We start from the raw sequence: 230,686 nt of genomic DNA on the forward strand, positions 1-230,686 counted from the left end.
ATCTCACGAACGAGATCCTGACGTCGCGGCTCCAGCAATTCGAGAACACGGCGCTCGTCGAGGTGCCGGCGCTCTGCGTCGAGCACGGGCTGACGCCGGCGCAAGCCCTCGACGTCGCCAGGTATGTGAAGGGACTGCAGGATTGGCAGTCTGGCGGCCACGAATGGCACATGCGGTCGAGCCGCTACATGAACGAAAACGCGGACAAATCCGCGAGCGTCCCCGATCCCCTCGGGGCGCCGACGGGGCTCGGCACCTCGGGGTTCCGGATCAGGCTCACGCCCGGCGCCCTGGGTTTGCAGCGGATCAAGACCCTCACCCACGCCCCGTTCCAGCCTGTGGGCAGGACGCCGCTCCCGAAGATCACCATGCCGTTCAAGCTCCGCTTGAGCCCGCATCTGCCCGCGGCGCGCCGGAACACCCTCGAGTGGGCCCGCAAATTCGCGATGCTCGACGTGGTGCCGGGCGTCTTCGGGTCCGGGATCTGGGACGAGCGCAGCTTCATCGGCTTCGATTTCCCCATCTGCGCTGCGGGCATTCACCCGGACGCGTCCCCGCACGAGCTCGACCTGAGCTCGGCCTGGCTGACGTGGGGGACGTACGGCGACGACTATTTCCCGCGCGTGTTCGGCGCGACGCGGGACATGGCGGGTGCGAAACGGTTCAATGCCCGGCTCTCGATGTTCATGCCCCTCGACTGCGCAGGCGCGCCGGTGCCCGAGAACCCGGTGGAGAGCAGCCTGCTGGATCTCTGGATCCGCACAGCTTCCCCCATGTCGATGAATTCGCGGCAATCGCTCCGCCGCAGCGTCGAGACCATGACCGGGAGCTGGCTCTGGGAGCTCCTGAACCAGACCCAAAACCGGATCCCGGATCCGGTCGATTACGTCGAGATGCGCCGCAAGACGTTCGGCGCCGATCTCACGATGAGCCTGCCCAAGCTCACGCTGGGCGATGTGGTCCCGGCCGCGGTCTTCCGCACGCGGACGATGCGAGGGCTCGACAACACAACGGCCGACGTGGGCGGGTGGATCAACGATCTCTATTCGTACCGCAAGGAGATCGAGTTCGAGGGCGAGCTCAGCAACCTCGTGCTGGTCGTCGAGCGGTTCCTCGAATGCGACGCGCAGCGGGCCAAGGAGGTCGTCAATGACCTGCTCACGGCGCGGGTGGTGGAGTTCGAGCACATCGTCGCGACCGAGCTGCCCCGCATCCTCGACGAATTCGACCTCGACAAGGCGGCCCGCGAGGCCGTGCTCGGATATGTCGAGAAGCAGCGATTGTACATGGCTGGCGTCCTCCACTGGCACGTCGTGACGAGCCGGTACGTGGACGCGGAGCTCGAGCGCCACCCGATCGAACGGGCGATCGAGGGCGCGCGTGGGTTTGGCGCCTCTGCGGCGCGTATCAGCAGTTTCTTCGGCGCCGGAAGAGTCGGCGCCGCGGCTCCTGCTGCGAAGGCGGATCTTTCGATGGGTACGGCGCGGTCCGTGCCGGTGAAGCACGGGCGGCCCTAGCCGTCCGGGAAAGAGGGACTCATGTCTATCACAGGTAATCTGGGTTCGATCGATCAGCACCAGACCAGCCTCGCGACGGCGGCCGCGAGGCAACTCGCGACGACGACCAAGTCGGCGCCGCAGATGCAGGGCATCTCGTCGCGGTGGCTGGTCAAGCTGCTGCCGTGGGTGCACGTCAACGGCGTGTACCGCGTGAACCGCCGGCTGAGCTATGCGGTGGGCGACGGGCGGGTGACGTTCACGAACACCGGCGCGAAGATCCAGGTCATCCCGCAGGAGCTCTGCGAGCTGCCTCTCCTCCGCGGTTACGAGGACCTCGAGGTCCTCACCGCGCTGGCGAACCGCTTCGTGCAGCGTGAATACAAGCCCGGCGACGTCATCACCGAGCGCGGCAAGGAGGCCGATCACATCTGCCTCATCGCGCACGGCAAGGTCAACAAGATCGGCGCGGGCAAGTACGGCGATGAGACGGTGCTCGCGGTCCTCGCGGACGGCGACCATTACAGCTACCAGGCGCTCCTGGAGGCGCAGGATTACTGGACGTTCACGGCCAAGGCCGTCACGGCGGTCACGGTGCTGACGCTCCAGCAGACCGTCTTCGAGGAGCTCGTCGCCCAGCACCCGTCGCTGAAGAAGCACCTCGACAGCTTCAAGGCGCTCGCCGCGAAGAAGCAGGACAACACGGGCGAGGCGGCGATCGAGATCGCGGCGGGCCACTCCGGCGAGCCCGTCCTCCCCGGCACGTTCGTCGATTATGAGACCTCGCCCCGCGAGTACGAGCTCAGCGTGGCGCAGACCGTGCTCCACATCCACACGCGCGTCGCGGATCTGTTCAACGAGCCGATGAACCAGACGGAGCAGCAGCTGCGCCTGACCATCGAGGCTTTGAAGGAGACCCAGGAGCACGAGCTCATCAACAACCGCGAGTTCGGCCTCTTGCACAACGCCGACCTGAAGCAGCGCATCCACACCCACAGCGGGCCCCCGACGCCGGACGACATGGACGAGCTCCTCGCCACGGTCTGGAGGGAGCCGTCGTTCTTCCTCGCGCCCCCGCGGGCCATTGCGGCGTTCGGCCAGGAGTGCAGCCGCGTCGGCGTCTATCCGCAGAGCATCGAGGTGAACGGCCACCGCGTCCCGGCGTGGCGCGGCGTGCCGATCTTCCCGTGCAACAAGATCCCGGTCTCGGAGACGCGGACGACCTCGATCCTGCTCGTGCGCGCGGGCGAGAAGAACCAGGGCGTCATCGGCCTGCACCACGCCGGCATTCCGGACGAGGTCGAGCCGAGCCTCAACGTGCGCTTCATGGGGATCAACGACAAGGCCATCATGTCGTACCTCGTCAGCCTCTATTACTCGACGGCCGTGCTGGTCCCCGACGCGCTCGGCGTCCTGGAGAGCGTCGAGATCGGGCGCGCCCACGAATGAGCCGCGAGCGGTAGGCGCTCCGCGTGTGCCCCGTGCAAGCGCGGGGGATACGCGGAGCGCTCTGCTCTCCGAAGCGCGCAGAAGGAAAGGTACATCATGGCAAACGCCGAAAACCCTGGGATCGGGAACGATGGTGAGCGTTCGAGCCTCGGGACGCTGGGGGCGCGAAAGCTCGCGACGACGACCAAGTCGCATCCGCAGATGCAGGGGATCACGTCCCGGTGGCTCCTGCGGGTCTTGCCCTGGATCGAGGTCACGGGCGGCACGTATCGCGTGAACCGCCGCCTGAGTTATGCCGTCGGCGACGGCCGGTTGAGCTTCGGCAACGTCGGGGCGAAGGTGCAGGTGATCCCGCAGGAGCTCTGCGAATTGCCGCTCTTGCAAGGCTTCTCGGACGACGCCGTGCTCGACACCCTGGCGAGCCGGTTCGTCCAGCGGGAGTACAAGCCCGGCGCGCTGATCGCCGAGCGCGGAAGACCCGCGGAGACGATCTTCCTGCTCGCGCACGGAAAGGCCCAGAAGCTCGGCGTAGGCAAGTACGGCGCCGACACGATCCTCGACGTCCTCGCGGATGGGGACCATTTCGGGGACCAGTCCGTCATCGAATCGAACGACGTATGGACCTATTCGGTCAGGGCCGTCACGCCGTGCATCGTGCTCGAGCTCCCGCAGCGCGCCTTCGAGGAGCTGATCTCGCGATCCCCGGCGCTCCACGCGCACGTCGAGTCGCTCAAGGAGCGGCTGAAGAAGCCGCAGGACAAGCTCGGACAGGCGGCGATCGCCCTCACCGCCGGTCACACGGGCGAGCGCGCGCTCCCGGGGACGTTCGTCGATTACGAGACCGCGCCGCGTGAATACGAGCTCAGCGTCGCGCAGGCGATCCTCCGGCTCCACACGCGCGTCTCGGATCTCTTCAATGATCCGATGGATCAGCTCCAGGAGCAGCTCCGCCTGACCGTCCAGGCCCTGCGTGAGCGGCAGGAGCACGAGCTCATCAACAACCGTGACTTCGGCCTCCTGCACAACGCCGACCTGAAGCAGCGCCTCCATCCCCGGAGCGGCCCCCCGACGCCCGACGACATGGACGAGATCCTCTGCCGGCGCCGCAAGTCGCAGTTTTTCCTGGCGCACCCGCGCACGATCGCCGCCTTCCACCGGGAGTGCAGTCGCCGCGGCATCTACCCGACCAGCGTCGAGCTCTCCGGCACGCAGGTCGCGGCGTGGCGCGGCGTCCCGATCCTGCCTTGCGACAAGATCCCGATCAACGAGGACAAAACGAGCTCCATTCTCGTCATGCGCACGGGGCAGGAGCATCAGGGCGTCATCGGCCTCCACCGCACGGGCCTCCCCGAGGAGATCGAGCCCGGTGTCTCGGCCCGCAGGATGGAGACCGACGGGAAGGCCATTACCTCGTACCTCGTGAGCACCTATTACTCCGCCGCGGTGCTGGTGCCCGACGCTCTCGGCGTCCTTGAGAACGTCCAGATCGGGCGGTAGTCTCGGCGGCCTCGATGACGCTGCATCTCGACCTGCTCCTCCACAACCTCGTCGCGCTGTGCATCGCGATCGTGGTGCTCCTGCTCCTCTCGGAGCTCGTGGTCAGGCTGATCCATCGGGGCTACGCCTTCGTCTTGCGCTCGCCGACGCTGGAGCACGTCACGGCCGACGAGCGCAAGTCGTTCCGGCGTCGCGTCCGTCGCCGCGCGCTCGTCTGGGTCGCGCTCGTCGGCGCCGTGCTCATGGGCGGCGCGGCGTTCGCCGTGGTTCGCGGGATTCGCGCCCTCGACGTGGTGAAGAGCGCGCTCGTCGGGCTCGCCGGAGACGATCCCGCGCTCGCCAGGATGCGATTGCTCACCGCGCTCGGGATCGCCGTCGGCGCGCTCTTCGTCGACGCCCTCGCCCGGGGGCTCGCCGACGCGCTGGGAAAGGCGGTCGCGCGCTCGGACTGGCTGGAGAAGCGGCGCGAGCCGGTCGCAGAGGTCACGAACCGCCTGCGCAAGGCGCTCCGCGTGGTTGTCCTCGGCGCCGCCGCGGTCCTCCTCACCGAGAAGCTCGCGCTCGCGCCGGGGACCCAGCGCGCCGTATTGCTCGCCAGCTACACGCTGGGCGCGTTTTACGTGAGCCGCCTCGCGACGGGGATCGGATACCTCCTCCTCGACGTCCTCTTCGACAATTCCACGAGGCTCGCCCGCCTCGAAAGCCCGCTCAGGTACCTCGGGAACCTGTCGCACCTGCTCGGGATCACGAAGCGCGTCGTCGATTATTGCGTGTACATCACGGCGGCGACGTGGGTCGCCGACGCGCTCACGCCCGACACGTGGCTCTCGCAGGCGGGGCGGGTCGGGCTCCGGATCATCGCGATCATCTATGCGAGCCGGGTCCTCGTCGAGCTCTGCGTGCTCCTCATCAACGACCTCTTCCTCGGGAAGGTGGCGGAGGAGAACCCCCAGACGCTCCAGCAACGAAAGACCCTGGTCCCCGTGGCCATGGGCTTCGTGCGGTACGCGATTTACTTCTCGGCTCTCGTGCTGGGGCTGCGCGAGGCTTCCATCGATCCCACGCCGCTGCTCGCCGGCGCCGGCGTCATCGGCGTGGCCATCGGCTTCGGCGCGCAGACGTTCGTGGGGGACATCGTGGCCGGCTTCTTCATCCTCTTCGAGAACCTGCTGCTCGTCGGGGATCTCGTGGAGATCGGCGGCATCCAGGGGCGCGTGGAGGAGATCGGCGTTCGTATCACGAAGATCCGCGACGACATCGGCGTGCTCCATTCGATCCCGAATGGCGAGGTGCGCAAGGTCGCGAACCATTCGCGATCCTACGTGAACGCTGTGGTCGACGTGCACGTGCCTTACGAGGAGGATGTGCAGCGGGTGCGTGAGCTCCTCGCGAGGGTCGCCGAAAAGGAGGTCGAGCTGCAGACGGGCGCTCCGGGGCAGGTGGACGTCGGCGTGGAGGAGCTCAACGAGGGATCGATCGTCCTGCGTATCAGCGCGCGCGTGCCACCCGGCAAGAACAAGGAAGTGAACGATGCGCTGCGCGGCCGCGTCGTCGAGGAGCTTTGCAAAGCTCAGGTCAGCGCGCCGCGCCCGCGTCGAGCCGTCCTCATCGACAGCCAGCTCTCCGTCAAGAACCCGCCCAGGCGAGAGATCGAGGAATCCGCGCCCGTCATGCCTTTCTCGCCCACGAACGACGACTGACGAGCGGTTCGCCTCGCGGCCGTGCTCAGGCCCCGACAGCGCGAGGTGCGCCGTGTCCTCGAGCAGCTCCCTCCGTGCCAGGAGCACGAAACCGGCGGGAAGAGGAGCCAATCAACGGAGGTCCAGGGCGTCCCTTGCTCCATCGAGGAGTTCGAATGGACCTTGCCAGATCTCTTGTCCGCCCGGGAACGTGGCTTGCTGCCGTCTTCCTGGCGTCGTGCGTGGCCGCGTGCTCGGGCGCCGATCCCACCGATCCAGGGCAATCGCCGCCCGACGACACGGAGCTTTCGTCCGAGCCTCCGACCGAGCCCGAGCCGCCGCCAGGCGCGCCGATCGACGTCCAGCGCTACGAGGTGACGGGAGAGTTCGACTGGAGCCGGGGACGGCTGGTCGCGACGGTCGCGGTGACGCTCCTGCCAGGCGACGACGGCCTGCGCTCGCTGCGCCTCGACAGCGCGGTCGCCGAGGTCAAGGCGGTCCGGCTGGCCGGGGGCACGGACCTGCCTTATACGGTCGACGCCGAGCTCCGGGCGCTCCGCATCGACGTCTCGCGCGTGCCTGACATCGCGGCGGACCAGGCGATCACGCTGGAGATCGACTACGAGGCCGCCGAGAGCGACGCGCTCCACGCGATCCCCGCCCGCCGGGGGGACCCCGCCGCGTCGCGCGCTGTCTACACGCTCTCGGAGCCGCTCGACGCCGCGCTCTGGATGCCGTGCCACAACACGCCCGAGGACCGCGCCGTCTTCTCCATCGACCTCGGGATGGGCGCACAGGAGACGATGATCGCGAACGGCAACCTCGTCTCCGACGAGCAGGGCGCGTCCGGCCGCCGCATGAAGTACGCGACGGACTACACGGTGCCCGTCTACCTCATGGCCTTCGCGATCGGCGACTTCGAGGTCGAGGGCACGATGAAGGGGAGCCTCCCCGTCTCCGTCTGGCACCGGCGCGGCGTCCCGGGCGATTACGACCGTCTGCTCGACGAGGTGGTCCGCTCGATCGGCCTCTTCGAGGAGCTGCTCGTGCCGTATCCCTTCGAGAAGTACGCGCTGGTGCTCGTGCCGGAGTACGGCGGCGGCCTCGAGAACCTCGGCATCACCTTCCAGGGGGAGTCCCGGAGCACCGCTCCGACCAGCTCCGGCGACCTGAGGCTCACGATCCACGAGCTTGGCCACCAGTGGTTCGGAGACCTCGTGACGGTCAAGACCTGGGACGATCTGTGGATCAAGGAGGGCATGGCGACGTTGCTCGCAGAGGAGGGCGCGCGCCTCTACCTGGATGAGAGCGGCGAGGGGACGCTGAACGGCGACTCCTTCGCGGCCGTCGTGGACTCCCTCATCGTGGATCCGGACCGCGATCCCGACGACAAGTACACGAGCGGACCTTACGACCGCGCCGCGTGGCTGCTCACCCAGATCCGGAGCCTCATCGGGGAGGAGTCTTTCTGGGGCACGCTGCGCGACGTCCTCAACGACCACCGCTTCGGCGCCATCGGTACGGACGAGTTCCTCGGCGCCTTCGCGCGGCACCTCGGCCCCGACGCGACCGCCCGCGCGCGGCGGGCGCTCCGGGCCAGCGCGCTCCCGCACCTCGATCTCGGGCGGTCCCCCTCCGGCGGCGTGCTCGTGACGCTGCGCGATCCGGACGGCGCGCTCGTCGCGCCGCTCGAGCTCCTCTGGATCGCGGACGACGGAGCGACGCGCTCGCAGGTGCTCGAGCTCGATCAGGGCGTTGACGTCGCCCCGCAGCAGGAGGGCGAGCTGCTGATCTTCGATCCGCTCGACCGCCACATCTCCTGGTTCTACCTGGTCGACGACTCCAGCCTGGATCCGGAGGGCCACGCGGCGCGCTTCTCCTCGTTTCGCCTTCCCACGAGCCCCTCGCAGGTCGCGAACCTCCTCGAGGCCGGCGGCGTCCACCAGACGGCCGCCCTCAACGTCGGCTTGCCGGAGACCCTGGCCCCGGGCGCGTTCGCGGCCTTCCTCGACGGTCTCGACGCCGAGGACGCCAAGGGCGTGGCCGTCGCGGCGGCGTGCGTCAGGGCCGCGGATCCGGCGCTGGATCCAGCGCTGCGCGCGGCGTGGTCGAGCGCGCTCGCGCCGCTGCTCGCGGGGCCGCCCTTCGCGCACTGGACCGAGTTCACGCCGTGGCTGGAGTACGGGGCGTGCGGCGAGGTCGTCGACGCGCTGGCGCTCTACGCGGACGAGTGGTCGGCGCTCGCGGCAGGGCCATCGGCCGGCGACCTCTCCGACGCGCACCTGCAGTTCCTGTACAACTTCGAGCTGCCGCTCGAGACGGTGGTATCGGCGTGGGGGAACGTCGCCAGGCAATCCAGCTCGCTGCGCGCGCGCTCGCTCGCCATGACAAGGATCCGCCTCGACATCGATCGCGCTCGGCCGGAGCACGTCCCCGCCCTCCGCGCCTTCTTCGCCGAGATCGTCCCGTCCACGGAGGTGTTCGAGCTCCTCTACCAGGCGCTCGACGGGCTGAGTCGCACGAAGGCGCCCACCGCGACGGAGAACGCGGAGGCCCTGGCCGCCCTGCGCCAGCTGCTGCGGACGGCGTCGACGACGCCCCTGGACGGTATAGCGGTGTGCGTCGCCCGCGAGCTGACCCAGGGCGACGCCGCGGCGTGGAGCGAGTTTGTCGGGGGCCTCGACGGCGTGGAGCTCTCCGCCGAGGCCGCCTCGATGCTCGCGGACCCGTCCAGCTGCTGAGCACGACGCCGCGCCTCGATCCATCCGACACGTCACCCGCAGGCGCGCGAGGGCGCCGTCGCCGGCGCTGCGCGGCCGTGTGCCCCGCGGCGGCCGCGGCCGCATGGCGCGGCTCCTCGGGGCCATGGACAATGAGCGCATGCCTCCCGGCGCTCCCGCGTCCGCCTCCCCGCGCCCCGGCGCGATCACCGACGTCGCCGGCATCGAGGTCGGCCATTTCACCGACAGCCGCCGCCCCACGGGCTGCACCGTGGTGCTCGCGCGCGAGGGCGCCGTCGCCGGCGCGGACGTGCGCGGCGCCGCGCCGGGCACGCGCGAGACCGACGTGCTCTCGCCGTCCAACGTGGTCGAGCGCGTCCACGGCGTCCTGCTGGCCGGCGGCAGCGCCTGGGGCCTGGACGCGGCCTGCGGCGTGATGCGCTGGCTGGACGAGCGCGGCGTGGGCATGACCGTCGGCCCCGCCCGCGTGCCCATCGTGCCCGGCGCCGTGCTGTTCGACCTGGCGCTGGGCGACCAGCGGTTCCGTCCCGACGCCGCCGCTGGCTACGCCGCCTGCGAGGCTGCGTCGAACACGCCGCCCGCCGAAGGCAACGTGGGGGCCGGGGCCGGCGCCGTGGTCGGCAAGATCTTCGGCTTCCACCGCGCGATGAAGGGCGGCATCGGCGGCGCCTCCGTCACCGTCGGCGGCGTGACCGTGGGCGCCATCGTCGCCTGCAACGCGCTGGGCGACGTCGTCGACCCGGAGACGGGCCAGGTGCTCGCCGGCGCGCGCACGGAGCGCGGCACGCGCCTTCTGGACACGCGGCGCGCGCTGCTGCGGGGCGACACGCCCAGGCCCATGCTCGCGGGCAGCAACACGACCATCGGCGTGATCGCCACCGACGCCGTGCTCACCAAGAGCCAGGCCTGCCGCCTCGCGACGGTGGGGCACGACGGCCTGGCGCGCGCGATCAACCCGCTGCACACGCTCTCCGACGGAGATGCCCTCTTCGCGCTGGGCACGGGCGCATCTGGCGCGACGCTCGGCATGATGACTCTGTGCGTCATGGCGGCTGAGGTCTGCACGCTGGCCGTTGTGCGCGCCATCCGCGCGGCGCAGTGCGTGACGCTCGGCGCTGCGTACCTGCCGGCGGCGGGGGACCTGGGATGAAGCCTGTCGCCGCGCGCTGAAGCCGGTCACGGTGCTGCGCTCGAAGCCGTGGCTCGTCCTGCGGCCTCGCGCAGCCAGCCGGTGGCCGACGCGTTCGCAACGAACTTCTCGTACCCGGAGCGCCAGTGGGCGATCCTCTCATCGCCCGAGGCGACCGCCAGCTTCATCGCGAGCCACGCCTGACGATCAGCTGAAGCGCGCCCGGATCGGCGCCGGGCTCTCGCAGATCGGGCACGCGTCCGCGCGCTCGGCGATCTTGCCGCAGTCCTTGCAGTCGACGCGATAGCCGTGGAAGCCGGGGTCGTGCAGCTCGACGCTCGTCTGTGCCCTGTCCGCGCGCTTTCCCTCGTATTTCACGCGCATTGGCACGAACGCGATATAACGCACCTCGATGTGCTCGCACCGCGAGCACCGCTCCGGCACCGCGTACGCGTTGGTCGTCGTGAGCCCGCGCGCGAGGCCGCCTTCGGCGTGGCACCGCGGGCAGCGGTCGTCGGTGAACACGAGGTGCTGGCACGCGCCGCACGTGATCTCGTACAGCCCGTCGACGAACATCTCGCCCTTGTAGACCCACTTGACCGGCCCGACGGGCTCGCCCTCCATGAGCGGCACGAGCCCGTCGACATACGAGCGCAGGTTGAGCTTCTGTCCCCCGCACGCGGGACACCCCGCCTCCACCATCTCGGCAAACGCACGTTCGGAGAGCCTGCTCATGGTCGTCGTCTTCTACCACGCCTCGGCGGCGGGAGGCCCGAAATGGCGGGGCCGCGCCAAAGCCGGAGCCGGCCATGAAGGGCCCCGGCGCGTCGCGCTGGAGGGGCCAGCCTCCACACGTGGAGGCCCCGGCCTCCAGGCTATCACCTACGAGCGGGCCCGGACCATTCCAGCAGGCACCCGGGCCTCACGCGAAGCCGGCGCTCGCTCCAACCACAATCGGTGCGAACTCGGGGGTATTCCGCCGAGCGCGCGGCCTCCGGCGGCGCCGCGCAGGGCCGCCCAGCCGCGCCTTCAGCGCATGGCCTGACGATTGCAATTACGTCGATCCGTCGAACCGTCGGTCGCACGGTCGGTCAGGCGATTCCCACCATGACGTCGACGGATGGGAAGAGCGCCTGCCCAGCATCGATATCGCGCTCGCGTGAGACCAGCGCGCAGGCCTGCCGGCGCGGAGGCGCCGCGACCGCGCGCGCCGTCGAGGGGGCGAGAGCGCCCCGACACAAACCGAACCCGAGGTGAACCATGTCGTCGGTCTCCATCAAAACAACGATGATCTTCATTCTCATCGGCGCGGCCGCGGGCTGCGCCGTGCCCGCCGAGAAGGACGCGCCGGAGGAAACGGCTGTCGAGTCGCAGGCCATCGAGTGCAGCAAGGAGTGCATCCTGGCGATGGTGAACAGGCAGCTCTCGCTGATGGGCGAGTTCGGGAACGAGGAGGAGTTCACGCGGGCGCTCCGGGAGCTCGTGGCCATCGGCCCGGCGGCCGTCCCCGTGGTCGCCGAGGTCTACAAGGCGTGGTCGGTGTCCGTGCCGCCGGACAAGGCCGAATCGGCGAGGCCTGGCGAGATGCGCTGGCGGGCGGCTCACCTCCTTGGCCTGCTCGGCTCGCGCGACGGGATCAAGCCGCTGAACGAGATCGCCACGACGAAGCTCCCCGACCCCGAGGCCGACGAGCAGCTCTTCGCGGATGAATACCGCGTTCGCCTGCGCGCGATCGCCGGGCTCGAGGCGCTCGGCGCCGCGGCGGAGCTGAAAGCCATCTACGCCGCGGGCGATCTCCTGCGCAACCCGGCGGCGGCGAGCCTCTACGCCCTCGGGATCGACGTCGGTGGCATCCAGCTGATCGACGCGCGCAAGGCGCTCGCGGAGGACGTCGCTGACGTCAAGGATTACAACCCGAACAACGGGCGACCGGCGCAGCCGGAGAAGCCCGGATCGCGGGTATTCAAGGTGGCTCCTCGGACCGACACGCCTGCCATCACTCGTTGAGGGATCGATCATGAAAAGCACGATCAGCGCCGTTCTTGCGTCTTGTTTGCTCCTCGGCGTCGCCTCCGAGGCCCGCGCCGACACCTGCGACACCGTGCGGGGGACCGATCCCGGGGTGATGACGAGCTTCTGGTGCACGCAGCCGTGGATCGACTTCTACTGGGATGCGTACGACTTCGACAAGGGGGACTGGGACGACGGCTTCGGCTGGGAGGCCGCGTGCGACCGGAGGCGGCCGCTGGCGCGCACGTTCCAGGCGATCCAGCTCCTCAACTATGCGTCGCCGAACGAGGCGCTCAAGACGAACGACTTCAACGGCAACATCCTGCGCTGGGGCGGCAACTATACGATTCGTGAGTTCGACGAGCTGGACGCGCGGTGCGGGGACGGGTCGAAGCGGGCGTACACGACCTGGGGCGGGTTCGACGACTACACGGAGCTCTACATCCCGTTCTTCTACAACGAGAACGTCGTGGAGCGCGCCGGGACGCTGATCCACGAGGCGCGCCACGCGGACTGGTGCGGCCACAGCGGCAACGACGGCAGCAACAAGTGCCCTGCGAAGAGCGAGTCGTGCGACGAGAAGTACCTGGATGGGTGCTCCGGGATCGGATCGCCCAGCGGGCGGGGCGCGGTCGGCTACCAGGTCCTGTGGCTGTGGTGGTACGCTTTCGAGGCCGACGCGCAGCACAGCTCGTCGACGATGAAGGCCTTCGCGAGGGACGAGGCGAACCGGATCCTGAACACGATGTTCGACGTCAACCCCTGCTTCAACATCACGAGCAATGGCAGCAAGATCATCACATGTTAGGAGGGGCGTGCTCGGCGGCCTCCTGTGGGGCGCGCTGTGCGTCGCGGGGTGCGCCGGGCACCCTGGCTCGGACATCCCGCCGGCGCCCTGGGCGCAGCTCGAGGTGAACCGCGGCGCAGGCGAGGAGACCGTCGTCTGGATCGAGCTGAGCGGCACGTTCGAGGGGCACCAGGGGAGAACGGCGCTCCGCGGGAAGCTCACCGCCGAGCAGATCTCGGGCCTTCGAGAGCTGTTCCGGGACGAGCGGCTCGCGATCTACCGGAGCGACGCGCTGCCCGCCGACGGCAGCGTCGACCTCGCGGGCACCGCCGAGCGGCCGATCTTCCGCGTCGTGGTGCGCGAGGAGAGCGACGCGATCCGGGCGGGCTCGGAGAAGCTTTCGGCGTATTTCGCCGAGGGGGCGCAGCGCGCCGAGACGACCGAGATGCTGCGGGAGGTCAAGGCGATCCTCACCGCAGCGACGCAGGTCCCTTAGAGCGACCGACGACGTCCGGCGCGCCCGTGTCGTTAGCGTCTACAACCGACGCTCGACCCCTCTGCGCGCCGAGCCTGACCGCAGCGTGCCAGTGTCAAGGACAATGGCCAGGCTCATCGCCCGTCGCCGCTGCTGTCCGAACGTCTCGAACGTCGTCAATCGTCGTCACGGACGGAGCTGCGCACATCCGAGACGTGCCGAACGAAATACGGATGGTATCCGGACGTCTGCATTATGGCAGTGCGCTGGCCTACCGCCAGGCCGGTTCCGGTGTACAAACCGCGCATGGAGCTAGCAATTTTCCTCATCGCCCACTCCACATTCGCGGTCTTCTTCCAGACCTTCTTCCTGCACCGGTACGCCTCGCATCGGATGTTCACGATGTCGAAGCGCTCCGAGCGAGCCTTCCATCTCCTCACGTACCTGACGCAGGGCCCCTCGTACCTCGTCCCCTGGGCCTACGCGATCTTGCACCGCATGCACCACGCGTACAGCGATACGCCGAAGGACCCGCACTCGCCGCGGTACTTCGCCGAGCCCGCCTCGATGATGTGGCGGACCAAGAAGCTCTACGACGCCATCTGCGACGGCGCCGCCGACGTGGAGCCGCGCTTCCGCGGCGGCTACCCCGAGTGGCGCACGCTCGACCGCATCGGCAACTCGTGGTTCAGCCGCATCTCGTGGGGCGCGGGCTACGCCGTCATCTACATCGCCTTCGCCTCGCACTGGTGGCAGTTCCTGTTCGTCCCGCTGCACTGGACCCTGGGCCCGCTGCACGGGGCGATCGTGAACTGGTGCGGCCACCGCTACGGCTACCGCAACTTCAACAACGACGACGACTCGCGCAACACGCTGGCGCTCGATCTCGTGACGCTCGGCGAGCTCTTCCAGAACAACCACCACAAGTACTCGATGAGCCCCAACTTCGCGGTGCGGTGGTTCGAGATCGACCCGGCCTATCAGGTCATCCGCGTGTTCGCCTGGATGGGCATCCTCCAGATGCCCGACAAGCGTCAGGTCGCCCGCCTGGAGCCCGACGCCACGCGGGCCGACGGATAGGCAGCCCGCTCCGGAGCAGCGCTTTCTCGGCGTCCCTCGGGCGATACCTGAGAAGCTCACCGGAAAGCCTTGCATCAGCGGGCATATCCGCAAAACCAGCGCGCGCTTCATGGATTTCTCGACGATGAGCTCGGGCGTGGACCTCGAACCTTCACCAGGCGATCACGCACAACCATTGCGACATGCTAGAGGCATGTCCCCATGACGCCCTCAGATCGTCCTCACGTGCCGTCGAGCCTCTCACGCAGTGAGCCGATGCCAGCCGGCGAAGCGCTGCGCAGGCTGCGCGACGGTAATCGCCGCTTCGTCCAGAACGTGCGGAGCGTCGACACAATGCTCAGCCAGGCCGCACGCAATGCGCTGGTCGCAACCCAGGCGCCGATCGCGATCGTCCTGTCCTGCTCGGACGCGCGCGTCCCGGCCGAGCTCGTGTTCGACCAGGGGCTCGGGGACCTGTTCGTGGTGCGCGTTGCCGGTAACGTCGTCGCCCCGACGCTGGTCGGCAGCGTCGAGTATGCGGTCGGTGCGTTCGGCACGGCGCTGGTGATCGTCATGGGGCACACGCACTGCGGCGCGCTCGCCGCGACGCTGGACTGGATGACGGAGCGCAGCGCCACGCCCTCCGGGGCTGTCCACGAGATCCTCGCGCGGATCAGGCCGGCGGTCGAGGAGGCAAGGCAGCCCGGCCTCGACCGCGCGGCGATCCTCGCCGCGGCCACGCGCGCCAACGTGCGCGCCTCGGTTCGGGAGCTCAGCCAGAGCGGGCAGATGGTCGAGATGGCCGCGCGCGGCGACGTCGTCGTCATCGGCGCCGAGTACTCGCTCGCGACGGGCGCCGTGGATTTCTTCGACGACGTCCCGACATGAGCGCCCGGCGCGTCCTGCCCGGCTCGGACTTCTGGTACGAGGCGCTCGCGCTGCAGGGCGCCGTCGCAGCGCGGCTCCTGCCGCGGATGCTCGTCTTCGCGCTGGCGGCCGTCGCCTCCGTGCTGGTGTACCAGCGGGCACCTTCCGTCGCCCTTCGGCCGGAACCGATCGAAGCATCGACCGTGGTGCTCGGCCTGCTGCTCGTCTTCCGCACCAACGCGGGCTACGCGCGATGGTGGGAGGCCCGCACGCTCTGGGGCAGCATCGTGAACCAGGCGCGCAACCTGACCGTATCCGCCTTCGCCTACGGGCCGACCGACGCTGCGTGGCGGCAGGCGATCACCCGGTGGGTGGCCGTCTTCGCGCATGTCACGCGTCGCAGCCTGCGCTCCGAGCGGACGCTGCCTGAGGTCGTGATGCTGGTCGGCGCGCCCGACGCCGCCGCGGTCGCGGGGGCGGAGCACATGCCCAGCTACGCAAGCGCCCGCCTTGCAGTGCTGCTGCGCGATGCTCGTGACCAGCACCACATGGACCCCTTCGCATTCCTGCAGCTCGATCGCGAACGGGTCAGGCTGCTCGAGCACGCCGGTGGGTGCGAGCGGATCCTCGCGACGCCGATCCCGAGCATTTACTCGTTCACGACCCGCAGCTTCATCGCCGTCTACCTGCTGGCCCTGCCGCTGGCCCTCGTGTCATCGATCGGCTGGTTCACGCCCATCGCCGCGCTCTTCATCACGTATCCCATCCTGGCGGTCGAGCAGATCGGCGCTGAGCTTCAGATCCCGTTCGCGATCACGAGCCTGAGCCATCTGCCCCTCGACGAGATCTGCGGTAAGATCGAGCGCAACGTGCTGGCGGCCGCCGTTGAGGCGCCGCTGCCGCCCGGCAGCGCTCCGACGCGTGGGCAGAGCGACGCTCCGCCGCGCGAGCTCGTCCGTTGATGCCGGCGCGCCCACGATCCTTTGAGGCCTTCTGCCCTCGACGAGGTGAACGAGCTGGTGCTTTCGTCCTCCGGATCCGCGTCACTTCTCCCGGATCAGCGCCTCGATCGCCTCGAACACGCGCGGCACGACAGGCAAGCTCGGATCGGTGTACGCGTCGGCCTGCGACGCGTTCGACAGCGTCGCCTCCTTGAGCGTGTGGCTCATTCCCTCGACGATGACGAGCGTCGCGTCCGGCCGCGCGCCAGCGAGCCGCTCCGCGTCCTCGACCTTGGTCTGGACGTCGGTCGTCCCTTGCAGGAGGAGGATCGGCGCCGTCACGGCCGCGAGCTCCACCGCGGGGTCGTGCTGCATCCAGGAGATGACGAACGGCTGCACGCTCGGCCGAAACAGGCTCATGAACACCTGACTTTGCGGGATGTCCGTGACGAGCTCCTCGGCCTCGAGCTGGTCGAGGATCGCGTTTGCCCTCTCGCGATCCTCGTCCGGGAGCCCTTCGAGCTGATCGCGCAGGACATCGCCGATGGGCCGGCCCGCGCCGGCGATCGAGACAAACCCGTCAATCTCGGTCTCCCGGGCGACCAGCATACCGAGCAGCGAGCCCTCGCTGTGTCCCACCACCGTGATCGTCGCGAAGCGCCCGTCCGCCCGGAGCTTCTTCACCCACAGGCCGGCGTCGTCGGCGCCCATCTCGAAGAGCAGCTCCTGCTCCGTCCCGGGAGCCGCGGAGACGCTCGCGCCGATGCCGGCCTTGTCGTAGCGAATCGACGCGATGCCCCTGTCCCGGAGCCCTTCCGCGAGGAGCCTGTACGTGTCCGGCTCGATGCCCGCGGCGACCTGATTGCCGTCCCGGTCGGTCGGCCCCGAGCCGGGGATGATCACGACCGCAGGGAACGGCCCGCACCCGGCCGGCACCACCAGCGTGCCATACAACGTGCCTCGCGCGTTCTCGACCGTGGTCCTGGCGCTGGACGCCGCCGGACACCCCGGCGCGTCCGGCGTTGTCGGCGTCTCCGTGTCAGGCACGTCCGTGTCGTCAGGGAGCGCGCCGCTCCCGCCAGCGGACGACGCGCGCTCTCCGGCGCCGCAGCCCACGCAGAGGGGCGACGACGCGAGCGCGGCGGCACACGAGACGGCGAGCGCGGCGCGGCGCGCCGGGACCACGAGAACCGATCGCAATGACATGACGAACCCTCCGAGGATGAGAGAGAGGTGCAGCGCCGCCCGGGGCGCACCGGTGCGCCCTCGCGGTCGCGCGAGCACCGCAGAGCGCGCCGCGTGAGCCGGGCGGCGCGCCGGGAGATCGATGACTCAGCCGAGGTGCGCGAGCGCGACCTTCGAGAGGATCTCCGACAGGAGCACGAGGCCGATGAGCCCCGCGATCAGAGGCGCGCCCCGCAGGCCAGAGGCGTTCCTGAAGCCCCGAACGAGGAGCGTCAAGGACCACACGAGACACACTGTCCCGAGGACGGCGATGACCGCCAGCTCGAGGGTGAACGCGGGCGCGCCCGCCGGCAGCCGCGGGGCGAGCAGGCCGAGCGCGACGGCGGCGAGCGCGATCGGCGCGCGCGACAGCGCGATCACGCCGAGAAAATCGATGAGGCGCACGCGGCGCCGCAGGAGCCGCGCATACGTCCAGAAGAGCAGGGCGGGCAAAGGCCACGCGACGACCTGCTCGAGGAGCGCCGTCCGGTACGGGATGACGACAGGCGCCGCGTGCAGGTCGAGGAAGCCGTCGAAGCGAACGCCGAGCCTCGTGACGGCGACGCTCAGCGCGGCGACGGCGAGCCCCGCCGCGGCGGCGAGCCCCCCGCCGAAGCGCTCGAATGGATCGAGCGCGAGCCGCCATCCGCGCAGGGGAGGCCGCGGCGACATCGTGGCGAGCAGCCGCTCGCCTTCCGCGGGCTTGATGACGTTGTCGCGCACGAGCGCGCGCACTCTCTCGTCGGGCGTGGTCATCATCATAATCCCACCTTGCGCAGAGCCTCCTCGGCCTCCTTCGCGGAGAGCCTCCCCTTCTCGAGCGCATCCAGGATCTCGTGCCGGCGCCGCGCGACGCCCTGCTCCAGCGCGTCGAGCCGGCCAATGATCTCGTCGAGGCGATTTCGCACCGTCGGATAGCTGATCTGAAGGACCTGAGCCATCGCCTTCAGGCTGCCTGAAGAGCGCACGAACGCGGTCACGAAGGCGAGATCGTCCGGCGACAGCTGGAGCAGCGCGGGGATCTCGAACTGACCATCCAGGTTGGTTCCGCAGCTCTGGCAGCCGAGCCGCGTCGCGCGCAGCTCCCCATCACAGCTGGGACATCGGACGACAAATCTTGCCACGGGATGAGTGGATTATCCTCACCGAGGTCAATATTGTCAATGTCGAGTTGATGAAAATTGATCCGAAAATCAATTTTGTTTAAGAGCCGCCCTCGTCATGCGTTCGGCGCGGCTTCGGCCCGCCCGGGGCGCTGCGGCTCGCGCCGCTCGCGACGGCTCAGCGCCGCTCGCGACGCCGCGCGGACGCGAGCGCCGCGATGAGGCCGAGGCCGGCGAGGGCCATGGGCGCGGGGGCCGCGGGCGAGCCGGCGGCGCGGCAGCTGCAGCCGTCATCGCCCTCGGCCACCTCCACCTCATCCGTGCCGCCGGTCCCCGCGCCGGTGGAGCCGGCGCCGGAAGCGGCGGAGGAGGAGCTCGAAGCGCTCGGGCCGGGCGCCACGTCGCCGCCCGCGCCGTCGCTGCCGCCTGTGGCGCCGCCGCCGGCGGCCCCGGTGCTCCCGCTCCCGCCGGAGCCGTCCGCGCCGCCTTCACCGCCCGCGCCGCCGGAGCCGCCGGAGCCGCCCGCGCCACCGGCGCCGCCTTCCCCGGAGGAGGGCAGCGCGGGGCGGACGTCCTCTAGGGTGTCCCCCTCCACGGCGTCATCGAGGACGATGACGGGGCTGTCCGTGAACTCGGACGGGTTGCGCAGCAGGCCGATCTGCGTGAAGTGCGCGTTGTTGTCGGCGAGCGTCTGCGCCTTCCCGCCGGTGACGACCTGCTTGCCGTCGAACCACACGTCGACGGAGCCCTGGTTCGGGTTCGTCGACCACCGGATGTGCAGCGCGATGCGGTGCCACACGCCGGGCGTCACAGCGCCGTCCGCCTCCCAGTGCACCTTGTTGTCGGGCTTGCGGGTGGCGAAGCTGATGTGCTGTCCGACGACCTCGAACGACATCATCTGGTTATAGCTATTTTCGGACTCCCAGTATCCGATCTGCGTCGGCGGGTCCGCCGCGAGCGCCTCGGGGAGATAGAAGCTCCAGGCGAAGTAGGTCTGGGCGCCCTCGGCCGTGCGCCCGGCGGCCGGCTTGTGGTTCAGCTCGACGCGCTTGATGCCGTTCGACCACCTCGCGTCGTTGGTGAGCTGGACCCTCCCGGCCCTCGTGCCCTGGAGGACAGGCGACGTCACCACGGAGATGTGCTCGCCGTTCAGGGTCGTGTTCCACTGGTTCAGATTGCCCGTCTCGAAGTCTCCGGTCCAGACCGGCGCCGCGGAGGCGCCCGCGGTGAGCGTCGTCGCCAGGGCGGCTGCGGCCAGGGTGGAGAGCGAGCGGCGAGGTCGCCGCCCGAGGAGCGCTCGGGAGGGGGCGAGCAGGGATCGATGTGCGGTAAGGAGATCTGTAGAAGTCATGGCGGGATTCGACGCGTTTTCCGGCCGGCAGTCAACCGAGAAGCCGCGCACCGCCGCCGACGCGGCGCGGCTCCTCGGTCTCTCCGGCGCGTCCTCCAGCGCGTCGCGCGCGCCCTCCAGCGCGTCGCGCGGGCGGCCGTCATCGCTTCAGGCGGAGAGCTCGATCCAGAGCGCCCGAGTCTCGCGCGCCCGGAGGTGGATGAGGCGCTCTCCCGTGTTGAGGGCGTCGCCGGGGCAGGTCCAGGGCTCGAGGCAGACGAAGTCCTTGCCCTGCAAGGTCCACACGACCCAGTGGGTGAACTCGGGCGAGCCGCGGACGGCGATCCGCACCCCCGGATCGCCCTCGATCGAGAGCGCGCTCTCGGTGGAGCCGTGGTCGAGCAGGTGGAGGTCGACCTCGGGCCGGGTCAGGTCGAAGCCGGAGAACGGCACATCCCGCTTCGTTGTGTTGTCGAACGCGCGCGTCGCCCGCGTCTCGATCGAGGCGCGGGCCTTGTCCGCCTGGGAGACGGCGAAGTAGGGGTGAAACCCGGCCCCGAACGGCATCGGCGGCGCGCCGTCGCCGGTCTCGTTGGTGATGCGCAGATCGATGCGGAGCGCCCTGCCGCGCAGCGTGTAGGTGAACTCGGCGCGGAAATCCCAGGGGTACTGCGCGCGCGTCGCCTCGCTCGACCGGAGGACGAGGCGCGCGTACGCGCCGCCCGACTCGAGGGTGCCATGGTCGTCGAGCGACCACGGCAGGGTGCGGGCGAAGCCGTGCTGGCGCATCTGGCCTGCCGCGCCGGCGGCGGACCAGGCGTCGCCGGCCAGCTTGCCGGGCGAGGGGAAGAGCACCGGGTTTCCGCCGCGCACGTTGGCGGTGCGATCGTCGAACGTGCCGCGATCGAGGTAGAGCAGCGCGCGGCCGCCGACGGTCAGCTCGGTCAGGATGCCGCCGCGGGCCGGGGCTAGCACCGCGCGGCTCGCGGCGTCGCTGTCGGCGAGCTCGATGGTGGGAATCGCGCCTTCGACTTCCTTCACGCTGAACATGACTCCTCCGGTCTCTTCAGTTGCTTTGCAGCCACGCGAGCAGCCCGACGACCAGCGCGAGCGCCGCGATGGGCAGCGCGATCCACCCGAGGACCGTCGCCCAGCCGCGGCGGAGGGAGCGACCGCCGCGATCCTCGCACGCGAGGCAGATCGCCCAGACGCGCGCGCCGCCCTCGGTGAGCACGCAGCAGTCGCCGCACACGGGCGCGCCGCAGCGCGCGCACGGCCCCGCCGCCTCGGCGCCGCAGCGCGTGCAGCGCGCGACGGCCCCGCCGCCGCCGTCGTGGAAGATCAGGCCGCCGGACATGGGGCCGCGCCCTCCGGCGGCGGAGGCGAGCGCGTCGATGACCGCGGGCGCGCGCGAACGGGGGGCTCCTCGTAAACGGGCACGGACGTCTCCTCCGCCGCGATTCTGCAAGCTTTGTGGGCTGGAGACAACGCTGGAGACCGCAGGGCGCGCCGGGCCCTCGTCACGATCCCGACACGGCGGCGCGTCGTCCCGCGCAAACCGAGCGAGGAGTAGCGAGGAGCGAGGAGCGAGGAGCGAGCCGCGCAAGCCGAGCGCGCCCCTCTGCTGCGGCCCGCCGCGCGCGAGCGCGCTGTCCGCCTTCACGGCTGCGGCCTACCGGGAACCTGGTAAGATCGCGCCGAGGAAGCCCATGCCGTACGCCAGCGAGACCTCGCTCGTCCCGCTCCCGCCGCCCGGAGAGGACGAACTCCCCCACGACGACGGTGAGCCCATGGAGAGCGATCGCCACCGCAAACAAATGCTGCTGCTGATCGAGTCGCTGGACCTCTCCTGGAAGGATCGCGACGACGTTTACGTCAGCGGCAACATGGCGATCTATTTCAGCGAGCTCCAGACCAGGAAGAACGACTTCCGTGGGCCGGACGTCTTCGTGGTGCTCGACACGGTACGCCGAGACAGGAAGTCCTGGGTCGTATGGCAAGAGAACGGCAAGACGCCGGATGTGGTGATCGAGCTCCTCTCGGAGAGCACGGAGTCGATCGACCGCGGCGAGAAGATGCGCATCTATGCGAAGGCGCTGCGCGTGCCGGAGTACTTTCTGTTCGATCCGATGAAGAACACCCTGGAAGGATATCTGCTCGACATCGCCTCTCGCGCCTACGAGCCGATGGCCTTGAACGCGGAGGGTGAGCTGGCAAGCCAGCAGCTCGGTCTGCGCCTCGGCGTGCGGGATGGCTTGTACCTGGGCAGCAAAGGGAGATGGCTCCGGTGGCTCGACGCCGAGGGACGCGTGCTTCCGACGGCGGAGGAGCAGGCCCGAGCGGCGGAGGAGCGGTCCCAGGCGCTCGCGGAGAAGCTTGCAGCTTACGAGAAGCGCTTCGGACCGCTCACGTGAGGTCCACTCACGCGACGTCGGTCCGATCGGGCGGCTTCGGCGATCACGCGGGGCCTCGCTGAGGGCAGCCCGCTGCCGCCCTCAGCGCAGGCCGGGGAGGGGCAGGCCCGGGAGCGAGTTGCCGATCGCCGTGACGAGCTGCTCGTGCGTGATCGTCCCCGCCAGGCGGAACGGCACATCGACGTTGAGCGTCTCTCCGCCGATCGCGACGGTGCCGCTCACCTGGTACGGGATACCGCGGCTCTGCGCCGCCAGCGCCGCGATGCTCGTGAGGTCCTGCCACTTCACCGAGATCGGCGCCTCGATCCGGGTCCACTTCTTCGCGGGCAGCTCGAGCGGCGTGAGCGCGGTGACCGTGCCGACGTCGTACTTGCCGTCGAGCAGCACGCTCGCCTTCATCGAGCGCGTCGAGAGATCGATGCTGTTCGGGTTGTACGCCTGGATCTGGACCCGCAGATCGATGCCCTGAACGGTGACGGCGGTCACCGTCGCGAGCTCGGGCTTGAGCGTCGGCGGCTCGGGGCGCGAGCACGCGACAAGGGCGACGGCGGCGGCGAGGAGAGGCGATCGCACGGCGGGAGATGTGGCGCGGATCTCCATGGAGCTCAACGGAAATCGGGCGCGCCACCGGGCCTCGTCCGCGGCCCGCCGATCGCTCGACAGCCCCCCCGCGCGCGCCAGCGCTTCCGCCCCCGCAGGAACCCTTTCGATCTGCTATGCCCGGCACATGGGCATCCTCCCGCTCGCCGAACGCCTCGCCAAGAAGGCGCTGAACAGGTCCGGGGTGCAGAGCCGCTGGGTCGACACGTCGGTCTGCCGGCTGCACCTCTACGATGCTCCGGGCACGGGCCCGCTCCCGACGGTGGTCCTGCTCCACGGCATCGGCTCCTCGGCGCTCCCGTACGCGCCGGTGCTGCAGCGACTCCGGGGGCGCGCCCGCCGCGTCATCGCCGCGGAGTCGCCGGGGCACGGGTGGAGCGCGGCGCCGGCGTCGGCGTTCACGCCGGAGTGCCTTGCCGCCGCCATGCACGAGCTGCTCGACCGCGAGCTCGACGAGCCGGCGATCGTCGTCGGCAACTCCCTCGGCGGCGCGGTCGCTGTGAGCTACGCGCTGAGCTCGCCGGACCGCGTGCGCGCGCTGGTGCTCGCGTCGCCGGCCGGCGCCGGCATGCAGCAGGCCGAGCTCGCCGAGCTGCTCGCGGTGTTCAACCTGCGGTCGCGGGCCGACGCCCACGCGTTCTTCGCGCGCCTCTACCACCGCGTCCCGTGGTTCACCCCGCTCATCGCCGGCGACGTCGTGCGGACGTTCTCGCGCGAGACCATCCTCTCGTTCAGGCGCTCGGCCCGGTGCGAGCACGCGTTCACGCCCGAGCAGCTGGGCGCGCTCTCGATGCCGATCCTGCTGATCTGGGGCCGCTCGGACCGCCTGATGCCGAGCGCCAACCTCGAGTACTACCGGCGGCACCTCCCTCCGCACGCGGAGATCGAGGAGCCCGAGGGCATCGGGCACTGCCCGCAGGTCGACGACCCGCGCCGCTTCGCCGAGCGGATCGCCGCGTTCGCGTGGGCGGCGCGCTCGACGGCGTCGCCGGGCGCGGCGCCGTCGCCATCGAGCGCGGCGCCGTCGCCATCGAGCGCGGCGCCGTCGTCATCGAGCGCGGCGCCGGCGGCGTAGGGGGCGGCGCCGGCGCCGGGAGAGGCGCCTGCGTCAGGCGTCCTCGGGGAGCGCGCCGTGCCGCTTCAGCAGGGCGCGGGTCAGGCTGCGGCGCAGCGGCATGATGCGCTCGCCGTCGCTGCCTGCGCCGAGGAGCACGGTCGCGAAGAAGTAGGTGTCTGTCCCGCGCTCGACGTAGCCGACCAGCCAGCCGGTGCTCGATCGCTCGTCCATCTCCATCCCCGTCTTGCCGCGCAGCGTGTAGGCCGGCGTCTGCTCCAGCACGAGGATCCGCTTCACGATGTCCATGCTCCGCGCGGAGCAGGGCAGCGCGCCGGCGTGGAGCCGCCGCAGGAAATCGATCTGCTCGTGCGGGGAGATGCGGAGCCCCCCGGTCAGCCAGAACTGGTCGATGCCCCCCGAGATGTCGCGGTTGCCGTAGCCGAGCGCGTCGAGGTGCGCCTGCATGCGCTCGGGCCCGATCCGGCGCGCGACCTCCTGGTAGAACCAGACGACCGAGTGCTTCATCGCCGACGCGAGATCGTGATCGCGGTTCCAGTCGGGCACGCGGCGCTGCACCCCGTCCCACCGCAGCGTGAAGCGCTCGTCCGGGATGACCCCGGTCTCCAGGCCGATGATCGTGTTCGGGATCTTGAAGGTCGAGGCGGGCACGTACCGCGACGCCGCGCGGTCGGGGTTCACGACGCGGGTGACGCCCCGCGCGGCGTCGAACAGGACGAACGCGCCGTCCACGCCCTCCGCGCGGAGGAGCGCCGCCCCGCCCTCGTCGATCTCGGTCCGCGCCGCGCCCGGCGCGCTCGCGGCCGGCGCCGCGGCCGGCGGGGCCGCCCCGCCGCTCGCCGCCGGGGGAGCTGACGGCGGCGGCGGCGCCGTGGCGCAGGCGCTCGCTGTCGTGACGATCGCGAGGAGCGCGCAGGAGAGCAAGGGACGCGCCGAGGCGAGGGCGCGGCGCGAGAGGTACCCGGGGAGCGGAGAAAGCATGGCGCCGTCAACGCGGCCGGGGGCCGCGCGCATTCCCACGCCATCGCCGCGGTCGTCACCGCCGTCGCCGCCGCTCATTCCCGCGCCGCCTCCGCGGTCGTCGCTGCCATCGCCGCCGCGGTCGCCGCCACCGCCGTCCGCTCCCCCTCCGCGAAGTCGACGTCGATCCCGATGATCTTCATGAGCCGCAGCGCGTTCGCGCTCGTCACCACGCCGGGCTTCAGCTTGTAGTCGAAGGTCATCCTGTCCTCGACCACGAGCTCCTCGAAGTGCATGTTGCGCACCCGTCCCGCGGTCTCCTGCTCCAGCACGGCGAGCCCCATGTCGTGGGACGACACCGCGCCGATGGCCCCCCGCGCGACGAGGTGCCGCACGACCGCCCTCGCCCCGATCTGGCGCTCCCGCGCGTTCGTGCCGTGGAGGATCTCGTCGAGCAGGAACAGCACCCGCTCGCCGCCGTTCGCGCCGTCGACGACGCGCTTCAGGCGGGTCAGCTCGGCGTAGAAGTGCGAGACGCCGTGCTCGAGCGAGTCCTTGATCCGCATGCTCGTCCGCACGCGGACCGGCGAGAGCGACAGCGACGACGCGCAGACCGGCGCGCCCGCGAGGGCGAGGGCGGCGTTCACCCCGACGGCGCGCAGCAGCGTGCTCTTGCCCGACATGTTGGACCCCGTCACGAGCAGCGCGGCGCCCGCGCCCTCCAGCGAGACGTCGTTCGTCACCCGCCGGTCGCGCGGCAGGAGCGGGTGGCCGAGCCCCGACGCCGTGAAGCGCGGCTCGCCGTCCTTCACGTCGGGGTACGCGTAGTCGGGGTTCTCGTGCGCGAACGTCGCGAGGCTCGCGAGCGCCTCCATGTGCCCGAGCGTCCGCATCCACGCCTTCACGTGCCGGCCCGCGCGCAGCTTCCACCGCTCCAGCGCGAGCGCGCACCACACGTCCCAGAGCAGGAAGAGGTTGGCGACGATGTGGACGAGCCCGCTGTGGCGCAGGTCCGAGTAGCCGACCCGGCTCTCGAGCGCCGTCATCTCCCGCGAGGCGAGCACGCCCGAGGGCCCCGCGAGCTCGGCCTTGAGCTCGCCGAGCAGCGCCGACGAGAACGCCTGCTCCTCGACGCGGGCGAGGATCGGCCGGTACCGGGCGAACGGCGCCTCGCGCGACGAGGCCGCGGCGACGATCGGCTCGACCGCGGGCCGCAGCAGGACCAGCACGAGGATCTGGGCGGCCAGCGGCAGGAGGTAGGCGTGGTGGAGCAGCCCGAGCTGCTCCGCGGGGATGAACCGCGGCGCCGCGAGCAGCGCCAGCGTCAGCGGCACGAGCACCTTCGCCGCGGTCAGGAGCGCGCTCACCGGCAGGCCGCCGGCGCGGGCCTCCGGGCCGAGCAGCGCCGGGGGCGCCTCGGCCCACGCGATGAGCGGGCCGGCCTCGCGCCCGCGCGCCCCCGCCTGCATGCCCACCACCGCGAGATCCTCCCGGAACGCCCCGAGGCCGGCGAGCTCGCGCACCGCCTCCTGCCGCGCCGCCACGGCGGGCGCCGGGGCGGGCTCCGCGAGGAAGGCCGCGAGCGTGGCCTCGCCCTCGCCCGTCTGCGCCACGTTGAGCAGCTGGAACAGCGACGCCTGCCCGAACACGTCGAGATCGCCCGCGTAATCGTGGTCCGGCGCGGCGAACCGATCGCCACGCTCCGGGAAATCGGCGAAATCGCCGGCGACCCGCCGCTTGCCGCGCACGTAGAGGCCGATGCGCTGCTCGAGCTCCGTCATCCGGGTGACGAGGCGCGCGTGCGCGACGAGCAGCCCGAGGAACACCGCGGTCACCGCCCCGGCGGCGTACGCGACCCACCGCGGCACGTCGCCGAAGAGCGCGTACCCCCCGGCCACGGCCGCCGCCAGGAACGAGACCCCGCGCAGCAGCGAGAAGGTCTTCGAGCGGCGATCGAGCGCGCCGGCCTCGGCGCGCAGGACCGAGAGGCGATCTTCGTAGGCGGACAGGACGCGCTGCGCGACGGCGTTGGGGGGCGGCTCCACGGGGCCCTCTCCATAGGCCACCGCCGGCCGTGCATCCAGCCGGAGGGGGGTCCTCCCACGAAGGACACGAAAGCTTTGAAGCGTCCTGGCTGGCTGCTCGTACAATGCCGCCCATGGACCAGAACCTGCTGGAGCGCCTCAAGGCGTACACCGTCGTCGTCGCGGACACCGGCGACATCAACTCGATCGAGAAATTCCGCCCCCAGGACGCGACGACAAACCCGTCGCTCATCACGGCGGCGGCCCAGATGCCCGAGTACGCCGACATCGTGAGCGGCGCGCTCGCCTGGGGCCAGAAGGAGGCGGGCCGGGGCAAGGGGCCGGACGACGTCGTGGGCCTCGCGTTCGAGCGGCTCGCCGTCGACTTCGGCCTGCGCATCCTGAAGATCATCCCCGGCCGCGTCTCGACCGAGGTCGACGCGCGCCTCTCCTTCGACACGCAGGCGACCATCGAGAAGGGCCGGAGCATCGTGCGCCTCTACGAGGAGGCCGGCGTCTCGCGCAAGCGCGTCCTCATCAAGATCGCCTCGACGTGGGAGGGCATCCGCGCGGCGGAGGTCCTCGAGAAGGAGGGCATCCACTGCAACCTCACGCTGCTCTTCGGGCTGCACCAGGCGATCGCGTGCGCCGAGGCGGGCGTGACGCTCATCTCGCCGTTCGTCGGGCGCATCCTCGACTGGTACCTGAAGGACACCGGCCGCACGAGCTACGCGCCGGCCGAGGACCCCGGCGTCGTCTCGGTCACGAAGATCTACAACTACTACAAGAAGCACGGCTACAAGACCGAGGTGATGGGCGCGAGCTTCCGCAACCTCGACGAGATCAAGGAGCTCGCCGGCTGCGACCTCCTGACCATCTCGCCGAAGCTGCTCTCGGAGCTCGCCTCCGCGCGCGGCGACCTGCCGAGGAAGCTCGACCCCGACGCGGCGCGCTCCCTGCAGATCGCGAAGATCCCGATGGATGAGGCGGCGTTCCGCGCGATGCACGCCGCCGACCGGATGGCGAGCGACAAGCTGAGCGAGGGCATCGACGGCTTCGCGAAGGCGCTCGCCTCGCTCGAGGTCCTGCTCCGCGAGCGCCTCCAGCAGGGGGCCGCCTCCTAGCGCTGACGACGCGCGACGCGCGACGCGCGACCGCGGCGCGCGGCGGAGCTCCGGGGAGCGGGCCCGGGCGCCGCGCGCAGGGGCACCTACGCGGCGACCCCGCGCCGCGTAGGTGCCCCTGTGCGCGCCTGCGTGCACCTGCGTTGAGGAACGGAGGCGCGGGAAGAAGGCGGAGGGCCGGCTTGCATGTGAGCCTCCCCGTCCTCTAGGATTCGTCAAAACTGGACGAATTTCGGACAGCATTCGATCGCCCGCGCCGCGCGTGGTCGACTGCGGTTCTCCGGGAGGCTCCTCATGAGCCGCCCTTTTCGCGATGGCATCGAGGAGGCGACGTTGAAGCTCACGTCACAGGAGTACTGGGAGAACCACTGGAAGGGCTACGTCGGCACCGACGATCTGGGTGGCGGCTGCGAGATCTACGACGACGTCGCTCCGTTCCTGCCGCGCGGGGACGGGTTGTCGTTCTTCGAGATCGGCTGCGCACCAGGCCGCATCCTTGTCGACTTCTGTGGGCGCCTGGGGTTCACGGCGTACGGCCTGGATTACGCCTGCGACCCGGAGGTCGTCGAGCAGGAGATCCGGAAGCGCGGCATCAAGGTCGGCAAGATCGAGAAGGGGGATTTCTTCAACTGGAAGCCCCAGCAGAAGTTCGATGTCGTCGCTTCCTTCGGGTTCATCGAGCACTTCGATGACGCCGGGGCGGTGATGGATCGGCACTTCGAGCTGGTGAAGCCGGGGGGCACCGTGGTCGTGGGCATGCCGAACTTCGCCGGCGGGCAGAAGGCGCTCCACTGGCTGTTCGATCGCAAGAACCTGAAAGGCCACAACACCCGCATCATGAACCTGCCGTTCCTGGAGGCCGCCGCCCGCCGCAACGGCGCCGAGATCGTCCAGGCCCGCTACACGGGCGGCCATTTCGATTTCTGGCTGGACGACGAGGCGCCGCTCGTGGCGCGGCGTGTCGTCTGGAAGGTCGTCCCGCCCCTCAAGGCGATCGCGCGCCGGGTGGTCCCCGGCGAGACGAACCCCTGGTTCTCGCCCTTCCTGTTCGCTATCTACCGGGCGCCCCTGCTGCCCGCAGGGACAGCCGACGCTTGATCCTTTCCCCGATGAGCGAGCCGAGCCAGAACGTCGCCACCCCGCCGGCTGTCCGCGACGCAGACGCCGATCACCGCTTCCGCGAGAGCGCGCGGCGCCACGGCTGGGATCCCGACGATCCGTGGGTCGGGGGGTATGCCACGTTGGAGTGGCGCCGCAGCCGCCACGCCTACGACGACCTCTTCACGTCGGTCCGCGGCAAGAAGGTGCTCGAGTTCGGCTGCCACTTCGGCGGGACGTCGATCGTGCTCGCGACCCTGGGCGCCGAGGTGACCGCGCTCGACGTCGACCCCATGTACGTCGAGCTGGCGCAGCTGAACGCCGAGCGCCACGGGCTGTCGGACCGGATCCGCGTTCATCACGTCCCCGACACGACCGCGATGCCGTTCGCCGACAGGGAGTTCGAGCTCGTCTCCTGCAACAGCGTGCTCGAGTACGTCCCGCCTGAGCGCCTGCCGGCCGTCCAGCGCGAGATCGATCGGGTGCTCGGGCCCTGGGGGTTCATCGTCATCCTGGGCACGAGCAACCGCCTCTGGCCGGTCGAGTGCCACAGCCGCCGCCCCCTGATGAACTACGTGCCTCGGCTGCTGCGCCCGCTGTTCCCGGGCAGGTCGATCTACAGCGTATTTCCCTGGCAGCTCCGGCGCGGGTTCGGCGATTATGTCGACATATCGCAGCAGGATCGCGGCCGGCTGATCGTCGACCTGAAGGCCAAGATGGGGCTGTCCGGGCCGCGGCTCATGGCCTTATCGGCGGCGAACCGGCTGCTCGGCCCGCTCGGGATGCACGTGGGCTGCGTGTCCCCGACGATCACGATGGTTCTTCAGAAGCGCGGTGAGGGAGGAGCTGGCGATGGCTGACGGGAGGACGCGGGTATACATCACCGTGGACGTCGAGTGCGCGGAGGAGCGCATCCTGGGCGATACCAAGTCTCCCGCGATGGGCTACGACCTCCGGATCTGGGGCCGCTTCGTCAACCAGCGCGATCCCCTCGGCATCGAGCTCATCATGCGCGAGCTCGAGGCGTACGGCCAGCGCGGGACGTTCTTCGTCGAGGCCATCGGCTCGTACAGCTTCGGGATGGACGGGCTGACGAGCGTGTGCCAGGCGCTCCACAGCCGCGGCCACGACGTGCAGCTGCACGTGCACCCCGTGCAGCGGCGCGCGGACTGGCACACCCGGGGCGAGCCCCGCGTCTCCGACGACATCGCCGACTACCCGGTCGAGGAGCAGACGCGGCTCCTCCTCGAGGGGCGCGACCTGCTCGTGCGCGCGGGCGTCCCGGCGAGCGAGCTGCTCGGCTACCGCGCCGGCAACTTCGGCGCGAGCAACGACACATGGCGGGCGATGAAGCGGGCGGGGCTCGTGCTGAGCAGCAACTACAACCCCTGCTATTTCAGCAAGAACTGCAAGATGCAGTATCCGGGCGCGCGGCTCGGCCTCTTCGAGACGCCCGAGCCGGGGGTGTACGAGCTGCCGGTCACGAACTTCATCGAGCCCACGAAGCGCTTCAGGCACCTTCAGATCACGGCGGTGACCCTCGACGAGATCAAGCACTGTCTCCTCCGCTACCGCGCCCTCGGGGTGAAGGAGGTCACGCTGGTGACCCACTCGTTCGAGTTCTATTTCCTCGACTCGGCGGAGGCGCGCCGCGGCTTCCCGAACCGGCTCAACGTCGAGCGGCTCCGCGGGCTCTGCCGCTTCCTCGACGAGAACTCGAAGGACTTCGAGGTCGACACCGTGGGCGCCCTCGCGCGCCGGCTCTCGGACGCGGCGTCTTCCACGCACGGTTCCACGCACGGCGCGCACGATGTCGATGAGGGCGCGCCGCCCTCGCTGCAGTTCCCCCACTCCAACGCGATCCACCACGCCCGCCGCGTCGTCGAGCAGGCGTACAAGCGCGTCGCGCAGCGGTTCACGTTCGGCTAACAAACGTCGTCGACGATGGCGCGCCGCCGCGGTGCTAAGTAGCGCGTATGCGGCTCATCGGACAGATCCACGTTTCGCTCAAGGGCAGCATCATCCAGCGCAACCCCACCGTCTGGGAGAAGCTGAAGCGCAGCTTCGGCGCCACGGTGGATCTCGACACCGATCGCGTGCGCGTCGAGCTCGAGGCCACCGCCGTGGTCGATCAGGTGCGGGGGGCGCTCGTCCAGCTCGGGGTCACGAACGCCCTCTCGCTCGTGATCGATGACACGGTCATCTTCCAGGACACGGACGGGAAGCCGGACGATCTTCCCGACCTCGTGCTCGCGCTGTCCGAGCATTCCGCCGTGTTCGGGCGCGGGTTCAGCGAGCTCAGGTTCGCCGCCGAGCACGAGGAGGCGGGGCTGCACCTGGTCATCGAGACGCGGGCGCGCACCGAGCACGCCGACGACGAGCCGGCGGGGCTCGTCTCCATCGGCGGGCGCCTGCGGGATCTCGAGCCGCGAGCCGGCGAGTCCGCGGAGGACTACCGCCGCCGCGTCGAGCCCCTGGCGAAGGATCCGGCGCTGTTCGAGGCGGCGCGGCTGCAGTTCGAGTCCTTCGTCGGGCGGGTCGAGGGCGCCCTCAAGGCCACGATGCCGGAGGCGCGCGTGGATCATCACCACGCCGACGCGCGCGTCGTGCACGCGCCAGCGGGCGACGGCGCGGGCGCCGAGCGGCCTCCCGTGGGCCCCACGCACCCCGGCTATGACCCGTTCGTCGTCTATTACCCACCCAGCCCGCTGGGGATGATGCTGGACGTGATGCTCATCTCCTCGTTCATGCACATGCTCACGCCGCCACACGTCCTCTTCGTGAACCCGGCGGGCACGATGCTCGGCACAGCGCAGGAGGCCGCCGAGAATCCTGACCTCTTGAGCGGCGCGGATCGCGGCGGCGACGACCTCTCGGCGGGCGACGAGGGGGACGGGGCGGATGACGGCGATCCGTGGGGTGATGACGGCGGCGGGGTCGATGACGGCGGCGGGGTCGATGACGGCGGCGGGTTCGACGGCGATTTCGGCGATTGAGCGGCTCGCGCCGGGCCGCGGCGAGGTGCCGCGGCAGGGCCTCGCGCGTCTGTCGCGCGCAGGTCCCGGCGCGCAGCACGCGAGCGCGCCCGCGACGCGCTGACCTCGCGGTCGAGCGGGCTCGTCCGGCCATGGACGACGACTGGCGATCATGGTACGGCGCGCTACGGCCGTGACCGGCGCTGGCATGAGCATCTATCGCGCCGGCGTGCTGATGGTCGCGCGCGCCGAACCCTGGACTGGAGAGCGCGATGAACAAGAGCGAGGCGGCGCTTCGGAAGCAGCCGCAGGTGGCGGGCGGTGGAGATCCGGAGATCGCCAGAGAGGTCCGTACCATCATTGCAGAGCGATGTGGGATGAGCGTCGACGCCGTGACTCCCGACCTGTCGCTCGAGAGCGGCCTCGGCGTGGATTCACTGGCGCTCATCGAGGTCAACGTCGCGCTCGAGGAGCGATTCCAGATCGTGGCGCCCGATTTCGCGGCGCCCGATCAGGCGCAGATCAGCACGGTCGGCGACGTCATCGCCTTCGTCGAGGCGCAGATCGCGGCGCGGGGCGGCCGGGGAGGGGCGCCTTGACCGCCCCGCGCACGCGCGCCGAGCGCGAAGCGGCCGTCCGGACGCCCGAGGAGCAGCGGGAGCACGAGCGGCGGGAGGTCGCCGCGCATTACCAGAACGACCCGGAGATATTCTCCATGGTCCTCGACAGCCGCCTGGCCTACGCGACGGGCATCTTCCTCGATCCCGCCGAGAGCCTCGAGACGGCGCAAGAGCGGAAGTACGACTGGGTCCGCCGCGAGCTCGACATCCACCCCGGAGAGCGCGTCCTCGACGTGGGGTGCGGCTGGGGCTCGAACCTCATCTATCTCGCCGAGCACACCGGCGGGAGCTTTCAGGGCGTCACGCTGAGCGACAAGCAGCGGCAGGAGGCGCTCCGCCGCGCCGACCGGGCGGGCGTCGCCTCGCGGGTCCGCATCGACCTCGCTCATATCGAGGACATCGACCTCGCGCCCGAGTCGCTCGACGCCGTGCTCTTCGTGGGCAGCATCGTGCACATGCACAACCGCGAGCGGATCCACCAGAAGATCGCCGCCGCGCTGCGCCCGGGCGGCAGGCTGCTCATCTCCGACTGCTATTTCCCGGCGCGCGCCCGCGGGGACCGGGAGAGCTCCGCGACGCAGTACATCTTCGTCGAGGCGCTCGGCTATTGCCGCCTGATCTCGCTGGCCGAGGAGCTCGGGATGATCGAGCAGGCCGGCCTCGATGTCCGGCGCGTCGAGGATCTCACGAGCTCGTACGTGCACACGGTCGCCCGGTGGATCGACAACGTGCGCACGAACCGCGCCCGGATCGACGCCCGCGCGCCCGGCTTCTCGCGGCTGCTCCAGACGTACATGACCGTGGGCCGGCTCTCCTTCGCGCGCCGCACCGCGCTCGAGTACATGATCGTGGCGACGAAGGGCGGCGGCCGCGAGCGCCTCGGCGTCGCGCCCTCGCCCGAGCCGGGGCGCGCGCCGTGAGCCGCGGGCCCTCTGCGCGGACGGTCGCGGGCCTGCTCAGGGCGCGGGCCGAGGCGACGCCGGATCGATTCGGGTTTTATCACAAGCAGCAGGGCGAGTTCGTCGGGTGGTCGTGGGCGGAGTACTGGCGCCGCGCGTGCGCGGCGGCGTCGGGCCTGCTCGCGGCGGGGGTGCGCCCGGGTGATCGCGTGCTCCTGCTCGTGACGGACGTGGAGGTGGCGGTGCCGTGCCTCTTCGGCGTCTGGGTGCTCGGCGCGGTGCCGATCCAGGTCGGGGTGCCCTACCGGCTCACGGACGTGGCGGCGTTCCTCGGCGAGCTCCGGCGGACAGCCGACCGCGTCGGCGCGCGCGCGCTCGTTGTCTCGTCCGCGCTGCTCGGCTTCGCGCAGGGCGAAGAGGGGGCGGACGGCCTCCTCCAGCTCGCCGCCGAGCCGCTGCTCGACGCGCCCCTCGCGGGCTCGCTGCCCGATCCGGAGCGCGCGCCCGGGCCCGCGCTCATCCAGCTCACGAGCGGAAGCACCGGGCACCCGCGCGGCGTGGTGATCCCGCACGAGCGGCTGATGCTGCACCTCGACGCGATGAGCCAGCGGCTCCCGGTGCGCGGCGAGGGCGCGGGGGGCGTCTCGTGGCTGCCGCTCCACCACGACATGGGCCTCGTCGGCGGGCTGCTCTTCCCGCTCTTCAACGATTTCCCCGTTCACATGCTCTCGCCGCTCGAGTTCCGGACGCGGCCGTTCTCGTGGCTCGCGGAGATGTCGAGCATCCGGGGCGTCATCTCGCTCGGGCCGCCGAGCGCCTATGCCATCTGCATCGGCCTCGCCCGCCGCGCCGCCGAGGCGGGCCTCGACCTCGGCGCGTGGCGGTGCGCGATGATCGGCGCCGAGCCGATCTCTCCCGCCTTGCTCCGCCGCTTCGCCGAGGCGTTCGCGCCCTGCGGCTTCCGCATCGAGGCGTTCTTCCCTGTCTACGGGCTGGCCGAGGCGACGGTCGCCGTGACCTTCCCCGACCTCTACGCCGAGCCGCGCGCCCTCACGGTGGATCGCGGCCTCTTGGAGCGCGAGGGCCGCGTCGAGGAGGCCGCGCCTGGCCCCCTCTCGCTGGAGCTCACCGGCGTCGGCAGGCCGATCCCGCACACGGAGATCCGGATCGTGGACGCCCAGCGCAGCCCCGTCCCGGAGCGCACGGTGGGGGAGATCGAGGTGCGCTCGGAGACGGTGATGGAGGGCTATTTCAACGAGCCCGAGGCGACCGCCGAGGCGCTCGTGGGCGGGTGGCTGCGCACGGGCGATCTCGGGTTCATCGACCGCGGGACGCTGTTCGTCACCGGCCGGAAGAAGGAGGTGATCATCAAGGGTGGTCACACGATGATCCCCGCCGTGATCGAGGAGATCGCCTCCCGGGTCGACGGGATCCGGGCCGGGTGCGTCGTCGCGGTCGGGCTGTTCGTCGAGGAGCGCCAGACCGAGTCGGTCTACGTGGTGGCCGAGACGCGCGCCGAGGCGTCCGAGCAAGCCGGCCTCGTGGAGCGCGTGCGGGAGGCGCTGCGGGCGAACGGCGTCACGGTGGACCAGGTTGTCCTGGTTCCGCCGGGCGAGCTGCCCAAGACGACGAGCGGCAAGCTGCGACGCCGGGAGGTCGCTGAGCGGCTGCGCGCGGGTGCGCTCCGCTGAAGAGCGCGCCGGCCCCTTCTTCCCATCATCCGTCACCAACGTGAGTGTGAACGTGAACGTGAACGTGAACGTTTACGTGGTCGTGGTCGTTCACGGCCTATCGTTGACGACCACGACCACGACCACGACCACGTAAACGACTACGACCACGTAAACGTTCGGATGTAGGAGGACGCGGCGGGGGAGGGCCGATTTCGCGGGCGCTACAGGGCGGTGCGCGATAGATCCCGGAATCGCTCTCCGGAGCACAACCGAACGGGACCGTCCATGTTGAGCAGCCTGCGAGACCACGAGTCCACCTGTCCCTCCCCGCTTTCGCCCGAGGCGCGCGCGTGGGAGCTGGAGCAGCTCCGGGCGCTCGGCCTCGAGGACGACGACTGGTGCTCGGACGACCAATGCCCCTTCTGTGCCGGGCGGCCCCTGTCCGTGGAGAGCAAACGAGCGCACGGGTGAGCGGCGCCCTCGGTCGGGGCCGGGTCACCGGCGCGAGCGGCCGGTGACCCGCGCGGGGATCACTCTGCGATCTTCCCCTTCACCCACTTGCCCGACTCGGTGAGGTCGTTGTCGTTCCAGTTGCCCATCTGGTTTGCGTTGGGCCTGAGCGCGGAGCACGCCTCGGCCTTGTCGCCAAGCGACCAGTTGGCCCAGCTGATGTTGTGCGAGTCCAGGAAGTCGAGCCAGGTCTGCGACTCGCCGAGGTTGAGCTGGCCGTTGCCGTCGGCGGAGCAGGTCCCCCACTCGGTCACGAAGAGCGCCAGCTTCTTGTTGATGGCTTTCTGGGCCTTGTCGCGCAGCGACGCCTTGTGCGTGTTGGCATAGAAGTGGAGGGTGTACGCCACGTTCTGATCGCTGAGGGGACTGTCCGCGGCGATGTCGACGTCCTGCGACCAGTTCGGCGAGCCGACGATGACCAGGTTGTTCGCGCCCTGGCCGCGGATCTCGGAGATCACCGCCTCGGCGTAGGACTTCACCGCGGGCCAGGTGTTCGTGTTGAGGGGCTCGTTGAACACCTCGAAGATGACGTTGGGCGTGTTCTTGTAGGCCTGCGCCACCTCGCGGAAGTAGCTCTTCGCCAGGTCCAGGTGCTGGTGCGCGTTGTGATCGTGCCAGTCGAGGATGACGTAGATGCCCTTCGCGATCGCCGCGTCGGCGATGGCCTTCGCCTTGGCCTTCTGGGCGCCCGCGTCCTGGAGGTACCCGTCTTCGCCCTCGATGCCCATGGCGGCGCGGACGACGGTCGACTCCCAGTTGTCCGCGAGCGAGTTGACGACATTGCCGTTGTAGTAGTTGCTCCACTGGCTCCAGAACAGGCTCATGCCTTTGAGCTGGACCGGGGACCCGTGCTCGCCGACGATGTTGCCGTTCATGACCCGCAGCCGGCCATGACGCTCGACCGGCGTGCCGTCCGTGGGGATCCCCCCGGTGCTCGCGCTCGTCGTCGACGAGGCCGATGTCGTCGCCGAGGTCGTCGAGGCGCTCGAGGTCGTCGCGCTCGCGGAGGTCGTCGAGGCGCTCGAGGTCGTCGCGGAGGTCGTCGAGGCGCTCGAGGTCGTCGCGCTCGCGGAGGTCGCCCCGCCGCCGCCCGAGCCGCCCGAGCCGCCCGAGCCGCCCGCGCCGTCCTCCGTCCCCGCGTCACCGCAGCCGATCAGCACGGTGGCTTGCAGCGCAACCACCGCAAGGCCGAATGACCACTTCGACCTGCCAAGCACACCGCGAAGCAAAACACTTTTCATCATGTCCTCCAAGAGAAGTATCCGGATGGCGCGGCATTAAAAGGGCAGTTCAGCGCCATGGCAAGCCCTCTGCGTGCCTCTGATCGAGGCATAAAATCCACGCTGTTTGTATGGCAAAATACAGTGTTGGTGCGCGCAGGGGACAACTGCGGCCGGTGGTCTCCAGCGAGACCGTGAGGCGAAGCCTTCACGGGCGCCGATCTGAGGGAGCTGTGGTGTGCAGGCAACAGAGAGTCCGCAAAAAATATGCCAGTTGGTGGAGCCCGTGGAACGGACGCTGATGCGCTGCGTCTCTGGTCTGGGCGCGGGGGCTGTGCCGCGCAGGTCCACGCAGGCTACAGTGTTCCCCTTGGTGGTCGGGTGACCACCCTGGGCAACCGCCTATCCATGCGCAGAGCGTCAATATCGCTCAGGAAATTGCGAGCGAGCGCCCCCGGGATGTCAAGCGTCCAGCGCCGCGCCCGGTTCGTCTCGCCGCGCCGTCGAGGCGCTCGTCACGTCGGCACCGGCACTGGCGGCGGCTCGTCGTCCGGCGCGATGCAGGCGGACAGGTCGAACAGCATGAAGAGCAGCGCCTTCTCCTGGGCGGTCAGCTCATGCATCTCCCCGTCGCGGTCTTCACAGCCGCTCGGGAACGGCGCCCCGGCGACGTCGCTCGCCGCAACGTGGATGTCCGTGTACACGAACCTGCCGCACTGCGCTTCTTCCGGCGCGCCGATGGGCGTGTTGAACGTGAAGTATTTGACCCCCGCGGGCGCGTCGAAATCGGTGTTGGCCTCGTTGTAGAGCCACCGCGTCGCGATCTCCTCGTTCACCGAGTCGACCCAGTGCTGCGGATCGTCGATCTCGATCTGCCCGGGCACGGTCGACGCGCCCACGTTGGCGAGCCAGTCCCGGAGCGCCAGGCCCTTCGGGAACGTCGTGTCGACGAGCACGGGGAGCCCGTCGTCGGGATCGCTCTCCTCGTCCCATTCCGCCGTCTCCGGGAACCGCTCCGGCCCGAGCCGGAGCCAGGTGTTGTGCCAGTGCGACGCGAACACGCGGCCTCCCGCGGAGGCGTAGTCGAACATCGCTCGCAGCGCGGCCTCCGGCTTGTCGTCCCGGAACTCGGAGCCTTCGCACGACAGGATCACCATGTCGTATCGACGCAGGTCGTCGAGAGAGCCCCAGAACTCCCGCGCGAGGGAGAAGGGGGCGCCGTCGTTCAGGCCGTCTCGATACCTGCTCGTCGCGCTGTCGCCCTCGATGGCGCGCCCGGCGAACAGGTTCACCCGCCCGTCGCCCGCCTCCGGCGTGAACTCCGACGCGTCGATTCCCATCTTGTACAGCAGGCACTCCAGCACGTCCGAGCCGCCGGTCGTCAGCGCGATCTTCGGGAGGTGGCCCTCTGCCTTGCTGCGCGGCAGGCGGACCGTCCTGTCCACGGTCGGGTTGTCGACGCACCCCTCGACCTTCGGCAGCGTGATCTGGCGCCGCCATTTGCCGAGCTGGACGACCAGCGGGATATCCACCCCGACGGGCACGTTCTCCAGCACGAAGCGCCCGTTCGTGTCCGTCAGCGCGGTCGCGATCGGATCGCCGGAGAGCGTCACATCGCACCGATCGCAGCTCGCCCCGTCGGTGATGGGCTCAAGCTCCCTGTTCGGGACGTACACCGTGACGTTGTACAGCGGGAGTTTGCCCGCGGGCTCGTACACGGTGCCGCTCACGGTGGTCGTGCCGCCGCCTGGACAGGCGATCTGCTGGCACTCGAGCCCTTCGCACCCGCCGCTCGTGACCCCTGACCCGCCGCTCCCCGCCAGGAAGGGGATTCCCCCGGAGCCGCCACCCCCCGCGCTCTGGTCGGCTCCGCCGCCGGAGGTGGCGCCGATCGTCCCGCCGGAATCGCCGCAGGAGCATCCGCCAGCGACAGCCGGCGCCATGGCCGCCGCGGCCAGGAGCCATCGGGCGCTGCCGTGCACTATCCCCATTTGATCCTCCAGGCGCAGAAGGACGAGTGTGCCCTGCTCCGCCCATTCCAAGAGTAATCGAACCGCGGGGATACGGGAAGGGACAACCATGCAAGGATGCGAGCGAGAACACGCTCTTGCGTGCGTTGACGGAAGCTTTCCTCTCCGTCTGCGCCGCCGGGGGCGGCGCGGGGCAGTCGGTGTCATTCGCTCGGTTTCGCTCGGCTTCGCTCTGCCTCGCTAGGTTTCCGTGCGATCGAGCGGACCGTGAGGAGATAGGCGACAGCGGCACCAACCTTCGTTCCGCGTACCACCGCGCCCCGCGCCCCGCGCCCCGCGCCCCGCGGCCGCGCGCGAGACCGCGAGACCGCGAGACCGCGCTCGTGTGGCCGTGTTCCGTCATGGCGAGGTGCCCCTCGGCAGAGTAGGATGCGGCGCTTTGCAATCGGTCCTACCTGCACCCGCTCTCCCTCGCCCTCGTTTGCTGGAGATCACCTGGCCCATCTTCAGCGAGAACCTGCTGCACATGCTCGTCGGCGTGTTCGGCGTATGGCTGGTCAGCCGCCTCTCGGACGAGGCCGCCGCCGCGTACGGGCTGTCCAACCAGATCATGTTGACCTTCATGATCACCTTTCGCTTCGTCAGCGTCGGCGCGAGCGTGGTGGTCACCCAGTATCTCGGCGCGCGGGACCGCGCCGGGGCGGAGCATGTCGCGCGGGCGTCGCTCGCGGCCAATCTCTGGCTCGGCGTCTTCAGCTTCGTCGTCATCGCGATCGGCGCGAGGCCGCTCCTCGAGCTGATGCGCCTGCCGCCTTCCCTGTTCCCGATCGCGGAGCCTTATCTGATCGCCGTCGGCGTGATGCTGGCGTTCGACGCGGTGAATTTCTCGATGGGCTCGGTGCTGCGCGCGCACACCTACACCCGCGACACGCTGCGCCTCATCGTCGTCATGTACATCGTGCAGCTCGCGCTCAGCCTGCCGCTCATGTTCGGTGTCGCCGGGGCTCCGGGGCTCGGCATGATGGGGCTCGCGGTCGCCGCGGTGGTCGGGCGCGCGCTCTCGTTCTGGATGCACCGGCAGCTCTGGATCTCGCGCCTCGGGATCCGCCCGACCTTCGAGGATTTCTGGCGCATTCGCCCCGACCGCCTCCGCGAGATGCTGCACATCGGCCTGCCGGGGGCGGGCGAGAACGTGGTCTATCGCATCAGCTTCATGATCATCCTCGCGATGGTCGCCAACATGGGGCAGACGGCGCTCACCACCCATACGTACACGATGCAGATCATGCACTTCCTGCTGCTGTTCGGCATGGCGATCGGCTTCGGGACCGAGATCGTTGTCGGGCACCACATCGGCGCCGGCGATCTGCAGGGCGCCGATCGCCTGGTGCGCAGCGGCCTGGCGATCGGGTTCTGCGTGTGCGTGAGCCTGGTGATCGCCACCGCGCTGCTCGGCCCCCACCTGCTCGGCCTCTTCTCGCGCGATCCCGAGGTGATCGCCACCGGCTCCCGGCTGCTCTGGCTGACCCTCCTCGTCGAGCCGGGCCGCACGCTCAACCTGGTCGTCATCAACGGGCTCCGCGCGACCGGCGACGCCCGCTTCCCTGTCGGGTTCGGCGTCTTCTCGATGTTCGCCGTGGCCGTCGGGCTGTCCTGGCTGCTCGGCGTCCACCTCGGCTGGGGGCTCGCCGGCGTCTGGGTCGCCTACGCCGCCGACGAGTGGGTCCGCGGGCTGGTCATGGCCGCGCGCTGGCACTTCCAGGGCTGGGTGCCCCACGCGCGGCGCACCTTCCGCCGGGTGCGGCTGAGCAGCCGCCCCGCGTGAGCGCTCGCGCTTACCGAACAACCGCCCCGAGCAAGGGTGAGGCGCCGCCCGGCGGAAGGCGGCCGGGGAGGCCGGGCGCCGCTCATCCCGCCGGCGCGCTCACCTTCTCGGTGACGGCCATGCACAGCGCGGCCACGCCGCGCCGCGGGACGGTCACGAGCTTCTCGCGGAAGCTGGCGCGCTGATCGGTGTAGAGCTTCGACACCTTGTGGGAGAGGATCGTCGAGCTCCAGACCGCGACGACGTCCGCCCAGCGGAGATCGGCGTCGGCCTTCGTCGCATTGCGGTGACCCTCTCCGTCCACGATGCGGATCTCGACCTCGCCTGCGAGCAGCTGCCGCAGGTCCTCGGACGTGCCTGGCCCGCCGCCGACCACGAGCAGCCTCCGCAGCCCGCGCGCGTGGAACGCGCCGATCATCGCGAGCGCTGCCCGCTTGTTCGCCGACCTGCCGCACAGGTCGCAGACGGCGTCGGCGCCGACCTCGACCACGCGGAGCCCGGCCTTCGGCGGCAGCTTCGCGCACTCGGCGCAGCGGCGCTCGACCCGCTCCTCCGCCGGCGCCGACGGCGGGGAGCGACCGAGCGCCTGCTGCGCCCGGCCCGCGAGCTCCGCCGGGAGGAAGTCCGCAGGGTGGCGGAGCTCCGTCGCTGGCGCATGCTCCGCGAGCCAGAGGAGCAGATCGGTTTCTGAAATATTCAGAGATTTTGCGAGGTTGCGCACACGGACGGATCGCGCCATTGCGACGCGACTGTGACATGTGCAGCACCGCTGCGCCCTTTTCTATCGCAGGGGTGGCGGCTTCGGGCTGGCCCCGATGTGACCCGGCATGCCCGGCTCGCTTAGTCGAGGGCGGCGGCGCGGCGCAGCCCGTGGCGCTGGAGGAGGCGGTGGAGGTACATCCGGTCGAGCCCTGCTTTGCGCGCGGCGCGGCTCACGTTGCCGTTCGACCACGCCAGCAGGGCGGCGAGGTAGCGCCGCTCGAACTGGTCGATGATCGCGTCCTTCGCCTCCTTGAAGGGCATCTCGATGTTCGCGGCGGGCTCCTCGGGCGCGGCGCCCGGCGGCGCGGCGCCCGGCGGCGCGGGGCTGCGCTCGGGCGGCGCCGCCCCCATGGCGGCGCCCTCGCCGAGCACGACGCGGCGCTCGACGTAGTTCCTCAGCTCTCGGACGTTGCCGGGCCAGTCGTAACGCTTCATGTCCTCGATGACCTCGGGGGAGAAGAGGTGCACCTTGTCGACGGCGCCGAGCTCGTTCAGGAAGCAGTGGACGAGGAGGCCGATGTCCTCCTTGCGCTCCCGCAGCGGCGGGACGCGCACGGTGAGCACCGAGAGGCGGTAATAGAGGTCCTCGCGGAACCTGCCGCTGTTCACCTCGCGCTCCAGGCGCCGGTTCGTGGCGGCGATCACCCGGATATCGACCTTGCGCACCCGGCTCTCGCCGAGCCTGCGCACCTCGCGCGAGGCGAGGGCGCGGAGGAGCTTCGGCTGCATCTCCAGCGGCAGCTCGCCGATCTCGTCGAGGAAGACGGTGCCGCCGTCGGCCTCCTCGAAGGCGCCGGCGCGGTCGCGCGTGGCGCCCGTGAAGGAGCCGCGCACGTGGCCGAACAGCTCGCTCTCGATGAGGCTCGGCGAGATGGCGCCGCAGTCGACGATGACGAGCGGCTTGTCGGCGCGGGCGCCGCGCTGGACGAGCTCGGTGGCGATGACCTCCTTGCCCGTGCCGTTCTCGCCCTCGATCAGCACGTCGGGCGCGCTCTTCGCCACGCGATCGAGGACGGGGAAGAGGCGCCGCATGGGGACCGACACGCCCTGGAGCGCCCCGAAGCTGACCGCGCGCGCGAGCTCGGTCTCGGCGACGGCGTCGGCGTCGCGGATGCGCACGACCGACTCGCCGAGCTCGATGCGGCACTCCGGCAGGATGGCGTCGGCGTCCCGCACGCGGACGCCGGCGATGGTCGTCCCGTTGAGCGAGCCGACGTCCGTCAGCCGGAACGTGGACTTCACGCGCTCGAGGATGCAGTGGAAGCGGGAGACGGCGCGGTCGGCGAGCACCAGGTCGTTGCTCGGGTGGGAGCCGATGCGGATGAAATCGCCGTCGAGCACCATGACCCGGCTCGCGGGCTTGCCCGCCTCGCGCTCGACGCACAGCTCGATCCGGGGCACCGCGAGCACCTCGCCCTTCGCCATGCGGGGCTCCGTGGAGGCCGCGAGGCTCGGCGGGCCGGGGTCGTCGGGCGTGGCGGGGGGGCGCGGCATGCGCGCCATCTTACGCGTGGGCCTGTGCTCGTCCAGAGGCGGCCCTGCCGGCGGCTCAGGGCGAGAGGTCGCCGCCCGCCGGCTTGAGCCACACGACGGTGGCCCCCCACCCGCCGCGGGAGGCCGGGGCGTCGCGGAAGCCGTCCACGGCCGGGTGGCGCGAGAGGACGGCCCGGACGACGCGGCGCTGCACGCCCTTGCCGCGGCCGTGGATGACGCGCACCTCGCGGAACCCGCGCAGCTGCGCCTCGTGCAGGTACTCCTCGACCACGGAGGCGACGTCGCGCGGGGCGAACGTGTGCAGGTCGATCGCGTCCTCGATCGGCATGACCACGACGTCGTCGCCGCCGGGCGGCTCGGGCGCTCCGTCGGGGGGCCCGGCCCCGGGCGCGTCGAGCCCCGCGAGATCGGGGGGCGCGGGCGCGCGGGGCGAGAGCGCGCGGTCGAGCCATTCGCGGAGCCGGCGGAGCATCCGCGCGGTGTAGCCGAGCCGGCGGCGCCCGCCACCGCGGCCGGAGCGCCGCGCTCGCAGGCGCGAGGCGCGTTTGCGCCGCTACCGCAGCGGGATCACAGGTCGTCCCCGCGAGCGGGCGGTCCGCTCGCAGGCAAGCTCAGTCGGAACGTCGCGCCGTTTCCAGGAGGGGAGCTCACGGCCAACGTGGCCCCGTGGGCGGCGGCGATCCTGCTCGCCAGGTACAGCCCGAGGCCCATCCCGGACGCATGGCCGTCCGTGACGAAGCGGTCGAAGATGCGGGGAAGGATCTCCGGCGGCACGCCGGATCCGCGGTCGACGACGTCGACGTGGGCGTGCTCCGAGATGAGCTGGCCGAGCCGGGCGACCGACTCGGTCGCCCGGTCGGCGTCGCGCACGTCGTCGACCCGGCCGTCGAGCTCCGCGCGCCGGTGGAGCAGACCAAGGCGGCCCATGAGCGGGGTCAGGTAGTTTCCTTCGAGCAGGCTTCCTTTCCAGACATGCTGCTTTCTCGCTCCATGCTCCGCTCGACGCCCTTCGCTCGGCGGCGGAAGCGCGAGCCGGCGGTAAGCGGTGGATTGGGTCGTTATGACGACGCTGTCGCCCGATCGGTAGATGTGCGCGGCGCTGGCTGCCGCTCCGGCGCGAGCCCACGCGAGCGACCGGCGACAGGGACGAGCTCGGGCGGATGCGCGCGGTCCGATGCGCGCACGCCGGCAGCCCTTCGATGCAAGGTCGTGCTGGTCCGGTGGCTCATGTCGCCGAGCTGCCCGTTTGCAGCGCCACCGCAGGGGGACTGGTCCAATTTGAACAGGGAGACGGGGAGTCAGGGAGAAAAACTCGGTAAATCTCCCTGTCTCCCCGTCTCCCTGTGATCTTTCTCGGGCAAAGTCGACACCACCCCTCAGGGAGAGCGCGTCGGGATGCTCTGGGCGAAACGGAAGACGTTCTGCGGGTCGTATTTCTGCTTCACGGCGACAAGCCGCGCCAGGTTGCTCCCGTAGCAGGCGGTCGGCCAGTCCTTCTGGTCGGCGTCGATGTAGTTCGGCACGGCGAACCTGGACGCGTACGGCCGCAGCTTGTCACCGAACGCCGTCATCCAGGCCATGGCGTCGTCATGGTTCGTGCCCGCGTCACCTGACGGATACGCCGCTGGAGCTCACCACCATCATGGCGTTCGCCTCCGGCGGGAGAGCCGGCGACCAGCGCTGATAGGCCGTCATGACGGCCTTGATCGCCTCGCGCGGCCACTTGTAGCGGAACACCGCGCGAGGCATCGCGCGATGGCATCTTGCGTCGGCGTCGGCGCCGGCGCGTCTGGCGGCCGGTCCACGGGCGAGGTCGGGTCGGCGGCCGCCAAGCGCTGGTCAGGACGAAGGCCGCCCACAGCAGGGCGCACCGCAGGCGGCGAGGCCATTGAACCCTCGGACGGCGCGCGATCATGAGGTAGCTCCTCCCGGAGGTCGATCTCTATCGTGGCGCCGGCCGGCGGTGGGCCGGGAAGCGGAACAAACCGACATACGTGGCGCCCGGCGCCCGCGCCTTGACGCCGAGCGACGCAAGCTTGCCGTCGGCCTCGATACGGAATGCGACGAGCTGACCGGATCTCTGGTTGGCGGCGTAGAGGAGATGGCCGTCTGGCGACAGCACGAAGCTGCGCGGAGTGTGCGGGCCGTCGCCGTGCCCTGACGGCACATCGGCGAGCGGCGAGAGCTTCCCGGACGAAGCGTCGACCGAGAAGACGGCGATGCTATCGCGCCCGCGATTGGAACCGTAGACGAACCTGCCGGTCGGGTGCACGGCGATCTCGGCCCCGGTGTTTCGTCCCGAGTACCCCTCGGGCAGCGTCGAGGCCGTCGCGATGGGCGTCAGCCGGCCCGAGGCTCGATCGAATCGAAACGATGTGATCGTGCTCGCGGTCTCGTTGATCCCGAAGGCGACCGCCCCCTGCGGATGAAACGCGAGGTGCCGCGGACCGGAGTTTGCCGGGAGGCCCGCGCTCGGGACCGCGTTGGGCTCGAGCAGGCCCTGGATGCTGTCGAACGCATACTGTGCGATCAGGTCGGCGCCCAGGCAGGGCACGAAGGCATAGGCGCCGCTCTGATCGGTGATCGCCATGTGGGCTTTCGCGCCCGGGCTCTCGGTATCGGTCGCGTTGCCCAGCGCCCCGTTCCGCGCCACAGGGATCACCGATACGCTGCCGCCCTCGTAATTGGCGACCAGCAGCCAGTCACCGGCCGTGGAGAGCGACAGGTGGGCTGGGCCGTCGCCCTGTGCGCTGACCGCGTTGATCGCGGTGAGGACGCCGCTCTCCGCGTCCAGCTCGAACGAGCGGATCAGGGCATTGTCCTCGTCCACGGCGAACAGCAGGGCCCGCGCCGGATCCACGGCCAGGAAAGACGGCAGCCCCTCCGCGGCGTTGGTCTGGAGCAGCGCCAACCCGCCGCTGCGCTCGTCGACCGAGTAGACGCGGATCTTCCCCTCCTTGCCGCTCACGAAGGCGAGGAGCGGGCCTCCCGCGGCGGTGGTGGCCAGCGTCGCGTCAGGCGCCGACGCGATCCCCCCGGGGCCGCCGGCCAGCTGGTTTCTGGCGGTGCTCCCGCAGGCCGCTCCGAGGAGCGAGATCGCGCAGAGCGCGCCCAGAACGTCGTGACGATTCCTGGCAACGGCATGGTTACGCGGCATTTCTTTCGCTGTGCGGGGCGACCGCTTGCGATCGGCGTGACGCGATTCAACCGGTGCAGTCCGCGAGGAGCCCCGTGGCGTTCCCGCCGACGGGGATGGAAGGCCCCCGCACGTACTCCTTCAGCACCTGCTGGTGCGTCTTGCTCTTCCAGGCGGCGCTGTAATCGGGGTTGGCTGTACAGCTGGTTGTCGACCGTGGTGTCGCCCACCTCGTAGCTGCAGGCGATGCCAGAGCGGTGCGCGACGAGCTGCCGCAGCGTCACGTTCTTGCGCGCGGCGGGCTTGATGTACTCCTTGCCCGGCTCGGCGGCCCAGGGGAGCGCCTCGGCGAGCGTGGTGTCCCAGTCGACGTGAAGGAGGTCCCTTTGAATAAGTTGTTGATAGAGCGTCGCTCTTCCAGGCAGCGGCGCCGAGGCGGGTGAGGGGTGCCGAGCAGCTCAGCGCTCGCTCGCGTGCGCAATGGTCTCGATCATGCGCGGGATGGCGACGGAGATGAGGATCCCCAGGTTCGCCCGCTTGTTGTCCACCAGCATGCCCTGGAGCAGCTTCCCGTGGTTGACCACCACCACGGTGTGGTTGCCCGCCATGTCGAGCAGGTAATACCGCCCTAGCGGAGGGAAGTTCGAGTCGCGCAGCGAGCTGTCCAGCTCCTCGGTGATGCGCGTGAAGAGGGCCACCGCCACCGGTTGCTGGTTGAAGCCGGCGAGCGACAGGCCCGCCGTACGTTCCCAGATGTCGGTGGCCAGCAGCCCGTCGCGGAGGATGTTGCGGAGATCATGGACTGCGGCGTCGAGGACTTTGGTATCGATCATCGTGCTTCCGTCGCTCCTGGGCGCGCGCGCCCGCATTGAAGAACCGGATGTACTACAGCCCGCGCAAGGTCGTCTCGAGCGCCTCCTTCAGCTGCTCGAACGACCGCGTGGAGAGAGCCTCGTTGCCCACGGTGCCGAGGCAGAAGCCGCCGCGCGCCGTGCGCGCCTCGACCCAGGACATCATCTGCGCGCCCAGCCAGAGCGCGCCCGCCGTGGCGTCGACGCCGGGGATGGAGCGGACGCCGACCAGCGCCGAGAGCAGCGGCCCCACGAGGGACACGTGCGCCTCGGAGATGCCGTGCGCCGCCAGCGTGAGGCCGTTGTCGTCGGCCACGAAGGCGCCCACGCACGGATGGTGATCGAGCGTCCAGGCGACGAGCACGTCGAGCCGATCGGCCGGGTTGTCGGAGGTCTGAACGAGGCGCGGCACCTCCTTCACCTCCTTCACCTCCTTCACCTCCTTGGGCGCGGCCTTCGCCGGCACGGGCGCGGCCTTCCCCGGCGCGCCGGCGCGCGCTGCCCCCATGGCGGTCACGAGCGTCGCGGGCTCCCGCGACCGCGTCGTGGTCACCCGCGCGAGGAGCGAGGTCACCCGCTGCGCGTCAGTCCACGAGACGGATCGGACCGTCATCCTCGCCTCCTGCATTGGAGCCCAGGCGCTCCTCGATCTCGGCCACCAGCTTGTCGAACACCGCGGAGACCGCCGGAGGGCGGCGGCTGAGCAGACCGAGCGGCACGCCCGCGCGGCTCGCCTGGAGGAACGTGCTGTCGCGCGGGACCGCGGTGTCGAAGACCTGATCGCGGTAGAGGGACCACAGCTCCTCCAGCGAGGCCAAGAGCACCGGATCGCGGAACGAGCTCATGGTGCCGACCACGCCGAGCAGGGAGCAGGCGGAGCCGATGTCGCGGAGCCGCGCCAGGAGCTCGAGCAGCCGGGGCATGGCCCGCAGCGCGAGCGGCTCGCACTGCGCGACGGCGATGACGCTGTCCACCTCCTCCAGCGCGATGCGCGACATCCCGCCGAGCCCGGCCGGCGTGTCGAAGAGGACGAGGTCGAAGTCGCGCTGGCTGTGCTCCAGGATGCGCCCCACGATGTTGGCCTCGCGCGCGTTGATGGCGAAGCGATCCTCATCGAGCGCGTCGACGGGGCCCATGGGCAAGAGGCAGAGCTCCGGGAGCCGGGTCTTCACCAAGCCCTCGAGCGGGGGGCCGCCTCGCGCGAGGTTCGCGGCGAGGCCGGGCCGGTCGCTGACGCCGTCGAGCGACATGCCGATGGCGCCCTGCAGATCCGTGTCGACGAGCAGGGTCCGCGCGCCTCGGCGCGCGAAGGCGAAGGCGCAGTTGAGCGCCACGGTGGTCTTTCCGACTCCGCCCTTGAGGCTGGCGAATGCGATGGATCGGGTCATCTTGGGTATCCGAGCTTGCGTAGCTGTTCCAGGTTAGCGCGCACGAGGCTGGATGCGGGGTCGAGCGTCGAGAGGTCGATGAGGACGCAGGCCGCCTCGCTGTAGCTGCGTTCCATCAAGAGGCGCCGCGCGTCGGCGTTGAGCTGCTTGATGCGGGCCGCGCGCTGCTCCGGCGAGATGAGCGCGATCTCGATCCGCCTCGACGAGATCGGCGGCGGCACCTCCACGCTGCCTTCGTCGATCCGGCGCAGCGAGTCGAGCACCAGCTCCGCCAGGTCCTTGAAGATGGTGCGCTCCTTCGTCGAGCCGACGGCCGGGGTGACGCGCACCCGCATCTCGGGGCGGATGAGCCGCGCGAACGCCTCCTCGCCGACGCCGAGACCATCGAACGCCGTCCACACCTGGCCGCGCCGCACCTCGATCAGACCCACGTCGGCGCTGGTGTTGCTGACCACGAGGACGTGCGACTCGCCGGACATGCAGATCATCTGCAAGAAGTCGACGGGCACGAAGTTCATCCCGATCGGCGCCGACTGGGCGCCCGCGGCGTGCGCCATGAGGATGAGCGTCTCCTCGGCGATGGGCCACGTCACCCGCGTGGTGCTCGCCGCTCCCGGGACCTCCACGCCATCGTTGACGGCGAGCACCAGCCGCGCCGTGCGGCGGAGGAGCTGCGCGACGGCGTCCTCCGGCCCACCCGGGAGCGACGGCGCATAGATGATGAGCTCCGCGCTCTGCACGCCGTCGAGGGCTTGATCGAGCTCCTCCCAGGTCGCGGCGCCGAGGGCGCTCACCGGCGCCTGCCCGGCGATGACGCGGATGCACCGCATGCGCTCGCGCAGATCGGGAACGGCGACCACGACGATGGCCATCAGCCTCCCGTGTCGCGCCGCACTCGGCGCAGCATGACCGACGACGCCGTATCGCCCGGGCGCATGCGCGCGCACGCCTCGAACGCCTCGATCGCAGCGTCGTAGCGGCGCTGCACGAACGCGGCGGTGCCGCGGGCGAACGCCTCGCGGTAGAGCCGATCCTCCTCGGTCTCGTACACCCGCGGCGTGAACGGCGCGCTCGCGGGGGGAACCGGCGCGCTCGCGGGGGGAGCTTCCGGCGGTCGCCGCTCCAGACCGCGCGCCGGCATGGTCGGCGGCCCCGGATCGGCGCCGGCCTCGGACGGCAGCGTGTCCAGCTGCGGCCGGAAGGAGACCGACGGCCGGTCGCTGAACGGCGACGCCACCTCCCTCCCCGTGTAGAGGCCGACCAGCACCTGCAGCGTGCGGAGCCGCCCGAGCGGGCACATTTGAATGATGTCGTCGAACGTCGAGGCGCCGTCGATGTACCGCGCCACCAAGAGCGCGTCGGGCGAGCGACCCGCCGACACCGGGATGGGCCCCGCCACCTGATCGAGGCCGCCGAGCCGCTTGGCGTAGGCGCCGGCGAGGAACTCTTTGATCCGCTCGATGCTCGCCTGCAGCTCGCGATCGCCGGGCGACTCCGCGCGCGCCCGGTACAGCACCGCCAGCGCCTCCTCGTAGCGCTTCTCACGGACCAGCCGCACGATCTCCGCCCGCATGGGCGCGCTCTTCGGGACCGCGCGGCTCTCGGGTTCCACCATCAGAGCTGAGTCGAGTTGGTCTTTCACGGCACAGCCGGCAAGCTACATGCCTTGGCCGCCGGCATTCAAGCTGTTTGGCTGCACCTTCGCGGCGGCCGTCCTCGGTCGGCGCCGTGGATACCGGGCTCGCCATCGTTCAGGTACGCGCGTGTGGGACCAGCCAGCATCCCACCAGAACACGGGGAGCCGCGACATGCGCCCCATGTGAAGGCGGGGGAGACATGGGACGAGGCAATGACCGCGGCCCGCTTCCACATTCGGTCCATTGAGTCGCCACGTGTTCTCGGGCGTCTCGCAGGATCAATCGTCAGCCAATCGCGAACGTCGCAAGCCGTATCGCACCCCAGCGCCGGTTCGCCCACCGGCCGCCGTTTCAAATTTGAATGGTGATCCCAAGATTGTGGGTGCAACTTACACCGGGCGTGCGCTACAGTGCATGCACCGGCTGGACGCACCCCACAGCGTTGCAGAAACGTCTGAGGTGGTTCGTGGAAAATTCCAGTGATCGCGCTTGAAATGCAGCGCGAGGGGGGCGCAGGATTTCAACCGAGGTGAGGTCCAGCAGCAACGTCCATGCTCGGTGCGCCGTGATCTTGTCTTGAGGCCTCAGGCGCTCACGGCGCTTGGTTCACGCAAACAGAGGGATTGTTCAACCAACTGACACCCACAGCCGAAAAGGAGATCGCTCATGCGGCAGGTCTTGCGGCACATCTTCGAGAAGAAGCAGGCATACGCTCGTCTACCCCTGTTCGAGCACATGCGTAACGAACGGCTCGATCCGAGCGAGCGGCTCGCGTTCTATCCATGCATGGCGTACTTCATCCTGAGCTTCGGTGATCTGAACAAATTCGTACTACGGGAGGAGCACGCGGCGGACAAATACCAAGAGATGGTCAACGCCCACACACGCGAGGACGACCATCACTGGCCGTGGTACCTGGAGGATCTGTCCAAGCTCGGCCACGACGTCGAGGGCCGGGCCACGGACCTGCTGAACTTCCTCTGGGGTGAGGAGACGATACAGAATCGGATCCTCACCGCGCGGCTCACCGCGCTCATCAAGGGCACGACGGGCCTCGAGCGGCTCGTCATCATCGAAGCGATCGAAGAGACCGGCAACGTGCTCTTCGGGACGATGCTTCCCCTGGCGGAGGCCCTGGAGAAGCGCCTTGGCACGCAGCTGCGCTACTGCGGCCCGTTCCATTTCGAGCGCGAGTCGGGCCACGCGGTGAACGCCGACCACGCCGAGCTCGCGCGCATCCCGCTCGACGCCGAGACGCGCGCGCGGTACATCGCGCTCGCGGACGAGGTGTTCACGATATTCGAGCCGTGGACACACGAGCTCTTGCGCTATGCCCTCGCGCACCCCGTGAGCACCCCCGTGGCCGACCCCGAGACGGACGGCGTGAGCCAGGTGATGACCCGGTCGTCGGTGCTCGCCGCGTGAAGCCGCGCGGTTGAAGCCTCTCCGGTCGCACCGCCCCCTGTAGGGGACCCACCCCCGGGCGCTCGTCATGCGACGAGCTCTCCGCACAAGACGTTGACGCACATCTTGCCCCGACAGCGGTCGCCGACCGCTGTCCCGCGCAGCGCGCAGCTCGTCGCCCAGCTGGACCAGCAGCCCGACGCACGGCGCGGCGTCCCGCTTGCCGCGCCGGCTCATCCACACCACATCCACCACCTGCATGGCTCCAGAACGCAAGACGCACCGCGCCCTCACCGTCGCCGGGCTGATCCTGGCCCTCGCGATGGCCGCCCTCGAATCGACCGTCGTCGCCACCGCCATGCCCACGGTGATCGGCGATCTCGGCGGGATTCACCAGTACGCCTGGGTCACCACCGCCTACCTGCTCACCTCGTCGGTGCTGGTGCCCATCTGCGGCAAGCTGTCGGACATCTACGGCCGCAAGCCGATCATGCTCTTCGGCATCGCCGTCTTCCTGCTCGGCTCGATCGCGAGCGGCCTGGCGCAGACGATGCCGCAGCTCATCGCCTTCCGCGCCCTCCAGGGGGCCGGCGCCGGGGCGATGCAGCCGATGGCGATGACCATCTCGGGCGACATCTTCGATCTCAAGGAGCGCGCGCGGATCCAGGGCGTCTTCGGGGCCGCCTGGGGGTTGTTCGGCATCATCGGCCCGATGGTGGGCGGGCTCATCGTGCACTACTTCTCGTGGCGCTGGGTCTTCTACATCAACATCCCGTTCGGCGTTGCGTCCGCCGCGCTCGTGGCCACGTCGTTCCACGAGCGCATCGAAAAGCGGCCTCACGATCTCGATTTCCTCGGGGCGGCGCTCCTGTCCGCCGGCGTTGTCGCGCTGCTGCTCGCCACGGGGAGGCTCGGCGGGGAGACGACGCTGCTCGCGGCGGTCGCGTCGGCGGCGCTGTTCGCCGCGTTCTTCGCGGTCGAGCGCCGGGCCCCCGAGCCGATGATCCCGCTGCCGCTCTTCCGGCGCCCGGTGATGCTCATCTCCAACGTGGCCGGCGCGATCCTCGGCGGCGCGATGATGGGCACGATCACGTTCGTGCCGCTCTTCGTGCAGGGCGTGCTCCGCGGCACCCCGACGGACGCCGGCAGCGCCATCGCGCCGATGCTCATCGGCTGGCCGGTCGCGAGCGCCATCGGCGGGCGGCTCATCCCCCGGGTCGGGTTCCGCCCGCTCATCTGGATCGGCCTCGGCGTCACGGCGACGGCGGGGCTCGCGCTCGCGCTCGGCGGGGCGCACGACACGCCGCTGATGCTCCGCGCGACGACGCTTGTCTTCGGCGTGGGCATGGGGCTCTCCAACGTCGCGCTGCTCATCGCGGTGCAGAGCAGCGTCGCGTGGGATCAGCGGGGGATCGCCACCGCGAGCACGATGTTCTCCCGGCTGCTCGGCGGCGTCGTGGCGGTGGGCATCATGGGCGGCGTCCTGACGGCCCAGCTCGCGAAGGACCCGTCGATCCCCGCGGACGCAGCGAGCCGGCTCCTGACGGCGGAGGGGGCGCGTGGCCTCGATCCGTCGATCCTCCAGCACCTCGGGGAGGCGCTCACGGCCGGCCTGACCACGGTGTTCTGGATCATCGCGGCCATGGGCGTCACGGGCTTCATCGCGGCGCTGTGGTTCCCCCGCGTGCCGCTCCAGGCCGATGGAGGAGACGCGGCCGTCGCGCCGCCGAGCGGGGCCGGCGTCGGGTGAGGCGCCCCGCCTGCGTCGACAAGTAGAGCGATGATGGCATGTCGGGTCCTTTCGATGGGACCTCCACGCATGGATCCGCGGGTGCTCGGGCGGCACCGGGGAAGCGCCGAAGTACTTGTTCTTCCGCCAGATCTCTGCGGCCGCGGCCGTGAACAAGCAGCATTGCGAGGATCACGACGCCATCGTCCCCGCGGGCGCGGCTACCGGGGCGCGCGTGTGGGGGCCACCGCACCACGCCTCGACCTCCCCACCGCCGCGCGTCGCGGCCTGAGCCCCTCGGCGCGGCGGAGCGACGCCGCTGACGGAAGCGCTCCGGCCGCACGATGTCACCGCGACATCACCGCACCGTGATGTTGGGTCTGGGGGGCTCCCTCATGCCGTCGCCGATATGGAAGCTGGTGTGCGGCGGCTGGTTGTAGCTCGCGTTTTGCGCCGACACGTTGGCACGGTACTGCGGATCGTGCATCAGCGTGTAGATGCGGCGTTTCGTGATCTGATCGGTGGTGTAGATGCGCAGGCTGTTGCCGCACAGGAACACGACCTCCTCGCGCCAGTCGCCGAACAGATCCGCGCTGAGCGTCGGCACCGATTTGGTGCCGTTGATCGAGGTGCAGCCGTTCGCGGTGAAGCCCCGACCTTCGCCGTCGAAGTTCGTGACGGTGTTGCCGTCGAGTAGCTCGCGGCTCTCGTCGCCGTCCCACCAGATCAGGAAGTTCACCTGGCGAGGACGGGAGCCGATGTTGCGACCGCTCTCCGCATTGAACAGGCCGGCGGTGTTGGTCCAGGCCTCACCTCCCGGGTTATCGGGGGAGATGTCGTCGGCAGCGCCGCGGCCCGGCCCCTCGCCGTCGCTGTTCGGGCCGCGCCACAGGATCTCGCAGGTCTCCGCATCTCGGAGGAAGTAAGAGGGCACGCCGTTCTGTTCGGTCGGCTGGAACACCTCGAGCCCGGGGCGTGAGGGGACCAGGTCGGTGATGTGGAGCGCGTCGCCGTGCGCGCCGAAATTGACGGCGCACTTGCCCTTGCCGTCGGGGCCGATCGTCGCGCCACCAGGGATGATCTCCTGCCTCAAGTCGCCGTCCGTATCCGCTGCCATGACGCTGTGAGTGCCCTTGCTGGCGTAGGCACCGTTGCCGTTCGCGGACGAATCGAAGCTCCACATCAGGCTCAGCTTGCCGTCGCGGTAGTTGTACGCTCCGAACGTCGTTCGGGCGTAGTAGCCCCGCTGCATGACGACGCTCGGCTGGCCGGAGTCGTCGAGGAACGCCAGCGTGGCGTTGTAGCGATCCGAGCGGTTGCCGTTGTTGTCGCCGAAGCTGCCGCTCGTGATGGGGGCGTGGTACCCGATGGTCGCGAGCTCCGAGCCGTCGACGCCGCTGAAGATCGTGAGATATTCCGGCCCGCTCAAGATCTTGCCCGCCCCGTTGCGATAGTCTCGCGAGTCGTCATCGTCGGCGGCGGGACCGGTGTGCAGGAACGCTCCCTTCCCATCGCGCGTGCCAGGAGCGGTCTTGATGGCGATCTCAGCGCGACCATCGCCGTCCAGATCGTACACGACGAAGGGCGTGGTGTGCTCGCTCTCGCGGATGTTGATGCCCAGGTCGATGCGCCACAAGAAGGTGCCGTCGGTGTCGTAGGCCGCGAATTTTGGCTGGCCGGTGCGGCCGTCTTGCGACGGATCGCGCGGGGTGTCCTGCTCCTTGACCACGAGCTCGTAGTCGCCGTCGCCGTCGAGATCGCCGGGAGAGGCGTCTCCGGCTTCGTAATTGTCGGGCGTTTTGAGCGGGATGGTCAGATAGTTCTGCTGCCACGTGGGGGTGCCTGAGTCCCCGTCGCGCGTGTTGGCCGAGTCGCCCTGCTCGACGCCATCGATCACGGCGCGGACGGTGTACTTCGCGCCTCCGGGCGCCCCCGAGTCGAGGTAGTTGGTCGAGTCGGTGATGGGAGCGTCGTTCACCTTGGTGCCGTCGCGGTAGACGTTGAACCCGATCCCGGGATCCTCGTAGCCCATCAACCGCCAGCTGATGAAGTTGCCCTCGCCCGAGCGCACGGCCACCACGCCGCGGCACAGGTCCTCCAGCTTGACGTGGCCAGTCGCGGCGGCCGGTGTCACGCCGCAGATTGACTCGCCTGGACTGTCGGTGCCACCCGCGCCGGTTGCTCCTCCGCCCGACGCGCTGCTGGAAGTCTGGCCGGACGCGCTGCTGGAAGTCTGGCCGGACGCGCTGCTGGAAGTCTGGCCGGACGCGCCGCTGGAAGTCTGGCCGGACGCGCCGCTGGAAGTCTGGCCGGACGCGCCGCTGGACGCCTGCCCGGACGCGCCGCCTGCACTCTGACCGCCACCCGAGCCGTCATCGCCCGATTCGGGCCCGCTGCACGCACTCAGGGCTCCCACTACGACCAGGGCCATGGTCCCATAGGTAATGTCTCTCATTGTAGTACTCGCCTTCCAAGCCAATCGAGGAAAAGCCAAAAGCCGACGCCGACGCCGACGCTGCCGGAGCGTGGGGTGCGTGAGCTGGTCACGGATCACTCCGCGATCGCGGGGCCGCTGAGCCGCCGCGAAGGAACGTCCGAGATCACCGTTTCCAGAACTCGATGGGTATGTGGGACGAGGTGCTGGCTTTCGGTCACGACTCTGAGGTGCCCACTCGCATTTTTTTTCGCGCATCCCGGAGGAGCCGCGGGGGTGGAATTTTCTGGTCGAGCGGAACAGTCTAGGAGACGAGGCGAGCACGGCTGCCGTGCTAAGGAAGGCTCGTAGCCGGAGGCGAGCTACCAGCAGAGCCTCTGCACGTATCGGCGTGGTTGCCCTCGTACTTGGCCCAGCTGGCGTCGGTCGTGAGCCCCGCCAGAGCTGGGCGATGGGCAGGCAGGCGCTGATCCCCTGGGCCGGCGCGGGGGCGATGGCAGCCCAACAACGTTTTTTCGTCCGCACAGCGGCATCTCGCGGCGTCGCTCGGATTCCTCCGATCGCCGCGCCAGCGCCATGGCTGAGTCACCGGTCGCCCCGCCGAGCGAACTTCAGCGCACGCACCTCGCCCAGCCTGCCGTGAAGTAGTTCCACTTGCCGCTGGCGCCGGCGTTGAACCCGGTGAAGCCGTCGTCGAAGTTGAGCGCCCACGCCGCCGACGCGTTCCGTGCGGCCGCGTGGGAGCCCCAGTACCAGTCGTTGCTCCGGGCGCCGTACTGCGTGTCGGGGAACATCGTCCGGTGGATCGAGGGCCCGACCAGCGCCTCGTCGACGAGGGTCGCCAGCTCCCGGATGCTCGGCAAGCGCCAGGCGTGGTCGTTCAGATCGAGCGTCGCGCAATAGCTCTTCGCCTCCTCCCACGTCATCGTGGTCGGTGAATACCCCTGCTGCCAGACGAGCCCTGTGTAGTTGTCTCTCACCTCTCCTTGTGACACGACGGTGTACTGGTCGGGCGGCGCCACGGCCGGGCTGCTCGGCGCCTCCCCCGCGCCGTTGCCCCGCACGCAGCGCAGGCTCGCCGCAGTCGCCTTGGAGTAGGCGTTGCTGACGATCCCGTCGCTGACGTTGAAGGCCCAGGCGAAGTCGCGACCGCGCCCGGCGCCGGCCTGCCGGATCGTGAGGATCCAATCGGACGACGTCTTGTGGAAGCCCCCCCGGGCTCCCGGGAACGCGGTCCTGTCGATGGCCGGGCTCCGGGTGAAGTCCACGAGCGAGGTCATCTCGATGCGCGTGGGCAGACGCCAGTCGGAGAACCCGCCGAGCGTCAGAGAGTCGCAGTAGCTGATCGCCTGGTCCCACGTGTACACGTCCGCGGGAGGGCTCTGCTGCCAGTCGAGGCACGTGACGTCGTCGTGCACCACGCCGCCGCCGAGATCGGTGTAGCTCGCGGGGTTGGGCAGGCCGCTGCCCGCCGGATTCGGCATCGGCCAGCACGCCCACTTGTGCGAGCCGCACGTGGCGGCCCTGCCGCAGGTGTCGGTCGCTCCGCCCGCGCCGCCGGCGCCGCCGCTCGCTCCCGGCGCTCCGCCGTCCCCTGGCCCGCCTCCGCCCGCGGCCCCCGTCCCGCCGCCGCCCGAGTCGCCGCCGCTCTCCACGGGCACGAGCTCGATGTAATCGACCTTCAGGTCATAGCCCCGCGCGGAGGAGTTCTTGCCCGTGACCTGGAACGAGAATTCGACACTGCCGGAGAGCGCCTTCTCCCCGAGCGTCGCCGTCGTCCAGCTGTCGCCCGTGGACGAGCTGTAGGCGTCGAGGCTCCCCACCGTCGCGCCGGCCACGTTGACGTCGTACTTGCCGTATACGTTCCGCTTGGCGTAGCGGAGGACGAGCCTGTACGTGCCGGCCTCGACCGGCTTCGAGAACTTGAAGAAGTCGCCGCTCTGGCTGGCACGGAGCTTCACGTTGCCCGAGTTGGTCTCGATCCTGTCTCCGGCGGAGATTGACCACGACTGCGCCTCGGCCTCGACCCTGACGGCGCTGAGCGCGTCGCTCCGCGAGTCCACGTCCATGGCGTGCGCGTCCGCGGAGCCGTCGTCCGTCGCGACGCAGCCGACGAGGCCGATCGACAGCAATGCACCGGAAGCGTAAGCGTGCTTGAAGTTCATGGTTTCACCATTCAATGATTCAAGTCGATCCGAGGCCGAGCTGCTCGTTGAAGGTCGTCCGACAGTGCAGGCTCGCTGCGCTCCGGCTCGACCAGCACTCCACCGCGCGGTTCACCAGAGACACGATACGACGCGCGGACCACACGGTCACCTCAGCTCCTTCCTCTCGTGGTCCAGGTGAGCCGAGGCGCCCAGGATCAATCACGGGTCCTTTGTCTTTTTTGGGGGGCTTCACCAGCCGATCGCTCAGGAAGATACTTTTGCGCTGAGAAACGATGAAGATTTACATGCGCCGGCGGCCAGGAGGGGCGAGGTCGCCTGATGCACGCGGCTGAGGAGGGATGGACACACCGGCGCTGCTCGGGCGCCGTTCGAGGTGGCCATGCTTCACGCGCTTGCACAAGGAGGCGGGGCAGCCGGCGCGCATCGATCGGATGGCGTCGGGCTGCCCCGCTGGCTGTCGTCGCCGAGCGTGTTGGCGTCCGCGACCCGTAGGTACCTCGTTCGCCTCGACTATGCCAATCTCTGTCTTGCCGACGATACCCCCGAGTTTGCGGCTGTCGAGGGGCGCGTCCGCGCACTGCTCGACGAGCCCGCGCGCTGACGCCCCGTCGAGCATCACGATCCTCCTCGACGCGCTGCTCGGGGCTGATCTCCTGGACGACCCAGGGGGCCGATGTCGTGCGCGCCCATGCCGGGATCGGCCGCGTCTTCCGCTTCGCACCAGTACGCCTGGGTCACCATCGCCTACCTGCTCACCTCGTCGGTGCTGGTGCCCATCTGCGGCAAGCTATCGGACATCTACGGTCGCAACCCGATCCTGCTCTTCGGCGTCGCCGTCTTCCTGATCGGCTCGATCGCCAGCGGCGCCGCGAGCCGGCTCCTGAGGGCGGAGGGGGCGCGCGGCCTCGATCCGTCGATCCTCCAGCACCTCGCGCCGCCGAGCGAGGCCGGCGTCGGGTGAGGCGCCCCGCCCTCGTCGGCAGGGACGGGGGCTCGATCCAGCGGGCATGGGCGCGTATGAACGGGGGTAGATGAGGTGGCGGTCCCGGGAGATCACGGTGGCGTGGGGGCTCTGGCTCGCGCTCGGCGGGGCGGGGTGCGAGGACCAGCGCTTCGTCATCGGCGTGTTCGCGCCAGGGCAGGGCGGGGGAGGGAGCGTGCCGGAGCGGCCGAGGTTCGAGGCGCCGGCGGCGATGACGGAGCTCAACAGCAGCGAAAGGGAAGAGGACCCGACCCTCACGGACGATCTGCTCGAGATCTATTTCATGTCCGATCGCGAGGGGAACCGGGACATCTGGACGTCGCGGCGGGCAGGGGTGGGCTCGCCCTGGGACCCGCCGCACGCCGTGGAGAACATCAACCTGGCCGAGAGCATCGAGGATACCCCCTGCGTCTCCGGGGATGGGCTCCGGATCTGGTTCTACAGCAGGCGCGAGCCGGAGGGCACCTGGCTGGCCGAGCGCGCCAGCCGGGACGACCCGTGGGGAACGCCAGCGCACGTGGACGCCCTCGCCGTCGAGGGCGCCACGGTGATGGGCGCTCACGTCGATCCCCCAGGGCTCCACGTCGTGACCGGCGTCACGCCCGCGGACGCGGAGACGTACCTCGCGATCGCGTCGCGCGAACGCCCGGAGGACGACTGGAGCGCGCTCGTCCCGCTCGCCGGGCTGGACGGCCCAGGCGACGAGGGCGGCCCGTTCCTGTTCGACGACGGCAAGCAGATCCTGTTCCGATCGAGCCGCGAGGGCGGAGGAGACCTGTTCTGGGCGCGACGGCCGTCGACCGACGCGGCCTTCGAAGAGGCGGAGTCGCTCGGTGAGCCGCTGAACCTTCCCGAAGAGCGCGACACCGATCCACACCTCTCGCCCGACGGGGCCGTCCTGTTCTTCGCGTCGACGCGGAGCGGGGTGGCCGACATCTACGAAGCTCGGCGCGTCGCACGATGATTCGTGGCATCGCCGTCTCGGTGTAAAATTTCTGCGAAGACGGTTTTTGGCGCTCCACGAGAAGCTCGAGCAACCCATGATTGATCGTGGGCGCTCCGGCCCACGTGGGAGAGCGGGGCGACCCGTCCCGGAGGACATCGAGCCGACCCCATGGCCAGCACCTCGACGGATGATCCGCCCATGGAGCCTCAGGAGTTCAAGATGCGTCTCACGCTTTGCCGGTCACGGCGACGACAGGTGTCCTCGCCCACGTCGAGCCTCCTGATCGGCGTCGTCGCAACGCTCGCGGGCTGCAGCACGGAGCCCTCGGCGCAGGGCTCCGGCTCAGGCGGCCAGGACAGCGGCGCCACCGGCGCGGGCGGCACGACCACCGCTTCCGCCACCACGGCGAGCAGCGGCGCGGGAGGCCATCCGAGCGCGACGGCCGGGGTGGGGGGCGCCGGGGGCGCCGGCGGGAGCGGCGGCGCGGGTGGCAGCGGCGACGCCGGAGGCAGCGGCGGCGCCGGCGGCAGCGGCGGCGCCGGCGGCAGCGGCGGCGGCGCGGGAGGGGCCGCGGACAGGTGCGCCGATGCCCTCTACGACCCGGCGAGCCCGCCAGAGGCGCTGCCCCTGTCCGGGAACCTGGGGACCCACGACCCGGCCATCATCCAGGCGGGCGACCGCTACTACCTGTTCCAGACGGGGGACAGGCTCCCGATGAAGAGCTCGTCGAACCTCACCACGTGGCAGGCCGCAGGTCGGGTGTTCGACGCGAAGCCCGCCTGGCTGGAAGAGAAGGTCCCGGGCGTGAGCGACCTGTGGGCGCCCGATATCTCGCGCTTCGGCGACACCTACCATCTCTACTACTCCGCCTCCACGTTCGGCAGCAACCGGTCGTGCATCGGGCACGCGACGAAGGCATCGCTCGACTCGGCAGGTCCCTGGACGGACCGCGGCGCCGCCATCTGCTCCAACGACGGCGGGGCGCGGGACGACTGGAACGCGATCGATCCCAACGTCGCGATGGATGAGGAGGGGACGCCGTGGCTCGTGTTCGGGAGCTTCTGGGGCGGTATCAAGATGGTGAAGCTCGCCCCGTCGGGGGAGCGGGCCGACAAGGAGCTCCACGCCCTCGCCGCCCGCCCCGACGCGCGCGGGGCGCTCGAGGCGCCCTTCATCGTCCGGCGCTGCGGCTTCTATTACCTGTTCGTCTCGTTCGACGCCTGCTGCCGTGGGACGGACAGCACGTACAAGATCGCCGTCGGTCGTTCGACGAGCATCACAGGCCCGTACGTCGACAAGAAGGGGACACCGATGATGTCCGGCGGCGGCAGCATCCTCGTGGAAGGAGGCTCCCGCTGGCGAGGGCCCGGGCACAATGCCGTGCTGTTCTCCGGCGATCGCTCTTACAACATCTATCACGCCTACGACGCGCAATCGAACGGCGCCCCCACGCTGCGGATCTCCGATCTGGCGTGGGACACCGACGGCTGGCCGCGCTCCGGAGGGCCCTAGTCGCGCCACCTCCGCCGGGCTCCGCGCTGCGCGCCCTGATGATCGGCACTCATGGACTCCACCATCGTCGCCAGAATGCGAAAGCCCGTGACTGACCTCCACGCGCCGCCGGAGGGAGCGCCTCCGCGGGCCGACGAGCTGCTCGGCCTCGCGCGCGCCGCCGCCGCGCGCGATCCGGCGGCGATCCGCACGCTCATCACCGAGCTCGGCGGCGCCATGTTGCGGAGCGTCCGGAAGGTGCTCGGCCCGCATCACCCCGACGTCGAGGACGTGACCCAGGAAGCCGTGCTCGCGCTGCTCCAGGCGCTGCCGTCCTTTCGCGCGGAGTGCACCGTGCTCCACTTCGCCAACCGGATCGCCGTGATGACCGCGCTGGGCGCGCGCCGGCGCCTCAGCGTGCGCGCGCGCTTCGACGAGCCGGGCGCGCCGATCGACGTGGCCCCGGACGAGAGCGGCGCGTCGCCGTTCGCCGAGGCGGTCTCGAGCCGGCGGCGTAAGATGGTGCTAGAGGTGCTCGACAGGATGCCCGAGGCGACCGCGGAGGCGCTGGCCCTCCATTTCGTGCTTGGCTACACGGTCGACGAGATCGCGGCGCTGGCCCGCGTCTCTCCGAACACGGTCTGGAGTCGGCTCCGGCTCGGCAAGGAGGCGCTGCGGCGCGCGCTCGCCAACAACGCGAAGCTGGCCGAGCTCTTCCTGGGGAGGGAGACATGACCGCCGACTGTCGGAGCGAGCTCCTCACGCGGGTGCGCCGCGGCGTCGCGACCGAGCCGGACCGGCTCGCCCTCGACGCCCACCTCGGCACCTGCGCGTCGTGCCGGATCAGCTGGGTGCTCGCGCTGGACTTCGACGCCGCGGGCGCGGCGGAGCCCGGGGACGCAGAGCTCCTCGCGCGCATCGCGAACGCCGCGATCGGCGGGGCCGTGATCGACCTGCCGTGCGAGGGAGCGCCGGCGCGGCGGCGGCGCGCAGGAGCGCTCGCGCGGCAGCGGCGCGAAGGCGCGCCGGTGCGGCTCGCGAGCGCGCCCGTGCGGCCCGACAACGACGTCCGGCGCGGAGACGACGGCGCTCGACCGCGGAGCCTCCTCGCGGGGCGGCGCTGGGCCGGACGGACGCGGAGCGCCTGGCTCTGCGCCGCGGCGGCCGTCCTCGTCGCCGGGGTGTCGCTCGCGACCTCGGCGCTCGTCCAGCCGCGCCCGGCAGCGGAGATGGGGCCGGGCGCCCGCCTGATCGAGCCCTCGCTGCGCGCGGCGGTGTCCCGTGCGCGCGCTGCCGCGTCCTCCGCGGCCGCTCCGTCCGAGGGCGAGGCCGCGCCGGCGCCCACCGAAACGGCGCCGCCGGAGCTCGCGCCGGCCGCCCCGAGGCCGCGCGAGGCCGAGCGCGGGCCGAGCGCGGCGGCGTCCTCGCCGGGCGCTTCTCCGACCGCCTCGACGGCGGAGCAGCTGTTCCGGGAGGCCAACGACGCGCGGCGCGCCGGCCGCTCCCGGCGCGCCATCGAGCTCTACCGCGCGCTCCAGAAGGGGTTCGCGTCGTCGCCCGAGGCCACGCTCTCCCTCGTGTCGCTTGGCGGCCTGCTCCTCCACAACGGCTCGCCTGCCGCGGCGCTCGCGCAGTTCGATCGGTACCTCGGCGTCGCCGGGTCGCGCCCGCTCGCGGTCGAGGCGCTCTATGGCCGCGGGCGCGCCCTGCGGGCGCTCGGGCGCGCCGGCGACGAGGCGCAGACCTGGCGGCGCCTGCTCCGGGAGCACCCGGGCTCGCCGTACGTCGAGCACGCCCGCCGCCGCCTCGCCGAGCTCGGAGGGTGATCACGGAGCGAGCGCCGATCTGGCTCGGGTTCGCCGCGGCGATCGCGCTCTCCGCGGCGCGCGCCACGGCCATGGAGGAGGGGCCTTCGGCGGCGCCCGCGTCGCCCGGCGCGCCGGTGGTGGAGATCGTGCTGACGGGCCCCGCGCCGAACCTCGGCGCGATCCGGGCGGCGCTCGAATCCCAGGCGCTCTCCGCGTTCGCGCTCCGGTTCCGGGTCGCGCCGACGTTCGACGCGGCGGCGCTCTTCGCTGCGCGGGCCTCCTCCGGCGTGGCCCTCTCCTGCTGGATCGACGTGAGCGACCCGCGCCGCGCCGCGCTCTACTTCACCGATCCCGTGGCCGATCGCTTCCTGGTGCGCTCGATCGAGCTCTCGGGCGGCTTCGACGAGCTCGATCGCGAGTCCGTGGCCCAGGTCGTGGAGCTCTCGCTGCGGTCGCTGCGCGGGGGCGCGCGCGCGTCGCTCGATCGGGAACAGGCGCGCGCGCTCGTCCTCCGCCAGGCGGCGCCGGCGGGCAACCCGCCTGGCCAGGCGGCGCCGGCGGGCAACCCGCCGGGCCGGGCAGCGCCGCCGGGCAACGCGCCGGGCCAGGCGGCGCCGGCGCTGCGCGGCGCGCTGGAGCTCGGGGCGTTCTACGGCGTCACGGTGCACTCGGCGGAGATCGGCTGGACGCACGGCCCTGGCGTTCGCGTCGCGCTCGGCGCGAGCTCGGGGCGGCAGCGGCTCGCCCTCGACGCGCGCATCCAGTACCAGTTCGAGCGCCGCTTCGAGGAGCCGCGCATCGGCCTCGATCTCCGCACGATAGCGCTCCGCGCGGACGCCTCCTGGCTCTACGCCCTCACGCCCGGCGCGGCGCTGCTGGAGCTCGGCGCGCGGCTCGGCGCGGGCCTCGATCATGTCGAGGCGGCGCCGCGGCCAGGCAGCGCTGGGGCGCCGTCGTTCGTCCCCGCCGGGGCGAGCGCCTCGAACGCGCTCGTGCTCGTGGCCGGCGCCGTCGCCAAGCTGCCGCTGAGCCGCGATGTCCGGCTGTTCACGGAGCTCTTCGTCGAGCTCGATCCCGCGCGCGTCCGCTACGATCTCGCGCTCGAGCAGGGGACCGAGACCGTCTTTACGCGGTACCGTTTCCGGCCTGGCGTGCTGCTCGGCGTCGAGCTCTGACGGCGCCCCGTTGGCCTGGCGTCGAGCCGAGGAACGGTCGTTCTCATGAAAATTTGCGCTTTGACGCGACGGCCCGGGCGCCCGCGAGAAAATCGAACGACGCGTGATTGATCGCAGCCGCCTCGGCGCACGTGGGGAGGACAGCGCGGCGCTTTGTCATCGCTTCGCGCGCTCTTCACCCCCGCTGGCCACGTACGTCCCTCCGGGCACGCACCCGACGCGTGCTCGCCGTGCACTGTTTTCCTGCAGGAGCTCGTCATGCGAATTCGGCCTATCTTCATGACCGTCGTGCTTCATTCTTTCGTCGCCGGCATCGGCTTCGCGTCGGGGGGGTGCAGCTCGGGAGACCCCGACGATCACCCCGCCACGCAGACCACAGGCGGCGGCGGTGGCGGCGGTAGCAGCACCAGTACCAGCACCAGCGCAAGCACGAGCGCCAGCAGCGGTGCGGGCGGTGCGAGCAGCGCTTCCGGCTCCAGCGCCACGGGTGTGGGCGGCGCGGGAGAGGGTGGCGGCGGCGGCGCGGCCGGAGGGACGACGAGCGCTTCAGGCGGCTCGGAAGGCGGCGGCGGGAGCGCCGAGCTGCCGGACGTCACGGTGTACATCGCCGGCGACTCGACCGTTCAGACCTACGTGAACAGCGCCCTTCACCAGGCGGGCTGGGGCCAGATGCTGGGGGAGTTCTTCGACGAGCGGGTGCGCGTCGACAACCGGGCCATCGGCGGCCGGACCGCGCGCCGGTACATCGACGAGGGCCGCCTCGACGACGTCCTCGAGGACATCCAGAGCGGAGACTACTTCCTCGTGCAGTTCGGCACGAACGACAGCAACAAGACAGCGACGTACGAGCACGACGGCAAGACCATTCCCTATTACCTGGACCCCGCGACGGACTTCAAATCGTACCTCGAGCAGTACATCACGGGCGCGCAGGCGCGCGCCGCGACGCCGGTGCTGGTCACCCCGCCCCCGCGGCGATCGTGCTCCGGGGACAGCCACGAATTCGGCAATGGCCTGAGCGCCCATTCGCAGGCGATGCGCGAGCTCGGAGACGAGCTGGACGTGGCCGTCATCGATCTCAACGCGAAGACGCTCGCCCACCTCAACTCGATCGGGTGCGTGGCGGCGGGCGAGGACTTCTTCCTCGTCCGGGCGGACAAATCGGTCGACGGCACCCATTTCAACGAGACCGGCGCCCGGGTCATGGCGGGCCTGGTGGCCGACGGCACCGAGGACGCCGGCCTGACGCTCGCGCAGTACCGGAAGTGACGGGACCGACGCGCCTGTCGAGCTCGCGGCATCGACCTGAAGCATCCTCTCCAATCTCGGAAAAATTCACAGAGAGGCGGGGAGACGGGGAGTAAAATCCCATGAACCTCCCCGTCTCCCCGCCTCCCTGTTCAATCTCTTCTTTTGATAAATTGCCAGCAGAACGAGGGAATCGGTCAGGGCATCGGCGTCACTTCACGTGGATGTCCGGCCTGGGGGGCGCCGCCATTCCGCCGCCGATGTGGAAGCTCGGGTGAGGCGGCTGGTTGTAGGCGGTCTGCTCCGAGCTGACCTGCATGCGGTACTGGGGGTCGTGCATCAGCGTGTAGAGCCGGCGCGTCGTCACGTTCGTCGTTGTGTACAGCCGCAGCGCCGAATTGTCGGACTCGCGCCACACGATCTCCTCCCGCCAGTCGCCGAGCAGGTCGGCCGTGAGCGCCGGCGTCGACTTCGTGCCGTTGTTCGAGGCGCACTGGCTGCAGCTGAGGAGCGAGCCGCCGCCGTACTTGGTGATCGACGTGTTGTTCTGCAGCTCGCGCAGCTCGTCCGCGTCCCACCAGATCAGGAAGTTGGCCGACGCGGGCTGGCTCCCGACGTTCGACCCGCTGGTCGCGGACAGGAGCCCTCCCGTGGAGTTGGTCCACATCTCCGCGCCGGCGTTGCTCGCGAGCACGTCGCCCGCCACGCCGCGCCCGGTGTCGGCCCCCGTGACGGGGCCCTGCTTGAGGATCGCGCAGGAGTTCGCGTCGTGGATGTCGTACGTCGGCTTGGTGCCGTCCTCGTGCGGCATGAACACCTCGAGCCCCGGGCGTGAGAGGACGAAGTCGCTGACGTGCAGCGCGTCGCCGTGCCCGAGCGCCGTCGAGCACTTCCGGGTGCCGTTGCTGTCGATCGTCGAGGCCCCGTAGATCACCTCCTGCGCCCCGTCGGCGTCGACGTCGGCCACGACCATGGAGTGGGCGCCCTGGCCCGTGTAGGCGGTGTTCGCGTTGCTGTCGGCCTTCCAGATCTGGGTGAGCTTGCCGCCGCGGAAGCTCCAGGCGGTCACGGTGGCTCGCGTGTAGTAGCCGCGGGCCATCAGGATCGCCGGCCTGCCGCTCGCGTCCTGGCCAGTCCCGAGATCGCTCACGAACGCCGCGCTCGCGAGGAACCGATCGACGCGGTTGCCGTACGAGTCCCCCCACGACGAGACCGTCCCGCGGGCCACGTCGAAGGCGACGGTCGCGAGCTCCGCGCCGCTCGCGCCGCTGAACACCGTCAGGTACTCGGGGCCGGTGAGCACGTAGCCCGCGGCGTTCCTGTAGTCCGCCGCGTCGTCGTCGGAGGCCGCGGGACCTCGGCTGAGGTAGGCGCCGGCGCCGTCGCGCGCGCCGGGAGCGGTCTTCACCGCGATCTCCGCGTTGCCGTCGCCGTCGAAGTCGTACACGACGAACTGGGTGTAGTGCGCGCCCGCCCGGATGTTCCTCCCGAGGTCGATGCGGAAGAGGCGCTTCCCGTCGAGCTTGTAGGCGTCGAGGTAAACAGGCCCCGTGCAGCCGGCCTGGGAGTTGTCCTTGGCGTTCGAGGGATCCCACTTGAGGATGATCTCGTACTGCCCGTCACCGTCCACGTCTCCGACGCTCGCGTCGTTCGCGGAGTACGAGTAGCTCTCGCCGGCGTTATCGCATTTCGATGGCGTCGTTCCGCCCGCGGGGGCCGTGAGGGGGATGCGGAGGTAGTTCTGGCCCCAGGTGGCGGCGGCGGGGGAGGCGGCTTGAGCGACGCCGCCGACGACTGCCCGGATCGCGTAGGTCGACGTGCTGGTGCCGGCGGTATCGAGGGTGTTGGTGCTGTTCGTGACGTTCGCGATGCGCGTGCCGTTGCGGTACACATCGTACGAGATCGCGCTCGGGTTGGCCGCGTCGTACTCGTAACCGAACATCCTCCATCCGATGTAGACGCCGTTCGAGACCTTGACGGCGACGACGCCGCGGTCGAGGTCCTCCATCTGGTAATGCCCTGTCGGGGCGGCGCCGCCGCTACCGCCGGAGCCGCCGCTGCCTCCGGAGCCGCCCGCGCCGCCGGAGCCGCCGGAGCCGCCGCTGCCGGTGCTGGCGCTGGTGCTGCTGGAACTGCTGCTGCTGCTGCTGCTGGCGCTGCTGCTGCTGGAGCTGCTGCTGCTGGCGCTGCCGGACCCGCCCGCCGTCACGCTGGCGAGCGCTGGGCGCTGCGCGGGACCGCTCGCGTTGGCGCAGAACCCGAAGCTCGTCGATGCGCCCGCCGCCAGGGTCGCGTTGTGGGCTGCTGGGGTGGCGACCAGCTGCGACCCGCTCACGCTCGTGGTGGCGCTCCACGCGTTTGTGGGCGTGGAGCCGTTCAGGTTCGTGGTGATCCGCCAGCTCGTTGTCGTCGTGGTTCCCGTGTTCCGGATGGCGACGTCGGCGCAGTACCCGGTCCCCCAGTCCGACGCGACAGTCAGCGTGGCGGTCAGCCCGTCGCCCGTCAGCGGTTGATCCCAGGCTTCCTGTTGCTCGAGCCCCTCTTCCGGCCCGTAGGCTTCCTCCACGACGCACGCTCCGAGGAGCACGAGGGCGGCGGCGGTCGCCGCCGACAAGCAAGTTCGCATGGAAAGTTCCTTTCAGAGCACGCGGAGCGCGAGGCGATCCGCGAAAGGTCCTCGGCCTCCGTCGCCGGCGGCCCTGCGGCCGGTGACGCTCGAAGACCGAGGATCAATGAATGACTTCCATGGTTGCTCGAGCCGCTCGGACCCAATCACCAAAGCAGCGCACCCCCGCGTTTTTCGGCAGATGGGAGTTTTTGCGGCATACGAGAATGCGTGATCGTCCCGCCGAAGCCTGACGATGGCGGGTACCCACCGGGGTTACCTTGCCGGCGATCTCTCGACATCCTTTGACATCCTTCGCAGGTCTCGTGCAGACGAGTGACCGTGCTCGTCCACGACGAGCGCTGTCGCCACCGACGCAACGCCGGAGCCGCCGATTGTCCTCGAACACCGGGAAAGGGCGGCGTATGAGCCCGCAGCAGCGAGCCAGCTCGATCACTATCCACAGATAATCCACACGATGTGGACAAACGTTCAGCTGTCTGCGAAGCCCCGCGGCGGCGAGCAGCTCGACGGCCCGGCGCATCGCCTCGATGAGGCGACCCATCTGGCCGCGGTCACGCCGCGAGCCGGTGCTCTATCTCGATCGGCGTGAGCTGCGGCGGCTGCTCGTCGACGACGAGCGTGCTCCCCGGGTGCCGGCGGACGAGGTCCTCCGTGGACTCGATCGCTTCCTGCACCGTGCCGTACGGGAGCGAGCGGGTGACGTATCCCTCGGCCGCGACCACCCAGCCCCAGCCGTCGGGGTCCGGCATGACGTGGTAGGCGAGTCTCTGTGTCATGGCGTGTCCTCCCTCCGGGAGGGTGAGCCCGACGCGCGCGAGCCGCAACCGATCGGCGCCCGCGGAGGCCCTACCGCTGGCGGCGCTGCACCTCCTTGAGCGCGAGCTTCGAGATCGCCCTCAGGGTATCGAACACGCCGCGCCCGCTCGCCGCGGCGGCCTCGAACTCGGGCGCTCCGTCCGGGTTGAGGAGCTCCCGGAGCTCCTCGATGTCGGCGATCCCCTCGAGATCCCGCTTGTTGTACTGGACGACGAACGGCAGCCGCCCGGGCGAGCGGCCCTCCTCGGCGAGGTTGTCCCAGAGATCGGCCATCGACTCGACGTTCGCGTCGACCCGGGCGCGCTGAGAGTCCGCCACGAACACGACGCCATCCAGCCCCTTCAGGATGAGCTTCCGGCTCGCCCTGTAGAAGATCTGGCCCGGCACCGTGTAGAGCTGAAGGCGCGTCCGGAAGCCCGACAGGCCCCCGAGGTCGAGCGGAAGGAAGTCGAAGAACAGCGTGCGATCGCTCTCGGTCTTGAGCGAGATGAGCCGCCCCTTGGCGGCCGGCACCGTCCGGTCGTACACGTATTGAAGGTTCGTCGTCTTGCCGCAGAGGCCTGGTCCGTAATAGACGATCTTGCAGTAGATCTCCCGGCTCGCATAGTTGATGAACGCCATCGGCGTGCTCCTCCAGAGTCGACGTTCGAGGGGGAGGCAAGGCCGGTCCCCGCATTGAAATTGAAATCGGCCGGAGGCCATCGCATTGGAAGCGATGGCTGCGGTCGTCCAGCGCAATGGAAACGAAGGCGGCCACCGGCGCCCGCGCTGGAAGCGGCGTCCGTGGTCGATCCCGCGATGGGAGGCGAGGCGCTGGCCGCTCCCCCCACGCGTCCCGGCGTCCTGCGCCGCGCGCCCAGCACGTCGCGCGGCGCGCCGCGCTGCTTGCTCCCCGGCGCTACGTCACGCGCGGCCGGCGGCGAGCGGACGCGCCGCCGCTGCCGCCGCGCGCGGCGCCGCGCCGGCGGCGATCACGAAGACGCGTCGGCGATCGCGTGGAGGGCCGCCACGAAGCCCTCCAGGGAGGCGTCGCGCGCGTCGCTGTGCTTCACCAGCCGCTCGTTCACGGCGATGAGCTCCACCACGTCCGGGCTCGCGCCCGGGACCCGCCGGAGCTCGTGCACAGCGCGGCTCACCCGCGACGGCGGGTCGAGGCACGCCAGCGCCGACAGCGCCGCCGTCGCGCCCGCCTCGCGGCCCGCCGCGAGCGCCTCCCGCGCCATCCCGAGCAGCACCAGCGCGAAGGCGACCTGGATCGCCTCCAGGAAGCCGCGGGAGATCTCCTTGCCGCCCTGGCTGGCCTCGCTCCACGCGAGCGTCACGAGCTCGCCTATCTCCGAGAAGGCGCGCGCCGACATCAGCGTGGAGAGCGTCTCCAGGCCGTGTCTGTCCCACGCCGCCCGCGTCGTCAGCTGGCGCGCGAGCCAGGAGAGCACGGCATACGCGTCGTCCCCCGCCCGGATCGCGCCGAGCGCGATGTCCATCAGCGCGGCCCGCGAAACGCCGTGCGCCTCGAGCCAGCCGAGCAGGTTCGCCCGCTCCGCGCCCCGCGGCGTCCGGCGCGCCTTCTCGAGGATCGCGTCCCGGAGCGCCGGGGGAAAATGGAGGATATCGACGCTCCAGTCTTCGTCCGAGCCGCGCGCGCGCTCCATCGCCAGCGCGGCCAGCGCGTCGTCGTCGAGCGAGAGCGCCCCGGCCCGCCTCGCCGCGAGGATCTTCGGGACCGGCAGATCGCGCAGCGCGGGGCGCTCCCCGTTCAGGCCGTCGAGCTCGTCCCCGTCGAGCAGCGGCGGCAGCCCCTTGTGGACCTTGGGCGCGAGGATGTACTCCGAGGGCCACTGGACAGGCTCGCGCCGGCAACGCTCGAGCACGCGCTCGTAGATCCCCGCCGGGACCTTGCCGCGCACGAGATCCGACAGCTCGATCCACTCCTCCTCGTCGAGCACGAGGCGCGGCACGCCCAGCACCTCGTGCTGGAAGTGCGCGGGATCCTGGATCGCGAGCCGCGCGAGCTGCCGGATCACCGGCCCGCTGAAGCCGCTCTCGCAGCGCGCCCTCCAGCGCAGGAGATCGGATGTCCCGAGCTCGTCGATGTGCTCGGACAGGAAGGCATGATCGTCTGGCTCCAGCGACGGCTGACGGAGCACATGAAAGAACGCGACGGGACGGGCACGGCCCCGGTGCGCGCGCACCAGGGCCTCAATCTCCGCCTTTCGCATGGCGCGACCTCATCACCCGAGACCCCATGTGGGATCAGGGACTCTCTCAGGTCCATCGTCGCCAGGCGCGAGCGCGGCCCGTCATGACTCGTCGGTCGGTGGAATGACGGATCCTGTTCCTGACCGGTGTGCCCAGGGTAGCGCCGGCGCGCTCGCTGTCAACGCGCTCGTCGCTACTCGATCCGCTGCCGCCGCTGCCGCCGCCGCCGCGGCTCCCGGGCGCTCGCGAGCGGCTTGACGTCGCGCGAGAGCGGCAGCTCGACGGAGAAGGTTGAGCCCTCGCCGATCTCGCTCGCGACGCTCACCCGCCCTCCGTGCGCCTCGACGATGGTGCGCGTGATGTAGAGGCCCAGCCCGAGCCCGCCGTAATGGCGCGACGAGACGCCCCGGCGATACCGCTCGAAGACCTGCTCTCGCACGTCGGCGGGGATGCCAATGCCATGATCGGTGACCGAGAGCCGGGCGGTCTCTCCGTCGGACGCGATGGTGAGCTCGAGCGGCTTGCCCCCGCCGAACTTGATCGCGTTGCTCAGCAGGTTGGTCACGACCTGCTCGATGCGCTGCGCGTCCCAGCGGCCGACGACCGGCCCGGCGGCGCGCACGTCGAGCGCGCAGCCCGCCCGCGCGAGCTGGTCGTCCAGGTACGTCGTGACCTCTCCCACGATCGCGCGGAGATCGATCTCGATCGGGTCGAGCTCCAGGCGCCCCGCGTGGATGCGGGAGACGTCGAGGAGCATGTCGACGAGGGCGACGAGGCGCTTGATCTGCCGCAGCGAGAGATCGACCGACGCGCGCGCCCGCTCGATGCCCTCCGCGCCGCGCGAGAGCTTCTTCTCCATCGAGTGGACGGCGAGCTGCAGGCTGGTCAGCGGCGTCCGGAGCTCGTGCGACGCGACGGAGAGGAACTCGTCCCGCGCGCGGACGGCCTCCTCCGCGCGGGCGCGCGCCCGCTGCTCGTCCGCGAGCAGGCGGTCCCGCTGCTGCTCGGCCTGCACGCGCGTGGTCACGTCGCGGAAGCTCCAGACCCGCCCGACGATGCGCCCGCTCACGCGCTGAGGCTGGGAGTAGCGCTCGAAGACCCTGCCGTCGTCGAACATCAGGGTGTCGATGCCGCTCGCCTCGCGGGGGTCGTCGACGCTCCTCGTCCTCCTCGCTTGCTGGAGGAGCTGCTCGGAGTCCGCGAGCTGATCGAGGCAGAGCGCCAGGCGGTCGTCCTGCGAGAGGAGCACCTGCTCGGGGATCCCCCACATCTCCCTGAACCTGCGGTTGTGCCGCACGGGGCGGCCCGCGTCGTCGACGACCAGGATGCCGTCCGCCGTCGAGTCGAGCGTGGCCTCGAGCAGCGCGTGCGAGTGGCGCAGCATCTCCTCGGCGCGCTTGCGCTCGGTGACGTCCGTCGCGATCCCGCACACCGCATACGACGTCCCGTCCGGATGGCGCAGCGGGAACTTGAGGGAGAGGAACGTGTGAATGCCGTCGGGGGCCGCGACGTACTCGTCCCTCTCGATGGGGTGGTCCTCCCGCAGCGCGGCGAGATCGTTGGCGCGCACCGCGTCGGCGATCTCGGTCGGGAACAGCTCGTGGTCGGTCTTGCCGAGGATGTCCTCGCGGGTCACGTGCACGACGTCCTCGTAACGGCGGTTGATGAGCAGGTATCGCCCGTCCGGGGCCTTGACGAACACGACGGCGGGCGTGTTGTCGAGGATGCCCTGCAGGAGCGAGCTGCTGTCGTGCAGGGACGCCTCCGCGCGCCGGCGCTGCGCGTTCTCCTGCTGGAGCTCGCCGTAGAGGCGCGCGTTCTCGAGCGAGATGGCCGCCTGCGACGCGAGGACATCGAGGACGCCCAGCTCCGCCGTGGAGAAGGCGCCCGGGACCAGGTTGTTCTCCAGATAGAGCAGGCCCACCGCCTCGTCCTGGCGCACGATGGGCACGCCGAGGGCCGAACGCCGGCGGCACGACGCCTCGCCGAAATAGGGATCCAAGGCGAACCGGTGGGGCGCGGCCGCGTCGGCGATCGCGATGGGCTTGCGGCTGCGGACGACGGCTGTGCAGAGCGACAGGGGCACCTGCGACGGCGCCGCGAGCTGGCCGGTGGGGCCGAAGGCCCGCTCGCCGTCGCCGCTCGCCTCCGCCAGGACGAGGCCCTCCGGCGACGAGAGGAGCAGGCAGCCGCGCTGCGCGCCCACGTGCTCCATGGCCACGAGCAGGAGCCGGGCGTGCAGCTGGGGCAGGACCAGCGCGCTCGAGATCTCCTGCGAGGCCTTCAGAATACCGAGCATATCCAGGTATTTGACGTCGCCACCCCCGGACGCGGGCCGCCGCGCGAGCTCGGGATGCTGCTGGAGCAGGGCGCAGACCTTCGCCCGCGCGCCCCAGGCCTCGTAGCTGTCGCGGGCGCGCGCGAGGTAGGCGCTCGCCGCCGTGTCGAGCCCGCGCTGCTCGTAGAAGCGCGCGCAGAGCTCGCTGGCGAGCGCCTCGACCTCGACGAACCCGCCCGCGCGGGCGCCCTTGAGGGCCTGCTCGTACGCGCGCTCCGCGGCGAGCTCATCACCCGAGAGGCGCGCGAGCTCGGCCGAGACCAGGGCCACCTGGTGTGCGAAGTTCTCCGGGGACGCGTCCGCCAGCGCCGCCAGGTGGGCGAGGTGCGCGCGCACGGCCTCGAGGCAGCCCGGCGGGGGCGCGCGAGCGTGGCCGGCGGAGCGCGCGAGCGCCGCGTAGAAGTGATGCTGGGCGGCCCCGAGGAAGCGGCGCGCGGCGTGCAGCAAGGCGCCAGCGCGCTCCGCCGCTCCGGCGGCCTCGCCCAGATCGCCGAGGAGCACGCGCGCCTGCAGGTCGAGGAGATGGCCATAGAAGGCCCTGATCGGCGCCCTCCGCGCGAGCTCCTCCGCGGAGCGCTCCGGAGGGCGGCCGGGCGCGGATGGGTCGCGCAGCCGCGCGAGCAGCCGCAGCTGATCGCGGAAGATGTCCTGATCCACCGGGCCGCAGGTGCGCTCGGCGAGCGCGAGGCGCCGCGAAGCCTCATCGGCGACGTCGTCGAGGGAGTCGCCGACGAACAGCTGAAACGCGATGAGCTGGTGGCCGAAGTAGCACGAGAAGGGGTAGTTGCCGGCGGAGAGCGCCGCGTCCAGCTCGCGCCGCGCGAGCTCCAGACAGCGTCGGACAGGCATCTTCAGGTACCCGAGCAAGACGATGAACGTGAAGCTCGCCCTGGGCCTGTAGGGCGAGTGCTCCTCGCGCTGGGCGAGCCGATAGCCCGCCTCGCCGAAGGCGAACGCGTCCGCGGGGCGCCCGCGCCGCTCGGCAAGGACGAGCCCGAAGGTCGCGTAGGCGGCCGCCGAACTGCTCGTGTTCCCGTGCGTCAGCGAGAGCTCCACCGCGGCGCTGGCGGCGGCCGCCATGACGTCCCAGCTCGCGTGGTAAGCGGGCTGGTACAGCGTGGCGGCGAGATCGCAGACGGCCCGGGCGCGCGGGTCGGTCATGGGCGGCAGGTCCGCGAGGGCGGCGATGGCGAGGGCGCCGCCCTCGAGGCGACCCAGGACCGCCGCGACGGCGGCGTCCACCGCGGCGGCCTCCGGGTGGCGCGGCAGGGGGAGCCCGCAGTTGCCGAAGCCCGCGACGCAGCTCTCGACGGCGGCGTCCATCGCGCCTTGCGCGACCTGGATCTCGGCGAGCAAGGCGTACACGGTCGCGGCCACGCACCGCCCGGAGGCGCGCTCGCACAGCGACGCGCAGATGCGCTCCGCGGCCGCGAGCTCGCCGGTCGCGAACCGGCACTGGGCCAGCGCGAAGTCGAGCTCGAACGCGAGCCCGGCGCGCGCGGGGAGGCGGCGCGCGCCCGCGAGCAGCTCGGCGCCCAGCAGGAAGAAGCCGATGGCCGCGGCGTGGTGGGTCGCGGCCTGGGCCTTCCGGCCCGCGCGCAGGTTGAGCTCGGCGGCCCGCGTCCGCTCCTCCGGGGACGTGATCCGCGGCGCGGCGCGGGTGATCTGGCGCACGATCTCGAAGAGCTGGGCCTCGATGCGCTCGGGCGGGAGGCCGTCGAGCAGGGCGCGCGCGGCGGCGAGGTGCGCCTCGGGCCGCTGCTCGGCGGGGGTGAGCTCGTACGCGACCTGATGGATGCGGTCGTGCAGGAAGCGGATCTCGCGGTCGATCCGGACGATGAGCCGCAGCGCGAAGGCCGCCTGCAGGCGCTCGATGACGGCGTCTTCCGGGCAGCCGAGGAGGAGCGCCAGGGTCGTCAGATCCGCGGCGTCGCCGAACACGGCGAACCGCCGCAAAGCGTCCTGCGTGCCCGCGTCGAGGCTGCGGAGGTTCGCGGCGATGATCTCGGCGACGTCGTCCGAGCACCTCTTGGCCCGGATCTTCTCGAGATCCCACCGGAACGCCCGGGCGGTGGTCGAGAAGCGGATCAGCCCTTCCTGGTGGAGCGTGCCCGCGAGCTGCGCGATGAACAGCGGATTTCCCCCTGTCTTCTCGTGGAGGCTCACCGCGAGCGGGGCGACCTCCTCCCGGGGGGCGCGCAGCGAGTCGGCCACCCACGAGGTCACGGCGTCGGCGGACAGCGGGGCGATCGCGATCTCGGTCACGGCGACGTCCTGCTCGCGGAGCCGGCGGATCATCCGGCGCACCGCGTGGGAATCGGGGACCTCGTTGCTCCGGTACGCGCCGAGGATCAGCGTGTCGCGGACGCCGGGGTCGGTCGCCCAGCGCTCGACGACCTTCAGCGTCTCGGCGTCTGTCCACTGGAGGTCGTCGAGGAAGACGATGAGCGGCTTCCCCGGCCGCGCGAGCGCGCCGAGGAGCTGGCTGAGCGCCAGCTGGAACCGCGCCTCGGCCTCGGGGGGCGGGATCTCGGGCGGCGGGCTCCGCTGGCCGAGGATCCGGGCGAGCGCCGGGAGCATGCCGGCCAGCAGCGGCGCGTTCGCGCCCAGCGTCCCCGCGAGGCCGCGCTGCAGCTCCGCGTGCGACGCCTCGCCCTCTTCGAGCGCCTGGACGAGTGCGCGGTCCAGCGCCGCGAGGAGCGCCTCGCACGGGGCATGGCGCGGGGCCGCCTCGCACCTGCTGCCGGTGAAGCGCGCCGCGGGCGCGCGGACGGACTCGCCCAGGTGATGGACCAGGCGCGTCTTGCCCACGCCCGGCGGGCCCGAGATCAGGACGAGCTCCGTCCGGCCATCGCGCCCGACGTGCGCCGCCGCGCTCTCCAGCCGCGCGACCTCGCCGGCGCGGCCGTAGAGCCCGGGGGCCAGCCGCAGAGGCGGCGGCACGTCGGCGAGGCCCGGCTGGAACGGCGCGATCCGCCCCTCTGTCCGGAGCGCCTCCCGGCACCGGACGAGATCGTGCTGGAGGCCGGCGGCGCTCTGGTACCTGTCCTCGGGGAGCTTCGCGAGCAGCTTCAGGACGAGCTCGCCGACGGTCGAGGGTAGCCCGGGCACGGACACGAGCGGCGACGGGGGGACGACCGCGGCGTGGCAGTAGAGCCATCCCAGCAGATCGTTCGCGGAGAACGGCAGCCGTCCGGTGAGGAGCTCGAACAGGATCACCCCGAGGGAATAGAGGTCCGACCGGTGATCGATCGCGACGCCGAGGCGCCCGCCCTGCTCGAGCGACAGGTACGGCCAGGTGCAGGGGGACGGACGGGCCGATCGGGGGCTACACCGGCCCGGCGAGAGCGACCAGGGGCTGAACCCGGTCAGCTTGATGGCGTCGCCGGGCAGGAGCATCACGCGGTGCGGGGTGAGGCCGAGGTGGACGATCTGCCGCCCGTGGATCGTCGCCAGCGCCCCGGCGATGCCGATGGAGAGCCTCAAGAACCGGCCGAGATCCATGGGGGTGCCCATGAGGCGGGCGAGCGGCGTCGCTCCGTCGTCGTGGAGCACGAGCGCGGGCTGGCCATGGAACGTGCAGATCCGCGCCGCCTCCATGGCCACGTCGCAGCCGACCAGCCGGGTCGCCTCCAGCTCGCGCCGCAGCGCCTCGTACTCGGCCGTCGAGGGGTGAGCGACCTTCAGGGCCTTGACGAGGACGCTCCGCCCCGCCGGCTCGCGTGCCCGGTAGAGCGCGAAATCTGGTCCTTCGTCCAGCACGGCCTCCGCGAGGTATTCGGTCGCTGTCTGCATGGCTCTGGCGTGCTGGGCGTTACACACCTCTCCAGGGCGCGGCTGCGCTCGAAGGCGCCTGCGCTGCGCTGCCGATCGACAGGCAGGATCGGTACCAGCGGTGAGCGGCCTTCGCCGCGGCGGTCCAGGCGTCCGATGATCGACTCGACGTGCCGGCTGCAGCGTGACGGCCGATCAGGGCGAGCCGCGTCGATCGCAGCGCCGTCGGACGCTGTCTGCCGAGCTCGGCCTTGAGCGGAACCCTCACGGTATCGTCCGCTGGCGCGCGAGAGCGCGAGTGATGGGGGGAGAGACGACCGGAGAGGCAGCGGGGGAGACGTGAGGCCACGAGGGCCCGTGGCCCCTCGGGAACTCGGGAACAGCGCGTTCATTCGTCCGCGGTCGTCCGCGGTCGTCCAGGATGTCATCTGCTTGCGTCATCCCGCAATCGATTGCGCTTCCATTCCAGTCGTGCCAACTCCATTGAAGGGGACGCGCCGGACCTCTCGGCTGAAACCAGCGGCCAGGTAGCAGCTCTTTTTGGCGGTGCAGCTCGAAGGGGAGACGGCAGGTCACGCTGGCGTACATATTGCGAGCCTTCACGCCAGACGCCCACGCTGAATGCGCCTCCGGCCCTCCGGTGGGGCAAACGCCGTGGAAGGATTCGTTCTTGATGAAAGCAAGGTTGGGAAGAGCCATGATCGATCAACGACGAGCGGTCAACCGCAGGATGTTCTTGCAAGGGATGACCCAGATCGCCTCGGTGGCCGCCGCGGCGCCTGCGCTCGGTTCGGACCCATGGAGAGGCGCCTGCTCGACGACGCTCACGACGGGGCGGCCCGAGGACGTGAGCATGAGCTCGGAGCGGCTGGAGGACGTCTTCGCGCGGATCCAGCGCCGCGTGAACGACGCCCTGTTTCCCGGCGCCACGGCGCTGGTCGCGCGGCGCGGGGTCATCGTGGGTCACCGGGCCTTCGGCAGCAAGGTCGCCGGCGCCGACGAGCCGGTGACGCTCGACACGATCTTCGACGTCCAGTCGATGAGCAAGGTGCTCTCGACGGCGGCGGCGGCCCTCGCGCTCGTGCAGGAGCGCGTGATTCGGCTGGACGCGCCGGTCGCCAGGTACCTGCCGGACTTCGCCGCCAACGGAAAGGCGGCCGTCACCGTCTACGACATGCTCCGTTATTCGTCCGGTCTGCCGCTGGACAACCAGTGTTTGGATGAGGACGTCGAGACGGCCTGGTGCATCATGGCCGAGACGCCGCTCGAATACGCGACGGGCAGATCGGCGCTGTACAGCGATCTCACCTACCGCCTCCTCGGCCGCATGATGGAGGCCGCCGCGGGGGAAGACCTCGACGCCATCGCGAGAGAGTGCGTCTGGCGTCCTCTCGGCATGCGCGACACGATGTACAACCCGCCCCCGGAGCTCGTCGAGCGCGTCGCGGCCACGGGGTACTCCGCCCGCCGGGGCTGCCTAGTGCGGGGGCAGGTGCAGGACGAGCAGGACTTCGCGCTGGGCGGCGTCGCCGGCTGTGACGGCGTGTTCACCACGGCGCTCGATGTCGCCGTCTTCTGCCAGATGATCTTGAACGGCGGCGCCTATGGCGGCGCCGAGGTCCTGCGGCCCGATCTGGTCCGGCAGATGAAGAAGAACAACACGCCTTACGTGATGGAGGCGGAGACCGACACATCGCCCATCAACAACCTGCTCCTCGCCCCGAAGGGCCTCGGGTGGGAGATGCGGACGCGGCGCTTCTCGAGCGGCGGCATGCGCCTGTCGCCGCGCGCCTTCGGCAAGGCGGGCGGCGCCGGCACGTTCATGTGGGTCGATCCGGATCTCGAGATCATCGGCGTCCTCCTGACCAACCACGGGCTGCCGCAGCCCTTCGACGAGCTCGGCTGGAACCGCATGCTCGACAACGTCGGTTGCGCCGAGTTCTTCGACGGCATCATCAACGCCGTGCACCGCTGAGCGCCGTCGCGGGCGAGCGGCGCCGCGACAGGCGATGATCTCGGGAGAACGCCGCTTCTCCAGGTCGTTCAGGCGGCTTCCACGGGGAGCGGCTCCTCCGGCTCGACGGCGGCGGCGGCGAGCGTCCGGCGCAGCAATGGGCCGATGGTCAGGCCCTGCACCACGATGGAGACGACCACCACGACATAGGTGATGGTCAGCACCATCTCGCGCTCCGGAACGAGCGTGCCGTCCGCGAGCTTTCCGGGGATGGAGAGCGCGAGGGCCACCGAGACGCCGCCGCGCAGGCCGCCCCAGGTGAGGATGCGGATCGCCCCCGGGGTGAAGACCCTGCGCCTCTTCATGAGGCTCACCGGCAGCGCGACCGCGATGAACCGCGCGAGCAGCACGACCGGAAACGCGAGGAGCCCTGCGAGCAGCGACTGGGCGTCGAAGGCGACGATCAGGAGCTCGAGGCCGATCAAGACGAACAGCACAGCGTTCAGGATCTCGTCCATCAGCTCCCAGAAGTCGTCCAGGTGCTCGCGGGTCTTCTCGCTCATGGCGCCGGCGCGCGCCTCGTTCCCGATGAAGAGCCCGGCCACCACCATGGCGATGGGGCCGGAGACGTGGAGCGCGTACGCAAGGGCATAGCCGCCCGCCGCGGTCGCCAGCGAGAGCAAGACCTCTACCTTGTAGTCGTCGACCTGCCGGAGCATGGCGAGCGTCACGAAGCCGAGCGCGAGGCCGTACAGCACGCCGCCGATCGCCTCCTGGACGAACAGCAGCGAGAGCCGCTGCAGATCGAGGCCCGACGTCCCCGACGCGATCTCCAGGAGCCCGATGAACGCCACAACCGCCACGCCGTCGTTGAAGAGCGACTCTCCGGCTATCTTCATCTCGAGCTCCTTGGGCGCCCCCACGTGCTTGAGGACCCCGAGCACCGCGATGGGATCGGTGGGGGAGATGAGCGCGCCGAAGAGCAAGCAGTAGACAGGCCGGATGTGCACGCCCATCAGCGTCATCAGGGCGTAGGTCATGCCGCCCACCAGCACGGTGGACATGAGCACACCCCCGGTGGCCAGGACGCCGATGACGACCCGCTGCTTCTTCAGATCCGCCAGGTTGACGTGCAACGCGGCGGCAAATAGCAGAAAGCCGAGCATCCCCTGCATCAACGTCTTGTTGAAGTCGATGCCATGGAGATGCTCCTTCGCCTCGGCCTCCACCGCCGGAAACAGCTCTCCGATGGCCACCATGACGAGGGACGTCGTCATCGCGATCAGCATCAACCCGATCGTGGTCGGCAGCCTGAGGAACCGATGGTTGAAGAAGCTGAAGATCGCAGCGAGCGAGAGCAGCGCTGCCGAGACTTGGAATAGATCCATGCTCCCAGGCTTACAGGCGGACGCGCGCCGGCGCGCGCGAGGCGCGGCGACGTCCGGATAAAAAGTTGCACGTCAAAGTTTCCACGAGGGAAGGAAATCCAAGCCGACTCAGGATGTCAAGCCTCGACTGCGGGGCCTGCGCCGTGCTGCTCCTTCGCGCGGCGATCCGGCTTGGTTTACCGACGCGCAGGGCGCTCACCACGTGTTCGTCCGTCGGTGAGCGCGCCTCGTCCTTCCCGGACGTCTGACGACGTGTGTGGACCTCCCGTGGACGCTGTACACCGTCCTACCGAGCGGCGAGATGTGCGTGTGTCTGCGGCAGCTTCGCCTCCAGCCCGGTGATGCGACGTGCGCCTCGTCGGCGCCTGCGGCGCCCTTCGCGCTTCCGGTCGAATCTGTGGTCGGCGCCGCAACCGCGCGCGGTGAGCGCCGTAGATGGGGATGGGCCGTGGGCCGCGGGGCGACGGCGGCCCCTTCGCTATTGCCGGTATCCTGCTGCGCGATAGCTCGTTTCCTGTAAAGGAATCATCTGGACCTGAAGAATCGCGGTGTGCGTCTCGCGAGCAGTACGACACTGGCTCACGACGCTCCCGTGGGGAGGAGAGCATGAGCGAATCAGCAAACGTCAATGACCCGGGCGCTGCCGCGCAACCAGGGGAGATCTCGCGCCGCTTCTTCTTGCGGGCGTTCGCCGGGGGGGTGGCGGCCCTGTCGGGCGCATGCGATGGGATGACGCCGGTCGATGCGCCTACAGCGGAGGCGCGGTCGGAGCTCACACGGGCGACGGGGGGGCAGCTCGCGGATCTCATCCGCCGGAAGCGGGTGTCGTCGCTCGAGGTCGTGGAGGCGCACCTGGCGCGCATCGCGAGGATCAATCCGCGGCTGAACGCCGTCGTGAAGCTCCGCGCCGACGAGGCGAGAGCCGAGGCGCGGGCGGCGGACAAGGCCCTGGCGAGAGGCAAGCCGCTCGGCCCGCTGCACGGCGTGCCGATGACGATCAAGGATTCGATCGACACCGCGGGCGTCGTGACGACCGGCGGGACGAGCGGGCGAACCCATTTCGTTCCGGTGGAGGACGCCACCGTGGTCCGGCGCCTCAAGGAAGCGGGGGCGATCCTGCTGGGCAAGAGCAATACGCCCGAGATGACGTGGTCTTACGAGACGAACAACGCAGTTTATGGGCGCACCAGCAATCCGTATGGCCTCGACCTGTCACCGGGCGGCTCCAGCGGGGGGGCGGGCGCCATCGTGGCCGCGGGCGGCTCGCCGTTCGACGTCGGGAGCGACACCGGCGGGAGCATCCGCGTGCCGTCGCATTTTTGCGGGATCGCCGGGCTCAAGCCGACCTCCGGCCGCATCTCGCGGACGGGCCATATCGTCCCGGCGGAGGGGCTGCTCCAATCGTTCACCGTGCTCGGGCCGATGGCCCGCTCGGTCGACGATCTCTGGCTGCTCTTCAGCGTCCTGGCGGGGCCCGACTGGCGCGACGCGGCGCTGATCCCGGCGCCGCTCGGCGACCCGAAGCACGTGCAGCTCAGGGAGCTGCGGATCGCGATGCACACGGACAACGGGATCGCGGCGCCGGACGCGGCGGTGCGCCAGGCGGTGGTGGACGCGGCGGCGGCGCTGGAGGCGGGCGGCGCGCGGGTGGAGTCGAAGAAGCCCGACGCGCTGAGCGACGTGCTCACGATCGACGCGGATATCTTCCGGGCGGACGGCGGCGCCTGGTTAAGGCGGCTCCTGGATCTGGCCGGGACCACGGACCCCGGCGCCGAGGTGGACGCCACGCTCGCGAGCGAGCCGCTGTCGAGCGGTGAGCTGACAGCGGCGGTCGAGCGCCTGGACGCGTGGCGGGGGCGGATGCTCGGCTTCATGAAGGATGTCGACGCCATCGTCTGCCCGCCGTGTGTCCTCGAGGCGCTGCCCCACGATGCGTGGGTCGAGCACGGGGTGTACGCAGGGTTCAGCTACTCGTTCGCTTACAACATGACAGGGTGGCCGGCGGTCGTCGTGCGCGCGGGCACCTCGTCGCGAGGGACGCCGGTCGGCGTCCAGATCATCGGCCGCCCCTTCCGCGAGGATGTCGTCCTCGCCCTGGCCGCTCACATCGAGCGGGAGCTCGGCGGCTACAGAGCGCCGGCGATCTGACGGGAGCGCGGTCCACGCTGCCGTGGCGGGCCGGGGTGGCCTTCGCGGGCTCTAGCCCAACCGTGTCGGGCTTCCGCAGGCTTGTCTCGACGACGCTCCGGACGAGGGGGACGCGGCTATCGGGGGACCAGCACCGACACGCTGTGGGCCGGCATCGCGTAGGTGAAGGCGTTCGTGGCGCGCGGCGCGATCGGATCGGCACGCACGAGATCGGCCTTGGTGGACGTGAGTTGCCACGCGTCGATGGCCGTGTAGCTCTCGTGGGCGGCGAGGGTCACCGCGGCCGTGAGCGGGGCCGCTGTCTTGTTGATGGCGACGAGGACCATTCGGCTCGGATCGGCCGCGTCGATGCTCGCGTACACGGTGGCCTTGGCGACGTCGCTCGTCTCGGCGCGGACGGACGTATCGCCGAAGCGCGCGCCCTGCCCGTCGTAGCTCGTGAAGGCGCGCACGCCGGCCCGGAGCATCGAGACCTCGTCGCCGGGATCCCAGATCGTCGCGAGGAACACGCCCTCGCGGCCGAAGACGCCGAGGGCGTCGGCCTGCGCGATCGCGCCGGAGATGTGGTTGCCGCCGCCGTAATTGTACTCGGTGATGCCGAGGGCGGTGCCCGGGTAATGGGCGTCGATGAGGCCCTGGAGCCAGGGGATGAGCTTGATGGGGCCGCGCACGACGTCGTTCGCGATCCAGCTGTCCTCGACGAAGGTCGGATCCCAGAGCGAGCGCGGCGCCTGGACGCGGGCCTCGACCGACGCGGGGGAGGCGTCCGAGCCCGTGAGGCGCTCGCCGTTCGCGTAGATCTCCGTGTACCAGTGCAGGTCGAGCACGTCGACCAGGCGGCGCCCCTCGCTCAGCTCGGCGGCCTTCATGGCGTCGAGCCAGTGCTCGATGAAGTTGCCGTCCGCGTCGGGCGCGTCCTGGAGGCTGACATAGCCCGAATACCCGTAGGAGACGAAGCCGGTGACGAGCGCATTGGGCGCGACGTCCTTGATCGCGGAAGCGAACTCGATGTTCTTGTCGACGAGCTCGGCGTAGCGCACCGGCTCCGGGTGGATGCGCTCGTGGGTGTGATTCCAGAGGTCGGGCTCGTTGTCGAGCGAGAACAGCACGCTCGCGACGTCGCCTTCGAAGGCGTCGGGGAAGGCCTGCTTCATCCAGGCGACGAACTCGTCCTGGTACACCGCGTTGTCGGCGAGATCGGGCGACGAGGAGAAGGGAGCACCCTTGCGCGCGATCGTCGGGTGAAAGCGGGTCTCGAGGTAATTCCGGGTCTGATTGACGTCGCCGCCGCCGTCCTTGTCCGCCGCGACATATCCGCAGATGGGGATGGTCGCGATGAAGGCGGCGCCGTGCGCCAGCGCGCCCTCGGCGTGCATGCGCACCGCCGCCCCGGGGACATCGCCGTTCGGGCTGTTCCCGGCGAGGTACCCGTCGTTCTGGTACATGTAGTCCGAGCCGGCGTTGGAGGCGTTGTTCTCCCAGTTGTACGCCGTCATGCGGTTGCCGCCCATGCGCACGACGGTGGTGCCGCGCTGCTCGCCGTCCAGGTCTTCGACCCAGTTGGCGCCATAGATGAGCCGGCTGATGGGGCGCACATCCCGATCGGCGCGCACGGTGAAGGTGACATCACCCGGCCCGGGATCGCCGGGCTCGACGAGGTCCGCGGGAGGATGGCCGCCGGACCCGCCCTGACCGCTGCTGGCCGTGCCGGTGCCGCCGCCGGAAGCTCCGGCGCCGCTGCTGGCCGTGCCGGCGCCGCTGCTGGCCGTGCCGGCGCCGCCGCCCGAAGCGCCGGCGCCGCCGCTGCCAGCAGAGGAGGAGTCGGCGTCGTCGCCGCAGGCGAGGAAGGCGGCAGATGCGAGCAGGACCAGCGTGGCGTGCAAGACGGGAGCATGTCGAGAAAGCATGCGGTGCATGGTATTTCATCCCTCCGCGGGATCGCGGCGCGTGCTGGCGCGCTCAGACCTGGATGCCCGCGAGCGGCGACGTGACGCGCCCTGCGTCGATGCCGAACTCCGTCACGTTCAAGCCCATGACCTGGGCGACCGTCAGGAGCGCCTTGCTCAGGTTGTCGCCGGGGAAGTTGCGGTGCTCGTCGCCGCGCAGCCGCCCTCCGGCCTTCCCGGCGAAGAGCACCGGCCATTCCGTCCTCGTGTGCACCTTACCCCACGCGGTGTCGGACGTGACGTACACGAGCGAGCTGTCGAGCAGGTTCGAGCTGCCGTGCGGCGTGTTCTTGAGCTTCGTCAAGAACTCGTTCAGGCAGCGCATCGTGTACATCACGCCCTTGTCGACGCGAGGCTGACTCGATTGATCTCCGGCATCCCCGTGGCAGATGGTGTCGTGGAAGTCGTCGTTCATGTCCTGCGCGAGGTGCCGGTAGTAGACGTGCGCGGCGGGCAGCGAGAACATGAACGAGAGCACGCGGGTCCTCTCGCAGGCGAGCGCGAGCGCCGAGAGCTCGACCATGGCGGTGTTCACCGCAGGGGGCGCCTCGCTCTGCCCATCCTTGCCGGTGGTGGGGGCCGTCGGGCTCTTGCACGCTGACGTCGTGCCGCCGCCGGACGACGTGGTCTCGAGGCGCTGCTCGATGGCCCGGATCGACTCGAGGTGCTCCTCGATACGATGCCTGTCGGCCGCCCCGAGCCGCTGCTTCAGGCTCGCGCCGTCCTGCAGGACGGAGTCGAGCACGCTCTTCCGGACGTTCGCGAGCTTCGCGGCCTGCTCCGCGCCGTCGTCGCTCGGCTCGGGCAAGCCGCCCATGAACAATCGGTTGAACACGGCCTTCGGATCGAACTCCGCGTTGTTGCGCGCGTTTGGCCCCCTGTGCGAGACCGTGTGCAGCGAGTCCTGAGGGCCGTTCGGCGTCGCCGGCGTCACCCCCACCTCGAGGGAACGGTACGGCGCTCCCTCGGAGATGGCGCCCGCGACGACCTGGTCGATGGACGCGGCCCGCACGGCGTTCCCGCTGAGCGGCGCGCCCGTCGTGGCTCCCGCCGACCCCGAGGGGTGCTCGACGCCGGAGACCACGAGCTTGTTCTCGAGGCCGCTGATCACCGTGAGGTACGACTTGAGGTCCGCGAGCGGCTGGAGCTCCGGGCTGAGCTCCCAGGCCTGACCGGAGCCCGTGCGCGTCGGCTTCCAGCGACCGGGCAGCGTGCCGTTCCCGAAGAACCACGTGACGTAGAGCGGCGACACCGGGGTCTTCGTCTGAGCGTGCGCCGTGCCGCTCTCGTTCAGCATGATCTCCAGCAAGGGGAGCGGGATGGTGACGGCGGCGCCCGTCGCCAGCATGCCCCGGAGAACAGTTCGTCGGTTCAACACTTTGTTCGTCATGGGGGGTACCTGCGATCAGGGTTGGGGGGCGACGGACGAGAAAGCGTCGTTGGTCACGACGTCGAGGACCAGCTCGCGCAGCTTGTACCCCGTCCCTTCGAACGAGGCGGTCAGCGCGTTCAGCACGCGCTCGTCCACGTCTCTCTCCTCGTGACCCGCTGCATACGTGTAGTACTTGCGGACGAGGCACTCCGCGACCGAGGCGTCCGAGCTGAGGGTCACGCCGAGCGCGCGCGCGTCGGCGACAGGCACCCCGTCGAACTCGCCGCTCGGGTCGATCGGCAGGCCGTGATCGGTCGTGCGGAAGCGGCCGATCGCGTCGAAGGTCTCGAGCGGCAGGCCCAGCGGGTCCATGTACGAGTGGCAGCCGGCGCAGGCGGGCTCGGTCCGGTGGATCTCGAGCCGCTGACGCTTCGTGAGGGGCTTGTCCGCGGGCGGCTCCGGGAGCTCGAGGGCGACGTCGCCGGGGGGCGGCGGGATGGGCGTGCACATGAGGGCGTCACGCATGAACTTGCCGCGCAACGTGGGAGAGCCCTCCTTCTGGTTCGCGAACTGCGAGAGGAAGCCCGCTTTGCTGAGGATCCCGACGCGCGGGCCGTCCGCGGGCAGCGAGCGGACCTCGAAGGCGCCCGAGCCGAGGCCGGCCGTGTCGATACCATAGAGCTGGGCGAGCTCGGTGTTGACGACGACCTTCGTTGTCGAGAACAGGTCGAGCGCGCTCGTCCGATCGTCGAACGCGAGCACCTCCCAGGTGCCTCGCATGTCGCGGACCATCGCCGCCTGCAGCGCGGGGCTGTACTCCGGGAAGAGTCCCGCGTCTTTTGCCTGCGTGCTGAGCCGATCGAGCCGCATGTACTCCTCGGCGAAGGCGCCGACCGCCTCGCGCCCGGCAGACGCCTCGAGCAGCCGCGTCGCCGCGGCGCGGATCCCCTCCACCGTTGCGAGCCCCCCGCTCGCGGCCTGGTCGAGCAGCTCCTGGTCTGGCAGGCTGTTCCACACGAGGAACGCGAGCCGGGACGCCATCTCGTAGCCCGTCAAGCGAAGCGAGCCGTCCGCGCTCGGAGCGCCGAGCTCCGGGCGATACAGGAAGTTTGGAGACGTGAAGAGGGCCACCGTCGCCCAGCGGGCCCCCTCGACGGCGCTCTCGAGCTCGGTCGCGGCGTTCGCGGCGACGGCCGCGAGCCGGTCGACCTCGGCGGCCTCGAGCGGGCGGCGCCACGCACGGAGCCCCAGCGCCTCGATGAAGCCGCGCACACAAGCGTCGTTCTCCGCGCCGCTGGGCGCGCAGCCGATGAACCGGTCTCGCCTCGCGGGATCCGCGAACACCGCGTCGACGGCGCCCTCGATGGCCGCGTGGTACTGCTCGACGCCTCGCTCCGAGGTCACGACGGTCGCGGCGCCGATGACCGCAAAGTTCCCGTTCCAGCTGTCGGCGTCGAGGTCATTGAGATTGACCTCCACGCCGAAGATGTCGCGCACAGCGTTGCGAAATTGCGTTCTCGTCAAACGGCGCAGCATCCCGGCCGCGGGCTGGAACTGCGGCGGGTCCGAGCCCGTCGGTGAGCCGTCGCCGCCGACACCCGAGTCCGTCGGTGTTCCGTCGCCGCCGACAGAGGATGACCCAGCGCCCTCCGTCGTGTTGTCACCCAGCGCGCCCGTGCACGCGGCCGCGAAGGCGAGCGCGCAAACGCAGGCGACTTCTCTTGAGAAACGGAGCTCGTGCCAGGACGGCTTCTTCATCTTGCTCTCCGATGAGGCGACGGGGTGACCCGGCGGACCGTACCGAGGATTTATCGATCCCCGTCGAGTCGACGAGGTCTGTGGTGTCCTCCGGTGGCGCACCCTCGGTAAGGACACCAAGCCCCATCGCTCGGCCATCGCTTTCGCGGCGGTCGGGCGAACGGAGCTCAAGAATCGACAAGAACTCGATTGGATGACGAAGGGGGCGGCGCGCAGGGCGACCCGCTCATGCGCGAAGCAAAAGGATACCCCTTGAGCCAAATGTGAACGATCACATGGCCGAGGTCAACGCCAATCGACCGGTCCGCGCAACGCCGCGAGGCCGAGGGAGGGCAGGGCTGGCGAGCTCCTCCGGATCGCTGCGTCACGAGGGCGGGCGCCGGCCGCCGCGATCGCGCGAGGTGCGCCTGCGCCGGCACTGTGAGCGTTCACAAATTGGCGAAACGGTATCTTTTTGCTCTGACCTGAATGGGGGATGTGCACGTCGTTCGAGTGTCCGGATGAGCGACATCCCCTCCGCCGGTGCGCTCGACGGAGGGGGGCATCGGCGTCAACCAAGCGCGTTCAGGGCCCTGAGCGCGACCGAACGAGCTTGGTCAACACCGATGGTGTGGGTGCTTGAGCCGCCAAGACGTCACAAGATACCGACAGAAATCTCGGCGTCCCATGGCGCCTCGGCGGTTCCATCCTTCCGGCAGGGCGGGGGAGCTCACCACCACGCGTTGATCGGCGCGCGCGCGGGCGCGCTGTGCCCGCTTCAGTCCGGATCGAGCGCGTACACGGCCGTTGTCGTCTTTCGCCCCGTGAGGTTGCGCTCGCCCAGCGCGCGCAGCGGGAAGGCGTCGCCGGCGAGGTCCCTCGTCGCCGCGGAGACCAGCACCTGGTTCGGCGCTGCGATCGCCTCGAGCCGCGAGGCCACGTTCACCACGTCGCCTATCACCGTGTACTCCATCCGCTTGTCGGAGCCGATGTTGCCGACGATGGCCTCTCCGGAGTTCACGCCCACGCCGAGGCGGACCTCGACGTCGTACCGCTCGCGCCACTCCTCGTTCGCCGTCTCGAGGAAGCGCATCATGTCCTCCGCGGCCGCGAGCGCGCGGCGCGCGTGATCCTCCTGCGCGATCGGGGCGCCCCAGACGGCCATGACGCAATCGCCGATGAACTTGTCGACAGTGCCCCCGTGCCGGAACACGATCTCGGTGAGCATCGAGAAGAGCTCGTTGAGGAGGGCGACCATCCGCTCGGCGTCGCGCGACTCGGCGAGCGGCGTGAAGCCGACGACGTCGGCGAAGAGCACCGACACGGCCGCCCGCTTGCCGCCGAGGGCGAGCGGGTGCTCGCCCCGCACGATCGCGTCGACGACCGCCTTGTCCATGAACCGGCCGAGATCGCCGCGGAGCTTCGCCTCCCGGGCGATGTCCGCCTCGCCCTGCTCGAGGTCCTGGGCCATGCGGCCGAGGGAGGTCGTGAGCTCGCCGATCTCGTCGCGCCGCCCCCGGAGCGCGTCGCCGAGCGCGATCTCGCGCCAGCGCCGGGCGCCGATGAGCCGCGCCTGCGCGACGAGGTGGAGGATGGGGCGCGTCACGTGGCGGGCGGTGACGAGCGCGAGGGCGAGCGCGAGGACGAGCGCGCCCGCGGCGACGGCGACGCCGCGGCGCCGCATCTCGTCGAGCGCGGCGAAGGCCTCCGGCTCGGGGCGCCAGATCGCGACCGCCCAGCCGAGGTCGGGCACCGTCTCGATGGCGCCGATCATCCGCTGGCCGCCCTCGTCGTGCGGGGCGAGCACGCCGATCCTGTCGTTCAACCCCGCGCCCGAGGGGAGGTTGCGCCAGATCGGCAAGGACGAGACGTCGCTGCCCGGCGCGACGCCCGGCACCCCGAGCGCCGCGATCGCCTGGCGGTCGTGGCCCGCGATGAGCAGGCGCACCGCGCGGCTCCCGAGGCGGCGCCCGGCGATCACCTCGAGGTTGAGCCCGAGCATGTCGAGCGGCACCTCGGCGACCACGTAGCCGGCCGGGCCGCCCGGAGGAGGCGGCGCCGCGGCCCCGGCGCCCGCGTCGCCGGGGGGCCGCACGCGGGCGACGAGGAGGCCGCGGGCCGGCCCGATCACGCCGAAGCCGACGCCGCGCTCGTCCGCGAGCTGGCGCAGCGCTGCCGGCGCGGCGGGGACGTCGGCGTCGGACGACGCCTTGCGGATCACGGTGCTGATCCCCGCGTCGGGCACCTCGAGCCGCACCGCGTCGACGAGCCCGCGCGTCGCGACGAGGGCGCGCACCGACGCGACCGCGTCCTCGTCCCGGATGGCGCCGCCCGCGGCGTGGCCGAAGATGGCCGCCGCCGCGACGGCATCGCTCTCGACGTCGCGGACGAGCTGGATCGAGGCCGAGGCCACCTCGGAGAGGATCGCCGTCTGCAGTCTCTCCTCGGAGGTCCGCACGGCGCGCCGGTTCACGTCGATGAGGAGCGTCACGGCGACAGCGACCGGGACGAGACCCATCGCCGTGAAGAGCGCGATCGCCTTCGTCTTGAGCGAGAATTCCCTCACGTGGAGGCCTCCGCGGGCGATGCGTCACTCAAGAGGGCCGTCCTTCCAGCCGGCCGCGCCCTCGTCGGTGCGCTTGCGGATCTGGAACTCCACCCTGCGGTTCTTGGCCCGGCCGTCCCGGGTACGGTTGTCGGCGAGGGGGCGGCGCGCGCCGAAGCCGCGCGCTTCGAGGCGGCGGGCGTCGATGCCGTGCGCGGTCAGCCACGCGACGACGGCGAGCGCACGGCGCTGCGAGAGGCTCAGGTTCGCCTGGGCGGCGCCCTGGTTGTCCGTGTGGCCGTCGACCGCGACCCGGGCGATCTCGGGGTGCTCCTCGAGGACGGCCGCGACCTCGGAGAGCAGCTCGAAGCTCTCCGGCTCGATCTCGGCCCGGCCCGTCCGGAACTGGACCTGCTGGAGGATCACGATCTGCGAGCCCTCGATGCGCACCGCGAACGGGCAGCCGTGCGTCGCGCGATCCTCGCTCGGCTTGCCGCGCTCGTAGGGGCAGGCGTCCGCGGCGTTGGGGATGCCGTCGCCGTCCGTGTCCGCGGGGCACCCGTGCTTCGACGCAGGCTGGGACCCGGCGTTTGCGGCGGCCTCGGCCGTGACCCCGGACCCCGCGCCGCCCGGTCCCGCGTCGGCGGCCGCGCTGCTGACCCCCGGCACGTCCGGGCAGCGATCGTCGACATCGTAGATCCCATCGTCGTCCCGGTCCGGCGGGCAACCGCGGCGGAACGCCGGTCGGGCGCCCGCCGCCGCGGCGGGCGGGCGCGCCTCGCCGATGACCCGGGGGCAGGCGTCCTCCGCGTCGGGGACCGAGTCCCCGTCGAAGTCGGCGGCCGGAGGCGCGGCCGGCGTCGCGTCGCGAGCGCCCTTCGTCCCGGCGGACGCGCCGGCGACGGCCGAGGGGGCGGCGGCTGGGGGCGCCGACGGAACGACGTCCGCGGCGATGCCTATCCCCGCGAAGAAGCGCGCCTTCGGTGTGCCGGGCAGCCGCCCGAAGCCAGGGCCCGCGCCCGCGTCGAGCGTGAGGGGGCCGAGCGACCAGCGCGCGGTGAGCAGGAGCTCGCCGCCCGCGCGGCCCGGGACCTCGAGCGCCGATCCCTCGCCGGCGGCGGCCCAGACGGAGAGCTCCGAGCCGAGCTGCAGCGGGCCTTTGCGGACGCCCGCGCCCGCGGAGAAGAGGACCTCGCTGCCCGTCAGGCTGTCCGCCGAGGCCTTCTGGAACCGGCCCCCCGCCGAGGCCGACCAGCGGAAGCCCGGGTGCTCGGCCCCGACGATCACCCGCGGCGCGTAGCGCACGGCGCCCGCGCCGGCGAACGCCGCCTCGTCTCCCGTCGGCAGCCAGACGGAGAGCCCGAGCGCCGCCGCCGGCCGGAGCCCCTCCTGGGGCAGGAGCGTCACCCTCCCGCCCGCCTGGAGATCGCCGAGCGTGGCGCCGCCGGCGGGCGCCGTGACGCGGATGCTCCCGAGCGCGCCGGACGCGCCGCCCTGGTCCAGCACGAGCGGCGCGTCGAGATCGAGCTTGATCCGGCGCAGGAGCTCGACGCTCGCGAGCGCGTGGAGGATCGCCTGCCGGCCCACCCACGTTACCGACCCGGCAGGCGCAGTCCCGCGCAGGCTGAGGGGTTGATGAGAATAGGAGAACAGAAGTCCGACCGCGGGCCGGAGCTCCCCCGATACGCCGGCAGAAGGGACAGTGGATAGCCCGTCGCCCGCGGGCGCGGGAGCGAGCCTGTCGAGCGCTGTGGCCTCCTGCGCTGCGGCCGGCATGGAAGCCGTGGCCGCCGCGAAGAGCAGCGGGGAGGCCAGGAGGGGCGCGATGACGCGCGCCGACCAATACGCCATCGGTCTGCTCGTATCCTATTGCCTGGTCCCTTGCAACGCCGATCTCGATCCGGTAGCGTGCCGCTGCCGTGGCACCGTCAAATGGCCAGTCCGTCGCTATCTCGGTGCTCCTCGGCTGCGCCACCCACGCTGCGATCCACGCTGGATACGTCGGCTCGGCGAGCGCCGGAGAGCCGACGCCCGGATATCCGGAGGCGGTCATTCAATGGGGCGTGCAGGCGGGAGAGACCTGCGACGACATCGCGGCGGTCCTCTACGGCTCGTCCAAGCATGCAGCGCTGATCCAGCGGTACAACCGCGTCGCGTGCGGCCCGGGCACGACGCTCGCCGAGGGGCTCACGCTGGTCCTCCCGGCCGAGGTGACGTCGATCCCCGACGCGAAGCTCCGGTCGATGCACCCGGACGTGCGCGCCCGCCCGGCCGGCGGCGCCTGGTCGCCCGCGGCTCAGGGGATGCCCCTGCTCACGAACTCGAGCGTCAACACGCTGGATGAGGGGAGGGCAGATATCGAGTTTGTGGATCGGACTCGGGTGCTCCTCGCGCCGAATACGCTCGTCGTCATCTACGGCACGGCGAGCCGAGCGCGGGTATCGAAGACGCCGCCCGCGGCCGTCGAGCTCGCGGACGGCGAGGTGAAGGCGGCGCTCGCCGCGCTGCGGGGCCAGTCGGTCGAGGTCGCCGCGAGCGGGGGCGGCCGCGTGAGCGCGTCGTCGCGGGACACGGTGGTGCAGCGGCGCGGGGAGCGGACGACGGTCGCGGTGTTCGACGGCAAGGCGGGCGTCACGTCGGGCGGCCTCTCCGTCGTGGTCCCGAAGGACCACGGCACCCGGTTCGTGGGCAGAGCGCCGCCCGCGCGCCCGCGCCCGCTGCCGGCGCCGGTCGAATGGACGACCGCGGACGCCGCGCAGATCGCGCTCGCCCCGGAGGGGCTCGGCGTGCTGTCGGCGTCGTGGAAGCCGGCGCCGGCCGCGGCCGGCTACCGCGTCGAGATCGCGCGCGACCCGGAGTTCAACGATCTCATCGCCCGCGAGGAGGTGAAGCCGGACGTCCTGTCGTTCCGCGCGGAGAAGATGCCGGCGGGCGCCTATTTCCTCCGGGTCCGGGTCGTCGATCGCGAGGAGTACCTGGGGGTGGGCGCGGTGCGCAGGTTCCACCTCGTCGCCGCGCGGGCCGCAGGGGGCGTCGTCCCGGCGGCGCAGGAGATCACCGCGAACCCGTACGGGATCATCGAGCTCACGCCGTCTCCCGCGCTCGAGCTCTCGCTCGACGACGGCCCGTTCGGCCCCGTCCCCGAGCGCATCGATCTGCTCCAGCGCGCCCCGCGCGCGCTCCGGCTGCGCGAGCGCGGCAGCGCGGCTCCCGGCGCGGCGACGTCGCTCCCGGTCCGGTACACGAAGGTGGGCGCGGTGGTCTCGGCCTCGCGCGCGGCGGCGCCGGGCGGGCCGGGCGGGCCGGCGATCGAGGCCCGGGTCGAGCTCCAGGGGCTCGCCGGGGTCGACGTCGCGCGGCGGGTGGCGCCGCGGCTCTTCGCCCACCTGCCGGGGGGGGTGCGCTCCGTCGCGCTCGCCGGCGGCGATCGCGGCGGCGCCCTGACGGCGCGGATCCCGCTGCCCCGGGAGGCGCTGCGCCCCGGTGAGCCGCTGCGCGTCCGGCTCGACGTCGCCGACGGCCGCGGCGGCGTGCTCGGGACGAGCGACGCCGAGCTGCCCGCCGCGCCCGAGGCGCCGCGCGCCGCGCCTCCGCCTGCGCCCCCGGCCGCGCCCGTGCTGGGCGCGTATCTCCCGCTCCTGCCGATGTCCGGGGTGGCCGACGGGCTCTGGCTCGCGCCGACGCCGCCCTCGGTCGCGGCCGTCGGCGCGGCCGCGGCGCGCTCCGGGGGCGGCTGGGTCGCCGCGGGGCAGGTGCGCGCGAGCGGCGCGGTCGGCCCGCTGGGCCTCGACGTCGCGCTCCGCTCGAACCCGGCCGGTGAGGGGGATGGCGCGGGCGCGGGCAGCACCGGCTGGTTCGGCGCGCGCGCGCGCGTCCTGCGCCTCGGGCGCTCGGAGCTCGAGCTCGGCCCCACGCTCCGCCTGGGCGTGCCGATGGCCGACGGGAGCCCGCCGCTCCGCATCGAGCCCGGGATCGCGCTCGGCGGCGCCGCGGGCAGGCTCACGTGGGTGGCCGATGTCGGGGCCCGCATCCGCGCCTCGGGCGACGGCGCGGCGGTCGGCGCGGGCGGCGGCGCGGCGGGGGGCGAGGGCGCGGCGGCGGGCGGCGAGCCGGCCACGCCCGCCGTGCAGGGCTTCCTGCTGGCGGGGGCGACGGCGGATCCGGCGCCGTGGCTGCGGCTGCACGGCGCGCTGGATCTGCACCTCGTCGACCGGGAGGTCAGGGCGGACGACGTGCTCGGCGGGCTGTCGGCGGGCGTGGAGGCGGGCGGCGCGCTCTTCGGGGCGCTGTCGGTGCGGGTGAGCCCGTGGCGCGACGAGGGCGAGGGCCCGGTGACGGCGCAGATCGCGGTGGGCTTCCGCGAGGCGTCGCCGTGAGCGCGGGCGACGGCGAGCGCCCGCCGCCGGACGGGGACCCCGACCGCACCGTGCTGAAGGGCCAGCGGTCGCCGGACGGGCGGGCGCCCGCGGCTCGACCGCGCGCCGACCCCTTCGCGGCCGCGGAGACGCTCCCCTCGGACGAGCCCGGCGCGGGCGCGGCGCAGCGGGCGCGCGCCGGGCGGGTCCTCGGCGGGAAGTACAACCTCGTGCGGCTGCTCGGCGCGGGCGGGATGGGGGAGGTCTACGAGGCGGAGCACGTGCTCCTCGGCGTTCCGGTCGCGGTGAAGACGATGCACCCGCACGTCGCGATCCTCCCGGAGAGCCGGCGGAGGTTCTTCCGCGAGGCGCGCGCCGCGTCGCGGCTCGTGCACCGGAACGTGGTCAAGGTGCTCGACCTCGGGGGCGACGAGGACGGCGGCGACGGCTCGATCTACCTCGTGATGGAGATGCTCAAGGGGCAGTCGCTCGGCGCGCTGCTCCGGGCGTCGCGCGAGCCGCTGCCGCTCGCGGAGGTCGCGGCCCTGTTCGCGGACATCCTCGACGGCGTGGGCGCCGCGCACGCGAGCGGCATCGTCCACCGCGACCTCAAGCCGGAGAACGTGCTGCTCGCCGAGCAGGACGGGGAGCGCGTCGCCAAGGTCGTCGACTTCGGCCTGGCGCACCTCGACGACCCGCTCGACGCCGGGCCGACGCTCACCTCGCAGGACATGGTCGCGGGCACGCCCGAGTACATGAGCCCGGAGCAGTGCCGCTCGCTCGCGGTGGGCCCGAGCACCGACCTGTACGCGTGCGGCTGCATCCTGACGGCGCTGTTGCAGGGAACGCCGCCGTTCGTCGGCCTCCCTGCGGTGGAGCTCATGGCGATGCACATGTTCTCGATCCCGCCGCCGCTGCGCCGGCCGCCGGGGGCTCCGCCGGTCCCGCCGCTCCTGGAGCGGCTCCGGCTGGACCTCCTGGCGAAGCTGCCCGAGAAGCGCCCGGAGAGCGCCGCGGCCGCGCGTTCCCGGCTCGACGAGGCGATGTCGCTGGAGGCCGAGGCGCGGCGGCTGCCCGCGCGCAAGGCGGACGCGCCGCCCGGCGACCGGGCGGAGCGGGCGCAGGCCTGGCCGGAGGGCGAGACGGCGGAGCTCGCGCCCGTGCCGGAGCGCACCGTCGCGCTGCTCCGGCTCGCGCCGGCGGGGCAGGGGCTCAGCGAGGCGTGCGAGATCGGGCTCGACGCGCAGGGGATCCACCTCGCCGAGGTGCCGGACGCCGCCGCGCTGCTCGAGGCGGGGCTGGGCGTGGCGGTGATCGACGCCGGGGCCGACGTGGAAGGCGCGTGCGCGCTGCTGGAGGCGCTCGGCCGCGCGGCGCCCGTCGTGCGCGCCGTCGTGTGCGCGTCCGGGCTCTCGTCGGACCGGATGAACGCGCTCGTGGCGGCGGGCGCCGCGGACGTGGCGCGTTATCCGGTCGCGCCGGACGCGCTGTCTCGCAAGATCGCGCGGGTGGTGCGCCGGGGGCGCTAGTCACCCTCGCCGCGCCGCTTTCCTTGGCACCTTCGCCGACTTCGCGCTCTGTCGCCGGTCGGAGACGCGGCGACCCGGGGGCTCAGCTCGTTCACACGATCGGGCGCGAACGGATCGAGCGCGGTGCGCGCGTGCCAGAGGCCAGGCTGCTCGTCAGTTGGCCCCTTTTTCTGTTCTCTTCTCGTCGGCCGCTTCGAAGAGACCAATCTGGAACGAATAGGCGTTTGCAGAGCTGCGCCGGGACCTCGCCGCCGCTGCTGCTCGGGTGCAGTCCCGCAAACGCCTGTCTCACCGGACGTTGGCACAAACGGGAGCCTGTCTCACCCGGCATTGGCACAGATCGGTCCATGGAAGTGGCCCAACGTGGGGTACCCAAAGCAACCTCCTTCCCGAACGCACCGAGACCTGCGGGCACCGACCTGGACTCGCTGCGAGCGCGTGCGCAGCTTTGGTAGATCATTCCTGCCGTCGTGCTCGAACGTCCCGCGACAGCAATGTCTCGGGTCGCGCGCGGCTCGCTGAAAGAACCGCGTGCACGCGAGGTTCAGCGCCTGGCACGTCGCTTGCCATTGCGTTTGCACAGGTGAGGGCCCGCGCGCGCAGGCGATCGTGCCTCGCGCTCGCGACGAGAGGAGCAAGCGACGCGATGAATCGGCGGATCGCAACGTGGTGGTGCGTCGTGGTGTGTTCGATCGGGGTGTTGACGGCGCGCGGGGCGCGAGCAGAGGAATCCGCGCGCGCTGCGCCACGACAGGAGACGGCGCCGCGCGACGAACCCGAGCGCGCGGTGCTCGGCTCGGCGTTCGTCGATCCTGCGGGGTTGTTGTTGTTCGGCCCGCGTGTGGGCGCGGAGCTCGGCGGTGAGCGCTGGACAGTGGGCGCGAGCGCCCGCGTCTTCCACTGGGGTCTGCTGAGCCGCGCGTTGTTCCTCGAGGAGGGGTGGTCGTTCGCTTTCAGCTATGGAGTCGCGCTGCGCGGGCGCTATTACCTTCAGCCCGCGCAGCGCGGCCTGCACCTGGGCGTCGCGGTCGAGCTGCTGGGCACCAACGTCGAGCACGCCACGGAGCGCATGGTGACGCGCTCCTTCTACGGCGTGCCGCACATCGAGGTGGGGTACCGCTTGCCTTTCGGCAGCTTCTACGTCGACGGCAGCGCGGGCGCCGGTTACGCCTTCCAGCTCGCGTCCCACATCGACGATCTGCCGGGTGGTAGCTCTGCCCAGTTTTACGAGCCGGTCGACGAGAGCAACGTCTACGCGACGGCAGCGCTCGATCTGGGCCTGCGCTTCTGAGGGAGAAGGCATCACAGGGACATCGCCGGCGCGAACCGTCAAACCGCGCACACGACGTGACCAGCTCCGTCCCCGGCAGGGCGATGGCCCTCAGCCGCGCGGGGCCCCTCGGTGCTGAGGCGGTGGTGGGGCTGGTCATCAGCGAATGCGCGGCTTGGCGCACAGGACCCTCGGCGGCAGGTCAGGAAGCGAGAGGGCGCCCGCGTCTCTCCCGCCGACGCGTTGATCCAGAGTCGCTCGCCCGACGCCGCGACCCGCGCCCCGGACAGAGCAAGAACGCCGCCCTGTCGTTGAAGCTGGGGTCGCTTATCACCAGGAGCTGCCCAGCCGTCACCGCCGCCGCTTCATAGCGCTCCCAGCGCTGCGCGACGCTCCCCAGCCGGGGATCGGTCGGGGGACCGCCGGCGGCATTCGCGGGGGCGCGCGACCAGTGAGCTCCGCTCCATGTGAAGAAATGGCGCGGCATCTCCCAGGACCGACCCGCGGCCGAGAGCCCCGCCTGGACGTCCAAGATGGCACCGCGCGGGAGCGCGTCGGCTGTCGGCGTCGGCTGATCGGGGGGCAGCCGGAGGTTGGCGTCCGTTCTATACCGGGCGTCCCCGCGCAAGTTCCACCAGTTGATGTATTCCGGCAGGCCGGCGAGCCAGGCGGGATCCTGGCGCACCTCGCGCCCACGAACGATGGCGAGCAGCGAGCGATCCAACAGCACCGCTCCGCCGGGGAACGGCGCCACCTCCACCTGGCCAGGCGCCGCGCTTCACAGGCGCGCGTCGCAGGCGCCGCGCGACGCCACCGACACCCCCGCCGCGTTTGCGGTGCAGGCGTTGCTGTACGTCCGCCCGTCGCAGCCGCAGACCGGGGCGTACACATGGAGGCAGGCCTGCGGGGTGGGCTCGCACGTGCCCATCTGATCGCCCGCGCCGCACTGGGTCTCCGGGCTGTAGTCGCAGAAGAACCCGCGCTCGCACGCGAGGCCGGCGATGCCGCCGCACGCCTGCTCCCCGACATCCCCGCACTCGCCGGACGACGCAACCGACACGCCCGCCGCGTTCGCGTAACAGGCGTTGCCATACGTCTTCCCGTCGCAGCCGCAGACCGGGTCGTACACGTCCAGGCACGCCTCCGGGATGCGCTCGCAGGTGCCCGTCTGATCGCCCGCGCCGCACTGGGCCTCCGGGCCGTAGTCGCAGAAGAACCCGCGCTCGCACGCGAGGCCGGCGATGCCGCCGCACGCCTGCTCCTCGGGAGCCCCGCACGCGCCGAGCGACGCCACCGACACGCCCGCCGCGTTCGCCGCGCACTCGTTGCCGTACGTCTTGCCGTCGCAGCCGCAGACAGGGTCGTACTCCTTCGTGCACATCTTCGGGATGGGCGTGCAGGCGCCCCACTGATCGCCCGCGCCACACATGGCATCGATCTCGTAATCACAGAAGAAGCCGGGCTTGCAGGTGAGGCCGAGCAGGCCGCCGCAGAGGGCCACCGAGATGGTGCCGCCTGCCCTCGCCTCCTGCGCCTCGGAGGCGATCGGCTCGACGGCCTCGTCGGCCACCTCCACCTGACAGCCCGCGGCGAACGGGGCCATCGAGAGCGCGAGCCAGAGCGCGGAGGCGAATCGATGATTGTTGATACGACGCTGAACGTTCATGATGTCTCTCCATGGGGCCGCGCCGTTCCCGGCGAGGCGGTTGCAATGCACGGGCACTTCCCTCCGCGGCGGCGACATCCGCAGCGTCGAAGCGAAGGATCGACGCGTTGCTCGACGCGGCGATCGCCGTGTCGAGGAGGCCACGGCGACGCGCCATCGGGGGTCCGTCGCCGTGTTGCGGAGGCGTGGTTCCCTTGGCAGGAGTCGGGCCACGCGGCTTTTGCGGGGTTCACGCCTTTCCGCGGTCCCCGGGCGGTCCGGATCGAGCAGGGGCTTGCTCAAATGGGCCAGAGCTTGCGCAACTTGCGCGACAGCGCCCCGCAGGGGACTCCGGCCCGCGGTTCTTGGTAGGGAGCGCGGATGCACCGCCGCCTTCGCCCCGCCGCCTCCTGCGCCGCCCTCACCGCGCTCCTCAGCAGTTGCAGCGCCACGCCCGACGCCGCGACATCGGCGGCGTGCTGGGCGCGCACGGCGGTGCGGTGATCGCGGAGCGGGGGGACCAGGCGAAGCGGCAGCATCGTGATTCGATTCTTCCTGCCCTTGCCGTCGCGAACGAGGATCTCGCGGCGCTCGAGGTCGAGGTCCTTCACGCGGAGCTCGGAGCATTCAAGCAGGCGGAGGCCGGCGCCGTAGAGGAGGGAGGCCATGAGTCGCGGGACGCCGGTCATGCGATCCAGGAGAGGCGAGCGGCGAGGCTCCGGCAACGGAGTCCACGCGAGCGGCGGGCTCGACGTTCGGCCCAAGCTTGCTCACGCATCCGTTGCTACCGGCAGCCCGAGCAGCCGACCGATCGCCTCGTGAACGACCCGGGCCGCCACCCCGTCCCCGAGGGCGATGGCGCAGCTCAGGGTGCTTACGCATCGTACCAAGCCATCGCCGCCCCCGGCGAGCCGCCGTCTTCGACGGGCTCGGTCATTCAGTACAATCCAGATTATCGCTCCAATGCCTTCGACGCCTCGGCGCGGTGATCGCGCAGCCGCCGCAGGTGATCCTCAGCCACGAGATGACTCACGCCCTGGCCAATTCGGAGGGCACCCACCGGTACGGCACGGATCCGAGCCCGCCCGCCTCCGAGCCGGGCATCGAGCAGGAGGAAGCCCAGGCCGTCGGAACGGGCAGCCACGGCGCGGACCCAGCGTCGGGGAGGCCGTCTTCGGCATAGTTCGACCTCCGCACGGGCAAAGCAGCCGCCCAGGCGCGGAGGCGACGCGTGTTGCTCTCGTGACCGCCCGGGAAAACGCCTCAGCGCTCGTTGCGCTTTCGCCCGGCGGCCCTGGGGGAGCGCGCGCGGTCTGCGGCGTGCTGCAGGAGCGGGCTCACCTCTCGCGCGGTCTCGATCAGCGCTCGCACCACGGGCGCGCCGTCGTCCTCCGCGCGCCATGTGACGACTTCGCTCAGATCGACGTGGAGATCTTCGACGGGCCGCCACAGCAACGAGGTCTGCGAAGCCAGCTCCCAGAACTTCTCTGAGACGAAGGTGACCGCGTCGCCGATCACGACCAGGGCCATGAGCGCCTCCAGGTCGAGCACCTCCGCCGTCACGTGCAGCGTCACGCCCTGCGCGCGCGCCGCCGTGATGATGTCCGCGTGGAGCCTCGGATAGAGCTGACGTGGCTGGAGCAGCACGCGCTCGCTCTCGAGGTCTCGAAGCCGGATCTTCTTGAGCCGTGCGAGCCGATGCTCAGGGGAGAGCAGCAGCCCCAGTCGATCGCGGCTCATCTCGAGGTGGCCGAGGGCGTCGTCTTCGGGCGCGTAGGCGCCATAGCCGAAGGCGATCGTCCCCTGCCGCAGCGCCGTCCACTGCTCCAGGCTGCTCATGGGGACGAGCTGGAGGCGGACGCGGGGCGTTCGCCGACGAAACGCCGCGACGAGGGACAAGAACAAGCCCATGAAGGTCGTGCCCGTCTCGAAGCCGATGACCACGGTTCCGAGCCTGCCTTCGGCGATCCCCTTGGCTTCGTCGACGGCCGCCTCAACGCTCGCGAGGATGCTCCTGGCTCTCTCGGCGAAGGACTTCCCGGCGGCCGTGAGCTTGATCCCGCGTCCCTCGGGCGCGAAGAGCTCAACGCCCATCTCCTCCTCGAGGTCCTTCATCTGCCGACTCAATGGAGACTGCGAGACGTGGAGCCTGGTGGCGGCTCGGCGGAAGCTCTGCTCCTCGGCGATCGTGACGAAGTAGCGCAGGTGTCGGAGCTCCATGGTCTCGACCGTTACCCTACAGGCATCATAGCCGTGCGTTCAATGTCTTGGACGGCTCGGTTCGAGAAACCTACCGTGCTTGCCATGAACTCGACGATCCCGACGCGTCCCGCCTCCCGGGTGCTGGTCTCCGGCGCCAGCATCTCCGGTCTCACCGTCGCCTATTGGCTCGCCCGCCGCGGCTTCGCGGTCACGGTGGTCGAGCGTGCGCCGCATCTACGCCCGGGCGGGCACGCGCTCGACGTTCGGGGGCCGGCCCTGGAGGTCGCGGAGCGAATGGGCATCCTTGCCACGCTTCGCGATCGAAGCACGAGGCTGACGGGCATCTCTGTGGTCGACTCGGCCGGTCAGGAGATCTTTCGGAGCACGGAGAGCACCTTGACAGGCGGCCGGCTCGACAGCCCCGACGTCGAGATCTTGCGCGACGACCTGTGTCATGTGCTTCACGAAGCCGTGGGCCCCCGGGTCGAGTACCTCTTCGCCGATTCCATCACGTCGCTGACCCAGGACGAGTCGGGCGTCGACGTCACGTTCCTCAAGGCTGCGCCTCGCCGCTTCGAGCTGGTGGTTGGCGCCGACGGATTGGGTTCGGGGGTGCGGCGGATCGCCTTCGGCCCCGATGAGCAGTTCATCCGCGCCTTCGGCGACCTGTACGTCGCGACGTTCGGCATGCCGAACTTCCTCGGTCTCGAGCGCTGGCAGATCATGTACCGGCAGCCGGACTCCGTCGGCGCGCTGGTCATGGGCCTGCGGAAGGATGTCCACGCGAGGACGTATCTCGGCTTCAACGCGCCGAAGGGGATCGACCACGACTCCCGCGACATCGACGTGCAGAAGCGATTGCTCGCCGACCGCGTCGCAGGCGCAGGCTGGGTCATTCCGCAGATCGTGGAGCACATGCTGCGCGCGACCGACTTCCATTTCTACTCGCTGAGCCAGGTCCGCATGAGCAGCTGGGCACGCGGGCGGATCGTGCTGGTCGGCGATGCTGGCTACGCCGTCTCTCTGGGTACGGGGCAGGCCACCTCGGTCGCCATGGTCGGCGCTTACGTTCTGGCCAGTGAGCTCGCCATGCACGAGGATGATCTGGTGGGTGGCATCGCCGCGTACGAGGACGCCCTGCGCGCCTACGTGATCCGCAATCAGGACATCGCGCTGGACCAGAACGCAAAGCCTGACGAACCGACCGACGAGGGGCAGACCGCCCCCGTCGGCAGCATCCCGGACTTCGGAGCGCTGACGCTGCCGTTCGATTTCAAGAGCTACTTGAGCCCGGGTTGGGTCCATGCCTCTTGAGGGCGGCGCTCCGTCGTCAGGCTCTCCCCAGATCGCCGGGGACGCGACAGATCGCGACGGTTCGCCCCCGCGGAACAGTCCCGCCAGGAGAAGCCGGGCGATGACGAGCGGCCACCGGAAACAGTAGATATTTCATCGTTTTCGCCTGTTGCGCGCAGAGGGCGGCTCCGGTGTGGCCCAACGGGGCGCCCTCCTCCGTCGCGTCGCCTGCGGTGAAGGGCCCGCCGCATCACCGATCGGAGTCGGCGACTGGCCTGGCGGCGCAGCACCGCGATCACGGTGCGGGTGAGGCCACGCGCGGCCAGCGCCTCGTCCACCGGGCCCCTCGCGCTCCCGCGACGCGACGACCAGCGCCGTCCTGCCGGGCGGAGCAGAATCGGCATCACGTCAGAATAGACCGCCTCCGAGGACAGTCGCCTCGAAGGAGCCCGTGACCGGCGCTCCCGACTCCGTCGAGGCCTCGTCGAAGTGGATCTTGCCGTCGCCGAACAAGCCCGTGAGCACTGGCTCCGACTGCGTGTAATCAAGCGCGAACGCCATGACCGATTGCCAGTCGTACGGGCCCTCTTTTCCGGCGGCGAAGACTTCCGGGTCCACGAAAAACACGAGGGCGCGCACCGTCCCGTCGGGGAAGCTCCCGACGACCGTCACCTGGGCGCGGCCGCTCGTGATGGACTCGACCCCTGGCTCGGAGCCTTCATAGCCCGCCGCGGAGCCGACGGTCCCGGCCGATTGCGGGTCATCCGCAGGGAACGCGGCGTCGAACGTCCCCGTCCCCGCGGCGAAGGGATCCGGCTCGGTGAGCGACCCCCACGTCGTCGAGAACGTGCCCTTCACGGTCCCGAGCGTCGTCAGGCACGCGGTGGCGGGCTGCGGGAACGTCCACGCGGGGGGCGTCGGCGCGATCTCGGCGGTGATCGTGGCGCGGCGCCGCGAGCCCAGGGCGAGTTCCTCCTCCTGCTCCTCATGGTAGCGCGCGTCCACGACCTTCACGCGGGCGTGAAGCGCTACCATGGCTTTCAAGCGGCGCACGTCGACGAGAGCCTGCTGAGCGCGTTCCCGCGCAGCGTCATTCCAGAGGAGCGGCGGCGGCGAGTCTACTGGAACGGCGTGCTCGCGCGCGCGGAGGTGAGCTCCAGCTACAAGCCGGCGCGCAAGCTATGGCGTCGCGAGCGACAAGGCCACTACATGCCCAGCACGGTCGGCGTGCGAGTCGCCGGCGAAGCGGGCAAGCCGGACACCTACGTGCCGCTCGATCGCCTGCTAGGTTGCGACATCCCCGAAGAACAGGGCGCGCCAGACGCAGCCAGCCGGGCTCATGTCACGAGCCCGTCCTGAAACGTGATGCTGCCGAGCACGAAGGTCTGCTCGGTGTACCGCCTGTCACTCGTTCCAGTTCTTCCACTCGTTCCAATTCTTGGACTGAGTCTGCCACACGCCCTTGTTGTTGTAGTCGCCACCGTCTTTGAGGAACGCGTCCTTGCGGGAGTTCTCCCCGCCGAGGTGCCAACGCATCCAAGCAACGTTCGCTCCGGCGCCGTCCCAAGGCCCCGAGCCGTGACCACCGCCCTTCATCTTGCCGAGCCAGACTGGCCCCTTGTTGCCGGCGTTGTTGAAGTCACCCTCGGCGTTGGGCGCCTCTTGACCCGTTTCACCGTAGATGATGCCGACAGGGATCTTGAGATTGACGAGGGCGTTGTGCTCGAAGGAGCCGCTGTTGTCGAGCAACGCGGTGGAGACGCGCTTATCGGTTTGAGCAGCCGCTTCCGACGACAGCCCGCCCATCGAGTGCCCGAACACACCAACGCGGTCGAGGATCAAGCGGCCGTACATGGGGCTGTTCTGATCGGCGTCCTGAGCCTCCAGCCAATCGATCGCCGCCGACATGAGCACGGCGTCGCCCGTCGACTCTCGAATACCGACGAGGACGAAGCCGTGCGAGGCCATGCGCGTCAGCAGCTGTAGGTAGTCGCGAGGAGGGGTACCTCCGCCCGGACCCCAAATGGCCACCGGGTGCTTCTTGTTGGGCTCGGTGGTGAGCGTCGTCGGCCTGACGAGAATGTGGCCACCGCCGCTGAACGAGAGGTCCTGAACCGTCGTCTCGAGCGGTCCGTTAGCGTTCACATTGTCACCCGCCAGCACCACTTCGGGCCGATTGACCTGGCCGCCGCCGCCGCCGTCGCCGCCCGAGCCTCCGTTCCCGCCCGCCGTCTCCCCGCCGCCGCCGGCAGGCGCTCCTCCGCTCGTGGCCGAGCCGGAGGCGTCAGACCCTCCGGCCGTGCTCTGCGAGCTGCTCGAGCCCGAAGGCAGAGGCCCTCCGGTGGTGCTCGCCTGCTCGCCGCCCGAGCCGCTCACGCTCCCTCCAGCGCCCGCAGGGGCTCCGCCGCTCCCCCCAACGTCGCCGTCGTCATTCGAGCCGCCGCAAGCGCCGACGATCATGCCCAGCGCGGCCAAGGTGAAAGCCAAACTCGATCTATTTTTCATAACAACACCGTATTCCCTCGAGCGATCGAAGAAATGGACTCCATTCGCGTCTCTCTGCGATTCGAGTCGCTGGTAGCCTGGTGTGCCCCCGAGGCGTCGCCCTCGACTCGACCCACGCTATAAATCTTTATCGCAGCTCGGATGCGGCAGCGCCCGGCCCGGCGGTGCTGACGGGGCACGTGTACACAGGTCTTCAGGCGCCCAGGGACCCAGGCGGCACGCCGTCGATCGTTGAAGCAAAAGGATGCCCCTCGAGGAGGAAAGTGAACGTTCACATTCCCGATGTCAATTCCAATCGACCGGCCGCGGCTGTGCTCGATGCCGAGGGAGGACGAGGCGGGCGGGGCTCGTTCGGAGCGCCGCGTTCGGAGGGGGTGCGGTGCGGCACAGCTGGCGCGCGGGGCCGTCTCGACGGTGGCTCACGGTGGTGATTTCGCTCACAGCAAGTCAGCTGACATATTAATTGTATTAGATTTTTACACGGGCGAGGTTCACAGGGCAGATCATGTCCACTCGACCGACCCGGAGGCGGGAGAGGCTAAAATTTCTTGACATCCACAAAGGCGCTTGGATTTCCTGCCCGCCGGAGGTCCCGAGGTCGACCGCGCCCGGCCACGAGGCGACGCGACGAGGCGGAGGCTCTGCTGCCCGCTGCGCGCGGAGCCACGAAGGAGACGCACGCTGCTCGTGCGGGCCTCGATGATCAGCGAAGAGTCGAGGTGCGCTGCCCGCTGATGATCAACATCCCAGGTTCACCATGTGACGCGGTAGGTACAGGAGTCGGCGCCGCGCTTCCGCGACGGGCGGGACTCGTCGAGCACGACGTCGACGCGCGGCCTGACCCCGCGCGACGCCGCTCGTCGCGCCGTGCCGAGCAGGACCCCGCGATCGAGCTCCGAGGGATAAGGCGTATCGCAGACCATGATGATCTGGTGCTTCTCCGGATGACAGCGATAGTGGCCGATCCCCTCCCGCATGACGCCGGTCGCCGGATCGAACATCACCTCTCCGTCAAGCCTGTGATTCATGTGGTATGCCACGTCGATCATCTGGAGGGCGTCCACCATGGTCGGCGGCATGGCCGGCCACACGGCGTGATCCACGAGCGCCTTCCCGATGGCGAGCAGCGTATGGTCCCCGGTCGCCCGGGCCACGCCCTTCAGCAGGTCGAGGAGCATCTGAAGGGGGTACCACTCGCCCGCGACCAGCTCAGCCACTCCCAGCGTCGAGAGCACCTTCTTCCCGATGTCTCCGTGCGCCCCGAGAGCTGCGCCGACCGACGCGAAGGCGCTCCCGGAGCCCTCGAGCCCGGGATGTGGAGAAAGGTATTGAGCCATATCCGATGGTGGTTGAGGCGCTCGTTCCGCCGACGACCGACGATATCGAACCTCGCGCGACACCGCAAGATGCCCTGCTCCCGAGAGCCGGAGCCCTGGCTGCCTCGACGGCGAGCCACGCGATGTTCGTGAGCCTCAGGCTTGGACTCGTCAGGCCGTCAGTTTCCCAGGTGGTTCGCCCGCTTGCCCGCACGCGCGTTCGCGCTCCTGTCGTCGGCGTGGACGTGGAGGTCGATGTAGGAGGACGACCTCATGCGACCAGGGGCCGGGAGATCTCGCCGGCCTGCTTCGCCTGGACGATGGCCTGAGCGAACCACAGGTACTCGTCGAGGAACCTGTCGGCCGCCTTCGCGACCTGCTCGCTCCTGAGCTGGAGCGACTCGTCGAAGACGCTCTGGACCTCCGGGACGAGCAGCTTGAGGGGCAGGGGGAACGCTCCGAGGCTCAGGATCACGTGCTGGAGCTGCGTCGAGGCGTTGATGCCCCCGAGCTTCCCCGCGGAGACCGCGACCACGCCGATCGGCTTCTTGTTGAACTCTTCCCAGAAGTAATCGAGGGCGTTCTTCAGCACGCCCGAGAAGCTCCCGTGGTATTCCGGCGTCACGAACACGAGCGCGTCCGCGCTGCGTAGGCGCGCGCTCAGCCCCTGAACCGTCGCCTGGAGCTGCGGGGGGCGACCCGACCGGTCCTCCAGGATCGGCAACGGCGTCTCCGCCAGATCGATCCGATCGGCCTCGGCGCCCCGCTCCCGGAGCTTCCGCTCCAGGTGATGGGCGATCTTGTGCGACTGTCTCCCGCTCCTCACGCTGCCGGTCAAGATGGCTACCTTCATTGTGGCGCTCCCCAGGAGGACGTTCTCCCGATGCGACGAGGGTAAGCCCGGGATGCCCGCCTGCTGGAGGCGGCGCCAATCCATTGGACAATGGTCAATCCGTCGTCAGGGGCGCGCCCCCGCGGGCGCTCGCGCCCCGGGCCGCGCCGGCTCGATGCAGCGTGTGCATGAGGTCCATGGCGCATATGAATTGGTGCGCGCCTCACGAGGAGGTAGATCCCCCTCGCTGAGAACGGGAAGAGCGTGCCACTCGGGGGTCCTTGCTTGTCGGGCGTCAGATCCTTGCTCGACGCCGGCCAGGCACTGACACGTCGTCATCGGGCCCGCCCGGTGATCCTCGCTCTGCCTCGAACACTTGGGAGCTTGTCATGAGAGCGAACCACTTCATCATTGCTGCTGGCTTGTTGTCCGTGGGGGTCGCCGCGGGGTGCGCGGCGCCCGCGCCCGTCGGGGAGGAGGCCGCCGGCGAGGCCCGCTCCGAGGTCATCTATGGCCAGGATGACCGCGAGGAGCCCTTCACGTACGCGGATCCCGCCTGGGCCGCGCGGGCGCTCGACTTCACCGTGGCGCTCGTCCCCGCGTCGGCCGTCGACGATTCGGACCCGAACGACATCCAGATCGCCGGGCCCACGTGGGCGGGGCGCGACGGCGTGTGCCTCGACGAGCGCTTCGCGTCCCAGCCGGCGCTCGCCGACTGCAGCGGGACGCTGATCGACGACGACCTGGTGCTCACGGCCGCGCACTGCATCAACAACTGCAATAGCAGCCGCTTCGTCTTCGATTATGCGATGACGCCGTCCGGCCAGCTCGGCCAGATCACCAGCGATGACGTCTACAGCTGCGTGGATTTCGTCAGCTATTACCAGGACCGGCGGGGCGCGGACTACACGGTCGTGCGGCTCGATCGGCCGGTCGTGGGGCGGACGCCCGCCGCGGTGCGCGTGTCGAGCGATCCCCTGGCCATCGGCACGCCGCTCGTCGTGCACGGCTTCCCCCGCGGGTTGCCGCTCAAGCTGGCCGACGGGGCCGCGATCCGGAGCAACGCGCCGAGCCTCGACTTCTTCGTCGGCAACCTGGACACGTTCGTGGGCAACTCCGGGTCCGGGGTGTTCGACCTGAATACGAAGGAGCTCGTGGGCATCCTGGTGCGCGGCGAGCGCGACTTCGTGCAGGACGGCGACTGCGTGCGTCCGTTCACCTGCGCCGACGACGCGTGCCGCGGCGAGGACGTGACCTATGCCTTCCGGGCCATCCAGGCCATGTGCGAGCGCACGGCCTCGGACCTGTGCTCCTGCGGTGACGGCGCCTGCGGCCCGCTCGAGAGCCCGGCGTCATGCGCGAGCGACTGCTCCTGCGGCGACGGCATCTGCAGCAGCGGCGAGAGCACAACGTCGTGCCCGGCGGACTGCCAGCTGGAGGTGCTGTACGACTCCCACGCGCCGCAGCCGAACTGGGTGACGCCCGGGATCCAGGTGCGCAACACGGGGAGCGAGAGCGTGTACCTCGCGGGCTCGACCGTGCGGTACTACTTCAGCCAGGAGCCGCCCGGCCCGCTCGAGGCGACGTGCTGGGGTTGCTCGAGCGAGCTCGAGATGAGCTTCCACGAGGTGCCCGGGGGCGGCTGCGCGGGCGCGACGCATTACCTCGACGTGCGCTTGCCGTTCCTCTCGGTCAATCCGTCGTCCTCCACCGACCGGTTCAACATCGCGTTTCACGCGTCGAGCTGGCAGGCGTTCAACCAGTCGAACGATTACTCCCACGCCGGGGGCAGCTGGAACTGGGCGCCGAACCCGAAGATCACGATGTACCGGCTCGGCTCCAGGGTCTTCGGGGACGAGCCCTGCCCGGGCCTCTTCATCCCGCCCGCCAACTGACCGCCTCGGCCAAGGTTCGCGGCGTTCGAGCTCTGCGAGCGCGAGCTCCTGGCCGAGGGACTCCGGCGCCAGCGGCGGACGCGCGGGTGACCGGGCGGCGAGGATGGGCAGCCGGCCGAGGTGCGGAGGAGGGAACAGGAACACGTCCTCGCCGGTGGCCGCGGCGCTTGACGACGGGGGGCCGGTCTCGATGTTGCGCGCATGGGGCGACCATCCACCGGGCGACGTCCGCAGTTCCCTTCCACCGTGCCGCGACCGGTCCGGGCGCGCGCCGGGCGCACACCGACGGAGCGGACGCCGTTGGCGGTGCGGACCTTCGGCGTCGGCGTCGACGAGGCGACGAGGGCGCACGTGCGCCAGACCCTCGGGGCGAAGCTCGGGCGGTTCGCGCCCGACATCGAGCGGCTCACGGTGCGCTTCACGGACGTGAACGGGCCGCGCGGCGGCGTCGACGTCGCGTGCGACGTGAAGGTCGTCCTGAGCGGGCACCCGAGCGTCGTCTACCAGATGCGAGGTCACGAGCCGCGCGAGACGATCGACAGAGCCGTCCCGGGGATCGTGCGGGCCGTGCAGAGCGCCCTCGATCGCGCGCCGCGCGCCGCATCACGCGCGCCGGCGCGCGGCCCGAAGCCCACGGCGCGAGCGGCGAAGCGCAGCGCGGCGGCCCCGGCGCGGCTCGGTCATCCATCGCCCGAGGGCAGCTTCATCGGGCGGCGCGTGGGGCGCGGCAAGGAGAACCTCGAGCGCGCGCTGGAGCGGCCCGAGAAGTCGCGGCGTGACATTCCCGTCGACACGGCCGCTCCGGGGCGGAGCGCGACCGACCGGAAGGCGGGCGGCGGCTCGACGGCGCGGCGTAACACGATGCGGAGGACACGGAAGGCCACCGCGACGCTCGAAGACTCGGCGCAGGACCGCCCGTCGCGCAAGTCGACGCGCAAGAGCGCCAATCGCGCGAAGCAGGGCTCGAAGCTCCAGCGGCGCGCGGTCCGGCAGGCGACCAGCCCGAGCACCAGGGCCGCGAAGGCCGCCGCCCGCTGATCAGGCGGTGCGCCGCTGGCCGTCCTCGGCCGTGACGCCTCCAGCGAGCGCCAGGCACAATGTTCCCGCCGGCGCACTGGCACGGACGATGCTCGACGCCGACGCGGTCCTGGCCACCTCGTCCGCGCGCGGCGGGGGACCGACGGGACACGCGTGCTCCACGAACCAGAGAGGTCTCCCATGGTTGCTCCGCTCGGAGAGTCCCCGAGGTCGCTTCGCTTCGCGCAGGTCGACTTTCACACCGTGCGGGAGAACCGCGGTTGGTTCGTCGCGATCGGCGTGGCCTCGATGGTGCTCGGGGTGCTCGCGTTCGTCATGCCCTTCGTCGCCTCCCGGGTCACCGCCATCGCCCTCGGCTGGTTGATCGTGCTCGCCGGCGTGGCCGAGGGCTGTCACGCCATCCAGAGCCGCGGCTGGGCCGGCTCCGGCTGGGAGCTCGTGAGCGCCCTGGTGCAGGTGGCGTTCGGGCTCCTCCTTGTTGTCGCCCCGATGACCGGCAAGCTCGCGCTGATGGTGATCGCCGCGGCGTACTTCGTCTCCGAGGGCGCGCTCAAGCTCATCCGCGCCTATCAGCACCGCGGGCTGCGGGGCTCGGGATGGCTCGTGTTCGACGGCATCCTGGCGTTTGGGCTCGGGATGCTGATCCTCACGGGCGGCGTCACAACGGCCGTGAGGGTGCTCGGCTTGCTCGTCGGAATCAGCCTCCTGACCGGCGGTATGTCGATGATCCTGATCGCGCTGGGCGGCGCTCGCGTGCTCCACACGCGAGCGTGAATGAAGAGGCGCGCCTCCGCACCGTGCAGAAGGGCACACGCCTTGCTCGGGCTAAGGAGCGCGGCGAGCGCCAAGGCCAGGTTGGCAAACCGGACACACTTCATGACGCAAGCAAGAAAGCTCATCCAGGATCTCGCGGCAGGACGCTACGACGCCCGCCTGCGAGGAACACGGAAGGTGTGCGCCGTGCAGCTCAGCGACGACGAGCGCGTCGTCGTGGAGATCGCCGACGGGTCCTTCGGAATCGCGCCCGAAGGCGCGAGCGAGGACTGCCAGCTCTCGTGCTCGCTCGACGATTTCATGCGGATCTTTCGCGGTGAACAGAACCTGCTCACGGCGATCATGCAGGGCCGCGTCGGCGTGCGAGGAGACCTGGGCGTCGCCCAGATGTTTCAGAGCGTCTTCTCCCCGGGAGATCAACAGGCTCCGGAAGCGACGCGCTGAGCCACCGTATTCGGAGGGGGCCCATGGAACGGCAAGTGAGCATTCTGGACGGCGGCACGTTCGTCGTCAGCGATCTACGCGGCAACATCGAGCACTCCGTCAGCCGGCCGCTCGGCCTCTTTCACCTCGATACGCGCTTTCTCTCCGAATGGATCCTGACGATCGACGGCGTCGTCCCGGCCGCGCTGTCCACCGACGACGTGCAGTACTTCCAGGCCCAGTTCTTCCTCGTCCCGAGGCCCGCCGCGATGTACGTCGAATCGACGCTCTCGATCGTCCGGAGCCGGTTCGCGGGCGACGGCTTCCACGAGGACCTCCTGCTCATGAACCACGGCAAGGTTCCCGTCGAGCTCGAGGTCCGCATCCAGGCCGGCGCCGATTTCGCCGACCTGTTCGAGGTCAAGGACATGCTCCCGAAGAAAGGGGAGCGCTATCACCGCATCGAGGACAATCGGCTCGTCCTCGGCTATCGACGCGAGCGCTTCGTGCGCGAGACGTGGATCTCCGCCTCGCAGCCCGCGCAGATCGATCCGAGCGGCTTGACCTTCCGGGCGAGCATCCCGCCGCACGGCCGCTGGAGCACGTGCCTCGACGTCGTGGCGGCGATCGACGGCCTCGAGGAGCGGCACACCCGGGTGAAGTACGCTCACGGCGAGAGCCACGCGCGCCCGAACATCGGCATCAGCCTCGAGAGCTGGATCGACCACGCGCCGCGGCTCCTCACCGCGAACGAGACGCTCGCCCGGACGTACGAGCGGAGCCTCATCGACCTGGCCGCGCTGCGCTTCTTCTCCAAGCTGATGCCGGACGCCGCCATTCCGGCCGCCGGTCTGCCGTGGTTCATGGCGGCCTTCGGCCGCGACAGCATCATCACGAGCCTGCAAGCGCTGCCGTTCGTCCCCGAGCTCTCGCGCTCCACGCTCCGCTATCTCGCGCGCCGCCAGGGCAGCCGCCGGGACGACTTCCGCGACGAGGAGCCGGGAAAGATCCTCCACGAGGTCCGCTGGGGCGAGCTGACCGCCTTCGAGGAGCGGCCGCACTCCCCCTACTTCGGCTCTGCCGACTCGACGCCGCTCTTCCTGGTCCTGCTGGACGAGTACGAGCGCTGGACCGGCGACGCGGAGCTCGTCCTGTCGATGGAGCACACAGCCCGCGCCGCGCTTCGATGGATCGATGAGTGGGGCGACCGCGACGGGGACGGGTATGTCGAGTACGACACGCGCAACCCCGAGACCGGCCTGGAGAACCAGTGCTGGAAAGACTCGTGGGACGCCATCGTCTTTCATGACGGATCGCTCGCGCCGCGGCCTCTCGCGTGCTGCGAGATCCAGGGCTACGTCTACGACGCGAAGGTGCGCGGCGCCCGGCTCGCGCGCGAGTTCTGGCGGGACCCCGAGCTGGCGGCGCGCCTGGAGCGAGACGCGGCCGAGCTGAAGCGTCGATTCAATCAGGACTTCTGGCTCGACGATCGCGGGTTCTTCGCGCTCGCGCTGGATGGCCAGAAGCGCCGGGTCGACTCGTTGACCTCGAACATCGGCCACCTGCTCTGGAGCGGTATCGTCGAGACATCCAAGGCCGAACGCGTGGTGGAGCACCTCCTCGGACCGCATCTGTTCAGCGGCTGGGGGGTGCGTACCATGGCCGACGACGAGGGCGGGTACAACCCCATCGGATATCACGTGGGCACGGTCTGGCCGCACGAGAACTCTCTGATCGCGCTCGGGCTCCGGCGTTACGGCTTCAGCGTGGAGGCAGGGCGCGTCGCGACGGGCAACCTGGCCGCGGCTCCCTTCTTCCACTACCGCTTGCCGGAGGCGTTCGCCGGGTATCCACGAGAGCTCACAAGTTTCCCTGTCGAGTATCCGACCGCGTGCAGCCCCCAGGCCTGGGCCGCGGCGGCTCCGTTGCTCTTTCTGCGCGTGGTGCTCGGGCTGGAGCCGATGGGCAATCGCCTGTTCGTCGATCCGGCGGTCCCTGCCGAGCTCGGGGAGATCCGACTGCTCGATATCCCCGGGCGCTGGGGCAGGTGCGACGCCTTCGGTCGAGCGCGCCCGGAGTCGGGGCTCAGGGCGGCGTGAGTCGCCATGGCGACGGCCAGCTCGTGGCCGTCGCCTTGGATTCGCGGGATCCGCGCAGGTAGCGTCAGGCCGCGCTGCGCGCCGCGGCGGGGCGCTCCGGCGGCGCCATGAACTCGGGGCCCACCGGGTCGCGCACGGCTCCGGTGAGCACGGCGTCGATGTGGGCGCGGGCTTCGTCGTCGAGGCTCCATCCCATCACCTCGTTGATCGGCGCGAGCTCCTCCGGCCGTCGAGCCCCCCAGAGAGCCACCGAGACACCGGCCTGGTTCGGGGCTGATCGTCGCATGGACGCGTCCCTCCACTCCATTCCAATGCATCCCCAATGCATCCGCCGTACCCGCCCGCGCCGGCGAGGCGGCGGGCTCAAGCAGCCATGAGGTTCACGGGCGACATCGGCTCCTGTCCGGACAGGACCCGAACGACCTCGCTCGCCGCGAATCGTCGGACGAACTCGATCGACTCTTCCGAGTAATAGGCAGCGTGGGGCGAGATGACGACGTTCTCGAGCGAGAAGAGCGGGCTCGTCGGCCTCCAGTCCCGGCGCTTCGCCGGCTCCTCGGCGAGGTCGTCGAGCCCGGCCCCCGCGATCCATCCCTCCTCGAGCGCCCGGTACAGAGCGTCGTCGTCGATGATCGGACCACGGGCGGTGTTGACGAGGATCGCTGTCGGCTTCATGCGCCGGAGCTCGCGTTCCCCGAAGAGACCATGGGTCCCCTGGGTCAGCGGCGCCTGGATGACGAGGTAGTCGGAGCGCTCCAGAAGCTCGTCGAAGGACACGGGGTCAGCGCCGGCGGCGCGGATCTCGTCCGCGTCGAGAAAGGGGTCGTGCGCCGTGACGCGCACACCGAAGCTCGCCATCCTCGCGGCGACGTTTCGGGCGATCGCGCCGAACGACAGCAGCCCCAGGGTCGCGCCCCGCATCCGGTGGATCGGCCGGCCATCCTGCCAGGACCAGGATCCGCCGCGCGTGGCACGATCGTACGCGGGCAGCTTGCGGGAGAGCGTGAGCAAGAGCGCCACGGCATGGTCGGCGACCTCGTCGGCGCACCAGTCGTTCGGCGCGTTGGTGACGCGGATCCCGCGGCGGGTCGCCGCCGCGACGTCGACGGTGTCGACCCCGGTGCCGTACCGAGCGATGACCTGGCAGCGCGGGAGCCCCGAGATGGCTCGCCCCTTGACCTCGGAGTACTGCGTGAGCACGCCGACGGCGTCGCGCGCGACGGCCACGACGTCCTCTTCCGTCTTGCACTGCGCGGCGACCAGCTCGAAGCCGGCCGGCTCCACGAGAGAGCGCTCGATGTCGACGTCGCCGAAATCGTAGTCCAGCACGACGACCTTCCCCGTCCGTTCCATGCTCATGGTCCTTACCTCCGTTCCCGTGCCGTTCAGTGCGAGTGGCGAGGCAGCCCGCGAAGCTGAACGAGGTGCTGGTACCGAACGGCCGGCTCGAAGCACGCGCCCGTGGACAGGGGACCGACCGCATTCCGGTAGATCTCCTGCCATGGCGTCTGGCTCTCGAGCTCCGGCAGCTTCAGGGACTTCCGGCGCTGCTCGATCTCGTCGTCGGAGAGCAACACGTCCACGCGACGCCGGCGCAGATCGACCTGGATGCGATCCCCCGTCCGGATCAGCGCGAGGCCGCCGCCCACCGCGGACTCGGGCGACGCGTTCAGGATCGAGGGGCTGTCCGAGGTGCCGCTCTGGCGGCCATCGCCGAGCGTCGGCAGGGATATCCCCTCTCGAACCAGCGCGTCGGGCGGATCCATGTTCACGACCTCCGCGGAGCCCGGATAAGCGATGGGCCCCGCGTTGCGCATGACGAGGATGCAGCGCTCGTCGATCCCGAGCGACGGATCGTTGATGCGAGCGTGGTAGTCCTCCGGCCCCTCGAAGACGATGGCCCGCGCCACGAAGACACCGGGATTCGCGGGGTCCGACAGGTAGCGGTCGCGGAAGATCTCTCCGATGACGCTGCTCTTCATGACGGCCGAGTCGAAGAGGTTCCCGCTCATGACGAGCAGGCCGGCGGCGCGGAGCAGAGGATCTTCGTACGACCGGATCACGTCGCGGTTGGCGACGGCGGCGCTCGCCACGTTCTCACCCAGGGTTCGTCCGGACACGGTGAGCGCATCCCCGTGGAGACGGCCTGCGCGGAGCAGCTCGTTCATGACGGCGGGCGCTCCCCCCGCGCGATAGAAGTCCTCTCCCAGGAAGCGCCCGGCGGGCTGGCAGTCGACGAGCAAGTGGACGTCTTGCCCGACCCTCTGCCAATCGTCGTTCGTCAAGTCGACCCCGACGTGGCGCGCGATGGCGTTCATGTGGATGGGGCAGTTGGTCGACGCGCCGATCGCCGAAGCGACGGCGATCGCGTTCTCGAACGCCGCCTTGGTCATGATCGCGCTCGGCGTCAGGTCCTCGTGCACCATCTGCACGATCCGGCGCCCGGTCGCGTAGGCCATCTGCGCCCGCTCCCGGTAGGGCGCCGGGATCGCCGCGCATCCGGGCAGCGACATCCCGACGGCCTCGGCGAGGACGTTCATCGACAGGGCCGTTCCCATCGTGTTGCAGTGTCCGACGCTGGGCGCCGCCGCGGCGACCATGTCCATGAACTCCGTGTAGTCGATGCTGCCGGCCGCGAGGAGCCGGCGAGCCTCCCAGATGACGAGCCCCGAGCCGGCGAGCCTCCCGCGGTAATATCCGTTCAACATCGGCCCGCCCGAGAGCACGATCGCGGGCAGGTCGACAGTCGCCGCCGCCATCAGGCAGGACGGCGTTGTCTTGTCGCAGCCCGTCGTGAGGACGACGCCGTCGAGCGGGTATCCGTGGAGCACCTCCACCAACCCGAGGTACGCGAGGTTCCGGTCGAGGGCCGCGGTGGGCCTCTTGCCTGTCTCCTGGAGGGGGTGCGCCGGGAATTCCAGCGGGATCCCGCCGGCGTCACGCACGCCCTCCTTGACCCGGACGGCGAGGCTCAGATGATGGCGATTGCATGGCACGAGGTCGCTCCCCGTCTGGGCGATCCCGATGACGGGGCGGCCGGACTGGAGCTCTTCACGGGTCAGCCCGAAGTTCAGGTAGCGCTCGAGGTACAGCGCCGTCATCTCCGGATTGGTCGCGTCGTCCCACCACGCCTGGCTCCTCAGCTTTCGCTTCTGGTTCATCGCTCTCCTTCCCGGTTCCCGGTTCCTGGACGAGGGGGCGCCACGGCCTACCCAGCGGCCCGAAGCCCTTCATCGCGCGTCGCCATTCCGGCCTCTGCGATGTGGATCACCGTCTTCGCTCCACCACCCCCTGCGCGCAGCAAGGCCGGCGCCTCGTCGAGCGAGATCCGCCGCGCGATCACCCGGCGCGCGGCGTCGGGAAACAGGATCAGGAACTGCTCGAGCATCCGGACGGCTGCCTCGTAGGACTTGCGGCCGGCGTTCACGGTCCCGAACATCAGCTGGTTCTGGAGGACGAGATCGCGCATCAGGCCGGATGCGTCGAAGTCGATCGCGGGCCCCGGCGCAGGGATGCCGGTGAGGATGAACGCGCCGTTCGCTGCCAGCGCGGGGAGGGTCTTGAACGCGAACGCCGGCACGCCGACCGCTTCGATGATCACGTCGAACCGCCCGTGGCGACTCACCAGCCCCGCGACGTCGGTGGACTCGCTCGATACGTAGTCGGCGCCGATGCTGCGCACGAAGAGCGCCTGAGCGCCGTCCGTCGGCTCCCTCGAATACACGACCGCCCGATAACCGTTCGCGACCAGCCCCATCGCCGTGAGCACGCCGATCGGTCCGGCGCCGAGGACCAGGCCCCGCGGTGCGTCGTCCTCCCAGGGCAGGCGCGTCAGGGCGGCGTCGAGCTGGGCGAACGCCTTGGCCACGACGCTCAGCGGCTCGACGAGGACGCCGAGCTCGCCGACCCCCGGAGGGACGGGGACGAGGTAGCGCTCCTCCTCGACGAAGAGCTCGGTCATGAAGCCGCCCGCCCCGGAGATACCGCGCTCGATGAACTCGCCCGTCGCGCAGAAGTCCTGGTGCCCGACGCGGCAGGCCGGGCACTCGATTCTGGCACAGGGCCGACGCACGGTCGGCACCACGAGATCTCCGGGACGAAGGCGAACCATGCCCTCACCCGTCTGCACGACCTCGGCGAGCGCCTCGTGTCCCAGCACGAGCCGGTCCGTCCCTGCCGGGGCGGACCCGTACGTGAACGCGGCGATCTCCCGGTCGGTCCCGCACAGTCCGACCGCGAGGGTGCGGAGCAGCGCGTGCCCGTTCGCCAGCCGCCGAGCGTCCGGTCGGTCTTCCTCGTCGACGAGACACACAACCCTCTCGGCCATCAAGGCAGCGACCGACTTCACGCGTCCCCTCTTCCTGCGAGCACCTGCTCGCTCGTCGTGGTGCGTGCCAGGCAGGGCACGCCGGCGCCGGGTCCCATGGGTCGTTCGTCTGGATGCGGCAAGCCCGTGGCGAGCACTCGCCGGTGACCTACCGCTCTGGAGAGGGCGGCCGCGTCCCGGCGGGCGCGGGGGCGGTGAGCTCTCCCGTGTGATCGCGTTTGACCGGATTGGACCTGACTCGACTGGCCGCTTGCTGCCGGCTCTCCACGAGATGCATCAGTGGACGGGCAGCAACGGGGCCACGCCCCGGTTCTTCACGAGCACGACCAGGAACTTCGCGGGCTTCTTGGTGCTCGCGTTCCGGCCGACGGTGTGGATGTCGTTGGGCCCCTCGTAGAAGGTCTGGCCAGGGGTGAGCGTCACCTCCTTGCCGCCTTTCACGCCCATCACGATCGAGCCCTCGAGGACATAGATGAAGCCGTGGGCGTCGTGACGGTGCACCGGATCGGCGCCGCCGGGGGGGTAGTCGACGAGGAGCATCATCACCTCCTTGCCGGGGATGTTCGCGAGCTCCTTCGTCAGGAGCGTCGTGACGACCGGCTCGGGCGCGGCGACAGCGGGGCGGGCGAGCAGGCTCACCGCGACGATCGCCAAGGTGGTGGCGCTCTTCACGAACCGCGAAGTGCGAGAGGCGAGACGGAGATTCTGGAGCATGGGATCCTCGTGGTCGGTCAGGGAGACTCGTCGAGCGCGAGCGCCTTCTGCGCGGCCGGGTCGGCGTGCATGCGTTCGCTGAAGCGGAGAAGCTTGAGGGCAGCGAGGAACCGACGCGGCGTGAAGATCGGCTTGAAGGCCCTGTGCATACGGGCGTTGAGGAACGCTGCCCAGCGCATCACCTCGTCGCGAGCACGCGGCGTGCCGTCGCGGAGGAGCCGCGTGTCGGTGAACGATCGGCGCGTGAGCACGCGCCGCGCATGTGAAAGAGCTTCACCTGCACTGCCAGGCACCGGAGAACGATGCCGTCGAATCATGACGGGCTCGTCGCGCGCCCGAGCCATGAATGCGCCGCGGGGGCCCGGTGCTCCGGCGCTTCGGGCTCATGGCACATTTACATCAATGGTGGCGCAACCTGCGGCGCGCGTGACGGTGTGGACTCGATCCGCGCGGCTTCGCCGGGCGCCACCCTCACCCCAGGGCATCGCCTGAGCATATACTGGGTGGCGGAGGTTCGGTCATGCCGGTGCGTAGCAGGGGGGTTTGGTGCTGGGCGCCGATTGCGGCGGCAGGGCTCGTCGCAGCAGGAGGCCCATTGGCTTGCGGTAGGGTGCTCCTTGACGATCCGGGCGCCGCGAGCGACGGGGAAGGGGGAAGCTCCTCCGAGGTCGACGGCTCCGGGGAGGCCGGGAACACGGCGTCAGCAGGAGGAGTTGGAGCGAGTGGCGCGGGCGGAGCCACGGGCAACGGCTCCGGCACGGGTGGCCTGTTCGGATCGGCTGGGTCGAGCGACGGCGGCGCGTCAGCGAGCTCGGGCGGCGTGGGCGCGGGCAGCACGAGCGGCGGGGTTCCGGAGGGAACCGGCGGGAGCGCGGGGGCACCCACGGAGCTGGACTGCGCCACGGCGCGGCCCATCTCGAGCTCGCTCGATTTGAAGCACCAGGTCGATATCGACGAATTGCCGCTCATCTCGGAGGTCCAGGGGGACCTGACGCTCAGCGAAGGGGTGAACCGGCTGCACCGCCTTGGCTGTCTGCGGCACGTCACGGGCACGATCACCCTCCGGTACACGCGTAACCTGCCCACGCTCGAGGGGCTCGAGCGGCTCGAGTCCATCGCGGCGGGGTTGACGATCGTGAACAACGATACGCTCGCGAGCATGACGGGGCTTCATGGCCTGAAGGTCGTGGAGGGCTCGTTGAACATCCATTCGAACCTCCGCCTCGCTGACCTGGGCGGACTCGAGAGTTTGACGACGGTGCGCCATGGCATCCAGATCGAGAACAACCCTGTCCTGGCGAGCCTCGCCGGGCTGCGCAACCTGACCGGCACGGGCGCGGTGGTGCTCAAATCCAACTTGGCTCTCAGGAACTTGCAGGGCCTCGACGGCGTGAGTCAGCTCGCCAACCTCCTCGTCATCGGCAACGCGAAGCTCGAGAGCCTCGGGGGGCTCTCGGCGCTCGAGACGATCTACCAAGATCTCACCATCGCGAGCAACGCCGTGCTCACTTCCATCGATGGACTCTCTGCGCTCCGGGCGATCGAGCAAAATCTCACCATTTCAAACAACCCGGAGCTCACCAGCATCGACGGACTCTCTTCGCTCGAGCGGATCCACTACGGTCTCGAGATCACGACGAACCCGAAGCTCCCCACCTGTGAAGCGGAAGAGCTCCGTGAGCGGACCGGCGTTCCAGAAGCGTATGTGAGCAACAACGACGACTCGGCGACGTGCCCCTGACGACGGGGCGTTGCGCGCCGTTGCGCGCGGGGCTGCGCAACGGCGCGGGCGTTCGCTCGACGCGCCTGGTGAGCGAAGGGCACCGCCGCGCCGTCTACCTGCGCAGGAGGCGTCCCTGCCGGGTCTTGCTCGTCAGCGCGCCGTCCTGCGCCACCACCGCGTCGCCCGAGCTGGCTGACCGGCATCGCTTTAAGATCTGTTTAAGGAGCGCCCCCGCCGCCCGCTCCCATAGTTCCTCCGTACGGCGAAGGCGCCCGCCGAACGGAGGACCTCATGCCCCGCTCCATTGTCGCTCCTTTCCTCTATGTCGTTGCTCTCCCCGCCGCCCCTGCCGCCTGCGGCTACGTCGAGATCGCCCCGCACGGCACCTCGGGTGGCAGCGGCGGCGGTGCTGCCGTCACGGGGACCGGCGGCGGTGCTGCCGGCGCGGGGACCGGCGGCGCCGGCGCCGGTGGCGAGGATGCTCCCTCGACCGGCTCGACAAGCACATCGACCGGCCCGGCGCCGGCTCCCTCCTGCGCTGCCGCAGAGTGCGCCGTGCGCATCGCGGAGGGCGCTCCGAACTGCGCCATCACCGCCTCCGGAGAGGTCTTCTGCTGGTGGAGCGGAGTCCTCCGGCAGGAGCGCTTGGCCGGCCCGGTCGAGCGTCCGGGCCTCGGCGACGTCGTCGCTGCGTCTAACCATCCCATGCACATGTGCTTCCTCCACGCTGACGGGCGCGTCTCCTGCCAGGGTTCGGACATCAACGGGCCGCTCTTGCTGCGCAGCATTCCCGAAGAGGAGATCCGCGAGGTGCCCGCCGTGCTTCCGGAGCTCGAGGGGGTCGTCCAGCTCTCCGTGGGTTTCGTCGCCGCAGTGGAGCCCGAGCGCGCGCGCCTCGCCTCGGAGCAGCGCCCGGCGTACCTGGTCGCGGCCGTCATCGCTCGCCGGCACCCTGAGCCGCGCCGTAGCCCTCAGGGATGAGGAGGCGGCCCGGGTGGTTCACGATGCGATCGGGCGGTTGCTCGGTCTGCCGGCGATACCGGAGGGGCGAGCGCGCTCGCGCCCGTAGGTGACCTGCCGGCGTGTTGACGGTCACGATGGTTCGCGCCACGCTCGAGCCCAGGCGAGGTCTGAGGTAGGCTTCCCCGCCCATGAGCCTGCTGCTCTCGATGACCCCTTGCCCCAACTGCGGCGCGCCGCTCTCCGTCGAGCCGGGGCTGCGCAACGTCATCTGCATCTTCTGCAACACGAGCCTCTTCGTCGAGCGGCCCGCCACCGGCGCCGCCGTCGCGCAAATCAGGGCGCAGAGCGTCTCGAAGGACGACATCGAGCGCGTCAAGCAGCTGCTCGTCGACGGCAAGCGCGACGAGGCCATTGCCCACTATGCGCGGGCAGCGTCCGTGTCCAGAGACGAAGCCGAGCGGGCCGTGGAGAGCGTGTTCCTCTCGGCCTACTGGACGCTCGTCCGTCACTTGCCGATCAACGGCTTCGGCTTCTTCCTCCACGCGGTCTTCGTCTTCGGGGGCGCCGGGATCGCCGCCTGGGCCGCAACACAGGCAGTCGAGTCGCCGGCGTACCTGGCGCTCGTCGCGGCGGGGGGCCTCTTCGCGATTCTACAGCTCGCGCGGTTCCTGCGGCACCTCGCCTCCACCCTTGTCGCATCGTTCGGCTCCCTCGGCCGCGGGCGCGTCCTCCGTTGCTCGGTGGTGCGGGAGTTCGTGAAGCAAAATGGCTTTTTCGTCGTGGTCGTCTTCGAGGTCGTCCCCGACGACGGCAGTCCGGCCTTCGTCGATCAGGAGACCCTCCTCGCCGGCGAGGAGTCTCTCCGGAAGCTCTCGCCGGGCAACGTCGTCCGCGTGCGCTTCGATGGCGCTCGCAAGCGCGTCTTCCCGACCACCCCCGTCACCGTGCTGGCGACGGGGGTCTGACGCGGGGCGGGGGGTCTGCGGCTCGGCGTCCGGAGGGCTCACGGCATCGCCGATGCGGCTCAGGACGCGCACGTGCCACGTGTCCCCCACGGGCAACGGCGCTAGCGAGGAGCCGCTTGAGATGAGCTCGCTCCCCGCATCACCTTTCCGCCAGGAGCCCATGCGAGCTCGCATCTTCGCCGTGCGCGCGGCTCGCGACCCCGCACGTGCTCGCAGCTTGCCGCGCCGCCCCCCCGCTGATAGCTCGCTGGACGCAATCAGGAAGCGAGGGGACGTATGAGCGAATACCGAACAATCGCGGCGGCGCCGGTGCTGGTGGCGGCGTTCCAGGATCAGATCTTCGGCGTCGACCCGGCCACCGGGCGCGTGCTCTGGGAGTACAAGCAGGCCGGGGTCGGTTTCTCTTCCACAGCGCTCCTGATCACGCCTGCGGCGATCTACGCGGCGAGCTTCAGCAGCGTCGCCTGTCTGCATTACCCGACGGGCGAGCTGCTCTGGGAGGTGAAGGCCGCCACGCAGGGCCGCGCCACGCTCCTCCTGGAGGGAGACCGGCTCTTCGTCGCCAAGCAGGGCGAGGTGGAGTGTTTCTCGCTCACCGGCAAGAGCCTCTGGCACAACCAGTTCAAGAGCAAGGGGATGGGCCCGGTCGCCCTGGGCGTGCCGGACAATGTGGCGCAGCCGGACGACAAGGACTGACGCCCCCCCCGGCGCTACGCCGCCCGCGCCTCCCAGTCGATCCGGTATGCGTGCACGCGCGCCTGCACCGCCGCGCCGAGCCGCAGTAACAGCGGCAGCGCCCGGTCGCGGGACCACTCGGCCACCGGACCGGCGACCGCTTTGCGGCTGCCGTGCCGCCGCGCCTTGCGGACGATCGCCTCGACGCGCGGCCGCCGCAGACGCTCGAAGGCCGCGAACGCCTGCTCCGGCTCGGCCGCGTCCCGGAGGCACCGCGCGAGGAGCCGTCGTCCCGAGAAGACGACGCTCTACGAGATCGTGCGCGACAACGTGGAGACGCTGTACGGGGCCATCGACGACGGCGCCATCGCCGTCCGGACACCCAAGCACGCGAAGAAGGAGCTCGAAGCCTACCTCGACTGCGGGCTGCTCTGCCGCGGGTTCGTGCGGCCCCGGTGCGAGCGCTGCGAAGAGAGTCGGCTGGTGGCCTTCAGCACCAGCGCGAGCGGGACGAAGCGGTTCGCGAGCAACAGCGCCCCGGCGGCGACCTCCACGCGCTTGATGAGCGGCACCATGTACCCCATCGCCGTCAGGGCATCCAGGAACGCCGCCGCGCGCTCCGGCACCCCGGGGGGCGGGATGAAGCCCAGAAAGCCGTTGAGGCCGAAGACGAAGAGCATGAAACCGAACAGCACGCGCGCCACCGGAGGCCTGCCGACCCGTCCAGACTGACAGGCCCCGCGGGCGCAGAGCAGTCCGCGCCCCGGCAACACACCGCTTCCCGCACGGAACCACGAGCGGCGGTCCAGCATCCTCGATTCACGGGAAGACACCTGTGCACCGGGAGGACGGTGTGCGGAGCCTGCCCCGCGCAGCGGCCGCCGCGACGGGCGGGCGCTCAGGCATCTCCAAGGTGCTGACCGGGTATCTCGACCGCCTCGTGCGGTGAACGGCGTCGAGCAGAGGCAACGACGAAGAGGTCGCGGCGCTGCGCGGAGGTCCCGCGGCCGCACGCCTCACCGAAGGACGTTGAGGTGGTCGAACCGCGCGACCCCGGGCGGCTCCGTGGGGGCGGCGTCGATCGTGCCGGCGCCGATCACGATGCGGAGCGAGGAGACAGAGGTCGTGCTGTCTTCGGCGTGCTGCACTGTCCACTCGTAGCCGTCCTGGAAAGTTTCCCAGGTGAGCCGGCCATCCGACTCGCCGAACGCGACGAACAGCGGTGCCGTAGGATCGTAGTCGACCGACGTGAGGATGGGGGGTGACGGCCCCGTGCCGAGCTTGATATCGAGCTGCGTCCCGGCGAACCCCATCTCGATGTACTGAGCGTCCTCGGTGACCGCCGAGACGTGCGCGTACGCGTTCGAGCCGGGGTTGAAGCCCGAGACGACCTCGATGGCGATGTGGCAGCCTGTCAGGTCGTACCTGGCCTTCGAGATGACCGACATGTGCTGTCCGGGCTCGGGGTCCGACAGCTCGAAGACGAGCTCGCCGTCCTGCGGAGCGCCCGGGGGGACGCCGTTGAGCGGCTCCCAGTGCTCCGCGAGCGTGTCGCCGTCGAAGTCGTCCGCGGGAGAGGCAACGCAAAAGGGCGTACCACCGGCGCCTCCGCCCTCGCCGGCGCCCGGATCCGGCTCACCGACCCCGCCGGCCGCCGCGGCGGGATCGCCGTCGAAATCGAGGCGGCCCACTCCCGTGATCTCGTTGCAAGCCGCGCTGCCCACGAGACTCATCGAAAGGAGTAGCACTCTCCACGCCATCATCGAGCTCATCAACGCATCTCCGTTTCGGAAAATCTATTCGTCGTGCCAGGGAGAGCGACATGAACTCCGCTCTTCGTTGCAGCGTGTTCTCTTGCGACGAACCGATCCCCACGTTTCGCCAGGAGCAGTCGGCGCGCCAGCGGCGGCGTGCTCCATCCAGACCGGGTAGAGGTGGTATACACCGGGGCATCGATCGAGGCCAGGCCGAACAGCGGAGCATCGTCTGGATCTGCACGCAGCCGGAGACCCAGTGGTCTTGGACGTCGCCTGGAAGCGGTGGCCCGGGCGCGTGCCGCCTGCTCCACTCGCGAGCTGCGGTGGGCGGCTCGCCTGCGATTCTCGGAGCCGTCCCTGACTCGTGGAGTCCGACTGGACGAGCTCATTGACAGAACGGGCCTAATGCGATTAGCCAGGTCTTCCACGCCTGAAACGCCTGGAATTACCCCGACGTAGCACCAAGCGGTAGGCATCCTACGTAGTTCTGTACCCTGCTGACACTCGCGGACGACAGCGGACGACAAGCCCCACTGCGCCGCGCCCGATGCCGGTGGCCTTTTCGCGGCCGACCTGGGACGCCGCGTCGAGCTGCGTGCTCATCAACCTGTCGAGCGATATCGTCTCCGAGACGCGCACGCAGTTCCCCGGGGACGAGGACTACTACCTCGGCAACACCTTCCTGCCCGACAAGGGCGGCATCATGACGTCGGGGCATATGGCAGTCGACGTCCCGGGGAGCCCAGGCGAGGCCGACGCGCGCGCGCCCGCAAGCCAGCGCCGACGTCGGTGGTCACGGACCATCAGCGCCCGGGCGAGGCGGCTTGCGTCTGGACCTCACGGACACGACGCTGGCAGCGCTCGTGGTCGGCGCGGGACTGATCCTCCGGGAAGCCGAGCAGGCGCTGGCGGATGTCGAGCGGCATGCAGTAGTTGGTCGCGGTCCACAGCTTCGGGTCGTCGGCGCCCGAGAGCGGCTCGAGGTCGCTCCACACGATCACCGTCTTGTCGTCCGAGGCCGTGACGATGCGCCTTCCATCGGGGCTCCACACCGCCGTGTTGACGGCATCGTCGTGCCCAAGGAGCACGAGGGGTTGTCCCGTGCCGTCGGCCTTCCACACGCGCACAGTCTTGTCCTGCGACGCGGAAACGATGCGCTGGCCGTCTGGGCTAAACGCCGCCGCGTAGACGCGGTCGTCGTGTCCAAGGAGCACGAGGGGCTGGCCCGAGCCGTCGGCCTTCCACACGCGCACCGTCTTGTCCTGCGACGCGGAAACGATGCGCTGGCCATCGGGGCTCCACGCTGCTGTATGGACGTCACCGTCGTGACCACCGAGCACGAGGGGCTGGCCCGAGCCATCGGCGTTCCACACGCGCACCGTCTTGTCTTTCGACGCGGAGACGACGCGCCCGCCATCGGGGCTCCACGCCGCCCCATAGACGACAGCGTCGTGACCACGGAGCACGAGGGGCTGGCCCGAGCCATCGGCGTTCCACACGCGCACCGTCTTGTCCTGCGACGCGGAGACGATGCGCTGGCCGTCGGGGCTCCACGCCGCTGGATTGACGCCACCGTCATGGCCACGGAGCACAAGGGGCTGGCCCGAGCCGTCGGCGTTCCACACGCGCACCGTCCCGTCCCACGACGCGGAGGCGATGCGCCGGCCGTCGGGGCTGAACGCCGCCCCAAAAACGATATGGTCGCAACCACGGAGCACGAGGGGCTGGCCCAAGCCGTCCGCCTTCCACACGCGCACCGTCCTGTCAGAAGCGGCGGAGACGATGCGCTGGCCATCGAGGCTGAACGCCGCCGCGTTGACGCAGTCGCTGTGACCACGGAGCACGAGGGGCCGGACCGAGCCGTCGGCGTTCCACACGCGCACCGTCCTGTCTTCGGACGCGGAGACGATACGCTGGCCGTCGGGGCTCCACGCCGCCGTAGGGACGCGGTCTGCGTGACCACGGAACACGAGGGGCTGGCCCGAGCCGTCGGCGTTCCACACGCGCGCCGTCTTGTCAAAAGACGCGGAGACGATGCGCTGGCCGTCGGGGCTAAACGCCGCCCCATAGACGCTACCGTCGTGACCACGGAGCACGAGGGGCTGGCCCGAGCCGTCGGCGTTCCACACGCGCATCGTCCTGTCTTCGGACCCGGAGACGATGCGTCGGCCGTCGGGGCTCCACGCTGCCGTAAGGACGAAATCGTCGTGACCACGGAGCACGAGGGGCTGGCCCGAACCGTCGGCGTTCCACACGCGCACTGTCTTGTCCATCGACGCCGAGACGATGCGCTGACCGTCGGGGCTGAATGCCGCCGCATCGACGCGGTCGTCGTGACCACGGAGCACGAGGGGCAGTCCCGAGCCGTCACTGTTCCACACGCGCACCGTCTTGTCCCACGACGCAGAGGCGATGCGCTGGCCGTCAGGGCTAAACGCTGCTGCATAGACGACAGCGTCGTGACCACGGAGCACGAGGGGCAGTCCCGAGCCGTCAGCGTTCCACACGCGCACTGTCTTATCTGCCGACGCGGAGACGATGTGCTGGCCGTCGGGGCTGAACGCCGCCGCGAAGACGTGGTCCTCATGACCACGGAGCACGAGGGGCAGTCCCGAGCCGTCACTGTTCCACACGCGCACCGTCTTGTCCCACGAAGCGGAGACGATGCGCTGGCCGTCGGGGCTGAATGCGGCAGACCAGGCCAAATCCTCGTGGAGGAGCACCATCGTGGCGACGCCTGCACCCCGTGCCCACCGCGCAAGCTCGCCCCATCCCGGCGGCGCCGGGCCCGGCTCGATCTCGCGGAGTAGCGCGAGCATCGTGGTGGGGTCTCCCTGGCACTCGCGGGCCGCGGCCATCCGCGTGGCATTCCGGGCGCTCGCGGCGCTGCGCTCTGCCTCGGCCCTCTCCGCCTCGGCCCTCTCCGCCGCCCGCTTCGATTGGACCGCCAGAGCGGAGACCAGGAGCACGACCAGGCTCAGGGCACCGAACAGCACCGCGACGACCTGCCTCCTCCTCCGTCGTTCCCGCTCCCCCAGCGCCACCACCGCCGCGAGGTAGCGCGCCTCCCGCGCGCCCTGCTGCGCGCCCGCCGCCGGGCCCTGCCGCTTCTGCCAGCGCCGGGCTTCCTCCGCCGCCTCGCCTCGCCAGAGCAGGCCGTCGGCGCAGCCGCTCGCCTCCCATTGCTTGGCCGCGGGGCGCACCCGCGCGAGGAACTCCGCCGCCTCCTGGTTGTCGTCCAGCCATCGCCCGAGCTTGGGCCAGCTCTCGATCAGCGACTCGTGCACGAGCTCCACCGTCGGGAACGCGCGCTCTTCGGCGGTCTCGATCAAGAGCAGCCGCGCCTCGCAGAGGCGGAAGACTACCCGGTCCACGGCGTCTGCCTGTTCGTCGAGCTCTCGCAGGTCGGGCAAGCTCACCACGGCGCGCGTCCGCTCGGGCGTGACCAGGCGGAGGAAGACGGCCCGGCAGAGGCTCTGCTCGATCCCCGAGAGACCTGCGAGCACCGCGTCGGCATGGGTGGAGAGCGCGCCCGCGACACCCCCGAGCTTCTCGTAGCTCTCTTGCGTCAGGAGCCGGCGCCCACGATCGCGCGCCTCCCACAGCTTGGTCGCGGTGAACTGCAAGAGCGGCAGGGGGCTCGCCGCGCTCTCCAGGGCGCGGAGCATCGCTAGCGTCATCTCGGCGGTCTCGAAGCGATAGCCGAGAGCCTCGACCGGCCGCATCAGCGCCGCCACGAGGCCGTTCGGGTCGAGGGGCGGCAGGAACCAGAGCCCGCGGGTCACCTCGGTCATGAGCCGGCGATCTTCGGCCAGCCGGTCGAGGAAGTCCGAGCGCATGCAGAGCACGACGCGGAGCGGGGACAACGCGTCGTCGGCGACGCCCTCCAGGCACGCGACGAACGCGGCCCGCTCCGCCGGATCGATGCCCTGCGTGTAAAGCTCCTCGAGCTGATCGACGAAGACGAGAATCTTGTGCTCGGCGCTCTGGCTGCGGCAACGCGCGCGCAGCCGGGCGCCCAGGAGGCCGGGCTGGGCGCGCAGGGCCGCGATGAGCGCATCGGGATCGCTCGCCGAGGAGAAGGCGTGCGAGCTCGACGCGTCGGGTGGAGCTCCCGTCGTCACCGGCGTGGCCGCGATCTGCGCGAGCAGGTCGGCGAGCGCGTGGAGCGGCCTTCGCCCCGGCCTGCGCGTGAACGCCTCCCAGGGCTCGCCCGAGCGCTTCAGCGCCGGGATCACGCCCGCGCGCACGAACGACGATTTTCCCGCGCCGGACGGCCCGGCAACCATCACGAGCGGCTGGCTGCGAAGACGTCCGACGAGCGCGGCGACGTCGTGATCGCGCCCAAAGAAGCGCCCGGCGTCCACCTCCTGGAACGCGCCCAGCCCGGCAAAGGGGCTCTCGTCCTCGCGGAGCGCCGGCGCCTTCGCGCCCGGCAGCAAGGGCTCGAGCGCCGCGATGAGCTCCTCGGTTCCGCCGAAGCGCTCGTCCGGGCGCTTCTTCAGGCAGCGATCGATCACGTCGCCCAGCGCGCCCAGGTCGGGACGCGTGTCGCTTGCGCGCGGCATGGGCACGTCGAGACGCCGAACCTGCCCGAGTTGCCCCACCGCGAACGGCGCGAGCGGGTGCGTCCCGGTGCAGAGCTCGAAGAGCATGATCCCCACGGCCCACAGATCCGTCCTGGGATCGACCTTCTCCGCCCGCCATTGCTCCGGCGCCATGTACGGGACGGTGCCGACGAGCGCTCCTTCCTGCGTCAACGCCGGTAGCCAGCGCGAATTCGCGCCCTGGGCCGCGAGCCGCTCGATCTCGTCGGCGTCGAGCTGCTTGGCGATACCGAAGTCGAGCACCTTGATCGGCCCCGCCTCGGTCAAGAAGACATTCTCCGGCTTGAGGTCACGGTGCACGATCCCGAGCGCGTGGGCGCAGCCCAGCGCGCGCACCACCGGGAGCATCAGCTCGACCGCGAGGCTCAGCGGCAGCGGCCCTCCTCGCTCGACCAGGAAGGCGCGCAGCGTGCGGCCCTCCAGGTGCTCGAGCACCATGTAAGGAACGCGGTCGACCTCGTCCACCTCGTGGATCACCACGATGTTCTCGTGCTTGCAGCGCGCCGTGGACCGCGCCTCGGCGAGGAAGCGCTCGGCGCTCCGGCCGTCGGACTCGAGGAGGACCTTGACGGCGACCAGTCGGCCCAGCTTGGTGTCGCGGGCCAGGTAGACCACGCCCATGCCACCCTGGCCCAGCTTGCGGATGATCTCGTAGTGCTTGAGGGTGGAGTCCACCTGCGGAGCCGCGACCGCCGGGTGCAGGGGTCGCGACCGCAGGGCTGCGGTGGCGATCCGCGCGCGACCGAGGGCGCCCGTCGCGTCGTCCTGATCGCTGGTCTGGAGGACCTCCCCCGGCGGCGATCCCTTGGCGACGCCACGCAAGGATTCTCCCGGAGGCACCGCCACGCTACTGAACTCCAGCTCGGCCAGCCGAGCGACGATGACGCGGCAAACCGCACATCCGTCGATGTGGTGCGCGATCGCCTCGAAACCTGACGGATACGCGGCGTACTCTGCGAGCTGGTTGTCTGTGGGGCAGTCCGACGTCGGCTCGATGGTGCCCGACTCTTACCACACGGAGCGGGGCTGTCAGGCGACACGCCTTCTTGACGGCCCGCGCCGACATCAGCCATTCTCCGCAGGTGGATCGAGCGAGCGGTCTCTCTTCTGCGTTCGCGGCGGGCCTCGGCGGGGGCGGGGTGATGCCCGAGGCCGATCCCGGCGCGACGATCGCGGCGCTCTTCGAGGCGGGGCAGGCGGCCTTCCCGGCCATCGCCGTCGAGGCGACCGCGCTGGCGCGCTACCTCGGCGAGCGTTGCTCGGCCGCGGGCGGCGCGCTGCCGCCTCCGTCGCTCGCGGCCGACGTCTACCTGGCGTGCGCCTGCGTCCTCGGGGTACCGGGTGCGCACGCCGCGTTCGAGCGGGAGTTCTCCGGGGTGATCGCGCGCGCGGCGGCCCGCGTCGAGCCGTCGCCCGCCTTCGCCGACGACCTCCGGCAGGTGGTCCTCGAGGGCCTCTTCAGCGCGCCGCCCTCGGCCACGCCGAAGATTGCCGGGTACGCGGGGCGCGCGCCGCTCCGGACTTTCCTGCGCGTGATCGCGGTACGCACCGCGATCAACCTGCGGCGGCGCAAGGCGGACATGGCGAGCACCCCGCTCGACGAGGAGCGGGAGATCGCCGCCTCCGTCGACGTGGAGGCCGCCTACCTCGAGGCGCGCTACAAGGCCGAGTTCGAAGAGGCCGTGCGCGTCGCGATGGGGCGCCTCTCGCCGAAGCAACGCGCGCTGCTTCGCCTCCACCTGCTCGACGGCCTGAGCATCGACGTCCTGGGCGCGCATTACCAGGTCGGGCGCGCCACGGCGGCGCGCTGGCTTGCGGCCGCGCGCGAGGCGCTGCGCGAGGGCACGCGCGCGGAGCTCGTCGCCAAGCTCGGCCTCACCGAGTCGCAGTACGCGAGCCTGGCCAGGTTGATCCGGGGCCGGCTCGACGTGAGCGTCGCCTCGCTCCTCCGTGAGTAGGCACACCTCGCCAGACTATTTTTGAGACTTCGTCCGCCTCACGGTGACTTCCCGGTAGGCACGCGGGTGTGAGCCCCCGGCCCTCCTGGCGAAGGAAGGGTCTGGCACCACCGCGAAACGCCGTGGATCGTTCGGCGACGTCGCACGTCGCCGATACAGCGTGACGAGAAAAATGCACCCGAAAAGGATCAAGAAAGACGCGATCACCCGCACGCCGCGTCCTCCTCGCAGCCGACCGAGGGGCGCGCCGCCAGTCCCTCCTCGCCCTCGCCTCGCCTCTTTCCTCGCCACCGCCGCCCTCCTCGTGTCGGCGCCCCTCGCGTGCGCGCCCCCGGGCGATCCGAGAGGGGCAGATGGCTCGGACGCCGCGGGGCGACGGCCTGAGCATCGACGTCCTTGGCGCGCATTACCAAGTCGGGCGAGCCACGGCGGCGCGTTGGCTTGCGGGCGCGCGCGAGGCGCTGCGCGAGTTCACGCGCGCAGAGCTCGTCGCCAAGCTCGGTCTCACCGAGTCGCAGTACGCGAGCCTGGCCAGGCTGATCCAGGGCCGGCTCGACGTGAGCGTCGCCTCGCTCCTCCGCGAATAGAGCTCCTTTCGCAAACGTACGGCGGGAGGGCTGCGCTTCGCGTAGCGCACGTGGGGTGCCGCCTTGTCTCGGGAGACAAAAGCTAGCCCCGCGCGCGCGAAGGACGTTTGCGGCCGTCGGGGTAGCCATGCCCTCGCCAAACTATTTTTGAGACTTCGTCCACGTCGCAGTGACCTTCAAGTGGGCAGAGCGATGTGAGCCCCGGTCCTCCTCCCGAGGGGAGGGATCTGGCCACACCGCGGGGGGGAGCGCTGTAGACGAATCGGCGAAATCGCCGAGAAAAAACAACGAGAAGCATCATGCAATCGAAGAGCATCAAGAACGACGCAATCACCCGCGCGCCGCGTTCTCCTCGCTGGGTACCGATGGGCACGCCTTCACGACCTGCTCGCCCTCGCTTCGCCTCCTTCCTCGCCACCGCCGCCCTCCTCGCGTCGGCGCCGCTCGCGTGCTCGCCCGCCCACGATGCGACAGGATCAGATAGCTCGGACGCCGCGAGCGCGGCGCCTTCATGCAGTCCGGCGGAGGCCTCGTGAGCGCCGGCCTCGCCTGGTGGTGGGGCACTTCGCACACGCAAGCCGCCGAGAACTACCCTGGCAACAAATACCTGCGCACGGCGGTCGCTGAATACGATCCGCTAGACAGAAACGTCGATGAAATGGATTTGAACAGCGTTGAACACCGTTGGACAGCGCCAGGCAGCGCCAAGCAATGACGATGGAAGCGCTCGCCTCTCGGCCAGCCGTGATTGCCCACGCGAGCCCTCACATCGTGCGAGATCACGCGCCTCGTAAAGGAGACACCATGAGAAATACATTCGCCTTCGCCATGTTCGGAGCCACGCTTCTCGCCGCCACGGCGAGTGCCCAAGCGAGCACAAAGAGTGTTCGTGTCCTCTACGTCGTGCCGAGCGACGCGCAGCGAAGTGACCGCGCCGCTCTCGTCGCGAACGCCGTCGAGCACAACCGTCAGACATGGCACAACTACGGCGCCACGATGACCACGGACGACGTCGTGACGGTTCGAAGCCATCATGACACGAGCTGGTTCCTGACCAACCCCGACGGCTTTCACGGCGGCCTGGCAGAGTGGTACTGGCTCGGAAACGCCTGCAACGCGGCCAGGGACGTGTACCCTGACGCCTGCACGGGGGACGCCAACCACAAGTACATCATCTTCCTGGAGGCCGACATCTCGAGCGTGAACGACAACGGGGCGGCCGCCAACTTCGGCGCAGCCGTCATGCCCAAGTGGATCATCGATGGAGCCGAGCAGGGGGACCTGCGCAGGATCGGAAGCATCGGCCACGAGCTCGGGCATACGTTCGGCATGCCGCATTCCGACTGCGCGTCGCAATGGCCTACGAAAAACATCATGTGCAATGGCGCCTACTACCCGCACAACCGGCTGAACCACCTCGACTACCCCTACCTGTTCAGCGCTGAGAGCAGTGCCTATTTCGAAGAGACTCCATCTGATCTGTTCGACGTCGGCCAGGGGAAGGTCCTCGACGGAGAGATCTGGAAGACCCAGCTCGGGCTCGACCTCGAGGGGTGCGCGCTCTCCTGCCTGAGCGACCCTGACTGCAGCTCCTTCGTTCACTTCGACACGACGTGCGAGTTCAAGGAAGGTCGCCTGAGCGAGGCCTGGGATGTCCCTGGGTATACCTCGGCTCAGATCAAGATACCCGCCGACGGCGCCGTCGAGAAGAAAGTTGCGCCGATCTGGCCCCCGCATCACGCGACGCAGGTGTGCCGGCAGGTGTGCGACATCTGGAGGAACGTCCCCTGGACCGAGTCGAGCTGGACGGGGTCCTGGTGGACCCCCCCGGAGAATGAATGGTCAGTTTGCCTCTGCGACTACAATCCTGACTACAATCCGTGAAGCGATACGCCGGGGCATGCGCTCGCGCATGCCCCGGCGGTGGCCGAGCTCGGCGCGAGCGACGTTGGTATGAATCCCGCTATCGACCCCGGTCCACCCTACTCCACAGGAGTGTTCATGCACCTTCGTTATGCCTCCAGGTTCCCGTTTGCCGCGGCGGTCATGTGCGCCGCGGCGTCCGCCTCTCTGGCCGCGTGCGGCGACGCGGGCGCGCCCGGCGAGGTCGCCGGCATCGACGCCGAGGAGCGCGCCGCGGAGCGCCGGCAGGCGCTGTCGGCCCCGCTGGATATCGAGCCGCTGCGATCGCTGATCCTCACGAAGGTCACCGACCCGCAAGCCATGACCCGGTTCCCGCTCCAGTTCGTCCTCAATCAGCTCATCATCAGGGCGGGGACCTTCGATGAACAGACCCCCCTCGATCTCTACCGCCGCTGGTGGGACTTCTTCAACCCCTCCGTTGGAGCTCAGTTCCCCGACGCCATCCATTGCGACGACCAGACCAACAGCGAAGGTTTTCCCGCGCTCAACGGCTACCGGATCTCGTGCGGCCGGAGGGAGGGCCGCCTCGCCACGAGCGATCCGTTCGACCCGGATTCGCCGCACTTCGTGGAGCCGATCGCGGTCGTGAACCGCTTCGATCTGGCGCCGCTGGACGGTTCGCACTGCGGCGAGTACCGGATCGTCTACGCCAAGAAGACGGCCGGCATCGCCGACCGCAACCTGTTCATCTTCGAGGCCCAGCTCCCGAACCCCCACCCCGAATGCGGCCTCGCCGCATGCCTCCCGGTGGCCGAGTTCTGGGCGCGCCTCTCGACCCTGGACGCGGCCGAGCGCGCCAACGAGCTCGAGACGTTCTTCACCGTCGGCCTGCTCGACGCCGGCTTCGGTCCGGTGCTCCACCCGGACAACTTCGCCGACGCGGTCCACGGCCCCGGAGGCCGCCGCGGCACGGGCCAGATCCGCACCAACCAGTTCATGGGCAACCCCGGCGCCCCCGGGCAGGTCCAGCCCGGCCAGATCTGGCAGCTCCGTGAGTTCAAGATCGCGAAGACCCCCGACGGGCCGAACGGCGGGGATCGGCTCACCTTCAAGCCGGTCACGGTGAAGGAGAACCCCTTCGGCGAGCTGTTCGGCACGAACTTCGACCAGAGCGACTTCCGCTACACGTGGTTCATGGACGACTTCCTCGAGTCGGTCGACAAGCTCACGACCCTCAGCGGCGACATCAACGATATCCAGCTCAAGAACTCGAGGGAGGCCCTCTACAACGCGGGCCAGAGCACCGTCGACGACAGCAACGACTACCTGAATCAGCTGCTGCCGGAGTTCAATTCGCTGCCGAACCTCGATCTGCGCGACCGGATCCAGGCCGAGCTCGTGCGCCTCGGGCGGGACAGCGTCTTCACGCCCGCGGACGTGGCCAACCGCGCCACCACCCAGTCGTGCGCCGGGTGCCACCAGCTGAGCGCCGGCGACTCGCTCGGCAACAACGTGACGTGGCCCGTGGAGGATACGCCGCGCCGGTTCGTCCATGTCAAGGAGGACGGGGAGCTCTCGACGGCGCTCACCGATTTCTTCCTCCCGCACCGCGAGGGCGTGCTCGAGGATTTCCTCGCGGCGCACGCGGACGGGAACACGTGCTCCACGCCGACGACCTCGGCCGCGCTCGCGGTGGAGAGCGACGAGGCGGTCCCCACGCTCGGCGGCGCGACGACGCACTGAACGCTACGCGCGTGTCAGCGCGACGACGAACTCCAGGAACGCGCGGACCTTGACCGACATGAGCTGCGCGGAGTGATGGTACGCGTAGAGGGGATACGTCTCCTCGGCCCACTCCGGGAGCACTTGAACCAGCCGTCCGTCGGCCAGGTGCTCGCGCACGTAGAGCTCGATCACCTGCGCGATCCCTTGGCCTGCGAGGCACGCCGCGAGGAGCGGAGCGCGTAGGTAAAAGAAGCCGGATCGCAGCGCGAAGAAGTGGTGCGCAGCAAACCGAAAGGGTGGACCGCGAGCGTCGTGATGGCTCGGTCCTGGGTCGAAAGAGCGTGGTCCGGGCGGCGCCGAGCGCGCTAGGGGCGCATCGGCGTGCCGTGGGCACACGTGTCCGTCCGGGCGTTGGTCTGGCCCGGGAGGCGCGTCGCGAGACGTTATGCGGCGTCACCGGGCGCCTTGCGGCGCAGAACGGTGCTCTTCCAGTACGGCGGGTGCAACGTGGGCGTTGGGAGAGCGTGCTGGAACATCGGTCGGCTCGCCGAGCGCGGAGAGGAAGCGGGCGATGTTCCTTGGCTCGGTCACCATGGCGACGAGCTTCATCCGCCCCTTGCAAGCTGGGCACTCGAGGACGTCGATCGCAAATGTGCGGCGCAAGAGCTCGGCGCGGTTTGTCGACCGCCCGATAGCCGCCACGCTTGCGTTTCGAAGCGGCGTCTTCGTCCGCCTTCGTAGGCTCTTCTGGCTTCGCAGGGCGCGGTCCGATGCGCTTGCGCGCCAACGTGGGCGACTTGCCGAGGCGAGCACGCCAGCGTACTTGACGGTGTGAAAGCGCGGCGGCGGGACGCTGGCCGCGAGGCGGCACAGGAGCGAGAGCGGATCCATGTCCACCGCGACAGTCCCGTCAGCGAAGGCGCGCTTGAGCGACAGCCGCACCAGGCCGTCCTGCTGCGGCTCGACGCGCTCGTTTGCGATCGGGGGTCGCAGCACGTAACGCAGCAGCGCCTCCCTCGCCGCGGCATGGTGCGCACCGGCGCGCGTCGCTGCGTGCAAGGTGAAGCCATCGAGCGCAGCGCACAGCGGCTTGTCGTACGCGAGCGCGCTCGGCGAAGACGGCGAGAGCCCGCGGAGCCATTGCGGGGCGACGACGTGTGGCGCGACTCTCGTCCCGAGACGGCGGAGGCACAGAGCGCTGCCTCGGGCTCGCCGTCCTCCTCGACGTCGTGCTCGATTTCGAGATGCCCGTGCCGCCGAAGGTAACGGAGCATCCGCCCGACGGCGTGCTCTATGACCTGACCGACCGCGCGAGTTGGAAGATGACCGAGTTCGTTCCACACGAGCTCGTGTGCCGTCTTCGTGATAAGCCCCGTCGAGGAAGACCACGTGCAGGCTCACCGAGGTGGAACCGCCGCTCGCCGCGCCGGAGGAAGCGTCCTGCTCGGGGTCGGCGCAGGCGGCGTCGAGCAGCGCAAAGGCGAGCAGCGCGCCCGCGATCGTCCAATGTTGCGACATGGCGTTCTTCCTTGCTGCCTTGGTGGCTGGAGGAGGATCGAGGATACCGAAAGCCTGGTCCGCCGAGAAGCGATGAATCGTGGTCTGCGTGTAGGTGTGGCGTGAGCGATGGCCGACAGAGGTCCTGATAGAAGCAGACTGCGGGACTATAAATTTGACGCCCCACTGCGCCGAGACCATGCTCCGGCGCTGGTATGAAGCATTGTAACCAATACGGTAGATGGCTGCTGGTCGCAGCCCTGACCATCCCTGTTCCCGCCTGCGGGGACGACTCCACGGATCCCCCGGCTGACGCGACAGGGTCGGGCGGCTCCGGCGCCGGCTCCACCACCGGCACCGCCGGTGGCGGCGGCGAGGGCGGCTCCGGCGCCGGCTCCACCACCGGCACCGCCGGCGGCGGCGGCGAGGGCGGCTCCGGCGCCGGCTCCACCACCGGCACCGCCGGCGGCGGCGGCGAGGGCGGCTCCGGCGCCGGCTCCACCACCGGCACCGCCGGCGGCGGCGGCGCGGGCGGCTCCGGCGCCGGCTCCACCACCGGCACCGGCGGTAGCGGCGGCGCGGGCGGCTCCGGCGCCGGCTCCACCACCGGCACCGGCGGCAGCGGCGGCGCGGGCGGCTCCGGCGCAGGCTCCACGGGCACCGCCGGCGGCGGCGGCGAAGGCGGCTCCGGCGCCGGCTCCACCACCGGCACCGCCGGTGGCGGCGGCGCGGGCGGCGAGAGCGCGTCGGTCGAATGGCCGACGGTGACGAGCGAGATCGCGCTCGACCCGGAGATCGAGGACGCCATCGCCGAGCTGCTCGCGCAGATGAGCGTGGCGCAGAAGGTCGGCCAGATGGTCCAGCCCGAGATCCTGGCGATCACGCCGGACCAGGTCCGGGAGTACCACATCGGCTCGGTGCTGAACGGCGGCGGCTCCTGGCCGGGCCGCTCCAAGCACGCGACCGTGGCCGACTGGGTCGACCTCGCGGACGCCTATTACGCGGCCTCCATCGACACGAGCGGCGCGCCCGGCGAGCACCTCGGCATCCCCGTCATCTGGGGCGTGGACGCGGTGCACGGCCACAACAACGTGATCGGCGCGACGCTGTTCCCGCAGAACATCGGGCTCGGCGCCATGAACGATCCCGATCTCATCGAGGAGATCGGCGCCATCACCGCCGCCGAGGTCGCCGTCACCGGGCTCGACTGGGCCTTCGCCCCCACGCTCGCCGTGGTGCGGGACGATCGGTGGGGCCGCTCCTACGAGGGCTACTCCGAGGATCCGGAGATCGTGAGGAGCTACGCGGGCCGGATGATCCGGGGCCTGCAGGGCCGGCCGGCGGACAGCGCGGACCTGTTCAACGGCGCGCACGTGGTCGCGACCGCCAAGCACTTCATGGGCGACGGCGGGACCGAGCAGGGCAAGGACCAGGGCAACACCGTCTGCTCCGAGGAGGCTCTGCGCGACATCCACGCCCAGGGCTACCTCTCCGCGCTCGCGGCGGGCGCGCAGACCGTGATGGCGTCGTTCAGCAGCTGGAACGGCGACAAGATGCACGGCAATCAGTACCTGCTCACCGACATCCTCAAGGGCCAGCTCGGCTTCACCGGCTTCGTCGTCGGCGACTGGAACGGGCACGGCCAGCTCCCGGGTTGTAACAACACGCGGTGCGCCGCGGCGATCAACGCCGGGGTGGACATGATCATGGTGCCCAACGACTGGATGGCGTTCATCGAGAACACCATCGCCCAGGCGGAGAGCGGCGAGATCCCGATGGCCCGCGTCGACGACGCGGTGACCCGGATCCTGCGCGTGAAGATGCGGGCCGGCCTCCTCGGCCCCAGGGCGAGCAAGGGCGCCCCGTCGACCCGGTCGGTCGCCGGCGACGCCGCGCTCCTCGCCGCGCCGGAGCACCGGGCCGTGGCGCGCGAGGCCGTGCGCAAGTCGCTCGTCCTGCTCAAGAACAAGGGCGATGTCCTGCCGCTCAGCAAGTCGATGAACGTCCTCGTGGCCGGCAAGACCGCAAACAACATCCAGAACCAGTCCGGCGGCTGGACGCTGACCTGGCAGGGCACCGGCAACACCGACGCCGATTTCCCGAACGCGCAGTCCATCTACGCCGGCATCGAGGAGACGATCACGGCCGCCGGGCTGAGCGGCGCTGCGACCCTGAGCCCCGACGGCACCGCCGCGGCCGACACCTTCGACGCCGCGATCGTGGTCATCGGCGAGACGCCCTACGCCGAGGGCCAGGGCGATATAGGCAAGTTCGAGACGCTCGAGCACGCGAACCTCTACCCCGAGGACCTCGCCGTCATCGAGACCATCCGCGCCCAGGCGCCGAGTGTGCCCATCGTCACGGTGTTCGTGTCGGGCCGCCCGCTCCACACCAACAAGGAGCTCAACCGGTCAGACGCGTTCGTGGCGGCCTGGCTGCCGGGCAGCGAGGGCGGCGGCGTCGCCGACGTGCTCTTCGGTGATCACGAGTTCCAGGGCAAGCTGTCGTTCTCGTGGCCCTCGGCCGACTGCCAGACGTCCATCAACAGGGGAGACGGCGAGGAGCCGCTCTTCGCGTATGGCTATGGCCTCGTGACCACCGACGCCGACGCGCTCGGCGACGATCTGCCCGAGGTCTCCACGGGCCACGGCTGCGATGCCCCGGACCCGGGGGCGGCCGGCACCACGAGCGAGCCGCTCGAGATCTTCGTGGATGGCGAGGACAAGGGCGACTACGTGCTGCGCATCGGCGGCCCCTCGAACTGGGGCGGCATCGACGTGGGCATGGGGGCCACCCTGCCCGGCGGCGAGGTCAGCGTGAGCACGATCGACGGCGAGATCCAGGGCAGCGCCAAGCAGGTGACCTGGAGCGCGACGGGCCAGATCTACGCGCAGGTCTCGGCGGGCGCGCCCGGGGTCGATCTGTCGCCTTACTACAACTCGGAGACCTCGATCGTCTTCCGGGCGCGCGTCGATGCTCCGCCCGAGGGCCCGCTGGTCACGCTGTCAGCCCACTGCGTGTATCCCTGCCTCGGCGACATCAACATCGCCAATACGCTGACCTCCATCGCGGACGGGGAGTGGCACGAGGTCTCCGTCCCGCTGAAGTGCCTGACGGACAACGGGCTCGACATCACCAACGTCAACACGCCCTTCCTCCTCTACTCGGAGTCGCCGATGGACGTGGCGATCGAGGACGTCCGCTGGGAGCCCTTCACCGCCGGCCCCACCCCCACCTGCACGTTCTGATCCTCTAGAGCGGCGGGCCCCCGCTTCGGATACGGGCCCACCTCGACGTTTTCGGTGCTCAGCTCCCTTTCGTGCGCTTCCGCGCCGAAAACACCGATCTGGGCCCGTCTCCTGTGCGGGTGACCGCCGCTCTGTTTCTCATGTACCGGACGCGGCTGAGCACCGCTCCCGCGCGCCTTTCGGGCGCCCCGCTTCACCCCTGGAGCGCCGGCCGGGGCGCCGCCGCGCGTGCCGGGCGCCTCCCGCGGCCGGCGTCGCTGCCGCGCGCCGCCGCCGCTCGGGTGGTGTACCCGGCGATGCGCGCGTAGCGCGTAGGTAAAAGAAGCCGGATCGCAGCGCGAAGCAGTGTAGCGCAGCAAACCGAAAGGGTGGGACCGCGGGCGTCGTGATGGCTCGGTCCTGGGCCGAAAGAGCGTGGTCCGGGCGGCGCCGAGCGCGCTACGGGGCGCATCGGCGTGCCGTGGGCCCACGTGTCCGTCCGGGCGTTGGTCTGGCCCGGGAGGCGCGTCGCGAGACGCTATGCGGCGTCCCCGGGCGCCTTGCGGCGCACAACGGTGCTTTTCCAGTACGGCGGCCCTCGGTTGGGAGAGCGTGCTGGGACGTCGGTCGGTTCGCCGAGCGCGGAGAGGAAGCGGGCGATGTTCCTTGGCTCGGTCACCATGGCGACGAGCTTCATCCGCCCCTTGCAAGCTGGGCACTCGAGGACGTCGATCGCAAATGTGCGGCGCAGGAGCTCGGCCCACGGTCGATAGCCGCCACGCTTGCGTTTCGAAGCGGCGCCTTCGTCCGCCCTCGTAGGCTCTTGTGGCTTCGCAGGGCGCGGTCCGATGCGATTGCGCACCAACGTGGGCGACTTGCCGAGGCGAGCACGCCAGCGTACTTGACGGTGTGAAAGCGCGGCGGCGGGACGCTGGCTGCGAGGCGACACAAGAGCGAGAGCGGATCCATATCCACCGCGACAGTCCCGTCAGCGAAGGCGCGCTTGAGCGACAGCCGCACCAGGCCGTCCTGCTGCGGCTCGACGCGCTCGTTTGCGATCGGGGGTCGCAGCACGTAACGCAGCAGCGCCTCCCTCGCCGCGGCATGGTGCGCACCGGCGCGCGTCGCTGCGTGCAAGGTGAAGCCGTCGAGCGCAGCGCACAGCGGCTTGTCGTACGCGAGCGCGCTCGGCGAAGACGGCGAGAGCCCGCGGAGCCATTGCGGGGCGACGACGTGTGGCGCGGCTCTCGTCCCGAGACGGCGGAAGCACAGAGCGCGGCCTCGGGCTCGCCGTCCTCCTCGACGTCGTGCTCGATCTCGAGATGCCCGTGCCGCCGGAGGTAACGGAGCATCCGCCCGACGGCGTGCTCTAGGACTTGACCGACCGCGCGAGTCGGAAGATGACCGAGTTCGTTCCACACGAGCTCGGTGCCGTCTTCGTGATAAGCCCCGTCGAGGAAGACCACGTGCAGATGCGGATTGAGCCGCATGTCGCCGGACGTGCGTTGCACGGCGGTCACCGCGCCGCTCTTGACCGCGCCGCACGCGCCTCGGCGCGCGGCGCGTTTTTCGTAGAACCGCTCCACGCTCTCGACGAAGAGGCGGGTCAGCACGCCGAACAACGCCCCGTCCTGGGCGAGCCTGCGCCGCCACGGAAACGGAAACGTCAACACCCACGGACGGTGCGCCACCTCGGGCAGGATGTCCTCGATCAGGTTCGCCGCCGTGGAACACATGCGTCGGCCCAGACACGACGGGCAGAAACCGCGTCCTTTACAGCTGAAGGCCACCAGCCGACTCTCTTCGCAGCGCTCGCACCGGAGCCGCGCGAACCCGCGGCAGAGCAGCCCGCAGTCGAGGTAGGCTTCGATCTCCTTCTTCGCGTGCTTGGGTATCCGGACCGCGATGGCGCCGTCGTCGATGGCCCCGTACAGCGTCTCCACGTTGTCGCGCACGATCTCGTAGAGCGTCGTCTTCTCGGGGCGACGGCGCTCGTAGACGACGCCCGTGGTGCGAGCCGCGCTGGCCACACGGCGCCGACACCGCACGCCGCACGCCACGCGGTGAGGGCGCGTTTTCGCCGCGAATTTCGACAACCCGCCGGGCTATCGCCCATGGCGGCGCCATGGCGGAGCGGCGGGCCGGGGGGCGGCGGGCCGCGACGCTCGCTGCCGCGGCGGCGGAGGCGCTCGCCGAGCACCCGCCTCGCGCTCGATATGTCGGCGCGCGAGAACGCGAGAGCGCGAGCGCGCAGCGTTGCAGGAGGAGATCATCCGGGTGCAGCAGAGCCGGCTAGCGGAGCTGTCCACGCCGATGATCCCGATCACCAAGCAGGTGATGGTCATGCCTCTCATCGGGACCATGGATGAGCCGTGTCAGGCTCGTGCTTGAATCTGCGCTCTGGCGCCGAGGCGCATGGTGCGCGTGCCGCCTCCGCGCCAGCATGCAGGAGCCGCTTCGCCACTCGTTTTCCCACCGCTCCCCGTGGCGTCCGCAGTTCCGCATGGCGTCGCCATGCAGCAACGCGGCGAGAGGGTCGTCGCCTGCGCACGCCGCCGCGCTTGCCTCCCGGCACAGGCCTGCTGCTTGCCGGCATCACTTTCCGGATTCCTCCGGGGCGCTTCGGCACGCAACCGCCGCGTGCGGGCGATCCCAGTAGAGCCTGCGGGCACTGGCGAGCGGCAAGGCTCCGGCAGCGAGTCGACGCGAGCGGCGGGCTCGACGTTCGGCCCAAGCTTGCTCACCGCTTCGGTGCCACCGGCAGCCCGAGCAGCTGACCGATCGCCTCGTGCACGACCCGGGCCGCCACGTCATCCCCGAGGGCGACGGCTCGGCTCAGGGTGGCGGCGAGCGACGCAACCACGGCGGCTCGAGGCGATGGATCGACCGTCGCGAGTTCTCCGGGCCCAGGGCTCGGCGGTTGGGCCGGGGTTGGGTCCATCCCTCCCGAGGGCGAGCGATCCGTCGTCACGCCCCCCTGAAATCCCGAAGAAAGCGACGGTCCGCGACGGTTCGCCCCCGCAGCGGAATCCTGGCGGGATTTCTGACATGCGGAACGATGGAGCCATCGCTCCTCTCGCGCTCCGGCGCGATCCTGTTGAAGCGGTCGGAACCGAACGTCCCTGAGCGTCAACGAAGGGTATGGCCGCCCCGCCTACCTGCGCAGGAGGCGCCCCTGCCGGGTCTTGCTCGTCAGCGCGCCGTCCTGCGCCACCACCTCGCCGGTGATCAGGACGGCGCGGATCCCCGTCGGCGGCGCGTCGGCCCGCCGCGGCGTCGTGTTGTCCGCCACCGTGGCCGGATCGAACACGACGAGATCCGCCCAGTGCCCGGGCAAGATGCGCCCCACGTCGCGGAGCCCGATGCGCTCGGCGGGCAGCGAGGTCATCCGGCGCACGGCCTCCTCGAGCCGGAACAGGCCGGCGTCGCGGCTGTAGTGGCCGAGCACCCGCGGGAACGTGCCGAACGACGCCGGGTTGTGCTGGCCGCGCCGGGTGAGGATCGCGTCGGTCTCGAACGCGCAGAGCGGGTGCGAGAGCACGGCCCGGAGCGGCTCGTCGTGCGCATCGACGCCCGAGTACGTGTTCAGGAGGACGCGCGCCTTGCCGTCGCTCACGCGGGCGACGTGCACGTAGGCGTCGAACTCGCTCCCGCCGAGGCGCCCCGCGATCGCCTCGAAATCGAGCCCTTCCAGCGCCGTGAGCTCCGGCGCTCCGCCCCAGAGCAGCCGGATGTCGGCATACGAGAGCCCGAGGAGCCGCCGGAACATCGCGAACTCCCGCCGGAGCCGGCGGAGGACGGCCGGGTCGCCGATGCGGGCCCGGAAGTCGTCGAGCACCCAGGCGGGGAAGAGGGCGTTCACCGTGGTGTTGCCGACCGTGTAGGGGAACGCGTCGAAGGCGGCGTCGACCCCTCCGTCCACGGCCCGCTCGATCGCGCGGAGCACCCAGGGCACCGTGGGCCACGTCCGCCGGCCGATGAAGATCTGGTGCGAGAGCTGGATCTTCGCGCCGCTCTCCTCGGCCAGGCCGAGCAGCTCGCGCACGGAGCGGAGGTTGTGCGGCGGGCCGAGGAGCAGCGGCCTGTAGAACGGCGATATCCACGTGTAGGCCCGGCCGTGGACCGTGAACACGCCCCCTTCGCCGGCCACCGCCCGGAGCAGCGTCAGGAGCTCGTGCCTTCGCGCGAAGACCCCGGGCGTGTAGGCCAGCCCGGCCGAGAGCCCGAACGCTCCCTCGCGGAGCGACGCGCGCGCGAGCGCGCAGAGTGCGTCCATCTGCTCCTGGCTCGGGGGAGCGGCGCTGTTGCCCATGACCGCCTGGCGGAGCGTGCCGTGCCCGACCAGGAGCGCCGCATTGATGAGCAGCCCGCCGGCCTCGAGGGCCGCCAGCAGCTCGCCCATCGAGCGCCACCGGTAGGCGAGCGCTCCGTCCTTCAGGATCTCCGCGGAGTGCTCCACCAGCGGAATCGACGCCTCGGTGACCGGGGCAGGGGAATGACCGCAATTGCCCGCCACAACGGTCGTGATGCCCTGGGCGACCATCGGCGCGAGGACGTCCTCGTGGTCGGGCAGCGCGAGCAGCCAGTCGACGTGCGAGTGGATGTCGATGAAGCCGGGCGCGACGGCGAGCCCGCCGGCGTCGAGCGTCCGCCCTCCCGCGAGCGCGCCCGGCCCGGCGATCGCGGCGACCTTGCCCTTCTGGATCCCGAGGTCCGCCACGTAGCGAGGCTGGCCGCTGCCATCGAGGATCGTTCCCCGCGAGATGACGAGATCGAAGTCCATCTGCACGCCTCCTCGAGAAGCTCGTTCGCGGGCCACGCGGAACCGTGGAAAGCCCACCGGACCGGGGCATCGCCGTGGAGCGGAGCATGAACTCCGCGCGGGCCGCGCGCCCCCCGATCCGGGCTCCGTGGCGCTCGCGCCCCGGCGGCCGCGCCCTTCGAGCCGCTGCCCCGACAGCATGAGCCCGGGCGCTCGCCCGCTCGCGCTCGCGCCGCCCGCTCGCGCTCGCGCCGCCCGTTCGCGCTCGCGCCGCGCGCCCCCCGCATGAGCCCGCCGGTGTGCAGCCCGAGCCCAGCGGCCTGCCCCGGCCGGGTCCAGGCCGCGCCGCGCAGTGCAGTTCGCTCCGCTCGACCCCGCGAGATCGCCTGGCCCCGCGATTGTATCCGCGGCTGTCGCAGTCCTGCTGCGGGTCGACTCGACCCGCGAGAGACCGGGGGAGTCCATGGATCGAACAGCGAGCACGCCTCGATGCGGGCGTCTCTCTCTGCGCCCGCTCGCCGAGCGGCCGCGGTGCAGCATCGTCATTCCCTGTTACAACGAGGAGCGCTACATCGAGGACGTCCTCCGCTGCGCCCTCGAGCAGCGTTATCCTCCAGAGCTCCTCGAGATCTTCGTTGTCGACGGCGGCTCGACCGACAGGACACGGGAGCTCGCCGGCCGCGTCGCGGCGGAGGATCCACGGGTGACGCTCCTCGACAACCCCGACCGGATCCAGGCCGCCGCGATGAACATCGGCATTCGCCGGGCGCGAGGTGAGGTGATCGTCCGGATGGACGCCCACGCCGACTACGCCGGCGACTACGTGGCTGCGTCGGTCGCGGCGCTCCGGAGGACCGGCGCCCTCAACGCGGGCGGCGCGGCGCGGCCGCGCCACCGGAACGGCTTTCAGCGGGCGCTCTGCGTCGCGCTCTCGAGCCCCCTCGGCGTGGGCGGCTCGGCGTACCGGGACCCGTCGCGCGAGGGGTTCGTCGAGTCGGTGTTCAACGGGGCTTTCCGGCGCGAGGCGTTCGAGATCGCCGGCCTCTACGACCCGGCCGCCATCACCAACGAGGACGCCGAGCTGAACCAGCGCATCATCGAGGCTGGCGGCGCGGTCTACCTGTCCCGGGAGATCGTCGCCTATTACTACCCGCGGTCGTCGTTCGCCGCGCTCTTCCGGCAGTATTTCGCGTATGGCAAGGGGCGCGCGCGCACGCTGCTGTGCCGCCGCAGGTTCCTGTCGCTCCGGCCGGCGCTGCCGTTCTTCATGGTGACGGCCTTCGCGCTGCTCGCGCTCGCTTCAGCGCTCGCGCCGGCGGTCCGCCCGGCGCTGGCGCTCGCCTCGCTCGCCTATGCCGCGCTCGTGATCGCGGAGTCGCTCCGGCTCGCGCGGCGCGCCTCGCCGCGCGAGTTCCCCCTGCTCTGCGCCATCTTCCCCGCGGTGCACGCCGCGCACGGGCTCGGGTTCTGGGCCGGCCTGCTCCGCGGCGCGCGGGACGGCGCTGGCCGGCGCGAGGCCGAGCGCCTTCCGGCGCCGTGAGCGCGAGCAGCGCGGGTGATCCCCGGGTTCAGCGGCCCGGACGCGGCTCGAACGGCGGCGCGGCGCGTTGATCGCCCGCGTTCGCTTTGGTATGTTTGCGCCGTGAGCGTACGCGGGACGTCGTTTGCCTCGTTCTCCTCGGTCGCGGCCGAGCTCATCGAGCTGTCCCGCTTTTGCCATGAGCGCGGCTGGACGCCGGCCACGAGCGGCAATTTCTCCGCCCGGCTCGGCGACGACACCCTCGCGATCACGGCGTCCGGGCGGCCCAAGGGCGCGCTCGGCGTGTCGGACATCGTCGTCGTCAACGCGGACGGCCGCCTGACCGGGCCCTCGCCGGCCCGCCCGTCGGCCGAGACGGCGCTGCACTGCCAGCTTTACCGGCACTCCAGCGAGATCGGCGCCGTCGCCCACACCCACTCGCGGGCGGCGACGGTGCTGTCGCGCCGGTGCGCGCAGGAGGGGTACGTGACCCTCTCGGGCTACGAGGTGGCGAAGGCGCTCCCCGGGATGACGACGCACACCGCCACGGTGCTGCTCCCGGTCTTCGTCAACACGCAGGACATCCGGAAGCTGGCCGAGGACGTCGATGCGTTCATGTCGGCGCATCCGCCCGTGTACGGCTACCTCATCGCAGGTCACGGCCTGTACACGTGGGGATCGGACATCGCGAGCACCATCCGCCACATCGAGGCGATCGAGTTCATGCTGGACTGCGCGCTGCTGGAAGGAGGGCTATCATGAGCCGATTGCGGGTTTACCGGGAGAGCGACCCGACGAGGGCCGACGAATACACGACGCTCGAGGACATCGCCCGCGTCGCCGCAGAGGCGCAGATCCGCTTCGAGCGCTGGTCCGCCGAGCGCCCGCTGCCGCCGGGCACGGCGCAGGAGGCGGTGCTCGAGGCGTACGCGGGGCCGGTGAAGCAGCTCTCCGAGGCGTGCGGGTTCGTGACGGCGGACGTCGTGTCGGTGTCGCCGGGCACCCCCAACCACCCCGAGCTCAGGCGGAAGTTCCTGGACGAGCACATCCACACCGAGGACGAGGCGCGCTTCTTCGTCGAGGGGCGAGGGCTGTTCTGCATCCATCACGGCGAGCGCGTGCTCTCGTTCCTCGTCGAGAAGGGCGATCTCATCAGCGTACCGGCCGGGACGCGGCACTGGTTCGACATGGGGCCTGAGCCCTCGTTCACCTGCATCCGGTGGTTCTCCGACCCGAAGGGGTGGGTCGCCGAGCACACCGGGTCGGACATCGCGTCGCGCTTCCCGCGGCTCGAGGCGTGAGCGTGGCGGCGCTCCCTGCGCGCGCGGTGCTCGTCGACATCGAGGGGACCACGACCGACGTGCGCTTCGTGCACGACACGCTGTTCTCCGTGGCGCGCCGGGATCTGGCCGCGTACGTCGCGGCGCACGCCGGGAGCGCGGAGGTCGAGGCAGCCCGGCGCGCGGTCGCGCGCGAGCGGGGCGAGAGCGAGCACGCCTTGGGCGACGGCGAGCTCGCGGCGGCGCTGCTCGCGTGGATCGACCAGGATCGCAAGGAGACGACGCTGAAGGCGCTCCAGGGCAAGATCTGGCGCAGCGCCTACGAGTCGGGGGGGCTCCGGAGCCACATCTACGCAGACGTGGAGCCGGCGCTGCGGAGATGGCGAGACCTCGGGGTGACGCTCGCCGTGTTCAGCTCCGGGTCCGTCGAGGCGCAGCAGCTCCTCTTCCGGCACACGACGGCCGGCGATCTCACCGGCCTGTTCACGGCGTTCTTCGATACGACGACCGGGCCGAAGCGAGAGGCGGGCGCTTACCAGCGGATCGCGGAGGCGCTCGGGCTGCAGCCGGGAGAGGTGCTGTTCCTGTCCGACATCGTGGCCGAGCTCGACGCCGCGGCGGCCGCCGGCATGCGCACGGTGCAGCTGCTCAGGCCGGGGACGGCGCGGGACGCGGAGAGCCGCCACGCCGTCGCGGAGCGCTTCGACGACATCGCGCCGTAGCTCGCCCGGCGGCGGCTCGTTCCGCTTGGCGCGTGAGTGACCGCGCTGACATCCTTGGCGCGCATGCTTCACGGCAGACTGCTCGCCGGCCGGTTCGAGGTGGTCGAGCTCGCGGGAACGGGAGGGATGGGCGCTGTCTACCGGGCCGTGGACCGCGCGAGCGGCGATGTCGTCGCCGTGAAGCTGCTCGGCGATCTCGACGCGCAGGCGGCGGCGCGCTTCGGTCACGAGGCGCGGGCGCTCGCCACGCTCGATCACCCGCACGTCGTGCGTTACGTGACGCACGGGGTGGCGCCCACCGGGGAGCCTTATCTGGCGATGGAGTGGCTCTCCGGGGAGAGCCTCTCGGCCCGGCTGTCGCGGCGACCGCTGGACGTGGAGGAGAGCGTCGCGCTCGTGCGCGCGGTGGCGGATGCGCTCGGCGCGGCGCACGCGCGCGGGATCGTCCACCGCGACATCAAGCCGAGCAACCTGTTCCTCCCGGGCGGGGCCGCCGACCGGGTGAAGGTGCTCGACTTCGGCATTGCCCAGCTCTCGGGCGCCTCGGCGCGGCTGACGCGGACAGGGGCCCTCGTGGGCACCATCGGCTACATGGCCCCCGAGCAGGCCAGCGGGGAGCGCGCGCAGCTCGACGCGCGCGCGGACGTCTTCTCGCTCGGGTGCGTGCTCTTCGAGTGCCTGACGGGTCGTCCGGCGTTTCACGGGCGGCACTTCATGACCATCCTGACCAAGCTCCTCCAGGAGGAGCCGCCGCGGGCGAGCGCGCTGCGGCCCGAGGTGCCGCAGGCGCTCGACGAGCTCCTGGCGCAGATGCTGGCCAAGCGCCCGGAGGGGCGCCCGGCCGACGGCGCGGCCGTGGCGCGCTGCCTCGACGCGCTCGGCGCCTCGACGGCGGGCGGCGCTCGCTCCAGCCTGGCCGCCGTCGAGCTCGTGACCGCCGCGGAGGTGTGGCTCTGCTCGGTCGTGGCCGTCGGGCCGGCGGACGTCAGCGCGCCGGCGTCGACGGAGATCGTGCCCGCCGGTCGAGCGCAGCGGAGCGCGGTCGCCGCCGTCCGGCGCGAGACCTCGCCCCTCGGCGCGGTCGTGCAGGAGCTGGCCAGCGGGGCGGTCGTGGCGATCCTGGCGGCGGGGGCGGGCGCGGGCAGCGCGACCGACCAGGCGGCGCTCGCGGCCCGCTGCGCGCTGCGGATCGGCGCGTCGGTCCCCGGAGCCAGCGTCGTGCTGGTGACGGGGCGCGGCGAGTCGACGGGACGATCGCTGCTCGGCGAGGTCCTGGACAGGGCGGCCCTGCTGCTCGACGACGCGGCCACCCTGAGCCGCCCGGGCCGCCTCCGCGTCGCTGTCGACGCCGTGACGCGGGCCCTGCTCGACGCGCGCTTCGAGGTCGCGGAGCAGGACGGGCTCTCCTGGGTGGAGGCGGAGCGCGAGGTCGCCGACGGCGCGCGCAGGCTGCTGGGCAAGCCGAGCCCCTATGTCGGGCGCGCTCGGGAGCTGCGCAGCCTGCTCGATCTCGTCGAGGAGAGCTTCACCGAGCCGCGCGCCGCGGTGGCGCTCGTGACCGCGGCCGCGGGGGTGGGCAAATCGCGCCTGCGTCACGAGCTGGTCCAGGCGCTGCGGCCGCGCCATCCCGAGCTCGTGCTGGGCGTCGGCAGCGGGGACTCCATCGGCGCGGGCTCCGCGTTCGCGATGCTCGCCGGGTCGCTCCGGGGCGCGCTCGGGATCGCGGCCGGCGAGGCCCCCGAGGCCCAGCGGGAGAAGCTCGCGCGGGCCGTGGGCCAGCTGTTCGCGGGGGAGCAGCAGCAGCGCGTGGCCTGCTTCCTCGGCGAGCTGCTCGGCGTTCCTCTCGCCGATGGCGGGCCGCTGCTGCGGGCCGCGCGGCAGGACCCGGCGCACATGGCCGACCGGATCCAGGAGGCCTACCTGGACTACGCGCGCGCCGTGACGAGCGCGCGGCCCATGCTCGTCGTCCTCGAGGATCTGCACTGGGGAGATGCGCCTTCGGTGAAAATCTTCGATCACGCGCTGCGGGCCCTCGGCGAGCGCCCCTATGCGGTGCTCGCGTTCGCCAGGCCCGAGGTCCACGAGCTCTTCCCCCGGCTCTGGATCGAGCGAGGGCTCACGCAGATCCGGCTGCGCGAGCTGTCCGCGCGGGCCGCCGAGCAGCTCGTGCGCGGCGCGCTGGGCGCGTCGCTCGCGCCGGGGACCGTGGCGGCGATCGTGGATCGGGCGGCGGGAAACGCCTTCTACCTGGAGGAGCTCGTCCGGGCCGTGGCCGAGGGGCGCGGCGGTGCGTTGCCGGAGACGGTGCTGGGCATGGTCGAGGCGCGCCTCGCGGCGCTCGATCCCGAGGTGCGGCGGCTGCTCCGGGCGGCGAGCGTCTTCGGGGATGTGTCGTGGATCGGCGGCGTGAGCGCGCTCGTCGGCGCGCGCACCCAGGCGTCGGGGGCGAGCGACGCGGACGCCTGGGCGGAGCTCTTCGATCGCGAGATCCTCGAGCGCCGCCCGAGCTCGCGCTTCGCGGGGCAGGAGGAGATCGCGTTCCGTCACGCGCTCCTGCGGGAGGGGGCTTATGCGATGCTCACCGAGCGCGACCGGGCGGTCGGGCACAGGCTCGCCGGGGAGTGGCTGCTCTCGGCCGGCGAGCAGGATCCGATGGTGCTGGCCGAGCACTTCGCGCGGGGCGGGGATGGGCCGCGCGCGGGGGGGTTCTACCTGCGCGCCGCCACCCTGGCGCTCCACGGGGCGGACGTGCAGGCGGCGCTCGCGCGGGTGGAGAAGGGGATCGCTTGCGGGGCCGAGGGCGAGCGGCTGGCCGAGCTCCACCTGCTCCGGATGAACGCCCTCATCTGGACCGACGACGCCGCGCGCGCCCACGCGAGCGCGCTCCAGGCGCTCGAGCTCGCCGCGCCCGGGAGCCTCGCTTCCTGGCGTGCCCTGAGCGGCGCGATGTACTGCGTCGCGCTCTGCGACGACCGGCGGGCCGTGGAGGTGCTGATCCCGCGCCTCCTGGCCGAGGAGCTCCCCGTCGACGTCCTGAGCCCGGAGCTCGCGACCCGGATCGTCTTCAGCCTGCTCTGGGACGGGAGGACGGCGCTGGCGGAGCGGATCGTGCGCCGGCTCGAGCACGTCATCGCGCCGGCCGTCGAGGGCGACCTCCATGCGGCCCTCTGGATCGAGCTCACCCGCGGCTTCTGGCGCTGCCATGCGGCGCGGGACCTGTGGGGAGCGCTCCAGGCGAACCTCGCCGCGGCGCGGCGCGCTGAGTCCCTCGGCAGCGGGCTGTTCGTCGCCTGGGCGTGGATGCTGGTGGCGATCGATTACACGAGGCTCGGCGACATGGCCGCCGCCGATGGGTGCCTCGATCGCGTGCTCGCGACAGAGGGTCTGCTCGACTACGTGTTCACGACCTCGGTGACGTGCCGGATCCTCTCGCTCCTCGAGCGGCGCAGGCTCACCGAGGCGGTGGAGATGTCCAGCAGCCTGCTCGAGCACATGCTCGCGCGCGGCCATCGCAGCCGGAGCGTGATCCCGCGGCAGCTCCTCGCCGAGGGGCGGCTGCTCCTCGGCGATCTCGCCAAGGCGGAGGAGGAGCTCTGCGCGGCGGGGGATCCGGCGGTGATGGCGCCCTTCGCCGGGGCCGTGCATCTCTCGTTGTTCGCCGAGATCCGGCTGCGGCAAGGGCGGACGGAGGAGGCCTGCGCGATGGCCGGTGAGGCGCTCGCGCTCCAGCGGCAGGCCGGGACGGTCTTCCTGATGCGGCAGGAGGTGATCCCTGCGCTGTACGCCGAGGCGCTGCACGCGAAGGGCGACGCGGAGGCGGCGCGCGCGGTCGTCCGAGAGGAGCGCGGCGCGCTGCTCGCTCGGGCGGCCAGGATCGAGGAGCCTGCGCTCCGGAGGAGCTTTCTCGAGAACGTCTCCGCGAACGCACGGACTCTGGCGCTCGCGCGGGCGTTGCTCGGGGAGTGAGGCTCGGACGGCTGCAGCGGAGCCAGCGGTGGAGGGCGTGCTGCGCGGGGGGGCGGCGGGGCTGTCCCACAAACTCGCGCCTTTTGGGGGGCTATTGCCCGCGATGCGGGAGTCGAGATCGGGGGGCGAGCGGCTGCGCTGCGGGCCGGCGCTCGGGGTTTGTGGGGGCCTGCCCCGCCGCCCCCCCGCGCAGCACGCCCTCCACCGCTGGCTCTTTCCAGGGGGGCCGCCAGATCGAGGTGCTGTAGAGTGACGCGCGACTGGCCGCGTGAAGAGGGATCGGGTCATGAAGGAGCTGGAGAATTTGAGACCGCCTGCGGCGCTCGAGGAGATCGAGCGGACCACCGCGGAGATCGGGTTTGCCATGGCGAGTGACAGGCAGACGGGCTCGATGCTGCGTACGCTCGCCGCCGCCAAGTCGGGCGCTTTCCTCGAGCTCGGGACCGGCACGGGCATTTCTACGTGCTGGATCCTCGATGGCATGAATGCCAGCTCCACGCTCGTCTCCGTGGAGCACGACGAGAAGGTCCAGGACGTGGCGCGGCAGCACCTCGGAGGCGACCCCCGCCTCACGCTCAAGAACATGGATGGCGAAGCCTTCTTGCGGTCGGTCCGGGGGCAGCAATTCGAGCTCGTTTTTGCCGATACATGGCCGGGCAAGTACTACGCCCTCGACGAGGCGCTGAGCCTGATCAAGCCCGGCGGGCTCTACGTCATCGACGACATGCTCCCTCAGCCCAACTGGCCTGATGACCACGCTCCCAAGGTGGCAGAGCTGATCGCCGCTCTCGAGCGACGCCAGGATCTCGTGCTGACCAAGCTCTGCTGGTCGTCAGGGCTCATCATCGCGACCAAGATCGGTCGCGCCTAGAGAACGGCCGCGCCCGCATGGTCGAGGAGCTGCCGGCAGGTCCAGCGACGGCTGTCACAGCAATCCTGCGCCGGCCCAGAGCCCGGGCTCGTACGCCACGAGGGCGTCCACGTCGTCCGAGGCGAGCACGAGGAAGCTCAGCGGCGAGAAGCCGAGGAACAGGTGCGAGGTGATCGGGAACTGGATCCCCCACCCGAAGCGAGCGCCGAAGGCGCCCACGCTCTCGAAGTAGGGAGAGTCGAAGAAGATGCGGTGGTAGCCCGGCGTGATCCCGACCGACATCTCGACGTGCGACCCGACCCCCATCACGAGCCGGAGCGGCACGCCGACCGCGAGCTGGTTGACGTCGGTGGTCGAGACGGTCCGTAGCTCGACGCCGACCTCGAAGCGGCGCGTCTCGCTCAGACGGAGGCGCGCGAGGACGTCGAGATCCACGGACATCCCGTCCTTCACCGCGAAGCGCCCCGGCACGAAATAGCCGGAGATCCCGAGCGAGAGCGCCATCCGCCGCGCGTTGGCCTCGGCCTGATGACCCGTCGCGGGCTGCTCCGCGGCGGGCTCCGGCGACGTATCCGGGGTGCGCCTCTGCGGCTGCGCGGCAGCCGCCGGCGAGGGAGGGGGGGACGCGGGGTATCCGCCCGCCGGCGGCGGGTAGTAGGGGTAGGCCGGGGGAGGGCCACCTGCGGGCGGCGGCGGGTAGGGGTAGGGCGCGGGATACCCGCCCGCGGGCGGCGGGTAAGGGTAGGGCACGGGATACCCGCCCGAGGGCGGCGGGTAGGGGTAGGGCGCGGGATACCCGCCCGAGGGCGGCGGGTAGGGGTAGGGCGCGGGATACCCGCCCGCGGGGGGCGGCGCGTACGGGTGGGGCGCTGGTGCTGGCGACGGCCTCTGAGCAGGCGCCGGAGCCGGCGCGGAGCTCGTGGCCGCGGGTGTCGCTGCCTCGGGCCTTGCTGGCGCGGGCGGCGCGGGGCGAGCCGGCTGGGCCGCGGCCTCGCCCGCGGCGAGGGTCAGGGAGGCGAGCGCCACCAGCGCGGGCGCCACGGCGGCGGCGCGCCGCGCGCTGCGAGCCCGGCGCGCCAGCACGACGGCCGCCGCGAGCCCCAGCAGGAGCGCCAGCGAGACGAGCTGGCCGGTGCTGAGCCCCCCGTACACGCCGCGCCCGGCGTCCCCGCGGAGGAGCTCGATGAAGAACCGCCCCGCCGCGTAGAGCGCGAGCCATGTCCCGAACGCGCGCCCGTCCCGGTGCCCCCGGACGAGCCAGAGGGCGGCGAGCGCGCTCGCCATCGCCCCGAGCGCCGCCTCGTAGAGCTGCGTGGGGTGCACGGGCAGGCTCGGCGCGCCGAGGGGCACCCAGCCGGCCGCCGCGTGGTCCGCCGCCGCGGGGCTGCCGGCGGGGAACCGGACGCCCAGCGCGCCCCCGGTGACGCGGCCGTAGTCGCACCCCGCGAGGAAGCACCCGGTGCGCACGCAGGCGTAGGTGATCCCGAGCCCGGGCACGAGCCGGTCGAGGAACGGGAGCACCGCCGCGCCGCGGCGGTAGAGGACCAGGCCGGCCACGGCGACGCCGGCGATGAGGCCCCCGTACGCGGCGCGGCCGGCGTGGAGCACCGGACCCCACGAGCCTCCCGCGAGCGCCTCGGGCGCGGCGCGCAGCGCCTCGAAGACGTAGCCGCCCAGGAGCGCCGCGACGTAGCCCGAGAGGAGCGCCCGGCCCTCCACGGCCACATCCCCCCGATCCCGGCGAACGAGCCAGAAGAACGCCGCCGCCCCGAGGAGCCCGGCGAGGGCGACCATCATGGTGTAGGTCGGCGCGAGCCACGGCGGCAGGCCGTGGCGCTCGAGCCAGAGCATCACCGCCCGGTTCACGGCCGCCTCCGGATGTGCAGCAGCATGTAACCCGCCGGCAGGAGCAGCCAGAACGCGGCGCCGAGGGGCACGGGCGCGCGCGGGAGGCCGCCTCCGGGATCGCGCCGGCCGGCGCTCAGCTTGCAGCTCGAGTTGCTGCCGGTGGAGGGATCGCCGTCCTTGCAGTTCTGGTTGCAGTCGCGGCAGTTCTGGTTGCAGTCGTGGCAGTTCTGGTTGCAATCGCTGCAGTTCTGGTTGCAACCCGCGACGTCCTCGTTGCAGCTGTCGCAGCCGCCGCAGCTGCCGCAGCTGTCGCTGCTCGACGTGCCGCTCGGCGCGCTCGGGGTGACGGCCGGGACCGTCGGGCTGCCGTACTGGAGGCAGCGATCGAGCACGGCCATGCAGCCCTCGTCGCCGGCGAACGCCAGCGCGCCGTCGCGCCCCGCGATCGGCAGCGCGGCGCACGCGCCGCTGCCCGCGGAGAGGACGCACGCCTTGACCCCCTCGATGCTCAGCAGCGCGAGGATGCAGAGCGCCTCGGCGTTCAGCGCCCCGGCGTTGACCCAGGAGCACTCCGCCTGGGCGTCCGCGAACGCCGGGTCGGTGCGGTCGTGCTCGCACTGCCCGGCCACGGCGCAGGTGCATACGTCCCGCACCTCGGCGGCGCACTCCGCGACGGACGAGGGGAGGTGATAGGGGTTGAAGCGCACGGATCGCGGCTCGCTCCGGGGCCACGCGGGCATCGCGGCGCCGCCCGAGGGGGTGGGGAGCGCGGGCGCGTCCTGGGGCGAGAGGGCGCTCAGCGCGACGAGCCACCCCGCGTTGACGTAGACCGTGTGATCCTGGGCGATGACGCCCGCGGGCAGGCCGGTGACGCGGACGAGGGCCTGCGCGTCCGCGCGCCGCGCGAGCTCCGCCAGGATCTCGCCCGCCCGGCCGCCGAGCGCCGCGTCCTCCAGCGGCGCGGTCTCCGGCGACGCCGGCGGCCCCGCGAGGGTGGGCACAGGTCGATCGAGCGGCGCCTCGGCGCCGCGCCCCCCCGCGACGGGCGTGACCGAGCGGAGCACGAACCCATCCTCGGACGGCTCGAGCGCGCCGAGGACGATCGCGTCCTTTCCCACCTCGCCCCGCGCCGCGTCCGCGCTCCGGACCAGCGCGGGGACGCTCGCGATCTCCGCGCCGTCGATCGCCGTCTCGTCCCCTTGCTCGCCGTGCGCCTCCTCCAGCCGCACCGCCACGTCGCGCAGGACCTCTTCTGGCAAGGCGGCGAGGACCTCCGGCGCGGCGCTCAGCGCGTCGCGCAGCGGCAGGTCGTCGTACGGCGGTGTCTCCGCGCCGCACGCGCCGAGCGCCGGGAGCGCCAGCAGCGCGACAGCACGGAATATCGCTCTCTCGATGAAGGCCTTGGTTCCCATGCCCCTCCCTCGAACCCCGTCAGGCGCGCGACGCCCGACACGGTGCGCCCTGCTCGATCGAGCGAGCGCGCATCAGGCAGGCGAGGCGCCTGCGACCACGGTACCAAAAGATCTCCCCGCGAAGATCGCCGTGATCCACGGGTGACCGATGGAGCCCTGTGTGCGAGCCGGTGCTCGGTGTTCCCGCCTTCGCGTCCGTCCCGCAGGAAGGGGGTTCTCCGCGCTCGACCCGCCGGCGCGACCGGCCGCGCTCGGCCTGCCGGTTCACTCACCGCGCGGGCGTGATGTCGCCTGGAACACTGCTCGCGCTGGGGGCTCCGGGAGAGAATCGTGTGCATCCGGCCTGCCGCCGCCGTGGTAAGAGCGGGAGGTCGAATGAAAGCGTCCGAGATGAGACGGGGGTTGTGGTTGCTGCTCGGCCTCTTCGTCCTGCGCTGGGCCGTGCACTTCGCGCTGTTCTCCGACGGCGTTGCGGTCGCGGAGATCGCGGGCATCGACGCCGGCGCGGTCCTCGTCCTCGTGCTGTCGTTCGCGCTCGGTCCGAACGTCGGCAGGCACTTCGGCAGCATCACGCTTTACTTCGTGGTCGTCGGGCTCGCGATCGCGGGTGTCGGCTACCTCGCCGAGGTGATTCGCTATCGACACCTCTCTCTGATGAGCGCCTTCGTCTCGATCATGGGCGCTGGAGCAGGTCTGTGCCTCGCCACCAGGAGCTGGAACCAAGCCGTCTGGATCACCGGCCTCCTCGCGATCGGCGGCGCCAGCTATGCCCTCACCCGGGTTCACCAGCCCTTCGACGCGCTCGTGATCGCGAGCCCGTACGTCCTTTCGGGGATCGTGTTCGTGATCACGGGAGCGCGGCGCGGCAGCGCCCACGCCGTCGCGGGCTGACGCGGCCGCCATCTCTGCGGCCGCGCAGGATCCATCAGAAGAATGCGCTCGCCTTCACCTCCGAGCGTGCGCGCCGCCCGCGTCCGTCGCCAGGGCTGGCGGCCGCCGGCGACGTGACACGGCACCTCAAGGTGCCTTCGCGCTGCTCGTACCAGATCGAGAGGGCGACGGCCGCGCCCATGTGTGCCAGTCGTGACCCGACACCAGCGAATAACGCGCCACCTCCGCCGGCTCCCGCGCGCACTCCCCCACGGTGACAGCCACGTTCAGGCCCTGGAGCGTCGCGTGCAGCCTCGCCCATTCCTCCTGCACATAGGCGGGTTCGCCGTCGAGCGCCTTTCGTTTTCTGACGGCTTCCACGAAAGACTGCTCCCGGTCGTTGAACGGCTCCGTTCCTTCATGGAGCGCGCGGAGCAGAGCCGAGGCAACGACCGGCTGCCCGAACAGGATGGCGAGCATGAGCAAGCACGACTCGGACCGCCGCTCCCGCTCGAACCGCTCGAGCGCCGCCGCGTCCTTGCCGGCCTTGATCACCCGATAGACGTTCACCAGGCGTTTGGCGATGCGCGGCGTCGGCAGCAGCGGCACCAGCCGGCAGATGAACTCCTGCTCTCCTTTGTCAATTCGCACGGAGTGGGCCGGCAGCGCCTGGGGCGCTGGGCCGACCGTCGCCCGCGGTGTCCCGGCCGCGTCCCGCTTCGGCTCCGCGTGGATTGTCTGCGTTGCTGCCGGAGCGGCGCCTGCACGCTGGGTCACCGTGTGCGGCGCCCCGGTGGCTTGCGGGGGGGCGCCCTGCGTAACCTTTCTCTTCTCGGCCCCGGCGCCGGCGAGGAACGCCACGTACTGGCCGAAGTACTGGGGATCCATCGGGCCCAGCGCATAGGTGATCTGGAAGATCTTCTCGAGGTAACACTGCGGCGTGGAGGCGCGGAGCGGACCGTCGGTGGCGACCAGCAGATCCCGGTAGTGCACCTCGAGGGCGCGGGTGAGCCAGCGCGAGTCCACCGCCACGACGACGACAAAGAGGTCGAGCGCGAGCAGCAGGTGGATCGCCTCCAGCATGTTCACCACCTGGTCCGGACGGCAGCGATCGAGGTCGTCGACGTAGAGCACGATGCGGTCGAAGGGCTCGATGTCGTCCCGAGCTCCCTCGCCGACGTCCTCCTGTGGCTGTGATTCCCGCAAGTCCTTCATGTACGTGGACAGCTTGCGAAAATCCTTGTGGACGAGCGCGATGATGCCTTGTTGTGATCGGTACTGTGTCGACTGGACCCGCTCCTGCAGGAATGCGCCGAGCCTGCGCCGGGGATCGAGCGTGGCCTGCTGGTTGAGCGTCCGACGCGTGCCAGGCGTTGAACTCGATCTCCACGGGCTTCGTGTAAAGCTCGGGGTGCCGCTCTCCCTTGAGCACGGCGATCTGCTTCTTGATCTGCTCGATGAAGAACGATTTGCCCGATCCCCAGTCCCCGAGCAGGCCGATGGAGAGCGGCGCCTCCACGTCCCGGTCGAGGATCAGCCGGGCGAACGCCCGCGCCTCTGCTTCGATGCCGAGCTTGTCGTCGCCGCTGTCGGTCTCCGTGGCGTAGCCGGCGCGTCGGGGCCCTGGCAGCGGCACGCCCGCCGCCCGCCACCACCCATTCCATTCATCGCGCGATCGGTGCTCGGCGTCCGACGAGACAAACGCATGCCAGAGGTCGCGCACCACATCGAGCGAGCGGCCCGCCTTCTCCAGCGTCGCGGCTGCCTCGTTGCTGCAGAGCAGGGCCGCGGTCACGAGGTCGCGGCCCCACACCGGGTGCGGCGTGGTCTCGCCCGCGCGCGGGCGCTGTGCCCATGCGAGTTGGCGGCGCAGCTGCTCGTCGAGCCCGCGTGCGTCGAGCACGAGCACCGCTGACTCGTCGCCCGCCACCGCCGGCTCGTCGCCGGCGATCGGCTCGTCGGAAGCGATCGTCTGATCGGAGGCGATCGGCGACCGACGCTGGCGGGCCAGCGGCGCCATGCGCGCGAAGCGCTTGAAGGCGGCAGAGCCTGCCTCCTCGGACAGGTTCACCACCGCGGTGAGCACGTGTGACGGGAGCACTTGCTGGGAGCCGGCCAGCGCAAACGCCTCCTGCAGCGCCTGGACCACCTGGGCCTCCAGCCTCGGATCGAACAGATCGAGCGCCGCCGCGTCGGACGGCGGGGCCGCCGTCGTCCCGGTAGGACCGCTCGCCGCGTGGGCAGCCCAGCCCTCGTGGGGGTAGCGCTCGGCCATCAACCGCGAGAACGCCGCAGCCCACGTGGCGCGAGCGATGCCCTGCAATCGCCGCCCCGCTCCCACATCGTGGAAGAACACGATCACCTCGCTGAAGCGCGGGAACCGCACCTCGCGGGCAGTCGCCATGGTACACGGCTCTCCGCCGGCTTGGGTCGCCTTTGCACGTGCCACGCGCGATCGAGGCAGGTCGGCATGGCGCTCGGGGCACCCGACCCTGACATTGCAACGAAGACGGACCATTCCAACGAACGGAGAGATCGATGATCGGATACGTCACGCTGGGCACGAACGATCTGGAGCGCGCCGCCCGTTTCTACGACGCCTTGCTGGGCGAGCTGGGCGCGACGCGGCTCTGGCAGCTCGAGCGGATGATCATCTGGGCGGTGAAGCCGAACGTGCCTGCGCTCGCCGTAGCCCTGCCCTTCGACCGCCAGCCGGCCACGGTTGGCAACGGGGTGATGGTCGCGCTCGTCGTCGATAGCCCGGCCAAGGTGGACGCGCTCCACAGGAAGGCCCTGGAGCTGGGCGGCAAGGACGAGGGCGCGCCGGGGCCGCGTGGACAGGGCTTCTACGGAGGGTATTTCCGCGACCTGGACGGCAACAAGCTCAACTTCTTCACCCTGGTGCGCTGAGCTCCACCGCCGGACCCTCATCCGCAATCGGCCCCGCGCAGCGCCGCGAGGCGGCGCTTGCCTCTCGAACATTGTCGATGCAGCGCCGCCTTTCCGGGGGCTTTCGCTGCGCCCACCTGCTCTTCGAGGTGCGCCGCGCGCCTCAGCGTGACAGGCGCGCCGTCAGGTAGTGACGCATGGACATCGGCGCTCGGCCGAGCAGGCGCTCCAGGGTCGGATCCACCGCGGCGAACTCGCGCTCTCGGCTCGCCGCGAACATGCCCAGGAGCAGGTCCGCACGGTGTCCGGGGACGCCGTGAGACACCATGTCTTCCCTGAACGCTCGACCGCTGACGGTCACCCGCGTGATCGAGCGCCCGATGAGCTCCGAGGCGATCGCCGCGATGTCCGCGAGGTCGAGGGCCGCGGCGGCGGTGAGCGGCGGTGTCAACCCGTCGAGGCGCGCCTCGTCGGTCAGCGCGATCGCCGCCGCGTCGGCCAGGTCGCCGTGCTCTGTCCACGAGACCGGGCCGTCCTCTGGCGCGACGAGCTTGCCCGTCTCGAGCGCCCGCTCGAGGAGCATGAGCGCGGACGCCGCATAGAACCCGTTGCGAAGCGAGGTGAATGCGCCCCCCGATCTTTGCAGCGAGGCCTCGGTGGCCGCGTGGTCGCGCATGGGCTCGAAGCGGGACGCCGGGTTCGAGCCCATGTGGCTCGTGTAGAGGACGCGCCGGGCGCCTGCCGCGCGCGCCGCTTCGAGCGCGGCTTCATGCTGGCGCACCGCGGCCTCACCTGTGCTGTTGATGGAGACGATCAGGACATGCGAGGCGCCCTCGAATGCGTGGCGCAGGCTCGCGGCGTCGTCGAAAACCCCCCGGCGTACGCGGACGCCGCGCTCGGCGAGCGCGCTGGCCTGCTCCGGGTCGCGGACGCTGACGCCGAGCCGAGCGGCGGGCACGCGCTGAAGGAGCCGCTCCATGATGGCTCGGCCGAGGTGACCGTTGGCTCCAGTGACGATGATCATGACAACCTCCTGCTGCGTTTGGGGCAGCGATCCTGCGCGGTCATCCCAGGGATCACGCGGGCGCGGCGCTCCGTGCTCCGCGTGGCCCGGTGACGACGGGCTTCTTCACGTCATCGAGCCTAGCGCCGGCCGCCGGAGCGCATTAGTGTGCCTGGAGGGAAGGGACTGTTGCCGTGGACGCACGAATCGATCTGGACCTGAACGACGCCGCGCTCCTCGTGCGCGTCGTCCGGACGCGGAGCTTCTCGGCCGCAGCCCGCGAGCGCGGCGTGCCGGTCTCCACGGTGAGCCGGCGCATCGCGCGGCTCGAGTCCGCGCTCGGTGTCCGGCTCCTCGAGCGAACCACCCGGCGGCTGGACCTGACCGAGGCCGGGCGCGCGTACTTCAGCCACGCCGAGCGGGCGATCGACGACCTCACGAGAGGCACGCATCACGTCCGCGAGCTCCAGAGTGAGCCGCGCGGACGCGTGCGGATCGTGGCGCCGATCGCCCTCGGCGCCGCGGTGTCGAGCGTCGTCTGCACCTATCTCGCGAAGCACCCCCGCGTGTCGGTCGACCTCGAGATCGATTCGCGGCGGGTCGACCTCCTCGCCGGGGGCTTCGACATCGCGATCGTCCCGGGCCACGTGGACGACACAACCGACTTCGTGGCGCGAGAGCTCTGGCGGGCGACGCGAAAGCTTCTGTATGCGAGCCCGCATTACCTCGAGGCGCGCGGCGTTCCCCACCGGGTCGAGGACCTCGCGCGTCACGATTGCATCGCGGTGCACGCGACGGATGGAATGGCCACGTGGACGCTCGGGCAGGGGCGCCGGAGACGACGGATCGCCTTCGAGCCCCGCTTCTATGTGAGCGAGTCCTCCGCCGCCTACCGCGCGACGCTCGCGGGCGTGGGCATCGCGATGCTTCCGGAGGTGTTCTGCGCCGAGGACGTGGCCGCGAAGCGCCTCGTCCGCGTCCTCAAGGGCTACGAGGCCGAGGCCGGCGGCGTCAGCCTCCTCTATCGCGCGCATCGCGCCCTGACGGCCGCCGTCCGGACCTGCATCGACCACCTCCTCGGGGAGCTGCCGGCGACCGACCCGGCCCGCGCCGGCCGCGGCCGCCGCGAGTAGCTCAGCACCGCGAGCGAGCGCGCAAGTTCCGGGAGGCATGGACGCACCGACAGCGGCCCGACCGATCTCGATCACGGCCCGGAGAGATCCGTCGCGGCCAAAATCCACCCGATGGTCGCGCACCGCTCGAAGCGCGCCTTGCGCAGCGCTAGCGAATCCATGATGAATTTGATGTGCCTGTAAAGAGCGTGCACCTCGGCTCGGCATTGGCCGCTCAAGAGAGATGGGGTTCCAGCGTCAGCTCCGTGGCTTTCCGCTGGCTTTCCGCAAATAAACCGTTGCGTGACATGGCGGCGAAATTTGCGAGTCCACGGTCAGCTCGGTCTTGACTTCGAAAAGAAAGGCGGCTGCAATGGCGAAGAGCGCGCTATCGCGCGTTCCATTCAACACCCGCCGGTCACCGGCGCCAAGGGGGGCACGTGTTGCGCGTGGGGTCTTGCATCGCGGGGAGTAGGCCCAGGCCACGAGAATCCCACCGTCGGCGTCCGCCGAGACCCCGCCAAGAGGGAAAGGTGACATCCAAGCTGTTCGAAGGTCCAGCTCCTGACCCTGGGCAAGGAGCCTGATGGCGACAGCGTTTGATTCGTGCCGGATGGTCCATGACCATTCGAAAGAGTGAAGTAGGGGTTTGATGCAATCTCACAGGCGGGCACCGGCCGTGCTCAGCCGATGGATGCGGGAGGCGACATGCCGCTGAAGAGCTATGGCGTACTGAAGGGGACAGTGATCGATCGGCGTTTCGCGTCGGGAGCGAATCCGCACTATCAGATCCACATCGTGGACGACACGATAGACTATCGCATCGCGGTGAATGTGCAGTCGCAGGACGGCTCCCAGGTCGAATATGTCGTCAAGTCACATTTTGCGCACCCGCTGCTTCAAGATCTCCACGAGCTGAAGCCGGGCTTCCATCCGCTGGAGAGCAAGCCGGGCGGGGGCGGGCTCGACCTCATCCGGGGGAACCTCGTGGATCGGACGGAGTTCGTCCCGCTGCCATTCTCCGCCCCAGGCCCTGACAACGACCTCAACGAGAAGCTCGATCACTACGTGCAGCGGGCGATGGCCGACGAGACGGCGATTCTGTACGCCTTCGGGGAGCGCTGGGGCCCCGAGAACGGGAAGAAGGACAAGATCTTCGGCTTCCTGCCCGGCAACGGCATCCACGATATCCACATGAACCAGGGCAACGACGCCCGCTTCAAGAAGGATGATGGTGTCTGGCAGGACGGCGGCCTCCTCATCCACTTCCCGCGTGGGGACCAGTGGGCCGCGATCTTCCTCAAGTTTCAGACGCAGGCGTGGCACACCGACGACCAGACAGGGCACACGCTCGACGTCCCGGTCTCCGGACCGCCGTCGGACGTGGCCGGTGGAGGCGGCGGGCTCCCCACGGTGGAGCAGCCCGACGGGATCGTGCGGATCGTCGCCGCCCTCGTGAACGACACGCGTACGCCCGAACGGGAGACCGTTACACTGGTGAATACGTCGAACCGGAAGATCAACCTCGCTGGCTGGTCGCTGGCCGACAAGGCCAAATCGAAGATGGCGCTCACCGGAGAGCTTCAGCCCGGTGGGCTGACGACGGTCGTCGTCCAGGCTCCGATGGTCCTCTCCAACAAGGGCGGGCTCATCACGCTGCTCAACGCGGAAGGGCTGAAGGTCGACGGCGTGTCCTATACGAAGCAGCAAGTGAGCAATCCAGGTTGGACGATCGTGTTTTGATGCCACGCCGTCCTTCGCGCGCGGCGAGCGTTAACGAGACCGTTACCAGCCGTACATAGGATTGACGCAACGGCGCGCGGAAGGTCGACGGCGCGCCGTTCAAGCGTTCTTCCGCCGCATCGCCTCTCCGGTGCGGTTGACATGCCGAGCAGCTCATCGTAGCCCTTGATCCGAGCGCGCATCGGTGCGAAAACTCGGCCGCCTCGACTCGATATGGGTGGTTGCGCGCGGAGAGGCATCGGCCGAAGCGGCGCTCGGAAAGGTGTTCACGATGACAGGTCGAGTCGGACGGGTAGCGTCGATTTCCTCGTTGATTCTGGCCATGACCGCGCTGACCGCGTGCGGCGATGACCAGAGCGGCACAGGCGCATCGACCTCCAGCTCCTCCTCGAGCACCTCAAGCTCCTCCAGCTCCGCAGGCTCAGGCGGCGAGGGAGGAGGCGGCAAGGGGGGAGGCGACCAGGGGGGAGGCGGCGGGGGCGGAGGCGACCAGGGCGGAGGCGGGGAGGGTGGGGCGCCCGCGACGCCGAGCGGCGCCACGGCCGACCTCGCGCTGCTCGAGACCACCGATCTCCATACCAACATCCTCGGCTTCGATTACTTCAAGCTGGTCGCTGAGCCATCGATCGGCCTCGAGCGCACCGCGACCCTGATCAACCAGGCGCGAGGCGAGTTCGCGAACACTCTCCTGATCGATAACGGAGACACGATCCAGGGCACCGTCCTCGCCGACTATCAGGCGCTCGTCGAGCCGATCGCGTGCGGTGAGACGCTGGCCATGTACAAGGCGATGAACCACCTGGGGTTCGACGTCGGCGGGATCGGCAATCACGAGTTCAACTTCGGCCTCGCCTTTCTGTCGCAGGTGACCCACACCCCGTTCGACGTCGACGGGCTCGATCTCGCTGCATCGGCGGGCTGCGAGGGCCCTCGGTTCCCGCTGGTGAACTCCAACGTCTTCAGCCTGAAGACGAGCGAGACGCTCTTCCCGAAGACCGTCCTCGTCGAGAAGACCATCTCCGCGACGGCGCCGGGCGGCGGCGCCATCGAGAGCACGGTCAAGGTCGGCTTCATCGACGTCACGCCGCCGACGATCCTGAGCTGGGACAAGAAATGGCTCGACGGCAAGGTCTTCACGAAGGGGGTGAAGGAGGTCGCGGCCCCGCTGGTGGACGATCTCCGCGCCAGGGGGGCCGAGCTGGTCGTCGCCATTATTCACGGCGGCCTCGACGACTCGCCGTATACGCCCACCCTCGAGAACCAGGCGTGGCACCTCGCCCAGGTGCCCGGCATCGACGCGATGCTCATGGGCCACTCGCACCAGATCTTCCCCAACCCGAGCAGCACCGTGGCGCAGTTCAGCCTGCCGGAGGTCGACAAGGACGCGGGCACGGTCGCCGGCCTCCCCGCGGTCATGGCGAACTTCTGGGGCCAGCACCTCGGTGTCATCAAGCTGGGGCTCACCCACGACGGAGAGGGCTGGACGGTCGACAAGGCGAAGACGGTCGTCGAGGCCCGGCCGATCGCCACGACCTGCAAGGGTGGGCTCCCCGAGGCGTGTGATGCGATGGAGCGCTGGCGCACGGGGGCGTCCTGCGCGTTCGCGACGCTCTGCGACGCGCAGCCGGACAAGACGAAGGTCCTCGTCGCGGCCGACGCTTCCTTCGTGCCGCTGCTCGACGCCGAGCACCAGGCGACGGTCGCCTACGTCAAGACGCCCATCGGCACGAGCGATTTCGCGATGTCATCGATGTTCGCCGACGTCGGGGACGCCAGCGCGATCCAGATCGTCAATCAGGCCCAGGCCGACTACGTTGCCCGCTACATCGCGGAGAACCTGCCGCAGTACGCGTCGCTCCCCGTGCTCTCGGTGAGCGCGCCGTTCAAGTCCGGCTTTCAGGGTGGCAACGACTACACCGACGTGCCGGCGGGGAGCATCGCGATCAACAACGCGGCCGATCTCTACCTGTACGCGAACACGGTCCAGGCGGTGAAGGTCACCGGCGCCGATATCCTCGACTGGCTGGAGAGGGCCGCGACGCGCTTCAATCAGATCGATCCGAGCAAGACGGAGCCGCAGCCGCTCATCAACAGCGCGATGCCCGGATACAACTTCGACATCTTCACGGACAGCAGGATCACGTACGAGATCGACGTGACGCAGCCGCTCCCGCCCACGGGGATGAAGGCCAGCGGCCGGATCAAGGACCTCCAGTGGAACGGCGAGCCCATGGATCTGGCCGCGGAGTTCATCGTGGCCACGAACAACTACCGCGCGAGCGGCGGCGGCAGCTTCCCTGGCCTCGACGGCTCGAAGACGATCTACGCCGCGCCGGACACGAACCGCGACGTGCTCATCCTGTACATCAAGAAGGTCGAGAACCTCACGCGGGCTCAGAACGGCTCTGCCCGCAGCTGGCGCTTCGCCCGGGTCACGACGGCGGGGCCCGTGACCTTCACCTCGGCGCAGAACGCGCTCCCGAAGGCGGAGGCCGCCGGGCTGACCAACCTCTCGCTCGTCGCGCAGGATGACGGCAGCGGCAAGATGCTCTCGGTCTACTCCATCGATCTGAGCCGGTGAGCGTCCCGCCTGCCGTGCGGCTCGTTGTGCTGGCCGGCGGCGCCCTCGTGCTGGGCGGCGCCGCCGCCCTGTCCCTTGGAGGGCTGCGCGAGGGCGATCGTCCCGAGGCGGACCGCCTCACGGCCGCCGCGGCGCCCTTGCTGCCGTCGCGTCCTGGGGCGCCGCCCCCGAGCGGCATGGAGGCGCGGGCGCTCGGCTTTCGCCTGCTCACGCTCGCGGATCCCGGGGAGGTCCTCGCCGGGATGGATTCACTCGCGCGGGCGGCCGAGCAGGGGGACGTCGAGGCGCAGGTCTCGCTCGGAAGGATCTACCTGAAGGGGCTTCCGTCGGTCCCAAAGGACGCGGCGCGCGCCCGCGCCTGGCTGCTGCGAGCCGCCCCCTCGCAGCACCCGAGCGCCGCGTATTTCCTCGGCGTGATGAGCCAGAACGGCGATGGCGTGACGGCCGACCCCGCGGAGGCTGCGCGCTGGTTCGAGATCGCGGCGCGCGGAGGGTCGCCGGACGCGATGTTCCTGCTCGCCAATGCGTACCGCGCGGGCGCCGGCGTGCCGAGGAATGACAGAAGAGCCGTCGAGCTCTACGAGAGCGCTGGCGAGCGGGAGCACCCCGCGGCGCTCCAGGCGCTGGCGATGGCCTATCGTTATGGTGAGCTGGGGCTCGAGCCAGACGAGGCCGAGAGCCGCCGGTACACGATGGAGGCCGAGCACGCCATCCAGCACCGGCAGGCTCCTCCGTAGGCGGCAGGGCCCCGAGGAGGCGCCACGATTGCAGTGCTGTGCGGAGGCGCTCCGCGCGGCCGTCAGGCACCTCCGGGCCGTGGTCCAGCGGCCAGCGCTGCCGTTCGGTTCATTGTGGCACAATCTGGTCTGATGGATCGGCTGCACATGGCACACCTCGAGGCGCGACGACGTGATCTCCGCGCGGAGGCGCTCTGGCACGCAGCCTGCTTAGACCCGGCGTCATGCGAACAGCGACGTTGTTGACGGCCATGGGCTTGTCAGCCCTGGTGGGGTGCAGCTCGGGCCGGGGCGGGAACGCGGGAGGGGGCGGCTCGGGCCAGGGTGGGGGCGGCTCGGTCGAGGCGCCCGTCGAGTGCTTCGAGGTGAAGCCCGGCTGCGTGGTGCCCTCAGACGTGACGCGGATCGAGAATCCGGACGTCTCGGCGGAGGATCGGGGGTCGCTCTCGCGCAATAACGCGAGCTTCGCGCTCGACCTCGGCCGCGCGCTCCACAGCTCAACGACGAACGTCGTCTACGCGCCTTTCAGCATCTCGACGGCGCTCGCGATGACGTACGCGGGCGCGCGGACAACGACGGAGCAGGAGATGGCCGCGGCGATGCGATTCGAGCTCCCCCAGGAGCGGTTGCATCCGGCGTTCAACCACGTGGACCTCCAGCTCCAGAAACACGCCGAGGAAGGCGGCTTCCGGCTCCACACGGCCAACGCGATCTGGGCGCAGATCGATGTCCCCCTCGAGAAGCCGTTCTTGAATGTGCTCGGCGAGAGCTATGGCGCGCACGTGCGGCTCGCGGACTTCTTCACCGCCACGAAGGAGGCAGAGGGGCTCATCAACGCGTGGGTGAGCTACCGGACGGAGGGCAGGATCCCGAAGCTCCTCGATGAAGACGTGACGCCGGAAACGGTGGCCGTGCTCGTCAACGCCGTCTACTTCCACGCCGAGTGGAAGACGGCGTTCGTGAAGGACGCGACGCAGTCGGGGACGTTCCTGCGCGGCGACGGCTCGAGCGCCACCGCCCAGATGATGAACGGCAGGCACCAGGGGAGCTACGGCGCCGGCGACGGCTGGGAAGCGGTGGGGATCCCGTATGCGGGGTCCGCCGTCTCGATGTTCCTCGTGCTGCCCGCCAAGGGGACCATGGACGCGTTCGAGGAGTCGCTCGACGGCGCGGCGCTCGAGGCGATCATCGACTCGACCTACGAGCAGCCGGTCGACGTCACGATGCCGAAGTTCTCGTTCGGCACGTCCACCTCTCTCAAGGGAGCGCTCATGGATCTCGGCATGGAGGGCGCCTTCGGCGACGAGGCCGACTTCACGGGCATCGTCGCGCGCGTAAAGCTCTGGATCCATGAGGTCATTCACGCGGCGAGGATCGACGTGGACGAGGCCGGGACCGAGGCAGCGGGGTCGACCGGGGTCATTCTCAATTCCACGGGCTCGGGTCTCCCGGCCGTGCCTGCGGCGATCGTCCTGGACCGCCCGTTCTTCTTCTTCATCCGCGACGCGTCGACGCAGGCGATCCTCTTCGCGGGACGCGTCAACGACCCGACGGCGCGCTGACGATCGGGGGAGAAGGAAGTCCAAACGTTTCGGAGATGTCAAGCCCTAAGTCGATGTCGTCCAGCTGTTCCACCCCGATTGCGGCGTTGTCCGCATCTCGTGCCAGCAGGGGGAGCAGCTCGAAGAATGCCTGATAGTAGAGTCTTAGGGCGGAAGCTTCCGCAGAGTGCCTTGCATTCTGGCTATCTCCGGCCGCTGTCATTGTCCTCTGCCTACCGCGATCAGCCCTCGAAGGCACCGGCGGCTCGGGCGCCTTCCCCCCGGCGAGCCTCGCGACCAACACGGCCTCTGGGAGCGCCCCGCGGCGCTCCAGGCGCTGGCGATGGCCTATCGTTATGGTGAGCTCGGGCTCGATCCCGACGAGGCCGAGAGCCGCCGGTACACGATGGAGGCCGAGCACGCCATCCAGCACCGGCAGGCTCCTCCGTAGGCGGCAGGGCCCCGAGGAGGCGCCACCATGGCAGTGCTGGGTGGAGACGCCCCGCGCGGCCGTCAGGCGCCCCCGGGCCGTGGTCCAGCGGCCAGCGCTGCCGCTCGCGCCCCCGCTACCGCGCCGGGGTGATGGTCACCTTCAGCAGCTGGTTCGACGCAGGATACAGATAGCCGTCATCGACGTTGCGCACCTGGTCCTTGGGATCGTCGGCGCCCATCTGCGGCCCGGCCTGGCGCGGCGCCTGGTCGGGGCCCACGCCGGGCCACTGGTTGGCCTCGGTGCCCGCGTCCCAGATCGTGACCTGGTCGGAGACATCGCCGCTCACCGGCTCGCCGCTCGCGTCGAACAGCGCGATCCCCGCATCGCTCGGCCCGAAGAACAGATCGTTCGATTGCCCCAGCATCGACGCGAAGCTCAGCCGCTCGCCGGGCCGCGCGGTCACCGTGAAGCTGAACTTCGCGCCGGGCAGCAGCGGCCCCGGCGTCGAGGCGTTTACGGGCGTGTTGTAGACCAGCACCGACGAGATCCCGCTCTCGCCCCCGACCTCGGCCTCCAGCGACCCCGCGAGCGTGGTCGGATTCCCGTCCTCGGCCAGCATTTCGAGGCCCTTGCCCCGGTCCGCCTCGCCCGTCTTGAACAGGGGCGCTCCGGACCCGTGCACCACCGCGACGCCCGGCGCCACCGGCGAGGTCAGCCCCGCGCGGGGAATGGCCCCCTCGTGCAGCATCATCGGGTTCCCGTCCTCGGCCTGCGCCTCCAGCCCGTTGTCGGGGTACGCCTGCCCGACCGTGAACAGCGGGTTGTCCATCGTGTGGACCACGAAGAGCCCCGGCGACAGCGGCACGGCGGCCGGCTCCCCGCCCTCGGGCATCAGCGTCCCCACCTCCGACATGTTGGTGATCCGGATCGTGAACTCATTGCCCGGCTCCGGCGTCACCGTCACCTGGATGACCTCCTCGACCGCCGGGTAGGTATAGTCATCCTGGACCAGCCGCACTGTGTTGTCGGGGTCCGGAGCGCCCGTGTTCGCGCCGCTCTGCCGGGGCGCCTGGTTCGGCCCGGCGCCCGGCTCCTCGTTGGCCTCGGTGCCCGCGTCCCACAGCAGGACCTGGTCGGTCACGTCCCCGCTCACCGGCTTGCCCGAATCGTCGTAGAGTGAGATCCCGGCGCCATCGGGCGCATAGAACAGATCGTTCGACTGCCCGAACATGGTCGTGAACGACAGCCTGTCGCCCGGCAGGGCGCCGACGCGGAATTCGAAGCTCTTCTCGGGGAAGAGCGGCCCGGGCATGCTCTCGCCCACGGGCGTGTTGAACACGCTGGCCACCCGGTAATCCCGCGCGGGCGTCACGTTCTCGAGGGTCACGTCGAAGCTCGTGGCCGCGTCCCCGCCGCCGGGCCCGCTCTCGCCTCCCCCGCCCATGCCACCGGCGCCGGTGGTATCGCCGCCTTCGCCGTCGCCGCAAGCGGCGGCGAGGGTGAGGACGAGGGGCAGAGCCGACAGCGCGCGATTCCGAATCTTCATAAGCATCCTCCAGAAGCGGTGATTGAGATGACGCGACCTGGATCGCCTCCGCCGCGGCGAGCCGCGTGGCGGCGATCGGTCCTCCGGCACACCCCTGAGATCGGAGCGACCGCGGGCCCGCATGGCGCCCGCCTCCACCAGCGATGGCTCGTGGCGCGTCGTTCGACGGTGCTACGCGACGGAGGGCAGGTCGGTTTCGCGGTTTTCGCGCGCGCCTGTTCGATCGCGCTCGGGAGGAATTTTTCAGCGCTGCCGGCGGTCTCCGGCGCGACCTCAACGAGAGATCGCCCCTTCGAGTCGGCTATCGACCGTTGCTGCCGAGGATTGCAGCCCCGCGGTGTTTCTTCGAGGTAATGTTCGAGGCGCTTCCGTCTGAGCAGAAGGAGGAGACGGCATGAAGATCGAACGAATGTGGTGCGTGGTGGACCCTGGGCCAGTCGCGGAGCTCGCGGATATCTGCTTCGAGTCCACCCCCGCAGATCTGATCCGGTCGACCGCGACGATGTCCTTCATTCGCCGCGGCGATTGGGCGGAGCGGCGGTCGAAGAGATGGATCTGAAGACTTCCAGATCGGGCAGCGAGCGATGAGCGCCTTGGCGGAGCCTGAGGGGCGTGCTCCCCGGAAGCCGGCGGGGAGACCCGCCGAGCGCGGCGAGAGCGCATCCCCAATGCTGGCGCGGGGAGCGGCGTGGCTCCTCCAGCGTGGTGTAGACAATATTACACAGCCGAGTGAGCTCGTTGGAGCTGTTGATTTTGTAGGCGGATGAGTGGCTCGTACTTTTTGTACGTTATGTCAACTGCCGGTCGTTGGCGGGAAATTCTTGAGAGGTCCGAATGGCTTTGCGCGGGCTATCCTCTCACGTTGGCATAGAGGGCTGGGTCAAGGCCAGCGGCTCCCATCCGGCACGCAGGGTGCGGTTCGCATCCCGCGTGCCGACGAGCAGTCACCAGACGTCCTTGAGTGGACGGGTGCACCGAGGGCGTGGTCCTGTGTGCGCGCGCGGCGCGCGTCAGTGGCTGACGGTGAGGGCGACGCCCGACGCCGAGTTGTTGTACACGGAAACGTCGGCGCCCCAGAACCAGCGACGGAAGCAGGTTTGGTCGTGCGCATAGACGCCGACGCTCTGCTTGAACCAGTCCAAGTACGCGGTCCCGAACCAGTCGGTATTGTTCGTGATGCAGATCCTTGACTCGCCGAGGAACACAGTTCCGCAGCGGACCCAATTCCCCGGAGAGATTGTATTATTGCAAAGGTACGTCAAGGCCTCGCTCGCGGCGCCGATCTGCTCGCCATCCGCAGACGTCGGAGGCTCCGGCGGGCGCGCCGCCTTCGACGCCGAGAATGCCTTCAGATCCCCGTAGAGCGCGTTCGCAAGCGCGACAGCGCGCGCCGAGCCGCCGCTGGTGACGACGCCGTCAGCTGTCAAGGTGAGCGTCTCGCGGGTGGCCTGCATGTCGACCTCCACGAGCAGCTTGGCGTCTTCCTCGAGGTTTTCGGGCTGGATCGTGAGGGTCGCTACCGGCGCCTCGGCGTCGTCCAGCGCAGCGAAGGTTCGCGCGTCGCCGGTGCCGGAAACGGACCAGGAGGCGATGCGGAGCGCATCGTGCGTGCTCGCCGACGCACGAATGGAGGTCGGGGAGCCGGCGGTCGTCGACTCAACGCCTTCAAGCTCGGTCGAGGACGGCGCCTCGCAGGCGATCATGAGGCTTGTGAGAGCGGGCAGAACACAGAGCAAGAACCTTTTCATGAGCAACTCCTTCATGGATATCGATGCGCTCGATGCGAGGCTCTCTGCCGTCAGCGATCCTCGTCGGCGCGGGGGGTGTAAGCAACTGAGACGCCGATTGCAGCTCTCGCGAGGGCACGCCGCAGCGGTGCTCCGGAGAGTGCGAGCCGACGGGTATGGTATATTGCAGCGCCCATGCCAGACGCGTTCCGCTCATTCCTCGAAGAGAAGTCGGACGAGCGGGAGTGAGTACCTCCTTATGGGAGGCAAGGGCTCTGAGCACGCTCCCGCGCCGTTAGGACGCGCCGCTCGGCCATCAGGACACGCCTCTGCCACCCTCTCGCCCCCCGTGCCCTCGCTCGCATCCGGCTCCTCAACGCGAGCTTGGCGGCGAGGCGCTCGGTCCGCGCGTTCGCGCTTCGGAACCTGACATGTCAGGTCCGATCTTGACACGTCATTGCGACACGTCAGCGGCGCTTCGCCTCCGACGGGCTTCTACCGGAGGCGCCGCGCCGTTACCCGAGCCGCAGCTCTCGCAGCCTCCGCCGCAGCGCCCGCTCCGAGACCTCCAGCTGCTCGACCATGCGCTCCACGTCCCCGCCGCACGCCGCGTAGCACGCGCGGATCTCCTCGGCCGTGAGATCCCGCGCCGTCCGGAACCGGGGATAGCGCTCGAGCACCAGGTACAGCGACGGCCGTGAGATCTGAAGCCGCGCCGCGGCAGCTGTCAGATCCCACCGGCTCGCGCGGAGCGCCTCCGCGACCTCGGCCTCCGGCACCTCGGCCGGCTTCCGCCCGGGCCCTGGAGGAGAGGGCAGGGCGATCTCCTCCGCAGGCGCGCGCCGTTGCGGCGCGCTGGGAGGCGGCTCTTCCTTGATGCCCGTCTCCCCACCCGGTGCGGCCTCCCCGAGCAGCCGCTCCACCGCGGGGCCCACCGCGAGGCGCTCCTGTCGGCGGCTGCCGATGACGAGCTGACGCACCACGTTGCGCAGCTGCCGGATGTTGCCAGGCCAGTCGTGCGCGGCGAGCCGGGCCACGACCGAGGCCGGCAGCCACGGCGTGGCATCCGCCGCCACCGGCTCCAGCCGGTGCGCCTCGCCGATCCGCTCGAGCTCCTCCCGGAAGAACCGCACCAGCAAGCGCCCGATGTCTTCCCGGCGCTCGCGCAGCGGCGGAATCAAGATCTCGTACGACGACAGCCGGTTCAAGAGCGGCGCTCGAAAGGTTCCGTTCGCGACCTTCGCCTCCAGGTTCGCGTCGGTCGCCGCGATGACCCTAACGTTCACCTTCCGCGCCTCCTGCGCGCCCACGGGCTGGATCTCCCCCGTCTCGAGCGTGCGCAAGAGCGCCACCTGGAGCTCCGTCGGCGCCTCGCCGATCTCGTCGAGGAACAGCGTCCCGCCGTGGGCTCGCGCGAAATATCCCGCCTGCCGGCGATCAGCGCCCGTGAAGGCGCCCTTCTCGGCGCCGAAGAGCTCCGCGATCGCGAGGCTCGGGGCGATGGCGCCGAGGTTCACCGCGACGAAGGGCTGGCTCTTGCGGCGGCTCGCCGCGTGGACGGCGCGCGCCACGAGCTCCTTGCCGACCCCCGTCTCGCCGCGGAGCAGCACGGGGAGGTCGAGATCGGCCACGCTCTGGATGTCCCAGAGCACGCGCCGGAGCCCGTCGCTCTCGCCCACGAGCTCCCGGACCTCGTCCTCGGACGTCGCCTCTTGCTGCATCGGGTGGAGCCCGCCCGTGCGGTGGAGCAGCAGCACCACGCGGCGGGAGAGCTCCAGCACGACACCCCGCTTCACCTGCGCCGCGGAGAAGACGATGCTCTCGCGGACCCGACGGCCCTCTGCAACGACCGCCGTACCGCTGTCGCCGATCTCGAGTCGGATGCCGTCACCGCGCGCGGCCGACAGGCGGAGAGGCCGCCGGCTCAGGTGGCCGTCATCGAGCGGCGATCCGGGCGACTGCCCCTTTGCCGCGAATGCAGGCGCTACCCGCGACACCGAGGCGGCCCCGCCCGCGGCGAGCTCGCCCAGCGACGCGCGCTCGCCGACGCGCTCGAGGCGAGGATGGTACAGGATCGTGAGGGCCGGCGTCGTCGCGGTGAGGGCCACCGCGCTGGAACCCCCTTGATCGCCCAGCGTGGTCCCGCCGAGGGCCGTTTTCGCGCCCGATCCCATGGGCGCACATGGTAGGCATCCCCATGGCGCGGTTGCAAGGCGGCCGCGCTCCTGCACCCCACGCGTGTTCGTCATGGCACACGGGTTGCTGGCATCTCGACGCGAGGGACCAACGCCGACCGATGGGGCACCATCGGCGCGCGTCGGAGCTGTCCGGCGTCGAGGCGCTCGACTGCCTCGAAGGTCTCCTTGCCCCGCCCGGCGCGTCGCGCCGTCTTCCCACCGGAGGAGAAGCAGAATGCTCATCAAAGGTCAGCTTGAAATGGGTGCCGTCAAGGTCGTCGATCCAACCTCTCGAGAGGTGATCGGCTACGCCTACACCGTCGAACGCGGCCTGGGGCAGCTTCAGCGCTGGCTGCTTTATCGCAAGCCGCAGAACCAGTTCGTGCTCCGTCCGCCGCCCGCGTCGATGGCGGGCTGGTCGCTCGCAGACTGGCAGGCGAGCGTGAAGGACCTGTGGCGGCCGGGGTCATCCTATGTCTGGGCGCAGACCGACCTGTATCGCCACGGCGCGACCTACAACGGCGTTGCCTGGACCCGGCTCCCGGTCGCTTCCAAGCTGCCGCCGCCGACCTTTTACCCGAGCGCGCCGCGGCAGCTCGATCCGGACGGGAGGATCATCGAGGTGCTCCAGATGCAGAAGGTGCTGGGGCTCGCGTTCTCCGTCCGCGGCCTCGCGGACACCTCCAACGTCGAGTACTGGTTGCTGCCGGGGGCCTATCAGCCGGCTGGCCGAGCTGATACGGCGACGATCTCGGTCGGAGCCCGTCAGGCGAGCTCGCTCGCGGCGTTTGTCGATGTGGCGAACCAGAGCTGGGCTCCGGGCTGCACGTTCGCGATCACCGGGTGCGTCAACCATCATCAGCAGACGCCGCCCTTAAAGCCCTGAGCCCGCAGCGCGCAGGACATCCGGGGACGCGGCGCGCTCCTCGACGTTGCTCTGGCTTCTGGCGGCGGGGTACCCTCGCTCGTCGTGCCGAGCCCCGACGCGGATCTCACGCTTCTCAGCACCGGGGTGGTCGTCACCAGGCTGTCGGTCGGGGCCGAGCGCGACGACGCCGAGCATGGCGCGAGCGGTGAGACGCGCCCTCCGGGCGACGCCATGAGCGGCGAGCCGCCTTCGCTGGGCGACGCCGCGGGTGAGCCGTGCGCCCTCGCCGAGGGCATCGGTGCGGACGCGGCAGAGCGGCGTGGCGAGGCCGATGCTGCGGCAGGAGGCGGCGCCGCGCCGGGGCAGGTGATCGCGCGGCGCTATCAGCTCACCGATCCCCTCGGCGCGGGATCGTTCGGCGAGGTGTGGACGGCTCAGGACCTCGTGCTGGGCCGTCCCGTGGCGCTGAAGTGGATGCACCGCGGCGCCGGGGCGGGGTCGGCGCGCGTGCGCCGCGAGATCGCCGCGCTGCGCATGCTGCGGGTGCCGGGCGTGGTGCAGCTGCTCGACGAGGGGGTGGAGGGCGATCGCCCCTTTGTCGTCATGGAACGCGTCGAGGGCACGCCGTTCCCGGGAGGGGCGATCCCGGACGCGGCGCCGCCATCGCGCCGCGCATGGGCCGACATCACGGCGCCCGCGCTTGCGCTCTTCGAGGTCCTCGCCCGCGTGCACGCCGCGGGCATCGTGCACCGCGACCTCAAGCCGGACAACGTGCTCGTCGACGCCGAGGGGCGTCCGACGGTGCTCGATTTCGGCATCTCGCTCTGGAGCGAGCCGGGCGCGCGGCTTACCCAGGCCAACCAGGTGCTCGGCACGCCGCTCTACCTCGCCCCCGAGCAGATCATGGGCGCGGCCGTGGACGCACGAGCCGATCTCTACGCTGCCGGCGTGATGCTCTACCAGGCGCTCACCGGCCACGTGCCCCACGCAGCGAAGGAGCTGAAGGCCCTCCTGCTAGCGCGGCTGTCATCGCCTGCGGTGCCCATCCAGGAGGTCGCTCCCGGCACCCCGGCGCAGCTCGCCGAGGTCATCAACCGGCTCCTGGCCCAGAGGCCGGAGGATCGCTTCCGCTCCGCGGCCGAGGCGCTCGCCGCGCTCCGGGGAGGCCGGGTGTCGCGCCGCCACGGGCCCGAGCTGCCTCGCCTCGGCGATCTCGCGCCGCTCCGGGCCGTCGTCGAGGCGGCGCGCGCGCGGCGTCCGGTCGATGTTGTGGGGCCGACGGGCTCGGGCCGCTCGCGCTGCCTGCGCGACGCGGGCGAGGCGCTGGAGCAGGCGGGGCTGCGCGTCGTCTCGCTGCAGCCGTCCCGCGCGCCGCTGGGCAGCCTGCACCCGCTCCTCGGCGCCATGGAGGAGCAGCGAGCGCGCCGTCTGGACGACGTCACGGACTGGGCTTTGGGCCAGCTTCAGCAGGCGCTCGCCGACGGCGCGGTGATCCTCGCCGACGACGCAGACCGGCTCGATCCGTGGTCGGCCGCGATCCTGGAGCGCTGTCGGGCCGGCGAGGGCGCGCTCGTCCGGGCGTTCGCGGGCGCGCCGCGCGCGTCGCCTGGGTCCGCGCCCGCGGACGTGATCGCGCTCGAGCCCCTCGATGAGGCGGCGCTGCGGCCGCTGTTCGCGGGTCCGGACCGGCTCTTCCATCTGCGCGAGGACGCCGCGCGCGCGCTGTGGGAGCGGACCGAGGGGGTCCCTGCGCGGGTGGAGGCCGAGCTGACGCTCTGGTTGCGGCTCGGGCTCGCGCGCTGGGACGGCGCGACGCTCGCGGTGGAGCGCCAGGCGCTCGATCGGCTGAGCGCGGGGCTCCGGGAGACCACGCCCGCCGTCGAGGGGCCTCTGCTGGAAGAGGAGCCGCACCTCGGCGAGCTCCTGCGGTGGTTGGCCCTCGCCGGACACCAGCTCGACATCGAGCAGCTCGCGGAGGCGATGGTGCGACCGGTGTGGAAGGTCGAGGCGGAGTGTGAGCAGCTGGTGCGCCGCGGGATAGCGCGGCGTCTGGCGGGCGATCGCGTGGAGCCGCTCGGGCAGGTCGACATCACCTGGCCCGTGGCGCGCCGGGTCAAGGCGCACCGCGCGATCGCAGGCGTGCTGCGCCCCGGGCAGGATGGACGCCTGTTCCATCTGCTGGCGGGACACCAGGAGCTCTCGGCGGCGCGCGAGGCGATCGAGGTCGCGCTAGGCCGCGCGTCGGCCGGGATGCTGGGCCAGGCGGTGGCCGCGATCGGCGAAGCGCTCCTGGCCGCGCGCCGGCCGGGTGGGGAGGCTGGGGGCGAGGCCGAGCTCGGGATCCTGTCGGCGTGGGTCAAGATCGCCTTCGCGGAAGGGACGCCGCGCGCCATGGACAGGGTGCTCTACGAGCTGTCTCGCGCCGTGGTGCGCGGTCCCGAGGTGACGCGCCTCGCGCTGCTGGTGCAGGCGGCGCTGGCCGGGCTGGGGCCGCGCGGTGACCGGGCGCGCGAGCTGGCCGACGGCATCGCGCCGTTCTCGGACCCGGAGCTGGAGCGGCGGCGGCAAGGGGTGCGGATCGTGGCCGCGGCGAAGCGCGTTTCCCCGTTGCTGCTGGCGCAGGCGCTGGTGGAGGTCGACGCGTGGGCCGAGCGCGCCGAGCACCCGATGGCGCGGCTCTGCCTCGTCGATGGCCGTGCGCGGCTCCGCTACGTCGAGGGGCGCTTCGACGAGGCGGCGGCGCTCCACGCGGAGGCGGCCGCGTCGGAGCCGTGGCAGACGGGGCAGATCGCGGCGATGCTGAGCTCTGCGTCGGCGCTGCTGGAGGCGTTCCGGCACCGCGAGGCGGCCGCGCGGGCAGGGGCGGCGCGGGAGCTCGCGGCGCGCTGCAGGAACCCGTACTGGGAGGGGCGCGCCGAGTGGTTGGTGCGGTCGGCGCTCTACCGCATGGGCGAAGCGGCGGAGCCCGACCTCGACCTGGTCGAGGCGACCGTGCGCGTCGGCGTGCCTCAGCTCGAGGCGCTCGTGTGCCTGACCGAGGCGGCGGTGGCGTATCGCGCGGAGCGAGCGGCGGTCGCTGCGGAGCTCGGAGGGCGGGCGGCGACGTTGTGGCGGGGGATGGACCGCGGGTCGGGGGCGCTGCTCGCGCGGTGCCTCGCGCTGGCCGCGGGGGCGCGGGCGGATGACGGCGAGGTGGAGCAGCTCGCGGAGGCGGCGATGACGTGTCAGGTGCCGGGCATCGGGCTGCAGGCGCTGGGGCTGCTCGGGCGGGTGGCGCCTGGGGCGCGGGCGGGGTTTCGCGGGGCGCTCGGAGGCCTGGCGGAGGGGATCCCGCGGGAACGGTGGGACGAGCGGATGGATGTGCTGTCGGCCGCGGAGGCGTTCGAGGGAGCGGGAGGAGAGGGGCCGCCGAAGAGCGTGACGCTGGCAAGTACGTCCTCCTGAGAAGCCAGCGCCCGCCGCGCTGACGTGTCAGCGCACTCCTTGCACTGGCCAGCTGACGTGTCGACGTCGCTGGCTGACGTGTCGACGTCGCTGACGGAGAGGAGCGGCGCGGATCTGCTGCCGCCAGCGCTCCTGCATGCGGGATCTTTCCGGGCGAGTCCAGCGCCGGGAAGGCCGCAACGCGACCGACGTTGGCGTGGGACCTGCTTCGGTTGCCCTCGCATTTGGCCCAGTCCATGCCGCGCAACCCCTTGTTGCCATTGAACCTGTTCGAGCGTGCTCGTGCACGCGAATCGAGCGCAGGAGGCGCTCAACCACGTCGCGGTGCTTCAGGAGGCGACAGAAGAGCCGACGTCAACGGATCTCGCCACAGCCATTACGCCGCGCGCGGCTCGTTGAAGAACGGTAAACCCACCCCCCGAAAGGCAGAAAGCGCATGCCAGCCACGGAGCCCACACCCCCTCGCCGCCACGTGCTCCTCATCGGGATCGATGCGTATCCCGGGCCCAGCGCCCTGCGCGGCTGCGTCAACGACATCGACGCGATCGAGGCGATCCTGCTCGAGCGCCTCGCCGTGCCGCCGAGCGCGATCACCAAGCTCGCGGCGCCCTGCTGTGCGTCGGGGCGGACATCGCGCCTCCCGGAGCAGGCGCCGACGTCGGCCAACCTCCGCGCGGCGTTCGAAGCGCTCGCCGGCGAGGCAGTCCAACCTGGCGATCGCGTGCTCATCTACTATGCCGGCCACGGCACCCAGGTCCTGCCGAGGAACGCGCGCACCGTCCGGGAGGCGCTGGTCCCGGTGGACATCCACGCGGGAGGCGCGCTGCTTTATGACTACGAGCTGAACGCTCTCCTGCACCGCATCTCGCGCCGGACGGGCGACGTGACGGTCGTCCTTGACTGCTGCTGCTCCGCCGGCGTGACGAGGAGCGCGTCGGGCACCGCGGAGCGCGCCGTGCGCTTCTATCCGCTCGACAATCCCACGCCACCGCCCCTGCTGGATCTCCCTGGCCGACGCGTGGCGGAGCCCCCGGCGGGGCTCGTTCCGGCCCTCGACGCGGGCGATCCGGGCCACGTCGTCATCGCAGCATGCCAGTCCGATCAGGTCGCGAACGAAGGAAGCGACGAGCGCGGCGTCCAGCACGGCGCCTTCACGGCCGCGCTCTTGCGGCTGCTCGCGGCCTGTCACGACAGCCAGCTTGACGCGCTCCGCTGGGCCGAGCTCTGGCACGCTCTCCGGCAGCGGATCTCGCACGGCTTCCCGGGTCAGAGCCCCTGGCTCGTCGGGCGTGCCGAGCGCCGCGTGTTCGGCGGCGCGTTCGACCTCCAGGACCCAGGCGTCGCCGTTTCCCGGATCGATGCGAAATATCGGCTCGAGGCGGGCACGATGGTCGGCTTCACCCGAGGCGCCCGGGTGGCTGTTTACGGGAGAACCCCGAGCATCTTCCCGCCCCTCGGATCGTCTGAAGATCTTGGCGCGCGCCTCGGTGTCCTGGACGTCGAGGAGGCGACGCCGTGGTCGTGCACGGCGGTCCCCGTCGGCGCTGGCGATCTCCTGCTCGTCGACGGCGCCCGGGGCCGCCTCATCGCGCCGGGCAAGGGCGATGCGCTCGTGGTGCAGCTGGAGCCCTACGACGCTCATCTGGCGCACTGGCTAGAGCGGGAAGGCCCGCTCCGCGTCGTGCGCGCGCCGGCGTCCGCGGGCGAGGCGTCGCTCGCGGAGGTGTTCGTCGAGGCGTCGCGCGGGCGGTACATCGTCAGCGATGCGCTGGTCTACCCGGCCGCCGGCGGTGAGGGAGCGCCGCTCCTCTTCTCGGTTCCAGGCCACGATCGCAGCACGCTCGTCCGGGGTCTCTTGCACTATGCGCAGTACAACCTCGCCTTGCGGCTCTCGCGCCGGTGCCGCGATCTGCCAGGCGCGCTCCGCGTGCGCGTGCTGGACTGCCGCGACCCGTCGGCGCTCGGCGCGGCGGACCTTCAGGATCCTCCTTTGCCCGAGGTAAGGCCCGATCCGGAGCGCCGGTATCGATACGCCGTCGAGCACGACCAGCCGGTCTGCGTCGTCGTCGAGAACCGGTCGTCGACGAGGCTCTATGCCAACTTGCTCAACTGCGCAGCGAGCGGCAGGGTGGAAATCCTCGGTACGAGCCAGCACGAGCTTGCGCCTGGCCGGTGTCAGACCTTCTGGCTGCGCGGGCAGCTCGGACAGGCCTTTCGATGCCGGTTGCCGGAAGGCCGCCAGATCGGCGTGGACCGGCTCGTCGCGATCGCCACCACGAGGCCGGACGCGGATCTATCGTTCCTGAGGCTCGACAGGTCGTTCGAGGACGCGGTCTGCACGAACACCAGGGACATGGGCTCGGATGACCATGAACCGCGCGAGATGTGGACCGCGACGCTCGTCGCCATGAAGCTCGTTCGCGCCTCCTCGGTCGCGTCGTGAGACGCGGCGAATCGGCGGCTTTCGCCGCGCGGCGCCATATCACGCGGTTCGTGCACAGCGGGCGAGCCGTACGCAGCTCGATCGCACCGCCGGAGCAGGGGAGCAGGCCAGGATGGACTACGTCGACTTCTGCCTTGAAGTGCGGGCGCTCACGAGCACTCGATGCCGGATCTCGGCGCGCTCGCCGCGGGGCGATCACGAGGGCGAGGTCGACCTACCCATGAGCCTGGAGGCGCTCGGCGAAGCCCGTTCCTGTCTGCAAGGCGCTGCGCTGCGCGGAGCGCGGGCGTCGCGGCAGACCGAGAGCGCAGCCGGCGCGCGGAGCGCGCGCGATCTGTACCCGGACGAGACCCCGACCATCGATGCGCAGACATTCGGAAGATCAATTTACGAAGCGATGTTCCAGGGACCGTTCGGCGAGGTCTTCTCGGCGAACCGGGAGTACACGCGCCAGAGTGGGCGGGGCGTGCGCGTCAAGGTCGTGACGCCGGACGCTCGACTCGCCCTGGTGCCCTGGGAGCTCCTCTGCTCACACCGGGGCGATTATCTGTCGCTGTCCGAGGCGACGCCGCTCGTGCGTTACGTCCTCGTGGACAAGCCACAGACGTCGCTGCGCGTCGAGCCACCCCTTCGGGTGCTCGGCGTCCTCTCGACCGGCGGCGAACGGCCGCTCGACCTCGGGCGCGAGCGGGCGTGCATCGATCTGGAGCTCGACGCGCTCCGCCGGAAGGGGCTCGTCGAGATCGAGTGGCTCGAGGAGCCGACGAGCCAAGCGCTGCTCGACGTGCTGGACCGCAAGGAATGGCACATCGTGCACTTCGCCGGCCATGGCACCTTTGATCCGCTCACGTCGCAAGGATTGCTTTCGATGACCGCGGAAGGCGGGGGGCGAGGTCACCTGCGCGCGAACGATCTGCGCGTCCTGCTGCGCGATCGCCCCTCGGTGAGGCTGGTCTTCTTGAACTCGTGCGATGGGGCCGTCGGCGACACGCGGGAGTTCTTCTCGAGCACGGCAGCCCTCGTGGCAGAGGCCGGCATCCCCGCCGTGCTGGCGATGCAGTTTCCGATCAGCGATACCGTCGCCATCCGGTTCGCGCGGCGCGTCTACCGACAGATCGCAGCCGGCGCACCCCTCGAGAGCGCGGTCACCCAGGCCCGGAAAGACATCTACATCAGCGGCTCGCTGGAGTGGGCGACGCCGGTGCTCTTCATGCGACCGGCCGAGGGCGCCATGCTGGCGCTGCCCGAGCCGCCGGGGCCGATCTCGGGTTCGTCGTTCGCGACGAAACGGTCGGCATGGATTCTCTTCGCGTGCACGGCTGCGCTCGTCGCGCTCGCGGCCTACGCGCTCCGCCTGGGCCGCGGGTCCGATGAGGCGTCCTCCTCTTCCGATGAGGCGTCCTCCTCTTCCGATGAGGCGTCCTCCTCTGCAGGGATGACGCAGCTTGCGACCACGCAGCAAGCGCCGGGGCCCCTGCCGTCGGCGCCAGGGTCGCCGTCAGCGCCTGTGTCCGCACCCGCGCCGACGGCAGCACCTGGCTCATCGAGCCAGAAGAAGTCCATCCGGCCGAGCGGGACACGCCCGGAGCCGAGCGCGGCGCCTCCAGAGCCGGCGTCGAGCGCGTCCGCGCCGCTCCCCGAGCAGGTGACGCCCGAGCGCGCTGAAGCGCTCAAGAGGATCAACGACGAGATCCAGGCAAAGAAGAAAAGGCAGTTGGAGGAGTGCAGCCGGCTCGTGGACACACCCATGATCCGCGACGCCTGCATGTCGGATTACTCCAGGGAAATCGAGAACCTCGAGGAGATGCGTCGTGCGCTGGACAATCATACTGCTCGTTAGCTGCCTCGTCACGCTTGCCGGCAACGTTCTCGCGCAGACGGCGACGTCCAAGAGGGAGTTCATCCAGAACATCAAGCTCTTCACGAGCCAGGACTCCAGCGCCAACGTCGACCGGACTCAAATTCCGATCTTCAAGCAGCTCCTGGAGCAGCACGGCTACGGGACGGACAACTGCAAAGAGGCGCGGGAGGGGGTGCAAACGATGACCACGCGCGCGTCCCCCGACCAGCCCGGGAGCTACGAGCGCGTGGGAAAGCGGGCGCTGTTCGTTGCGGCGATCCAGTGCGAGGTGCCGAACGAAGACGTCCTCGTCTACGACGCGGAGCTCGTCCTCGACGTCGATCCCGTGCTGAAGAATCGCCGAGCCGTCTTGCGCTTCGTGCCCATCGGCCCGGGCAAGGTCAAGAGCGGCGGCTACGCGCACAAGCCGGGCGAGCTCGCTTCGTGGTACGACATGGTGAGCCGCGCCATCGAGCGGACTCTGGCGGGCTTCAATGAGCCGACGTCGATCCGCCTGGTCCTCCCCGAAGAGACGCGCGTAGGGGACACGCTGCGGCTCGACGCGCGGAGCTCCTGGGATCCGGACGGAGACGCGTTCGAGCTCCGGTGGAACATCACGACGAAAGGCTGTTTCGGTTCCAAGGACGCGACGCCGATCGATGGGCACCCGTGCCCCAGGGGCACCGTGAAGGGCAGCGTGAAGGTCCAGGACCAAGCCGGCCTGCACGAGCTCACACGGGAGTTCCGCGTCCCCATGGTCGGAGACTACGAGGTGAGGGTCCACGCCAAGATCGGCGCCAGGGAGGAGCCCGATCGGATCTACCGCATTCGCGCGTACCCTCGACGCTCGAACGTATTCTTCTCACGTGTCGGCTACCGGATGCTGCCAACCGACTTCCTCGGCAGTACCGGGGAGCGCGAGCCAGCGCTGCTTATAAACGCGGGCTACCTCGGTCGCGTCGCGCACCGGATCGGGTTTTTCGACCGGTACGAAGAGGTGTATTGGGGCTTCTCGCTCGGAGCATTGGAAAATGCGCGCAGCTTCAACTTCAAGGGAGAGTCGATGGCGGCGCTCGTGGGGGTAGAGGCGATCGCGCGCACGCTGGACCGAACCGGTCGTTTTGGGTTCGCCAACTCCCTGTCGCTCAATGGCGGAATGATCCGCGCGCTCCGCGGTGACTACGTGCATACCGAGGCCGCGGTGGTGATAGAGGGCATGGCCGGGTTCTATTTTCTGGCCGGCGGGAATTACGTCGACAAGTCCGTGGCATATTGTGCCGGCGTTTGTCCCGGTATCACCGTCGGCCCAACGCTCTCCTTATTTCAAAACATCACCACGACGAAGCTGGGGATATCCGGTGGCCTCGAGATCGTCATGGGAATGGAGTACTGATGGCAAGGCTGGCGATGCTCTGGGTTGCACCCTTGTTGCTGGCCGCGGCCTGCGTGATCTACGAGAGCGAGGGAGACGAGGTGGAGCCGGGGTGCGGCCCCAAAGGTGAGTCGCAAGACCACGGCCGCTGTCGTTGCAACGCGGACTGCAAGACGGATGGCGCCGATACGTTATGCCTGGACGAATACACCACCGGGATGCCTGGTGGCATGTGCTACCACAAGTGCGCGACGGACCGCGACTGCGATTCCGGGTTTGTCTGCGCGTCCGGAGCCTGCGCGCCGCGGTGCGAGACCACGGAAGATTGCGACAGCGGGCGAGCTTGCCAGCACTTCGCGGAGGACGCGGAGGATACGAGGCGCGCGTGTCTTTACTTGTGTGATGAGGACGCAGACTGCGACAGCGGGAGGTGCAACCGGTACAGCGGGCTCTGCCTGCGACCCGATCAAGAGCCCGTCGGCGCCGGGGTGGGCTCACGCTGTACCGAGCACGCCGACTGCCTGTCCGGAACGTGCCTGTACGGCGCGTGTTCATCCCGGTGCGACGAATTCTTCGAGCGCTGCCCGGACGCGGCCAACTGCGTCCTCGGCCTGTGCTTGCTGCCCTGCAAGACGAGCTCGGACTGCGAAGGATCCGGTGCACCGGCTTGCGTCACTCTCGAGGCGGAATCGATCTGCTTCTAGGACGAGCAGGAGGAGTGTCGCTGCAAAGCCACTCGGATCGGTCCAGCGCCTCTCGTCGACGACCGGCCGGGCGCAATTCCTGATGCTGGCAATTTAAGCGCCTGTATGTGCCGCCATCTGAAAATGCCGGCCGTGGTTTCGACCAGGTGCTGGAGATGCAGTTCGAGCCGGCGCCAGGTTTGGTGAACGTCGATCTCCTCTCGGAGAATAACTGGCGTTACGGCAGTCACGACGTGGCATTGCTTGCCGAGCTTTACGGTGCCTCCGAGTTCACCGGCAGTCATCCGAATGCCACGGCGAATTTCCTGGTGCGAAGCGGCGCTGTTTTGATGAGGCCTGCGACATGGTGGTCGTTCAGTCTCGCCGCGCCGTCGTCGATACCGGGTATGCCGCCCGAGGATGTCTGGAACGCGAGCTTCGACGTGGCCACTGGCGGCAAGCTCTGCTCAGCCTGCCCGATATTCGAGTAGCATGGATCGCGCTGCGCGAAGAGCAGCCGGTCGCGGTAGGGACGGCGGTAGGGGACCGGTGCAGCGGTGGCAGCGCACGCTCGGCGCATTGAGGTAGAGCACGGCCGCCCGCGCGGAGCACCCGGGTCGACGCGCCCAGCGCCGGATGCCGCCCGAGGCCAAGCCGGTCGTTCGAGCTGCAGGGTGACTGTTCCGGCCAGCAGGAGGCACGTGCCGGCGATGTCGAGCTCGACATCGATGTCGACCTCGCTGCGTCGGCTGACGCGACAGGTGGTCACTGACGCGTCAGGTGGTCACTGACGCGTCAGGTAGTCACTGACGCGCCAGGTGGTCACTGACGCGTCAGCCGCCGGGCGCGCATCAACCTGAGCCGCGTCTGTCCTCCAGCGTGGTGTAGACAAGCGCCTCCGGAGACCTCGGGCTCGAGCGTGCCCCGCGGGTCAACGAGCGGCCGATCAACCGCGGAGATCGGTAAGCGCCGCCCAATCGCGGGGACTCCTCCGGCACGTCGTTTCTACCACCATTCGGATAGGTCACTTGGTGTTTGTCGGCTGCTGGTCGCCGTCCTCGTCGGGCTCGTCGGGGCGGCCGGCGGGCCCGCCTCGACGGCAAGCCCGGCTGGTCATCGTGAGAGCTATCGCCAGGTTGAGACACATGTCGCCGCCGGGAGGAGGTGGATCGTAGCCCGAGGTCCCGAGGCCTGTCGCGCGCTGGAGACAGGGGCGCTCCGGCTGCGCGGAAACGTGGTGGCACGGAGGGTGCTTAGAAGGGAGGCGCGGGTCAATCGAAAGGATTGGATCATGAATTCACGAATCTCTCATGCAATCGGTCTGGCGGTCGTCATCGTGGGCTCTCTCGGTCTGGGCGGTTGTGTCGTCGACAACGATGCCCCGTCGGCCGAAGGCATGTCGTCGGAGGGGCTCACGCTCACGCATGAGACCGCCGACCGCGTCGAGGGAACGTTCCACCGCCGTGAGCAGACAATCGCCTTCGAGCTCTCGGTGGTCCCGGGAGGCCACCGCGCGCGGATCGTGGACGCCGCCGGCGCGCCGCTCGTCGAGACGACGTACAGGGACGGCGTCGAGGACACGACGCTGCTCGGCGGCGTGGCGCGGCTGCGCGGCGCGGTCGATGCGGCCGAGCCCGAGCTCGAGGGCGACGCGCACGTGTTCGAGCAGATGAGCGCGCGCCCCGAGACGTCGCTCATCGCCGAGCTCAAGGAGGCCCTGCGGATCGCCGGCGTGGAGCCTGCGTTCTTCAGCGCCGTCGACGCGCCGGCGCAGCCGGGCCTCACGCCGCAGAGCTGGCTCGACATCCAGGGCAACTGGCACATCAACTGCGGGGAGTACCACGACTTCCCGACGTGGACGTTCTGGGGCTGGACGACGTTCGAGCTGTGGCCCGAGAACTACGTCGCCTCGGCGTCGCTCCGCGTCCTGACGCCGTGGTACAACCCGACCGAGTACGCCTATAACTTCTCGGGCACGCTCTACCTCAGGCGCCAGTACGCCGGATATCAGGGCAGGGTGATGAACGTCACGCAGCCGGGGTTCAACGGCGTCTGCAGTCGGCCGCTGGTTGCGAAGGCATATTGAGCGCGCGATCACCGGCGGTTAGGACACCTTAGGCCCAGCGCGCCGGTCACCTGCCCGCGCCACCCCGCCGCCGCCCGTGCGCCTCACGGGCGGCGGCGTGCACACCCGGCTCGATCGGGCAGCGGGCGTCGCGTGGCGTCGCGCGCGGGAAGGGGTGCGCGCGTGTTCACCTCGCACTTCGGGAAGATGTCCACATGAGATACCTCTCTTTGCTGTCGGTCATCGTCATTGCCTGCGCGAGCGGCACGGCTGCTCACGCCGCGGAAGTGCCGTCGAACGGCTCGTTGGAGCCGGCAGCAGCCGCGGGCGACGAGCCCAGTGCGTCGTTCATGCACGAGCACGCGCTCACCTTGGGTGTCATATCCGGCTACTCGATCCCGGAAAACGCCATGACCTACGCCGTGGGGCTCGGCCTGCGCGGGAGTGTCCAGCTCAGCCATGTGCACGTCGGTGCGACGGTGCTGCTGCATGAAGGGGACACCGTCGACATCGTTTATGGCGGCATCTCGAGCCTGGGGATCTGGGGCGGCGGGCAAAGCTACAAGACGTTGCCGCTCTTCCTCCTGGCGGAGGCGGGCTACGCCATCGAGATCCCGCTCGGGGCGCTCAAGACCGAGCTCGTGCCGTTCTTCAGCCTCGGCACCGCGCTCATCTTCATGCGCACGTCGGGCGTGTACGGCGACAACGCGCTCACGGACGTTCACCTCGCCATCGGCGGGGGCATCGACTACCGCGTGCTGCTCAACGGCCCGTGGTCGCTCGGCGTCGATTACCGAATGTATCCGCTGGGCGATGCTTCGTTCACGTTCGGTGACCTATCGGCGGGCACCATCGAGCATGGGTACTCGACTTCGGTCTTCTATCATGCACTGTTCGTCGAGGGCGGATACCGGTTCTGAGCGGCCGACGGCGCCGCTGCGCGAGAGCCAGCGCGGTGTAGTCAATATTGCACAGAAGAGTGAACTCGTTGGATCTGTTGGATTTTTAGGCGGAACAGCGGAACGTACTTTTTGCACGTTATGTCTACTGTCGGTCGTTGGGCTCACGCTCGGCGCCAACTTCGTGAGCTACAGCGGCAAGCACACGGGCGGCACCGGCACGTTCGCGATGAAGGGCGGAGGGCTAGGGGCGGGCGTCGTCCCCGATGCGGTCTACCGCATCTCGCCGAAGGTGGGGATCGTCGGACAGCTCGGCGCCCTCGGGCAGCCCGCGTGCACCGCCTCGGTCGAGGGCTACCCCACCGACATCACCGCAGAGGGCGAGCACAGCAAGTTCAGCTTCAAGCCGCTCTTCGAGGTCACGGTTGGTCCCGAGCTCGACTTCTGAGCGTCGAAAACCCTCAAAGGAGTCCCTTCAACATGTTCAGCATTCGTCTCATAACCGTCTGCGCCATCATCGCGTCGGCCGTCGCTTGTGTCCCCAAGGCGACCCCCGTAACGCCGCAGCCGCTCGCTGCCGAGGAACAAGTGCGGATCAACGGAGGCCTCAAAGGGCCCTGGAAAGAGGTCGCCGCGAAGGTCGGCGACGGGGAACGGAAGTCCGAGGCCATGATGAGGATCACGTTCAACCCGGATGGCACCTATCTGCATGAGTTCGATACGCCCTTCGGCGTAATGAGGGTCACCTACAAGTACCGGCTCGACGGCAAGAACGTGCTCACCGACAGCCCGCACGGCACGTACCGCGTCGACGAGCTGAGCGGCGACCTCCTCACGCTGTTCAACTATGACGCGACAACGACTTGGTACCTTGAGCGTGCGAAGTGACCCCGCGGCTTTAGCACCACTGTGTCGCGACCGGGCGGGATGAGCTGAAGCTGCCTCAGGAATCTCCCGGAAAGCTCGAGCCTTTCTGCGGACCGGAGCTTGCCGCCCGATGGGCGTGACGCAGCCTCCTATGCCGTGGAGTACACGATGGACGCTGCCGCCCAGCGGCGGCTGGACGCCTACTTCTCGGACATCGGGGCCATCCTGGCCCATCTGCTGCGGCGCGAATCGTTCGCGATCTACGCGATGGGGCTGCTCGGCGAGGCGGAGCGCAAGAGCATCGAGCCGATCGCCGCCCGAGCCTGCCCCGACCCGGCGCGCGTGCAGGCGGCGCACCAGAGCCTGCAGCATTTCATCTCGAACGCGCACTGGGACGACCATGCCATGCGCCGGTATGCGGCCCGCTACGCCATAGCGGCGATGGCCGAGCACGCTCCGATCTCGGGGTGGATCATCGACGACACTGGCTTTTTGAGGAAGGGTGAGCACTCGGTGGGGGGCCAACGGCAGTACACCGGCTCGGCCGGCAAGTTCACCAACTGCCAGATCGGCGTCAGCCTGAGCGTGGCGACGCGCCACCATCACGTGCCCATCGACTTCGAGCTGTACTTGCCTCGAAGCTGGGCGGAGAAGCCGGCGCGACGGCGCGAAGCCCGCATTCCTGCGTCCGTGCAGTACAAGAGCAAGATCGACTAGGCGCACGGCACGCTCGAGCGCGCCGTGCGCGAGGGGATCCCCGGCGACATCGTGCTCGCCGACTCTTTTCTCTCTTCCCCCCGCCTCCCCGTCTCCCTGTTGATTTCTCTCAGGTCCTCAACATGATCAGCGTTCCAGCCTCGCGGCCGAGCCCAGCCGGGAGCATCGCGAGCTCGCGCCCGACAGCCCACGCCCGCGCGGGGTTCGCTCGTCCCAGGATCTCGGTCAGCCATCGAGCCAGGCGCGGATAGGGGCGATGACGCGCTCGCTGAACACCTGCTTGTCCAGCGCAGCGCCGAGATCGACGCGGAGGTAGCGGTAGATGCACGGACGCCCGCCGGCGTCGAGCTCGTGATCGTTGCCGTCGTAGATGGTGTCCTCCTGCCCGCTCAAGGACGACCAGATCTGGTTCCACGGCAGGTTCCGAACGGAGGAGCGCATCAGGCTGATCTGCAGCTCGGAGCCCGCCGCTTTCGCGTCGACGAAGCGCGCCGGATCCGGCTCCCCACCCCCGCTGCGCGTGAAGCCCGTGTCCGGTACCACCTCGAGGACCACGCTCCGCGACGTGCTGGCCGACGACTGCCAGACGAGCTGGAGGCGATACGCAGGCAGGAAATCCCAGGCCCAGTACTTGCGCCGAAAGAACTCCGAGGTTGATTTCGCGTGACGTGCGAACTGGGACGGATCCCAGCGCTCGAACGCGAGCCCGATGCTCGCGAGCGCATCGGACAGCTCTGCCAGCCGATCGAAGACGCGGCGCTGATACTGATAGACGAGCCGGTAGCTCTGCCTCACGAGCGCCATGTCCACGCCGCCGTCCCCCGCGGCCGCCTCGGAACATCGAGGCGTCGCGGCGGCGTGGGGCGGGGCGGTCGTCGCCTCGGCGAGGAGCCCGCGGTGCACAACCCGGGTGACGGGGGGGACTATCTCCTTGTCGGCGAGGAACGGGAGGGGCGCAGCGGGGGCGCGCGACGGGGCGGTCGCCACTTCGAGGCGCGCGGCGGGCAGAGGGGCGCCCGCGGCGAGCGGCGGCGACGTGGTGGGCTCCCGATTCCCGGCGGTCCCGAGCGCGTGGACGAGCGTCACCAGGGGATCACCGAAGTCCTCGAACGTCAGGAACTCGATGCAGCTCAGGTCCCTCAGGCGCCGCTGGGTGTCGCGCAGCTCGCGCGCCTTGACGAGCATGTAGTGCGGCCCTGCGGCGCCGCCGAAGGCCTCCTGGACCCACGCGATCTGGTTGCCGAACATCGCGTCGTCGAGGCTGAATCCGACGAACAGGAAGGTGCGCGCCGCGAGCAGGTGGCGCAGCGCCTGGAGCGCGGCTTGGTAGCGCACCTCGTCCTCCTGGCTCGGGTACAGCTCGCGGTAGCCGTCCGGCGTCAGGATCAGCCGCTGCGGCTGCTGGATGAAGCCGTGCAGATGCCAGACCGTCGGGCGATCGATCTCGTCGCGCAGCATCGCGGACAGCTCCGCCGTCGCGTCGACGCTGATCTGCACCAGATCGTTCGGATCGTCGAGAGCGTAGCGCAGGATCTGATCATAGTTGGTCGTGATCACCAGCCTGCTCGGCAGCTGCCAGACGGCGCGCGCGAGCGACAGAGAGCCGGTGTCGATGCGATTGCCCGGCGGATCCAGCACCTGGCGGAGGTAGCGGTACCAGCCCGGCCCCATGCCCTCGCGCGCGTGTCGGGCCGCCTCGTAGTAGTCGGGCGCCCGTTTCTCCAGCAGGCCTTCCACGACGTTGGCCTCGGGCCTCTTGCCGTCCTCGCGGAGGCGAGCAGCTGCTCCGAGGAGCAGGTCTCCCCAGCTGGGGAAGACCCGCTTCCCGTTCCGGTCCAGCGCGGCCATCGACACGCCGGCGCCGACGAAGGGCACCACGAACCGGTCGCGCAGCGCATCCTCGAGGGTCTTGGGAATCGCGATCACGGCGCGCGATGTTGCCGGTTCCGGCCCCGCGCGGCAAGGCGTGGGCGCGTCGCTGCTGCGCGCGGCCGCCGGTCAGCTCATCTCCAGGTCGAGCTCAAGTTCCACGGCGCAGAGCTGCAGCTCACCGCCCGCGGCTGCCGCGGGCGGTGAGCCGCAGTTCTGGTCGCTGGGTTCGGAGGTCACCCGGGAGCGGCTCACGGCGTTCACGAAGAGCGTCAAACGCGCGGTGAGCAAGGGCAAGCCCCGGAGGGCGCTACGGACGGCCGGGGTCATGTGGGGCAGCCAACCGCACCTCCTCCGGCCGTACTCCATCGCGTACAACCAGCCGGGGCACGTCGCTCTGCGCGAGCCCCATCAGGTCGATTTGACTGCAGCCGAGCTCGAAGGCGCTCTTGACGTCCTCTCCGTAGCCGAGCGCCTGGTAGAACGCGCCCGCGAAGGCGAGGGCCGAGCGGTCGTCCACGGCGATCGTCATGCCGATCACGCATTCGACGTGCTCTGCGATCGCCCTCGCCTGCGTTTCGGAAAAGCACGCGTTGAGCAGCACGCAGCGGATGTCGCGGCGCAGCACGCGAAATAGTGTGGCGATGGCGCTGGTCTGGACAGGAACCGCGCCTCCCGTTTCATCCTCGAGGATCAGCTCACCCGAAGAGCTACCATGACCGCTGAAGTGAACGATGGTTGGACGATGGCGAAGAAGGCATTCCTGCAGATCGCCTGGTCGCGTCGCCCATGCTTGCTCGAGGCGGAACGCCTCTCGAAGCTCGGACGCACGGAGGCGCTGCTCGATCTCCCGTACTTCACGATCGAGCGCGAGGCGCGTTGTCCCTGATGGGTTGGCGCCGAGAAAGAGGATTCTGGCGGGACGGCTCATGAAGAGAGCATAATCCCAAAGCCGGCCCGGGTGCTACGGGCCAGCTCGGGCTCGGTGACGCCGGGGGAGCTCACGGTGCCCCGGATCACGGTGGACTCCGGCGGCGTGCAACCGCGGCCCAGAACCGTCAGCGGGTCACGCTGGGCTAGCCGGCCCGACCTGGTGCCCCACGAGGAACGGCTCGACCACCGTCAGCAAGGCCAGGATGCGCTCGCGCAGGGCGTCGTCGACGAAGCCCTGCTCCACTATGGCCGCGAGCGCGGCCTGGATCTCCGTCGCCCGCGCCCGCAGCGGCGCGCCCTCGGGCGCGGTCTCGGCGGCGCGCGCGCAGACCCTTGCCAGCGTCTCCACCGTGCCGTCCAGGTAGACCCGCCCCGCGCGCTCTGCGATGCGGACCGCGTTGAGGCACGCGTCCATCGCCGCGTCGACCTTGCGCAGCCCGAGCGCTGCCGCACCCAGGTTCCTGTACATCTCGGCGAGATCGGACTCGGCGTGGATCTGCTCGGCGAGGCGTACGGCGCGGCGCGCGTGCTCGAACGCCGCCGCGTGCTCGTTCATCTCGAGCTCGACCTCGGCCACGTTGCTGTAGGCGACCGCGATCTGGTGCAGATCCCCGGCCTTCTCTTTGACTCGCAACGACTCGAGGTAGGTGGCGCGCGCGCGTGCGTAATCCCCGCGTGCGTAGTCACCTCGCGCGAGCACGGCAGCGACGCCGTTGAGCGCGCGCCCCAGCAGGTCGAGATCGTCCGCCTGGGTAGCGAGCCGCGCTGCCTGGCGGTACGTGCGTTCGGCGGCAACCCACCGCCGGCGCGAAAAGAGCACCGGCGCCAGGCCGAGCAGCGCGCGCGCTTCAGCCTGTAGAGAGCGATCGCCCTGCCGCCGGATCGTTTGACAGGCCCGCAGGCCTTCGAGGCCAGCCTGCCAGCTCGCGGCGTGGTTGCGCTCGCGGCGGTGCAAGAAGGCGAGAAGCGCGTACATCGCCGGGAGCTCGCCGGCCATCGCGCTCTCCTCCTTCTTCGCAATGGCAATGGCGCGCTCCACCAGCACCCGCGCCTTGGCGGTCTCTCCCCGCAGCTTGAACGTGAGCGACAGGCGGAAGTCCGTGCGTGCCTCCCACGAGGGAGCCTCGGAATCGGCCGCGGGAATGTCGCAGCGGGCCTCTCCGTAGGACGCTTCGGCCTCGTCGAGCCGCCCGAGCAGGCGCTGCACGTCGCCGAGATCGAGCCGGAAGCGAATCCGGTCCTGCCAGGGGACTTTGGACGTGTCCTGGCCGCTCCCGGCCTCTTCCCGCAGCTCGTCGTGGAGCTCGCACGCACGGAGGATGTGGCGCAGCGCCTCCGCGTGCAGCCCGAGCGCGCTCGCGTGGGCGGCGGCCCGGCCATAGGCTTCCGCCGCAGCCAGCGCGTCGCCGCCGAGATCGTGGTGCCGCGCGAGCATGGCGGCATGGGCGGCGTCCGGGGCGCGCTCTCTCAACCACCGAGCGACGATTCGATGCAGCGGGCGACGCTCCTGGATCGGGAGCATCTCGTACGCCACCTCCCGCGTGGCTGATTCGGCAAAGATTCGCTCACGTTCGCCCAGGAGCGTTGTCGTCTCGCGTACCTGCACCAGTTGCGCTTTGCGGAGAGCGGCGATGATCTCAGCGGTCTTCGGCTCCGGTGCGAGCGGAGGGGACGCCCGGCGCAGCTCGTCGACGGCGCCCTCCCAGAACGTCTTGCCCACCACGGCGGCGCGCTCGATCAATGCGTGCGCCGGTCGATCGAGCCGATCCAGCCGCGCCTGCACGATCCCCTGGACCGTGGCCGGGAGCGCCAGGGCCTCGAGGTCACGCTCGCGTACGAGCCACGCGCCTCCGTCCGCCGGCACCTCGATCACGCCGTCGTCCACCAGAAAACGCAGCGTCTCGTCGAGGATGAACGGGTTGCCGTCGGCGCGCTGCGCCACGGTCCGCACGAACTCCGAAGAGAGATCGCGCACGCGCCGGAGGCGATCGCGGACCATCGCTTCGGCGTGCCGGTGCTCGAGCGGCGCCAGATCCACGCGCCGGTGCGTCGCCTTTCCCTCGCCCCAGTGGGGGCGGCGCTCGTAGAGATCCGGGCGCGCGGTGCACACGACCAGAACCGGCAAGTCCTCGGCGCGCAAGACGAGATCGTCGAGGAGGTCGAGGCTCGCGTCGTCCACCCAGTGCGCGTCATCGCAAAGGACCACCACGGGAGCGAGCGACGCAGCGAAGCGGACGAGGCACGCCAGCGCTGCGGCGAGCCGGTGTTTCATCTGGGAGCCGTCCTCGTCCGGTGACGTGGCGCCGCCTGAGGCGGGCGAGGCTTTGCGCGTGTCGAGGAAGCCGGCGATATGGATCAACGCGTCGTCGAGATCCTGTCTGGCGGAGGGGTCGTCGCGCGTCGTCCCGAGCAGGCTCGACGACGGAGGCTGAGCAGCGCCGCCGCCGGCGCGCGCGATGCGGAGGCGCAACCAGCGCACGCCGCGCCGGAGCCGGTGGAGGATCTCCTCCAGCGGTGCGCCCTCCGGTATTCCGAAGGGATCGCGGAGAAGCGCGGTGACGAGACCGTAGCTCGTGTCCACCGCCAGCGCGGCACCCTGCGCGGCGCTGCGGACAAAAAAATGCTCCTGGCGCGCGAGGGTCGAGATGAGCTCGGTAAGCATCCGGCTCCGTCCGATGCCCGGGGGGCCGACCAACGTGACGTGCGTCGCGCGCCGCTCCTGGGCCACGCTCTCGAGCAGGTCGAGCAGGCGCTGCAGCTCGACGCCGCGACCGAAGAGCTTGGTGTCGAGCCCATGGAAGTCCTTCGGCGACAAGCCGTGCTGAAAGGGCAACGGTCCGATGACCCGGAAGGCCGGGATGCGCTCGTGCTGACCGGCCACCGCCACCGGCGGCAGGGGCTCGACGCTGAAGCGCCAGGCGATCAGCCGGCGGGTATCGCGGTCGATCACGATCGTGCCCAGCGCCGCAGCCTGCTGGAGCGCGCCGGCCTCGATGACCGGCTCGCCGATCACGTTGAGGCCGCCGGCCGCAGCTCCGGCGGTCACCTCGGCGAAGACGCGTCCGGTGCTGATCCCGATGCGAGCCGACGGCCGACTCCCGCGCGCCCCCTTGGGCATCCGGATTTGGGCGAGCGCGGCCGGGAGCTGGCTCGCGGCGAGGACCGCCCGCTCCGCGTCGCTCTCGCTCGCCGAGCGCGCACCGAACACGCCGATCGCGGCGTTGCCGCCGAGCCGGTTCACGTACCCCCCGAGCGCCTCGATCGGCTCTGCGATCGCGCGATGACAACGATCGAGGAGGTCTCGTACCTCGCTCGGATCGAGCCGCGTCGAGAGTGCGACGACGGAGATGTCGACGATCATCACCGTGCAGACGCGGTTCTCGCCTTTGCGCTGAAGCGGGCGGCCGGGGGACGAGGTTTTGCTTGTCACCACGTCGCTCAAACGCGAAGCCAGGCGGGCATCCGGTGAAGGGCAACCGGCGATGCTCTGACTCGCGGGATCTGCTGGATGGATCTGCGACGCGTCGTGAATCGCTCCGCCATGACGGCCGCCCTCTCCCCCCGCAGGAGGGAAGGTCGGCGGCGGCTCGTCATTGGACTTGACCAGCCAGGTCTTCCCCGCCTGGACGCCAGGTCGGACGCGGAGCTTCAGCGCGTCTGCGTCGGACAGGCCGGTCAGGTCAACCTGAAGGCGGCCGAGATAAAACGCTGTCTCGATATCCTCGCCGTAGCCGAGCGCCTGATAAAACGCGCCCGCGAACGCGATGGCCGATTTGTCACCCACAGCCGTCGTCATACCAATGACGCAATCGATGTGTTCGGAGATGGTTATCGCCTGGACCTCGGAGTAACAGGCGTTGAGCACCACGCAGCGAATCTTTCGGCCGAGAATGCCGAACAGCTGCGCGAGGGCGGCCGTCGGCATGGGTTTCGAGAGGCCCTGCTCGTCCTCGAAGAGCAGCTCTCCGGCGGGGCTCCCGTGGCCGCAGAAGTGAACGATGGTCGGGCGATAGCGGAGCAGACTCTCTTGCAGGTCCGCCGCGCGGACGGACCAGGCCTGCTCGACCCTGAATGTGTCCCGGCCGGCGGACGCGCGCAGGCGCTTGTCGATTTCACGCATCTCCTGGTCGAGCGCGAGGCGCGTCGTGTCCGACGGGTTCGCGCCGAGGAAGAGGATCGTGGCCGGGCGTGTCATGAACGAGACATCATTGCACAGGAGGCCGGAGCGGATCCAGTCCAGCTTCTGGCGCGCCCCGTCGTTGCGCTCGCTTGCTTTTTACGCGGAACGCGCCCGGAACGAACGCCTACGCCTCCTCCGCCGACGCTGCGCGTTCCCGCCGTGCTCCTGTCTTCGTGGGTAGCGCGTCAGGGCTCAGAGGTCTCACGAGCGAGGGGTAGGAAACGCCAAAGGGGTCACACGGACCAGCATGCCCGCGACGCGGCTGGTGGCCAGTCGCGGGGCCCTGGACGGGCAGCACTCGGCAGCTCGTGAGAGCAGCTACTATTCGCGAGACCGGCGGGCGATTACCCTCCGGGTCAACTTTTCCAGAGCTCGCGCCGCTGGAGATAAGCTCGGCCGGTTGCTCTGCTCGATGGAGGAGGTGAGAGCTGGCTCAAGTCGTCGCCTGGGGCGGCCGGCTCCCCAAGCGGCCTTGATACCATGCTGGACCACGCTGGCATCCCCCGGCCGACCGGCGGCCGGCCGCGGCGGTCTCCGGCCGTCGGTGGATCGACGCGGAATCGTGGCGGCGCGCGAGGTCGTGAGGATAGGGTAGCCCCCGTGGGCTTGGTACGATCCGTGCGTGAGCGTGGTCGACCAGCGCCCGTCGCTCGCTGGGAGAATCTGCGCGTGGTCGGCCCGTGCGCGTGCACGAGAGCGCCGGCGGCCGGGCTGTGGCCGGCGAATCGAAAGGAACGTGCTTCGTATGGTGAGCTTTGGGAAACGGATCGTCCGATGGCCCCTCGCGGTGGCGTGGACGTGGGCGCTCGTCACCACGCTGGTGGTGATGGGGTGTGGTGAGCAGGTGGACCCGGGCACGAAGGGATGCGCGCCCGGCGAGGTGACGCGGGAGGATGGGAGCTGCGAGCGGAAGCCGTGCGGTTCAGGGGAGATCACGCTGGAGACGGGCGCGTGTCAGCCGGCGGGGCTTCCGGCGGACATGGCGTGCCCGCCGGGCGAGCTAGCGCTGGAGACGGGAGCGTGTCAGCCGGCGGGGCTTCCGGCGGACATGGCGTGTCCGCCGGGCGAGCTAGCGCTGGAGAGCGGGGAATGCCAGCCGGCCGGGGTGCCGCCTGAGGCGTGCGGAGAGGGGTTCGCCAGCGATGGCAACGGCGGCTGCGCGGCGATCCTGCCGCAAGAGGAGTGTCCCGAGGGGCAGATGGCCATCCCCGGGGAAACGAGCTGCCGTGAGGTGGCCCCCTGCGGCGATGGGCCGTGGGGCGACATTGCGGTCGAGGCGAACACGCAGTTCGTCGACCAGGCCTACGCGGGCGGCGACAGCGACGGGACGCGGATGAAGCCTTGGACGACGATCCAGAGGGGGATCGATGAAGCGGTGGACGGTGCCATCGTCGCGGTGACGGACGGCTCCTATGCCGAAGACGTGGAGATCCGGGGCAAGGCGGTGCGCCTGTGGGGACGATGTCCTGGGTTGGTGGAGATCCGAGGGAGGGACCGGAGTGCCGACGCCGTTCTGGTGATCGGAGACGCCGCGACGGAGACCGAGATACGACGCCTTGCCGTGACCGGTGAGGGCGCCGGACTGCGCGTGTGGGGTGCGCACGACGTCACGATCGAGCAGGTGTGGGTGCATGACACGGGGGACCTTGGGATCGCTGCCGATAAGGCGACAAGTGGCGGGACGAGCATGGCGCTGCGGGGCTCCCTCGTTGAGCAGAGCCGTGCCGCAGGCGTGCTTGTCTTTGGCTCGGACGCGACGATCGAATCCACCGTGGTCCGCGCCAATCAGCCCAACGCAGATGGGGAGCTCGGATGGGGTATCGTCGTCCGGGACGCCCGTGGCAGAGGAGCGCGCGCGAGCGCGATCGTCCGCGCCTGCGTCGTCGAGCAGAACCATGACGTGGGCGTGTCTGTTCTTGGCTCGGACGTGACGATCGAGGCCAGCGTGGTCCGCGCTACCCAGCCGAGCGCAGATGGGTGGGGAGGGCGAGGCATCAGCGTCCTGGATGACGATGACACAGGCGAGCGCGGGAGCGTGACCGTCCGCGCCTGCCTCGTTGAGCAGAACCATGAGGTGGGCGTGCTCGTAATCGGCTCGGACGCGACGATCGAGGCCAGCGTGGTCCGCGCCACCCAGCCGCACGCAGATGGGACGTGGGGATTGGGTATCGGCGTCCTGGGCAGCGTCGACACAGGCGAGCGCGGGAGCGTGACCGTCCGTGCCAGCCTCGTTGAGCAGAACCATCAGGCGGGCGTGTATGTTCTTGGCTCGGACGCGACGATCGAGGCCAGCGTGGTCCGCGCCACCCAGCCGAGGGCAGATGGGATGGGAGGATGGGGTATCGAGGTCCAGGATGACCCTGACACAGGCGAGCGCGGGAGCGTGACCGTCCATGCCAGCCTCGTGGAGCAGAACCATGATGTGGGCGTGGATGTCGAAGGCTCGGACGCGACGATCGAGGCCAGCGTGGTCCGCGCCACCCAGCCGAGCGCAGAGTGGATGGGAGGATGGGGTATCTGGGTCCAGGATGACCCTGACACGGGCGAGCGCGGGAGCTTGACCGTTCGTGCCAGCCTCGTGGAGCAGAACCATGAGACGGGCGTGGACGTCTCTGGCTCGGACGCGACGATCGAGGCCACCGTGGTTCGCGCCACCCAGCCGAGCGCAGATGGGACGGGAGCAATGGGGATCCTCGTCGCGAGTAGCCCTGACACAGGCGAGCGCGGGAGCGTGACCGTTCGCGCCAGCCTCGTTGAGCAGAACCATGAGACGGGCGTGGAGGTCTATGGCTCGGAGGCGACGATCGAATCCACTGTGGTCCGCGCCACCCAGCCGAGCGCAGATGGGACGGGAGGACAAGGCATTATCGTCCTGAATGACCATAACACAGGCGAGCGCGGGAGCGTGACCGTTCGCGCCAGCCTCGTGGAGCAGAACCATGGGACGGGCGTGGCCGTCGCTGGCTCGGATGCGACGATCGAATCCACCATCGTCCGCACCACCCAGCCGAAGGCAGACGGGAAGGGAGGATCGGGTATCGTTGTCCAGGATAACCCTGACACAGGCGAGCGCGGGAGCGTGACCGTCCGCGCCAGCCTCGTCGAGCAGAACCATCAGATGGGCGTGGACGTCGCTGGCTCGGACGCGACGATCGAGGCCACTGTGGTCCGCGCCACCCAGCCGGACGCGTATGGGTATACCGGGTGGGGTATCAGCGTCGCGAGTAGCCCTGACACAGGTGAGCGCGCGAGCGTGACCGTCCGCGCCAGCCTCGTTGAGCAGAACCACTTCCTGGGCGTGTTTGTCGAAGGCTCGGACGCGACAATCGAGGGCACCGTGGTCCGCGCCACCCAGCCGAGCGCAGATGGGATGGGAGGACGGGGTATCGCCGTCGTGAGTAGCCCTGACATAGGCGAGCAGACGAGCGCGACCATCCGCGCCAGCCTCGTCGAGCAGAACCATGAGGTGGGCGTGTCGGTCTCTGGCGCGGACGCGACGATCGATGCCACCATCGTGCGCACGACGAAGGAACGCGACGACGGCACCTTTGGCGATGGGATTGCGATAAAAAACGGCACGGTCACGATCCAAAATGCCACGATTACCGATAGCGACCGCGCCGGGGTCGCCAATTTCGGATCCGAGGTTACGATTTTCGCTACGATCCTCACCTGCAACGCCTTCGATCTCAACGGCGAGACCTTCAATGGTCGCCCCGCCTCCTTCGACGGCAGCAGCGGCTGGCGGTGCACCCCCCGCGGTGCGGAGGACTGCGCCGAGACCGAGGACGGCTGCCATGTGAAGACTGCCAACCTGGAGCCCCCGCCCCCGGTGGAGCCGCCCCCGCGGCCCTGACGCCATGGCTCGGCTAGCCAGGGAGCGGGTGGCGCGCAGCCGGGGCTGCTGTCGGTGCTCCCGCGCCTGGCCTGCAGCGCCGGGGTCGCCGAGAGCGTCGCATCGCTCAGTCGGCGGCGACAACCGCAGCCGGTGCGCACTTCCGCGAGGGGGAGCTCCGCCAGAAGGCTGAGGCGTGCCGCGTGCTCCTCCCCGATGCCGCGAACAGTTGGCTCGAGTCGTCGCCCGGGGGAAGGCCGGCTCCCCGAGGCGACCTCGATTCCACGCTGGACCACGCTGGCATTCCCTGGCCGGCCGGCCGCGGCCGTCTCCGGGCGTCGGTGGATCGACGCGGAATTGGCGGCGCGCGAGGTATGGAGGAAATGGTAGCCCCCGTGGGCTTGGTACGATCCGTGCTTGAGCGCGGTTGGCCGGCACCAGTCGCTCGCTGGGAGAATCAGCGCGTGGCCTGCCCGTGCGCGCGCACGAGACGGCCGTCGGCCGGGCTGTGTCCGGCGAATCGAAAGGAGCGTTCTTCGTATGGTCAGGTTTCGGCAACGGATCGCCCGATGGCCCCTCGCGGTGGCGTGGACGTGGGCGCTCGTCACCACGCAGGTGGTGATGGGCTGTGATGATCAGGTGGACGCGGGCGCGAAGGCATGCCCACCCGGCGAGGTGGCGCGGGAGGATGGGACCTGCGAGCGGAAGCCGTGCGGCCCAGGGGAGAACACGCTGGAGACGGGCGTGTGTCAGCCGGCGGGGCTTCCGGCGGACATGGCGTGTCCGCCGGGCGAGCTAGCGCTGGAGAGCGGGGAATGCCAGCCGGCCGGGGTGCCGCCTGAGGCGTGCGGAGAGGGGTTCGCCGGCGATGGCAACGGCGGCTGCGCGGCGATCCTGCCGCAAGAGGAGTGTCCCGAGGGGCAGATGGCCATCCCCGGGGAAACGAGCTGCCGTGAGGTGGCCCCCTGCGGCGATGGGCCGTGGGGCGACATTGCGGTCGAGGCGACCACGCAGTTCGTCGACCAGGCCTATGCAGGCGGCGACAGCGACGGGACGAGGACGAAGCCGTGGACGACGATCCAGAGGGGGATCGACGAAGCGGTGGACGGTGCCATCGTCGCGGTGACGGACGGCTCCTATGCCGAAGACGTGGAGATCGCGGGCAAGGCGGTGCGCCTGTGGGGACGATGTCCTGCGCTGGTAGAGATCCGAGGGACGAACCCGAGCGCCGCGGCCATTCTGGTGGACGGAGACGCCGCGACGGGGACCGAGATCCGAGGCCTTGCCGTGACCGGTGAGGGCGCCGGACTGGGTGTATCGGGTGCGCGCGACGTCACGATCGAGCAGGTGTGGGTGCACGGCACAGGGTCTTGGGGGATCAATGCCCAAAAGGCGACGCGCGGCCGGACGAGCATGGTGTTGCGGGGCTCCCTCATTGAGCAGAACCGTGTCGCGGGCGTGTTTGTCGAAAATTCGGACGCGACGATCGAATCGACCGTGGTCCGCGCCACTCAGCCGAGCGCAGATGGAGAGTCGGGGTGGGGCATCGGCGTCCAGGATGACCCTGACACAGGCGAGCGCGCGAGCGTGAGCGTCCGAGCCTGCGTCGTCGAGCAGAACCATGACGCGGGCGTGTTCGTCGGGGGCTCGGACGCGACGATCGAGGCCACCGTGGTCCGCGCCACCCAGCCGAGCGCAGATGGGACGGGAGGAAGGGGTATCGTCGTCCAGGATGACCCTGACCCAGGCGAGCGCGCGAGCGTGACCGTCCGCGCCAGCCTCGTGGAGCAGAACCATGATGCGGGTGTGGCTGTCATTGGCTCGGAAGCGACGATCGAATCGACCGTGGTCCGTGGCACCCCGCTGAACGCGGATGGGACGGGAGCTTGGGGTATCGTCATCCACGATGACCCTGACACAGGCGAGCGCGGGAGCGTGACCGTCCGCGCCAGCCTCGTGGAGCAGAACCATGATGCGGGCGTGGCTGTCATTGGCTCGGACGCGACGATCGAGGCCACCGTGGTCCGCGCCACCCAGCCGAGCGCAGATGGGACGTTGGGAAGGGGTATCGTCGTCCAGGAGGACCCTGACACAGGCGAGCGCGGGAGCGTGACCGTCCGCGCCAGCCTCGTGGAGCAGAACCATGAAGCGGGAGTGGCTGTCATTGGCTCGGACGCGACGATCGAGGCCAGCGTGGTCCGCGCCACCCAGCCGAGAGCAGATGGGAACCTCGGGCGAGGCATCCACGTCCAGAAGAGCCCTGACAGAGGCGAGCGCGCGAGCGTGACCGTCCGCGCCAGCCTCGTGGAGCAGAACCATGGGACGGGCGTGTTTGTCCATGGCTCGGACGCGACGATCGAGGCCAGCGTGGTCCGCGCCACCCAGCCGAATGCAGATGGGGGAGGGCAGGGCATCAACGTTGAGGCTGACCGTGACACAGGCGAGCCTGCGAGCGTGAGGGTTCGCGCCAGCCTCGTGGAGCAGAACCATGAGACGGGCGTGTTCGTCTCTGGCTCGGACGCGACGATCGATGCCACCATCGTGCGCACCACGAAGGCACGTGACGACGATAACTTTGGGGATGGGATTACGATAGAGAACGGCACGGCCACGGTCCAAAACGCCACGATCACCGATAACGCCCGCGCCGGGGTCGTCAATCGGGGCTCCAAGATCACAATTCTCGACACGATCCTCACCTGCAACGCCTTCGACCTCAACGGCGAGACCTTCAATGGTCTCCCCGCCTCCTTCGACGGCAGCAGCGGCTGGCAGTGCACCCGCCGCGGCGCCGAGGACTGCGCCGAGACCGACGACCGCTGCTATGTGGAGATTACCAACCTGGAGCCCCCGCCCCCGCTGGAGCCGCCCCCTCAGCCTTGACGCCATGGCGTGGCGCGGCTCGCCAGGGATGTTGCCGGACCTGACAAACCGCGGAAATTCGAACAGCCCGGCCGCCGCTCGGCCGGGCTGTTCCCGGGCTACTTCTTCGGCTTGGAGGCTGGTCGTGAGCACGAGGCTCTTTTCTCGTACCTGCGACTCACGATCTGGAAGAGAAGATCAGCGTTTTTTTTCTGTCGGAGGCGAGATGTCCCACCTCGTCGAGGACGAGATCATCGATGTGGCGCTCGTCTTCGACAGGGCGACCGTGGTCGTAACAGCGAGCATGACGCGCGACCTCGTGCTCGCCGTCGGCGATGCGGACCACGGTCTCGGACGCGATCTGCGTCAGAGGGCGGTGGAGCGGCGTCCTGTACGCCTACGAAGACAATCCGCGAACCATGCGATCGAAGCTCTAGTCGATTTCGCAATAGGCAAACTTGGCGTCAACGACCTGTTCTAGGCACGACTTTCCGGGCCCGTCCTCGCATCGGGAGAACTCCTCCCATTGTCGGCGGTGAGCACCGTCTCACACGTTCCGTCCGAGTAGCACGAGATGCAATGTCCGTACTCCCGGTCGTTGCTCGACAAAGTCGTAGAGTCACTCACGAGATCCTTGCATTCGTGTCTCGCAATCATCCCCACACGCCGTTAACAGCGTCGTCACGGTCAGCGCCAACATCGCCATGGCCGCCGCTCGCTTCATTTTCATCTATTCCTCCGAGCTACGCCTTCAGTCACGCCACAAAATCACACACCAGCAAAGATCCGCTCGGCGACACCCGCCAGTCCCTTCACGCCGCGTCGCCCAGTCATCTTCGCTGTCCTCTGCTCGTCCGGAGCGCCCCCCGGTGAGCGTGAAGAGCTCTTGTTGGCCGGCCCCCGGAGGCCCAGCGCTGTTCAACCTGTCAGAACTGGCCGACGATCGTGAAGGTGCCGCCGCCGAGCGAGCCCCTCCTGTCGGCGAGCGGCGACACCGCGACGTTCAGGAGCACAGGGGTCGGCAGCGCGCCGCTCTTCGGGAGGACCGTGGGTTCTGCCGCCCACCCGTTCGAGGAGAGCTCGAAGAACAGCGCGCTCGTGAAGGGCATGAGCGTGGAGGCGATCGCGAAGGACAGCCCCGCGCTGCTGGCCATGAGAGGGCTCGTCACGCCGAACGGGATCACCTCGCCCCAATACGCCGCCCCGATGCCGCCGTGCCCTCCCATCGCCCGCCCCAGGCCAAACACAGCGAGCGGCGTGAGGGCGAAGTTGGCCCCCATGCCGGCAAGGGCGCCCCCGACGCACGGCTCGTCGTCGCAAATGCCCCTGTAGGCACCGTAGCCAGCGGCCGCGCCCACGGCGCCTCCGACCAGCGACTCGACGAAGAAACGCCCCACGCTGAAGCGAGCTCGCTGCCTCCGCCGGGTCTCTGCGCTCTCCTCCGGCGCATTCGTCCGTGGAGCAGCTCCTGCCGCAGCGCCGGGCGGAGGCGAGATCGCCGCCGCCGCGGGCGCGGTCTGTGCGCGCGAAGGCGCAGGGAGCATCGTCGCTCCCAGGGCGCCGAGCGCAATAACGACGCTTCGTTGATACGGCCGAGCAGCGGGCTTTCGTGTGAGAGTCGCGTTCATACGTCTCCTTCATCGTGCTACGGGCGAGCCTTCGTTCCCGTGCCTGCGCCGAGCGCTCCTTTGCGCCGGTCTTCACATGCGCCGCTCGATCCGGTCGAACCGCTCGATGGTCTCTTCGCGGTGCGATACGGCGGCGCGCTCCGACGGAGAGCAATTGCAGCGAACATGCCAGGTCACCACGCTGCGGATCGAGATCCTGACGTGTCGGGCGAAGCGGCTGACACGTCAGCCTGCGCCGCTGACACGTCAGCCTGCGCCCTCCGGTCGTCCGGTTGCGGTAGGGTTGGGGGGCCGTGGCGGTGAGCGTCGGCTGGGCATGCTTCATCGGCCCACGCTGCGCGCGTCGCTCGCTGCTCGCGCCGGACGCCGCGAGCAGTCGGTACATCGTGCGGGTGGAGGCGAGTGTCGACGCTCCTTGGAAACCGCGTGAATTTGGACGGGCCGACCCCTGGGTTCCTGGCCGGAGGTGGCGCGAGCGGGCGAGCCGCAGCGTACCAGCCACGAAAAGATCAGCTTCCGGGAGACGCGGAAGGGGTCCTCCTCGCGCTGGCGCACCTCATCGACGAGGAGGCGCTGCAGCGCGCGTACCGCAGCCTTTTCGCAAGGAAGCGGCGGTGAGGAAATGGTAGCCCCGTGAGCTTGGTACGATCCGTGCCCGAGCGCGGTCGACCGGCGCCCGTCGCTCGCTGGGAGAATCAGCGCGTGGCCAGGCCGTGCGCGTGTACGAGATCGTCGGCAGCCGCGCTGTGGCCGGCAAATCGAAAGGAGCGTGCTTCGTATGGTCAGGTTTCGGCAACGGATCGTCCGATGGTCCCTCGCGGTGGCGTGGACGTGGGCGCTGGTCACCACGCTGGTGGTGATGGGCTGTGATGATCAGGTGGACGCGGGCGCGAAGGCATGCCCACCCGGCGAGGTGGCGCGGGAGGATGGGACCTGCGAGCGGAAGCCGTGCGGCCCGGGGGAACTCGCGCTGGAGACGGGCGCGTGTCAGCCGGCGGGGCTTCCACCAGACATGGCGTGCCCGCCAGGCGAGCTCGCGCTGGAGACGGGCGCGTGTCAGCCGGCGGGGCTTCCGCCGGACATGGCGTGTCCGCCGGGTGAGCTAGCGCTGGAGAGCGGCGAATGCCAGCCGGCCGGGGTGCCGCCTGAGGCGTGTGGAACGGGGTTCGCCAGCGATGGCAACGGCGGCTGCGCGGCGATCCTGCCGCAAGAGGAGTGTCCCGAGGGGCAGATGGCCATCCCCGGGGAAACGAGCTGCCGTGAGGTGGCGCCCTGCGGCGATGGGCCGTGGGGCGACATTCCGGTCGAGGCGAACACGCAGTTCGTCGACCAGGCCTATGCAGGCGGCGACAGCGACGGGACGAGGACGAAGCCGTGGACGACGATCCAGAGAGGGATCGACAACGCGGTGGACGGTGCCATCGTCGCGGTGACGGACGGCTCCTATGCCGAATACGTGGAGATCAAGGGCAAGGCGGTGCGCCTGTGGGGACGATGTCCTGGGTTGGTGGAGATCCGAGGGACAGACCCGAATGCCATGGCCTTTCTGGTGCGCGGAGACGCTGCGACGGGGACCGAGATCCGAAGCCTTGCCGTGACCGGTGAGGGTGCCGGACTGGGCGTATCGGGTGCGCGCGACGTCACTATCGAGCAGATGTGGGTGCACGGAACAGGAGCTTGGGGGATCAATGCCCAAAAGGCGACGCGTGGCCGGACGAGCATGGTGTTGCGGGGCTCCCTCATTGAACAGAACCGTGTCGCAAGCGTGTTCGTCGCTGGCTCGGACGCGACGATCGAATCCACCGTGGTCCGCGCCACCCAGCAGAGCGCAGATGGGGAGCTCGGAGTGGGCATCGTCGTCCGGGATGACAGTGAAACAGGCGAGCGCGCGAGCGTGACCGTCCGAGCTTGCGTCGTTGAGCAGAACCATGACACAGGCGTGCTCGTCGAAGGCTCGGACGCGACGATCGAGGCGACCGTGGTCCGCGCCACCCAGCCGAGCGCAGATGGGGAGTTCGGATGGGGTATCGAGGTCCGGGGTGACGTCGACACAGGCGAGCGCGCGAGCGTGACCGTCCGTGCCAGCCTCGTTGAGCAGAACCATGACAGAGGCGTGTTCGTCGGTGGCTCGGACGCGACGATCGAATCTACGGTGGTCCGTGCCACCCAGCCGAGCGCAGATGGGGAGCTCGGATTGGGCATCGTCGTCCAGGATGACCCTGACACAGGCGAGCGTGCGAGCGTGACCGTCCGCGCTAGCCTCGTGGAGCAGAACCATGCGGTGGGCGTGCTGGTCGCAGGTTCGGACGCGACGATCGAGGCGACCGTGGTCCGCGCCACCCAGCCGAGCGCAAATGGGACGGGAGGATGGGGTATCGACGTCGGGAGTAGCCCTGATACAGGCGAGCGCGCGAGCGTGACCGTCCGCGCCAGCCTCGTCGAGCAGAACCATAAGGTGGGCGTGTCGGTCGGTGGCTCGGACGCGACGATCGAGGCGACCGTGGTCCGCGCCACCCAGCTGAGCGCAGAGGGGACGTTAGGATGGGGTATCGACGTCGGGAGTAGCCCTGACACAGGCGAGCGCGCGAGCGTGACCGTCCGCGCCAGCCTTGTTGAGCAGAACCATCGGATGGGCGTGTCGGTCAATGGCTCGGACGCGACGATCGAGGCCAGCGTGGTCCGCGCCACCCAACCGAGCGCAGATGGGACGGGATATGGTATCTTCGTCCAAGATAACGATGACACAGGCGAGCGCGCGAGCGTGACCGTCCGCGCTAGCCTCGTGGAGCAGAACCATTACGAGGGCGTGTCGGTCCTTGGTTCGGATGCGACGATCGATGCCAGCGTGGTCCGCGCCACCCAACCGAGCCCAGATGGGACGGGAGGATATGGTATCGGCGTCCAGGATAACGATGACACTGGCGAGCGCGGGAGCGTGACCGTCCGCGCCAGCCTCGTGGAGCAGAACCATGCGACGGGCGTGTACGTCATCGGCTCGGACGCGACGATCGAGGCGACCGTGGTCCGTGCCACCCAGCCGAGCGCAGATGGGAGGTCAGGAGATGGTATCGGCGTCCACGATAACTATGACACAGGCGAGCGCGGGAGCGCGACCGTCCGCGCCTGCCTCGTTGAGCAGAACCATGAGGCGGGCGTGGTTGTCATCGGCTCGGACGCGACGATCGCGGCCACCGTGGTCCGCGCCACCCAGCCGGTCGCAGATGGGTTCGGGTGGGGTATCATGGTCGCGAGTAGCGCTGACACAGGCGAGCGCGGGAGCGTGACCGTCCGCGCCAGCCTCGTTGAGCAGAACCATGAGGTGGGCGTGATCGTCGCTGACTCGGACGCGACGATCGAGGCGACCGTGGTCCGCGCCACCCAGCCGAGCGCAGATAGGACTGGAGGGCACGGCATCGTCGTCGGGAGTAGCGCTGACTCAGGCGAGCGCGCGAGCATGACCGTCCGTGCCAGCCTCGTTGAGCAGAACCATGAGGTGGGCGTGACCGTCAATGGCTCGGACGCGAGGATCGAGGCCACCATCGTGCGCACCACGAAGGCAGGCGACAACAACATCTTTGGGGATGGAATTGCGATAGTGAACGGCACGGCCACGATCCAGAACGCCACGATTACCGATAACGCCCGCGCCGGGGTCGCCAATTTCGGCTCCAAGGTTACGATTCTCGCCACGGTCCTCACCTGCAACGGCTTCGAGCTCAACGGCGAGACCGTCAAAGGTCTCCCCGCCTCCTTCGAAGGCAGCAGCGGCTGGCAGTGCACCCGCCTCGACACCGAGGACTGCGCCGAGACGGACGACCGCTGCCATGTGGAGACTGCCAACCTGGAGCCCCCGCCCCCGGTGGGGCTGCTCCCGCAGCCTTGACGCCATGGCGCCGCTGTGCATGGCCCGGGGCACGCGCCGCCGTCCGGCGCGGCTCTCCAGGGAGGAGGCAGCGCGCAGCCCGGGCTGCTCTCGGTGCTCCCGCGCCTGGCATGCAGCGCCGGGGTCCACCGAGAGCGCCGTCGCGCTCACTCGGCGGCGACAACCGCAGCCGGTGCGTACTTCCGCGAGGGGTAGCTCTGCCAGAATGCCGAGGCGTGCCGCGCGCTGCTCGCCGATGCCGCGAGCCATGATGCGGAACGGTGAGCGGCTCCGGGGAGCGGTCCACGCGCGGGAATGCCTGTGGGAACGTCCGGGGTTGCGCTTGCGCCGCACGCCGATAAGCTCGGCCGGCTGCTCTGCTCGATGGCGGAGGTGAGAGCTGGCTCAAGTCGCCGCCTGGGAGGGCCGGCTCCTCGAGACGACCTCGATACCACGCTGGCATCCCCCGGCCGGCAGGCGGCCGGCCGTGGCCGTCTCCGGCCGTCGGAGGATCGACGCGGAATCGTGGCTGCGCGCGAGGTATGGAGGAAATGGTAGCCCCGTGAGCTTGGTACGATCCGTGCCCGAGCGCGGTCGACCGGTGCCCGTCGCTCGCTGGGAGAATCAGCGTGTGGCCAGCTCGTGCGCGTGCACGAGATCGCCGGCGGCTAGGCTGTGTCCGGCGAATCGAAAGGAGCGTGCTTCGTATGGTCAGGTTTCGGCAACGGATCGCCCGATGGTCCCTCGCGGTGGCGTGGACGTGGGCGCTGGTCACCACGCTGGTGGTGATGGGCTGTGATGATCAGGTGGACGCGGGCGCGAAGGCATGCCCACCCGGCGAGGTGGCGCGGAAGGATGGGACCTGCGAGCGGAAGCCGTGCGGCCCGGGGGAACTCGCGCTGGAGACGGGCGCGTGTCAGCCGGCGGGGCTTCCACCAGACATGGCGTGCCCGCCGGGCGAGCTCGCGCTGGAGACGGGCGCGTGTCAGCCGGCGGGGCTTCCGCCGGACATGGCGTGTCCGCCGGGTGAGCTAGCGCTGGAGAGCGGCGAATGCCAGCCGGCCGGGGTGCCGCCTGAGGCGTGCGGAGAGGGGTTCGCCAGCGATGGCAACGGCGGCTGCGAGGCGATCCTCCCGGAAGAGGAGTGTCCCGAGGGGCAGATGGCCATCCCCGGGGAAACGAGCTGCCGCGAGGTGGCCCCCTGCGGCGATGGGCCGTGGGGCGACATTCGGGTCGAGGCGAACACGCAGTTCGTCAACCAGGCCTATGCAGGCGGCGACAGCGACGGGACGAGGACGAAGCCGTGGACGACGATCCAGGGGGGGATCGACGAAGCGGTGGACGGTGCCATCGTCGCGGTGACGGACGGCTCCTATGCCGAAAACGTGGCGATCCGGGACAAGGCGGTGCGCCTGTGGGGACGATGTCCTGCGCTGGTGGAGATCCGAGGGACGGACCCGAGTTCCATAGCCATTTTGGTGGACGGAAACGCCGCGACAGGGACCGAGATCCGAAGCCTTGCCGTGACCGGTGAGGGTGCCGGACTGGGCGTATCGGGTGCGCGCGACGTCACGATCGAGCAGGTATGGGTGCACGGCACAGGGTTTCTGGGGATCGCTGCCGCAAAGGCGACGCATGGCCGGACGAGCATGGTGTTGCGAGGCTCCCTTGTTGAGCAGAACCGTGTGGTAGGCGTGTTTGTCGAAGGCTCGGACGCGACGATCGAATCCACCGTGGTCCGTGCCACCCAGCAGAGCGCAGATGGGGAGCTCGGATTGGGCATCGCCGTCGCGAGTGCCACTGACTCAGGCGAGCGCGCGAGCGTGACTGTCCGCGCCAGCCTCGTTGAGCAGAACCATTCGGTGGGCGTGTATGTCTTTGGCTCGGACGCGACGATCGAGGCCACCGTGGTCCGCGCCACGCAGCCGAGCGCAGATGGGATGGGAGGATGGGGTATCGACGTCGGGAGTAGCCCTGACACAGGCGAGCGCGCGAGCATGACCGTCCGCGCCAGCCTCGTGGAGCAGAACCACCACGTGGGCGTGTTGGTCATTGGCTCGGACGCGACGATCGAATCCACCGTGGTCCGCGCCACGCAGCCGAGCGCAGATGGGACGGGAGGAAGCGGTATCGAGATCCAGGATGACTCTGACACAGGCGAGCGCGCGAGCGTGAGCGTTCGCGCCAGCCTCGTGGAGCAGAACCACCACGTGGGCGTGTTGGTCTTTGGCTCGGACGCGACGATCGAGGCGACCGTGGTCCGCGCCACCCAGCCGAGCGCAGATGGGACGAAGGGTGTCGACGTCCTTGATGACCCTGACACAGGCGAGCGCGCGAGCGTGACCGTCCGCGCCAGCCTCGTGGAGCAGAACCACGACGTGGGCGTGTATGTCTTTAGCTCGGACGCGACGATCGAGGCGACCGTGGTTCGCGCCACCCAGCCGAGCGCAGATGGGACGGGAGGATTGGGTATCGGCGTCCAGGACGACTCTGACACAGGCGAGCGCGCGAGCGTGACCGTCCGCGCCTGCCTCGTGGAGCAGAACCATTGGACGGGCGTGTTGGTCGCTGGCTCGGACGCGACGATCGAGGCGACCGTGGTCCGCGCCACCCAGCCGAGCGCAGATGGGACGGGCGGAAATGGTATCGCCGTCGCGAGTACCCGCGACACAGGCGAGCGCGCGAGCGTGACCGTCCGCGCCAGCGTCGTCGAGCAGAACCACTTCGAGGGCGTGTCGGTCGTTGGCTCGGACGCGACGATCGAGGCGACCGTGGTCCGCACCACCCAGCCGAGCGCAGAGGGGACGGCAGGATTGGGTATCGGCATCCACGATCACCCCGACACAGGCGAGCGCGCGCGTGTGACCATCCGCGCCAGCGTCGTCGAGCAGAACCACTTCGAGGGCATGGTGGTCGAAGGCTCGGACGCGACGATCGAGGCGACCGTGGTCCGCGCCACCCAGCCGAGCGCAGATGGGACGTTCGGAAATGGTATCGTCGTCGGGAGTAGCTCTGACACAGGCGAGCGCGCGAGCGTGACCGTCCGCGCCAGCCTCGTTGAGCAGAACCATGCGGGGGGCGTGGTTGTCTTTGGCTCGGACGCGACGATCGAGGCGACCGTGGTCCGCGCCACCCAGCCGAGCGCAGATGGGACGGGCGGATATGGTATCGCCGTCGGGCGTACCTCTGTCATAGGCGGGCGCACGAGCGTGACCGTCCGCGCCAGCCTCGTTGAGCAGAACCACGACGTGGGCGTGTCTGTTTTTGGCTCGGACGCGACGATCGATGCCACCATCGTGCGCACCACGAAGGCAGATGACAACAACGCCTTTGGGGACGGGATTGCGATACAGAACGGCACGGCCACGATCCAAAACGCCTCCATCACCGACAACGCCCGCGCCGGGGTGGCAAATTTCGGCTCCGACGTCACGATTCTCGACACGATCCTCACCTGCAACGCCTTCGATCTCAACGGTGCGACCTCCAATGGTCTCCCCGCCTCCTTCGAAGGCAGCAGCGGCTGGCAGTGCACCCGCCTCGGCGCCGACCCCAAGGACTGCGCCAAGACGGACGACCGCTGCCAGGTGGAGCGTGCCAACCTGGAGCCCCCGCCCTTCCCGGAGCTGCCCCCGCGGCCTTGACGCCACGGCGCGCCGCTGTGCCTGGCCCGGGCGCGCGCCGCCGTCCGGCGCGGCTCTCCAGCGAGGAGGCAGCGCACAGCCCGGGCTGCTCTCGGTGCTCCCGCGCCTGGCATGCAGCGCCGGGGTCCACCGAGAGCGCCGCCGAGCTCACTCGGCGGCTTCAATCCCAGGGAATCGACTGCGGAACCGTGAGCGTGCGCTCAGGAGTGGTCGTCAGCCTGAGACCGCCGGGCTGATCTCCCGTCGTGAAGTTCTGCTGCACCGGGGGCTTGTCCGCGTCGCCCGTGATGTGGAGCGTCCCGATGAAGCCGTTCGCAGGGCCGTCGAGCAGCAGGCTCTGCCGCGCGTTGCCGCTCAGGGTCAGCTCTTCGATGCTCACGTCGGAACGGTCGAGCCAGTCGACGCCGTCGCCCACGTCGTCGCGCGTCGGACCGTTTTGCCCGTCGACGGGCAGCGTATCGAGCGCGGTCGCTGTCACCGCCGACCTGCAGAGGATGACGCCGCGCGATTGCCCCGCGATCCCGATGCCGACGCCGAAGTTGCCGTCCAGCTGCCCGTTGTGCAGCGAGACGCAGCTCGCGCCGCCGCCCTGGCAGACGTTCTGGATCCACAGCCCTCGCCGGTTGCGGCTGATCTCGATGGTGCCGTCCTCCTCCTCCTCTTTGCCCAGCGCGGCCGTCGAGCGGTCGACGAGGATGCCCCAATCGCGGCTGTCGAGCACCCGCACCTTCCTTTCGCCGAGGAGGTGCGAGCACTGCGACACCGAGATGCCGCCTCCGAAGCTGCCCGTCTGGTGGACATCGCCTTCCCTGGTGCCAGTCACATCGACGCCCTCCAGGGTGACGGCGGCGCCGCGGGCCTCGATGCCGATGAGGTGGTTTTCACGGATCACGCTGCGCTTCACGTCCAGCGCAGGGCGGCTCGTGCAGATGCAATCCGTGTCGCAGCCCGAGCCCTGGATCCGGATCCCGCCTTGCTGGGCGCCCCGGATGACGCTCTGCTCCACGGTCACGTCGGCGTCCTCGGCGAGGATGCCGGCGCCCCCGGAACTGGCGATCTCGGAGGCCACGATCGTGACCGAGGAGCCCGGATCGAGCGCAACTCCCGGGATCGCGTGGTCCCTTTCCCCAGCGATGCGGACCGAGTCGATGCGTACGCCGGTCGCCCCCAGCACGCGCACGCCCTCTCGCCCGACGGTGAGCCCGCGCAGCACGGCGCCGTTGCCGGCCTCCAGGGTGATCCCCTCGACCCTCACGTCGTCGGCCGAGCGCCCGAGGAGGCTGACCCCGTCGCGGAGGGTGACCGCACCATACGGGCCTCGTGCGAGCGCGATGCACGTGCCGCGCGACGCTGCCGCGGCCGCGGACGCGAGCTCGGCGTCGCTCGCGACATCGAGCACCGACGCGCACGCGACATCCGCCGTGCACGTCTCGCCGGGGCAGAGTTCTCCGGTCGGGACGCCCGCGCATGCGCCCCAGACCACGTTTTCCTTCGAGCATGTCGCGGGTGCGGGCTCGTCGTCGCCGCATCCCATGAGGCATGCGCTCGCGGCGCTGCCCACCAGCACGGTCGTGGCCCACTTCATCCAGGAACGATTCACCATCACCTAGCCTCCGGGTTCGCCGCGCACCTTATCCCGCCGGCGCGCAGCGCGAGCATGCAAACAGCAGGGCACCGATAGCGCTGGGCCCTTCCCTGGAGAGCGGCGTCAGGCAGGGAAGGCGGGCGGCGTATCCCGCGTTACGTCGCCAGGAGCGCGTTTGGCCTGGTCACGTTGCCGCGCATCATTCTTCACAAGACGGCCGCGAAATTTTCGTGCGGTGGCCGTCCGTAGAATCGTCCGTGGACGGCCCCGGCCTTCGACGGATCTGAGGAGGAGTCACGAGCCTGCATGATCTCCGCAGACAGGCCGAGACGGGGCCGATCGCAGCGTCTCACTGGCACCCCATCCGCCATGAACTGGAGACGTGCCCTTGCCATGGACCGATTCGGAGCGCCCAGATCATTCCTGTCGTCGTCTTCCCCGTGCGCTTCGCGACCCGACTGCAGCGTTGGTCGTACGGCGGCGAGCCGTCGTCACGTCCCCCGAAGTCCCGGCGGAACCCACGGATTGCGCTGGTTCGCCACCGCAAGCTCGTCCTACTGGTCTCGACTTGGGCACTTTTGTCCCTCGCATCCCCTTATTTTGTAGGGTCTTCTGTGCATCCGCACGGTTTCGGCGAGCTGCGGTTTCTGCGGCGACCCGTGTGAAAGTTCGCGACGCCATCAGAGCCGGGCCGTCCCGCGCCACCCGGTCGACATAAGGTGCCCACGTGGATACTAGGCCTGGCAGCAGAACGTCGACGGCTCTGCCGGCAGCAGCTCGCCGATCGGCTCGCCGCCGCTCGGGGCGCAGCCGCCGGGATCCACGGCCACGACCTCCGCCGACTTGCTGCCGAGACCGATGCCGGGCGGCGTGACCCCGCAGAACGGCGCCATGGAGCTGACGAGGGTCGAGGCGACCTGCTCGGCGCACGCCCCGTCGCTGTAGACCGAGGCCATGATGGTGCAGGAAGCGCCCTCCAGCTCCCCGCAGCCGCACGCGGAGCAGCCGCGCGTGTCATCGGCGCCGCCGTAGAAGACGTGCCTGTCCAGGTAGGGCTCTTCGCACGTCACGTCGCCCTCGTGGAAGATGCACGTCAGGAAGCCGCCGGGCGGCGGGACCCCGGGCTGGTCGGGCGAGGGCATGCAGGTGCTCCGGTCGCCCAGGCACTCGGTGTAGGCGCCGGGCACGCAGGCGAGCGCCCGGGTCAGCCAGGGATCGAGGAGCGCCGGCGGCGGGGGCTCATCGACCCTCGGCGTGCAGGCGGCGGTGGCGGTGACCAGCACGGTGGGCGCGTCGATCGAGATCGACTTCACACACGGCTGCCCGCCGCAGTTCTGGCCCGCGGGGATGGCGTTTTCGGCGGAGCAGGCGCCGTCCCAGCCGTCGGGCGCGGCGAAGGTGGTCTCGACGCTGCCGGCGTCGCCGGAACACGTCGTCGAGGTGTGCGCCGACCAGCCCAGCGGGAGCTGGCACGAGGCTGTGGCCGCGTCCGGCGGATCGCACAGGCAGGCCCCGCAGGCGAGCGGCGCGGGCGCAAGGTCGGCGAACCCCTCGTAGCCGACGTTCGGGGCGTCGGCGGGGCAGTCCGGCACCTGGTCCCGCGGGCCGAACCAGAGGAGCGCCGGTCCGAACCAGCCGAGCGGCGCCGGTGGGACGCAATCGCCGGCGCAGGCGGTCTCGTCGCCGCCGCCTGTCCCGCCGCTGCCGCCGGCCCCGCCGCCCCCACCTTCGCCGCCAGCCCCGCCGCCGCCTTGCTCGGGCCACGGGCAACCTGGATTGCCGTACTCCTGCGGCTGACAGGGACCGATTACGGTCGGATCTCCGGGACAGCCAGGCAAGAAGAGAGAGCCCACGAGCAGGAGGAAGGGGGTTCGCATGCCGGACAAGATACGTAGAGATGGCCCGCGCTCACAACGGGAAGCTTTCACGAGACAGTCGATTGCACTGAGCATTGAGGATTCCTTCTGAAAATTCTTATCTCGATGGCGAGGAGAGCCGGGGCCTCCACGAAATCGTTCAGTACGTCGCCGTGACACCGAGTCCGAGCGCCGCGCCGACCGGAGGTGAGGACCATGTGATGGATCCAGCTGTCTCGCGCCGCTGGCTACGGCGCCGGATCACCGCCTCCGCAACGATCGCGTTGGCCTCGGCGTATCCATGCGCGCTCCACCTGTCCGACAGGGCCCAGGCGCTGCCGAGCCGCGCTCCAACGCTGAACAGAGCGTCGTCGCGTACCGTCATGTCCCACGGATGCCGGGGTACGAACCGGACGAAGCCGACGGTCGCGACCCCGCAGCCGAACAGATGGCTGCCGCGCAGACAGCCCACACCAGCCGCCGTGAGGGCTCTCGTGCTGATGATCATGTCTTTCACCTCCTCTCGCAGGGAGACGAGCCCTCGCCCCTCCACCGCGATCGACCAGGCGGGCCGGCGAACGCCGAAGGACAACGTCAGGCCAGCCGCGGCCCCCGGCGTGATCCCCAGGCCCAGGGTCGCGCCGACCCCCGCTTCGAGCCGCAGCGGCTCCGACGGGGATGGGGCTGCCTCTGGCGGTGTTGGCGCCTTCGGATGTTCGGTCCGGCGCACTGGCTCGGGCGCGGCCCGGCGCGCCTGCGGAAGCGGCGGTGAAGGCGGTGCTGAGGGCTCGGGCGGCGGTGAGGCTTCGGAGGGCGGTGACGCCCGCTCCGGCGCGTTCAGGATCTGCGCCACGATCGCGAGGGCTGCGCCGGAGAGCAGGGCCTCGCAGCCGCGCCGGGTGCTGAACCCCTCGGCCCAGGCTGTCTCGCCCGCACTCTCGCTCTCGCGCAGGGCCATCGAGGCCGTGAGCTCCGGCCCCGCCTGCGCGATGGTGACCGTGAGCACCCGCGGCGCGTCGTCCTGGAACGGATCGGCGCCCAGCCCGCGCGTCACCTCCGCGCGCAGGAGCGCTTCGTCGGGGCAGGCTTCGGCGCCGGGGCCCCGCAACACCTCCAGCCGCATCGCGGCCCGCGGCAGCTCCGGCGCGGCGCGCGCCGCCGCGACGCACAGCAGGACCCTGGCGGCCGTGGCCGCCGCCACGGCGGCGCGCGCCGGGCGCCCTGCGCCCCGGATCGATCCGATAGCGCGCCGGGCCTGGCGCGCGCCGAGCCCGTGTCTGGCCCAGGCGCTGCTCATCGCGACGGCGCTCCTCCCGGCGCACGCTGCTCCGGAGGAGAGAGGCGCGCCCGGGCGATCGTGCGGAGCCGCTCCCGCACGTTCTTCAGCTGGCCCCCGGGGAACCGCTGCTCGTGCACGGCGATCTGCCGGAGCGCCCCGGCGGGGTCACCGGCAGAGAGGCGCTCTCGCGCCGCGGTGAGCAGCCGCAGCTCCTCCGCGAACGTGTCATCGCGCTCGCTGGCCCGTGGCGCCGCCCGCGGAGCAGCAGGGCACGGCCGGTGGGGCGCCTCGGGCGCGGGAGCGACGGGCCCCGGCTCCAGCGCCTGCAGCGGCGGGGTCGCTGCAAGGCAGGCGGCGCTCACGGGCGGCAGCTCGGGCAGCAGCGCCCCGAAGCGGCGAGCCCACTGGGCCGGCGGTGACGCGATGGCGAGCTGCACCGCGATCGTGCTGGCGATGCCCGCCGCGGCCGAGCCGAGGGCGAGGCCGACACGGGCGAGCGTCCGCCGCAGGCTCGGGGCCGCCGGCGTCCCCGGCAGCGGCGCCGGAGGCGCAGGCGGAGGAGGCGCAGGCGGCAAGGAGGCAGGAGGTACGGGTGGAGCAAGCGGCGGGGTGGCCGGCGGTGCAGGCAAAGAAGGAGGCAGCACGGGCAGCGCCGCCTGAGACGGCGCCGGCGGGGCGCCCGGCGGCGTCGAGGCGCTCGCGCCGTCCTCGCGTGCCAGGGAGCTGGACGCCAGCGGGAACAGGAGCCAGCACGCGCGCAGCGCCTGTCGCTGCTCCGGGCGCAGCCGCGCGACGGCGGCGCGGTAGTCCTCGCGGGCGAGGCGCAGCCGGTTGCAGGCGGTGTTGTAGTTGATGCCGAGCTCGCGCGCGATCTCCACGATCGGCACCTCGAACGCCTCGTGCAGGACGAGGAGGATCCGCCTCTCCGGGGCGATCGTGCCGAGCACCGCGATCGCGAGCTCAAGCCGCTCTCGGTCAGCGATGCGCTGCTCGCTGCTCGGCGCGGGATCGACGGCCTGGCCGTGCGGCGTGGGGTGCAAGCCCGTCGGCACCTCGCGGCGGCGGTAAGCGCGGTCCATGTAGCGGCTGACCTTCCTCCAGGCGATCCCGAACACCCACCGGGCCTCCGCGCTGCCTTGCTGGCGCCTGCCATCCCGCTGCGGCGGATCACCGGCGGAGTCGGCCTCGTCCAGCGGCGCCGAGATAGAGGCGGGGTAGGCGGGATCGAACCGATCCAGGCTCTCGTACGCCGCGAGCAAGATCTCCTGGGACAGGTCGTCGATATCGGGCTCGGCGACCCCCAGGAGCCGGAGCGCACTGGGGAGGACGTTCAGTGCAGCAGCGTGAACGGAATTCCATGTCGCGTTGCGGGAGGTGTCGTCGGCGGGCGAAAGGAGGGTGCTCATATCCAGAATTGCGGCTGGATTTCCGGTTCCGTTTGAGAAAATGCACGGCTCGGTGCGTGGGGCGGCGACGGCGGCGACGCGCCTGGTCGCCGTGCCTGCAGCCGCCTGCGATCCGCTGAGCATCGCGCTGCTCGTGCACGCCTACGACCAGACACGCCGGGCGATCGCCTCTCTCCGCTGGAACGAGGGGGATGCCGACACGATCGCGCCGTCGCTCTACAAGGGCCGCGGTGGTCGCACGGCATCATCGATGCGACGCCGCCGCGGCGCCCCAGGACGCTGGCCCGCCCGGCCTGACGGCGCCCTCATCGCCCGGTGCCGCACCGCCCGGGGGAGCGCCTGGCGCGGCGGTGTCCGGCGCCTCGCCCAACGGCGCGCCGCCTATCATCTCGTTCGTAGTGGCCTGTAGTAGTAGTGACCTGCGGCGTCCCGGTTCACGTCATCTCCGGGGCGCTCGCATCGCAGCCCGCTGTCGCGCCGGGTTGAGCGCCGGGATACCCCGCCGAGACGCGGCGCGACTGTCGCGGGCCGGCGCTACCTTTCTGGGATGCGCATGCGTTAGACCGGACCGCCTTCCAGACGCCGCGCCTGTTGCTCGAACCAGCGTGCGAACCCCTCGGCGGCTGCAACGAGCCCGGCCCGCGACACCTCCACGCCGCGGCCCATGTGCCCGGGTAGCTCGCGAGAGAGGATGCGAACCGAGCCGCCGGGCGGACAGAGGACGAATGCTTTGCACCCGGCGAACTGCTCGCCCCAGTTGGTCAGGAAATCGTGGGCGCTCCAGAACGTCCAGTCCCGGCGGCGCTCCTCGGCCGTTCGGGTGTCGGGCACTTCGACGTCTCCATGATGGCTGTACAATAGCCCGTCGAGGAAGTTCCAGGCAGCGATGTCGTCCAACCCGGCCAGCTTCTCGGACCACAGGCGGTCGAGGTTGGAGGGCAGCCAGCGAAAGGAGCGGTAAGCCGGGTACAGCGCACAGTGCGACTCCCCGAAGTCTCCGAAGGCCACCCCGCGGCACCAGACGCACATGCGTCCCCACACTGCGCTCGGGGGCTCCAGGTTGGGCTCCACGTCCGCTTCGATGGCGAAGTCCTGCCGATCCCCGAACAACATATCGACTCAGCCTCCTGCCGCCCCGCGCCCGCGCGGGGCGCGCTCGTCCGAGGATCTCGGTCAGCGATTGAGCCAGGCGCTGACAGGCGCGATGACGCGCTCGCTGAACGCCTCCTTGTCCAGCGCAGCGCCGAGATCGACGCGGAGATAGCGGTAGGTACACGGGCGCCCGCCGGCGTCGAGATCGTGATCGTTTCCGTCGTAGATGGTGTCCTCCTGTTCGCTCAAGGACGACCAGATCTGGTTCCACGGCAGGTTCCGAACGGAGGAGCGCATCAGGTTGATCTGCAGCTCGGAGCCCGCCGCGCGCGCGCCGCCGAAGCGCGTCGGATCCGGCTCATCACCTCCGCTGCGCGTGAAGCCCGTGTCCGACACCACGTCGACGACCACGCTCCGCGAGGTGCTGGTCGATGACTGCCAGACGAGCTGGAGGCGATACGCAGGCAGGAAATCCCAGGCCCAGTACTTGCGGCGAAAGAACTCGGTGGTCGATTTCGGGTGACGCGAGAACAGGGACGGATCCCAGCGCTCGAACGCGAGCCCGATGCCCGCGAGCGCGTCGGACAGCTCTGCCAGCCGATCGAAGACGCGGCGCTGATACTGGTGGACGAGCCGATAGCTCTGCCTCACGAGCGCCATGTCCATGCCGCCGTCCCCCGCGGTCGTCTCGAAACTTCGAGGCGTCGCGGCGGCGGCGGGCGGGGCGGGCGCCGCCTCAGGGAGGAGCCCGCGGTGTGCGACCCGGGTGACGGGAGGGACCATCACCTCGATCTCGTCGGCGAGGAACGCGAGGGGCCCGGCGGGGGCGGGGGACGGGGCGGCCGCCACCTCGAGGCGCGCGGTGGGCCGAGGGGCGCCCGCCATGAGCGGCGGCGGCGTGGCGGGCTCCCGGTTCCCGGCGGAACCGAGGGCGTGGACTAGCGCCACCAGGGGATCACCGAACTCCTCGAACGTCAGGAACTCGATGCAGCTCAGGTCCTTCAGGCGCCGCTGGGTGTCGCGCAGCTCGCGCGCCCGAACGAGCATGTAGTGCGGCCCCGCGGCGCCGCCGAAGGCCTCCTGGACCCACGCGATCTGGTTGCCGAACATCGCGTCGTCGAGGCTGAAGCCGACGAACAGGAAGGTGCGCGCCGCAAGCAGGTGGCGCAGCGCCTGCAGCGCGCCGCGGTAGCGCACCTCGTCCTCCTGGCTCGGGTACAGCTCGCGGTAGCCGTCCGGCGTCAGGATCAGCCGCTGCGGCTGCTGGATGAAGCCGTGCAGGTGCCAGACCGTCGGGCGATCGATCTCGTCGCGCAGCATGGCGGACAGCTCCGCCGTCGCGTCGACGCTGATCTGCACGAGATCGTTCGGATCGTCGAGCGCGTAGCGGAGGATCTGATCATAGTTGGTCGTGATCACCAGCCTGCTCGGCAGCTGCCAGACGGCGCGCGCGAGCGACAGAGATCCGGTGTCGATGCGATTGCCCGGCGGATCCAGCACCTGGCGGAGGTAGCGGTACCAGCCCGCCCCCATGCCCTCGCGCGCGTACCGGGCCGCCTCGAAGTAGTCGGGCGCCCGCTTCTCCAGCAGCCCTTCCACGACGTTGGCCTCGGGCCGCTTGCCGTCCTCGCGGAGGCGCGCGGCTGCTCCGAGGAGCAGGTCTCCCCAGCTGGGGAACATCCGCTTCCCGTTCCGGTCCAGCGCGGCCATGGACACGCCGGCGCCGACGAAGGGCACGACGAACCGGTCGCGCAGCGCGTCCTCGAGGGTCTTGGGAATCGCGATCACGGGGCGCAATGTTGCCGGTTCCGGCCCCGCGCGACAAGCCGTGGGCGCATCGCTGCCGCGCGCGGCCGCCGGTCAGCTCATTTCGAGGAGTAGCCGAGCGGGATCCTCCAGGGACCCGATGATCTCCCAGGCGAACGGCCCCCGAGGGCTGCCGCCTTGCCCTCGATCAAGCCCGATGTCCCGCCCGGAGGCCGGCGGCAGATGGTGTTTCCTGCGCACCGCGTGACGGGATCCGTTATCTTGGCCCCCGAGGGGATCCATAGAGTGGTCGTTACCGAGAGGGGCAGTGGGATGAGCACCGGGGCGACCACGGAACCGCCGCTTTCGGTGGACAGCGGACGACGCACGCATCTCGCCTGCGGGCGATGGCTCGAGGCAGAGGCGATCTCCGATGGACCTGCCCTTCTGGCTTGAGCTCGAGCTCGAGCTCCACGGCGGCGAGCTGCGGCTCGCCGCCCGCGGCAGCCGCGGGGAGCGCCTGCCGTCCCGGTCGCTGGGTTCGGAGGTCACCCGGGAGCGGCTCACGGCGTTCACGAGGAGCGTCGGGCACGCGGTGAGCAACGGCCAGCCCCTCGGCGCGCCGGCGTTGAGCGAGGCACGGGCGCTCCACGCGGCGGTCTTCCAGGGCGAGCTCCGGGACGTCGCCGCTCGCCTGATCGAGGCCGCGCAGGACCGACCGCTCTTGCAGCGATTGCTGCTGCGCGATCCCGTCCTGCAGGCGTTTCCCTGGGAAGCGCTCTGCGAGCCCGAGACCAGCGAGGGCTTCTGGGGCAGCTCCCCTCGGGTCCTGCTCGCCCGGAGCGTGGCCATCACAGGCCCGTGGGAGCCGCGGGAGGTGGCCGGGGCGGTGCGCCTGCTCGCGATCGCGCCGTCGGGAGAGGGGAGTGCCCTCGGGATCCTGAAGGAGGCGCTCTCCGACCAGATCGAGGCCGGCGAGATCGAGTGGCTGGATCCGATCAACGGCCCTCGTGCGGGTCAGCGTTTCCTGTTCGAGCAGCTTCGCCGCAGCAAGAGCCCGCACATCGTCCATTTCCTCGGGCACGGCACCGTCGCCCCGGATGGCCGGCCGATGCTCCGGCTCGCCGACGAGGACGGCGAGGAGGCCCGGATCTCCGCCGGATCGCTGGCGCAGGAGCTCTCGGCGAGCTTCGGCGAGGACCTCCGGCTGGTGGTGCTGGAGGCGTGCGAGGGAGCCGCGCCCGGGGCCTTTGGCAGCGCGGCGGAGATCCTGGCGCGGGCGGGCGCGGATGCGGTCGTGGCGCACCTCTGGCCGGTCGAGGCCGGCATGGCTCGGCTGTGCTCGAAGGAGTTCTATCGAACGCTCACCGGATCGGGGCGCGCGCACGGCGACGTGGCGGCGAGCCTCGCGGCCGCGCGGCGGACGATGCTCTTGCAGAGCGCGGAGGGGTTCTCCCCGGTGCTCACCTTGCGTGGCCCGGGCGCGACGATCTTCGATTTCGAGCGCCGCAAGGTCTCGCCTCCCGTCGCGCGGCGCGCGCTCTCGGGCCGCGCGAGGAGCCTGGCGCCGGCGCTCCAGGGCCTCCTCGAGCGGCCGTTCTCGATGGTGCTCGGCGACCACGGCCAGGACAACAAGTCGGAGTTCCGCCGCGAGCTCCAGCGGTTCCTCGCCGAGAGCGGCGACCCCGGGGGAGACGCCCTGTCGCTCTCCGCGCTCACCCAGCGCTGCGCGCTGCGCTTCGGCCAGGAGAAGCTCTACGAGGTGTTCCAGGACGCGCTCCACGGCAAGCTAGACGCGCACACGCCGCCGCTCGTGGCGTCGCTGGGGCGGCTCTTGCGGCCGGGCGTGCACGTGACGTTGTTATGGCTTCCGCTGCTCGAGCGGGCCATCGCCGAGCACCAGCCGGATCGCACGGTGTACGTGATCCAGCCGTCGCTCCTCGACACGGTGGGCAAGCCGCGGGTGGTGAAGCGCGCCGGCGGCACGAAGGCGTGGACGAAGCTGGCGGGCCTTCCGAACCGCTTCGATCGCGAGAGCGATCTCGTTGTGCTGCGTCTCTACGGCGGCTACCTGCCGGAGCCGCGGCCGGTCTTCACGAGCGCGATGCTCACGGAGGATCAGCACATCCACGGCCTGATCGGCGTGGAGGGGTTTCGCCCTCCCGAGTGGGCGGATGGCCTGATGGGCTGGCTGCGCAATCAACCGGGCCTGTTCGTGGGCCTCTCGGTGCTGGAGTGGCGGCACCGCATGCTCTTGCGCTGGCTCTATGACCAGCGGCCCGCGCCGAAAGGCAGCCTGTCGCTGCTGAGCCCCCGGGTCGACCCGGCCGAGCAGGAGATCTGGGAGAGCGGCGGAGGCCTGCCGGGAACGGGGCGGATCGCCGCGTTGCGAGAGGAGCCGGACGAGCTTTCGGCGGTGCTCGCCGCGGTTGCGCGGCCCGAGGCGACGACCCGATGAGCCAGAACCCCTTTCCAGGGCCGCAGCCCTACCGCGCGAGCGAGCGAGAGCGCTTCTTCGGCCGCGAGGAGATGACCGAGAGGCTCTCGGGCAGCATCCTGGCCCATCGCTGCGTCACGGTCTTCGGGCCTTCGGGTGCAGGCAAGTCCTCGCTGATGCAGGCGGGCGTGATCCCCGAGCTGGAGGCTTCGCACGAGGCGCGGGCGGTGCGCGTCGACACGTGGCCTGAAGGCGAGCGTCCGATCGAATGGATAGCCGACGCGATGTATACCGCGCTCAAGCTGGGGGAGCGGCCGCGGGAGATGGCGCCGGACGAGGCGGCGCTGCTGGCGGCGCAGCGGGCGGCGCGGCGGTCGGAGCGGCCCATCCTGATCTACCTCGACCAGATCGAGCAGCTCCTCTTTCCCGGCCGGGATCCGGCGGAGCTCGAGGCGCTCGCCGAGTGCATCGATCGGCTGGCGGATCAGCCATTGCGCGGTCTGAAGCTGGTGCTCTCGCTGCGGGAGGATTACCTGGGACGCTTCCGGGATCGGCTCCGGGGCCGCCGCAAGCTGCTCGACAACGGGTTCCGGGTCGGGCCGCTCTCGGTGAGCGAGATGGTCCGTGCGGTCTGCCGTGCAGCGGAGGAGCAACGGTGGTCCGAGCGGCAGATCCACGCGCTGATGCTCGAGGTGAGGGCGCCTGGCTCTTCGGCGTCGGACGAGGCGGAGGTGCAGGCGGTCTACGCCCAGATCGTGTGTCGGGTGCTCTGGGAGGAGCGGGCCGCGGGGAAAGGGCACGAGCCTGGTGTGGTCGAGGCCGAGGCGATCCTTCGCCGGTACCTGGAGGTGACCGAGGAGGGGCTGGGCCCGCTGAAGGACGCGGGACGTAGCCTTTTGGAAGAGCACCTGATCGATCCGGCGGGGAACCGGAAGCCGCTGACGGAGAAGGCGGCGCGCCTCGTGCTGCCGGCCGGGGACGCGACCGAGGTGCTGGAGCGGCTGGAACGGGCCGGAGTGCTGCGCGCGGAGGAGCGCCAGGGGAATCGGCTGTTCGAGCTGGGGCACGACTGGCTCGCCAAGAAGGTCTTCGAGCGGAGGCAGGCGCGGGAGGAAGAGCAGAGGCTGGCCAGAGAGCGCGCGAAGCGGCGGAGACTCGTGGCCATCGCGGCGGCGCTGGGGGTGGCGGCGGCGGTGATGGTGGCTGTCGTCATCTGGGCCCTCGGGCAGCGGGAGAAAGCGCTGGTGGCCAGCGATGCCGCGCGGGCGGCTCAGCGAGACGCGGACGCGCAGGCTGCGCGGGCACGTACGGCTTCATTGATGGCCGGCGCTCGTGAGCTTGTCGCGACAGGTCAACGTGCTTCGGCGGTTAGGCTCCTCCTTGAGGTCGAGGAACCGCAAAGAATACGGGGATGGCCCGAGTTGACGCATGAGGTTCTTGCGCGGGGGCTACTCATGGCGACTATGCGAGGCCATCAGGGCCCATTGAGTGACTGCGCGTTCAGCCCCGACGGCCAGTGGGTCGTCACCGTCTCGGACGACAAGACCGCGCGGGTGTGGAACGCGGACGGGTCCGGCAGCCCCGTCGTCCTCCGAGGCCATGAAGGCGTGGTCTGGTCCGCGGCGTTCAGCCCCGACGGCCAGTGGGTCGTCACCGCCTCGGATGACAAGACCGCGCGGGTGTGGAACGCGGACGGGTCCGGCAGCCCCGTCGTCCTCCGAGGCCATGAAGGCGTGGTCAGGTCCGCGGCGTTCAGCCCCGACGGCCAGCGGGTCGTCACCGCCTCGGGGGACGGGACCGCGCGGGTGTGGAACGCGGACGGGTCCGGCAGCCCCGTCGTCCTCCGAGGCCATGAAGGCGTGGTCTGGTCCGCGGCGTTCAGCCCCGACGGCCAGTGGGTCGTCACCGCCTCGGGGGACGGGACCGCGCGGGTGTGGAACGCGGACGGGTCCGGCAGCCCCGTCGTCCTCCGAGGCCATGAAGGCGTGCTCTGGTCCGCGGCGTTCAGCCCCGACGGCCAGCGGGTCGTCACCGCCTCGGACGACAAGACCGCGCGGGTGTGGAACGCGGACGGGTCCGGCAGCCCCGTCGTCCTCCGAGGCCATGAAGGCGTGCTCTGGTCCGCGGCGTTCAGCCCCGACGGCCAGCGGGTCGTCACCGCCTCGGACGACAAGACCGCGCGGGTGTGGAACGCGGACGGGTCCGGCAGCCCCGTCGTCCTCCGAGGCCATGAAGGCGTGGTCAGGTCCGCGGCGTTCAGCCCCGACGGCCAGTGGGTCGTCACCGCCTCGGACGACAAGACCGCGCGGGTGTGGAACGCGGACGGGTCCGGCAGCCCCGTCGTCCTCCGAGGCCATGAAGGCGTGGTCAGGTCCGCGGCGTTCAGCCCCGACGGCCAGCGGGTCGTCACCGCCTCGAACGACGAGACCGCGCGGGTGTGGAACGCGGACGGGTCCGGCAGCCCCGTCCTCCGAGGCCATGAAGGCGTGCTCTGGTCCGCGGCGTTCAGCCCCGACGGCCAGCGGGTCGTCACCGCCTCGAATGACGAGACCGCGCGGGTGTGGAACGCGGACGGGTCCGGCAGCCCCGTCGTCCTCCGAGGCCATGAAGGCGTGCTCTGGTCCGCGGCGTTCAGCCCCGACGGCCAGCGGGTCGTCACCGCCTCGAATGACAAGACCGCGCGGGTGTGGAACGCGGACGGGTCCGGCAGCCCCGTCGTCCTCCGAGGCCATGAAGGCGTGGTCTGGTCCGCGGCGTTCAGCCCCGACGGCCAGTGGGTCGTCACCGCCTCGGACGACAAGACCGCGCTAGTGTGGAACGCGGACGGGTCCGGCAGCCCCGTCGTCCTCCGAGGCCATGAAGGCATGGTCAGGTCCGCGGCGTTCAGCCCCGACGGCCAGTGGGTCGTCACCGCCTCGGGGGACTGGACCGCGCTAGTGTGGAACGCGGACGGGTCCGGCAGCCCCGTCGTCCTCCGAGGCCATGAAGGCGTGGTCTGGTCCGCGGCGTTCAGCCCCGACGGCCAGCGGGTCGTCACCACCTCGGGCGACAGGACCGTGCGGGTGTGGAACGCGGACGGGTCCGGCAGCCCCGTCGTCCTCCGCGGCCCTGAAGACGGGGTCAGGTCCACGGCGTTCAGCCCCGACGGCCAGCGAATCGTCACCGCCTCGGACGACAAGACCGCGCGGGTGTGGAACGCGGACGGGTCCGGCAGCCCCGTCGTCCTCCGAGGCCATGAAGGCATGGTCAGGTCCGCGGCGTTCAGCCCCGACAGCCAGCGGGTCGTCACCGCCTCGAATGACAAGACCGCGCGGGTGTGGCCCCTGTCTATCTCTGGGCTCCGGCAGAGTCTTCGAGCGGCCCCCGCCGATTGCCTCGACCCCGACATGCGCCGGACCTACCTCGACGAGAGCGACGACGACGCTCGCAAGGGCTATGAGGCCTGCGAGCGCTCCTATGGGCGGACACCCTTCTACCCCGATACCAACACACCTTGACCCTTGACGCATTGTCGCCGCAGGGGCTTGCCATCATAGCGCTGGCTGCCTGACTGGCGTGATGATGGGATTTGGGCCGAAGCGATCGCCGGTCCAGAAGGCTTCGAGAGCAGGCTGAACTCACGCGGCTCCGACGCCGAGGCTGAATGGGCGCTGCCATCAACGTTGCACTCGCATCGTGGCCGTCGGACAGGTCCGAGCGGATCGTGGTGACGCCTTTCGCGGCGGGATGCGCGCGGAGCCGAAACGTCGCTTCCTTGTGGTCATCCTCCCCTCCGGACGGAAGTGCGAATGACCGACAAGGGTATCGGCCCACTCGAGGCTCTGGCCACAGAGGCCCTGATCCTGCGTCAGCGGTAGGCCCCCGGGGAGGGTGCTCGTGGCGTGGGCGCGGGGTGGGGATGGGCCGCTGTCTGAGCCCAATAGCCATCTATCCTCCGGCTCTGCCGGAGGATAGATGGCTCAGGCGAGTTCGGCGGGGCCCCACCCCGCGCCCACGCCACGAGCACCCTCCCCGGGGGCCGGGCGTCTCGGCAAGCCCCCGGCCTCGCGCGCCGCGCTCAGGAACGACCCTGGCCCCCGGCTCGTGTTCGCTCGCTCAGCTCAGCTCATCTCCAAAAACAGCCGATCCGGATCCTCCAGGTACCCGATGATCTCGTAGGCGAACGCCGCTCCCACGTGCCCATCAATGATCCGGTGGTCGAACGACAGCGACACCAGCATCACCTCGCCGATCACGATCTGCCCGTCGCGCACCACCGGCTTCTGCTTCATCTGGTGGATCCCGAGGATCGCGACCTCCGGGAAGTTCAGTATCGGCGTCGCGAACAGCCCCCCTTGCTGGCCGAGCGACGTGATCGTGAACGTCGAGCCGCCGAGGTCCTCCGGCTTCACCCGCCCCGACTTCGTGTCCTCGCCGAGCCGCGCGATCTCCTGCGCGATCTCCAGCACGCTCCGGCGATCCGCGTCGCGCACGACAGGCACGATGAGCCCGGCCTCGGTCGCGGACGCGATGCCGATATGATAGCTCTTCTTGACGACGATCTCCTGCGCCGCCTCGTCGAACGCGCTGTTCAGCATCGGGTGCTTCTTCAGCGCCGCGACGACGGCCTTCACGAAGAAGGGCAGGAACGTGAGCTTCACGCCCGCCTTCTCGGCCAGCGGCCGCAGGCGCGCGCGGCGCTCCTTCAGCGCGGAGACGTCGCACTCCTCGACGAAGGTGAAGTGCGCCGCCGTGTGCTTCGACCGCGACATCGCCTCGAAGATCCGCTTGCGCACGCCCCGCAGCGGGATGCGCTCGTCGCCCGGCGCCGAGGGCAACCCCCGGCCGCGCTCCCCCTCGGGCCGGGCCGCCCCGCGCCCGCGGTCCTCCTCGGGCCGCCCGGCCGCCGCGCGCTCCCCCGCGTCCAGGGGCGCCGCCGCCCGGTCATGCCCCGGATCGAACACCATCGGAGCCGTCGGGGGCTCCACCTCCGGCGCCTCGAGCGCCCGCACGTCGTCCTTCGTCACGCGGCCCGCCGGGCCGGTCGGCGGCACGCGCCGCAGGTCGACCCCGAGGTCGCGCGCCAGCTTGCGCGTCGCGGGCGTCGCGAGCGGCTTCTCGTTGAAGTAGGCCGCCGCACGCCCCCCCGCGCCGATGCTGCCGTTCGCCCACGCCGACCGCGCCGGCGCCACCAGGTTCATCCCCGGGAGGTCCTCCCGGATGTCGCCGACCGCCGTCGCCGCGGGCTCTGCAGGCCCGGATTTCGCGGCCGCCGCCGCGGGCGGCTCCGCGGGGCCCGTCTTCGCGGCCGCCTGTCGCACCCCCGCCCCCGACGCGGGCGCCGCCGCCGCCGCCTCAGGCCGGTCGTCGAGGTCGAACACGACGAGCACCGAGTGGACAGGGACGACCCCGCCCACCTTGCCCCGCGTCTCCACGATCCGGCCCGTGCGCGGCGACGTGATCGTCACCGTCGCCTTGTCGGTCATCACCTCGACCATCGGCTGGTCCTCGGCGACCATGTCGCCCGGCGACACCAGCCAGGTCACGATCTCGCCCTCGGTGACGCCCTCGCCGATGTCCGGAAGCCTGAACTCGTACTTGCCCATGCGTCAGTACCTCGCCGTCTCCAGGATCGCCGGAAGGATACGATGGGACAGAGGGAGATACTCGTTCTCGAGGGTGTACGGGAACGGGGTATCGAAGCCCGTGACCCGGACCGGCGGCGCCTCCAGGTGGAGGAACGCCTTCTCGTTGACCAGCGCGACGAGCTCGCCCCCGAGGCCGCACGTCTTCGGCGCCTCGTGCACAACGATGAACCGGCCCGTCCGCTTCACCGACTCGATCACCGTGTCGATGTCGAGCGGCCACAGCGTGCGCAGGTCGATCACCTCGCACTCGACGCCCTGAGCGGCCGCCTGGTTCGCCGCGTCGAGCGCCTCGTAGAGCATCGCGCCCCAGACAACGAGCGTCACGTGCCAGCCCGGCCGGACCACCTTCGCCTGGCCGAGCGGGACCGTGTACTCGCCCTCGGGGACGTCGCCCTTCGCGGCGCGGTAGATGCGCTTCGGCTCGAAGAACAGCACCGGATCCGGGTCCCGGATCGACGAGAGCAAGAGCCCCTTCGCGTCGGCCGGGTTCGACGGGCACACGACCTTCAGGCCCGCCACGTGGATGAACTGCGCCTCGGGCGACTGCGAGTGGTAGTGCCCGCCGCGGATGCCGCCGCCGAACGGCGTCCGGATGACCAGCTTGGACGGATACTCGCCCCCCGACCGGTAGCGGTACTTCGCCAGCTCGGACACGATCTGGTCGTACGCGGGATAGATGAAATCGGCGAACTGGATCTCCGGGATCGGCACGAGCCCGTAGAGCGCCATCCCGATGGCCGTCCCCACGATCCCGTTCTCCGAGAGCGGCGTGTCGATGACCCGGTCGTCCCCGAACTCGTCGAACAGGCCCTGGGTCACGCGGAACACGCCGCCGACCTTGCCGACATCCTCGCCGAGCACGACGACCCGC

The 230,686-nt window shown here is 70.3% G+C and carries 167 protein-coding genes and 4 pseudogenes (2 of these 171 running past the window's edge); 90 read left to right on the forward strand and 81 right to left on the reverse strand.

Annotated elements, in window-relative coordinates:
* From WMF46_RS07810 to WMF46_RS07835, 6 genes are all read left to right on the forward strand, one after another.
* On the forward strand, nucleotides 1–1,517 hold the 3' portion of the coding sequence (locus WMF46_RS07810; RefSeq protein WP_437985041.1) for a family 2 encapsulin nanocompartment cargo protein terpene cyclase. 799 nt of this gene lie to the left of the window's left edge; the window shows 1,517 of its 2,316 coding nt (coding positions 800–2,316); the start codon falls outside the window, past its left edge; it ends in the stop codon at nucleotides 1,515–1,517.
* A 21-nt stretch (nucleotides 1,518–1,538) separates the two neighbouring features.
* Entirely contained in the window at nucleotides 1,539–2,945 is a 1,407-nt protein-coding gene (locus tag WMF46_RS07815) for a family 2B encapsulin nanocompartment shell protein (protein ID WP_437985042.1), read from the forward strand.
* A gap of 96 nt (nucleotides 2,946–3,041) precedes the next feature.
* Complete coding sequence (locus WMF46_RS07820; RefSeq protein WP_437985043.1) at nucleotides 3,042–4,442, forward strand: family 2B encapsulin nanocompartment shell protein; 1,401 nt, start codon at nucleotides 3,042–3,044, stop codon at nucleotides 4,440–4,442.
* A gap of 14 nt (nucleotides 4,443–4,456) precedes the next feature.
* Nucleotides 4,457–6,142, forward strand: coding sequence for a mechanosensitive ion channel family protein (locus WMF46_RS07825; protein ID WP_437985044.1), 1,686 nt, complete (start codon nucleotides 4,457–4,459; stop codon nucleotides 6,140–6,142).
* Nucleotides 6,143–6,297: 155 nt separating this feature from the next.
* A complete protein-coding gene (locus tag WMF46_RS07830) occupies nucleotides 6,298–8,862 on the forward strand; it encodes a M1 family metallopeptidase (protein WP_437985045.1) in 2,565 nt (854 codons plus the stop codon).
* Nucleotides 8,863–9,001: 139 nt separating this feature from the next.
* Nucleotides 9,002–10,012, forward strand: a complete 1,011-nt coding sequence (locus WMF46_RS07835) for a P1 family peptidase (protein ID WP_437985046.1) — start codon at nucleotides 9,002–9,004, stop codon at nucleotides 10,010–10,012.
* Nucleotides 10,013–10,198: 186 nt separating this feature from the next.
* On the opposite strand, the gene WMF46_RS07840 is transcribed toward WMF46_RS07835, so the two are convergent.
* Nucleotides 10,199–10,726 (reverse strand): hypothetical protein, encoded by a 528-nt coding sequence (locus tag WMF46_RS07840; RefSeq protein WP_012234081.1) that lies wholly within the window; start codon nucleotides 10,724–10,726, stop codon nucleotides 10,199–10,201.
* 356 nt (nucleotides 10,727–11,082) lie between these two features.
* A complete protein-coding gene (locus WMF46_RS07845; RefSeq protein ID WP_437985047.1) occupies nucleotides 11,083–11,268 on the reverse strand; it encodes a hypothetical protein in 186 nt (61 codons plus the stop codon).
* Nucleotides 11,269–11,278: 10 nt separating this feature from the next.
* Between WMF46_RS07845 and WMF46_RS07850 the strand changes: the two genes are divergently transcribed.
* From WMF46_RS07850 to WMF46_RS07875, 6 genes are all read left to right on the forward strand, one after another.
* Complete coding sequence (locus WMF46_RS07850) at nucleotides 11,279–11,998, forward strand: hypothetical protein (protein WP_437985048.1); 720 nt, start codon at nucleotides 11,279–11,281, stop codon at nucleotides 11,996–11,998.
* 10 nt (nucleotides 11,999–12,008) lie between these two features.
* Nucleotides 12,009–12,809: a hypothetical protein gene (locus tag WMF46_RS07855; RefSeq protein ID WP_437985049.1), complete on the forward strand. Its 801-nt coding sequence runs from the start codon at nucleotides 12,009–12,011 to the stop codon at nucleotides 12,807–12,809.
* 7 nt (nucleotides 12,810–12,816) lie between these two features.
* Nucleotides 12,817–13,284 (forward strand): hypothetical protein, encoded by a 468-nt coding sequence (locus tag WMF46_RS07860; protein ID WP_437985050.1) that lies wholly within the window; start codon nucleotides 12,817–12,819, stop codon nucleotides 13,282–13,284.
* A 285-nt stretch (nucleotides 13,285–13,569) separates the two neighbouring features.
* Nucleotides 13,570–14,343, forward strand: a complete 774-nt coding sequence (locus WMF46_RS07865; RefSeq protein ID WP_437985051.1) for an acyl-CoA desaturase — start codon at nucleotides 13,570–13,572, stop codon at nucleotides 14,341–14,343.
* Between the two features lie 255 nt (nucleotides 14,344–14,598).
* Nucleotides 14,599–15,210 (forward strand): carbonic anhydrase, encoded by a 612-nt coding sequence (locus WMF46_RS07870; RefSeq protein WP_437985052.1) that lies wholly within the window; start codon nucleotides 14,599–14,601, stop codon nucleotides 15,208–15,210.
* Nucleotides 15,207–16,151, forward strand: coding sequence for a bestrophin family protein (locus WMF46_RS07875; protein WP_437985053.1), 945 nt, complete (start codon nucleotides 15,207–15,209; stop codon nucleotides 16,149–16,151). Before WMF46_RS07870 ends, WMF46_RS07875 begins: the two co-directional genes overlap by 4 nt.
* 81 nt (nucleotides 16,152–16,232) lie before the next feature.
* Here the strand turns inward: WMF46_RS07875 and WMF46_RS07880 are convergent, their stop codons facing one another.
* The 6 genes from WMF46_RS07880 to WMF46_RS07905 form a co-directional block, all read right to left on the reverse strand.
* A complete protein-coding gene (locus tag WMF46_RS07880) occupies nucleotides 16,233–17,336 on the reverse strand; it encodes an alpha/beta hydrolase (RefSeq protein ID WP_437985054.1) in 1,104 nt (367 codons plus the stop codon).
* Between the two features lie 126 nt (nucleotides 17,337–17,462).
* Entirely contained in the window at nucleotides 17,463–18,116 is a 654-nt protein-coding gene (locus tag WMF46_RS07885) for a YIP1 family protein (protein WP_437985055.1), read from the reverse strand.
* On the reverse strand, nucleotides 18,113–18,478 hold the full coding sequence (locus tag WMF46_RS07890; RefSeq protein ID WP_272101125.1) for a DUF2089 domain-containing protein: 366 nt from the start codon (nucleotides 18,476–18,478) through the stop codon (nucleotides 18,113–18,115). Before WMF46_RS07890 ends, WMF46_RS07885 begins: the two co-directional genes overlap by 4 nt.
* 157 nt (nucleotides 18,479–18,635) lie before the next feature.
* Entirely contained in the window at nucleotides 18,636–19,808 is a 1,173-nt protein-coding gene (locus tag WMF46_RS07895) for a polysaccharide lyase (RefSeq protein WP_437985056.1), read from the reverse strand.
* Between the two features lie 147 nt (nucleotides 19,809–19,955).
* Nucleotides 19,956–20,837: a galactose mutarotase gene (locus tag WMF46_RS07900; protein ID WP_437985057.1), complete on the reverse strand. Its 882-nt coding sequence runs from the start codon at nucleotides 20,835–20,837 to the stop codon at nucleotides 19,956–19,958.
* 16 nt (nucleotides 20,838–20,853) lie between these two features.
* A complete protein-coding gene (locus WMF46_RS07905; RefSeq protein WP_437550722.1) occupies nucleotides 20,854–21,144 on the reverse strand; it encodes a hypothetical protein in 291 nt (96 codons plus the stop codon).
* A gap of 352 nt (nucleotides 21,145–21,496) precedes the next feature.
* Between WMF46_RS07905 and WMF46_RS07910 the strand changes: the two genes are divergently transcribed.
* On the forward strand, nucleotides 21,497–22,201 hold the full coding sequence (locus WMF46_RS07910) for a Uma2 family endonuclease (protein ID WP_437985058.1): 705 nt from the start codon (nucleotides 21,497–21,499) through the stop codon (nucleotides 22,199–22,201).
* 81 nt (nucleotides 22,202–22,282) lie between these two features.
* Here the strand turns inward: WMF46_RS07910 and WMF46_RS07915 are convergent, their stop codons facing one another.
* On the reverse strand, nucleotides 22,283–22,774 hold the full coding sequence (locus WMF46_RS07915; RefSeq protein ID WP_437550726.1) for an LEA type 2 family protein: 492 nt from the start codon (nucleotides 22,772–22,774) through the stop codon (nucleotides 22,283–22,285).
* 154 nt (nucleotides 22,775–22,928) lie between these two features.
* Between WMF46_RS07915 and WMF46_RS07920 the strand changes: the two genes are divergently transcribed.
* Nucleotides 22,929–23,876 carry an alpha/beta fold hydrolase gene (locus WMF46_RS07920; RefSeq protein ID WP_437985059.1) on the forward strand — a complete coding sequence of 316 codons (948 nt, stop codon included), beginning with the start codon at nucleotides 22,929–22,931 and terminating at the stop codon, nucleotides 23,874–23,876.
* A 33-nt stretch (nucleotides 23,877–23,909) separates the two neighbouring features.
* Here WMF46_RS07920 and blaOXA read toward each other — a convergent pair whose 3' ends face one another.
* Both blaOXA and WMF46_RS07930 read right to left on the reverse strand, forming a co-directional pair.
* The gene (gene blaOXA / locus WMF46_RS07925; protein WP_437985060.1) at nucleotides 23,910–24,857 is read right to left on the reverse strand and encodes a class D beta-lactamase; all 948 of its coding nucleotides are present in this window, start codon (nucleotides 24,855–24,857) and stop codon (nucleotides 23,910–23,912) included.
* A 74-nt stretch (nucleotides 24,858–24,931) separates the two neighbouring features.
* The gene (locus tag WMF46_RS07930; protein ID WP_437985061.1) at nucleotides 24,932–26,881 is read right to left on the reverse strand and encodes a MutS family DNA mismatch repair protein; all 1,950 of its coding nucleotides are present in this window, start codon (nucleotides 26,879–26,881) and stop codon (nucleotides 24,932–24,934) included.
* A 113-nt stretch (nucleotides 26,882–26,994) separates the two neighbouring features.
* Here WMF46_RS07930 and WMF46_RS07935 point away from each other — a divergent pair, with 113 nt between their 5' ends.
* The 9 genes from WMF46_RS07935 to WMF46_RS07975 all read left to right on the forward strand — a co-directional run bounded on the left by WMF46_RS07935 (nucleotide 26,995) and on the right by WMF46_RS07975 (nucleotide 35,720).
* On the forward strand, nucleotides 26,995–27,984 hold the full coding sequence (locus tag WMF46_RS07935; protein WP_437985062.1) for a transaldolase: 990 nt from the start codon (nucleotides 26,995–26,997) through the stop codon (nucleotides 27,982–27,984).
* Between the two features lie 294 nt (nucleotides 27,985–28,278).
* On the forward strand, nucleotides 28,279–29,082 hold the full coding sequence (locus WMF46_RS07940; RefSeq protein ID WP_437985063.1) for a class I SAM-dependent methyltransferase: 804 nt from the start codon (nucleotides 28,279–28,281) through the stop codon (nucleotides 29,080–29,082).
* 11 nt (nucleotides 29,083–29,093) lie between these two features.
* Entirely contained in the window at nucleotides 29,094–29,942 is an 849-nt protein-coding gene (locus tag WMF46_RS07945) for a methyltransferase domain-containing protein (RefSeq protein ID WP_437985064.1), read from the forward strand.
* Entirely contained in the window at nucleotides 29,935–31,011 is a 1,077-nt protein-coding gene (locus tag WMF46_RS07950) for a polysaccharide deacetylase family protein (RefSeq protein ID WP_437985065.1), read from the forward strand. Before WMF46_RS07945 ends, WMF46_RS07950 begins: the two co-directional genes overlap by 8 nt.
* Nucleotides 31,012–31,058: 47 nt before the next feature.
* Nucleotides 31,059–32,078 carry a hypothetical protein gene (locus tag WMF46_RS07955; RefSeq protein WP_437985066.1) on the forward strand — a complete coding sequence of 340 codons (1,020 nt, stop codon included), beginning with the start codon at nucleotides 31,059–31,061 and terminating at the stop codon, nucleotides 32,076–32,078.
* A 251-nt stretch (nucleotides 32,079–32,329) separates the two neighbouring features.
* A complete protein-coding gene (locus WMF46_RS07960) occupies nucleotides 32,330–32,656 on the forward strand; it encodes an acyl carrier protein (protein WP_049876196.1) in 327 nt (108 codons plus the stop codon).
* Entirely contained in the window at nucleotides 32,653–33,597 is a 945-nt protein-coding gene (locus tag WMF46_RS07965; protein WP_437985067.1) for an SAM-dependent methyltransferase, read from the forward strand. The genes WMF46_RS07960 and WMF46_RS07965 overlap by 4 nt, the downstream gene beginning before the upstream one ends.
* Nucleotides 33,594–35,267, forward strand: a complete 1,674-nt coding sequence (locus WMF46_RS07970) for an AMP-binding protein (RefSeq protein WP_437985068.1) — start codon at nucleotides 33,594–33,596, stop codon at nucleotides 35,265–35,267. The genes WMF46_RS07965 and WMF46_RS07970 overlap by 4 nt, the downstream gene beginning before the upstream one ends.
* Nucleotides 35,268–35,534: 267 nt before the next feature.
* Entirely contained in the window at nucleotides 35,535–35,720 is a 186-nt protein-coding gene (locus WMF46_RS07975) for a hypothetical protein (RefSeq protein ID WP_437985069.1), read from the forward strand.
* 59 nt (nucleotides 35,721–35,779) lie between these two features.
* Here WMF46_RS07975 and WMF46_RS07980 read toward each other — a convergent pair whose 3' ends face one another.
* Nucleotides 35,780–36,634 carry a glycoside hydrolase family 5 protein gene (locus WMF46_RS07980; protein ID WP_437985070.1) on the reverse strand — a complete coding sequence of 285 codons (855 nt, stop codon included), beginning with the start codon at nucleotides 36,632–36,634 and terminating at the stop codon, nucleotides 35,780–35,782.
* Nucleotides 36,635–36,665: 31 nt separating this feature from the next.
* On the opposite strand from WMF46_RS07980, the gene WMF46_RS07985 reads away from it, so the two are divergent.
* The gene (locus WMF46_RS07985; protein ID WP_437985071.1) at nucleotides 36,666–37,040 is read left to right on the forward strand and encodes a hypothetical protein; all 375 of its coding nucleotides are present in this window, start codon (nucleotides 36,666–36,668) and stop codon (nucleotides 37,038–37,040) included.
* 454 nt (nucleotides 37,041–37,494) lie between these two features.
* On the opposite strand, the gene WMF46_RS07990 is transcribed toward WMF46_RS07985, so the two are convergent.
* Nucleotides 37,495–38,970: a carboxypeptidase regulatory-like domain-containing protein gene (locus tag WMF46_RS07990; RefSeq protein WP_437985072.1), complete on the reverse strand. Its 1,476-nt coding sequence runs from the start codon at nucleotides 38,968–38,970 to the stop codon at nucleotides 37,495–37,497.
* Nucleotides 38,971–39,388: 418 nt separating this feature from the next.
* On the opposite strand from WMF46_RS07990, the gene WMF46_RS07995 reads away from it, so the two are divergent.
* A complete protein-coding gene (locus WMF46_RS07995; protein ID WP_437985073.1) occupies nucleotides 39,389–40,774 on the forward strand; it encodes an MATE family efflux transporter in 1,386 nt (461 codons plus the stop codon).
* 82 nt (nucleotides 40,775–40,856) lie between these two features.
* Here the strand turns inward: WMF46_RS07995 and WMF46_RS08000 are convergent, their stop codons facing one another.
* The 12 genes from WMF46_RS08000 to WMF46_RS08055 all read right to left on the reverse strand — a co-directional run bounded on the left by WMF46_RS08000 (nucleotide 40,857) and on the right by WMF46_RS08055 (nucleotide 49,978).
* On the reverse strand, nucleotides 40,857–41,495 hold the full coding sequence (locus WMF46_RS08000; RefSeq protein WP_437985074.1) for a hypothetical protein: 639 nt from the start codon (nucleotides 41,493–41,495) through the stop codon (nucleotides 40,857–40,859).
* A 119-nt stretch (nucleotides 41,496–41,614) separates the two neighbouring features.
* Nucleotides 41,615–43,030, reverse strand: a complete 1,416-nt coding sequence (locus tag WMF46_RS08005; RefSeq protein WP_437907888.1) for a sigma 54-interacting transcriptional regulator — start codon at nucleotides 43,028–43,030, stop codon at nucleotides 41,615–41,617.
* A gap of 55 nt (nucleotides 43,031–43,085) precedes the next feature.
* Nucleotides 43,086–43,502, reverse strand: a complete 417-nt coding sequence (locus WMF46_RS08010) for a Smr/MutS family protein (RefSeq protein WP_437985075.1) — start codon at nucleotides 43,500–43,502, stop codon at nucleotides 43,086–43,088.
* 95 nt (nucleotides 43,503–43,597) lie between these two features.
* On the reverse strand, nucleotides 43,598–43,957 hold the full coding sequence (locus WMF46_RS08015) for a sensor histidine kinase (RefSeq protein WP_437985076.1): 360 nt from the start codon (nucleotides 43,955–43,957) through the stop codon (nucleotides 43,598–43,600).
* A gap of 449 nt (nucleotides 43,958–44,406) precedes the next feature.
* Complete coding sequence (locus WMF46_RS08020) at nucleotides 44,407–44,610, reverse strand: BBE domain-containing protein (protein ID WP_437985077.1); 204 nt, start codon at nucleotides 44,608–44,610, stop codon at nucleotides 44,407–44,409.
* A gap of 25 nt (nucleotides 44,611–44,635) precedes the next feature.
* Nucleotides 44,636–44,779: a hypothetical protein gene (locus WMF46_RS08025; RefSeq protein WP_437985078.1), complete on the reverse strand. Its 144-nt coding sequence runs from the start codon at nucleotides 44,777–44,779 to the stop codon at nucleotides 44,636–44,638.
* Between the two features lie 193 nt (nucleotides 44,780–44,972).
* Complete coding sequence (locus WMF46_RS08030) at nucleotides 44,973–46,187, reverse strand: lactonase family protein (RefSeq protein ID WP_437985079.1); 1,215 nt, start codon at nucleotides 46,185–46,187, stop codon at nucleotides 44,973–44,975.
* 437 nt (nucleotides 46,188–46,624) lie between these two features.
* Nucleotides 46,625–46,999, reverse strand: a complete 375-nt coding sequence (locus tag WMF46_RS08035; protein WP_437985080.1) for a hypothetical protein — start codon at nucleotides 46,997–46,999, stop codon at nucleotides 46,625–46,627.
* 52 nt (nucleotides 47,000–47,051) lie between these two features.
* Complete coding sequence (locus tag WMF46_RS08040; protein ID WP_437985081.1) at nucleotides 47,052–47,630, reverse strand: hypothetical protein; 579 nt, start codon at nucleotides 47,628–47,630, stop codon at nucleotides 47,052–47,054.
* Nucleotides 47,602–48,405, reverse strand: coding sequence for a ParA family protein (locus WMF46_RS08045; RefSeq protein ID WP_437550767.1), 804 nt, complete (start codon nucleotides 48,403–48,405; stop codon nucleotides 47,602–47,604). The genes WMF46_RS08040 and WMF46_RS08045 overlap by 29 nt, the downstream gene beginning before the upstream one ends.
* Nucleotides 48,402–49,277 carry a DUF4388 domain-containing protein gene (locus WMF46_RS08050; RefSeq protein ID WP_437985082.1) on the reverse strand — a complete coding sequence of 292 codons (876 nt, stop codon included), beginning with the start codon at nucleotides 49,275–49,277 and terminating at the stop codon, nucleotides 48,402–48,404. Before WMF46_RS08050 ends, WMF46_RS08045 begins: the two co-directional genes overlap by 4 nt.
* Nucleotides 49,277–49,978, reverse strand: a complete 702-nt coding sequence (locus WMF46_RS08055; protein ID WP_437985083.1) for a TRP-like protein — start codon at nucleotides 49,976–49,978, stop codon at nucleotides 49,277–49,279. Before WMF46_RS08055 ends, WMF46_RS08050 begins: the two co-directional genes overlap by 1 nt.
* A gap of 730 nt (nucleotides 49,979–50,708) precedes the next feature.
* Here WMF46_RS08055 and WMF46_RS08060 point away from each other — a divergent pair.
* Together WMF46_RS08060 and WMF46_RS08065 are read left to right on the forward strand one after the other, a co-directional pair.
* On the forward strand, nucleotides 50,709–51,467 hold the full coding sequence (locus WMF46_RS08060) for a hypothetical protein (protein WP_437985084.1): 759 nt from the start codon (nucleotides 50,709–50,711) through the stop codon (nucleotides 51,465–51,467).
* 238 nt (nucleotides 51,468–51,705) lie between these two features.
* Nucleotides 51,706–53,196, forward strand: coding sequence for an MDR family MFS transporter (locus WMF46_RS08065; protein ID WP_437985085.1), 1,491 nt, complete (start codon nucleotides 51,706–51,708; stop codon nucleotides 53,194–53,196).
* A 337-nt stretch (nucleotides 53,197–53,533) separates the two neighbouring features.
* Here the strand turns inward: WMF46_RS08065 and WMF46_RS08070 are convergent, their stop codons facing one another.
* Together WMF46_RS08070 and WMF46_RS08075 are read right to left on the reverse strand one after the other, a co-directional pair.
* Nucleotides 53,534–55,606: a rhamnogalacturonan lyase gene (locus tag WMF46_RS08070; protein ID WP_437985086.1), complete on the reverse strand. Its 2,073-nt coding sequence runs from the start codon at nucleotides 55,604–55,606 to the stop codon at nucleotides 53,534–53,536.
* A gap of 614 nt (nucleotides 55,607–56,220) precedes the next feature.
* The gene (locus WMF46_RS08075) at nucleotides 56,221–57,774 is read right to left on the reverse strand and encodes an Lcl domain-containing protein (protein WP_437985087.1); all 1,554 of its coding nucleotides are present in this window, start codon (nucleotides 57,772–57,774) and stop codon (nucleotides 56,221–56,223) included.
* 691 nt (nucleotides 57,775–58,465) lie between these two features.
* Here WMF46_RS08075 and WMF46_RS08080 point away from each other — a divergent pair.
* From WMF46_RS08080 to WMF46_RS08110, 7 genes are all read left to right on the forward strand, one after another.
* Complete coding sequence (locus WMF46_RS08080; protein WP_437907907.1) at nucleotides 58,466–58,738, forward strand: MFS transporter; 273 nt, start codon at nucleotides 58,466–58,468, stop codon at nucleotides 58,736–58,738.
* 70 nt (nucleotides 58,739–58,808) lie between these two features.
* Nucleotides 58,809–59,723, forward strand: a complete 915-nt coding sequence (locus WMF46_RS08085; protein ID WP_437985088.1) for a hypothetical protein — start codon at nucleotides 58,809–58,811, stop codon at nucleotides 59,721–59,723.
* Nucleotides 59,724–59,960: 237 nt separating this feature from the next.
* Nucleotides 59,961–61,217, forward strand: coding sequence for an arabinan endo-1,5-alpha-L-arabinosidase (locus WMF46_RS08090; RefSeq protein WP_437985089.1), 1,257 nt, complete (start codon nucleotides 59,961–59,963; stop codon nucleotides 61,215–61,217).
* A gap of 87 nt (nucleotides 61,218–61,304) precedes the next feature.
* A complete protein-coding gene (locus tag WMF46_RS08095; protein WP_437907910.1) occupies nucleotides 61,305–61,931 on the forward strand; it encodes an RNA polymerase sigma factor in 627 nt (208 codons plus the stop codon).
* Nucleotides 61,928–63,022 carry a tetratricopeptide repeat protein gene (locus WMF46_RS08100; RefSeq protein WP_437985090.1) on the forward strand — a complete coding sequence of 365 codons (1,095 nt, stop codon included), beginning with the start codon at nucleotides 61,928–61,930 and terminating at the stop codon, nucleotides 63,020–63,022. The genes WMF46_RS08095 and WMF46_RS08100 overlap by 4 nt, the downstream gene beginning before the upstream one ends.
* Nucleotides 63,019–64,179: a hypothetical protein gene (locus tag WMF46_RS08105; protein WP_437985091.1), complete on the forward strand. Its 1,161-nt coding sequence runs from the start codon at nucleotides 63,019–63,021 to the stop codon at nucleotides 64,177–64,179. The genes WMF46_RS08100 and WMF46_RS08105 overlap by 4 nt, the downstream gene beginning before the upstream one ends.
* Nucleotides 64,180–64,437: 258 nt before the next feature.
* Nucleotides 64,438–65,448, forward strand: a complete 1,011-nt coding sequence (locus WMF46_RS08110; protein WP_437985092.1) for a rhamnogalacturonan acetylesterase — start codon at nucleotides 64,438–64,440, stop codon at nucleotides 65,446–65,448.
* Between the two features lie 190 nt (nucleotides 65,449–65,638).
* Here WMF46_RS08110 and WMF46_RS08115 read toward each other — a convergent pair whose 3' ends face one another.
* From WMF46_RS08115 to WMF46_RS08135, 5 genes are all read right to left on the reverse strand, one after another.
* A complete protein-coding gene (locus WMF46_RS08115) occupies nucleotides 65,639–68,053 on the reverse strand; it encodes a cellulose binding domain-containing protein (RefSeq protein ID WP_437985093.1) in 2,415 nt (804 codons plus the stop codon).
* Between the two features lie 554 nt (nucleotides 68,054–68,607).
* Complete coding sequence (locus WMF46_RS08120; RefSeq protein WP_437985094.1) at nucleotides 68,608–68,832, reverse strand: DUF2188 domain-containing protein; 225 nt, start codon at nucleotides 68,830–68,832, stop codon at nucleotides 68,608–68,610.
* A 70-nt stretch (nucleotides 68,833–68,902) separates the two neighbouring features.
* Nucleotides 68,903–69,493, reverse strand: coding sequence for a GTP-binding protein (locus WMF46_RS08125; RefSeq protein WP_437985095.1), 591 nt, complete (start codon nucleotides 69,491–69,493; stop codon nucleotides 68,903–68,905).
* A 350-nt stretch (nucleotides 69,494–69,843) separates the two neighbouring features.
* Nucleotides 69,844–71,091, reverse strand: coding sequence for a hypothetical protein (locus WMF46_RS08130; protein WP_437985096.1), 1,248 nt, complete (start codon nucleotides 71,089–71,091; stop codon nucleotides 69,844–69,846).
* Nucleotides 71,092–71,264: 173 nt separating this feature from the next.
* Nucleotides 71,265–77,204: an ATP-binding protein gene (locus tag WMF46_RS08135; protein ID WP_437985097.1), complete on the reverse strand. Its 5,940-nt coding sequence runs from the start codon at nucleotides 77,202–77,204 to the stop codon at nucleotides 71,265–71,267.
* 676 nt (nucleotides 77,205–77,880) lie between these two features.
* On the opposite strand from WMF46_RS08135, the gene WMF46_RS08140 reads away from it, so the two are divergent.
* Nucleotides 77,881–79,158: a serine hydrolase domain-containing protein gene (locus WMF46_RS08140; RefSeq protein WP_437985098.1), complete on the forward strand. Its 1,278-nt coding sequence runs from the start codon at nucleotides 77,881–77,883 to the stop codon at nucleotides 79,156–79,158.
* A 68-nt stretch (nucleotides 79,159–79,226) separates the two neighbouring features.
* Here the strand turns inward: WMF46_RS08140 and WMF46_RS08145 are convergent, their stop codons facing one another.
* Nucleotides 79,227–80,525, reverse strand: coding sequence for a cation:proton antiporter (locus WMF46_RS08145; RefSeq protein WP_437985099.1), 1,299 nt, complete (start codon nucleotides 80,523–80,525; stop codon nucleotides 79,227–79,229).
* Nucleotides 80,526–81,131: 606 nt separating this feature from the next.
* On the opposite strand from WMF46_RS08145, the gene WMF46_RS08150 reads away from it, so the two are divergent.
* On the forward strand, nucleotides 81,132–82,673 hold the full coding sequence (locus WMF46_RS08150; protein ID WP_437985100.1) for an amidase: 1,542 nt from the start codon (nucleotides 81,132–81,134) through the stop codon (nucleotides 82,671–82,673).
* A gap of 116 nt (nucleotides 82,674–82,789) precedes the next feature.
* Here WMF46_RS08150 and WMF46_RS08155 read toward each other — a convergent pair whose 3' ends face one another.
* The 5 genes from WMF46_RS08155 to WMF46_RS08175 all read right to left on the reverse strand — a co-directional run bounded on the left by WMF46_RS08155 (nucleotide 82,790) and on the right by WMF46_RS08175 (nucleotide 92,124).
* Entirely contained in the window at nucleotides 82,790–84,580 is a 1,791-nt protein-coding gene (locus WMF46_RS08155; protein WP_437985101.1) for a glycoside hydrolase family 44 protein, read from the reverse strand.
* A gap of 52 nt (nucleotides 84,581–84,632) precedes the next feature.
* Nucleotides 84,633–85,997, reverse strand: coding sequence for a DUF1552 domain-containing protein (locus WMF46_RS08160; RefSeq protein ID WP_437987869.1), 1,365 nt, complete (start codon nucleotides 85,995–85,997; stop codon nucleotides 84,633–84,635).
* A gap of 27 nt (nucleotides 85,998–86,024) precedes the next feature.
* Nucleotides 86,025–87,749 carry a DUF1592 domain-containing protein gene (locus WMF46_RS08165; protein WP_437985102.1) on the reverse strand — a complete coding sequence of 575 codons (1,725 nt, stop codon included), beginning with the start codon at nucleotides 87,747–87,749 and terminating at the stop codon, nucleotides 86,025–86,027.
* Nucleotides 87,750–88,506: 757 nt separating this feature from the next.
* Nucleotides 88,507–90,294 carry an adenylate/guanylate cyclase domain-containing protein gene (locus WMF46_RS08170; RefSeq protein WP_437985103.1) on the reverse strand — a complete coding sequence of 596 codons (1,788 nt, stop codon included), beginning with the start codon at nucleotides 90,292–90,294 and terminating at the stop codon, nucleotides 88,507–88,509.
* 24 nt (nucleotides 90,295–90,318) lie between these two features.
* The gene (locus WMF46_RS08175; RefSeq protein ID WP_437985104.1) at nucleotides 90,319–92,124 is read right to left on the reverse strand and encodes an OmpA family protein; all 1,806 of its coding nucleotides are present in this window, start codon (nucleotides 92,122–92,124) and stop codon (nucleotides 90,319–90,321) included.
* Nucleotides 92,125–92,192: 68 nt separating this feature from the next.
* Here WMF46_RS08175 and WMF46_RS08180 point away from each other — a divergent pair, with 68 nt between their 5' ends.
* The 3 genes from WMF46_RS08180 (at nucleotide 92,193) to WMF46_RS08190 (ending at nucleotide 97,448) form a co-directional block, all read left to right on the forward strand.
* Nucleotides 92,193–94,649, forward strand: a complete 2,457-nt coding sequence (locus WMF46_RS08180) for a FecR domain-containing protein (protein ID WP_437985105.1) — start codon at nucleotides 92,193–92,195, stop codon at nucleotides 94,647–94,649.
* Nucleotides 94,646–96,157, forward strand: coding sequence for a serine/threonine-protein kinase (locus WMF46_RS08185; protein WP_437985106.1), 1,512 nt, complete (start codon nucleotides 94,646–94,648; stop codon nucleotides 96,155–96,157). Before WMF46_RS08180 ends, WMF46_RS08185 begins: the two co-directional genes overlap by 4 nt.
* A 679-nt stretch (nucleotides 96,158–96,836) precedes the next feature.
* Nucleotides 96,837–97,448, forward strand: coding sequence for a hypothetical protein (locus WMF46_RS08190; RefSeq protein WP_437985107.1), 612 nt, complete (start codon nucleotides 96,837–96,839; stop codon nucleotides 97,446–97,448).
* Nucleotides 97,449–98,205: 757 nt separating this feature from the next.
* Here the strand turns inward: WMF46_RS08190 and WMF46_RS08195 are convergent.
* Together WMF46_RS08195 and WMF46_RS08200 are read right to left on the reverse strand one after the other, a co-directional pair.
* Entirely contained in the window at nucleotides 98,206–99,093 is an 888-nt protein-coding gene (locus tag WMF46_RS08195) for a Kazal-type serine protease inhibitor family protein (protein ID WP_437985108.1), read from the reverse strand.
* A gap of 278 nt (nucleotides 99,094–99,371) precedes the next feature.
* A complete protein-coding gene (locus WMF46_RS08200) occupies nucleotides 99,372–99,761 on the reverse strand; it encodes a tyrosine-type recombinase/integrase (protein WP_437985109.1) in 390 nt (129 codons plus the stop codon).
* Between the two features lie 317 nt (nucleotides 99,762–100,078).
* On the opposite strand from WMF46_RS08200, the gene WMF46_RS08205 reads away from it, so the two are divergent.
* On the forward strand, nucleotides 100,079–100,255 hold the full coding sequence (locus WMF46_RS08205; protein ID WP_437985110.1) for a M91 family zinc metallopeptidase: 177 nt from the start codon (nucleotides 100,079–100,081) through the stop codon (nucleotides 100,253–100,255).
* Between the two features lie 80 nt (nucleotides 100,256–100,335).
* Here the strand turns inward: WMF46_RS08205 and WMF46_RS08210 are convergent, their stop codons facing one another.
* Entirely contained in the window at nucleotides 100,336–101,292 is a 957-nt protein-coding gene (locus WMF46_RS08210; RefSeq protein WP_437985111.1) for a LysR family transcriptional regulator, read from the reverse strand.
* Nucleotides 101,293–101,376: 84 nt separating this feature from the next.
* Here WMF46_RS08210 and WMF46_RS08215 point away from each other — a divergent pair, with 84 nt between their 5' ends.
* Nucleotides 101,377–102,588 (forward strand): FAD-dependent monooxygenase, encoded by a 1,212-nt coding sequence (locus tag WMF46_RS08215; protein WP_437987870.1) that lies wholly within the window; start codon nucleotides 101,377–101,379, stop codon nucleotides 102,586–102,588.
* A gap of 387 nt (nucleotides 102,589–102,975) precedes the next feature.
* Here the strand turns inward: WMF46_RS08215 and WMF46_RS08220 are convergent, their stop codons facing one another.
* On the reverse strand, nucleotides 102,976–103,602 hold the full coding sequence (locus WMF46_RS08220; RefSeq protein WP_437985112.1) for a hypothetical protein: 627 nt from the start codon (nucleotides 103,600–103,602) through the stop codon (nucleotides 102,976–102,978).
* Here WMF46_RS08220 and WMF46_RS08225 point away from each other — a divergent pair.
* Nucleotides 103,588–103,926: a hypothetical protein gene (locus WMF46_RS08225; RefSeq protein ID WP_437985113.1), complete on the forward strand. Its 339-nt coding sequence runs from the start codon at nucleotides 103,588–103,590 to the stop codon at nucleotides 103,924–103,926. The genes WMF46_RS08220 and WMF46_RS08225 overlap by 15 nt on opposite strands.
* A gap of 45 nt (nucleotides 103,927–103,971) precedes the next feature.
* Here WMF46_RS08225 and WMF46_RS08230 read toward each other — a convergent pair whose 3' ends face one another.
* The 3 genes from WMF46_RS08230 to WMF46_RS08240 all read right to left on the reverse strand — a co-directional run bounded on the left by WMF46_RS08230 (nucleotide 103,972) and on the right by WMF46_RS08240 (nucleotide 107,241).
* Nucleotides 103,972–105,072: a poly(ethylene terephthalate) hydrolase family protein gene (locus tag WMF46_RS08230; RefSeq protein WP_437985114.1), complete on the reverse strand. Its 1,101-nt coding sequence runs from the start codon at nucleotides 105,070–105,072 to the stop codon at nucleotides 103,972–103,974.
* A gap of 752 nt (nucleotides 105,073–105,824) precedes the next feature.
* Entirely contained in the window at nucleotides 105,825–106,409 is a 585-nt protein-coding gene (locus WMF46_RS08235) for a hypothetical protein (RefSeq protein ID WP_437985115.1), read from the reverse strand.
* Between the two features lie 250 nt (nucleotides 106,410–106,659).
* Complete coding sequence (locus WMF46_RS08240) at nucleotides 106,660–107,241, reverse strand: NADPH-dependent FMN reductase (protein ID WP_437985116.1); 582 nt, start codon at nucleotides 107,239–107,241, stop codon at nucleotides 106,660–106,662.
* A gap of 368 nt (nucleotides 107,242–107,609) precedes the next feature.
* On the opposite strand from WMF46_RS08240, the gene WMF46_RS08245 reads away from it, so the two are divergent.
* From WMF46_RS08245 to WMF46_RS08265, 5 genes are all read left to right on the forward strand, one after another.
* Nucleotides 107,610–109,115, forward strand: a complete 1,506-nt coding sequence (locus tag WMF46_RS08245) for a trypsin-like peptidase domain-containing protein (protein ID WP_437985117.1) — start codon at nucleotides 107,610–107,612, stop codon at nucleotides 109,113–109,115.
* 300 nt (nucleotides 109,116–109,415) lie between these two features.
* The gene (locus WMF46_RS08250; RefSeq protein WP_437985118.1) at nucleotides 109,416–110,153 is read left to right on the forward strand and encodes a hypothetical protein; all 738 of its coding nucleotides are present in this window, start codon (nucleotides 109,416–109,418) and stop codon (nucleotides 110,151–110,153) included.
* Between the two features lie 180 nt (nucleotides 110,154–110,333).
* Nucleotides 110,334–110,927, forward strand: coding sequence for an HdeD family acid-resistance protein (locus tag WMF46_RS08255; RefSeq protein WP_437985119.1), 594 nt, complete (start codon nucleotides 110,334–110,336; stop codon nucleotides 110,925–110,927).
* A 102-nt stretch (nucleotides 110,928–111,029) separates the two neighbouring features.
* On the forward strand, nucleotides 111,030–111,371 hold the full coding sequence (locus WMF46_RS08260) for an SCP2 sterol-binding domain-containing protein (RefSeq protein WP_437985120.1): 342 nt from the start codon (nucleotides 111,030–111,032) through the stop codon (nucleotides 111,369–111,371).
* Nucleotides 111,372–111,394: 23 nt separating this feature from the next.
* Nucleotides 111,395–113,449: an amylo-alpha-1,6-glucosidase gene (locus tag WMF46_RS08265; RefSeq protein WP_437985121.1), complete on the forward strand. Its 2,055-nt coding sequence runs from the start codon at nucleotides 111,395–111,397 to the stop codon at nucleotides 113,447–113,449.
* A gap of 64 nt (nucleotides 113,450–113,513) precedes the next feature.
* On the opposite strand, the pseudogene WMF46_RS08270 reads toward WMF46_RS08265, so the two are convergent.
* From WMF46_RS08270 to WMF46_RS08295, 6 genes and pseudogenes are all read right to left on the reverse strand, one after another.
* A pseudogene (locus tag WMF46_RS08270) lies at nucleotides 113,514–113,708 on the reverse strand (general stress protein); the annotation flags it as partial.
* Between the two features lie 104 nt (nucleotides 113,709–113,812).
* Nucleotides 113,813–114,808, reverse strand: coding sequence for a C-terminal binding protein (locus tag WMF46_RS08275; protein WP_437985122.1), 996 nt, complete (start codon nucleotides 114,806–114,808; stop codon nucleotides 113,813–113,815).
* 26 nt (nucleotides 114,809–114,834) lie between these two features.
* Nucleotides 114,835–116,610, reverse strand: a complete 1,776-nt coding sequence (locus WMF46_RS08280) for an IlvD/Edd family dehydratase (RefSeq protein ID WP_437985123.1) — start codon at nucleotides 116,608–116,610, stop codon at nucleotides 114,835–114,837.
* 47 nt (nucleotides 116,611–116,657) lie between these two features.
* Complete coding sequence (locus WMF46_RS08285; RefSeq protein ID WP_437985124.1) at nucleotides 116,658–117,797, reverse strand: glucose 1-dehydrogenase; 1,140 nt, start codon at nucleotides 117,795–117,797, stop codon at nucleotides 116,658–116,660.
* A gap of 255 nt (nucleotides 117,798–118,052) precedes the next feature.
* On the reverse strand, nucleotides 118,053–118,490 hold the full coding sequence (locus WMF46_RS08290) for a cupin domain-containing protein (protein ID WP_437985125.1): 438 nt from the start codon (nucleotides 118,488–118,490) through the stop codon (nucleotides 118,053–118,055).
* A gap of 17 nt (nucleotides 118,491–118,507) precedes the next feature.
* On the reverse strand, nucleotides 118,508–118,834 hold the full coding sequence (locus WMF46_RS08295) for a hypothetical protein (protein WP_437985126.1): 327 nt from the start codon (nucleotides 118,832–118,834) through the stop codon (nucleotides 118,508–118,510).
* Nucleotides 118,835–119,100: 266 nt separating this feature from the next.
* Here WMF46_RS08295 and WMF46_RS08300 point away from each other — a divergent pair, with 266 nt between their 5' ends.
* From WMF46_RS08300 to WMF46_RS08315, 4 genes are all read left to right on the forward strand, one after another.
* Nucleotides 119,101–120,231: a hypothetical protein gene (locus tag WMF46_RS08300; RefSeq protein WP_437985127.1), complete on the forward strand. Its 1,131-nt coding sequence runs from the start codon at nucleotides 119,101–119,103 to the stop codon at nucleotides 120,229–120,231.
* A gap of 273 nt (nucleotides 120,232–120,504) precedes the next feature.
* Nucleotides 120,505–121,194, forward strand: a complete 690-nt coding sequence (locus tag WMF46_RS08305) for a hypothetical protein (protein WP_437985128.1) — start codon at nucleotides 120,505–120,507, stop codon at nucleotides 121,192–121,194.
* Between the two features lie 170 nt (nucleotides 121,195–121,364).
* Nucleotides 121,365–122,141 carry a hypothetical protein gene (locus WMF46_RS08310; RefSeq protein WP_437985129.1) on the forward strand — a complete coding sequence of 259 codons (777 nt, stop codon included), beginning with the start codon at nucleotides 121,365–121,367 and terminating at the stop codon, nucleotides 122,139–122,141.
* Between the two features lie 276 nt (nucleotides 122,142–122,417).
* Nucleotides 122,418–122,837 (forward strand): outer membrane protein assembly factor BamB family protein, encoded by a 420-nt coding sequence (locus tag WMF46_RS08315; RefSeq protein ID WP_437550867.1) that lies wholly within the window; start codon nucleotides 122,418–122,420, stop codon nucleotides 122,835–122,837.
* A gap of 389 nt (nucleotides 122,838–123,226) precedes the next feature.
* On the opposite strand, the gene WMF46_RS08320 is transcribed toward WMF46_RS08315, so the two are convergent.
* From WMF46_RS08320 to WMF46_RS08330, 3 genes are all read right to left on the reverse strand, one after another.
* Nucleotides 123,227–123,511, reverse strand: a complete 285-nt coding sequence (locus tag WMF46_RS08320) for a hypothetical protein (RefSeq protein WP_437985130.1) — start codon at nucleotides 123,509–123,511, stop codon at nucleotides 123,227–123,229.
* Between the two features lie 321 nt (nucleotides 123,512–123,832).
* Nucleotides 123,833–124,540, reverse strand: coding sequence for a hypothetical protein (locus WMF46_RS08325; RefSeq protein ID WP_437985131.1), 708 nt, complete (start codon nucleotides 124,538–124,540; stop codon nucleotides 123,833–123,835).
* Between the two features lie 836 nt (nucleotides 124,541–125,376).
* Nucleotides 125,377–130,002, reverse strand: a complete 4,626-nt coding sequence (locus tag WMF46_RS08330) for an nSTAND1 domain-containing NTPase (RefSeq protein ID WP_437985132.1) — start codon at nucleotides 130,000–130,002, stop codon at nucleotides 125,377–125,379.
* Nucleotides 130,003–130,226: 224 nt separating this feature from the next.
* Here WMF46_RS08330 and WMF46_RS08335 point away from each other — a divergent pair, with 224 nt between their 5' ends.
* The 5 genes from WMF46_RS08335 to WMF46_RS08355 all read left to right on the forward strand — a co-directional run bounded on the left by WMF46_RS08335 (nucleotide 130,227) and on the right by WMF46_RS08355 (nucleotide 135,331).
* Complete coding sequence (locus WMF46_RS08335) at nucleotides 130,227–131,138, forward strand: sigma-70 family RNA polymerase sigma factor (RefSeq protein ID WP_437985133.1); 912 nt, start codon at nucleotides 130,227–130,229, stop codon at nucleotides 131,136–131,138.
* Nucleotides 131,139–131,491: 353 nt separating this feature from the next.
* Entirely contained in the window at nucleotides 131,492–131,725 is a 234-nt protein-coding gene (locus tag WMF46_RS08340) for a hypothetical protein (RefSeq protein ID WP_437310285.1), read from the forward strand.
* Between the two features lie 532 nt (nucleotides 131,726–132,257).
* Nucleotides 132,258–132,440, forward strand: a complete 183-nt coding sequence (locus tag WMF46_RS08345) for a hypothetical protein (RefSeq protein WP_437985134.1) — start codon at nucleotides 132,258–132,260, stop codon at nucleotides 132,438–132,440.
* An 89-nt stretch (nucleotides 132,441–132,529) separates the two neighbouring features.
* Nucleotides 132,530–133,609 carry a hypothetical protein gene (locus tag WMF46_RS08350; protein ID WP_437985135.1) on the forward strand — a complete coding sequence of 360 codons (1,080 nt, stop codon included), beginning with the start codon at nucleotides 132,530–132,532 and terminating at the stop codon, nucleotides 133,607–133,609.
* Nucleotides 133,610–133,726: 117 nt separating this feature from the next.
* On the forward strand, nucleotides 133,727–135,331 hold the full coding sequence (locus tag WMF46_RS08355; RefSeq protein ID WP_437985136.1) for a hypothetical protein: 1,605 nt from the start codon (nucleotides 133,727–133,729) through the stop codon (nucleotides 135,329–135,331).
* 3 nt (nucleotides 135,332–135,334) lie between these two features.
* Here WMF46_RS08355 and WMF46_RS08360 read toward each other — a convergent pair.
* Together WMF46_RS08360 and WMF46_RS08365 are read right to left on the reverse strand one after the other, a co-directional pair.
* Nucleotides 135,335–135,544 (reverse strand): annotated as a pseudogene (locus WMF46_RS08360) (LysR substrate-binding domain-containing protein); the annotation flags it as partial.
* A gap of 222 nt (nucleotides 135,545–135,766) precedes the next feature.
* Nucleotides 135,767–137,011: a transposase gene (locus WMF46_RS08365; protein ID WP_437985137.1), complete on the reverse strand. Its 1,245-nt coding sequence runs from the start codon at nucleotides 137,009–137,011 to the stop codon at nucleotides 135,767–135,769.
* Nucleotides 137,012–137,025: 14 nt separating this feature from the next.
* Here WMF46_RS08365 and WMF46_RS08370 point away from each other — a divergent pair, with 14 nt between their 5' ends.
* Complete coding sequence (locus WMF46_RS08370) at nucleotides 137,026–140,058, forward strand: glycoside hydrolase family 3 protein (RefSeq protein ID WP_437985138.1); 3,033 nt, start codon at nucleotides 137,026–137,028, stop codon at nucleotides 140,056–140,058.
* 517 nt (nucleotides 140,059–140,575) lie between these two features.
* Here the strand turns inward: WMF46_RS08370 and WMF46_RS08375 are convergent.
* Both WMF46_RS08375 and WMF46_RS08380 read right to left on the reverse strand, forming a co-directional pair.
* Nucleotides 140,576–140,734: a hypothetical protein gene (locus WMF46_RS08375; RefSeq protein WP_437595166.1), complete on the reverse strand. Its 159-nt coding sequence runs from the start codon at nucleotides 140,732–140,734 to the stop codon at nucleotides 140,576–140,578.
* Nucleotides 140,731–141,309: a transposase gene (locus WMF46_RS08380; RefSeq protein WP_437987871.1), complete on the reverse strand. Its 579-nt coding sequence runs from the start codon at nucleotides 141,307–141,309 to the stop codon at nucleotides 140,731–140,733. The genes WMF46_RS08375 and WMF46_RS08380 overlap by 4 nt, the downstream gene beginning before the upstream one ends.
* On the opposite strand from WMF46_RS08380, the gene WMF46_RS08385 reads away from it, so the two are divergent.
* Entirely contained in the window at nucleotides 141,273–141,410 is a 138-nt protein-coding gene (locus WMF46_RS08385; protein ID WP_437988042.1) for a hypothetical protein, read from the forward strand. The genes WMF46_RS08380 and WMF46_RS08385 overlap by 37 nt on opposite strands.
* A 3-nt stretch (nucleotides 141,411–141,413) precedes the next feature.
* Here WMF46_RS08385 and WMF46_RS08390 read toward each other — a convergent pair.
* The 3 genes and pseudogenes from WMF46_RS08390 to WMF46_RS08400 all read right to left on the reverse strand — a co-directional run.
* Nucleotides 141,414–142,097 (reverse strand): annotated as a pseudogene (locus WMF46_RS08390) (transposase zinc-binding domain-containing protein); the annotation flags it as partial.
* Between the two features lie 680 nt (nucleotides 142,098–142,777).
* Nucleotides 142,778–142,900: a hypothetical protein gene (locus WMF46_RS08395; protein ID WP_267898722.1), complete on the reverse strand. Its 123-nt coding sequence runs from the start codon at nucleotides 142,898–142,900 to the stop codon at nucleotides 142,778–142,780.
* A gap of 291 nt (nucleotides 142,901–143,191) precedes the next feature.
* Nucleotides 143,192–144,820: an N-acyl-D-amino-acid deacylase family protein gene (locus tag WMF46_RS08400; protein WP_437985139.1), complete on the reverse strand. Its 1,629-nt coding sequence runs from the start codon at nucleotides 144,818–144,820 to the stop codon at nucleotides 143,192–143,194.
* A 442-nt stretch (nucleotides 144,821–145,262) separates the two neighbouring features.
* Here WMF46_RS08400 and WMF46_RS08405 point away from each other — a divergent pair, with 442 nt between their 5' ends.
* The 6 genes from WMF46_RS08405 (at nucleotide 145,263) to WMF46_RS08430 (ending at nucleotide 153,157) form a co-directional block, all read left to right on the forward strand.
* A complete protein-coding gene (locus WMF46_RS08405) occupies nucleotides 145,263–146,339 on the forward strand; it encodes a glycosyltransferase family 2 protein (protein WP_437985140.1) in 1,077 nt (358 codons plus the stop codon).
* A 102-nt stretch (nucleotides 146,340–146,441) separates the two neighbouring features.
* Nucleotides 146,442–147,080: a methylthioribulose 1-phosphate dehydratase gene (locus WMF46_RS08410; RefSeq protein WP_437985141.1), complete on the forward strand. Its 639-nt coding sequence runs from the start codon at nucleotides 146,442–146,444 to the stop codon at nucleotides 147,078–147,080.
* A complete protein-coding gene (locus WMF46_RS08415) occupies nucleotides 147,077–147,619 on the forward strand; it encodes a 1,2-dihydroxy-3-keto-5-methylthiopentene dioxygenase (RefSeq protein ID WP_437985142.1) in 543 nt (180 codons plus the stop codon). Before WMF46_RS08410 ends, WMF46_RS08415 begins: the two co-directional genes overlap by 4 nt.
* A gap of 2 nt (nucleotides 147,620–147,621) precedes the next feature.
* A complete protein-coding gene (mtnC, locus tag WMF46_RS08420) occupies nucleotides 147,622–148,320 on the forward strand; it encodes an acireductone synthase (protein ID WP_437985143.1) in 699 nt (232 codons plus the stop codon).
* A gap of 63 nt (nucleotides 148,321–148,383) precedes the next feature.
* Nucleotides 148,384–152,286 (forward strand): protein kinase domain-containing protein, encoded by a 3,903-nt coding sequence (locus tag WMF46_RS08425; RefSeq protein WP_437985144.1) that lies wholly within the window; start codon nucleotides 148,384–148,386, stop codon nucleotides 152,284–152,286.
* Nucleotides 152,287–152,572: 286 nt separating this feature from the next.
* Nucleotides 152,573–153,157 carry an O-methyltransferase gene (locus tag WMF46_RS08430; RefSeq protein WP_437550908.1) on the forward strand — a complete coding sequence of 195 codons (585 nt, stop codon included), beginning with the start codon at nucleotides 152,573–152,575 and terminating at the stop codon, nucleotides 153,155–153,157.
* A gap of 54 nt (nucleotides 153,158–153,211) precedes the next feature.
* Here the strand turns inward: WMF46_RS08430 and WMF46_RS08435 are convergent, their stop codons facing one another.
* The gene (locus WMF46_RS08435) at nucleotides 153,212–155,023 is read right to left on the reverse strand and encodes a prolipoprotein diacylglyceryl transferase (protein ID WP_437985145.1); all 1,812 of its coding nucleotides are present in this window, start codon (nucleotides 155,021–155,023) and stop codon (nucleotides 153,212–153,214) included.
* Nucleotides 155,020–156,417: a hypothetical protein gene (locus WMF46_RS08440; RefSeq protein ID WP_437985146.1), complete on the reverse strand. Its 1,398-nt coding sequence runs from the start codon at nucleotides 156,415–156,417 to the stop codon at nucleotides 155,020–155,022. The genes WMF46_RS08435 and WMF46_RS08440 overlap by 4 nt, the downstream gene beginning before the upstream one ends.
* A 390-nt stretch (nucleotides 156,418–156,807) precedes the next feature.
* On the opposite strand from WMF46_RS08440, the gene WMF46_RS08445 reads away from it, so the two are divergent.
* Nucleotides 156,808–157,308 carry a hypothetical protein gene (locus WMF46_RS08445; protein ID WP_437985147.1) on the forward strand — a complete coding sequence of 167 codons (501 nt, stop codon included), beginning with the start codon at nucleotides 156,808–156,810 and terminating at the stop codon, nucleotides 157,306–157,308.
* A 126-nt stretch (nucleotides 157,309–157,434) separates the two neighbouring features.
* Here the strand turns inward: WMF46_RS08445 and WMF46_RS08450 are convergent, their stop codons facing one another.
* Together WMF46_RS08450 and WMF46_RS08455 are read right to left on the reverse strand one after the other, a co-directional pair.
* Entirely contained in the window at nucleotides 157,435–158,502 is a 1,068-nt protein-coding gene (locus tag WMF46_RS08450; protein ID WP_437985148.1) for a P-loop NTPase fold protein, read from the reverse strand.
* A 196-nt stretch (nucleotides 158,503–158,698) separates the two neighbouring features.
* A pseudogene (locus tag WMF46_RS08455) lies at nucleotides 158,699–159,805 on the reverse strand (P-loop NTPase fold protein); the annotation flags it as partial.
* A 20-nt stretch (nucleotides 159,806–159,825) separates the two neighbouring features.
* On the opposite strand from WMF46_RS08455, the gene WMF46_RS08460 reads away from it, so the two are divergent.
* Nucleotides 159,826–160,197 carry a VOC family protein gene (locus WMF46_RS08460; protein WP_437985149.1) on the forward strand — a complete coding sequence of 124 codons (372 nt, stop codon included), beginning with the start codon at nucleotides 159,826–159,828 and terminating at the stop codon, nucleotides 160,195–160,197.
* Between the two features lie 142 nt (nucleotides 160,198–160,339).
* Here the strand turns inward: WMF46_RS08460 and WMF46_RS08465 are convergent, their stop codons facing one another.
* Nucleotides 160,340–161,200 carry an NmrA family NAD(P)-binding protein gene (locus WMF46_RS08465; protein WP_437985150.1) on the reverse strand — a complete coding sequence of 287 codons (861 nt, stop codon included), beginning with the start codon at nucleotides 161,198–161,200 and terminating at the stop codon, nucleotides 160,340–160,342.
* 173 nt (nucleotides 161,201–161,373) lie between these two features.
* Here WMF46_RS08465 and WMF46_RS08470 point away from each other — a divergent pair, with 173 nt between their 5' ends.
* The 5 genes from WMF46_RS08470 (at nucleotide 161,374) to WMF46_RS08490 (ending at nucleotide 168,914) form a co-directional block, all read left to right on the forward strand.
* Entirely contained in the window at nucleotides 161,374–162,312 is a 939-nt protein-coding gene (locus WMF46_RS08470; protein WP_437985151.1) for a LysR substrate-binding domain-containing protein, read from the forward strand.
* 687 nt (nucleotides 162,313–162,999) lie between these two features.
* Nucleotides 163,000–164,034: a DUF2278 family protein gene (locus WMF46_RS08475; RefSeq protein ID WP_437985152.1), complete on the forward strand. Its 1,035-nt coding sequence runs from the start codon at nucleotides 163,000–163,002 to the stop codon at nucleotides 164,032–164,034.
* Nucleotides 164,035–164,356: 322 nt separating this feature from the next.
* Nucleotides 164,357–166,615 carry a 5'-nucleotidase C-terminal domain-containing protein gene (locus tag WMF46_RS08480; RefSeq protein WP_437985153.1) on the forward strand — a complete coding sequence of 753 codons (2,259 nt, stop codon included), beginning with the start codon at nucleotides 164,357–164,359 and terminating at the stop codon, nucleotides 166,613–166,615.
* Nucleotides 166,612–167,352 carry a tetratricopeptide repeat protein gene (locus WMF46_RS08485; RefSeq protein ID WP_437985154.1) on the forward strand — a complete coding sequence of 247 codons (741 nt, stop codon included), beginning with the start codon at nucleotides 166,612–166,614 and terminating at the stop codon, nucleotides 167,350–167,352. Before WMF46_RS08480 ends, WMF46_RS08485 begins: the two co-directional genes overlap by 4 nt.
* A 251-nt stretch (nucleotides 167,353–167,603) precedes the next feature.
* Nucleotides 167,604–168,914, forward strand: coding sequence for a serpin family protein (locus WMF46_RS08490; protein ID WP_437985155.1), 1,311 nt, complete (start codon nucleotides 167,604–167,606; stop codon nucleotides 168,912–168,914).
* A 545-nt stretch (nucleotides 168,915–169,459) separates the two neighbouring features.
* Here the strand turns inward: WMF46_RS08490 and WMF46_RS08495 are convergent.
* Complete coding sequence (locus tag WMF46_RS08495) at nucleotides 169,460–170,872, reverse strand: spondin domain-containing protein (protein ID WP_437985156.1); 1,413 nt, start codon at nucleotides 170,870–170,872, stop codon at nucleotides 169,460–169,462.
* 394 nt (nucleotides 170,873–171,266) lie between these two features.
* Here WMF46_RS08495 and WMF46_RS08500 point away from each other — a divergent pair, with 394 nt between their 5' ends.
* A complete protein-coding gene (locus WMF46_RS08500; protein WP_437985157.1) occupies nucleotides 171,267–171,431 on the forward strand; it encodes a hypothetical protein in 165 nt (54 codons plus the stop codon).
* 451 nt (nucleotides 171,432–171,882) lie between these two features.
* On the opposite strand, the gene WMF46_RS08505 is transcribed toward WMF46_RS08500, so the two are convergent.
* Together WMF46_RS08505 and WMF46_RS08510 are read right to left on the reverse strand one after the other, a co-directional pair.
* Entirely contained in the window at nucleotides 171,883–172,620 is a 738-nt protein-coding gene (locus WMF46_RS08505; protein WP_437985158.1) for a hypothetical protein, read from the reverse strand.
* Nucleotides 172,621–173,114: 494 nt separating this feature from the next.
* A complete protein-coding gene (locus WMF46_RS08510; protein ID WP_437985159.1) occupies nucleotides 173,115–174,773 on the reverse strand; it encodes a sigma 54-interacting transcriptional regulator in 1,659 nt (552 codons plus the stop codon).
* 238 nt (nucleotides 174,774–175,011) lie between these two features.
* On the opposite strand from WMF46_RS08510, the gene WMF46_RS08515 reads away from it, so the two are divergent.
* The 11 genes from WMF46_RS08515 (at nucleotide 175,012) to WMF46_RS08565 (ending at nucleotide 189,974) form a co-directional block, all read left to right on the forward strand.
* A complete protein-coding gene (locus WMF46_RS08515; protein ID WP_437985160.1) occupies nucleotides 175,012–175,662 on the forward strand; it encodes a hypothetical protein in 651 nt (216 codons plus the stop codon).
* Nucleotides 175,663–175,746: 84 nt separating this feature from the next.
* The gene (locus tag WMF46_RS08520; RefSeq protein ID WP_437985161.1) at nucleotides 175,747–179,088 is read left to right on the forward strand and encodes a protein kinase domain-containing protein; all 3,342 of its coding nucleotides are present in this window, start codon (nucleotides 175,747–175,749) and stop codon (nucleotides 179,086–179,088) included.
* 436 nt (nucleotides 179,089–179,524) lie between these two features.
* Nucleotides 179,525–181,531 (forward strand): caspase family protein, encoded by a 2,007-nt coding sequence (locus tag WMF46_RS08525; RefSeq protein WP_437985162.1) that lies wholly within the window; start codon nucleotides 179,525–179,527, stop codon nucleotides 181,529–181,531.
* 112 nt (nucleotides 181,532–181,643) lie between these two features.
* On the forward strand, nucleotides 181,644–183,371 hold the full coding sequence (locus tag WMF46_RS08530) for a CHAT domain-containing protein (RefSeq protein WP_437985163.1): 1,728 nt from the start codon (nucleotides 181,644–181,646) through the stop codon (nucleotides 183,369–183,371).
* Complete coding sequence (locus WMF46_RS08535; RefSeq protein WP_437985164.1) at nucleotides 183,343–184,764, forward strand: hypothetical protein; 1,422 nt, start codon at nucleotides 183,343–183,345, stop codon at nucleotides 184,762–184,764. The genes WMF46_RS08530 and WMF46_RS08535 overlap by 29 nt, the downstream gene beginning before the upstream one ends.
* A gap of 790 nt (nucleotides 184,765–185,554) precedes the next feature.
* Nucleotides 185,555–185,917: a hypothetical protein gene (locus WMF46_RS08540; protein ID WP_437985165.1), complete on the forward strand. Its 363-nt coding sequence runs from the start codon at nucleotides 185,555–185,557 to the stop codon at nucleotides 185,915–185,917.
* An 800-nt stretch (nucleotides 185,918–186,717) separates the two neighbouring features.
* On the forward strand, nucleotides 186,718–187,512 hold the full coding sequence (locus WMF46_RS08545) for a hypothetical protein (RefSeq protein WP_437985166.1): 795 nt from the start codon (nucleotides 186,718–186,720) through the stop codon (nucleotides 187,510–187,512).
* Nucleotides 187,513–187,721: 209 nt separating this feature from the next.
* Nucleotides 187,722–188,411 (forward strand): hypothetical protein, encoded by a 690-nt coding sequence (locus WMF46_RS08550; RefSeq protein WP_437985167.1) that lies wholly within the window; start codon nucleotides 187,722–187,724, stop codon nucleotides 188,409–188,411.
* 163 nt (nucleotides 188,412–188,574) lie between these two features.
* Nucleotides 188,575–188,838, forward strand: coding sequence for a hypothetical protein (locus WMF46_RS08555; protein WP_437985168.1), 264 nt, complete (start codon nucleotides 188,575–188,577; stop codon nucleotides 188,836–188,838).
* A gap of 32 nt (nucleotides 188,839–188,870) precedes the next feature.
* Nucleotides 188,871–189,278: a hypothetical protein gene (locus WMF46_RS08560; RefSeq protein ID WP_437985169.1), complete on the forward strand. Its 408-nt coding sequence runs from the start codon at nucleotides 188,871–188,873 to the stop codon at nucleotides 189,276–189,278.
* Nucleotides 189,279–189,425: 147 nt separating this feature from the next.
* Nucleotides 189,426–189,974 carry an IS701 family transposase gene (locus WMF46_RS08565; protein WP_437985170.1) on the forward strand — a complete coding sequence of 183 codons (549 nt, stop codon included), beginning with the start codon at nucleotides 189,426–189,428 and terminating at the stop codon, nucleotides 189,972–189,974.
* Between the two features lie 225 nt (nucleotides 189,975–190,199).
* Here WMF46_RS08565 and WMF46_RS08570 read toward each other — a convergent pair whose 3' ends face one another.
* From WMF46_RS08570 to WMF46_RS08580, 3 genes are all read right to left on the reverse strand, one after another.
* Nucleotides 190,200–191,900, reverse strand: coding sequence for an SIR2 family NAD-dependent protein deacylase (locus WMF46_RS08570; RefSeq protein ID WP_437985171.1), 1,701 nt, complete (start codon nucleotides 191,898–191,900; stop codon nucleotides 190,200–190,202).
* 253 nt (nucleotides 191,901–192,153) lie between these two features.
* Nucleotides 192,154–192,774, reverse strand: coding sequence for a CHAT domain-containing protein (locus tag WMF46_RS08575; RefSeq protein ID WP_437985172.1), 621 nt, complete (start codon nucleotides 192,772–192,774; stop codon nucleotides 192,154–192,156).
* 135 nt (nucleotides 192,775–192,909) lie between these two features.
* A complete protein-coding gene (locus WMF46_RS08580; protein WP_437985173.1) occupies nucleotides 192,910–196,971 on the reverse strand; it encodes an AAA family ATPase in 4,062 nt (1,353 codons plus the stop codon).
* A 730-nt stretch (nucleotides 196,972–197,701) separates the two neighbouring features.
* Here WMF46_RS08580 and WMF46_RS08585 point away from each other — a divergent pair.
* From WMF46_RS08585 to WMF46_RS08595, 3 genes are all read left to right on the forward strand, one after another.
* Nucleotides 197,702–200,812, forward strand: coding sequence for a right-handed parallel beta-helix repeat-containing protein (locus tag WMF46_RS08585; RefSeq protein WP_437985174.1), 3,111 nt, complete (start codon nucleotides 197,702–197,704; stop codon nucleotides 200,810–200,812).
* A gap of 519 nt (nucleotides 200,813–201,331) precedes the next feature.
* Nucleotides 201,332–203,674 (forward strand): right-handed parallel beta-helix repeat-containing protein, encoded by a 2,343-nt coding sequence (locus tag WMF46_RS08590; RefSeq protein ID WP_437985175.1) that lies wholly within the window; start codon nucleotides 201,332–201,334, stop codon nucleotides 203,672–203,674.
* 205 nt (nucleotides 203,675–203,879) lie between these two features.
* Nucleotides 203,880–204,134: a hypothetical protein gene (locus WMF46_RS08595; protein ID WP_437985176.1), complete on the forward strand. Its 255-nt coding sequence runs from the start codon at nucleotides 203,880–203,882 to the stop codon at nucleotides 204,132–204,134.
* Nucleotides 204,135–204,579: 445 nt separating this feature from the next.
* Here the strand turns inward: WMF46_RS08595 and WMF46_RS08600 are convergent, their stop codons facing one another.
* Nucleotides 204,580–205,050: a hypothetical protein gene (locus WMF46_RS08600; protein WP_437985177.1), complete on the reverse strand. Its 471-nt coding sequence runs from the start codon at nucleotides 205,048–205,050 to the stop codon at nucleotides 204,580–204,582.
* 1,495 nt (nucleotides 205,051–206,545) lie between these two features.
* Here WMF46_RS08600 and WMF46_RS08605 point away from each other — a divergent pair.
* Nucleotides 206,546–209,164, forward strand: coding sequence for a right-handed parallel beta-helix repeat-containing protein (locus tag WMF46_RS08605; RefSeq protein WP_437985178.1), 2,619 nt, complete (start codon nucleotides 206,546–206,548; stop codon nucleotides 209,162–209,164).
* 686 nt (nucleotides 209,165–209,850) lie between these two features.
* A complete protein-coding gene (locus WMF46_RS08610) occupies nucleotides 209,851–212,787 on the forward strand; it encodes a right-handed parallel beta-helix repeat-containing protein (RefSeq protein WP_437985179.1) in 2,937 nt (978 codons plus the stop codon).
* Between the two features lie 160 nt (nucleotides 212,788–212,947).
* Here WMF46_RS08610 and WMF46_RS08615 read toward each other — a convergent pair whose 3' ends face one another.
* From WMF46_RS08615 to WMF46_RS08640, 6 genes are all read right to left on the reverse strand, one after another.
* The gene (locus tag WMF46_RS08615; RefSeq protein ID WP_437985180.1) at nucleotides 212,948–214,390 is read right to left on the reverse strand and encodes a right-handed parallel beta-helix repeat-containing protein; all 1,443 of its coding nucleotides are present in this window, start codon (nucleotides 214,388–214,390) and stop codon (nucleotides 212,948–212,950) included.
* 716 nt (nucleotides 214,391–215,106) lie between these two features.
* Complete coding sequence (locus WMF46_RS08620; RefSeq protein WP_437985181.1) at nucleotides 215,107–216,249, reverse strand: hypothetical protein; 1,143 nt, start codon at nucleotides 216,247–216,249, stop codon at nucleotides 215,107–215,109.
* A gap of 139 nt (nucleotides 216,250–216,388) precedes the next feature.
* Nucleotides 216,389–217,525, reverse strand: a complete 1,137-nt coding sequence (locus WMF46_RS08625) for a hypothetical protein (protein ID WP_437985182.1) — start codon at nucleotides 217,523–217,525, stop codon at nucleotides 216,389–216,391.
* Nucleotides 217,522–218,913, reverse strand: coding sequence for an RNA polymerase sigma factor (locus WMF46_RS08630; RefSeq protein ID WP_437985183.1), 1,392 nt, complete (start codon nucleotides 218,911–218,913; stop codon nucleotides 217,522–217,524). The genes WMF46_RS08625 and WMF46_RS08630 overlap by 4 nt, the downstream gene beginning before the upstream one ends.
* A 558-nt stretch (nucleotides 218,914–219,471) precedes the next feature.
* On the reverse strand, nucleotides 219,472–220,026 hold the full coding sequence (locus WMF46_RS08635; protein WP_437985184.1) for a hypothetical protein: 555 nt from the start codon (nucleotides 220,024–220,026) through the stop codon (nucleotides 219,472–219,474).
* 60 nt (nucleotides 220,027–220,086) lie between these two features.
* Entirely contained in the window at nucleotides 220,087–221,793 is a 1,707-nt protein-coding gene (locus WMF46_RS08640) for an SIR2 family NAD-dependent protein deacylase (protein WP_437985185.1), read from the reverse strand.
* A 391-nt stretch (nucleotides 221,794–222,184) separates the two neighbouring features.
* On the opposite strand from WMF46_RS08640, the gene WMF46_RS08645 reads away from it, so the two are divergent.
* Nucleotides 222,185–224,209, forward strand: a complete 2,025-nt coding sequence (locus WMF46_RS08645) for a CHAT domain-containing protein (protein WP_437985186.1) — start codon at nucleotides 222,185–222,187, stop codon at nucleotides 224,207–224,209.
* Nucleotides 224,206–227,685 carry an nSTAND1 domain-containing NTPase gene (locus tag WMF46_RS08650; RefSeq protein WP_437985187.1) on the forward strand — a complete coding sequence of 1,160 codons (3,480 nt, stop codon included), beginning with the start codon at nucleotides 224,206–224,208 and terminating at the stop codon, nucleotides 227,683–227,685. Before WMF46_RS08645 ends, WMF46_RS08650 begins: the two co-directional genes overlap by 4 nt.
* A gap of 603 nt (nucleotides 227,686–228,288) precedes the next feature.
* On the opposite strand, the gene WMF46_RS08655 is transcribed toward WMF46_RS08650, so the two are convergent.
* Both WMF46_RS08655 and WMF46_RS08660 read right to left on the reverse strand, forming a co-directional pair.
* Entirely contained in the window at nucleotides 228,289–229,773 is a 1,485-nt protein-coding gene (locus WMF46_RS08655; RefSeq protein ID WP_437985188.1) for a dihydrolipoamide acetyltransferase family protein, read from the reverse strand.
* A gap of 3 nt (nucleotides 229,774–229,776) precedes the next feature.
* Nucleotides 229,777–230,686, reverse strand: partial view of an alpha-ketoacid dehydrogenase subunit beta gene (locus tag WMF46_RS08660; RefSeq protein WP_012234205.1) — the 3' portion only. It continues 65 nt past the right edge of the window; 910 of the gene's 975 nt are visible here — the last part of the coding sequence; the start codon falls outside the window, past its right edge; it ends in the stop codon at nucleotides 229,777–229,779.

This window comes from Sorangium sp. So ce117, from assembly GCF_051524395.1.
Taxonomy (GTDB): domain Bacteria; phylum Myxococcota_A; class Polyangia; order Polyangiales; family Polyangiaceae; genus Sorangium; species Sorangium cellulosum_B.

What these genes read in the sequence shown, in the direction of transcription:
- WMF46_RS07815 (WP_437985042.1), top strand. Translation starts at nt 1,539, where the DNA reads ATGTCTATCACAGGTAATCTGGGTTCGATCGATCAGCACCAGACCAGC.
- WMF46_RS07820 (WP_437985043.1), top strand. Translation starts at nt 3,042, where the DNA reads ATGGCAAACGCCGAAAACCCTGGGATCGGGAACGATGGTGAGCGTTCG.
- WMF46_RS07825 (WP_437985044.1), top strand. Translation starts at nt 4,457, where the DNA reads ATGACGCTGCATCTCGACCTGCTCCTCCACAACCTCGTCGCGCTGTGC.
- WMF46_RS07830 (WP_437985045.1), top strand. Translation starts at nt 6,298, where the DNA reads ATGGACCTTGCCAGATCTCTTGTCCGCCCGGGAACGTGGCTTGCTGCC.
- WMF46_RS07835 (WP_437985046.1), top strand. Translation starts at nt 9,002, where the DNA reads ATGCCTCCCGGCGCTCCCGCGTCCGCCTCCCCGCGCCCCGGCGCGATC.
- WMF46_RS07840 (WP_012234081.1), bottom strand. Translation starts at nt 10,726, where the DNA reads ATGAGCAGGCTCTCCGAACGTGCGTTTGCCGAGATGGTGGAGGCGGGG.
- WMF46_RS07845 (WP_437985047.1), bottom strand. Translation starts at nt 11,268, where the DNA reads ATGGAGACCGACGACATGGTTCACCTCGGGTTCGGTTTGTGTCGGGGC.
- WMF46_RS07850 (WP_437985048.1), top strand. Translation starts at nt 11,279, where the DNA reads ATGATCTTCATTCTCATCGGCGCGGCCGCGGGCTGCGCCGTGCCCGCC.
- WMF46_RS07855 (WP_437985049.1), top strand. Translation starts at nt 12,009, where the DNA reads ATGAAAAGCACGATCAGCGCCGTTCTTGCGTCTTGTTTGCTCCTCGGC.
- WMF46_RS07865 (WP_437985051.1), top strand. Translation starts at nt 13,570, where the DNA reads ATGGAGCTAGCAATTTTCCTCATCGCCCACTCCACATTCGCGGTCTTC.
- WMF46_RS07870 (WP_437985052.1), top strand. Translation starts at nt 14,599, where the DNA reads ATGCCAGCCGGCGAAGCGCTGCGCAGGCTGCGCGACGGTAATCGCCGC.
- WMF46_RS07875 (WP_437985053.1), top strand. Translation starts at nt 15,207, where the DNA reads ATGAGCGCCCGGCGCGTCCTGCCCGGCTCGGACTTCTGGTACGAGGCG.
- WMF46_RS07880 (WP_437985054.1), bottom strand. Translation starts at nt 17,336, where the DNA reads ATGTCATTGCGATCGGTTCTCGTGGTCCCGGCGCGCCGCGCCGCGCTC.
- WMF46_RS07885 (WP_437985055.1), bottom strand. Translation starts at nt 18,116, where the DNA reads ATGATGATGACCACGCCCGACGAGAGAGTGCGCGCGCTCGTGCGCGAC.
- WMF46_RS07895 (WP_437985056.1), bottom strand. Translation starts at nt 19,808, where the DNA reads ATGACTTCTACAGATCTCCTTACCGCACATCGATCCCTGCTCGCCCCC.
- WMF46_RS07900 (WP_437985057.1), bottom strand. Translation starts at nt 20,837, where the DNA reads ATGTTCAGCGTGAAGGAAGTCGAAGGCGCGATTCCCACCATCGAGCTC.
- WMF46_RS07905 (WP_437550722.1), bottom strand. Translation starts at nt 21,144, where the DNA reads ATGTCCGGCGGCCTGATCTTCCACGACGGCGGCGGCGGGGCCGTCGCG.
- WMF46_RS07910 (WP_437985058.1), top strand. Translation starts at nt 21,497, where the DNA reads ATGCCGTACGCCAGCGAGACCTCGCTCGTCCCGCTCCCGCCGCCCGGA.
- WMF46_RS07920 (WP_437985059.1), top strand. Translation starts at nt 22,929, where the DNA reads ATGGGCATCCTCCCGCTCGCCGAACGCCTCGCCAAGAAGGCGCTGAAC.
- blaOXA (WP_437985060.1), bottom strand. Translation starts at nt 24,857, where the DNA reads ATGCTTTCTCCGCTCCCCGGGTACCTCTCGCGCCGCGCCCTCGCCTCG.
- WMF46_RS07935 (WP_437985062.1), top strand. Translation starts at nt 26,995, where the DNA reads ATGGACCAGAACCTGCTGGAGCGCCTCAAGGCGTACACCGTCGTCGTC.
- WMF46_RS07940 (WP_437985063.1), top strand. Translation starts at nt 28,279, where the DNA reads ATGAGCCGCCCTTTTCGCGATGGCATCGAGGAGGCGACGTTGAAGCTC.
- WMF46_RS07945 (WP_437985064.1), top strand. Translation starts at nt 29,094, where the DNA reads ATGAGCGAGCCGAGCCAGAACGTCGCCACCCCGCCGGCTGTCCGCGAC.
- WMF46_RS07950 (WP_437985065.1), top strand. Translation starts at nt 29,935, where the DNA reads ATGGCTGACGGGAGGACGCGGGTATACATCACCGTGGACGTCGAGTGC.
- WMF46_RS07955 (WP_437985066.1), top strand. Translation starts at nt 31,059, where the DNA reads ATGCGGCTCATCGGACAGATCCACGTTTCGCTCAAGGGCAGCATCATC.
- WMF46_RS07960 (WP_049876196.1), top strand. Translation starts at nt 32,330, where the DNA reads ATGAACAAGAGCGAGGCGGCGCTTCGGAAGCAGCCGCAGGTGGCGGGC.
- WMF46_RS07975 (WP_437985069.1), top strand. Translation starts at nt 35,535, where the DNA reads ATGTTGAGCAGCCTGCGAGACCACGAGTCCACCTGTCCCTCCCCGCTT.
- WMF46_RS07980 (WP_437985070.1), bottom strand. Translation starts at nt 36,634, where the DNA reads ATGAACGGCAACATCGTCGGCGAGCACGGGTCCCCGGTCCAGCTCAAA.
- WMF46_RS07990 (WP_437985072.1), bottom strand. Translation starts at nt 38,970, where the DNA reads ATGGGGATAGTGCACGGCAGCGCCCGATGGCTCCTGGCCGCGGCGGCC.
- WMF46_RS08005 (WP_437907888.1), bottom strand. Translation starts at nt 43,030, where the DNA reads ATGCCGCGCCCCCCCGCCACGCCCGACGACCCCGGCCCGCCGAGCCTC.
- WMF46_RS08010 (WP_437985075.1), bottom strand. Translation starts at nt 43,502, where the DNA reads ATGCTCCGCCGGCTCCGCGAATGGCTCGACCGCGCGCTCTCGCCCCGC.
- WMF46_RS08015 (WP_437985076.1), bottom strand. Translation starts at nt 43,957, where the DNA reads ATGGGCCGCCTTGGTCTGCTCCACCGGCGCGCGGAGCTCGACGGCCGG.
- WMF46_RS08020 (WP_437985077.1), bottom strand. Translation starts at nt 44,610, where the DNA reads ATGGCCTGGATGACGGCGTTCGGTGACAAGCTGCGGCCGTACGCGTCC.
- WMF46_RS08025 (WP_437985078.1), bottom strand. Translation starts at nt 44,779, where the DNA reads ATGCCTCGCGCGGTGTTCCGCTACAAGTGGCCGCGCGAGGCGATCAAG.
- WMF46_RS08030 (WP_437985079.1), bottom strand. Translation starts at nt 46,187, where the DNA reads ATGCCGCGTAACCATGCCGTTGCCAGGAATCGTCACGACGTTCTGGGC.
- WMF46_RS08035 (WP_437985080.1), bottom strand. Translation starts at nt 46,999, where the DNA reads ATGATCGATACCAAAGTCCTCGACGCCGCAGTCCATGATCTCCGCAAC.
- WMF46_RS08040 (WP_437985081.1), bottom strand. Translation starts at nt 47,630, where the DNA reads ATGACGGTCCGATCCGTCTCGTGGACTGACGCGCAGCGGGTGACCTCG.
- WMF46_RS08045 (WP_437550767.1), bottom strand. Translation starts at nt 48,405, where the DNA reads ATGACCCGATCCATCGCATTCGCCAGCCTCAAGGGCGGAGTCGGAAAG.
- WMF46_RS08050 (WP_437985082.1), bottom strand. Translation starts at nt 49,277, where the DNA reads ATGGCCATCGTCGTGGTCGCCGTTCCCGATCTGCGCGAGCGCATGCGG.
- WMF46_RS08055 (WP_437985083.1), bottom strand. Translation starts at nt 49,978, where the DNA reads ATGCGGGCGGAGATCGTGCGGCTGGTCCGTGAGAAGCGCTACGAGGAG.
- WMF46_RS08060 (WP_437985084.1), top strand. Translation starts at nt 50,709, where the DNA reads ATGCGGCAGGTCTTGCGGCACATCTTCGAGAAGAAGCAGGCATACGCT.
- WMF46_RS08065 (WP_437985085.1), top strand. Translation starts at nt 51,706, where the DNA reads ATGGCTCCAGAACGCAAGACGCACCGCGCCCTCACCGTCGCCGGGCTG.
- WMF46_RS08070 (WP_437985086.1), bottom strand. Translation starts at nt 55,606, where the DNA reads ATGGCCCTGGTCGTAGTGGGAGCCCTGAGTGCGTGCAGCGGGCCCGAA.
- WMF46_RS08075 (WP_437985087.1), bottom strand. Translation starts at nt 57,774, where the DNA reads ATGAACTTCAAGCACGCTTACGCTTCCGGTGCATTGCTGTCGATCGGC.
- WMF46_RS08080 (WP_437907907.1), top strand. Translation starts at nt 58,466, where the DNA reads ATGCCGGGATCGGCCGCGTCTTCCGCTTCGCACCAGTACGCCTGGGTC.
- WMF46_RS08085 (WP_437985088.1), top strand. Translation starts at nt 58,809, where the DNA reads ATGAGGTGGCGGTCCCGGGAGATCACGGTGGCGTGGGGGCTCTGGCTC.
- WMF46_RS08100 (WP_437985090.1), top strand. Translation starts at nt 61,928, where the DNA reads ATGACCGCCGACTGTCGGAGCGAGCTCCTCACGCGGGTGCGCCGCGGC.
- WMF46_RS08110 (WP_437985092.1), top strand. Translation starts at nt 64,438, where the DNA reads ATGCGAATTCGGCCTATCTTCATGACCGTCGTGCTTCATTCTTTCGTC.
- WMF46_RS08115 (WP_437985093.1), bottom strand. Translation starts at nt 68,053, where the DNA reads ATGCGAACTTGCTTGTCGGCGGCGACCGCCGCCGCCCTCGTGCTCCTC.
- WMF46_RS08120 (WP_437985094.1), bottom strand. Translation starts at nt 68,832, where the DNA reads ATGACACAGAGACTCGCCTACCACGTCATGCCGGACCCCGACGGCTGG.
- WMF46_RS08125 (WP_437985095.1), bottom strand. Translation starts at nt 69,493, where the DNA reads ATGGCGTTCATCAACTATGCGAGCCGGGAGATCTACTGCAAGATCGTC.
- WMF46_RS08130 (WP_437985096.1), bottom strand. Translation starts at nt 71,091, where the DNA reads ATGCGAAAGGCGGAGATTGAGGCCCTGGTGCGCGCGCACCGGGGCCGT.
- WMF46_RS08135 (WP_437985097.1), bottom strand. Translation starts at nt 77,204, where the DNA reads ATGCAGACAGCGACCGAATACCTCGCGGAGGCCGTGCTGGACGAAGGA.
- WMF46_RS08140 (WP_437985098.1), top strand. Translation starts at nt 77,881, where the DNA reads ATGATCGATCAACGACGAGCGGTCAACCGCAGGATGTTCTTGCAAGGG.
- WMF46_RS08145 (WP_437985099.1), bottom strand. Translation starts at nt 80,525, where the DNA reads ATGGATCTATTCCAAGTCTCGGCAGCGCTGCTCTCGCTCGCTGCGATC.
- WMF46_RS08150 (WP_437985100.1), top strand. Translation starts at nt 81,132, where the DNA reads ATGAGCGAATCAGCAAACGTCAATGACCCGGGCGCTGCCGCGCAACCA.
- WMF46_RS08155 (WP_437985101.1), bottom strand. Translation starts at nt 84,580, where the DNA reads ATGCTTTCTCGACATGCTCCCGTCTTGCACGCCACGCTGGTCCTGCTC.
- WMF46_RS08165 (WP_437985102.1), bottom strand. Translation starts at nt 87,749, where the DNA reads ATGAAGAAGCCGTCCTGGCACGAGCTCCGTTTCTCAAGAGAAGTCGCC.
- WMF46_RS08175 (WP_437985104.1), bottom strand. Translation starts at nt 92,124, where the DNA reads ATGGCGTATTGGTCGGCGCGCGTCATCGCGCCCCTCCTGGCCTCCCCG.
- WMF46_RS08195 (WP_437985108.1), bottom strand. Translation starts at nt 99,093, where the DNA reads ATGAACGTTCAGCGTCGTATCAACAATCATCGATTCGCCTCCGCGCTC.
- WMF46_RS08200 (WP_437985109.1), bottom strand. Translation starts at nt 99,761, where the DNA reads ATGACCGGCGTCCCGCGACTCATGGCCTCCCTCCTCTACGGCGCCGGC.
- WMF46_RS08210 (WP_437985111.1), bottom strand. Translation starts at nt 101,292, where the DNA reads ATGGAGCTCCGACACCTGCGCTACTTCGTCACGATCGCCGAGGAGCAG.
- WMF46_RS08215 (WP_437987870.1), top strand. Translation starts at nt 101,377, where the DNA reads ATGAACTCGACGATCCCGACGCGTCCCGCCTCCCGGGTGCTGGTCTCC.
- WMF46_RS08220 (WP_437985112.1), bottom strand. Translation starts at nt 103,602, where the DNA reads ATGGTAGCGCTTCACGCCCGCGTGAAGGTCGTGGACGCGCGCTACCAT.
- WMF46_RS08230 (WP_437985114.1), bottom strand. Translation starts at nt 105,072, where the DNA reads ATGAAAAATAGATCGAGTTTGGCTTTCACCTTGGCCGCGCTGGGCATG.
- WMF46_RS08235 (WP_437985115.1), bottom strand. Translation starts at nt 106,409, where the DNA reads ATGGCTCAATACCTTTCTCCACATCCCGGGCTCGAGGGCTCCGGGAGC.
- WMF46_RS08240 (WP_437985116.1), bottom strand. Translation starts at nt 107,241, where the DNA reads ATGAAGGTAGCCATCTTGACCGGCAGCGTGAGGAGCGGGAGACAGTCG.
- WMF46_RS08245 (WP_437985117.1), top strand. Translation starts at nt 107,610, where the DNA reads ATGAGAGCGAACCACTTCATCATTGCTGCTGGCTTGTTGTCCGTGGGG.
- WMF46_RS08255 (WP_437985119.1), top strand. Translation starts at nt 110,334, where the DNA reads ATGGTTGCTCCGCTCGGAGAGTCCCCGAGGTCGCTTCGCTTCGCGCAG.
- WMF46_RS08260 (WP_437985120.1), top strand. Translation starts at nt 111,030, where the DNA reads ATGACGCAAGCAAGAAAGCTCATCCAGGATCTCGCGGCAGGACGCTAC.
- WMF46_RS08265 (WP_437985121.1), top strand. Translation starts at nt 111,395, where the DNA reads ATGGAACGGCAAGTGAGCATTCTGGACGGCGGCACGTTCGTCGTCAGC.
- WMF46_RS08275 (WP_437985122.1), bottom strand. Translation starts at nt 114,808, where the DNA reads ATGAGCATGGAACGGACGGGGAAGGTCGTCGTGCTGGACTACGATTTC.
- WMF46_RS08280 (WP_437985123.1), bottom strand. Translation starts at nt 116,610, where the DNA reads ATGAACCAGAAGCGAAAGCTGAGGAGCCAGGCGTGGTGGGACGACGCG.
- WMF46_RS08290 (WP_437985125.1), bottom strand. Translation starts at nt 118,490, where the DNA reads ATGCTCCAGAATCTCCGTCTCGCCTCTCGCACTTCGCGGTTCGTGAAG.
- WMF46_RS08295 (WP_437985126.1), bottom strand. Translation starts at nt 118,834, where the DNA reads ATGGCTCGGGCGCGCGACGAGCCCGTCATGATTCGACGGCATCGTTCT.
- WMF46_RS08305 (WP_437985128.1), top strand. Translation starts at nt 120,505, where the DNA reads ATGCCCCGCTCCATTGTCGCTCCTTTCCTCTATGTCGTTGCTCTCCCC.
- WMF46_RS08310 (WP_437985129.1), top strand. Translation starts at nt 121,365, where the DNA reads ATGAGCCTGCTGCTCTCGATGACCCCTTGCCCCAACTGCGGCGCGCCG.
- WMF46_RS08315 (WP_437550867.1), top strand. Translation starts at nt 122,418, where the DNA reads ATGAGCGAATACCGAACAATCGCGGCGGCGCCGGTGCTGGTGGCGGCG.
- WMF46_RS08340 (WP_437310285.1), top strand. Translation starts at nt 131,492, where the DNA reads ATGGCTCGGACGCCGCGGGGCGACGGCCTGAGCATCGACGTCCTTGGC.
- WMF46_RS08350 (WP_437985135.1), top strand. Translation starts at nt 132,530, where the DNA reads ATGAGAAATACATTCGCCTTCGCCATGTTCGGAGCCACGCTTCTCGCC.
- WMF46_RS08355 (WP_437985136.1), top strand. Translation starts at nt 133,727, where the DNA reads ATGCACCTTCGTTATGCCTCCAGGTTCCCGTTTGCCGCGGCGGTCATG.
- WMF46_RS08365 (WP_437985137.1), bottom strand. Translation starts at nt 137,011, where the DNA reads ATGGTCTCGGCGCAGTGGGGCGTCAAATTTATAGTCCCGCAGTCTGCT.
- WMF46_RS08370 (WP_437985138.1), top strand. Translation starts at nt 137,026, where the DNA reads ATGAAGCATTGTAACCAATACGGTAGATGGCTGCTGGTCGCAGCCCTG.
- WMF46_RS08375 (WP_437595166.1), bottom strand. Translation starts at nt 140,734, where the DNA reads ATGAAGCTCGTCGCCATGGTGACCGAGCCAAGGAACATCGCCCGCTTC.
- WMF46_RS08400 (WP_437985139.1), bottom strand. Translation starts at nt 144,820, where the DNA reads ATGGACTTCGATCTCGTCATCTCGCGGGGAACGATCCTCGATGGCAGC.
- WMF46_RS08405 (WP_437985140.1), top strand. Translation starts at nt 145,263, where the DNA reads ATGGATCGAACAGCGAGCACGCCTCGATGCGGGCGTCTCTCTCTGCGC.
- WMF46_RS08415 (WP_437985142.1), top strand. Translation starts at nt 147,077, where the DNA reads ATGAGCCGATTGCGGGTTTACCGGGAGAGCGACCCGACGAGGGCCGAC.
- WMF46_RS08425 (WP_437985144.1), top strand. Translation starts at nt 148,384, where the DNA reads ATGCTTCACGGCAGACTGCTCGCCGGCCGGTTCGAGGTGGTCGAGCTC.
- WMF46_RS08430 (WP_437550908.1), top strand. Translation starts at nt 152,573, where the DNA reads ATGAAGGAGCTGGAGAATTTGAGACCGCCTGCGGCGCTCGAGGAGATC.
- WMF46_RS08440 (WP_437985146.1), bottom strand. Translation starts at nt 156,417, where the DNA reads ATGGGAACCAAGGCCTTCATCGAGAGAGCGATATTCCGTGCTGTCGCG.
- WMF46_RS08445 (WP_437985147.1), top strand. Translation starts at nt 156,808, where the DNA reads ATGAGACGGGGGTTGTGGTTGCTGCTCGGCCTCTTCGTCCTGCGCTGG.
- WMF46_RS08450 (WP_437985148.1), bottom strand. Translation starts at nt 158,502, where the DNA reads ATGAAGGACTTGCGGGAATCACAGCCACAGGAGGACGTCGGCGAGGGA.
- WMF46_RS08460 (WP_437985149.1), top strand. Translation starts at nt 159,826, where the DNA reads ATGATCGGATACGTCACGCTGGGCACGAACGATCTGGAGCGCGCCGCC.
- WMF46_RS08465 (WP_437985150.1), bottom strand. Translation starts at nt 161,200, where the DNA reads ATGATCATCGTCACTGGAGCCAACGGTCACCTCGGCCGAGCCATCATG.
- WMF46_RS08475 (WP_437985152.1), top strand. Translation starts at nt 163,000, where the DNA reads ATGCCGCTGAAGAGCTATGGCGTACTGAAGGGGACAGTGATCGATCGG.
- WMF46_RS08480 (WP_437985153.1), top strand. Translation starts at nt 164,357, where the DNA reads ATGACCGCGCTGACCGCGTGCGGCGATGACCAGAGCGGCACAGGCGCA.
- WMF46_RS08490 (WP_437985155.1), top strand. Translation starts at nt 167,604, where the DNA reads ATGGGCTTGTCAGCCCTGGTGGGGTGCAGCTCGGGCCGGGGCGGGAAC.
- WMF46_RS08495 (WP_437985156.1), bottom strand. Translation starts at nt 170,872, where the DNA reads ATGAAGATTCGGAATCGCGCGCTGTCGGCTCTGCCCCTCGTCCTCACC.
- WMF46_RS08500 (WP_437985157.1), top strand. Translation starts at nt 171,267, where the DNA reads ATGAAGATCGAACGAATGTGGTGCGTGGTGGACCCTGGGCCAGTCGCG.
- WMF46_RS08505 (WP_437985158.1), bottom strand. Translation starts at nt 172,620, where the DNA reads ATGAAAAGGTTCTTGCTCTGTGTTCTGCCCGCTCTCACAAGCCTCATG.
- WMF46_RS08510 (WP_437985159.1), bottom strand. Translation starts at nt 174,773, where the DNA reads ATGGGATCGGGCGCGAAAACGGCCCTCGGCGGGACCACGCTGGGCGAT.
- WMF46_RS08515 (WP_437985160.1), top strand. Translation starts at nt 175,012, where the DNA reads ATGCTCATCAAAGGTCAGCTTGAAATGGGTGCCGTCAAGGTCGTCGAT.
- WMF46_RS08525 (WP_437985162.1), top strand. Translation starts at nt 179,525, where the DNA reads ATGCCAGCCACGGAGCCCACACCCCCTCGCCGCCACGTGCTCCTCATC.
- WMF46_RS08530 (WP_437985163.1), top strand. Translation starts at nt 181,644, where the DNA reads ATGGACTACGTCGACTTCTGCCTTGAAGTGCGGGCGCTCACGAGCACT.
- WMF46_RS08545 (WP_437985166.1), top strand. Translation starts at nt 186,718, where the DNA reads ATGAATTCACGAATCTCTCATGCAATCGGTCTGGCGGTCGTCATCGTG.
- WMF46_RS08560 (WP_437985169.1), top strand. Translation starts at nt 188,871, where the DNA reads ATGTTCAGCATTCGTCTCATAACCGTCTGCGCCATCATCGCGTCGGCC.
- WMF46_RS08565 (WP_437985170.1), top strand. Translation starts at nt 189,426, where the DNA reads ATGGACGCTGCCGCCCAGCGGCGGCTGGACGCCTACTTCTCGGACATC.
- WMF46_RS08575 (WP_437985172.1), bottom strand. Translation starts at nt 192,774, where the DNA reads ATGAGCCGTCCCGCCAGAATCCTCTTTCTCGGCGCCAACCCATCAGGG.
- WMF46_RS08580 (WP_437985173.1), bottom strand. Translation starts at nt 196,971, where the DNA reads ATGACACGCCCGGCCACGATCCTCTTCCTCGGCGCGAACCCGTCGGAC.
- WMF46_RS08585 (WP_437985174.1), top strand. Translation starts at nt 197,702, where the DNA reads ATGGTGAGCTTTGGGAAACGGATCGTCCGATGGCCCCTCGCGGTGGCG.
- WMF46_RS08590 (WP_437985175.1), top strand. Translation starts at nt 201,332, where the DNA reads ATGGTCAGGTTTCGGCAACGGATCGCCCGATGGCCCCTCGCGGTGGCG.
- WMF46_RS08595 (WP_437985176.1), top strand. Translation starts at nt 203,880, where the DNA reads ATGTCCCACCTCGTCGAGGACGAGATCATCGATGTGGCGCTCGTCTTC.
- WMF46_RS08610 (WP_437985179.1), top strand. Translation starts at nt 209,851, where the DNA reads ATGGTCAGGTTTCGGCAACGGATCGCCCGATGGTCCCTCGCGGTGGCG.
- WMF46_RS08615 (WP_437985180.1), bottom strand. Translation starts at nt 214,390, where the DNA reads ATGGTGAATCGTTCCTGGATGAAGTGGGCCACGACCGTGCTGGTGGGC.
- WMF46_RS08620 (WP_437985181.1), bottom strand. Translation starts at nt 216,249, where the DNA reads ATGCGAACCCCCTTCCTCCTGCTCGTGGGCTCTCTCTTCTTGCCTGGC.
- WMF46_RS08625 (WP_437985182.1), bottom strand. Translation starts at nt 217,525, where the DNA reads ATGAGCAGCGCCTGGGCCAGACACGGGCTCGGCGCGCGCCAGGCCCGG.
- WMF46_RS08630 (WP_437985183.1), bottom strand. Translation starts at nt 218,913, where the DNA reads ATGAGCACCCTCCTTTCGCCCGCCGACGACACCTCCCGCAACGCGACA.
- WMF46_RS08635 (WP_437985184.1), bottom strand. Translation starts at nt 220,026, where the DNA reads ATGTTGTTCGGGGATCGGCAGGACTTCGCCATCGAAGCGGACGTGGAG.
- WMF46_RS08645 (WP_437985186.1), top strand. Translation starts at nt 222,185, where the DNA reads ATGGACCTGCCCTTCTGGCTTGAGCTCGAGCTCGAGCTCCACGGCGGC.
- WMF46_RS08650 (WP_437985187.1), top strand. Translation starts at nt 224,206, where the DNA reads ATGAGCCAGAACCCCTTTCCAGGGCCGCAGCCCTACCGCGCGAGCGAG.
- WMF46_RS08655 (WP_437985188.1), bottom strand. Translation starts at nt 229,773, where the DNA reads ATGGGCAAGTACGAGTTCAGGCTTCCGGACATCGGCGAGGGCGTCACC.